The organism is Rhizobium laguerreae (assembly GCF_019778565.1).
Taxonomy (GTDB): domain Bacteria; phylum Pseudomonadota; class Alphaproteobacteria; order Rhizobiales; family Rhizobiaceae; genus Rhizobium; species Rhizobium laguerreae.
In genome coordinates this window covers 115,344-342,363 of record NZ_JAAXQT010000010.1, presented here as the reverse complement: position 1 = coordinate 342,363, position 227,020 = coordinate 115,344, and the positions used below count along the sequence as shown (strand labels likewise).

209 protein-coding genes and 4 pseudogenes (2 of these 213 only partly in view) are annotated in these 227,020 nt (G+C 61.8%); 79 read left to right on the top strand and 134 right to left on the bottom strand.

The window, feature by feature from the left end; genetic code table 11:
• The 5 genes from HFO71_RS28335 to HFO71_RS28315 all read left to right on the top strand — a co-directional run.
• Positions 1–175, top strand: partial view of a RidA family protein gene (locus HFO71_RS28335; RefSeq protein WP_077980065.1) — the 3' end only. It extends 215 nt beyond the left edge of the window; the window shows 175 of its 390 coding nt (coding positions 216–390); the start codon falls outside the window, past its left edge; the stop codon is at positions 173–175.
• Positions 176–196: 21 nt separating this feature from the next.
• Positions 197–1,060, top strand: coding sequence for a MurR/RpiR family transcriptional regulator (locus HFO71_RS28330; protein ID WP_077980064.1), 864 nt, complete (start codon positions 197–199; stop codon positions 1,058–1,060).
• Positions 1,061–1,083: 23 nt separating this feature from the next.
• On the top strand, positions 1,084–1,860 hold the full coding sequence (locus HFO71_RS28325) for an SDR family oxidoreductase (protein WP_077980268.1): 777 nt from the start codon (positions 1,084–1,086) through the stop codon (positions 1,858–1,860).
• Positions 1,861–1,921: 61 nt separating this feature from the next.
• Entirely contained in the window at positions 1,922–3,121 is a 1,200-nt protein-coding gene (locus HFO71_RS28320; protein ID WP_131640598.1) for an MFS transporter, read from the top strand.
• 96 nt (positions 3,122–3,217) lie between these two features.
• On the top strand, positions 3,218–4,420 hold the full coding sequence (locus HFO71_RS28315) for an ROK family transcriptional regulator (RefSeq protein WP_221988723.1): 1,203 nt from the start codon (positions 3,218–3,220) through the stop codon (positions 4,418–4,420).
• A gap of 59 nt (positions 4,421–4,479) precedes the next feature.
• On the opposite strand, the gene HFO71_RS28310 is transcribed toward HFO71_RS28315, so the two are convergent.
• Complete coding sequence (locus tag HFO71_RS28310; RefSeq protein WP_131640600.1) at positions 4,480–5,394, bottom strand: DMT family transporter; 915 nt, start codon at positions 5,392–5,394, stop codon at positions 4,480–4,482.
• A 152-nt stretch (positions 5,395–5,546) separates the two neighbouring features.
• On the opposite strand from HFO71_RS28310, the gene HFO71_RS28305 reads away from it, so the two are divergent.
• A complete protein-coding gene (locus HFO71_RS28305; protein ID WP_478385036.1) occupies positions 5,547–6,410 on the top strand; it encodes a helix-turn-helix domain-containing protein in 864 nt (287 codons plus the stop codon).
• Positions 6,411–6,491: 81 nt separating this feature from the next.
• On the opposite strand, the gene HFO71_RS28300 is transcribed toward HFO71_RS28305, so the two are convergent.
• A complete protein-coding gene (locus tag HFO71_RS28300; RefSeq protein ID WP_221988721.1) occupies positions 6,492–7,307 on the bottom strand; it encodes an oxidoreductase in 816 nt (271 codons plus the stop codon).
• 89 nt (positions 7,308–7,396) lie between these two features.
• Between HFO71_RS28300 and HFO71_RS28295 the strand changes: the two genes are divergently transcribed.
• Positions 7,397–7,861, top strand: coding sequence for a winged helix-turn-helix transcriptional regulator (locus tag HFO71_RS28295; RefSeq protein WP_077980059.1), 465 nt, complete (start codon positions 7,397–7,399; stop codon positions 7,859–7,861).
• An 84-nt stretch (positions 7,862–7,945) separates the two neighbouring features.
• On the opposite strand, the gene HFO71_RS28290 is transcribed toward HFO71_RS28295, so the two are convergent.
• On the bottom strand, positions 7,946–9,967 hold the full coding sequence (locus HFO71_RS28290) for a beta-N-acetylhexosaminidase (protein ID WP_077980058.1): 2,022 nt from the start codon (positions 9,965–9,967) through the stop codon (positions 7,946–7,948).
• Positions 9,968–10,447: 480 nt separating this feature from the next.
• On the opposite strand from HFO71_RS28290, the gene HFO71_RS28285 reads away from it, so the two are divergent.
• Complete coding sequence (locus tag HFO71_RS28285) at positions 10,448–11,989, top strand: DHA2 family efflux MFS transporter permease subunit (protein WP_131640602.1); 1,542 nt, start codon at positions 10,448–10,450, stop codon at positions 11,987–11,989.
• Between the two features lie 69 nt (positions 11,990–12,058).
• Here the strand turns inward: HFO71_RS28285 and HFO71_RS28280 are convergent, their stop codons facing one another.
• From HFO71_RS28280 to HFO71_RS28270, 3 genes are all read right to left on the bottom strand, one after another.
• Complete coding sequence (locus tag HFO71_RS28280; RefSeq protein ID WP_221988719.1) at positions 12,059–13,372, bottom strand: MFS transporter; 1,314 nt, start codon at positions 13,370–13,372, stop codon at positions 12,059–12,061.
• A 300-nt stretch (positions 13,373–13,672) separates the two neighbouring features.
• Complete coding sequence (locus HFO71_RS28275) at positions 13,673–13,933, bottom strand: hypothetical protein (RefSeq protein WP_025397589.1); 261 nt, start codon at positions 13,931–13,933, stop codon at positions 13,673–13,675.
• 606 nt (positions 13,934–14,539) lie between these two features.
• Positions 14,540–15,208, bottom strand: a complete 669-nt coding sequence (locus HFO71_RS28270; RefSeq protein ID WP_131661621.1) for a hypothetical protein — start codon at positions 15,206–15,208, stop codon at positions 14,540–14,542.
• 343 nt (positions 15,209–15,551) lie between these two features.
• Here HFO71_RS28270 and HFO71_RS28265 point away from each other — a divergent pair, with 343 nt between their 5' ends.
• Complete coding sequence (locus tag HFO71_RS28265) at positions 15,552–18,839, top strand: GH36-type glycosyl hydrolase domain-containing protein (protein ID WP_131640606.1); 3,288 nt, start codon at positions 15,552–15,554, stop codon at positions 18,837–18,839.
• Positions 18,840–18,860: 21 nt separating this feature from the next.
• Here HFO71_RS28265 and HFO71_RS28260 read toward each other — a convergent pair whose 3' ends face one another.
• The 7 genes from HFO71_RS28260 to HFO71_RS28230 form a co-directional block, all read right to left on the bottom strand.
• Entirely contained in the window at positions 18,861–19,601 is a 741-nt protein-coding gene (locus tag HFO71_RS28260) for a FadR/GntR family transcriptional regulator (RefSeq protein ID WP_077980053.1), read from the bottom strand.
• A 144-nt stretch (positions 19,602–19,745) separates the two neighbouring features.
• The gene (gene kduD / locus HFO71_RS28255; RefSeq protein WP_269207220.1) at positions 19,746–20,510 is read right to left on the bottom strand and encodes a 2-dehydro-3-deoxy-D-gluconate 5-dehydrogenase KduD; all 765 of its coding nucleotides are present in this window, start codon (positions 20,508–20,510) and stop codon (positions 19,746–19,748) included.
• Positions 20,507–21,343, bottom strand: a complete 837-nt coding sequence (gene kduI, locus HFO71_RS28250; protein ID WP_025397592.1) for a 5-dehydro-4-deoxy-D-glucuronate isomerase — start codon at positions 21,341–21,343, stop codon at positions 20,507–20,509. The genes kduD and kduI overlap by 4 nt, the downstream gene beginning before the upstream one ends.
• Before the next feature lie 626 nt (positions 21,344–21,969).
• A complete protein-coding gene (locus HFO71_RS28245; RefSeq protein ID WP_003594835.1) occupies positions 21,970–22,116 on the bottom strand; it encodes a DUF1127 domain-containing protein in 147 nt (48 codons plus the stop codon).
• Positions 22,117–22,296: 180 nt separating this feature from the next.
• The gene (locus HFO71_RS28240) at positions 22,297–23,277 is read right to left on the bottom strand and encodes a 3'-5' exonuclease (RefSeq protein WP_131640607.1); all 981 of its coding nucleotides are present in this window, start codon (positions 23,275–23,277) and stop codon (positions 22,297–22,299) included.
• 94 nt (positions 23,278–23,371) lie between these two features.
• On the bottom strand, positions 23,372–24,751 hold the full coding sequence (locus tag HFO71_RS28235) for an ATP-binding protein (RefSeq protein WP_077980050.1): 1,380 nt from the start codon (positions 24,749–24,751) through the stop codon (positions 23,372–23,374).
• A complete protein-coding gene (locus HFO71_RS28230; protein WP_077980049.1) occupies positions 24,748–25,422 on the bottom strand; it encodes a response regulator transcription factor in 675 nt (224 codons plus the stop codon). The genes HFO71_RS28235 and HFO71_RS28230 overlap by 4 nt, the downstream gene beginning before the upstream one ends.
• A 415-nt stretch (positions 25,423–25,837) precedes the next feature.
• On the opposite strand from HFO71_RS28230, the gene HFO71_RS28225 reads away from it, so the two are divergent.
• Both HFO71_RS28225 and HFO71_RS28220 read left to right on the top strand, forming a co-directional pair.
• Positions 25,838–27,100, top strand: a complete 1,263-nt coding sequence (locus HFO71_RS28225) for a flavin monoamine oxidase family protein (protein ID WP_221988718.1) — start codon at positions 25,838–25,840, stop codon at positions 27,098–27,100.
• Between the two features lie 239 nt (positions 27,101–27,339).
• Complete coding sequence (locus HFO71_RS28220) at positions 27,340–28,371, top strand: aldo/keto reductase (protein WP_077980047.1); 1,032 nt, start codon at positions 27,340–27,342, stop codon at positions 28,369–28,371.
• A gap of 109 nt (positions 28,372–28,480) precedes the next feature.
• On the opposite strand, the gene HFO71_RS28215 is transcribed toward HFO71_RS28220, so the two are convergent.
• Entirely contained in the window at positions 28,481–30,265 is a 1,785-nt protein-coding gene (locus tag HFO71_RS28215; protein WP_077980046.1) for a trimethylamine N-oxide permease, read from the bottom strand.
• 250 nt (positions 30,266–30,515) lie between these two features.
• Here HFO71_RS28215 and HFO71_RS28210 point away from each other — a divergent pair, with 250 nt between their 5' ends.
• From HFO71_RS28210 to HFO71_RS28195, 4 genes are all read left to right on the top strand, one after another.
• Positions 30,516–32,885, top strand: a complete 2,370-nt coding sequence (locus HFO71_RS28210) for a trimethylamine N-oxide demethylase (RefSeq protein ID WP_221988716.1) — start codon at positions 30,516–30,518, stop codon at positions 32,883–32,885.
• A 302-nt stretch (positions 32,886–33,187) separates the two neighbouring features.
• The gene (locus tag HFO71_RS28205; protein ID WP_003548109.1) at positions 33,188–33,397 is read left to right on the top strand and encodes a cold-shock protein; all 210 of its coding nucleotides are present in this window, start codon (positions 33,188–33,190) and stop codon (positions 33,395–33,397) included.
• Between the two features lie 128 nt (positions 33,398–33,525).
• Positions 33,526–33,750, top strand: coding sequence for a hypothetical protein (locus HFO71_RS28200; RefSeq protein ID WP_077980044.1), 225 nt, complete (start codon positions 33,526–33,528; stop codon positions 33,748–33,750).
• A 245-nt stretch (positions 33,751–33,995) separates the two neighbouring features.
• Positions 33,996–34,376 carry a DUF6481 family protein gene (locus tag HFO71_RS28195; protein ID WP_017957701.1) on the top strand — a complete coding sequence of 127 codons (381 nt, stop codon included), beginning with the start codon at positions 33,996–33,998 and terminating at the stop codon, positions 34,374–34,376.
• Between the two features lie 41 nt (positions 34,377–34,417).
• Here the strand turns inward: HFO71_RS28195 and minE are convergent, their stop codons facing one another.
• From minE to HFO71_RS28115, 16 genes are all read right to left on the bottom strand, one after another.
• Positions 34,418–34,678 (bottom strand): cell division topological specificity factor MinE, encoded by a 261-nt coding sequence (minE, locus tag HFO71_RS28190; protein WP_003548116.1) that lies wholly within the window; start codon positions 34,676–34,678, stop codon positions 34,418–34,420.
• Positions 34,675–35,490 (bottom strand): septum site-determining protein MinD, encoded by an 816-nt coding sequence (minD, locus tag HFO71_RS28185; protein WP_025397600.1) that lies wholly within the window; start codon positions 35,488–35,490, stop codon positions 34,675–34,677. Before minD ends, minE begins: the two co-directional genes overlap by 4 nt.
• An 85-nt stretch (positions 35,491–35,575) precedes the next feature.
• Complete coding sequence (minC, locus tag HFO71_RS28180) at positions 35,576–36,295, bottom strand: septum site-determining protein MinC (RefSeq protein ID WP_221988714.1); 720 nt, start codon at positions 36,293–36,295, stop codon at positions 35,576–35,578.
• Positions 36,296–36,504: 209 nt separating this feature from the next.
• Entirely contained in the window at positions 36,505–37,107 is a 603-nt protein-coding gene (locus HFO71_RS36230; protein ID WP_221988712.1) for a methyl-accepting chemotaxis protein, read from the bottom strand.
• A 112-nt stretch (positions 37,108–37,219) separates the two neighbouring features.
• Positions 37,220–38,557, bottom strand: coding sequence for an NAD(P)-binding domain-containing protein (locus HFO71_RS28170; RefSeq protein ID WP_131661613.1), 1,338 nt, complete (start codon positions 38,555–38,557; stop codon positions 37,220–37,222).
• Between the two features lie 40 nt (positions 38,558–38,597).
• Positions 38,598–39,638: a heme-dependent oxidative N-demethylase family protein gene (locus tag HFO71_RS28165; RefSeq protein WP_077980041.1), complete on the bottom strand. Its 1,041-nt coding sequence runs from the start codon at positions 39,636–39,638 to the stop codon at positions 38,598–38,600.
• A gap of 31 nt (positions 39,639–39,669) precedes the next feature.
• Positions 39,670–40,635 carry a PDR/VanB family oxidoreductase gene (locus HFO71_RS28160; RefSeq protein WP_221988710.1) on the bottom strand — a complete coding sequence of 322 codons (966 nt, stop codon included), beginning with the start codon at positions 40,633–40,635 and terminating at the stop codon, positions 39,670–39,672.
• Complete coding sequence (locus HFO71_RS28155; protein WP_168344352.1) at positions 40,632–41,237, bottom strand: dimethylamine monooxygenase subunit DmmA family protein; 606 nt, start codon at positions 41,235–41,237, stop codon at positions 40,632–40,634. The genes HFO71_RS28160 and HFO71_RS28155 overlap by 4 nt, the downstream gene beginning before the upstream one ends.
• Positions 41,238–41,248: 11 nt before the next feature.
• Positions 41,249–42,382: an aminomethyl transferase family protein gene (locus HFO71_RS28150; RefSeq protein ID WP_168258998.1), complete on the bottom strand. Its 1,134-nt coding sequence runs from the start codon at positions 42,380–42,382 to the stop codon at positions 41,249–41,251.
• A 174-nt stretch (positions 42,383–42,556) separates the two neighbouring features.
• On the bottom strand, positions 42,557–43,441 hold the full coding sequence (purU, locus tag HFO71_RS28145; RefSeq protein WP_221988708.1) for a formyltetrahydrofolate deformylase: 885 nt from the start codon (positions 43,439–43,441) through the stop codon (positions 42,557–42,559).
• 98 nt (positions 43,442–43,539) lie between these two features.
• Positions 43,540–44,847 (bottom strand): type III glutamate--ammonia ligase, encoded by a 1,308-nt coding sequence (glnT, locus tag HFO71_RS28140; RefSeq protein ID WP_077980036.1) that lies wholly within the window; start codon positions 44,845–44,847, stop codon positions 43,540–43,542.
• Between the two features lie 83 nt (positions 44,848–44,930).
• The gene (locus tag HFO71_RS28135; RefSeq protein WP_221975441.1) at positions 44,931–46,259 is read right to left on the bottom strand and encodes an FMN-binding glutamate synthase family protein; all 1,329 of its coding nucleotides are present in this window, start codon (positions 46,257–46,259) and stop codon (positions 44,931–44,933) included.
• 14 nt (positions 46,260–46,273) lie between these two features.
• A complete protein-coding gene (locus HFO71_RS28130; RefSeq protein ID WP_221988706.1) occupies positions 46,274–46,960 on the bottom strand; it encodes a GltB/FmdC/FwdC-like GXGXG domain-containing protein in 687 nt (228 codons plus the stop codon).
• Between the two features lie 39 nt (positions 46,961–46,999).
• A complete protein-coding gene (locus HFO71_RS28125) occupies positions 47,000–47,908 on the bottom strand; it encodes a class II glutamine amidotransferase (RefSeq protein ID WP_077980033.1) in 909 nt (302 codons plus the stop codon).
• An 88-nt stretch (positions 47,909–47,996) separates the two neighbouring features.
• The gene (locus HFO71_RS28120; protein ID WP_131662502.1) at positions 47,997–48,680 is read right to left on the bottom strand and encodes a helix-turn-helix domain-containing protein; all 684 of its coding nucleotides are present in this window, start codon (positions 48,678–48,680) and stop codon (positions 47,997–47,999) included.
• 78 nt (positions 48,681–48,758) lie between these two features.
• A complete protein-coding gene (locus HFO71_RS28115; RefSeq protein WP_131661607.1) occupies positions 48,759–49,718 on the bottom strand; it encodes a GlxA family transcriptional regulator in 960 nt (319 codons plus the stop codon).
• 87 nt (positions 49,719–49,805) lie between these two features.
• On the opposite strand from HFO71_RS28115, the gene HFO71_RS28110 reads away from it, so the two are divergent.
• Genes HFO71_RS28110 through HFO71_RS28095 form a run of 4 tightly spaced genes read left to right on the top strand, consistent with a single transcriptional unit; the run spans position 49,806 to position 54,842 of the window.
• The gene (locus tag HFO71_RS28110; RefSeq protein WP_131661606.1) at positions 49,806–51,056 is read left to right on the top strand and encodes a sarcosine oxidase subunit beta family protein; all 1,251 of its coding nucleotides are present in this window, start codon (positions 49,806–49,808) and stop codon (positions 51,054–51,056) included.
• A 12-nt stretch (positions 51,057–51,068) separates the two neighbouring features.
• Complete coding sequence (locus HFO71_RS28105; protein ID WP_131640619.1) at positions 51,069–51,350, top strand: sarcosine oxidase subunit delta; 282 nt, start codon at positions 51,069–51,071, stop codon at positions 51,348–51,350.
• On the top strand, positions 51,347–54,301 hold the full coding sequence (locus HFO71_RS28100) for a sarcosine oxidase subunit alpha family protein (protein WP_221988705.1): 2,955 nt from the start codon (positions 51,347–51,349) through the stop codon (positions 54,299–54,301). Before HFO71_RS28105 ends, HFO71_RS28100 begins: the two co-directional genes overlap by 4 nt.
• Positions 54,294–54,842 (top strand): sarcosine oxidase subunit gamma family protein, encoded by a 549-nt coding sequence (locus tag HFO71_RS28095; protein ID WP_221988704.1) that lies wholly within the window; start codon positions 54,294–54,296, stop codon positions 54,840–54,842. Before HFO71_RS28100 ends, HFO71_RS28095 begins: the two co-directional genes overlap by 8 nt.
• An 18-nt stretch (positions 54,843–54,860) precedes the next feature.
• On the opposite strand, the gene HFO71_RS28090 is transcribed toward HFO71_RS28095, so the two are convergent.
• Complete coding sequence (locus tag HFO71_RS28090) at positions 54,861–56,174, bottom strand: TadA family conjugal transfer-associated ATPase (RefSeq protein WP_245006995.1); 1,314 nt, start codon at positions 56,172–56,174, stop codon at positions 54,861–54,863.
• Positions 56,175–56,642: 468 nt separating this feature from the next.
• On the opposite strand from HFO71_RS28090, the gene HFO71_RS28085 reads away from it, so the two are divergent.
• From HFO71_RS28085 to HFO71_RS28035, 11 genes are read left to right on the top strand one after another with little or no spacing between them, the layout of a single operon-like run.
• Positions 56,643–56,846, top strand: coding sequence for a hypothetical protein (locus tag HFO71_RS28085; RefSeq protein ID WP_003548168.1), 204 nt, complete (start codon positions 56,643–56,645; stop codon positions 56,844–56,846).
• A 13-nt stretch (positions 56,847–56,859) separates the two neighbouring features.
• Positions 56,860–57,423 (top strand): A24 family peptidase, encoded by a 564-nt coding sequence (locus HFO71_RS28080; protein ID WP_221988703.1) that lies wholly within the window; start codon positions 56,860–56,862, stop codon positions 57,421–57,423.
• Between the two features lie 5 nt (positions 57,424–57,428).
• On the top strand, positions 57,429–58,226 hold the full coding sequence (locus HFO71_RS28075; protein WP_025397620.1) for a TadE/TadG family type IV pilus assembly protein: 798 nt from the start codon (positions 57,429–57,431) through the stop codon (positions 58,224–58,226).
• Positions 58,223–59,863 carry a TadE/TadG family type IV pilus assembly protein gene (locus HFO71_RS28070; protein WP_077980025.1) on the top strand — a complete coding sequence of 547 codons (1,641 nt, stop codon included), beginning with the start codon at positions 58,223–58,225 and terminating at the stop codon, positions 59,861–59,863. The genes HFO71_RS28075 and HFO71_RS28070 overlap by 4 nt, the downstream gene beginning before the upstream one ends.
• Positions 59,835–60,515, top strand: coding sequence for a TadE/TadG family type IV pilus assembly protein (locus HFO71_RS28065; RefSeq protein WP_077980024.1), 681 nt, complete (start codon positions 59,835–59,837; stop codon positions 60,513–60,515). The genes HFO71_RS28070 and HFO71_RS28065 overlap by 29 nt, the downstream gene beginning before the upstream one ends.
• 1 nt (position 60,516) lies before the next feature.
• A complete protein-coding gene (locus HFO71_RS28060; RefSeq protein ID WP_077980023.1) occupies positions 60,517–61,443 on the top strand; it encodes a hypothetical protein in 927 nt (308 codons plus the stop codon).
• Positions 61,440–62,396 carry a Flp pilus assembly protein CpaB gene (gene cpaB, locus HFO71_RS28055; protein WP_077980022.1) on the top strand — a complete coding sequence of 319 codons (957 nt, stop codon included), beginning with the start codon at positions 61,440–61,442 and terminating at the stop codon, positions 62,394–62,396. Before HFO71_RS28060 ends, cpaB begins: the two co-directional genes overlap by 4 nt.
• A 20-nt stretch (positions 62,397–62,416) precedes the next feature.
• The gene (locus tag HFO71_RS28050; RefSeq protein ID WP_003548183.1) at positions 62,417–64,315 is read left to right on the top strand and encodes a TadA family conjugal transfer-associated ATPase; all 1,899 of its coding nucleotides are present in this window, start codon (positions 62,417–62,419) and stop codon (positions 64,313–64,315) included.
• A gap of 10 nt (positions 64,316–64,325) precedes the next feature.
• Positions 64,326–65,189 (top strand): type II secretion system F family protein, encoded by an 864-nt coding sequence (locus tag HFO71_RS28045; RefSeq protein ID WP_077980021.1) that lies wholly within the window; start codon positions 64,326–64,328, stop codon positions 65,187–65,189.
• Positions 65,186–66,091, top strand: coding sequence for a type II secretion system F family protein (locus HFO71_RS28040; RefSeq protein WP_077980020.1), 906 nt, complete (start codon positions 65,186–65,188; stop codon positions 66,089–66,091). The genes HFO71_RS28045 and HFO71_RS28040 overlap by 4 nt, the downstream gene beginning before the upstream one ends.
• 2 nt (positions 66,092–66,093) lie before the next feature.
• Positions 66,094–66,969: an FHA domain-containing protein gene (locus tag HFO71_RS28035; RefSeq protein ID WP_077980019.1), complete on the top strand. Its 876-nt coding sequence runs from the start codon at positions 66,094–66,096 to the stop codon at positions 66,967–66,969.
• A 160-nt stretch (positions 66,970–67,129) separates the two neighbouring features.
• On the opposite strand, the gene HFO71_RS28030 is transcribed toward HFO71_RS28035, so the two are convergent.
• The 10 genes from HFO71_RS28030 to HFO71_RS27985 all read right to left on the bottom strand — a co-directional run bounded on the left by HFO71_RS28030 (position 67,130) and on the right by HFO71_RS27985 (position 80,202).
• The gene (locus tag HFO71_RS28030) at positions 67,130–67,762 is read right to left on the bottom strand and encodes a hypothetical protein (protein WP_077980018.1); all 633 of its coding nucleotides are present in this window, start codon (positions 67,760–67,762) and stop codon (positions 67,130–67,132) included.
• A gap of 327 nt (positions 67,763–68,089) precedes the next feature.
• On the bottom strand, positions 68,090–68,461 hold the full coding sequence (locus HFO71_RS28025) for a VOC family protein (RefSeq protein ID WP_131640626.1): 372 nt from the start codon (positions 68,459–68,461) through the stop codon (positions 68,090–68,092).
• 189 nt (positions 68,462–68,650) lie between these two features.
• Positions 68,651–68,962, bottom strand: a complete 312-nt coding sequence (locus tag HFO71_RS28020) for a DUF982 domain-containing protein (protein ID WP_011655309.1) — start codon at positions 68,960–68,962, stop codon at positions 68,651–68,653.
• A 169-nt stretch (positions 68,963–69,131) separates the two neighbouring features.
• Positions 69,132–71,537, bottom strand: a complete 2,406-nt coding sequence (locus HFO71_RS28015) for a protein kinase domain-containing protein (protein ID WP_221988702.1) — start codon at positions 71,535–71,537, stop codon at positions 69,132–69,134.
• A gap of 42 nt (positions 71,538–71,579) precedes the next feature.
• Positions 71,580–72,764, bottom strand: a complete 1,185-nt coding sequence (locus tag HFO71_RS28010) for a serpin family protein (RefSeq protein WP_221988701.1) — start codon at positions 72,762–72,764, stop codon at positions 71,580–71,582.
• Between the two features lie 13 nt (positions 72,765–72,777).
• Complete coding sequence (locus HFO71_RS28005) at positions 72,778–75,303, bottom strand: trypsin-like serine protease (protein WP_221988700.1); 2,526 nt, start codon at positions 75,301–75,303, stop codon at positions 72,778–72,780.
• Entirely contained in the window at positions 75,300–76,916 is a 1,617-nt protein-coding gene (locus HFO71_RS28000; RefSeq protein ID WP_168258984.1) for a caspase family protein, read from the bottom strand. The genes HFO71_RS28005 and HFO71_RS28000 overlap by 4 nt, the downstream gene beginning before the upstream one ends.
• 23 nt (positions 76,917–76,939) lie before the next feature.
• Positions 76,940–78,895 carry a DUF4384 domain-containing protein gene (locus tag HFO71_RS27995; RefSeq protein WP_168258983.1) on the bottom strand — a complete coding sequence of 652 codons (1,956 nt, stop codon included), beginning with the start codon at positions 78,893–78,895 and terminating at the stop codon, positions 76,940–76,942.
• 210 nt (positions 78,896–79,105) lie between these two features.
• A complete protein-coding gene (locus HFO71_RS27990) occupies positions 79,106–79,483 on the bottom strand; it encodes a hypothetical protein (RefSeq protein WP_168258982.1) in 378 nt (125 codons plus the stop codon).
• Between the two features lie 128 nt (positions 79,484–79,611).
• The gene (locus tag HFO71_RS27985; protein WP_025397640.1) at positions 79,612–80,202 is read right to left on the bottom strand and encodes a hypothetical protein; all 591 of its coding nucleotides are present in this window, start codon (positions 80,200–80,202) and stop codon (positions 79,612–79,614) included.
• A 260-nt stretch (positions 80,203–80,462) separates the two neighbouring features.
• Between HFO71_RS27985 and HFO71_RS27980 the strand changes: the two genes are divergently transcribed.
• Positions 80,463–82,073: an NHL repeat-containing protein gene (locus HFO71_RS27980; RefSeq protein ID WP_221968627.1), complete on the top strand. Its 1,611-nt coding sequence runs from the start codon at positions 80,463–80,465 to the stop codon at positions 82,071–82,073.
• A 10-nt stretch (positions 82,074–82,083) separates the two neighbouring features.
• Here HFO71_RS27980 and HFO71_RS27975 read toward each other — a convergent pair whose 3' ends face one another.
• The 4 genes from HFO71_RS27975 to HFO71_RS27960 form a co-directional block, all read right to left on the bottom strand.
• Positions 82,084–83,247, bottom strand: coding sequence for a methyltransferase family protein (locus HFO71_RS27975; protein ID WP_168258980.1), 1,164 nt, complete (start codon positions 83,245–83,247; stop codon positions 82,084–82,086).
• A gap of 473 nt (positions 83,248–83,720) precedes the next feature.
• The gene (locus HFO71_RS27970) at positions 83,721–86,300 is read right to left on the bottom strand and encodes a caspase family protein (RefSeq protein WP_221988699.1); all 2,580 of its coding nucleotides are present in this window, start codon (positions 86,298–86,300) and stop codon (positions 83,721–83,723) included.
• Positions 86,301–86,523: 223 nt separating this feature from the next.
• Entirely contained in the window at positions 86,524–87,801 is a 1,278-nt protein-coding gene (locus HFO71_RS27965; RefSeq protein ID WP_221988698.1) for an L-fuconate dehydratase, read from the bottom strand.
• A gap of 96 nt (positions 87,802–87,897) precedes the next feature.
• Positions 87,898–88,632 carry an SDR family oxidoreductase gene (locus HFO71_RS27960; protein ID WP_003553379.1) on the bottom strand — a complete coding sequence of 245 codons (735 nt, stop codon included), beginning with the start codon at positions 88,630–88,632 and terminating at the stop codon, positions 87,898–87,900.
• Positions 88,633–89,056: 424 nt separating this feature from the next.
• On the opposite strand from HFO71_RS27960, the gene HFO71_RS27955 reads away from it, so the two are divergent.
• The 3 genes from HFO71_RS27955 (at position 89,057) to HFO71_RS27945 (ending at position 91,357) form a co-directional block, all read left to right on the top strand.
• Entirely contained in the window at positions 89,057–89,842 is a 786-nt protein-coding gene (locus tag HFO71_RS27955; protein ID WP_221988697.1) for an IclR family transcriptional regulator, read from the top strand.
• Positions 89,843–89,913: 71 nt separating this feature from the next.
• Positions 89,914–90,750, top strand: coding sequence for an amidohydrolase family protein (locus tag HFO71_RS27950; RefSeq protein ID WP_131661592.1), 837 nt, complete (start codon positions 89,914–89,916; stop codon positions 90,748–90,750).
• Positions 90,751–90,952: 202 nt separating this feature from the next.
• Positions 90,953–91,357 carry a helix-turn-helix domain-containing protein gene (locus HFO71_RS27945; RefSeq protein ID WP_077980003.1) on the top strand — a complete coding sequence of 135 codons (405 nt, stop codon included), beginning with the start codon at positions 90,953–90,955 and terminating at the stop codon, positions 91,355–91,357.
• Between the two features lie 100 nt (positions 91,358–91,457).
• On the opposite strand, the gene HFO71_RS27940 is transcribed toward HFO71_RS27945, so the two are convergent.
• The 14 genes from HFO71_RS27940 to HFO71_RS27875 form a co-directional block, all read right to left on the bottom strand.
• Positions 91,458–91,724: a hypothetical protein gene (locus tag HFO71_RS27940; protein ID WP_003548229.1), complete on the bottom strand. Its 267-nt coding sequence runs from the start codon at positions 91,722–91,724 to the stop codon at positions 91,458–91,460.
• Positions 91,725–91,790: 66 nt separating this feature from the next.
• A complete protein-coding gene (locus tag HFO71_RS27935; protein ID WP_131661591.1) occupies positions 91,791–92,534 on the bottom strand; it encodes a TfuA-like protein in 744 nt (247 codons plus the stop codon).
• A complete protein-coding gene (locus HFO71_RS27930) occupies positions 92,531–93,793 on the bottom strand; it encodes a YcaO-like family protein (RefSeq protein WP_221988695.1) in 1,263 nt (420 codons plus the stop codon). The genes HFO71_RS27935 and HFO71_RS27930 overlap by 4 nt, the downstream gene beginning before the upstream one ends.
• Positions 93,794–93,806: 13 nt before the next feature.
• Positions 93,807–93,950: a hypothetical protein gene (locus HFO71_RS27925; RefSeq protein WP_168337108.1), complete on the bottom strand. Its 144-nt coding sequence runs from the start codon at positions 93,948–93,950 to the stop codon at positions 93,807–93,809.
• A 105-nt stretch (positions 93,951–94,055) separates the two neighbouring features.
• Positions 94,056–96,047, bottom strand: a complete 1,992-nt coding sequence (locus tag HFO71_RS27920; protein WP_131661589.1) for an AfsR/SARP family transcriptional regulator — start codon at positions 96,045–96,047, stop codon at positions 94,056–94,058.
• Between the two features lie 220 nt (positions 96,048–96,267).
• Positions 96,268–97,128 (bottom strand): NmrA family NAD(P)-binding protein, encoded by an 861-nt coding sequence (locus HFO71_RS27915; RefSeq protein ID WP_077979999.1) that lies wholly within the window; start codon positions 97,126–97,128, stop codon positions 96,268–96,270.
• A 243-nt stretch (positions 97,129–97,371) separates the two neighbouring features.
• Entirely contained in the window at positions 97,372–98,295 is a 924-nt protein-coding gene (nadC, locus tag HFO71_RS27910; protein WP_170268856.1) for a carboxylating nicotinate-nucleotide diphosphorylase, read from the bottom strand.
• Positions 98,273–99,814 carry an L-aspartate oxidase gene (locus HFO71_RS27905; protein WP_221988693.1) on the bottom strand — a complete coding sequence of 514 codons (1,542 nt, stop codon included), beginning with the start codon at positions 99,812–99,814 and terminating at the stop codon, positions 98,273–98,275. Before HFO71_RS27905 ends, nadC begins: the two co-directional genes overlap by 23 nt.
• The gene (gene nadA / locus HFO71_RS27900) at positions 99,811–100,782 is read right to left on the bottom strand and encodes a quinolinate synthase NadA (RefSeq protein ID WP_221988692.1); all 972 of its coding nucleotides are present in this window, start codon (positions 100,780–100,782) and stop codon (positions 99,811–99,813) included. Before nadA ends, HFO71_RS27905 begins: the two co-directional genes overlap by 4 nt.
• Positions 100,783–100,851: 69 nt before the next feature.
• Positions 100,852–101,850 (bottom strand): NUDIX hydrolase, encoded by a 999-nt coding sequence (locus tag HFO71_RS27895; protein WP_170268855.1) that lies wholly within the window; start codon positions 101,848–101,850, stop codon positions 100,852–100,854.
• A 29-nt stretch (positions 101,851–101,879) separates the two neighbouring features.
• Entirely contained in the window at positions 101,880–102,695 is an 816-nt protein-coding gene (locus HFO71_RS27890; RefSeq protein WP_221968620.1) for a 3-methyl-2-oxobutanoate hydroxymethyltransferase, read from the bottom strand.
• A gap of 25 nt (positions 102,696–102,720) precedes the next feature.
• Complete coding sequence (locus tag HFO71_RS27885; protein WP_221988690.1) at positions 102,721–103,947, bottom strand: NAD(P)/FAD-dependent oxidoreductase; 1,227 nt, start codon at positions 103,945–103,947, stop codon at positions 102,721–102,723.
• Positions 103,948–103,957: 10 nt separating this feature from the next.
• Positions 103,958–104,272, bottom strand: coding sequence for a MocE family 2Fe-2S type ferredoxin (locus HFO71_RS27880; protein ID WP_003548266.1), 315 nt, complete (start codon positions 104,270–104,272; stop codon positions 103,958–103,960).
• Between the two features lie 21 nt (positions 104,273–104,293).
• Complete coding sequence (locus tag HFO71_RS27875) at positions 104,294–105,382, bottom strand: fatty acid desaturase family protein (RefSeq protein WP_131640647.1); 1,089 nt, start codon at positions 105,380–105,382, stop codon at positions 104,294–104,296.
• A 131-nt stretch (positions 105,383–105,513) separates the two neighbouring features.
• On the opposite strand from HFO71_RS27875, the gene HFO71_RS27870 reads away from it, so the two are divergent.
• Positions 105,514–106,542: a LacI family DNA-binding transcriptional regulator gene (locus HFO71_RS27870; protein ID WP_131640648.1), complete on the top strand. Its 1,029-nt coding sequence runs from the start codon at positions 105,514–105,516 to the stop codon at positions 106,540–106,542.
• Positions 106,543–106,703: 161 nt separating this feature from the next.
• A complete protein-coding gene (locus HFO71_RS27865) occupies positions 106,704–107,516 on the top strand; it encodes a TIM barrel protein (RefSeq protein WP_132614178.1) in 813 nt (270 codons plus the stop codon).
• A 99-nt stretch (positions 107,517–107,615) separates the two neighbouring features.
• Here the strand turns inward: HFO71_RS27865 and cobM are convergent, their stop codons facing one another.
• Complete coding sequence (gene cobM / locus HFO71_RS27860) at positions 107,616–108,374, bottom strand: precorrin-4 C(11)-methyltransferase (protein WP_131640650.1); 759 nt, start codon at positions 108,372–108,374, stop codon at positions 107,616–107,618.
• 4 nt (positions 108,375–108,378) lie between these two features.
• Positions 108,379–109,611: a precorrin-6y C5,15-methyltransferase (decarboxylating) subunit CbiE gene (gene cbiE, locus HFO71_RS27855; RefSeq protein ID WP_221988688.1), complete on the bottom strand. Its 1,233-nt coding sequence runs from the start codon at positions 109,609–109,611 to the stop codon at positions 108,379–108,381.
• Here cbiE and HFO71_RS27850 point away from each other — a divergent pair.
• Positions 109,610–110,380, top strand: a complete 771-nt coding sequence (locus HFO71_RS27850) for a cobalt-precorrin-6A reductase (protein WP_221986231.1) — start codon at positions 109,610–109,612, stop codon at positions 110,378–110,380. The genes cbiE and HFO71_RS27850 overlap by 2 nt on opposite strands.
• On the opposite strand, the gene HFO71_RS27845 is transcribed toward HFO71_RS27850, so the two are convergent.
• From HFO71_RS27845 to cobF, 5 genes are all read right to left on the bottom strand, one after another.
• Complete coding sequence (locus tag HFO71_RS27845) at positions 110,344–111,108, bottom strand: precorrin-3B C(17)-methyltransferase (protein WP_132614174.1); 765 nt, start codon at positions 111,106–111,108, stop codon at positions 110,344–110,346. The two genes, HFO71_RS27850 and HFO71_RS27845, sit on opposite strands and share 37 nt — an antisense overlap.
• Positions 111,105–111,836 (bottom strand): precorrin-2 C(20)-methyltransferase, encoded by a 732-nt coding sequence (locus HFO71_RS27840; protein WP_168256081.1) that lies wholly within the window; start codon positions 111,834–111,836, stop codon positions 111,105–111,107. Before HFO71_RS27840 ends, HFO71_RS27845 begins: the two co-directional genes overlap by 4 nt.
• Positions 111,833–112,465: a precorrin-8X methylmutase gene (locus HFO71_RS27835; protein WP_077979984.1), complete on the bottom strand. Its 633-nt coding sequence runs from the start codon at positions 112,463–112,465 to the stop codon at positions 111,833–111,835. The genes HFO71_RS27840 and HFO71_RS27835 overlap by 4 nt, the downstream gene beginning before the upstream one ends.
• A gap of 2 nt (positions 112,466–112,467) precedes the next feature.
• Positions 112,468–113,850 (bottom strand): precorrin-3B synthase, encoded by a 1,383-nt coding sequence (gene cobG, locus HFO71_RS27830; protein ID WP_206988550.1) that lies wholly within the window; start codon positions 113,848–113,850, stop codon positions 112,468–112,470.
• A 73-nt stretch (positions 113,851–113,923) separates the two neighbouring features.
• Entirely contained in the window at positions 113,924–114,688 is a 765-nt protein-coding gene (cobF, locus tag HFO71_RS27825; protein WP_170268853.1) for a precorrin-6A synthase (deacetylating), read from the bottom strand.
• A gap of 203 nt (positions 114,689–114,891) precedes the next feature.
• On the opposite strand from cobF, the gene repA reads away from it, so the two are divergent.
• The 4 genes from repA (at position 114,892) to HFO71_RS27805 (ending at position 119,763) form a co-directional block, all read left to right on the top strand.
• Positions 114,892–116,088 carry a plasmid partitioning protein RepA gene (gene repA, locus HFO71_RS27820; RefSeq protein WP_221988686.1) on the top strand — a complete coding sequence of 399 codons (1,197 nt, stop codon included), beginning with the start codon at positions 114,892–114,894 and terminating at the stop codon, positions 116,086–116,088.
• Entirely contained in the window at positions 116,085–117,080 is a 996-nt protein-coding gene (gene repB / locus HFO71_RS27815; protein ID WP_221951202.1) for a plasmid partitioning protein RepB, read from the top strand. The genes repA and repB overlap by 4 nt, the downstream gene beginning before the upstream one ends.
• A gap of 154 nt (positions 117,081–117,234) precedes the next feature.
• A complete protein-coding gene (repC, locus tag HFO71_RS27810) occupies positions 117,235–118,449 on the top strand; it encodes a plasmid replication protein RepC (protein ID WP_221988685.1) in 1,215 nt (404 codons plus the stop codon).
• 180 nt (positions 118,450–118,629) lie between these two features.
• Positions 118,630–119,763, top strand: a complete 1,134-nt coding sequence (locus HFO71_RS27805) for an RHE_PE00001 family protein (protein WP_077979978.1) — start codon at positions 118,630–118,632, stop codon at positions 119,761–119,763.
• A 196-nt stretch (positions 119,764–119,959) separates the two neighbouring features.
• Here HFO71_RS27805 and HFO71_RS27800 read toward each other — a convergent pair whose 3' ends face one another.
• From HFO71_RS27800 to HFO71_RS27790, 3 genes are read right to left on the bottom strand one after another with little or no spacing between them, the layout of a single operon-like run.
• A complete protein-coding gene (locus HFO71_RS27800) occupies positions 119,960–120,670 on the bottom strand; it encodes a Bax inhibitor-1/YccA family protein (protein ID WP_065283950.1) in 711 nt (236 codons plus the stop codon).
• Positions 120,671–120,690: 20 nt separating this feature from the next.
• Positions 120,691–121,458, bottom strand: coding sequence for an anti-sigma factor family protein (locus HFO71_RS27795; protein WP_027665798.1), 768 nt, complete (start codon positions 121,456–121,458; stop codon positions 120,691–120,693).
• The gene (locus HFO71_RS27790; RefSeq protein ID WP_077979977.1) at positions 121,445–121,984 is read right to left on the bottom strand and encodes a sigma-70 family RNA polymerase sigma factor; all 540 of its coding nucleotides are present in this window, start codon (positions 121,982–121,984) and stop codon (positions 121,445–121,447) included. The genes HFO71_RS27795 and HFO71_RS27790 overlap by 14 nt, the downstream gene beginning before the upstream one ends.
• Positions 121,985–122,169: 185 nt before the next feature.
• Between HFO71_RS27790 and HFO71_RS27785 the strand changes: the two genes are divergently transcribed.
• The gene (locus HFO71_RS27785; RefSeq protein ID WP_221988683.1) at positions 122,170–122,478 is read left to right on the top strand and encodes a hypothetical protein; all 309 of its coding nucleotides are present in this window, start codon (positions 122,170–122,172) and stop codon (positions 122,476–122,478) included.
• A 40-nt stretch (positions 122,479–122,518) separates the two neighbouring features.
• On the opposite strand, the gene cueR is transcribed toward HFO71_RS27785, so the two are convergent.
• The 5 genes from cueR to HFO71_RS27760 all read right to left on the bottom strand — a co-directional run bounded on the left by cueR (position 122,519) and on the right by HFO71_RS27760 (position 135,832).
• Positions 122,519–122,908: a Cu(I)-responsive transcriptional regulator gene (cueR, locus tag HFO71_RS27780; protein WP_026158357.1), complete on the bottom strand. Its 390-nt coding sequence runs from the start codon at positions 122,906–122,908 to the stop codon at positions 122,519–122,521.
• A gap of 9 nt (positions 122,909–122,917) precedes the next feature.
• The gene (locus tag HFO71_RS27775) at positions 122,918–125,437 is read right to left on the bottom strand and encodes a heavy metal translocating P-type ATPase (RefSeq protein WP_206988554.1); all 2,520 of its coding nucleotides are present in this window, start codon (positions 125,435–125,437) and stop codon (positions 122,918–122,920) included.
• 107 nt (positions 125,438–125,544) lie between these two features.
• Positions 125,545–128,154, bottom strand: a complete 2,610-nt coding sequence (treY, locus tag HFO71_RS27770; protein ID WP_221988681.1) for a malto-oligosyltrehalose synthase — start codon at positions 128,152–128,154, stop codon at positions 125,545–125,547.
• Between the two features lie 134 nt (positions 128,155–128,288).
• Positions 128,289–130,367 carry a penicillin-binding protein 1C gene (pbpC, locus tag HFO71_RS27765; RefSeq protein ID WP_221988679.1) on the bottom strand — a complete coding sequence of 693 codons (2,079 nt, stop codon included), beginning with the start codon at positions 130,365–130,367 and terminating at the stop codon, positions 128,289–128,291.
• The gene (locus HFO71_RS27760; protein WP_221988677.1) at positions 130,364–135,832 is read right to left on the bottom strand and encodes an alpha-2-macroglobulin family protein; all 5,469 of its coding nucleotides are present in this window, start codon (positions 135,830–135,832) and stop codon (positions 130,364–130,366) included. The genes pbpC and HFO71_RS27760 overlap by 4 nt, the downstream gene beginning before the upstream one ends.
• 199 nt (positions 135,833–136,031) lie before the next feature.
• On the opposite strand from HFO71_RS27760, the gene msrA reads away from it, so the two are divergent.
• Positions 136,032–136,736, top strand: a complete 705-nt coding sequence (gene msrA / locus HFO71_RS27755; protein WP_221977517.1) for a peptide-methionine (S)-S-oxide reductase MsrA — start codon at positions 136,032–136,034, stop codon at positions 136,734–136,736.
• Positions 136,737–136,799: 63 nt separating this feature from the next.
• On the opposite strand, the pseudogene HFO71_RS27750 reads toward msrA, so the two are convergent.
• Positions 136,800–137,108: pseudogene (locus tag HFO71_RS27750) on the bottom strand (L,D-transpeptidase family protein); the annotation flags it as partial.
• A 283-nt stretch (positions 137,109–137,391) separates the two neighbouring features.
• On the opposite strand from HFO71_RS27750, the gene HFO71_RS27745 reads away from it, so the two are divergent.
• The gene (locus HFO71_RS27745; RefSeq protein WP_025397685.1) at positions 137,392–137,832 is read left to right on the top strand and encodes a response regulator; all 441 of its coding nucleotides are present in this window, start codon (positions 137,392–137,394) and stop codon (positions 137,830–137,832) included.
• 27 nt (positions 137,833–137,859) lie between these two features.
• Here HFO71_RS27745 and HFO71_RS27740 read toward each other — a convergent pair whose 3' ends face one another.
• Positions 137,860–138,600 carry a TetR/AcrR family transcriptional regulator gene (locus HFO71_RS27740; protein WP_077979970.1) on the bottom strand — a complete coding sequence of 247 codons (741 nt, stop codon included), beginning with the start codon at positions 138,598–138,600 and terminating at the stop codon, positions 137,860–137,862.
• Between the two features lie 271 nt (positions 138,601–138,871).
• Here HFO71_RS27740 and HFO71_RS27735 point away from each other — a divergent pair, with 271 nt between their 5' ends.
• Complete coding sequence (locus HFO71_RS27735; RefSeq protein WP_168259261.1) at positions 138,872–140,071, top strand: multidrug effflux MFS transporter; 1,200 nt, start codon at positions 138,872–138,874, stop codon at positions 140,069–140,071.
• 135 nt (positions 140,072–140,206) lie between these two features.
• On the top strand, positions 140,207–141,499 hold the full coding sequence (locus HFO71_RS27730; RefSeq protein WP_221988673.1) for an MFS transporter: 1,293 nt from the start codon (positions 140,207–140,209) through the stop codon (positions 141,497–141,499).
• A 33-nt stretch (positions 141,500–141,532) separates the two neighbouring features.
• On the opposite strand, the gene HFO71_RS27725 is transcribed toward HFO71_RS27730, so the two are convergent.
• From HFO71_RS27725 to HFO71_RS27705, 5 genes are all read right to left on the bottom strand, one after another.
• Positions 141,533–142,570 (bottom strand): LacI family DNA-binding transcriptional regulator, encoded by a 1,038-nt coding sequence (locus tag HFO71_RS27725; protein ID WP_221988671.1) that lies wholly within the window; start codon positions 142,568–142,570, stop codon positions 141,533–141,535.
• Between the two features lie 78 nt (positions 142,571–142,648).
• Positions 142,649–143,689 (bottom strand): LacI family DNA-binding transcriptional regulator, encoded by a 1,041-nt coding sequence (locus tag HFO71_RS27720; protein ID WP_221988669.1) that lies wholly within the window; start codon positions 143,687–143,689, stop codon positions 142,649–142,651.
• A gap of 207 nt (positions 143,690–143,896) precedes the next feature.
• A complete protein-coding gene (locus HFO71_RS27715) occupies positions 143,897–144,193 on the bottom strand; it encodes a hypothetical protein (protein ID WP_221988668.1) in 297 nt (98 codons plus the stop codon).
• A gap of 104 nt (positions 144,194–144,297) precedes the next feature.
• On the bottom strand, positions 144,298–146,196 hold the full coding sequence (locus tag HFO71_RS27710; RefSeq protein ID WP_131640674.1) for an ABC transporter ATP-binding protein: 1,899 nt from the start codon (positions 146,194–146,196) through the stop codon (positions 144,298–144,300).
• A 93-nt stretch (positions 146,197–146,289) separates the two neighbouring features.
• Positions 146,290–148,251 (bottom strand): ABC transporter ATP-binding protein, encoded by a 1,962-nt coding sequence (locus HFO71_RS27705; RefSeq protein WP_221988667.1) that lies wholly within the window; start codon positions 148,249–148,251, stop codon positions 146,290–146,292.
• A gap of 121 nt (positions 148,252–148,372) precedes the next feature.
• Between HFO71_RS27705 and HFO71_RS27700 the strand changes: the two are divergent.
• The 3 genes and pseudogenes from HFO71_RS27700 (at position 148,373) to HFO71_RS27690 (ending at position 152,746) form a co-directional block, all read left to right on the top strand.
• A pseudogene (locus HFO71_RS27700) lies at positions 148,373–148,989 on the top strand (flavodoxin family protein).
• 352 nt (positions 148,990–149,341) lie between these two features.
• Positions 149,342–150,748: an FAD/NAD(P)-binding protein gene (locus HFO71_RS27695; RefSeq protein ID WP_221988666.1), complete on the top strand. Its 1,407-nt coding sequence runs from the start codon at positions 149,342–149,344 to the stop codon at positions 150,746–150,748.
• A 69-nt stretch (positions 150,749–150,817) separates the two neighbouring features.
• A complete protein-coding gene (locus HFO71_RS27690) occupies positions 150,818–152,746 on the top strand; it encodes a hybrid sensor histidine kinase/response regulator (protein WP_168286756.1) in 1,929 nt (642 codons plus the stop codon).
• Positions 152,747–152,762: 16 nt separating this feature from the next.
• On the opposite strand, the gene HFO71_RS27685 is transcribed toward HFO71_RS27690, so the two are convergent.
• From HFO71_RS27685 to cyoA, 5 genes are read right to left on the bottom strand one after another with little or no spacing between them, the layout of a single operon-like run.
• Positions 152,763–153,602, bottom strand: a complete 840-nt coding sequence (locus HFO71_RS27685; protein WP_376776760.1) for an SURF1 family protein — start codon at positions 153,600–153,602, stop codon at positions 152,763–152,765.
• Positions 153,599–154,000, bottom strand: coding sequence for a cytochrome o ubiquinol oxidase subunit IV (gene cyoD / locus HFO71_RS27680; protein ID WP_077979958.1), 402 nt, complete (start codon positions 153,998–154,000; stop codon positions 153,599–153,601). Before cyoD ends, HFO71_RS27685 begins: the two co-directional genes overlap by 4 nt.
• Positions 153,997–154,617: a cytochrome o ubiquinol oxidase subunit III gene (gene cyoC, locus HFO71_RS27675; RefSeq protein WP_025397699.1), complete on the bottom strand. Its 621-nt coding sequence runs from the start codon at positions 154,615–154,617 to the stop codon at positions 153,997–153,999. The genes cyoD and cyoC overlap by 4 nt, the downstream gene beginning before the upstream one ends.
• 5 nt (positions 154,618–154,622) lie before the next feature.
• On the bottom strand, positions 154,623–156,626 hold the full coding sequence (gene cyoB / locus HFO71_RS27670; protein ID WP_221988665.1) for a cytochrome o ubiquinol oxidase subunit I: 2,004 nt from the start codon (positions 156,624–156,626) through the stop codon (positions 154,623–154,625).
• 42 nt (positions 156,627–156,668) lie between these two features.
• On the bottom strand, positions 156,669–157,829 hold the full coding sequence (cyoA, locus tag HFO71_RS27665; RefSeq protein ID WP_077979956.1) for a ubiquinol oxidase subunit II: 1,161 nt from the start codon (positions 157,827–157,829) through the stop codon (positions 156,669–156,671).
• A 379-nt stretch (positions 157,830–158,208) separates the two neighbouring features.
• On the opposite strand from cyoA, the gene HFO71_RS27660 reads away from it, so the two are divergent.
• Complete coding sequence (locus HFO71_RS27660; RefSeq protein ID WP_025397702.1) at positions 158,209–159,540, top strand: MFS transporter; 1,332 nt, start codon at positions 158,209–158,211, stop codon at positions 159,538–159,540.
• A 33-nt stretch (positions 159,541–159,573) separates the two neighbouring features.
• On the top strand, positions 159,574–159,780 hold the full coding sequence (locus HFO71_RS27655) for a hypothetical protein (protein WP_245006994.1): 207 nt from the start codon (positions 159,574–159,576) through the stop codon (positions 159,778–159,780).
• 86 nt (positions 159,781–159,866) lie between these two features.
• Here the strand turns inward: HFO71_RS27655 and HFO71_RS27650 are convergent, their stop codons facing one another.
• From HFO71_RS27650 to HFO71_RS27605, 10 genes are all read right to left on the bottom strand, one after another.
• Complete coding sequence (locus tag HFO71_RS27650; RefSeq protein WP_077979955.1) at positions 159,867–160,334, bottom strand: cyclic nucleotide-binding domain-containing protein; 468 nt, start codon at positions 160,332–160,334, stop codon at positions 159,867–159,869.
• A gap of 102 nt (positions 160,335–160,436) precedes the next feature.
• On the bottom strand, positions 160,437–163,151 hold the full coding sequence (locus tag HFO71_RS27645; RefSeq protein WP_132613648.1) for an ABC transporter transmembrane domain-containing protein: 2,715 nt from the start codon (positions 163,149–163,151) through the stop codon (positions 160,437–160,439).
• 182 nt (positions 163,152–163,333) lie between these two features.
• Entirely contained in the window at positions 163,334–164,479 is a 1,146-nt protein-coding gene (locus tag HFO71_RS27640) for a glycosyltransferase family protein (RefSeq protein WP_168259264.1), read from the bottom strand.
• Positions 164,476–165,723, bottom strand: a complete 1,248-nt coding sequence (locus HFO71_RS27635) for a glycosyltransferase (protein WP_131640681.1) — start codon at positions 165,721–165,723, stop codon at positions 164,476–164,478. Before HFO71_RS27635 ends, HFO71_RS27640 begins: the two co-directional genes overlap by 4 nt.
• A 9-nt stretch (positions 165,724–165,732) precedes the next feature.
• Positions 165,733–166,941 carry a glycosyltransferase family protein gene (locus HFO71_RS27630; protein ID WP_077979952.1) on the bottom strand — a complete coding sequence of 403 codons (1,209 nt, stop codon included), beginning with the start codon at positions 166,939–166,941 and terminating at the stop codon, positions 165,733–165,735.
• 96 nt (positions 166,942–167,037) lie between these two features.
• Complete coding sequence (locus tag HFO71_RS27625; RefSeq protein WP_077979951.1) at positions 167,038–168,210, bottom strand: ABC transporter permease; 1,173 nt, start codon at positions 168,208–168,210, stop codon at positions 167,038–167,040.
• A complete protein-coding gene (locus tag HFO71_RS27620) occupies positions 168,210–169,208 on the bottom strand; it encodes an ABC transporter permease (protein WP_025397708.1) in 999 nt (332 codons plus the stop codon). The genes HFO71_RS27625 and HFO71_RS27620 overlap by 1 nt, the downstream gene beginning before the upstream one ends.
• Positions 169,209–169,211: 3 nt before the next feature.
• Complete coding sequence (locus HFO71_RS27615) at positions 169,212–171,119, bottom strand: ABC transporter substrate-binding protein (protein ID WP_168259265.1); 1,908 nt, start codon at positions 171,117–171,119, stop codon at positions 169,212–169,214.
• Positions 171,119–173,008: an ABC transporter ATP-binding protein gene (locus HFO71_RS27610; RefSeq protein ID WP_221988664.1), complete on the bottom strand. Its 1,890-nt coding sequence runs from the start codon at positions 173,006–173,008 to the stop codon at positions 171,119–171,121. The genes HFO71_RS27615 and HFO71_RS27610 overlap by 1 nt, the downstream gene beginning before the upstream one ends.
• A 154-nt stretch (positions 173,009–173,162) precedes the next feature.
• Complete coding sequence (locus HFO71_RS27605; RefSeq protein ID WP_077979948.1) at positions 173,163–174,506, bottom strand: adenylate/guanylate cyclase domain-containing protein; 1,344 nt, start codon at positions 174,504–174,506, stop codon at positions 173,163–173,165.
• Between the two features lie 737 nt (positions 174,507–175,243).
• Here HFO71_RS27605 and HFO71_RS27600 point away from each other — a divergent pair.
• The 3 genes from HFO71_RS27600 to HFO71_RS27590 are packed head-to-tail and all read left to right on the top strand — an operon-like array spanning position 175,244 to position 177,230.
• Positions 175,244–176,581, top strand: a complete 1,338-nt coding sequence (locus tag HFO71_RS27600) for a nucleotide sugar dehydrogenase (protein WP_077979947.1) — start codon at positions 175,244–175,246, stop codon at positions 176,579–176,581.
• 48 nt (positions 176,582–176,629) lie between these two features.
• Positions 176,630–176,956 (top strand): type II toxin-antitoxin system Phd/YefM family antitoxin, encoded by a 327-nt coding sequence (locus tag HFO71_RS27595; RefSeq protein WP_312883797.1) that lies wholly within the window; start codon positions 176,630–176,632, stop codon positions 176,954–176,956.
• Position 176,957: 1 nt separating this feature from the next.
• A complete protein-coding gene (locus HFO71_RS27590) occupies positions 176,958–177,230 on the top strand; it encodes a Txe/YoeB family addiction module toxin (protein WP_077979946.1) in 273 nt (90 codons plus the stop codon).
• A 53-nt stretch (positions 177,231–177,283) separates the two neighbouring features.
• On the opposite strand, the gene HFO71_RS27585 is transcribed toward HFO71_RS27590, so the two are convergent.
• Positions 177,284–178,510, bottom strand: coding sequence for a DUF3095 domain-containing protein (locus tag HFO71_RS27585; protein WP_077979945.1), 1,227 nt, complete (start codon positions 178,508–178,510; stop codon positions 177,284–177,286).
• 173 nt (positions 178,511–178,683) lie between these two features.
• Between HFO71_RS27585 and HFO71_RS27580 the strand changes: the two genes are divergently transcribed.
• Complete coding sequence (locus HFO71_RS27580) at positions 178,684–179,163, top strand: class I SAM-dependent methyltransferase (RefSeq protein ID WP_077979944.1); 480 nt, start codon at positions 178,684–178,686, stop codon at positions 179,161–179,163.
• 67 nt (positions 179,164–179,230) lie between these two features.
• On the opposite strand, the gene HFO71_RS27575 is transcribed toward HFO71_RS27580, so the two are convergent.
• The gene (locus HFO71_RS27575; protein ID WP_077979943.1) at positions 179,231–181,021 is read right to left on the bottom strand and encodes an ABC transporter ATP-binding protein; all 1,791 of its coding nucleotides are present in this window, start codon (positions 181,019–181,021) and stop codon (positions 179,231–179,233) included.
• Between the two features lie 417 nt (positions 181,022–181,438).
• Positions 181,439–181,894 (bottom strand): Rrf2 family transcriptional regulator, encoded by a 456-nt coding sequence (locus HFO71_RS27570; protein ID WP_077979942.1) that lies wholly within the window; start codon positions 181,892–181,894, stop codon positions 181,439–181,441.
• A gap of 131 nt (positions 181,895–182,025) precedes the next feature.
• Here HFO71_RS27570 and HFO71_RS27565 point away from each other — a divergent pair, with 131 nt between their 5' ends.
• Positions 182,026–182,931 carry an NAD(P)/FAD-dependent oxidoreductase gene (locus HFO71_RS27565; RefSeq protein WP_221979790.1) on the top strand — a complete coding sequence of 302 codons (906 nt, stop codon included), beginning with the start codon at positions 182,026–182,028 and terminating at the stop codon, positions 182,929–182,931.
• Between the two features lie 167 nt (positions 182,932–183,098).
• On the opposite strand, the gene HFO71_RS27560 is transcribed toward HFO71_RS27565, so the two are convergent.
• The 4 genes from HFO71_RS27560 to HFO71_RS27545 form a co-directional block, all read right to left on the bottom strand.
• Positions 183,099–183,797, bottom strand: coding sequence for an RES family NAD+ phosphorylase (locus HFO71_RS27560; RefSeq protein ID WP_077979940.1), 699 nt, complete (start codon positions 183,795–183,797; stop codon positions 183,099–183,101).
• Positions 183,791–184,204: an MbcA/ParS/Xre antitoxin family protein gene (locus tag HFO71_RS27555; protein WP_077979939.1), complete on the bottom strand. Its 414-nt coding sequence runs from the start codon at positions 184,202–184,204 to the stop codon at positions 183,791–183,793. The genes HFO71_RS27560 and HFO71_RS27555 overlap by 7 nt, the downstream gene beginning before the upstream one ends.
• 445 nt (positions 184,205–184,649) lie before the next feature.
• Entirely contained in the window at positions 184,650–185,528 is an 879-nt protein-coding gene (locus HFO71_RS27550; RefSeq protein ID WP_077979938.1) for an FkbM family methyltransferase, read from the bottom strand.
• Positions 185,528–187,246 carry an adenylate/guanylate cyclase domain-containing protein gene (locus HFO71_RS27545; RefSeq protein ID WP_132613664.1) on the bottom strand — a complete coding sequence of 573 codons (1,719 nt, stop codon included), beginning with the start codon at positions 187,244–187,246 and terminating at the stop codon, positions 185,528–185,530. Before HFO71_RS27545 ends, HFO71_RS27550 begins: the two co-directional genes overlap by 1 nt.
• 179 nt (positions 187,247–187,425) lie before the next feature.
• On the opposite strand from HFO71_RS27545, the gene HFO71_RS27540 reads away from it, so the two are divergent.
• Both HFO71_RS27540 and HFO71_RS27535 read left to right on the top strand, forming a co-directional pair.
• The gene (locus HFO71_RS27540; RefSeq protein WP_077979936.1) at positions 187,426–188,517 is read left to right on the top strand and encodes a glycosyltransferase family 4 protein; all 1,092 of its coding nucleotides are present in this window, start codon (positions 187,426–187,428) and stop codon (positions 188,515–188,517) included.
• Positions 188,514–189,299, top strand: a complete 786-nt coding sequence (locus HFO71_RS27535; protein WP_077979935.1) for a polysaccharide deacetylase family protein — start codon at positions 188,514–188,516, stop codon at positions 189,297–189,299. Before HFO71_RS27540 ends, HFO71_RS27535 begins: the two co-directional genes overlap by 4 nt.
• Here the strand turns inward: HFO71_RS27535 and HFO71_RS27530 are convergent.
• From HFO71_RS27530 to HFO71_RS27520, 3 genes are all read right to left on the bottom strand, one after another.
• Entirely contained in the window at positions 189,256–190,158 is a 903-nt protein-coding gene (locus tag HFO71_RS27530; RefSeq protein WP_132613668.1) for an alpha/beta fold hydrolase, read from the bottom strand. The genes HFO71_RS27535 and HFO71_RS27530 overlap by 44 nt on opposite strands.
• Entirely contained in the window at positions 190,155–190,529 is a 375-nt protein-coding gene (locus tag HFO71_RS27525) for a GFA family protein (protein WP_077979933.1), read from the bottom strand. The genes HFO71_RS27530 and HFO71_RS27525 overlap by 4 nt, the downstream gene beginning before the upstream one ends.
• A gap of 160 nt (positions 190,530–190,689) precedes the next feature.
• Positions 190,690–191,520 carry an MBL fold metallo-hydrolase gene (locus tag HFO71_RS27520; RefSeq protein ID WP_077979932.1) on the bottom strand — a complete coding sequence of 277 codons (831 nt, stop codon included), beginning with the start codon at positions 191,518–191,520 and terminating at the stop codon, positions 190,690–190,692.
• Between the two features lie 509 nt (positions 191,521–192,029).
• On the opposite strand from HFO71_RS27520, the gene HFO71_RS27515 reads away from it, so the two are divergent.
• Positions 192,030–192,698 (top strand): GntR family transcriptional regulator, encoded by a 669-nt coding sequence (locus HFO71_RS27515; RefSeq protein ID WP_221988663.1) that lies wholly within the window; start codon positions 192,030–192,032, stop codon positions 192,696–192,698.
• 71 nt (positions 192,699–192,769) lie between these two features.
• Complete coding sequence (locus HFO71_RS27510; protein WP_077979929.1) at positions 192,770–193,444, top strand: GntR family transcriptional regulator; 675 nt, start codon at positions 192,770–192,772, stop codon at positions 193,442–193,444.
• A 201-nt stretch (positions 193,445–193,645) separates the two neighbouring features.
• Here HFO71_RS27510 and HFO71_RS27505 read toward each other — a convergent pair whose 3' ends face one another.
• The 10 genes from HFO71_RS27505 to HFO71_RS27460 all read right to left on the bottom strand — a co-directional run bounded on the left by HFO71_RS27505 (position 193,646) and on the right by HFO71_RS27460 (position 203,024).
• Positions 193,646–193,957 (bottom strand): hypothetical protein, encoded by a 312-nt coding sequence (locus HFO71_RS27505; protein ID WP_077979928.1) that lies wholly within the window; start codon positions 193,955–193,957, stop codon positions 193,646–193,648.
• A 33-nt stretch (positions 193,958–193,990) separates the two neighbouring features.
• Positions 193,991–194,149, bottom strand: coding sequence for a cbb3-type cytochrome oxidase assembly protein CcoS (ccoS, locus tag HFO71_RS27500; RefSeq protein WP_028740460.1), 159 nt, complete (start codon positions 194,147–194,149; stop codon positions 193,991–193,993).
• On the bottom strand, positions 194,150–196,414 hold the full coding sequence (locus HFO71_RS27495) for a heavy metal translocating P-type ATPase (RefSeq protein ID WP_077979927.1): 2,265 nt from the start codon (positions 196,412–196,414) through the stop codon (positions 194,150–194,152). It lies immediately after the preceding gene.
• Positions 196,415–196,427: 13 nt separating this feature from the next.
• Complete coding sequence (locus tag HFO71_RS27490; protein WP_077979926.1) at positions 196,428–197,234, bottom strand: DUF2189 domain-containing protein; 807 nt, start codon at positions 197,232–197,234, stop codon at positions 196,428–196,430.
• Positions 197,235–197,252: 18 nt separating this feature from the next.
• On the bottom strand, positions 197,253–197,444 hold the full coding sequence (locus HFO71_RS27485; RefSeq protein WP_221988661.1) for a hypothetical protein: 192 nt from the start codon (positions 197,442–197,444) through the stop codon (positions 197,253–197,255).
• On the bottom strand, positions 197,444–198,322 hold the full coding sequence (gene ccoP, locus HFO71_RS27480) for a cytochrome-c oxidase, cbb3-type subunit III (protein WP_077979925.1): 879 nt from the start codon (positions 198,320–198,322) through the stop codon (positions 197,444–197,446). Before ccoP ends, HFO71_RS27485 begins: the two co-directional genes overlap by 1 nt.
• Positions 198,313–198,483, bottom strand: coding sequence for a cbb3-type cytochrome c oxidase subunit 3 (locus tag HFO71_RS27475; RefSeq protein ID WP_077979924.1), 171 nt, complete (start codon positions 198,481–198,483; stop codon positions 198,313–198,315). The genes ccoP and HFO71_RS27475 overlap by 10 nt, the downstream gene beginning before the upstream one ends.
• Positions 198,484–198,501: 18 nt before the next feature.
• The gene (gene ccoO, locus HFO71_RS27470; RefSeq protein ID WP_077979923.1) at positions 198,502–199,254 is read right to left on the bottom strand and encodes a cytochrome-c oxidase, cbb3-type subunit II; all 753 of its coding nucleotides are present in this window, start codon (positions 199,252–199,254) and stop codon (positions 198,502–198,504) included.
• A gap of 3 nt (positions 199,255–199,257) precedes the next feature.
• Entirely contained in the window at positions 199,258–200,901 is a 1,644-nt protein-coding gene (gene ccoN, locus HFO71_RS27465; RefSeq protein WP_077979922.1) for a cytochrome-c oxidase, cbb3-type subunit I, read from the bottom strand.
• A 227-nt stretch (positions 200,902–201,128) separates the two neighbouring features.
• Positions 201,129–203,024, bottom strand: coding sequence for a bifunctional sugar phosphate isomerase/epimerase/4-hydroxyphenylpyruvate dioxygenase family protein (locus tag HFO71_RS27460; protein WP_132613681.1), 1,896 nt, complete (start codon positions 203,022–203,024; stop codon positions 201,129–201,131).
• A gap of 248 nt (positions 203,025–203,272) precedes the next feature.
• Here HFO71_RS27460 and HFO71_RS27455 point away from each other — a divergent pair, with 248 nt between their 5' ends.
• The 7 genes from HFO71_RS27455 (at position 203,273) to HFO71_RS27425 (ending at position 208,771) form a co-directional block, all read left to right on the top strand.
• Entirely contained in the window at positions 203,273–204,103 is an 831-nt protein-coding gene (locus tag HFO71_RS27455; RefSeq protein WP_003548449.1) for a transporter substrate-binding domain-containing protein, read from the top strand.
• A gap of 110 nt (positions 204,104–204,213) precedes the next feature.
• Positions 204,214–204,657 carry a type II 3-dehydroquinate dehydratase gene (locus tag HFO71_RS27450; protein WP_025397736.1) on the top strand — a complete coding sequence of 148 codons (444 nt, stop codon included), beginning with the start codon at positions 204,214–204,216 and terminating at the stop codon, positions 204,655–204,657.
• Positions 204,658–204,686: 29 nt separating this feature from the next.
• Positions 204,687–205,355: an amino acid ABC transporter permease gene (locus tag HFO71_RS27445; RefSeq protein WP_221988660.1), complete on the top strand. Its 669-nt coding sequence runs from the start codon at positions 204,687–204,689 to the stop codon at positions 205,353–205,355.
• Positions 205,356–205,365: 10 nt separating this feature from the next.
• The gene (locus HFO71_RS27440; protein WP_077979919.1) at positions 205,366–206,007 is read left to right on the top strand and encodes an amino acid ABC transporter permease; all 642 of its coding nucleotides are present in this window, start codon (positions 205,366–205,368) and stop codon (positions 206,005–206,007) included.
• Between the two features lie 53 nt (positions 206,008–206,060).
• Positions 206,061–206,825, top strand: coding sequence for an amino acid ABC transporter ATP-binding protein (locus HFO71_RS27435; protein WP_077979918.1), 765 nt, complete (start codon positions 206,061–206,063; stop codon positions 206,823–206,825).
• Between the two features lie 43 nt (positions 206,826–206,868).
• On the top strand, positions 206,869–207,936 hold the full coding sequence (locus HFO71_RS27430) for a Gfo/Idh/MocA family protein (RefSeq protein WP_077979917.1): 1,068 nt from the start codon (positions 206,869–206,871) through the stop codon (positions 207,934–207,936).
• A gap of 4 nt (positions 207,937–207,940) precedes the next feature.
• A complete protein-coding gene (locus HFO71_RS27425; protein ID WP_077979916.1) occupies positions 207,941–208,771 on the top strand; it encodes a shikimate dehydrogenase family protein in 831 nt (276 codons plus the stop codon).
• A gap of 56 nt (positions 208,772–208,827) precedes the next feature.
• On the opposite strand, the gene HFO71_RS27420 is transcribed toward HFO71_RS27425, so the two are convergent.
• Complete coding sequence (locus HFO71_RS27420; RefSeq protein WP_077979915.1) at positions 208,828–209,595, bottom strand: SDR family oxidoreductase; 768 nt, start codon at positions 209,593–209,595, stop codon at positions 208,828–208,830.
• 135 nt (positions 209,596–209,730) lie between these two features.
• On the opposite strand from HFO71_RS27420, the gene HFO71_RS27415 reads away from it, so the two are divergent.
• A complete protein-coding gene (locus HFO71_RS27415) occupies positions 209,731–210,120 on the top strand; it encodes a helix-turn-helix domain-containing protein (RefSeq protein WP_221988659.1) in 390 nt (129 codons plus the stop codon).
• Here the strand turns inward: HFO71_RS27415 and HFO71_RS27410 are convergent.
• The 5 genes from HFO71_RS27410 to pcaD all read right to left on the bottom strand — a co-directional run bounded on the left by HFO71_RS27410 (position 210,117) and on the right by pcaD (position 213,946).
• Positions 210,117–211,163 carry a 3-carboxy-cis,cis-muconate cycloisomerase gene (locus tag HFO71_RS27410; protein ID WP_077979913.1) on the bottom strand — a complete coding sequence of 349 codons (1,047 nt, stop codon included), beginning with the start codon at positions 211,161–211,163 and terminating at the stop codon, positions 210,117–210,119. The two genes, HFO71_RS27415 and HFO71_RS27410, sit on opposite strands and share 4 nt — an antisense overlap.
• A gap of 198 nt (positions 211,164–211,361) precedes the next feature.
• Positions 211,362–211,973, bottom strand: a complete 612-nt coding sequence (gene pcaG / locus HFO71_RS27405) for a protocatechuate 3,4-dioxygenase subunit alpha (protein ID WP_077979912.1) — start codon at positions 211,971–211,973, stop codon at positions 211,362–211,364.
• Between the two features lie 2 nt (positions 211,974–211,975).
• Positions 211,976–212,725 carry a protocatechuate 3,4-dioxygenase subunit beta gene (gene pcaH / locus HFO71_RS27400; RefSeq protein WP_221988658.1) on the bottom strand — a complete coding sequence of 250 codons (750 nt, stop codon included), beginning with the start codon at positions 212,723–212,725 and terminating at the stop codon, positions 211,976–211,978.
• Positions 212,726–212,735: 10 nt separating this feature from the next.
• The gene (gene pcaC / locus HFO71_RS27395; RefSeq protein ID WP_027665740.1) at positions 212,736–213,140 is read right to left on the bottom strand and encodes a 4-carboxymuconolactone decarboxylase; all 405 of its coding nucleotides are present in this window, start codon (positions 213,138–213,140) and stop codon (positions 212,736–212,738) included.
• Positions 213,137–213,946, bottom strand: coding sequence for a 3-oxoadipate enol-lactonase (gene pcaD, locus HFO71_RS27390; RefSeq protein ID WP_221988657.1), 810 nt, complete (start codon positions 213,944–213,946; stop codon positions 213,137–213,139). Before pcaD ends, pcaC begins: the two co-directional genes overlap by 4 nt.
• 95 nt (positions 213,947–214,041) lie before the next feature.
• Between pcaD and pcaQ the strand changes: the two genes are divergently transcribed.
• From pcaQ to HFO71_RS27375, 3 genes are read left to right on the top strand one after another with little or no spacing between them, the layout of a single operon-like run.
• The gene (pcaQ, locus tag HFO71_RS27385) at positions 214,042–214,962 is read left to right on the top strand and encodes a pca operon transcription factor PcaQ (protein WP_207159487.1); all 921 of its coding nucleotides are present in this window, start codon (positions 214,042–214,044) and stop codon (positions 214,960–214,962) included.
• A gap of 57 nt (positions 214,963–215,019) precedes the next feature.
• The gene (locus HFO71_RS27380; protein WP_168259283.1) at positions 215,020–215,541 is read left to right on the top strand and encodes an MbcA/ParS/Xre antitoxin family protein; all 522 of its coding nucleotides are present in this window, start codon (positions 215,020–215,022) and stop codon (positions 215,539–215,541) included.
• Positions 215,538–216,209, top strand: a complete 672-nt coding sequence (locus HFO71_RS27375) for an RES family NAD+ phosphorylase (protein ID WP_221988656.1) — start codon at positions 215,538–215,540, stop codon at positions 216,207–216,209. The genes HFO71_RS27380 and HFO71_RS27375 overlap by 4 nt, the downstream gene beginning before the upstream one ends.
• Positions 216,210–216,236: 27 nt before the next feature.
• Here HFO71_RS27375 and HFO71_RS27370 read toward each other — a convergent pair whose 3' ends face one another.
• Positions 216,237–216,878, bottom strand: coding sequence for an alpha/beta hydrolase family protein (locus tag HFO71_RS27370; RefSeq protein ID WP_221988655.1), 642 nt, complete (start codon positions 216,876–216,878; stop codon positions 216,237–216,239).
• A 70-nt stretch (positions 216,879–216,948) separates the two neighbouring features.
• Here HFO71_RS27370 and HFO71_RS27365 point away from each other — a divergent pair, with 70 nt between their 5' ends.
• From HFO71_RS27365 to HFO71_RS27345, 5 genes and pseudogenes are all read left to right on the top strand, one after another.
• Complete coding sequence (locus tag HFO71_RS27365; protein WP_003548476.1) at positions 216,949–217,131, top strand: hypothetical protein; 183 nt, start codon at positions 216,949–216,951, stop codon at positions 217,129–217,131.
• A gap of 303 nt (positions 217,132–217,434) precedes the next feature.
• Positions 217,435–217,722, top strand: coding sequence for a hypothetical protein (locus HFO71_RS36500; RefSeq protein WP_420910166.1), 288 nt, complete (start codon positions 217,435–217,437; stop codon positions 217,720–217,722).
• Between the two features lie 376 nt (positions 217,723–218,098).
• Positions 218,099–218,542 (top strand): annotated as a pseudogene (locus HFO71_RS27355) (TSUP family transporter); the annotation flags it as partial.
• 476 nt (positions 218,543–219,018) lie between these two features.
• Entirely contained in the window at positions 219,019–219,303 is a 285-nt protein-coding gene (locus tag HFO71_RS27350; RefSeq protein WP_168337056.1) for a type II toxin-antitoxin system TacA family antitoxin, read from the top strand.
• Positions 219,303–219,791: a GNAT family N-acetyltransferase gene (locus HFO71_RS27345; RefSeq protein WP_168337055.1), complete on the top strand. Its 489-nt coding sequence runs from the start codon at positions 219,303–219,305 to the stop codon at positions 219,789–219,791. Before HFO71_RS27350 ends, HFO71_RS27345 begins: the two co-directional genes overlap by 1 nt.
• A gap of 269 nt (positions 219,792–220,060) precedes the next feature.
• Here HFO71_RS27345 and HFO71_RS27340 read toward each other — a convergent pair whose 3' ends face one another.
• Positions 220,061–220,399: a helix-turn-helix transcriptional regulator gene (locus HFO71_RS27340; protein ID WP_221988749.1), complete on the bottom strand. Its 339-nt coding sequence runs from the start codon at positions 220,397–220,399 to the stop codon at positions 220,061–220,063.
• A 325-nt stretch (positions 220,400–220,724) separates the two neighbouring features.
• Entirely contained in the window at positions 220,725–220,937 is a 213-nt protein-coding gene (locus HFO71_RS27335; protein WP_221988654.1) for a hypothetical protein, read from the bottom strand.
• Between the two features lie 596 nt (positions 220,938–221,533).
• Here HFO71_RS27335 and HFO71_RS27330 point away from each other — a divergent pair.
• Positions 221,534–221,797 carry a DUF982 domain-containing protein gene (locus HFO71_RS27330; RefSeq protein ID WP_064655279.1) on the top strand — a complete coding sequence of 88 codons (264 nt, stop codon included), beginning with the start codon at positions 221,534–221,536 and terminating at the stop codon, positions 221,795–221,797.
• Positions 221,798–222,088: 291 nt separating this feature from the next.
• Here the strand turns inward: HFO71_RS27330 and HFO71_RS27325 are convergent, their stop codons facing one another.
• The 3 genes from HFO71_RS27325 to HFO71_RS27315 form a co-directional block, all read right to left on the bottom strand.
• The gene (locus tag HFO71_RS27325) at positions 222,089–222,316 is read right to left on the bottom strand and encodes a hypothetical protein (RefSeq protein ID WP_132613724.1); all 228 of its coding nucleotides are present in this window, start codon (positions 222,314–222,316) and stop codon (positions 222,089–222,091) included.
• Positions 222,313–222,627 carry a hypothetical protein gene (locus HFO71_RS27320; protein WP_221988748.1) on the bottom strand — a complete coding sequence of 105 codons (315 nt, stop codon included), beginning with the start codon at positions 222,625–222,627 and terminating at the stop codon, positions 222,313–222,315. The genes HFO71_RS27325 and HFO71_RS27320 overlap by 4 nt, the downstream gene beginning before the upstream one ends.
• 80 nt (positions 222,628–222,707) lie before the next feature.
• Positions 222,708–222,908 carry a hypothetical protein gene (locus tag HFO71_RS27315; protein ID WP_003548617.1) on the bottom strand — a complete coding sequence of 67 codons (201 nt, stop codon included), beginning with the start codon at positions 222,906–222,908 and terminating at the stop codon, positions 222,708–222,710.
• A gap of 132 nt (positions 222,909–223,040) precedes the next feature.
• On the opposite strand from HFO71_RS27315, the pseudogene HFO71_RS35975 reads away from it, so the two are divergent.
• A pseudogene (locus HFO71_RS35975) lies at positions 223,041–223,203 on the top strand (non-homologous end-joining DNA ligase); the annotation flags it as partial.
• 51 nt (positions 223,204–223,254) lie between these two features.
• Here HFO71_RS35975 and HFO71_RS27310 read toward each other — a convergent pair.
• From HFO71_RS27310 to HFO71_RS27300, 3 genes are all read right to left on the bottom strand, one after another.
• Positions 223,255–223,545: a CopG family transcriptional regulator gene (locus tag HFO71_RS27310; protein ID WP_221988653.1), complete on the bottom strand. Its 291-nt coding sequence runs from the start codon at positions 223,543–223,545 to the stop codon at positions 223,255–223,257.
• Positions 223,546–223,688: 143 nt separating this feature from the next.
• The gene (locus tag HFO71_RS27305) at positions 223,689–223,961 is read right to left on the bottom strand and encodes a hypothetical protein (RefSeq protein WP_131640727.1); all 273 of its coding nucleotides are present in this window, start codon (positions 223,959–223,961) and stop codon (positions 223,689–223,691) included.
• Positions 223,961–224,386 carry a hypothetical protein gene (locus HFO71_RS27300; RefSeq protein ID WP_221988747.1) on the bottom strand — a complete coding sequence of 142 codons (426 nt, stop codon included), beginning with the start codon at positions 224,384–224,386 and terminating at the stop codon, positions 223,961–223,963. Before HFO71_RS27300 ends, HFO71_RS27305 begins: the two co-directional genes overlap by 1 nt.
• A gap of 447 nt (positions 224,387–224,833) precedes the next feature.
• Here HFO71_RS27300 and HFO71_RS27295 point away from each other — a divergent pair, with 447 nt between their 5' ends.
• Entirely contained in the window at positions 224,834–225,535 is a 702-nt protein-coding gene (locus HFO71_RS27295) for a DUF899 family protein (RefSeq protein ID WP_077980252.1), read from the top strand.
• 21 nt (positions 225,536–225,556) lie between these two features.
• Here HFO71_RS27295 and HFO71_RS27290 read toward each other — a convergent pair whose 3' ends face one another.
• The 3 genes from HFO71_RS27290 to hutU form a co-directional block, all read right to left on the bottom strand.
• Complete coding sequence (locus tag HFO71_RS27290; RefSeq protein ID WP_131640729.1) at positions 225,557–226,186, bottom strand: J domain-containing protein; 630 nt, start codon at positions 226,184–226,186, stop codon at positions 225,557–225,559.
• Positions 226,187–226,361: 175 nt separating this feature from the next.
• Positions 226,362–226,937 (bottom strand): HutD/Ves family protein, encoded by a 576-nt coding sequence (locus HFO71_RS27285; protein WP_132613728.1) that lies wholly within the window; start codon positions 226,935–226,937, stop codon positions 226,362–226,364.
• A 5-nt stretch (positions 226,938–226,942) separates the two neighbouring features.
• Positions 226,943–227,020 carry the 3' end of a urocanate hydratase gene (hutU, locus tag HFO71_RS27280; RefSeq protein WP_221988652.1) on the bottom strand. The gene runs 1,596 nt beyond the window's last position, so 78 of the gene's 1,674 nt are visible here — the last part of the coding sequence; its start codon lies beyond the right edge, outside the window — the gene reads right to left on this strand; its stop codon occupies positions 226,943–226,945.

Genomic DNA, 227,020 nt, shown 5'->3' with positions numbered 1-227,020 from the left:
CGTCGTGCGCGTCGGCGTCTGGCTCGATGATCCACGCGATTTCTGGACCTTCAACAAAATCTATGAGGAGTATTTCGGCGAACATCCGCCGGCACGCGCCTGTGTGCAATCGTCGATGATGGTTGATTGCAAGGTTGAGATCGACTGCGTGGCCTATAAGAAGAAGGACGCATAGCGAGCCATCGGGGGGACGGGTTTGGATATCTTTTCGACGTTGCAGGAAGATAGGGGTCGGCTCTCTCCCTCCGAGAGCCGCATCGCGGAGATCATTGTCAACGACTTCGAATTTGCCGTGAATGCCTCGATCATCGAGCTGGCGGAACGGGCCGAGGTATCGCCGCCGACCGTCACGCGCTTTTGCCGGCGGCTCGGCTGCGAGAGCTTTTCCGACTTCAAGGTGCAGCTTGCCCGCACCGCCCATATCGGCGTTCGTTATCTGAAACCGGAATCGAAAAGCACCGATCCGGCCGATGTCGCCCAGGATATCATCACGAAAGCCCAGAACGCGCTCTTTCTCCTGCACCGGTCACTCGATCTTACCGCGATCGAAGCCGCCGTTTCGCATATCGCCAAGGCCGATATGATCTATGCGTTCGGGTCGGGCGGCAATTCGTCGATGATTGCCGACGAGCTCCAGAACCGGCTCTTCCGTCTCGGGCTTCGTATCACCGCAAGTTCCGACCACAGCATGCAGCTGATGATGGCTGCCGCGGCAAGACCCGGCGACGTGTTGATCGGCTCGTCCTTCTCGGGGCGCAATATGGAGCTGGTGCGCGCCTTCGAGCTTGCCCGCCAGACCAAGGTGAAGACGATCGCGCTCACCCAGACGGCCAGCCCGGTTGCCAAGGCGGCCGAAATCGTCGTGGCGATCGACCTTCCCGAGGGCCACAATATCTATCGCCCGACCTCGACGCGCATAGCCTACATCGCGACGATCGATATCCTGTCGAGCCTGGTCGCCTATGCCGTTCAGCCGAAGGCGACGACCACGCTTCGGCGTATCAAGCAGCAGCTTGTCATTCACCGTGACGGCGACGACCGGCAATTGCTTGGAGATTGAGGGTCATGAACGGGAGCTACGGAATGACGCAGTCGATAGCCATCGTTACCGGCGCTGCAGGCGATATCGGCGCGGCGATCGCGGCACGGCTCGCCGATGACCACGACGTCGTGTTGCTCGCCGACATCGATGCCGCGGCCGCAGCTGCCGTGGCATTGAAGCTCGGGCCGGACAATCGCTTCATCGCCGTCCAAAGCGATGTGACCAGCGAGACGAGCATCGCCGAATTGGCAAGACGCGCTGCCGACGTCGGCGTGGTTCGAACCCTGGTCAACAATGCGGGTGCTGCCCGCGCGACCAGCCTGCATGAGACGACGCCCGAGATCTGGCGGGCGGACAATGCGCTTAATCTCGAAGCGGCATTCTTATGTTTCCGCGCATTCGAGCCCATGCTGAAGGCCTCGAGGGGTTCGGTCGTCAACATCGCCTCGGTCAACGGCATGCATGTCTTCGGACACCCGGCCTATAGCGTCGCTAAGGCAGGCCTTCTGCATTTTACCCGACTGGTCGCCGTGGAATACGGCAAGTTCGGCATCCGGTCCAACGCCGTCGCGCCCGGTACGGTAAAAACGCAGGCCTGGGAAGCACGCGCGGCAGCCAATCCCAACGTTTTCGAGGAAGCGTGCCGCTGGTATCCGCTGCAGCGCGTCGTCGATCCGAAAGATGTCGCCAATGCCGTGGCCTTCCTCGCTGGTCCCCTGGCCGCAGCGATATCAGGCGTCTGCCTGCCTGTCGATTGCGGCCTCACGGCCGGCCAGGCCGAACTCGCGCGGACCTTTTCACAATCGGAACATTACTGAAACCCTGAGGAAGACAAGAGGGGCAGGTTGTGAAGCCGGCTTACGTCTGATCGATGACCGCATGAGCCGACTTTTTCCCGACGTCTTCCGCAATCCGGCGATCCGCGCCTGCATGATCGCCATTTTCACCTTCGGGATGGCGGGGGCGATGACCGCACCCTACCGCTCGATCATCGGCATCCGCGAATTGGGCTTGAGCGACGGCCTCTATTCCTTCCTGAGTTTCGTCTCCGCGGCGGTGAACGTCGTCATCAGCATTCTGCTCGGCAATCTCGCCGACCGGCTGGGTGAGTACCGATCGACGATGATCGGCGCCTGCCTCTTCGGCATCGTCGGCTACGGCATGGTCTACGCCTCTCCAACCGCGGCCGTCTTCGTCATCAGCGGCTTGCTGCCGCTGCCGATCTACGGGGCGCTGAACTCGCTGCTGTTTGCCAATGCGCGTGCGGCGATGCACGGCATGAGCCGAAGCGAGATGGTGACGGCCAACGCCGGCGTGCGCGCGATGATCTCGCTGTCCTGGGTGCTGATCCCCGGCATCACCGGCCTGCTGCTGTCTGGCGCATCGAGCATGCTGCCGGCCTACCTCTTTGCCGCCATCTCGTGTCTGGTCTGCCAGGGCATCATCCTGTTCGCCTTGCCGAAGCGGGCGGCGACGGAGATGGCAGCAGTTCATCATCTCACCTATCTCGGTGCGCTTCGCCAGGTGGTCTCGCCGCGAATATCCGCGCATATTTGCGGGGTGGCGCTGATCACCAGCACGCTGCATCTCAATGACGCCCTGCTGCCATTGATTGTCACCGGTGCCGCGCATGGCAGGCTCAGCGATGTCGGCATTCTCGTCGGCATCGTCGCATTGCTGGAGGTCGTCTTCATCATCATCTGGTCGCGGATCGCCCGGAAAACCGGCCAAATGACGGCGCTTGCCGCCGGCACCATCATCTACGCCGTCTTCCTCAGCCTTCTCGGCCTTGCCTCTGAGCCGTGGCATCTCTATGCGCTCACCGTGCTCGCCGGCATCGGAGCGGCGGCGATCATCAGCTTTCCGATCACCTATCTGCAGGATCTGATTGCCGACCGACCGGGGCTCGGCAGTGCGCTGATCTCCGTCAACATCTTTGCCAGCGCCGGCATCGGCGCGCTGGTTTTTGCCGCCGGCACCTACGTGACCGGCTATTCTGGAACCGCCATCCTCAGCGCCGTCACAGGACTATCGGGGATAGCGCTCCTCGGCTTTCTGCAGAGACACCATGCCCATTGAGCCGATGCCACGGCAAACAGGACGTGACGAAGAATGGAGCTTTCATCGGTGTTCGTCTTGTGACAAGGGTGATGCTGCATTTCCTTTGAAGGCGACATGAAGGCAATCTCCGGCACGAATCTCGAGCAGGCCAAGTCTCACAACCGGCGTGTGGTGATCGAGGCTGTCCGCACCAACGGTCCCTTGTCGCGCGCGGCAATCGCCCGGATGACGGCGCTGACTGCTCAGACTGTTTCGAATATCGTCGAGGAACTGGAGAGATCGCACCTTCTCGTTCCGTCCGAGGCGCAGAAGCTGGCGCGCGGCCAGCCGATCATCCCTTACACCATCAATCCGCGCGGCGCCTATTCGATAGGCCTCGAACTTGGCCGCCAGCGCGCAAGCGGGGTCCTGACGGATCTCTCCGGCGCCGTTTGCGCGCGCATCGAACGCCACGTCGAACATCCCGATCCGCAAAGGGCGATGCCGGCTCTCCAGTCCATCGTCGAGGATCTTCAGCAGGCCTTCACATTCGACCGCCAAAGGCTGCTCGGCGTCGGGATGGCTCTGCCCGGCCGCTATGCCGATGGCGGCACCACATCGCTCAGCCCGCTAAACCTGCCCGGCTGGCAGGGTTTTCCCGTCGGGCATGAATTGGAACAACGGGTAAAGGTGCCGGTGCTGGTCGAAAACGATGCGACGGCAGCAGCGATCGGCGAGCGTCTTCATGGCGTCGCCCGCGGTTTGGGCAGCTTCGTCTATCTGTTTCTCGCAGGCGGCGGCGGCATCGGCGCCGGAATGTTCCTTGACGGCCACCTCTACAAGGGCAGCCGCAACAATGCCGGCGAGATCGGGCATATCATCGTCGAGCCGCATGGCAAGCTCTGCAGCTGCGGCAAGCGCGGCTGTCTGGATCGCTACGTGTCACCGGCCGTCGCCTATGAATTCATGGGCATTGCCAATGCCGAGGAGCTGTCGCCCGACGATCTCGATGCGCTGATCGCCAACGGCGGCGAAGGTCTCGACGCCTGGCTGGATCAGGCGGTCCAGCCGCTGCGGCAGACCGTCGATTTTCTGGAACTTGCCTTCGATCCTCAGACCATCGTGCTCGGCGGCAGCATATCGACCTCGCTGATGCGGCGGCTTGCAGAGCGGCTGGAGCCGCTGCACACCCCGATCGACCCCAACCAGAAGCGGACCAATCCCCGCGTGATGATCGGCATGACCGGCAAGGATATGGCAATCCTGGGCGCAGCCGCCCTGCCGATCTTTTCCGAAACCAATCCGCGCTTCGACGTCCTGCAAAAGCCGCTCAGCTAGTACACCTCCGCCCGGGGAGATTGCCGAGGCCGGCTTTTCATCCGCCTGCTTGCAGCCCCTTATCCGCCTGCCGGCAGCCTCGCATCCGACTGCGGTAGGCGACGGGCTAGAGGTCGCGCAAAGATGACCACATTGCCGAGAAGCGTCAGCGCCAGGCCGATCAGGCCCAGACCGCTCCAGTGGTAGCCCTCAAAGACCGTCGACAGCGACAGGGCGACGATCGGGAACAGGACGGTGGCATAGGCGGCGCGCGAGGAGCCGATGCGGGACACCAGCATGAGGTAGGTGGTGAAGCCGATCACCGATCCGATCGCCGCGAGATAGAGCATGGCGGCAAGATAGGTGATGTCAGGCGGCGCGACGATCGGCGTTCGCGTCACGGCAATCAGGAAGAGGAGGACGATCGCTCCATAGGTCATGCCCCAGGCATTGGCGGTCAGCGGTGAGATTCCGACCGCGCTGTTTCGACGCGATGCCATATTGCCCAGCGAGAAGAACAGCGTGCCAAGCGCAGCGAGCCCGATCCCTTTCAACGTGCCCATATCGAAATCGAAGACAATGTCCTGTCCGAAAAGGAGGAGAAGGCCGGTTGCTCCGAGTGCCGCTGCGAGAAGTGTGCGGCCGGTAATGCGGTCGCCGAAGAAGAGGCGCGCATTGACGGCATTGTAGATCGTTGCGAGCGAGAAGATCACGGAGATTAGGCCGGACGGGATAGAGGCGGCGGCGTTGTAGAAACAGATGAAATTGAGACTGAACAGGCAGAGCGCTTGCGCAAGGATGAAAGGTTGATCGCGCAATGCAGGGAGCTTGAGCCGCCGCATGGCAGCCAGGATGGCGACGAGGATCACTGCTGCGACCGCAAATCTGTAGAAGACCGAGACCAAGACCGGCACGGGACCGACCTGCATCGCAATGGCGATCCAAGTCGTCCCCCATATGAGGACGGTCGCGATGAAGAGAGCGGCATTTGCCATGGAGTGATCCTCGTTTCCCCGACCAATATGCGAGCCGTGAGCAGGTCTCTTGCAGATTCTTGCTATGAAATCGATTTGCCCGGACTTCCGGCTCGCCATGCGGGTCGTCCGCCGGTAATGTTCGCGCGGCATGGTCATGTGGGGAAGAATTGGTGAAATATAGTCACCCCTCGGTTTTCAGGTTTTTGTCCGCATCTCCCACTGCACGGATGTCTCAGTCCATCGATTTGGGTTTCGGGCGATCAGCCGCTATCTGGAGCAATGCACAAGACAGGATGAGCTATCAGCGGCCGAACGGTCATACGTTCAGTCTTTATCTGAGAGGCGGCGCCGGAACGCGTCGTCTGGATGGCAGCCCTGGCGCGCGCGGCCGTCCGGGGGTCCTGTGCATCATGCCACAGGAGCACTCGTCCGAATGGGAAATCACCGACTTCTCCGAATTCGTCCATCTGTATGTTCCCGACGATCAGATGCGCCGGATGTTTGCCGAGACGTTTGACCGCGATGCGCGGCTCATGGCTCTTCCCGAATTAACATTCGCGGATGCACCCGCCTTGGCGCGCACACTTCGGCAGATGACGAAAGCGATGTTGGCGGGCGGTCATCTGCTGGCTGAAGAAGCGATGACGCAGGCGATCAACGATTTCTTCGTTGATCCGCGTTATGGAGGGATGCGCCCCTGCGCGATCAGCGGCGGGCTCGCTCCTCATGTCCGGCGCCGGAGTCTGGAGTATATCGAGGCCCATCTCGGTGAGACAATCCGCTTGCAGGATCTGGCGGCGATCGGGCAGCTCAGCGCCTTTCATTTTCAGCGGATGTTCCGGGCAAGCTATGGTGTGTCCCCGCATGGCTGGGTGGCTCACCGGCGTGTCGAGCGCGCCAAATCGATGTTATCAGCCATGGACCCAATCGCACAGATCGCTTCGGCCTGCGGCTTCAGCAGCCAGAGCCACATGACACGGGCATTTAAGTTGGGCACAGGCGTCACGCCCTCTGCCTACCGGCAACGCCAGTGAAGCCCCTTCGCTCGACACGTGTTTGTTCGCTGTGGACGGGGCGGCAGCCTTGATCTCTTGACCGATAACGCCGGCGCTGGATCAACCGGGAAGTTTGTTGAATTTCCGGAGGCTCTTGTCGGCGAAGGACTCCGGCAGGAAGCGGCGGATGAAACGGATCTGCCCTGCGGCCCTTCCGGCCGTGTACCGCCTCTTGGGCGATGGCGCATTGGCGGCCTTGACGACGGTTGCGGCGACCACTTCGGGCGCATCGCCCTTCGAAACGATTTCGCGCATAAGCTTCTCTGCATCGGTGCGCACTGTATCATAAACGGCTAGCGGCCGGTCCGGCCGTGTGATGTTCTCTTCGAATGAGGTGCGCGTGACGCCCGGTTCGACGAGCACGACGCGGATGCCCTGCGTGCGCACTTCATGGTCGAGGGATTCCGAATAACCTTCGATCGCGTGTTTGGTCGCTGCGTAAAGCGCGTTGAAGGGCGCCGGGATCAGCCCGAGGATCGAGCTCAGGTTGATGATCCGGCCGCTGCGCTGCCGCCGCATCACCGGCAGCACCGCATTGGTCATACGCATCGTGCCGAAGACGTTGACGTCGAAAACGGCTTTGGCCTGTGCCGTCGTCGACTCCTCCGCACCACCGAGCAGCCCGATCCCGGCATTGTTGAGCAGCAGATCGATTCGTCCCGTGCGTTTCAAAACCTCGTCGACGGCGCCCTGCACCGATTGATCGTCGATGACGTCGCAGACCAGCATGATGAGGCCGTCGGCGGTGTCGGCCATCGGCTTTCGGCTGGTGCCGAACACCTGGTAACCGTCGCGCAGCAAGGCCTGCGCCGTTACCAGCCCGATGCCGGAAGAAGCCCCTGTGACCAGGGCAATGCCGCGTTCTCTTTTGCTCATCGACGTCTGCCTTCATTTTGTCGTGGAATGTTCATGGGCATTCTGTTACTATCAATTTGATAGCAAGTCACTACTAAAAAGATATCGACATGAAGAATCTTTCGAACCAGCCTTGTCTGATCGCCCGCAGCCTGGCGCTCGTCGGCGATGCGTGGAGCATGCTGATCATGCGCGACGCCCATGCGGGGCTGACCCGTTTCGATGAATTTCGCAAAAGCCTCGGCATCGTCCCGACAATGCTGACGGGGCGGCTGTCATCGCTGACCGAGGAAGGATTGCTGGAAAAGCGTCGCTATTCCGAGCGTCCGCCGCGCGACGAATATTTGCTGACGGAAGCCGGGCGCGACTTTCTGCCGGTGCTGTTTGCAATCGGCGCCTGGGGCCGCAAACATCGCAGCGGCGGTGCAGTCACCCGCTTCTTCGACGCTGAGACCGGAACGGAGATCGATCCCCTCACAATCGACCGCGCCACAGGCGCGGAGATTGGAACCCGTCCTATTCGTATCGCCGCACCCGAATGCGAGGTGCCCGCGGCACCTGACAACTCCCCTTGAAAGCGGTCGGTATCCTTTGCCATCACCGCCTCCGGCAATGGCAAGGCTGATCCGCAAATCAAAACCCCCGGCCCAATCGGAGCGCTACGACTGTTGCAGCCCGTAGAGCAGCGGCATCAGTCCTGCGAGCGCTCTGAAGCGCTCCCACGACTTGGACGAAGGCTTCGTCCAGCCGGTTTCGGCAAGTGCGGAAAGGCGGGGGAAGACGAGGCGGTCGAAAACGGCGCGATCGGTCATCGGCTCGGACCAGATGCAGGCTTGAATGCCGAGGAGTTTCTGTTTCTGGCTCGCCGTCCAGCCGCCGATGGGATCGAAATTGTAGAGCTTCTCCGCGTCCGAAGTCCCCGCCCAACTGGCGCCGGGCTCATCCCAGTCGGGCCTGAGCGCCATGTCGAGGTAATAGACCTGTCCGGGGCAGACGACCATTTCATAGCCGCGCTCGGCAAGTTCGGCCGAGACCTCGACATTGCGCCAGCTGCAGAGATAGCTCTTCGATTTGTCGATGACATCGCCGTGGGCTGCCTCTTCCCAGCCGCCGGTGATGCAGCCCTTGCTCGCAAGGAAGCGCTGGACGCGGCTGAGGAACTCCGCCTGCAGGATGGCAGCACCCGACCCGTGGATGTCGTCGGCGCCATGGGTATTGGTGACGACGTTCAGCCGCTTGGCATGCGCATCGGCAACGTCGTTGCCCGCCACGCTACGCAGGCGTTCGAGCGCTTCCGGCGAGCCGGACCACGCGCCAAGCGGCACCTCGTCGGCGCCGAGATGGATGGTCTTGAAGGGGAAAAGCTCGATGAGTTCCGAAAGGATCGTCTCGACGATCTCATAGGTCTTCTCGCGGGCCGGATTGATGCAATTGTCCGGGAAGCCCTGAACCGAATAATAGCTGCCGACCTCGGCCGGATCGCGCAGCTCTTGGATCGCCTGCAGCATGGCGTAGCAATGGCCGGGCATATCGATCTCCGGCACAATCTCCACGCCGAGGCTCTTGGCATGCGCGACGATCTCGCGGATGGCAGCCTTGGTGTAATAACCGCCTGTGCGGGCCGGGCTCGAACCGAGCAGCGGCGGAACGGCGAGACCGTGGCCGCGCCAGGCCCCGACTGCGGTCAAATCAGGATAGGCGTCGATCTCGACGCGCCAGGCCTCATCGTCGGACAGGTGCCAATGGAAGCGGTTGAGCTTGTTCCAGGCAAGCACCGCCAGCAGCTTCTTGATCTCGGCGGCGCCGTAGAACTGGCGGGCGACGTCGAGATGCAGGCCGCGCCAACCCATCGACGGCTCATCGACGATCTCGCCTGCGGCCGGAAATTGGAAGACCTCGGGATGCAGCCTTGCGCCGCGCCAGATCTGGCCGAGTGTGACGAGGCCGTAAAGGAAGCCGGTCTGGCTGCTGGCCTCGATCGTGATCGTCTCACCCTCGAAGCTCAGCCGGTAGGCCTCTGGCCCGAGCCCGGCGGCATCCTTCAAGGCAACCGGAACCGCGCCTTCCGCCTCGCTTCGCACGATGCCTTCGACGGCGAAGAGATGCTCGACCAGCGCTGCGAAGTTTCGTGTTGCCGCCTCCCCTTCAGTGCTCTGCGCCTGCAGCGCAAAACCGGCCGGCAGCGGCCGGCGGGAAGTGACTGAAATATGGTTCGGCCAGGGGATGATCGACACCTGAACAGGCGCATTGACGGGCACCGGATAGATCTCGGCGCCACGCTTCAATGGGGCGTTGCTGACCGAAGATCGCGTCGGCTCTATCGTGAGCACGATCGTGCTGCCATCGGAAAGCGCGAGATAGCCGCTCGTCGCGCCGTCCGTCCAGTGACGGAACTGCCAACTTAGCGCGTAGACCGAGATCGTCCACGTCTCGCCGGCGCCGAGAACGAAATTGGCTGGCGGCTGGAATTCGGTGAAATTCGACAGCCGCTGCGAAACCGTGGCGCCTTCGACGCGCCCGGCCGGATCGACGCGGCCCGGGCCGCTGACGCACAGCGAGAAATTCGAAAGCGGCTCATTGCCTAGATTCTTGAGGCGCAGGACGTAGGAAAATTCCTTGCCATCCGCAGGCGGGTTCCAAAGGGTTTCAAGCCGCAGGGCTTTTGGTCGCGGTATGGACATGGTCACTCTTTCCTCTTGAAGATCGGGTCATAAGCATTCCGGCGCACTACCGAAAGCGGAACGATTGCTGCCGCAAAGCCGGCTCCGATGGAAGGCGCGGGGGGCATAGTTGATCAAAGCAACCTCACCCACGCGATCCCGTCGTTCTTGAAGTCAATCAAATTGATTTAAGATTGATAGTCAGTTTCCAGTCAGCACGTCAATTGCCGATTTGAAATTTCTGCGGCGCTCCGGAGCAGCTCTCAGCGACGCGCACCGAACTGCAGGAAGACCTCGTCGGGCGTGGGACGGCTGGTCGCGTTGGTGACGTATTTGTGTTGGCAGATCCCTATCGCTTCCGTCCTCTTCCGAACTATGGTGTCGGCATCGGCGGAATTGCGCTCCACGTCTTTGTTTGCGGCATGCCGTCTCGATCGTAAACAGGATCGGCCTTAGTCTTCGCACCCTGGGCGGAGAACGCAGCGCACGCGGGATCATCGCATGTCGGAACGACTTGAATCTGCCCGCCCTGATGAAACACCCGCCATCGTCTGGCTCGGCTTCATGGCGATGTGCGTCGGCATGTTCATGGCGATCCTCGACGTCCAAGTGGTGGCGACATCGCTGCCGACCATCCAGTCGGCGCTGGATATCGATCCGGATCAGATGAGCTGGATACAGACGGCCTATCTCATCGCCGAAGTGGTCGCGATCCCGCTCACCGGCCTCCTGACGCGACTTCTGACGATGCGATGGCTGTTCGTTACCGCCATTAGCCTGTTCGTCGCGGCCTCTGCCGGCTGTGCGATGAGCGGCAGCTTCGGCGAGCTGGTAGCCTGGCGGGTGCTTCAGGGTTTTTCCGGCGGAACCTTGATCCCCTCGGTGTTTTCAGCCGTGTTCATTCTCTTCCCGAACGAGCGCCAAGCGCTTGCGACGACGATCGCCGGCGTTCTCGCGGTGTTGGCCCCAACCGTTGGGCCGATCGTCGGCGGATGGCTGACGCAAACCTACTCCTGGCACTGGTTGTTCCTGATCAACATCCTCCCAGGCATTGCCTCGGCAATCCTGGCGGAACGGTCCCTGCCAAGGCAGGCGACCGATCCGTCCGAACTCAGGCATCTCGACGGTCCGTCGCTTCTGCTGATGGCAACCGCGCTGGCGAGCTTGGAGCTCAGCCTGAAGGAGGCGCCGACGAGCGGCTGGATGTCGGCCTATGTTCTAAGTCTGCTGGCGGTCTGCCTTGCATCGGGAGCTGTCTTCATCTGGCGAACGCTGCGCGGAAACTGGCCGATCGTCGATCTCGGCAATTTCGGTGATCGAAACTTTCTCGTCGGTTCGGTTCTAAGCTTCGTGCTTGGCATCGGCCTCTTCGGCTCGGTCTATCTCATGCCGGTCTTTCTCGCTTTCATCAGGGGACACGACGCCCTCCAAATCGGCATGACGATGCTGGTCACCGGTGTCGCGCAATTGATCACGGCGCCGATCGCGGTCGCGCTGGAGAAGCGCATGGACGCGCGCTTGCTGTCGGCCGCCGGTTTCGCGCTCTTTGCGATCGGTGTCGGGATGAGCGCTTTTCAGGACCCTCGTTCGGATTATGACGCGATGTTCTGGCCGCAGGTCGTGCGCGGCGTCGCCATCATGTTCTGCCTGCTGCCGCCGACGCGGCTGGCGCTCGGCACACTTCCGCCAGACCGCATTCCCGATGCGAGCGGCCTTTTCAACCTGATGCGCAATCTCGGCGGGGCGATCGGCATCGCTCTCATCGACACCATCATCTACACGCGCTCGGAGCCGCTGGGACAAGTCCTCTGGACCCGCCTTCAAGCCGGCGACGTCGAGGCTGCGACATTCATCGGCGCACCTCTTCAGACCATATCGGGGCATAGTGGCAGCTTCGACGCGGATACCACGGCGCTGCTCGATCCGTTGGTCCAGACCGCGGCAAGCGTCCAGGCGATCAACGAAGCCTGGATGGTGATTGCCGTCCTGACCGGCTGCGCCCTGCTCTCGGTGCCCTTTGCCAGGCGGCCAACGTCAACGTGAAAACCGGGGTTGACGAGACCTATCCCCCGCGATCCTGAGTTGAAAGCCAACGCATCGGCCAAACGGCTTCTAGGCTAGCTTAGCACTGCGCGTCTCGGCATCGATGAAATAGGCTGCAGCACCTGCCAACAGCAGCAACGCAGCGAAAATCCCGATGACCAGGCCGAAATCTTTAGTCACAAAAAGACCGATCAACGATGGCGCAAGCAGCCCTCCAAGCCGAGCCATAGCACCGGCGGCACCCATTCCGGTTGCCCTGGAGGCAGTAGGATAAAGCTCTGGCGTATAGGCGTAGAGTGCACCCCACGTACCAAGCAGCGCGAAACTCATGATGAGCAATGACGACGCTACCAAGAATGCGGATGAGCCGACGACAAACAAAATGGATCCCATCGCGGAAAGGATGCAAAATGCCACAAGCGTTGGACGCCGCCCCCACTTTTCGACGCCGTAGGCAGCGAGCGCATATCCAGGAAGCTGGGCAAGCGCGATCAGCACAAGAAAACCGTAGCCTCGAACGAAGCCAAAGCCGTCCCCCGCAAGTTTCGGAGGCATCCAGGTGAAGACACCATAGTAAGAAATGGACACCAAAAACCAAACCGCGAGGATCAAAAGGGTTCGACGCCGCAGAGCGTGGGAGAATATTCCGGTACCACGCGTCGGTGTCGCAGGCGCGATGTCAACCTCTTGCCCCAGAGCACTGCGGCCATTCACCAGGGCCATCCGGTCGATGATCGCCTTTGCTTCTCCACCCCTCCCCTTGCGCAGAAGATAGAGCGGTGATTCCGGCACGAAAAACCGCAGACCGAAACCCATAATCGCCGGGACCGCTGTAACGGCAAAGATAAACCGCCAGGCTTCGGCCACGTTCCATAGACTGAGCAGCCAGGCTGCAATTGCGACAACCAGGGTTCCGACGGCCCAGAAACCCTCCAGCAGCACCAGCCACCTACCTCGGTTCTTCGCCGGCAGGAATTCGGCCATCATCGCATAGTCCACCGGCAACGTCCCGCCGACCGCTGCTCCGGTCAGGAAGCGCATGAACAGGAGGAAGGTGAAGTCTGGCGCGAATATCGACAGCGTGCCAAAGACGGCATCACAGGAGACAGTCGCGATCAGAACGCCGCGGCGGCCGATCCGGTCGGCAAGCCTGCCAAACCCCATTGCGCCCAGAAACATGCCAAGGAAAAACACCGTGCCCGTCTGAAGCGCCTGCGGCACCGTTAGTTCGAAGCTCGTGGCGATCGAAGCCGCTGTGAAGCCCACCGCGATGACCTGCATGGCGTCAGCTGCCCAGACCAAGCCGAAGATGGCCATCAGCCGTCGCTGATATCGTCCTGCTCCCGCGTGGTTGAGTGCATCGTCCATTGTGATTGTGGTCATTTGTTTTCCATACCCGGCTGCCGTGGTCCGCTCATAGCGCATTCAGCCCAAAAGATCACAGCCGCAAGCCGCGATGGCCGTTTTCCAGTTTTACCTGGGCGTTTCATGACATTCTGCAAGGTGATCCGTTCGTACATCTGATCTGAAGCTAAAGGCCGGAGCCTGCGAGGCCGCTGCTAAGGTTGGGAGGAGCTCCTCGTTGTTTAAGCTCCCGAAGATGAACGGTTAACTTGGCGGGTGGCTTGAATTCATCAGCTGTGCCGCTCCATGGTCCTATCGCGTAATGGCAGCAAATCTAACCTACGATTTCGGCTTAAAGAACCTATCGGCTTCCTTCATCGCATTCTGCGCCGCGCCATACAGCGCGCTTACGGCATCGCGCATTTCGGCAAACGCCTGCATGGTTCGTGGCGAAATGTAATCGCCTCTTGCTTCAGCATTGAGCCGCAAAGCTCTCTCGCAGTCGGCGGCAATTCTATCCAGCTCCGGGGAAACCCGATAGAGCCGTTCCAAGATAGCGTCGATGTCACCCTTGGCGCGTTCAGACATTCGTTCTGCCATCAAACCCTCACCGCTGTGTCTCTTCCCCTGCAGGAGCCGAAGGACTCCTAAAGCAGTGTCCCCTGCTTGGCTTCGTCGGCCACTTTTACGTCCGCGTCGCCACGGCGCGGCTCGCATATCGCTCCGGTCTCAAAAAACTCTATTGATGACCGAATTACGGTTATAGGACCAAAGCCAGCGCCTGGGAATTGGAAGCCGGTCGAACAACCCCGGCGCCGCGCGTGATTTTCGCAGACAAAAAAAGTGGGCCGACGGAAAACCGTGGCCCATTAGTTGTGAAGGTATAAACCTCCAGAGGGGAACAGCTGAAACGACGGAACTGGGAGGTAAGCCGTCGTGTTGCATCAGCTGCAATCACCATGCTCCTTTTTTGACCAGTTGGAAAACATTTTTTGTGCAATGCAGCTATGCAACGGCGGACCATCCAGCCGAAGGAGCCGTGGAGGATGGATCTTGAACGCTGCTACCGCGGCCTGGGTCTTGAACTTTTTAGAAGGCGTCGATCTGGCGCCGGACTAGGCCGCGATGAAACGAGCCATCCTATGGAGAAGAGGCCATGCGTGAGGACGCAATGCCTTTGATCGGGTTCGACGATTTCGCTTGATTTTACTCGGCGTCGTCGTTCGCCTTTGGGAACAATTGCAGCACATTCGACCCACTCGGGTGCGCGAGAGCGCGCGCCTTTGGGTGCCGCGAGTTGTTTTCTCCAGCCTTTTGGATAGCTGAAACGAGACCTTCCCGCTGGCGATAATAATCTGGCTTGGCAGGCAGGGTGAGGTCAAACTCTTCGAGCATACGCTCAATAATGTCCATCGCTTCAGCCGCCAGCCCAGCATAACCTTCTTGGCGTCGCTCGAAGAAGCCATCGTATCCGGGCTTGGAAAGGTCGAGACTATCCAACGCATAAGAAAGGGTCTTCACTCGGTTCGACAACCACAAAATTTCTTCTGAAAGCTCGGTATTGAAAAGTCCCCAGTTTGCGTCGTGCGGAAGTGCAAGGGTTGGATCGCGAACGTGAAACGCGAATTCGCCTTCATCCATGGGATTGAACTCGGGCATGTCGTGAACGGCCGCGTAGCTGGCTCCGACAAAATCATCTAGGGCCAGCACCGTCAGCATCGCTAGGTTTCTAACCTCGGCTTTCGGGCGCCGGTTGATCCCAGACTTCGCAAGTCGAATGACGATGGGAAGCAGGGAGCCAGCGGCTAAACCGCCAGCGCCAATGAATGCTCCCATTACCATGATCCCTTGAGTGGTTTCGAAGAACTGCGTCAATAGTCACCTCGTTGAATGGGAGCCGCGAGTTGCGTCAAGAAGCACGCACAGACGGAATCAGCGCTTTCGGTCCCAGTTTGCCTTGAACTTAAACGATAGGGAACTCCGTTCCCGCCGTGTGGCGCCATTGAGCAACCTCATGGCATGATCATCACCGGCGACCTCAGTTCCTTTGACGCTTGGCAATGACCTCTCGGTGCAACTTCTCGAATTGAACATCAAGTGATATCGGCTGGCCTGTCTTTCAAGGACCTAATCGAGAACCGGCGATAGTAGTAAGATTTCTCTCAACCATTTTGCGTCATCCTCCAGTTCCCTTCTGAAGCCAATCGACGAGATCTCAATGGCCACGGACCTTGACCGCAGTTTTCAAATGCCCCGACGCGATGAGCTTGGCCTCTTCACGATCAGCAACGGTTCCGGCCTGTCGATATCGGCCTTGCCGAACGGCACCCTGTTTGCCATCGAATACGCCGACGACAAGGGATCAGTGCAGATCAACCAGATCCAGGGCTCGCCGCTTACCGGCGGCGTCGGTCGCCTTTATCTGCGCGTGGGCGGGGCCGCGCCCGAGGTGGTGGAGCTTGTCGGGCCTCGCGCTAATGGCAGCTTCGGGCACGATGCGACGAGCCTCTCCTGGAGCGGCAAAACGGGCGATATCGGCTACAATGTCCGCCTCGAGCTTCATCCCGCCGAAACGGCCTGGTTCTGGCGTGTCTCCATCCGGCATCTGAAGGACGGGACGCTGCCGGTCGATCTGGTGCTGATCCAGGACGTCGGTCTCGGTGATCGCGGCTTCCTGATGAATAGCGAAGCCTATGCCTCTCAATATGTCGACCATCATATCGCCGGTCACGAGACCTTCGGCCCTGTCGTGATGAACCGGCAAAATCTCAAGCAGTCGGGCGCCCGCAACCCCTGGCTCGCGCAGGGCTGCCTCGATGGCGCGGCTGCCTATGCCACCGATGCGATCCAGCTGGTGCAGGCGAGCGACCGCCTCGACGACATACTGGTCGGCCCCTTCGGCACCAACCTGCCGAGCAAACGGCGGCAGCAGGAGACGGCATGCCCCGCCATTCAGTCGAAATCGCTCTCGGTGTCGGCAAGTGGCGCGACCGCGACCTTCTTTGCTGTGTTCGCCGCCGATCATCCTGAGGCGTCGAGCGATGCCGACCTTTCACGGCTTGACGAGCTCGCGGCGACAGACAGTGCGGCCGCCGATATCGAGGAGGGAGCACCGGTCCGCAGCCTGCTCCAGGATGCTGCCCTGCTGAAGGCCGAGGCACTGGACAAAAAGGCGATCGGCAAGCTTTATCCGGAGCGGAGCCTGGAAGAGCGCGTCGACGGAAAGCTTCTTTCGTTTTTCGTGTCGGACGGCGTTTTGAACCGCCACGTGGTCTTGCGCGACAAGGAACTCATGGTGGCGCGCCGTCACGGCGCGATCGTCAGAAGCGGTGAAAACATGCTGCTCGACGATGCGACGCTTGCCGCGACCTGCTGGATGCAGGGCATTTTCGCGGCCCAGCTGACGATCGGCAATACGTCTTTTCACAAGCTCTTTTCGGTCTCCCGCGACCCCTACAATCTGACCCGCGCCAGCGGGCTGCGCATCATGGCGGATATTGGCGCCGGCTGGCAGCTTCTGGCAGTGCCGTCGGCTTTCGAAATGGGGCTTAGCGATTGCCGCTGGATCTATCGTTGCGCGGAACGCACGATTATGGTGTCGGCAATCGCCTCCGGCGAGGATGCGGCGATGCAGTGGACGGTTTCCGTCGAGGGCAAGCCGTGCCGCTTTCTGGTGTTCGGCCATGTCGTGCTTGGCGAGCGCGAATATGACGCCGGCGGGCAGATCGAATTCGATCCGTCGGGCAAACGCATCCTTTTCCGGCCGGACCCGGCCTGGCTCTGGGGCGAGCGTTATCCCGATGCCGGCTATTGGCTGGTGAGTTCGACGCCCGACGCGATCGAGGAAATCGGCGGCGACGAACTGCTCTACAGCGATGGGGTAACACGCAACGGCGCCTTCGTGGCGCTCCGATCCCTGATGACGCAGGCGCTCTCTTTCGCCGTCGTCGGCTCGATGACCGATGCGGCGGAAGCCGAGCGACTGGCGCAACGTTATGAGGCCGGCGTCACCGATGAAGCTATGCTTGCACCGGCATCAAAATTCTGGCGGAACACCGTGCGCGGCCTGACGATCGGCAGCACCTCGCCTGACCTTGCCGCGCAGACGACCCTCCTGCCCTGGCTCGCGCATGACGCGATCGTGCATCTGAGCGTACCGCACGGCCTCGAGCAATATACAGGTGCTGCCTGGGGCACACGCGACGCATGCCAGGGGCCGATCGAATTCCTGCTCGCCTACGAGCATGATCGCGAAGCCAAGGAGGTGCTGAAGACCGTCTTCAGCGAACAATACCTGGAAAAAGGCGATTGGTCGCAATGGTTCATGCTGGAGCCCTATGCCAACATCCGGGCGGGCGATAGTCACGGCGACATCGTCGTCTGGCCGCTGAAGGCGCTCTGCGACTATATCGAAGCGACCGGCGATCTCGCCATCCTCGACGAGAAAGTCTCCTGGCGCGATGAAAAGACGATGGCCAGGGCGCCGGAGCCGGACACCATAGCGATCCATGTCGAGAAGCTGCTCGATACCGTTCGAGAGGCTTTCATCCCGGGAACGCATCTGATCCGCTATGGCGAGGGAGACTGGAACGATTCCCTGCAGCCGGCCGATCCGCATCTGCGCGACTGGATGGTCAGCAGTTGGACCGTTGCCCTGCTCTACGAGCAGATCGTCCGTTATTCGGCGATCCTGCGCCGCCTCGGCCATGGCGACAAGGCTAAGGGCTTGAGGAAGATCGCAACGGCGATGCGCCGGGATTTCAACCGCCATCTCGTGCGTGGCGGCGTCGTTGCCGGCTACGGTATCTTCGATCCCAGCCATGACGGCGTCGAATTGCTGCTGCATCCGAGCGATCGGCGCACCGGCCTGCATTACTCACTGATCTCCATGACGCAGGCGATGCTCGGCGGCCTCTTCACGCCGGTTCAAAGACGCGATCATATGAAGCTGATCGAGGAGCATCTGCTCTTCCCCGACGGCGTGCGGCTGATGGAGAAGCCCGCGACCTATGCCGGCGGGCCTGAGACGCTGTTTCGTCGGGCCGAATCCTCCTCCTTCTTCGGCCGCGAGATCGGGCTGATGTATGTGCATGCGCATCTACGCTACTGCGAGACGCTGGCGCTGGAGGCGGAAGTGGACGAACTCTGGAAGGCGATCGCCGTCGTCAATCCGATTTCTGTCACCACGGCGCTGCCGCATGCATCGCTGCGCCAGCGCAACACCTATTTCAGCAGCAGCGATGCGGCTTTCCACGACCGTTATCAGGCAGCGGCCGAATGGGGGCGCGTCAAGGCGGGAGAGATTGCCGTCGACGGCGGATGGCGCATCTATTCAAGCGGCCCGGGGCTCTACACCAGGAGCTTCGTCGAAAATATCCTGGGCTTCAAACGGCGCTTCGGCCGGCGCAAACGTAAACCGCTTCTGCCCGCAATCCATGCCTCCGCCGAACTGCAAACGGATCACGCCGCCTGGCGGCGGCTGATGAAGCCGAAACCCAAGGCGTAACAGTTCAGGACGAGGTGCTATCTATGCAGTAGCGTCGCGCAGTTCTTCGAAGCGCGCGGCGCTCTTCGATAAGTGGCTTCGGATGGCGCGGCGCGCGGCAGGCTCGTCCCGGTCGCGGATCGCCGCGAATATGGCGTGGTGTTCCCTGCGCATTCGCGCCGCATGGCGCTTGCGCTCGGCTGAGGTCATCTTGTCCAAGCGCGCCCATTGCCGCGGCACCATGATGTTGCCGAACGTGTCAAAGAGGCGGCCGTAATAGTAGTTTTGCGTCGCGACCAGAATGGACCGGTGGAAGGCGTAGTCCTCCTGCGCGCCGTACCCGCCTTCTTCGAGCGCCTTGTCTAGGTCATCGAGACGATCCTGCATACGGTCGATGTCCTCCTGTGTGCGCCGCAGCGCCGCAAGACCGGCGGCTTCATATTCGACCCCCATGCGCAGTTCCAGCACACGCAGGACCTCGTCGATCGACTGCAGGTCGTTGGGAATGATGGAGAAGGATCTGGGCGTTGGATCGTTCGAGACAAAAGCCCCAAGGCCTTGACGTGTGGTGATCAGCCCCTTCGCGCGCAGCGCGGCGAGCGCTTCGCGAACGATCGTCCGGCTGACGCCGGTTGCCGTCATGATCGCCTGTTCGGTCGGCAGGCGCTGGCCCGGCTTCAGGTCGCCGGACTCGATTTGCGCCGTCAACATGTCGGCAAGGTTGCTGCGCAGGTTCGGCGCCTGCTGAATGGTATTGAAGACCGCGTTGTCCTTATCTGCCATCCTGTTTCGAAATCCTGGTGTCGAGGCGGCTGCGCCGACCCCGTTTCCTGTTCGTTTCCGCATCCACGCCGATGGGGGTGGGCAGCGGCACTAAAGCGCGTCGCGATCTTTCAGATTAGCTCCCCGCGCTTTAGGTGAGACCGATTACCGAGCCAGCCAACCGCCATCGACGGGCAGCACCGTTCCATGCACGTAGTCGGATGCCGAGGATGCCAGGAATACGGCCGCACCGCCGAGTTCGGACGGCGTTCCCCAGCGCCCGGCCGGGATCCGGGCAAGGATGGCGGCATTGCGGTCGGCATCTTCGCGCAGCGCCGTGGTGTTGTTGGTCACGAAGTAGCCGGGGGCGATGGCGTTGACGTTGACGCCCTTGCCGGCCCATTCGCAGGCAAGCAGCTTGGTCAGTCCGGCGAGGCCGCTTTTCGAGGCGGTATAAGACGGGATCCGGATGCCGCCCTGGAAGGAGAGCAGCGAGGCGATGTTGATGATCTTGCCCCTGCCCTTGTCGACCATATGGCGGCCGGCCGCCTGAGACAGGAAGAAGGCAGTCTTCAGATTGACGTCGATCACCGCGTCCCAGTCTTCCTCGGTGAAGTCGAGTGCATCGGCGCGGCGGATGATGCCGGCATTGTTGACGAGGATGTCGAGGCCGCCGAAGGTCTGGATGGCCTCGGTAACGATCCCCTTGACTGGTTCGATGCTGGCGAGATCGGCCTTGACGACATGGAAGCGGCTTCCCGCTTCCTGCACCAGCGCCTCGGTTTCGTCCATCGAGGAGCGTCCGACGGCGACGATCGACGCGCCGGCCTGCGCCAACGCTGCCGCGATGGCCTGGCCGAGACCCGTATTGGCGCCGGTGACGACGGCAACCCGGCCGGAAAGGTCGAAGGGATTTGCCACGATGCTCACCTCAGATCCGCAATGGCGATATGGTCCATGTCGGTGAAGCTCTTATTGTCGCCGGCCATCGCCCAGATGAAGCTGTAATTCTTGGTGCCGGCGCCCGAATGGATCGACCAGGGCGGCGAGATGACCGCCTGTTCGTTGGCGACAAGCATATGCCGGGTCTGCTGCGGCTCGCCCATGAAATGGAACACACGCTGCTCCGCTTCGAGATCGAAATAGAGATAGGCTTCCATGCGGCGGTCATGCGTATGTGCCGGCATTGTGTTCCAGACGCTGCCCGGCTCGATCATGGTGAAGCCCAGGGTGAGTTGGCAGGACTGGCAGACGTCCGGATGGATGAACTGGTAGATCGACCGCTTGTTGGCCGTCGCGGCTTCGCCCGGCGTCAGGTGACGGGCCTTTTCGCGGGTGAGCAATACGGTCGGGTGCGCCTGATGCGCTGGCGTCGAGACCAGATAGAACTTTGCCGGATTGGCGGCATCCGCGCTCTCGAAGCTGATGTCCCTGGCGCCCTTGCCGACATAGAGGCAATCATATTTGGCAAGATCGTAGTTCGTGCCGTCGACGATGATGCGGCCGGCACCGCCGATGTTGAGCGCGCCGAGTTCGCGCTCGGCAAGGAAGGTTTCCTGTCCGATCGCCGTCGGCGCCGTCAGCGTCAGCCCGGGGCCGAGCGGCGTCGCGCCGCCGATGACCATCCGGTCGTAATGCGAATAGGTGAGCCGGATCTCGCCGCTCGCGAAGACGGTTTCCACCAGAAAGTGACGCCGCAGCGTCTCCGTGTCGAAATTGCGCACGGCCTCTGGATGGGAGGCGTGCCTCACGTCGATCTGCATGTCAATTTTCCTTCCGCTTCATTGTCGCTACGGGGGCGTCGCTATTGCGGAAGCCGGTCTTGTCCGGCCTGTCCCGCTGCGGCGGTATCCATCCGGTTACATAGTTGTACGACAAGTTTGGTGTCAACATGTTTGTCGGTGCGCGTTCGAGGAGACGTAAGGCCCGCAAGAGCGCGAAGCGAATTTGGGATAGACAGGAGAATTTCCGGAGATGATGACGCCATCATCCAAGCAATGGATCGCAAGCCGTCGTTCTTGGCGCGATCCGGCAGTGCTATCGGCCAAAACGAAAAAGCCTGCCGCGGGAGGAGGTGCGGCAGGCTTTCGTAAAAAACCGAACGACAGCTGGGAGGAGGAGTGCTGTCATTCCACAGACGACCCTGGGAGGAGGATGGGGCGCCTGTACATCGAAGGGACGCGGGAGGAGGTGCATCGCTTCGATAGAAATAATCATACTTATTTCTTGCTCAGTTGATAGGCATTTCTTTGCAGGGCAGCTATGCGTTATGCGAAAAGCGGGACGCTCGATTACCCTGGTCCATTCGCTGGAAGCACAAAAGCAAAGCGCCCGCTCGGGAGGAAGCAGGCGCTGGCATGGTCTTGAAGATGCTTGGTCTAAGCTGCCGTTAACGGGCGATGGCTGCGCGGGCGACGTTGCGGATGTCGCCGCGGCCGATGCCGAGGTCGTCTAGTTCGCGAGCGGACATACGACCCAGTTCAGCGACCGTCTGACGGTACTTGCGCCAGTTATTGAAAGAGCGTGCTACGTTCATGATGATCCCCTTTCGTGGGCTTTCGAAGCTTAGCTGCCAGTCCTTGGCGCTTCGTTCGCTTCGATGAGGTGTATATAATACGAGACCGCTGATTATTGCAGCGCCAATGCATCAGTGCACCTATGCGACACTTGCATGGGTCGCCATATCTTGCAGCTCAGGATCCGAACCGCTTCGCGGTCAGAGTTTGAAACGATCGAAGGCCGTCAGCCGTACGATCGGCGGCTCCGCCTCGGCCCATCGGTAAATATCCGAGCGCAGATAGGAGAGTTCGTCGTCGAGATCCTCTTCGCCGACTTCGATCCACCAGGACTTCAGGCGGCCGTCGCTGCCGTCCGACCAGCGATAACCCCTCCCCTTCAGATGATCCTTCATCTCGAACGGGCTGTGTTCGGCAAAGATACGGACGCGCGAACGCTGGCTGGCGCGGTAAAGCTCGGTGAACGGGCTTTCACCGCCGCGCTGCTCTCGATCGAGGATTTCCAGCAGTGCGTGGCAGTCGTCCACGGCGCGATGGCCTTCGTGGAAATACCCGGCCTGGCCGACGAGATAGCCGAGCTTCGTACCCTCGAAGCCGCGGCCGCTCCAGTCGATCTCCGAAACCGAGCATGCCCAGGCCTTGCCGGTGAAAATCTTCGAGAAGGCCTCGCAGAACGGCCGGTCGAAACCGGCATTGTGGGCAATGATCAGATCCGCCGGCTCGATCAGAGTTCTCAGCGATTGGATATCGATGAGCTGTCCTTCGACCATCGCATCGGTGATACCCGTCAGCCGGGTGATCTCGGGCGGGATCGGCCGGGACGGCTGTTGCAGGCCGCCATAGATGCCGACGATATCGCCGATCGCACCGTCATCGTCGAAGGTAAAGGCGACGGCGCCGATTTCGATGATCTCGTCGCTGCGATGGTTGAGACCCGTGGTCTCTGTATCAAGAATGACACCGAGGCGCGAAAACCCCGGCTGTCTGACTGACGCAATCGGCCGGGCGACCAGTTTTCTCAAGATGCGATAGTTGCCGCTCTCTTCGAGCGCCCGCACCATGTCTTCATCGGAATGGACGACCGGCTGCGATGGCCGCCGGTGCGATGGACCGCGTGCCTTGGCCGTCGCGGGCGATGCCTTGGCAAACATGTCGAGTTGCGAATCTCTGTGCACGCTCATCGAATCTATATGTCACGGAGACGCGATTTAATCCATCGCATGACAACGCCGTGCCTCTTTTCGCGAGGCGCAAGGAACGCCGTAGCACCTTGAATTATGCAGTCGCCAGATGTGGTGGAGTATCAACATGTGCCGTTTTGTCCGTCGGGAAGCTCAGCCGGCAGACTGTCCCGGGATTGTGGTTGTCGATCGTCACCTCACCGCCGTGCATGCGCAGGATGTCGCGAACTAGATTGAGGCCGAGGCCGGCACCGCGTCCGTCGTGATGGCGCTTGAAGAACGGCTCGAATATCCGGTCGCGCATATCGGCGGGGATGCCTGGTCCCTCGTCCCTGACCTCGATCCAGTTGCTGCCTGATGTCAGCGAGATGGTGCCTTTTCTGCCGCCATGGTTGATCGCGTTCTGGAGGATGTTCATCAGGGCGCGCTGCAGCGCCAGAGGATCGCCCTCGATCTTTCCGGCACTGTCGACATCGAACTGCACCGTATAGCCGGCGGCAAAGGCCAGCGGCGCCATCTCGATGATGACCTTCCTCGCCAGCTGGCCGAGATCGACCTTGGTGAACTGGATCTTGCCCTGTTTCAGCCGCTGAAGATCGAGCATCTGCTCGGTGAGTACGGCGAGCCTGGCTGCATCTTCCAGGAGGTCGGTCTTGATCGAACTGTGCGGCAGGGCTCCAATTCTCGTATTCAGAATGGCGATCGGCGTGCGCAGCTCATGGGCGGCATCGGTCAGAAACCGTTCCTGCCGCTCGTAACCCTCGTCGAGACGTCCGAGCGCGCGGTTGACGGCGTGCACCAGCGGCGCGATCTCTTCGGGAATGTCGTGTTCCGACAGCCGGCCCCCACGCTGATCGATATCGATGGTATCGGCCTGGAGCGCGGCCTGGTCGATCCCGACCAGCGATCGTCGCACGACGAGCGGCGTCGCGATCAACGCACCCAACGCCATCACCGCGACGATCGGAATAACAATCTTCGCAAGGATCAGCGAAAGCTTGAGCAGGATGAAGGTGGACGAGATGGGGCCGTCGGTGCCCGTCAGAAACTGAACCTGTCCCCACTCCGTCGCGATCCATTTCATCCGGGCAGCCGGACGGTCGTGGTCGCCGAGATTCGCGCCGAACTCGGCCTCGTCGAGATGATCGAGCGCGTTGCCGATCGTGGCATATTCTTCCGGAATCCGGCCCTCGGTCAAAACATGTCCCTGCATGTCACGGACAGTGTACCAGAGATCGGGCGCGTCCTTGCGCAGCTGCCGCAGATCCTCGGTCTCCCTCAGGCTCAACTCTCCGGTGGGCTGGCGGAAGACGGCCTGGCGCAGGATCTCGATCGTGCCCTCCGTCGACCTATATTCGGATATCTTGCCAACCGAAATCAGCACGATCATCACCAGGATGAGCACGACCGATTGCACGGCAAGAAGGCGCCAGAACAGGCGCTTGCGCAGCGAATAGGAGCATCGTTTGCTCATGATGCTTCCCGCAGGAGATAACCCACGCCCCGGATAACGTTGATGACCACGCCTGCTTGCGATGCCGCCAGCTTGCGCCGCAACCGCGATATGTGGGAATCGAGCGCGTTCGACTGTATCTCGTCGTCGAAGCCGAAGACTGCTTCCATCAAGGCCGGTCGCGGCACCATGCGACCGGCACGACGCATGAGGCATTCGAGCACCAGCGCCTCCCGGCGCGGCATTTCCAGACGCAGTCCTGAGACGATGACGTCGCAATAGGTCGGATCGAACGAAAGACGGCCGATCGAGATCAGCGCCGGGCGCAAGGTTTCGGAGCGGCGCATCACGGCACGCAGCCGCGCCAGAAGTTCGTCGAAGACGAATGGCTTAGCAAGGTAATCGTCGGCGCCGGTCTCAAGCCCGGTGATCCTGTCTGGAACCTCTCCCTTGGCGGTGATGACGATGATCGGCAGTGTCAGCCCCTTCTTGCGGATCTTCGGAATAAGCTCGAGGCCATCGCCGTCAGGCAGTTGCCGATCCAGAAGGACGGCGTCGTAGGCGCCGTCGCCGATCACCAGCTCGGCGTCGCACAGGGTCGAAACGTGATCCATCACCATGTCGTGCCTGGTCAGGGCGCCCCGGAGCGCCACGGCCATTTGAGGTTCATCCTCGATCAGTAATATGCGCATCTCACATTCCTATCGGGGGCGTCTATCGGGGATCGTCGGTCCATAGGTGGAAACCATATCACCATCGAGCAAGTCTGCGGTGCCTGACGCGCGTCGAGCAAAAGATCGCCGTCTCGCAGCGGAGTGACGCGCGGCGCTTACTCGGTGGTCGATCGAAACGCCCATTGACCCTCACAGTGGCTGTTTGTTCCGAACTATGAACCGGATCAACATTGCAACAGTCTGTCATGTCACCGTCGCGGTGCCGCTGCTCAGAACTTGCATGAGGACTGTGGGCGCGTCCTCCAATCAAACATCATTGCGCGGGAACGGCAGGTCTGCCGCGCCTTGCGTTTCATGAACACGGAGCATAGCTGTTTGATCCCGGGCTCCCCCTCGGGTAGGCGAATTGGCGGCGAGCGGCCAAGGAGAATGCATGCCAGGTGACAACAGCAAAGGTGCCGACGAGGATGTCGTCATCATCGGCGCCGGTGCCGCCGGCATTGCCGCCGCCCGTCGCCTGCGGGCAATCCGCCCGGATCTTTCCATCCTCCTCCTTGAAGCCGGCGATCGTCTCGGGGGTCGCGCCTGGACGGTCAGCCTGCCTGAAGCAGCCGATATCGGGCTCGATCTCGGCTGCGGCTGGCTGCATGGCGCGCGGACCAATGCCTGGACTGCGATCGCCGGCGAGGTCGGACTGACGGTCGACCGCACGCCGGCACCCTGGAATGATGGCGGACGGCAGCTTCCGCGGGATGGCGCGGAGGCGCGTGCCGCAAGGCAGGCGATCGGCGCCTACTTCGAGCGCCTCGAGAGCCACGCGGGGAATGACGCAGCCATGGCCGATATGCTCGAGCCGGGCAATCCCTGGAACGGCCAGATCCGGGCGGTCGGCACCTATATCACCGGCGCCGAACTGGAGCGGTCGTCGGTCGTCGATTACAACAGATACGATCCCGGCCCTGGCCCTGACTGGCGGGTGCGCGAGGGCTATGGAACACTGGTCTCGCTTTACGGCAAGCCGGTTCGGGCAAGGCTCGGCACCGAGGTAACCCGCATCGACCATCGTCATGCCGGTCGTATCGGCATCAAGACGAACCAGGGCGTGCTCAGTGCCCGTGCGGTGCTGGTGACGGTTTCGACGAATGTGCTTGCCGCCGGCAAGATCGACTTCGACCCACCTTTGCCAGAGAAGATCGAAGCGGCGGCCCGTTTGCCGCTCGGGGTCGCCGACAAGCTCTTCTTGAGGCTCGCGAATCAGGAGGCGCTGCCGGCGGACACGCATATGCTCGGCTCCAACAGTCGCGGCGCGACCGGTACCTATCAGCTTCGGCCGTTCGGCGCGCCCGTCGTCGAGGCCTATTTCGCCGGCGACCTCGCGCATGATCTGGAGGGGCAAGGCAGAGAGGCTGCCTTTTCCTTCGCTGGAGACGAACTGGCGGCATATTTTGGTGCTGACATCCGCAAGGAGCTGTCGGTAGCGGCAATGTCGGCCTGGGCCGCAGCGCCTCATATCGGTGGCTCCTATTCCTACGCCGAGCCCGGCGCCTCCGATCAACGCGGCCGTCTCGCCGCGTCGCATGACGGGCGGATCTTCTTTGCCGGCGAGGCCTGTTCGACGTCGCGTTATTCGACGGCGCACGGCGCCTACGAGACCGGCGTCGCCGCAGCCGATCGAATCGCCGGCTCGTTTTCTTGAAATCCGTGCCTTCGCCGGCTGCCGCAGCAGGCAGGAATATTTTTTTCTCACTTGGTCGCGCGGGCGGGATTGGTTATGCTTCCGCTCGCCCCTGTGCTTCCAGCCCAGGGCGCTATACGTCATCCGGCGGCAAGCGGCCGCCTCAAGCACATTATTGTCATTGTCATTGATTGCAGGAGCCCCGGCTTCTACCCCGACGTTTGCACGTCGGCTGCGGGCATCCGCATGAGGAGGAAGAAATGGATTATCGCAAGCTCGGTCCGAGCGGGACCGTCGTCACCGCCTATTGCCTAGGCACCATGACCTTTGGCGCGGAGGCCGATGAGGCCGCCTCGCACAAGCTGCTCGACGATTATTTCGCCTGGGGCGGCAATTTCATCGATACCGCCGATGTCTACAGCGCCGGCAAATCGGAAGAGATCATCGGACGCTGGCTGAAGGCGCGCCCGACCGAAGCCCGCCAGGCGATCGTCGCCACCAAGGGGCGGTTCCCGATGGGCAACGGCCCCAACGATATCGGCCTGTCGCGCCGGCATCTTAGCCAGGCCCTCGACGATTCGCTCCGCCGTCTCGGCCTCGAGCAGATCGACCTCTACCAGATGCATGCCTGGGACGCGCTGACGCCGATCGAGGAAACGCTGCGTTTCCTCGACGATGCGGTTTCCTCCGGCAAGATCGGCTATTACGGCTTCTCCAATTATGTCGGCTGGCACATCGCCAAGGCCTCGGAGATTGCCAAGGCGCGCGGTTACACCCGCCCGGTGACGCTGCAGCCGCAATATAACCTGCTGGTGCGCGACATTGAGCTCGAGATCGTCGCTGCCTGCCAGGATGCCGGCATGGGCCTGCTGCCGTGGTCGCCGCTCGGCGGCGGCTGGCTGACCGGCAAGTACAAGCGCGACGAGATGCCGACCGGAGCCACCCGCCTCGGCGAAAACCCCAATCGCGGCGGCGAATCCTATGCGCCGCGCAATGCGCTGGAGCGAACCTGGGAGATCATCGCTGTCGTCGAGGAGATCGCCAAGGCGCATGGCGTCAGCATGGCGCAGGTGGCGCTCGCCTGGACGGCGGCGCAGCCGGCAATCACCTCCGTCATCCTCGGCGCCCGCACGCCGGAACAGCTCGCCGACAATCTCGGCGCCATGAAGCTCAAACTCTCCGACGACGAGATGGCGAGATTGAACGAGGTGAGCGCTCCTCAGCCGTTCGACTATCCCTACGGCAAGGGCGGCATCAACCAGCGCCATCGCAAGATTGAGGGCGGCCGCTGAGCCTTCCTTCGGCAACCGGATGATTCGTCTCGCCCGGTCTGCAACCACCAATGAAAAAGCCGCCATGTTTCCATGGCGGCTTGGCGGCCTGTCTGCTTGGGAGGCGATTTTAGGCCGGAAGCTGGAAGACGACGTTGGCGATCAGGACGATCGCCAGGCCGCCTGCGAGTGCGAGATAGGGCAGGATGCCGGCTTTCCTGACGCCGAGATCCTGGCCGACGAGGCCGAGATCCTCCATCGCGCCGGCCGGGAACTTGCCGCCGTCGCGCACATAGTGACGATAGGCGAAGACCGGTAGGATCAGGGCGGCGAAGATGAAACCGACCCAGAGCGCATTGGAATAACCCCAGACCTTGGCACCTGCGCCCAAAAACAGAGCGTTGACGAAGGCCAGCACGGTGTTGAGGCCGATCAGCCAGGTCGGCGCCTTCCAGGGGCGTTCGATATGGCCGGAATCCATCCGGTGGATCCAGCCGGAATTGAGGTTCAGGAAGTTGAAGATGATGTAGCCGACATTCGAGACGGCGAGCACGAAGAAGTAGCCGCCGACATCCGAGGCAATCGCCAGCAGGAAGAGGTTGAAGGCGAAATCGGTCCACATCGCCCGCGTCGGCGCCCCGTGCTCGTTGACGTGGTCGAGATATTTCGGCAGCCAGCCATCCTTCGAGCCCTGGTAAAGCGTACGTGACGAACCGGCCATCGCCGTCATGATGGCGAGGAAAAGCGCCATGATCATCAGTACGACGAGCAGCTGGGTGACGATCCGGCCGGCGCCGATCAGGCCGCCGAGCGCTTCGGCGACACCGGTGCCGTCGACGATGCCGGGGGCCAGCATGCCTGCATGGCCGAGAACGCCCTGGAAGGCGAAGGGCACGAGGAAGAAGAACAGGCAGCAGGCAAGGCCGGAATAGAAGATCGCCTTGAAGGTGTCGGTCTTCGGGTTCTTCAGTTCGCGGGTGTAGCAGACTGCTGTTTCAAAGCCGTAGGTCGACCAGGCGGCGATATAAAGGCCGCCGAGGAAGAGCGTCCAGCCGCCATTGCTCCAGGTTCCGTCGGAAGCGGCATAGGCGGCCGTCGGCGGCACGAGGCCGGTGACGTTGGTGGCAAGGATCTGGCCGCTGACGATCGGGTAGAGGCCGATGATGAGCAGCGGCACCAGCACGATGATGGCCAGCCACTTCTGCACGCTTGCCGTTTCCGAAATGCCACGATGCTGGATGGCGAAGATGATCAGCATCAGCATGCCGCCGATGAAGAAGGTGGCATTGATATTGGCGGTGGCAAGGAAGGGAATACTGAAGCTGAAGAGCGACCAGCTGCGGATCGCCGGCGTGAGCGCCGCGACACCGTCGGTGCCGAGCAATGCCTTGACGGCGTCATCCGGCGTCGTGCCGGCATGGGCTGCGATATATTCGGCGACGCGGGGGCTGTCGGCCGTGACGGAAGCGGCATGCGCTGAGATCCAGTCGAGGACCATTTGCGAATCCGCTGCCGGAATCGGGTAGAATGCGTTGAGGATGTAGCCGGCGGCGATAGCGCAGCCGAGCGACAGCACCGGCGACCAGGCAAACCAGTTGCACCAGACGGAGAGCGGCGCGATGAATTTCGAGTAACGCAGCCAGGCGGTAGCGCCATAGACGGAAGCGCCGCCGGATTTGTTGGCGAACATGCCGGCGATCTCGGCATAGGTGAAGGATTGCAGGAAACCCATCACCATCGAGATGATCCAGACGACGAAGGCGAGCTTGCCCGTCGTGCCTGCGATGCCGCCAATGGAGAAAAGAACGAGCGGCGGCACGCCCGCAGCCACCCAGAATGCGCCCTTCCAGTCGAGCGCGCGTACAAGCTTACCTTCGGTGCCGGATGCAATCCCGGCCTCCACAACGTCTGTCATCGGTGAAATTCCCCATTCTATTTGTTCCGGACGTATCTTTGTACGTCTCCCTGAACGCGTCTCCCTGACAGTCTCAAGCCGGCCCGGATGATTTTGGCGATCCGTGTTCCCGACGGATTCCCGAGTCTCAATTCTTTATGCATAGTGAAGATATTTTCTTTTTAGTCAACATCACTTTACTTTCCCGGGGCATTTTGTAACCTGCATGGGTGGGTTGTCCGTGGACGCCCGATCCTCCCATGAGGGCAGTATGCGAGAACTTCATCCTGCTATGACAGGCCTGCGGCCGGCCGCTCCGAGCCTCGTGCATTATCCCGGCATTCCCACCCTGCCGGAGGGAATGGAGCGCTACAAGGCAAAGGGCGGCGGATCGGTCGTTATGCGCGTCGAACCGGGAGACCGCGTCAGCGTCATCGACAGCGAGGGCGGTCAGCTCTGCGAGATCTCCTTCCTCGACGAGAAAGGGCGCTTCCTGGCAGCCGGTCTCGGAACGGCATTCAGCAATTCAGCCGAGGGCTTGAAGGACATTCTTCAAGCCGAGGATGAGAGTGCTGCCCGCACGCGTGCGGCACTTCAGCGGCGCGGCGCCGATCTGGCGGCGGCCGGCGCGCTCTGCATTTTCGGGGCGGGATCGACGCCGGGCAGCCGGGCGGATTTCACGATTTCCATGAAGGGCCTGCTGATCGTCGCAGCACCTGCCAGCGCCATGTCGCCGGAGGCGCAGGATACGGCGACGCCGATCGAGATCAGGATCAAGCGCAGCCTGCTGATCCGCGATTACGCTTCCGCTTTGCCGGAACCGGCCGCCGATCCGGTCGAGGATATCCGCATCCGGGCGGCGACCGCCGCAGCCTATTTCGTGCGTGCCGGCGAATTCATCCAGATCATCGATGTTTATGGACGCCAATGCACAGATTTCCAGGCGTTTGCCGCCCGCAAGGTCGACAAGGGTCTCGACCTGGCGCTCGATTCCACCGTCACCCGCACGCTGCTCGGCCGCAGCTATCCGATGCCGGGTCTCCCCTCCAAGGCCTTCGACCGAGACTTCGAGCCGCTGGTCGAAATCGTCCAGGATACGGTCGGACGTCACGACGCTTTCGCGACCGCCTGCAATTCGCGCTATTACGACGACATGGGTTATCCCGGCCACGTCAACTGCACGGATAATTTCAACGCGGCGCTGGCGCCTTACGGCATTGCCGGCCGCAAGGGCTGGGAAGCGCTGAACTATTTCTACAACACCAATATCGACCACAACAACCAGCTCTATCTCGACGAGCCCTGGTCGCGTCCGGGCGATTACGTGCTGATGCGGGCGCTGACCGATCTCGTCTGTGTCTCTTCGTCCTGCCCTGACGATATCGACGCTGCGAACGGCTGGGATCCGACGGATATCCACGTCCGCACCTTTTCCGGAAAAGAGAAATTCTCACGAGCGGTAGCCTATCGCATGACCCCAGATGCAGACGCCGAACTGACGCGCGAAACCGCCTTCCATCCCCGCCTCTCCGCCTTGACGCGGGACTACACCGAATATCGCGGCTATTGGCTGCCGAACCGCTTTTCCAGCGAAGGGCCGGTCGAGGAATACTGGGCCTGCCGCGAGCGCGCCGCCGTCATCGACCTCTCGCCCTTGCGGAAATTCGAGGTGACGGGGCCGGATGCCGAAGAGCTGCTGCAATATTGCCTGACGCGCGACGTGCGCAAGCTGTCGACCGGCCAGGTCGTCTATTCCGCCATGTGCTACGAAAACGGCGGCATGATCGATGACGGCACTCTGTTCCGGCTCGGCGACAAGAACTTCCGCTGGATCGGCGGCGATGATTTCAGCGGCATATGGCTGCGCCAGCAGGCCGAGAAAAAGGGCTTCAAGGCCTGGGTCCGCTCCTCGACCGATCAGATGCACAATATCGCCCTGCAGGGGCCGAAGAGCCGCGATATCCTGAAGGAGATCATCTGGACGGCGCCGCGCCAGCCGACGATTAGCGAACTCGAATGGTTCCGCTTCACCGTCGGCCGCATCGGCGGCTTCGAGGGTGCCCCGATCGTCGTCTCGCGCACGGGTTACACCGGCGAACTCGGCTACGAGATCTTCTGTCATCCGAAGGATGCGCTGACGGTGTTCGACGCGGTCTGGGAGGCGGGGCAGCCGCACGGGTTGAAGCCGATGGGGCTGGAGGCGCTCGATATGGTTCGCATCGAGGCGGGCCTGATCTTCGCTCACCATGAATTCACCGATCAGACCGACCCGTTCGAGGCCGGGATCGGCTTCACTGTGCCGCTGAAATCCAAGCAGGACGATTTCATCGGCCGCGAGGCGCTGATCCGACGCAAGGAGCATCCGCGCCATCTGCTCGTCGGGCTGGACATCAAGGCGAACGAAGCGGTCGGCCATGGCGATTGCATCCATATCGGCCGCGCCCAGGTGGGCGTTATCACCAGCGCCACGCGCTCGCCGGTCCTCGGCAAGATGATCGCGCTCGCCCGCATCGACGTGATGCATGCGAGCCCCGGCACCGAGGTCGAAATCGGTAAGCTCGACGGCCATCAGAAGCGCCTTCCGGCGACGATCGTGCCCCTTTCGCATTACGATCCGCAGAAGACGCGGCCGCGCTCGTAATGCCTGCTTTTGAGGTCGGGAGACGGCGATCGGCTTCTTGCGCTGTTGATGAAGCCGCACGTTTTAGCGGCGGCATGCAAGGTGACCAAGATGCAACCTTATATTGAGTGTATGACCGTGAAAAACTAAAAGTTGACAAATTTGGATTGAATGACTATATCTCGGTTGTCGATATTGCTTGTTTGACTTTTGTTATCGCGCGCTGGCAACGTGCCCTGGACGAACTTCCCTCTTCAAAATCGAGATCATCATCCGTCGTGCTTCCGCACGTGCGGTCGTCAATTGCTATGAAAGGGTTCGTTATGACCACTGGCACAGTTAAATGGTTCAATTCCACCAAGGGCTTCGGCTTCATTCAGCCTGATGACGGCGGCGCTGACGCCTTCGTCCACATCTCTGCCGTCGAGCGCGCCGGCATGCGCGAAATCGTCGAAGGCCAGAAGATCGGCTACGAGCTTGAGCGCGATAACAAGTCGGGCAAAATGTCCGCTTGCAATCTCCAAGCTGCTTAAACTGAAATCTGCTTTCCTTTGACCGCGGATGTACCGGCACTGTCGAAAGTATGATACTATCAAGGTCAGGCAAGTTGCCTGGCCTTTTTGCTGCTTTCGCCAAGCGGGCTCACAAATCCAGGATTAATATGACAGAGTCACACAGCAAATCACGCAAGCAGGCGGAGATTGCCTTCGGAAACGCGCAATCGCAATTCCTGGCGCGAAGCCGCGCGGTCGAAGAGATCGATTCGACCGTACGTGCCCGCGAGGAAAAAACCTTGCGATTACGCGAAGCGCGTGAGGCCAAGGAATTGCAGGATCGCTTGACAGGGGTTGCTGCTCCCGGCGCGAAGCGAAAAAAGAAAATCTGACACTACTGCATAATTCCTTAAATCGGATTCGATTTCAGGATAAACCATGCGGCAGTTCAAAGTATTGCAGCGCCCTTCGCGCGTCTGATGGCGCGCGGCGCCCTGGAACAGGATGATTTTAGGCCGGATCGGCCTAGACACTCAATCTGTTCTAATTAAAGAGTAGAGCATGATGTGGTCCGAAAACCGCGCACGCTTTTCGACATCATGCTCTCGGGTCGAAGTCAAACAGTCAGGAAACAGATTTGAAAAACGCCAAAAACAACGAGCTTTCCGATCGCCGCAGCGCCGCTGCCGAAGCCAAGGCGGCTCTCCTCAATGCGTATCGTAGCGCCAAGGATTCAGCCGAACCCACGAGGCTGGCAAAGCAGGCGGAGCGTCAAGCTATTGCCGCGGCCAGGGAAGAACGTCGCGCTCAGCGGGAACGCGTCAAGCTCGAGGAACTGGAGCGGGCTCAGGCCGCCGAAGCCGAACGTCAGGCTGCCGCCGAGGCCGCAGCACGCGCCGATGCCGACGCGCGCGAAGCGGCTGACAAAGACCGGATCGCTCGTGTGATTGCCGATGAAGCCGCCCGAAAGGCCGAACGCGACCTGCGTTACGCCAATCGCAAAGCCAGGAAGTCCTGATCGTCAGCGCCGCCTGTCGTCAGGACAGGCAGCGCTCTCTTTCAAGCGGCCTGCACGGCTGCATTCAGCGGGATTTCGACGTCGATCTCAAGGGTCGAGACGTACTCGTTGCGATCGATCGTCACCTGCACCTTGTCGTGGTCAAGCTGCACATGCTTTGCGATCACCGCCAGGATTTCCTCGCGCAGCAGGGTAACCAGGTCCGACCCCGCCGAGGAACGTTCATGGGCGAGAAGGACCTGCAGCCTTTCGCGGGCGGCCGGTGCGGTTCTCTGCTTGTTGAAAAGACGGAAAATATTCATGCCGCCCTCCGTCCGAAGATCTTGCCGAAAATATTCCTCTTTTCCTCTGGGATCGCGATCGGCACAACTTCGCCGGCGAGCCGGCGAGCGGCGTCGAAATAAGCCATCGCAGCGGCGCTGCGGCTGTCTGCCAGCGTGACCGGCGCTCCGATGTTGGATGCCCGCAGAACATCCATGCTCTCGGGGATGATGCCGAGCAGCGGGATGGACAGGATTTCCAGAACGTCGTCGACCTTGAGCATGTCGCCGCGTTCGGCGCGGTTGGCGTCGTAGCGAGTGAGCAGCAGGTGCTTTTCCATCCGCTCGCCGCGCTCGGCCTTGGCGGTCTTGGCATCCAACAGGCCGATGATGCGATCCGAATCGCGCACCGACGAGACCTCGGGATTGGTGACGACCACGGCAACATCGGCGTGGCGCATGGCGAGCGTTGCGCCGCGCTCGATCCCGGCGGGGCTATCGCAGATGATCCAGTCGAAATAGCGCTTCAGGTCGTTGATCACGCGCTCGACGCCCTCGGCCGTCAGATTGTCCTTGTCGCGTGTCTGCGAGGCCGGCAGCAGGAACAGCGTTTCCAGCCGCTTGTCGCGAATCAGCGCCTGGGTAAGCTTGGCGTCGCCCTGGATGACATTGATCAGGTCGTAGACCACCCTGCGCTCGGCGCCCATGACGAGGTCGAGATTGCGCAGGCCGACGTCGAAATCGACGACGACGACTTTTTCATTGCGTTGCGCCAGCGCCGCTCCCAATGCGGCGGTCGAGGTTGTCTTGCCAACCCCGCCCTTGCCTGACGTGACGACGATCACTTTCCCCATCATTGTCTCTCCTTTGCCGTGGCCCCAGTAATTCAAAGTGTTAAAGCGTCCTTTGCGGCTCTCGAAGAGACGCGCGGCGCTGTCGTCAGATCAGTTTTTCTGCCATGATCGCGTCGTCTTCGAGCCAGAGCTGAACAGCCTCTCCGCGAAGATTGGGGGCCATGTCTTCCGCCATTTTGTAGATGCCGTCGATTGCAACCAGCTCGGCCTCGAGCTTGCGGCAAAAGATCCGCGCCGATGCGTTTCCGATGGACCCCGCCATGGCTCGGCCACGCAAGGCGCCATAGATATGGACGGACCCGCCGGCGATGACCTCGGCACCCGAGGCGACCGATCCGATGACCGTGACGTCGCCTTCCGGAAAGATCACCGATTGCCCCGAGCGCACCGGCTCCCTGATGACGATCGATTGCATGGCCGGGCGGGTCTCCGCCACTGCCTGTTTGCCGGGCGGATCGGCAGGCTCCTTTGCCTGAACCTCGATGTCGGAAACCGAACGACCGCCTTTGAGTGCCGGCGGCATGCCGGATCCGAGGATCGAAGGCCGCGCGCCCTCGATGCCCATGATGCTGACATTGCGCTTGGCAAGTTCGGCAATCAGGTCCTTCAGCTGCGGCCGGTCGATTTGCAGGTCCGTCAGGTCGAGCACGACAGGCCGTCCGAGGAAGAAGCCGGCCGAACGCGCGGCCAGATCGTCCAGCCGGATCAACCAATCATCGATCGGAAGATCCGGAGACAGCATGACCGCGAGGAAAGAACGGCCCTTGATGCGGATGGAGCGAGCGTCTGTTAGCACTTTGGTCATCTATGTGAAGAAATCGTTGACCATGTCTACCGCTGCTATGGTTAACAAAAAGTTAACGCGACATTAATATCACCGACAATCACCTGAGATTCTTTAAGCGCGGAATTACCGCAAGTCATTGGGAAAGCGTCGCAATCTCTGGAAGCACTGAACGGTTAATGACGCGGCTTTGAACTTGAGCCGCAAATCCGCCGCTGCTTGGGTAACGCTCAGCCTTTCGCCGTGCGTTGTGCGTTGGAAATAGCGCGTGCGGCCTCTTCCGAGGAGTTGGCAAGCGTGCGCATCTCGGCGGCCAGCACGGCAAAACCCGATCCGGCCGTGCCGGCGCGGGCGGCCTCGATACCGGCATTGACGGCCAGCAGCTTCAGGTAACGCAGCGATTGCAGGATCTCATTGGTCTTCGAAGCGGTGATGCGCATGTCGGCGGTCTGGTCATCGATTCGCTGATAGAGTGATTCGATGTTAGTGATGCTGCCTTCGAGATAGAGAAGCTCGCCCTTCTCGTCCCAGATGCCGCCGCCCGTCTCGGTGACCCAGATGAGATGCCCCATGGCGTGACGGATGCGGTATTCCATCGTCCAGTCCGCGCGTCTCTCCAGCGCCCGCCCGACGATCTCGTCCATCAGAGGCACGTCTTCCTCGTACATGATCGAGGTGAAGGTCCGCGTGCGGTTGCCGATGATTTCGTCGGCCGGATAACCGAAGATGCGCTCGATGCCGTCGGTCATCTCAAGCATCGTGTAGTTTTCATCGGCATGGCAGCGGTAGAGAAAACCGCTCATGCGCCCGAGAATGCTCGTTTGAAAATCCATGAAGGCGACATCCGAAGAAAAGAGCTGCAGTCGTCTCGCTCAAAGGCGCGGCTCACAACTTGCCGGAGGAGAGTGCCCGCACACCCTCCTCCGGCAATGCAGGCCCGCCTCGTCAGTTGCGCAGATATTCCTCCATGGAATCGTCGAGCGCCTCGACCCAGGGCGTGTGGTGCGTCGGCGATATATTGCCGGTCATCAGCGATCGGTAGGCATGGTCGCGGAAGCCCATGATGTTGTGAGCCTTGTGATGTTCCCACTCCATGAAGGTCTGGTTGGTCCCCTCGATGTCGAAGTTGGGATAATCGGTTTCGGCGAGCAGTTCCTTCACATAGTCGCCCTGATACCAGATCATCTGCTCGGCATCCTCGAGCGTTTCCTCACGGGCGCGCCACATGTCGAAATTGGCTTTCAGCTCCTCTTCGGATGGCAGGGTGATGCGACCCATCATCACGTCGCGCGCCCACCAGGCCTGCACGTCGAACATGTTGAAGGTGTAGAACTGGTCCTGCATGCCGATATAGAAAAGCCGCGGGTTCTTGTCGAAAATCACCCCCTTGTAGAGGCTGTCGGCCCAAAGGCGGTTGGCGGTCTTCAGCCGGAGATCATCGGGCAGGAAGGGGAAATGGTGCTGGTAGCCGGTGCAGAGGATCACGGCATCGACCTCCTTGGTCGAGCCGTCGAGGAAATGCGCCGTGCGGTTTTCGAGCTTCACCAGCAGCGGCCGCTCCTCGAAATTCTCCGGCCATTTGAAGCCCATCGGCTTCGAGCGATAGCTGGTCGTCACCGATTTCGCGCCGTATTTCCAGCATTGCGAGCCGATGTCCTCGGCCGAATAGCTGCGGCCGACTATGAGGATATCTTTGCCCTTGAACTCCAGCGCGTCGCGGAAATCGTGGGCATGCAGCACGCGGCCGTTGAAGGTCTTCACGCCTTCGAAATAGGGCACATTCGGCGTCGAGAAGTGACCCGATGCCACGACGACATAGTCGAACTCCTCGTCATACATCCGGTCTTCGATGCGGTTATGCGCCGTCACCGTGAACTTCTTCGTCTCATCGTCGAAGCGCACCATGCGCACCGGCGTGCTGAAGCGCACCCAGTGGCGGACGTTGGCTTTCTCGACGCGGCCCTTGATGTAATCCCAGAGCACGGCGCGCGGCGGGTAGGAGGCGATCGGCTTGCCGAAATGCTCCTCGAAGGAATAGTCGGCGAATTCGAGGCATTCCTTCGGGCCGTTCGACCAGAGGTAACGATACATGCTGCCATGGACCGGCTCGCCATATTCGTCGAGGCCGGTGCGCCAGGTATAGTTCCAGAGCCCGCCCCAATCCGACTGCTTTTCGAAGCAGACGATCTCCGGGATTTCGGCGCCCTTCTGGGCGGCCGATTGAAAGGCGCGCAACTGCGCCAGCCCGGAAGGCCCGGCACCGATGACGGCTACTCTTGTCATGAAGCATTCCCCTCTTGATTATATCGCATTGTCCTGCGTGTCAGTCCGGATAGATGCCGGGGCTGGTCGGTGCCCCGTCGTCATATTTGGCAAGCCAGTCGATCGTCGTCTCGCGGAAGCGGGTGAGGCCCTTATAGTCGATGAGCTCGGGCGGCAGCGTCTTCAGCACGCGCGGGAAGCGGCGTGCCCATTTCGGCACGGTGACGAGCTCTTCCATGTTCATCAGGTAGCAGCGGATGACGAAGAGGATGGCGTTCGAGCGCGGCAGGCGCCAGAGGCTTTGCAGCTCGACGCGCAGATGCACCTTTTCGCCGACATTGTCCGGCGTCACCGTCGTGCGGTCAGGACCCCATTTGTGATAATTCTCCGGGCTGGTGTCGAGGCGCGGATTGATCGTCATCGTCCAGTTGAAGCGCCGTGTCGGCTTGCCCTGCTGCAGGTTCAGCAGGAATTTCAGCGCCCGGTCGAAGACGCCGATCTGGTGGGCGAGCGGCACCGGCCCGTGCCATTCCATGAAATTCATGCCGATATCAAAATCGAGCGACCAGTCGGCCTGCGTCGTCACCATGCCGGCGTCCATCCAGAGATTGCTGTCGCGCTGGTCGACGATGCAGAAATCGCCCTGGGCCTGGCGGGTGATATATTCGAAGGGCTCATAGGGCAGCGTCGAAGCATCACCGAAGGTGAAGCTGTCGTCGATACCGAGTGGGCGGTTGATCCAGCGCCACTGGTCGCCGTCGCGGATCAGGGTGAAATGGTCGGGGTAACCCGCCGCCTGCTCTTCCATCAAAAGTTCGAGCGTATCCCATTGCGCGCTCATCATGTGCGGCAGGGCCTGATAGCGCAGCGGATCTTCCTTCAGGACCAACGCCCGGTCGTGCATCTCGGCGACATAATGCTCGTCGACGTCGATCAGGCTTTCGTAGACGGTTCCCGCCCGGCCGTGCACATGCGGCTCCATATTGACCGAATACATGTATTCGTCGCGGTCGAACGGAAACGGGAAACGCCGGATGTTTTCGGGGCTATTCCGATAGCTGAAATCGTTCCGGAAGGTTTCCTGCTTGAAGACGATTGCCATGTCCAGTCTCCTTGTTCCGCTTCCGATGCCGCTAGAGATCAAGATGCAGCGTGTTTCCCTCGAAGCGGGAAACGCAGATCATCACCTTGCGGCCAGATGCTTTTTCTTCGTTGGTCAGATAGACGTCATGGTGCAGCAGCTTGCCGTCGCAGGTGACGACCCCGGTCTCGCATTGACCACAGGCGCCGCCGCGACAGAGGAAGGGCGCGTCGACGCCCGCCGCCTCGATCGCCTCCAGCATGCTTTCGTGATGGCCGACCTTCACGGTCTTGCCGGACCGCAGGAGCTCGATCGCGAAGGGCTTGCCGGGTAGAGACGACAGGAACCGTTCCGAATGCAGGTTCTGCTCCGGCCAGCCGGCGTCCAGTCCCGCCTTCAGCACGCCGTCGATCATCCCGGACGGGCCGCAGACATAAAGATGCGTGCCGAGCGGCTGGGTGCCGAGCAGGCGCGTCAGGGGGATGGCGCCGCCTTCGGCGTCGCAATAGATCTTGATGCGATGTCTGCCATAGCGCTCGACGAGTTGCTGCCAATAGGCACCGCGGTCGCGCGTGCGGATGGCATAATGCAGTTCGAAATTGGCGCCCTCGCGGGAAAACTGTTCCATCATCGCAATGAAGGGGGTAATGCCGATGCCGCCGGCGATCAGAAGATGCTTGCGCCCGCGCCAGTCCGGCTGGAACAGGTTGACGGGATAACTGACCTTCAGCTCGTCGCCTTCGCGGACCTTCTCATGCATGAAGGTGGAGCCGCCGCGTGAATCCTCGACGTGCAGCACGCTGATCTCATAGGCTGCGCAATCATGCGGCGGCGACATCAGCGAATAGGCGTTGCGGCGCATATGGCCGCCATCATTCATCAAAACGATGACGTGGGCGCCGCCGGAGAAATAGGGCATCGGCTTGCCGTCAAGGCGCTCGAAACGGAAGCGCTTGACGCGCTCGGCGATCGGCGTGATCCGCGCCACGCGGACAGGAATTTCAGTACCACCGCTCAAAGGAACAACTCCTCTGGATCAGGCGCGCTGCCCGGTTCTTCCGCATCGATATTGACGCCCTGGAAGGCGGCGAGCCGACGCGAATAATGATCGCGCACCAGAAGCGGGAGCCCGCAATGGCTACACGTGAAGGGGCTGGTGGTGACGTCGTCGGTGATGCCCTTGCAATGGACGCATTGCACGCGCCGGGCCAGCGAGCCGCGATGCTCGGTGATGACAGAGGCATGGTCCACGCCGTAATCGAGCGCCACGAGCATTGCCTGGCCGATGAAGCCTTCCGTGCCCGATAGATAAAGCCGCGTGCCCATATGAGCGGTGGCAAGCGAACCCTTCAATCGGAAGAGCAGCGTTGCGATGGTCGGGGCAGTGAAGAACATGTCGGCGCCGAGGCGGCGCAGCGTCTCGTCCAGGCCGGTGCCTTGCGAGCCGCGGGCGACATAGAGGATTTCGCTGCGGGAAAGAGCCGTTTCGTCAAGCGCCGGCTGCTGATCGAGCAGAGCCTTGGCGCCCTCCCCTTCGAGCGCGAAAATGTGCCGCCGGGCGCGCGGCTGGATGGTCAGGCCCGTATAGACTGGTCGGCTCTTGATGCCTGCAACGAGCATTCGCGTGCTCCTTAACCTACGGCAATCCTCTTCTTCTTCTCCGGATCGTCGAAAGGAAGCGTGTGGGCGGTGGCGCCTGCCTTCACGGTCTTGCCGCGGACTTCGAGTTTCGTTCCATGCACTGCCTTGTCAACGTCCAGACGGGCAATCGCCATGGATTTCTTCGTCAGCGACGAATAGCTCGGGCAGGTGATGACGCCGACCTTTTTGCCGTCGGCAAAGACTTCGTCGCCGAGGTCGGCCGGTCCGTCGGCATCGATCAGCATGCCGAAGATCTTGAAGCGTTCCTTGCCCTTGAGGCGCGCATGTTCCTCGGCGCCGCGGAAACCCGTCTTGCCGGGGCTGACGGTAAAGTCGAGGCCGAGTTCCCAGAGGCTGTCGCCGGGCGGCTGGTCGGCGAAGGGATACATCTGCGAATTGTCATAGGGGTAGAACAGCAGGTAGCTTTCGACCCGCAGCATGTCGAGAACGGAGAAGCAGCAGGGGATGATGCCCATCTCCTTGCCTTCCTCGACGATCCGGTCCCAGACCATGACGGCGTCCTGGCCGCGCACGAAGATCTCGTAGCCGCGTTCGCCGGTATAACCGGTGCGCGAGATCATCACCGGCGCGCCGAACAGCGTCGTCTGCATGTGGTGGAAATATTTGAGGTCGCGGATGCCGGGCACATATTTGGCGAGATAGTCGACCGCGATCGGACCCTGCAGCGACAGGTCATGCAGGTCATCGTCGAAGAGCACCGCGCAATTGCGGCCCGCCGCCTGCTTGACGAGTTCCTCGTGGCCGGAGCCGGAGCCATGCACGAGCATCCAGGAATTCGGGCCGGTGCGATAGACGATGCAGTCGTCGGTGAAGTGGCCGCGCTCGTTCAGCATGGTCGCGTAGACCGAGCGGCCGGGGTAGATCTTCGTCAGGTCGCGGGTGGTGATGTGGTCGAGCACGGCGATGGCGTGCGGGCCGACCAGGTGCACCTTCTTCAGGCCCGAGACATCCATGATGCCGGCCTTGGTGCGGACGGCGACATGCTCTTCCGACATGTCCTTGTCGTAGGTCCAGGCGGTGCCCATGCCGCTCCAGTCCTCGAGCTTCGATCCCAGAGCGCGATGCCGATCCGCCAAGACGGAGAAACGCCATGATAAAGCCATTGTCCGTTCCCTTTTGTTTCCTCTACGGAATATTTATTTCCTGACTATATTCGTCTTTCGCGCCGTGGCAAGCCCGCCCGACATGCATTTCCCAAAACTTTCGGCGCCCTCGCTGCATCCCTCACCGAATGAATGAGGGATACGGCTACGCTTTTGCCGTCCCTCAACCCGCCTCTAACCCATGCGTTCCGAGGCGTAGCTGCCGGGGCTTGCCGGGAAGACCACGGTGCGGTTGCCGTTGATGAAGGTGCGGTGATGGATATGGGCGTGGATGGCCCGCGCCAGCACCTGGCTTTCGACATCGCGGCCGATCGAGACATAGTCGTCGGGTGACTGCGCATGGGTGATGCGCGCCGTGTCCTGTTCGATGATCGGGCCTTCGTCGAGATCGGCGGTGACGTAATGCGCCGTTGCTCCGATCAGCTTCACGCCGCGTTGATAGGCTTGTTTGTAAGGATTGGCGCCCTTGAAGCTCGGCAGGAAGGAATGGTGGATATTGATGATCTTCCCGGACATATTCTGGCACATCTCGTCCGACAGGATCTGCATGTAGCGGGCGAGCACGATCAGCTCGGTGCCGGTCTGCTCGGCCACGTCCATGATATGGGCCTCGGCCTGCGCCTTGTTGGCCTTGGTGACCGGAATATGGTGAAAGGGAATGTCGTGGTTGACCACGACCTTCTGGTAGTCGAAATGGTTGGAGACGACGCCGACGATATCGATCGGCAGCGCGCCGATCTTCCAGCGGTAAAGCAGGTCGTTCAGACAATGGCCGAAACGCGACACCATCAGCAGCACCTTCATGCGCTTCTCGCTGTCGTGAAAATTATAATCCATTTCGAAAGGAGCGGCGACGGTCGCGAAACCGGCGTCGATATCGGCGCCCGAAAGCCCCTCTTCCGAAATGAAGCCGACGCGCATGAAGAACTTGCCGGTATCGAGATCGTCGAACTGCGAGCTGTCGATGATGTTGCAGCCCCTGTCGGCCAGATAGCTCGAAATCGCCGCGACGATGCCGCGCGTCGACTTGCAGGATACGGTGAGTACGAAACTCTTCATGCTGTCACTTTCTTCGCCATATCAAGTGCAGGGGCCCGATCACGCCGGAGCTTGTTCGCCCCGGCGCGTTAGCCTGTCATTGGACGCGTCTAGGCCACTCAGATATCGAGCGTGCTGTCGCGTTCCCACTGGGTGAAATGCGAGCAGTAGGCATTCCATTCCTGGTGCTTGAGCTTGAGATAGGCGGCGGAAAACTCGGCCCCGATCGCCTGCTTCAAGCCCTCGTCGGCATCATAAGCGCGCAGCGCGTCAAGCAGGTTGAGCGGCAGGCGCGGCGCGTCCTTCACCAGGTACCCCTCGGCATACATGTCGATATCGTAGTGGCGGCCGGGGTCTGCCTGGCAGCGAACGCCGTCGAGGCCGGCCGCGATGATGATCGCTTGCAGCAGGTAGGGATTAACAGCCCCATCGGGCAGGCGCAGCTCGAAGCGGCCCGGCCCCGGCACGCGCACCATGTGGGTGCGGTTGTTGCCCGTCCAGGTGACGGTGTTCGGCGCCCAGGTGGCGCCCGATGTGGTGCGCGGCGCGTTGATGCGCTTATAGGAATTGACCGTCGGATTGGTGATCGCGGCAAGCGCGGAAGCATGTTTCATGATGCCGCCGAGGAAGGTTTTGCCCTGAGCGGAGAGGCCAAATGGCATTTCCTTGTCCGCGAAGGCGTTGACCTTGCCACCGACGTCCCAGACCGAGATGTGGGCATGGCACCCGTTGCCGGTCAGGCCCTTGAAGGGCTTCGGCATGAACGTAGCGCGAAGGCCGTGCTTTTCGGCGACCGACTTGACCATGAACTTGAAGAAGGAGTGCTTGTCTGCCGTCTGAAGCGCGTCGTCATACTCCCAGTTCATCTCGAACTGGCCGTTCGCGTCCTCGTGGTCGTTCTGATAGGGCTTCCAGCCGAGCTCGAGCATGTAGTCGCAAATCTCGGCGATGACATCATAGCGACGCATCACGGCCTGCTGATCGTAGCAAGGCTTTTCGGCTGTATCGAACTGGTCTGAAATCACCGAGCCGTCCGCGGAGATGAGAAAGAACTCGGGCTCCACGCCGGTTTTCACCCGGAGCCCTTCTTTCGCAGCTTCAGCGACCAGTCTTTTCAGCACCACGCGCGGTGCCTGTTCGACAGGCTGATCGTCCATGACGCAGTCGGCGGCAACCCAAGCGACGTCTTTCTTCCAGGGGAGCTGGATGACGGAGGAAGCATCGGGAAGCGCGAACAAATCGGGATGGGCAGGTGTCAAATCCAGCCAGGTTGCGAAGCCCGCAAAGCCGGCGCCATCTCTTTGCATATCGGCGATGGCTTCTGCGGGAACCAGCTTGGCGCGTTGGCCGCCGAACAGGTCGGTATAGCTGATCATGAAATATTTGATGCCTTTGTCTCTGGCAAAAGCAGCAAGATCCAGTGTCATTCTCGTTCCCCTTTGGATTTCTTCGAGACACTTTGCTTATGGATGCGAGGCGGCCGGGATGTTTGCCCGGCCGGTAGTAGAAATCAGTAGCCTCCCTTGCCGGGATACCAGTTTGTGCCGGCGAGCGGGATCTGGGCCATTGCGGCCGCCTCCATCGTCAGCGCGCAAAGATCTTCCGGTTCCAGGTTGTGCAAGTGGTTCTTGCCGCAGGCGCGCGCGATGGTCTGGGCTTCCAGCGTCATAACCTTCAGATAGTTGGCGAGACGGCGGCCGGCGGCGATCGGATCGAGCCGCTTCATCAGCTCCGGATCCTGCGTGGTGATGCCCGCCGGGTCCTTGCCTTCGTGCCAGTCGTCATAGGCGCCGGCCGTCGTGCCGAGCTTCTGGTATTCTTCTTCCCAGTGCGGATCGTTGTCGCCGATCGCAACCAACGCCGCCGTGCCGATGGCAACGGCATCGGCACCCAGCGCCAATGCTTTGGCCACGTCGGCGCCCGAACGAATGCCGCCCGAGATGATCAGTTGCACCTTGCGATGCATGCCGAGATCCTGCAGCGCCTGGACGGCGGGGCGGATGCAGGCGAGCGTCGGCATGCCGACATTCTCGATGAAGACATCCTGCGTCGCGGCGGTTCCGCCCTGCATGCCATCGAGCACCACCACGTCGGCCCCAGCCTTCACGGCAAGCGCCGTATCGTAATAGGGACGCGCGCCGCCGACCTTCACATAGATCGGCTTTTCCCAGTCGGTGATCTCGCGCAGTTCCAGGATCTTGATTTCGAGGTCGTCCGGGCCGGTCCAATCCGGATGGCGGCAGGCCGAGCGCTGGTCGATGCCCATCGGCAGGTTGCGCATATGGGCGACGCGATCGGAGATCTTCTGGCCGAGCAGCATGCCGCCGCCGCCGGGCTTGGCACCTTGACCGACAACCACTTCGATCGCGTCGGCGCGACGCAGGTCCTTGGGATTCATGCCGTATCGCGACGGCAGATACTGGTAGACCAGCGTCTGTGAATGGCCGCGCTCTTCATCGGTCATCCCGCCGTCGCCTGTCGTGGTGGAGGTTCCGGCTATCGTCGCGCCGCGTCCGAGCGCTTCCTTGGCATTGCCGGAGAGCGCGCCGAAGCTCATGCCGGCAATGGTGATCGGCGTCTTCAGATGAATGGGCTTTTTGGCGAAGCGCGCGCCGAGGACAACCGATGTGTCGCACTTCTCGCGGTAACCTTCGAGCGGATAACGCGAGATCGATGCGCCGAGAAACAGCAGGTCATCGAAATGCGGAACCTTCCGTTTGGTGCCGGCGCCACGGATGTCGTAAATGCCGGTCGCCGCGGCACGGCGGATTTCCGCCAGCGTGTAATCGTCGAAGGTCGCGGACTTGCGCGGCGGGGTATAGGGGTTGTGGTAGCTCATGATGGTCCCTCGCCTTAATACGCGTCGGCGTTGTCGATATTGAAATTGTAAAGCTTGCGGGCCGAGCCGTAACGCTTGAATTCCTCGGGCCTCACTTCGGTCACGCCCGCCTTTTCAAGAAGTTCGGCCAGCTTCGTCAGGTGCTCGGGACGCAGCTCCTTTTCGATGCAATCGGCACCCAGGCTCTTGACCGAACCGCGCACGAAGAGCTTCGCTTCGTAGAGCGAATCCCCAAGCGCATCGCCGGCATCGCCGAGCACCACGAGGTGGCCGGACTGACCCATGAAGGCCGACATGTGGCCGATATTGCCATGAACGACGATGTCGATGCCCTTCATCGAGATGCCGCAGCGTGACGCCGCATTGCCCTTGATGACAAGGAGGCCGCCGCGGCCGGTTGCGCCGGCATACTGGCTGGCATCGCCCTCGATGACGACGGTTCCAGACATCATGTTTTCCGCAACACCCGGACCTGCCGAACCGTGAACGGTGACGGTCCCGCCGTCGTTCATGCCGGCGCAGTAATAGCCGACCGACCCCTTCACATCGACCGTGACGGGCGCATCGATGCCGACGGCAACCGAATGGCTGCCGCGCGGATTGACGACTTCGAAGGAAAGATCGTTCGAACCGTCCTGGATGTTGTGCAGGGCACTATTGAGTTCACGTAACGGCGTAGTGGCAAGATCAATGACAGGCATGTTTCGATAAACCCTTGGAGAATACGCATGAGGCGCCGGTCAAGCGACCTTCTGGTGATCCCAGAAATAGACGGTTGCAGGCTCCGGCTCCCAGACCCGGGCATTCTCGATGCCGGGCAGATTGACGAGCGCCCGGTATTCCGAACCGAAGGCGACATACTGGTCCGTTTCAGCCATGACAGCGGGCTTGCAGGCAATCGCGTCGCGGACGACGCCGAAGCCGGACTTCGTGCCGACGACGAAGGTGAAGAAGCCGTCGAGATCATCCACCGCGCCTTCCAGCGCCTGGCCGAGATTCTTGCCCTTGGCCATCTCTGCCGTCAGATAGGCGGCGGCGACCTCGGTGTCGTTTTCGGTTTCGAAGGTCATGCCTTCGCGCTTCAGCTCGCGGCGCAGATTGTTGTGGTTGGACAGCGAGCCATTATGCACCAGGCATTGGTCGGAGCCGGTGGAGAACGGATGGGCGCCGAGCGTCGTGACGGCCGATTCCGTCGCCATGCGGGTATGGCCGATGCCGTGGGTGCCGGCCATCGAATTGACCGCGAAGCGGGAGACGACATCCTTCGGCAGGCCGGTTTCCTTATAGATCTCGATGGCGTCGCCGCTGCTCATGATGCGAACATTCGGACGCAATTCCGCAACGGCTGCCTTGCCCGCGTCGAGCAGATCCTTCGCAAGCGTGATGACGGCATGCGTGCTCTTCACCTGGATGGCGACCGATGCGCCAACCGCCTGGCCGAGTTCAGCCTCGAGGCCGGCGAAATCCTTCTTCGGATTGGCCGACTGGATGGTGATCTTGGCATTGTTGCCGCTGGCGTCGCCATAGATCGCGATGCCGGCGCTGTCCGGCCCCCGATCCGTCATCGTCACCAGCATCGAGGACAGCAGTGCCCCGAGCTCCGGTTCGAGACTTTTATCCTTGAGGAAGAGACCCACAATTCCGCACATGACCAGACCTCCGTTCGTGTTGGGAAAGGACTAGCAGGTCTGTTTTGGGTTTTCAACTCGGAAGAAAGATTTTTTCTTTTAAGGCAAGTCAGCCTTTCGAGCTCTGCTGTGGATAGCTGATGATCGAGAGGTATTTGCTCGGCAGTTTCACCAGCTGTTCCGGCCCATGCGGCGCATCGGCGTCGAAGAACAGGCTGTCGCCCGGCTGCATCTGGAAAAGCTGGTCGCCGTGGCGGTAAACAACTTCGCCTTCGAGCATATAGAGAAACTCCATCCCCTCGTGCTGGAAGGTCGGGAAGATGTCGGAATCGGTCGTCAGGGTGATGAGGTAAGGCTCGACGATGACGCCGCTGGTATTGTTATCGATATGACCGAGCACATTATATTGATGACCGGCGCGGGTGCCGCGCCGTTCGAGCTCGATGCCCTGGCCCGCCTTGACGAAGACGGCGTTGCGCGGTTCCTCGAAACGTCGGAAGAAGGCGGTCAGCGGCACGCCGAGCGCCCGCGACAGAGATTGCAGCGTCGTCAGCGACGGCGAGATGTTGCCGTTCTCGATCTTCGACAGCATGCCGAGCGAAATGCCCGTCGCCGCCGCCAGATCGGTCACCGTGATGCCGAGTTTCTTTCGGTAGGCGCGCACCTCATGGCCGATTGCCATTTCGAGGTTGTTTTCCTTCGGCTCGCGGACGGCGTGAGGGTCCTGGGAAAAGGGAGCGCGTCCACTATTCGCCTGTTCCGGTTGCTCTGCCGCTGCACGCTTGGATTTCATGGGTTTTCCCCTGCCGCCTTCTCATTTCTGAAGGCAACCCTATCGCCATAGTGAAAATTCCTCAACCGTGAAGAAAACCTATTCCCGCCGTGCCTCACGCGGGGCGATGCCATAGACGGCACGGAACATGCGGGAAAAATGGCCCAGACTGGAAAAGCCGGTGGCCACAGCGATTTCCGAGACGGAAAGCGGGCTCTGCTTCAGCAGCCGATGGGCATGCTGCAGCCTGATCCTGCGGTATTGATCAAGAAAGGTGGTGCCGAGATGGGCAGCAAAGAGCCGGTCGAGATGGCGGGTCGTGACGCCGGCGATGCGCGCCATGGCGGCACGCTCGAGCGGCATCTCGATCGTCTCCTCCATTCGTTCGAGAACGTTAAGCAGGCCGGGATGATGGACGCCGTAACGCTCGGCCAAGGATGCGCGCTGGGGTGCAGCGGGCTCGTTGACCTCTGTATGAAGATACCAGTCGCTGACACGGCGGGCGAAATCCGGCCCCATGCGCTCGGCGATCAGCACATGCATCATGTCGAGCGGCGCGATGCCGCCGCCGCAGGTAATCCTGTTGCCGTCGATCATGAAGCGCGCCTGGCGCGGCGTGAGACCCGGGAAGGCTTCGAGAAGGGCGGCCGCATGCTCCCAGTGGATGGTGAAGTCGCGGCCGCCAAGCAGTCCGGCGGCGGCCATAAGATAGGGGCCGCCCGAGATGCCGCCGATCCTCACACCTTCGCGCGACAGCTGCCTCAAGCAGGAAAGCACGCCGGGATACCGCCAGTCGCGGGGCAAGCCGCCGGCGCAGACGAAGGCCGTTCCGAGCCCCGCGCCCCTGACAGGGAGAGGTTCGGCAGGGACGCTGACACCCGAGGAGGAGAGTGCCGCTGCGCCATCCGGCGAGAAGATCTGCAGCCGATAGATTTCGCGTCCAGCCAGAAGATTTGCCGCCCTCAGCGGTTCGGTCGCCGAGGCATAGGACATCAGGGCGAATCCCGGAATAAGGATAAAGCCAATCGTCTGCACATTTCTGCTATCAAGCGAGGACATGTCTCTTTCTTAGCGATTAATGTCTCTTCTGTGCAAGTCTGCCCTCCCCTTTCTGGCATCATGCACCTGTTCTTTCCGGGGTGACCCATGCGCTATTCCGCTCTTTCGATTTTCCTGAACGGCCTTCGCGGCAACAAAAGCTGGGCGCCGGCTTGGCGCGATCCGGCGCCGAAGCCGCATTACGACGTCATTATCGTCGGCGGCGGCGGCCATGGCCTTGCCACCGCCTATTATCTTGCCAAGGAATTCGGCGTCACCAATGTCGCCGTCCTCGAAAAGGGCTATCTCGGCTCGGGCAATATCGGCAGGAACACGACGATCATCCGTTCGAACTACCTGCTGCCTGGCAACAATCCCTTCTACGAGCTGTCGATGAAGCTCTGGGAAGGGCTGGAGCAGGACTTCAACTTCAACGCCATGGTCTCGCAGCGCGGCGTGCTCAACCTCTTCCATTCCGACGCGCAGCGTGACGCCTATACGCGCCGCGGCAACGCCATGCGGCTGCACGGCGTCGACGCCGAGCTTCTCGACCGGCAGGCGGTGCGCAAGAAATTGCCCTTCCTCGATTTCGACAATGCCCGGTTCCCTATTATGGGTGGCCTGTTCCAGCCGCGCGGCGGCACGGTGCGCCATGATGCGGTCGCCTGGGGTTATGCGCGCGGCGCCGATCAACGCGGCGTCGACATCATCACCCAGTGCGAAGTGACCGGCATCCGCCGCGAAAACGGTCAGATTACCGGCGTCGAGACCAGCAAGGGTTTCATCGGCTGCGGCAAGCTGGCGCTGGCGGCCGCCGGCAATTCCACCGTCGTCGCCGATATGGCCGGCCTTCGCCTGCCGATCGAAAGCCATGTGCTGCAGGCCTTCGTCTCCGAAGGGCTCAAACCGTTCATCGACACCGTCGTCACCTTCGGCGCCGGGCATTTCTACGCGTCCCAGTCGGATAAGGGCGGCCTTGTCTTCGGCGGCGACATCGACGGCTACAATTCCTATGCCCAGCGCGGCAATCTCGCCTCGGTCGAGCATGTCGCCGAAGCCGGGCTTGCGCTGATTCCCTCGCTGTCGCGCGTGCGATATCTGCGCTCCTGGGGTGGCGTCATGGATATGAGCATGGACGGCTCGCCGATCATCGACCGCACCCACATCGACAATCTCTATCTCAACACCGGCTGGTGTTACGGCGGCTTCAAGGCGACACCCGCCTCCGGCTTCTGCTACGCCCATCTGATCGCCAGCAATGCGCCGCATCAGACCGCCCGCGCCTTCCGGCTCGACCGCTTCGCGCGCGGCTACCCGATCGACGAAAAGGGCGTCGGCGCCCAGCCCAATCTGCACTGAGGACATTTGACGATGGCAAGCCTGATTTCCTGTCCTCATTGCGGCGTCCGACCGAAGGAGGAGTTCTCGATCCGCGGCGATGCCGGCCTTGCTCGGCCGGCGCCGGATGCCGGTGCGGAGGCCTGGTACGATTATGTCTATCTGCGCGACAATCCGCGGGGCCGGCACAGCGAATACTGGCACCATTCCTCCGGATGCCGCCGCTGGCTGATCGTCGAACGGGATACCGTCACCCATGCGGTCCACGGCGTCAGGGATGCCGCCCTCTCCAAGCTCGGCGGAGAACCGGCATGACGAGCTTCCGTCTTTCTTCCGGCGGCCGCATCGACCGCACTGCTTCGCTCGGTTTCACCTTCGACGGCAAGCCTCTTGAGGGCCATCCGGGCGACACACTCGCCTCGGCGCTGCTTGCCAACGGCGTCCAACTCGTCGGCCGCAGTTTCAAATATCATCGCCCGCGCGGCATTCTGACGGCGGGGGCTGCCGAACCGAACGCGCTGGTGACGACAGGCAGCGGCGGGCGCACCGAACCGAATACGCGCGCGACGATGATCGAGCTTTACCATGGGCTGACGGCAAAGAGTCAGAACCGCTGGCCCTCGCTCGGCTTCGATGTCGGCGCGGTCAACGGACTGCTGTCGCCCTTCCTCAGCGCCGGTTTCTACTACAAGACCTTCATGTGGCCGGCGGCCCTCTGGGAAAAGCTCTACGAGCCGGTGATCCGTAAGGCGGCCGGCCTCGGCAGAGCCTCCTACGAAGCCGATCCCGACACTTACGAGAAATGCTGGGCGCATTGCGATCTGCTGGTGATCGGCGCCGGCCCTGCCGGTCTTGCCGCAGCGCTCACTGCCGGCCGCGCCGGTGCGCGCGTCATCCTCGCCGACGAGGGATCCGAACTCGGCGGCAGCCTGCTTTCCGACAGCGGCACCATCGACGGCGAGGATGACGCGCTTCTGGGTGAGCTGCTTGCCGAACTGGCGAGCCTGGAGAATGTGCGCCGCCTGCCGCGCATGACGGTGTTCGGCTGGTACGATGACAATGTCTTCGGCGCGGTCGAACGGGTGCAGAAGCACGTGGCGATACCCGACCCGGAACGCCCCGTCGAACGGTTGTGGCGCATCGTCGCCCGCCAGGCGATCCTTGCAACCGGCGCCGAGGAGCGTCCGCTCGTCTTCGGCGGCAACGATATTCCCGGTGTGATGATGGCAGGCGCGATGCGCAGCTATCTCAATCGACAGGCGGTCGCACCCGGCAGAAGCACTGTCATCTTCACCACCAACGACGCCGGATATCGCACCGCCGCCGATCTCGAGGCCGCCGGCCTCGCGGTCGCGGCGATCGTCGACAGCCGCGGGGATGGAGGTGGGAGTTGGCAGGGCCGCGCCGAAGTGCTGGAGGGTGCCAGGGTCATCGATGCGTTTGGCGGCAAGAGCCTGCGCGGCGTCAACGTCAAGACCGCAGACGGCACCCGCCGTATCGAAGCGGATGCGCTTGCCATGTCAGGCGGCTGGAGCCCCATCATTCATCTTGCCTGTCATCGCGGCGCGAAGCCGCAATGGTCGCATGAGGCCTCGGCGTTTCTTGCGCCCGTCCAGCAGGAAGGTCTGACCGTTGCCGGCTCGGCTGCCGGCATGGCGCAAACCGCGACCTGCCTCGGCGATGGCGCCGCAAAGGCAGTTGCCGCGTTGAAGGCGATCGGTTTCGCAACGGCGGAGCCGGCCTTTGGCGAGGCGTCCGAGACGGCTGCACAGGCAAAGTCGCTCTGGTCGGTGAAGGGTTCGAAGGGCAAGGCCTTCGTCGATTACCAGAACGACGTGCATCTCAAAGATCTAGGCCTCGCTGTCCGCGAAGGCTACGGCCATGTCGAACTCGCCAAGCGTTACACGACATCAGGCATGGCGACCGACCAGGGCAAGCTTTCCAACATCAACGCCATCGGCATCCTTGCCGAGGCGCGCGGCGTCTCGCCCGCCGAGGTGGGAACGACAACGTTCCGGCCCTTCTATACGCCGGTTTCCTTCGGCGCTTTGACCGGGACGTCGCGCGGCAAACATTTCCAGCCGGCGCGCAAATCGCCGCTGCATGGCTGGGCCGAGAAGAACGGCGCGGTCTTCGTCGAAACCGGCCTCTGGTACCGTTCCGCCTGGTTTCCGCGCGCCGGCGAGGCGACGTGGCGCCAAAGCGTCGACCGCGAGGTGCTGAACATCCGGAAGAATGCCGGCCTCTGCGATGTCTCGACCCTCGGCAAGATCGAAATCTTTGGCAAGGATGCCGCGACCTTCTTCGATCGCATCTATTGCAACGGCTTCGCCAAGCTCGCCGTCGGCAAGGCGCGTTACGGCATCATGCTGCGTGAGGACAGCTTCATCTATGATGACGGCACCACCAGCCGGTTCAGTGACGAGCATTTCTTCATGACGACGACGACGGCGCTTGCCGCCGGCGTGCTGACCCATCTCGAATTCTGCGCCCAGACGATCTGGCCGGAACTCGACGTCTGCTTTGCCTCCTCGACCGATCAATGGGCGCAGATGGCCGTCGCCGGGCCGAAGTCGCGTACCATTCTCCAGGAGATCGTCGACGAGGATTTGTCGGATGCGGCCTTCCCCTTCATGAGCGCCCGCAAGGTCTCCCTGTTCGGCGGCCAACTTGAAGGCCGGCTCTTCCGGATCTCCTTCTCCGGCGAACTTGCCTACGAGCTGGCAGTACCCGCCGGCTACGGGGAAGGCGTTGCTGATGCGGTCATGGCCGCGGGCGAGAAACATGGCATCTGCGCCTACGGCGCCGAAGCGCTCGGCGTCATGCGCATCGAAAAGGGCCATGTCACCCATGCCGAGATCAACGGCACGGTAACACCTGGTGACCTCGGCTTCGGCCGCATGGTTTCATCAACCAAGCCGGATTTCATCGGCAAGGCAATGCTTGCCCGCGAAGGGCTGCAGGATCCCGAGCGGCCCCGCCTCGTCGGCGTCAAGCCGCTTAATCCGGCAACCGGCTTCCGCACCGGCTCGCGTATTCTTGCCGAGGGTGCTGCGGCGACGCTCGAGAACGACCAGGGCTACGTCACCTCAAGCGCGTTTTCGCCGGGGCTCGGCCATACGATCGGCCTGGCGCTCGTCAGGCGTGGGCCGGAGCGCATCGGTGAAAAGGTGACGGTCTGGAACGGCCTGCGCAACGAAATCACCGATGCGGTGCTCTGCCATCCCGTCTTCATCGATCCCGAAAACGAGAAGCTCCATGCGTGATCTTCCGCAGCACAAACCGGTTCTTGCCGGCATGGCATATAACGGCATCTCAGGGGCGGGCGTCCGGCTGGAAGCCTTGCCGGAGGGCCATCTCCTGCATGTGCTCGGCGCGATCGAGCCCACCGCGCTCGCCACGGAATTGGTGAAAGCAGGCTTTGCGCAAAGTTCGATCCGCCAGGCGGGTTTCCGCCAATGGTTCGTCGCCGGCGACGAACCGCTCGTGCCCGCCAGCCTCGATGCTCTCGCGGCAGCGCTTGCGGGCAAGGCCTTCGTCATGGACCAGAGCCACGGGCGCGTGCGGATCGGCGTTTCCGGCCGTTCTTCGCGGGCACTTCTCTCAAGGGGGACCGCCGTCGATCTCGATCCTTCGGCCTTTCCGGAAGGCCATTCGGCCATGACGATCGTCGGTCATCTCTCCGTGCAGATCGTCCGCACCGGCGATGACAGCTTCGAACTCACGGTCCTGCGCAGTTTTGCCGAAAGCCTCTGGGACGATCTCACCCATATGGCGGCGAGCGCCGAAAAGGATGGCGTCCGATAGAGGCGGGTTTCGATCGTTTTAAGCTGTATGCAGCGCGGCGGCACCGACCCATTCGGGGCGCTCGGCGCTTTGCAGCTCTTCCACCGCATCGGCGGCGAAGCTCGGCACGACACCGGTCCACAGCAGCGCGCCATCGGGATTGGAATGTCCGTCGCCCTCGAGCTTGTAGATGCTTTCGACGATATACTGGCCGTCATTGTTCAGGCCCTTGATCTCGGAGATCTCGATCACCCGGCGCCTTCCGGTGCGCTTGAAGCGGGCGATCTGCACGACGACGTCGACCGCCGAGGCGATCTGGGCGCGCAGCGGCCGAAGCGGCATGTCGATATCAGACATCAGCGCCAGCGTTTCCAGCCGGTGCAGGGAGTCATAGGGCGTGTTCGCATGTACCGTCGAAAGGCTGCCGCTGTGGCCTGATGTCATCGCCTGGATCATATCGAGCGCCTCGCCGCCGCGGCACTCGCCGACGATGACCCGGTCCGGCCGCATGCGCAGCGACGAGCGGAAGAGGTCGCGGATGCTGGCGCCGCCGCGGCCGAAACGGTCGGGCTTGGTCACTTCGAGATAGACGACGTGTTCCTTGCGGATCTGCAGTTCCGACGTGTCCTCGATGACGATGATGCGCTCGTGGTCGGCAAAGGCTTCCGACAGCGCGTTCAGCATCGTCGTCTTGCCGGTGCCGGTGCCGCCGGAGATGATCACGTTTTTCTGCAGCCCGACGGCCGCCTGCAGCAGCGTCAGCGACTGGTCGGTCAGGCTGCCCTGGGTGACGAGATCGCGGATGCTGCGATGTTCTTTCAGAAAGCGGCGAATGGAGATGCAAAGCCCGGTGCGGGAGGCGGGCGGCTGGATCATCTGCACGCGCGAACCATCCGGCAAACGCGCCTCGACGCTCGGCTCCTCCGGCGTCAGCCGCTTGCCTGAGAACTGCGCGATGCTGCGCGCGGCCGATTCCAGGTCTTCGCGGCTGGCGAAGCGCGTATCGGCGCGTTCGAGCTTGCCTCGCCTTTCGACGAAGATGTCGGATGTGCCGTTGATCAGGATTTCGGACACGCTCGGATCATCGAGGAGAAAACGGATCGGCCCGAGCAGCTTGTCCAGCGCCCGGGTCAGGACCTGGAAGGTTGCCTGTTCGGCAGCGTCGTCGGAAACGGCTTTCATCAGAGCGGCATCCCGACCAGGACCGTGCTCATGCCGAACAGTGTCGCCATCATCTGAACCGCGGTGGGAAAGAACATCATCAATGGAATGAGGACCAATGCAAGTATTAAGATGCTGCTCATCGTTTCCATCGTTTTCTCTCCGGATCGACTGGCGGGCGGTACCCACCATTTTGGGAAAGCTTAATCCAGATCATCAAACAACACCATGGTCGGGCGTCGCGCAGGCAGTGATTCTGATCGCAGTACGCCGTTTCTTCTATCGCTTTGAAAGAATTGACCAATTATGGAGCAGTAGACGAAGCCGCGAAGAACCATCAAAAACTTCCTCTTCGCATGTAAAACTGCAGCCTGTTCAAAAGCTTAGTTAAGAGAATCCGTCGTCAACTGCGATTTTTCCGGCGATGCCTCCAAGACAATTGGAACCCTTCGTTTCGTTTGCTTGACGGAGGGCTGGCCTTGGGCGCACTCTTGGGTCTTAATGGTGTTGCTCAACAAACGTTGGCCGCCGGGGAAGATAAGCTGAAGCAGAAAAAATCATTGGATCGAGCAACATGCTCGTTCGGATCGATGGCGTATGCTTGGTTCATCTTCACCACGGCTTCGAACCGAAACAAACCTGAGAATGAGGAGTAATCACATGTTTGGTAAACTCAAGACTCTCGCAATTGCACTTCACAAGGACGAACGCGGCGACATGGCCCAGATCGTCCTGGCGGTCGCCCTGATCGTCATTCCGCTGATGCTGATCCTGCTCGCCTTCGGCAAACAGATCGGCGAATGGTTCAACGAAAAGAACACGGCGCTCTCGGATGCCGAGAGAATTCCTGAGCCGGGTCAATAAGCGGATCGGGATCATGGATACGACCTATGATCTGACCCTGATGCCTGCGGCGGCGGCTCTTGCCGTCGCCTGCACCATGACCGCGGCGGTGCTCGACCATCGCCACGGTCATATCCCGAACGCCGTCACCTACCCCTGCCTGCTTGGCGGGTTCATGTTGGCGGCAATCAGCGGCGGTCTCGCAGGAATAGGGCTTGCCTTCGCAGGCCTCCTTGCAGCCGGCCTGATCTTCATCATCGCCTTCGCAGCCGGAAGCTGCGGCGGCGGCGACGTCAAGCTGATGGCGGCGCTCGGCGCCATTCTCGGCCTCTGGCCCGCCATCGACGTCACACTTGCCTCGCTGATGGCCGGTGGCGTGATCGCCGTTTTCTCCATGGCGCGGCGCGTTCAGTGGAGCGTGCTGGCCCGAACGGTCGGGCTGTTTGCGCTTCTCCTGCCTGCCGGTTTCCGCGATGCCGCTTCGGTGCTGAAGCCGCGCGAAACCCAACACACGGTCCGCTTCGGCGTTGCCGCTGCTCTCGGACTTCTCTGGTGCCTTTTCATGCCCGATTTCACCCCTTTTTCACTCGTGAGGTAACGGCAATGCGCGCTGAACTCGAACGCCCCATCTTCGACGGTGCCTTCTGGAGTTCGATCCTGCACTCGCGGACCTTCTGGGTCCCTCAGGATCACGGCGCGCTCCTCGGTACCTTCGCGATCGCCATGATGCTGCTTGCCTCGCTGCTGCTGCTGCCGCGGCTTTCCGCCCGCCGGCGCCGGATATCGGAGCTGCACGGCGACATCTCCGGCAGCACGACGATGATGGATTTCGTTCTCGTGACACCCGTCTTCGTCTTCTTCATGTTCGTGGTCTTCCAGTTCACCATCCTGGCCAAGAACCACCTCTTCACCCACTATGCCGCCTATGCGGCGGCGCGCAGCGCCCGTGTCTATTTCTGTCCGGCCCTGCCGATCACCATCCGGAGCTTGATCGACGCCAGGACGTGCGACGACGATGCTGCCGCCGGCAAGGCCGATCTTGCCGCCCGCCTGGCGCTGATCCCGGCCGCACCCTACGACCAGCTGAAATGCGTCGGTGCCTGCCAGCCGCCGGAAGATGCGCTGAAAAGCCTTGCCGATGCCTCGGGCCTGTCGAAGAACTGGCGCGCGATGCGCAACCAGGCCCGTTATATGTTCGACCCGCAGAACGTCACCGTGACCGTCGACCGCGCGCCGATGGCGATCTATGCCGCCATCAACCGCTCGCCGCATGTGCCGGTCACCGCCAAGGTGGAAGCGCGCTTCCTGCTGCTCGAATATGCCGGCTGGGTCTTTGCCCGCGGCCAGAGGAAGGACGGCCGCTACTACACGATCTCTACGGCGGAGGTGAACCTGCTATGACACTGACCCTCATCAAGCGCCTGCACCGCGACGAACGCGGCTTCCTGTCACCGATCATTCTCTACATGACGATCGCGCTCGCCCTGATGATCGTCTGGATCCTGAATACGGGACAGATGATCTACGACAAGCAGCGCACGCAAGACACAGCCGACGCTGCTGCTCTCGTCCACGCCGACTGGGAAGCCCGCTATCTCAACATTATGGCGATGAACAACGTCGCCTCCTCGCAGGCAACCGTCGTCATGGCGACGTCAGTCGCCTTCCAGCTGACGACGGCGGAGCTTGCCCTGCGCTCTACCGCCATTCTGGCAAAACTCGCCCAATATTCTTTTACTGAAGGCTTCGGGCCGGCATCCCTTTTGCCGCCGATGCCTCCGATGCCCTATTGCCCGGGCTGGCAAAAGGTCCCGATCGTCGGTGGCATCATCTACGGTGCTTGCCTGGCATTCCAGGGGGTCCGCGCGATAGGAGCCACCAAGGCGCTTGCATATACGGTAAAAGCACAGCTCGATTATGATCCATGGGGCCTTATCGAAAAGTCCAGCGACATTATCGACGCCATGAACGACCTCAACGACTACCTCGTCGAGAGCTTTCCTCAGCGCGTGGGCAACGAAGCCCTGCATCTGGTGCGCCTGAACAAGTCGGATCATGTCGTCTTCCACCCGCCGTGCGAATCCTGCAACGACGCCGGAGAGGGCGCCGGCGGCAACCTGCCGGTCGATCGCGACGGCATCAATCCCGCTGCGGCCTATGCTGAAATGTGCCTGGCGATGAGCAAGGGCACGCAAGGGCAGGATCCGCTCCTCATGCGCGGCGAGTTTGCCAAACGTGGCTTCCCCAATGGCAAGGGCCCGTTGACCGCGGGCGGCGTCGACGGCAGCCATATCCGCGACTGGGTCAATCACGAGAGCGGCATCGACGATGCTTTAGTGGACTTCTACATCTTTTATGAAGCCTTCGGCCCGGCCTATCTGAGCAAGGTCCCGTTCAAGGCAATCATCGAGCAATTTGGCGATCTCAGCTGGTGGCAGGAATTGCTGCTCGATGGCAGCTTCTATATCGCCGAGGAACTCTTCGGCATCGAGTTCGGCATCGTGAACCCCTTCCAGCTGCCGATCGACGTACCGCCGCGCTATTCCGACAAGCAGACAAAAGACGAGAACGATTTCACCCGCAAGTTCGACATGATCTGGAATCAGGTCTGCGGCCCAGCCGGTGGCGCGATTTCCGTGGCGGGTGCTCCCCTGCCTGTCATCTCCTTCCCGAAGCCTTACTGGCTGAAAGGACGCATACCGTTTAACTTCACGCCCTTCGGCGGCGAGCAGCTCGACGACTACCAGACGCTAGCCATCGTTTCCCGCGCCCCGCGCGCCAGGCTGCAGATCCGCATCTTCAAGGACAAGACACCGTCCGCCTACGCCTTGGCGCAGAGCTGGGTCCACAACTACACGGCCTTCGACCTCTACACCCAGGACTGGCTGGCATCGCTTGCCCCCGCGACACTCGCCGACGATATCGGCCAAGTTTCCAACACCATCAAGCAGAGCCCGGCGGCCGATAGCTTTACCGGCCTGACCCGCGTCTTCGATCAGGGAGGAACCAATGCCTGGGCTGCCATCAACACACACTGAGCCTATGGATGGTCCTCCGGGCCGCGGGCTGCTGATGCGGCTGCACCGCGACAGGCGCGGTCTCGCCTCGATCGAATTCGTGCTCGCCGCGCCTGTTATCTTGCTGATCGTGATTTTCGTCATTCATGCGAACAAGATTTCCACCAAGAAGGTCGGAACAATGGTTGCAATGCGCAACGCCGCCTTCGCCGAGGCGAACGGCCTGTCCTGCACGTCGGATTTCTCGAACGTCTTCCCGATACCGGCCTTGCCGGCACTGCCCGGACGCGACGCCATGAGCTGCTCACGCACACCATCGCATGAAGGCGGCGGCGACCCGCAGCGCACCTTTGTCTGGGACGACGTACAGAAGACCTGGAAGAGCGACGGCCGCGATTTCGGCGACATGGTCGGCGACCTCGCCAATGAGAAGCCGCAGCTCGTCACCGCGACGGCCGACCGGGTCTACAAGTTCAGGGATTCCGACGATCTCGATACGATCAGGAGCCTTCGCTGGAAGGACGCGTTCACGGTGGATGACTCGACACTGTTTGCCTCCCACAACAACGATACCACGCGCCGAGGCTACGATCCGACCCTGCGCCGGGAAATCCGTGGCGTGGCCGACGATTCCGGCGATCTGTTCGACGGCGTCTTTCCGGGAGCGAAATAAGATGAGACAGGGCTCGCGCATCTCCTTTCGTCTCGCCGGCTATCACACCGGTTTGGTGCTTGTCATCGGGCTTGCCGCCGCCATGGCGACACCTGTTCGCGCCGAGATCTATAAGGATTTGAGGGTGACGCTGAATTCGATGCTGGCCGGCATCCTCGGCGCGCCGGAGCGGGCGCCGCGCGATCTCGTCATCAACGGCCAACCGCTTGAATTCACGCCCTATCAGAGCGATCGCAGCATTTCCGATATCACCGACGAGTGGCTGCGGGTACTGGCCGTCAATACAAGGCCCGCCCTGCCGAAAAGCAACGACAAGGAAGAACTGACCGCCGTCATTGCCGCCAACATGCTGATCGTCCCGAAGACGAGCCGCATCCGCGACGATCTCGCCGTGGTGGTGCGATTCTTCGACGGCGACGGCGAGGCTGCCCTCGATTATCTCAGACGGCAGGACCCTTCAAATTCTTCGGCGAGAGCGCCCATCCCGGGCGTCACGATCATGATCCGCAGGCCGGCCGATGCGCCGATGACCGAGGTGCTGATGAGCCGCTTCGACGATGTTGCCTCGACGCTGCCGGCCTTTGCAGCACCTGCCGATGTCACCAAGCTGCCGCAGTCGCTGCGTCCGCCGGCCGGTGTCGAGGTGCTGAGCGATATCGGCGATCGCGACAAGGGCCACACGTCACGCACGGTCGTGTCGAAAGGTACGCTGTCGGCCGTGCGCTGGTCCGATCAGCGCGCCGATCTGCTTGCCCGCGACGGCTTCACCATCGAGACGCCGCCAGCGCAGCGCGGCGGGGTCACCGCGCTTTATGGCCGGCGCGGCAGCGTCGAGGCCAATGTTCTTTACACTCGCAGCAAAACCGACGGCCGAACCGTCGAGGTCATTCAAATCAGGCAACCCTTCGTAGGGGGAATAACACCATGAATTGGAAGCTCATCGCGGCTGTCATCGTCGGGCTAATCACCGGCGTTCTGCTCTACTTCTGGACCGAGAGCGTCAAGAACGAGCAGACGGCCTATGCCTTCATGCGGCTCCAGCCCGACAGGAAGGTCACGCGAGGACAGGCGATCACGCCCGACATGCTTGCCGAGCCGGTGATGCTGCCGGAAAGCTTCGGGGCGCTCGCCAAACTCGCGGTGCCTGCCGCCAGCGCCTATCAGGAATGGCTGAAGGACAGGACGGCTGCCGCCGATATTCCGGCCGGCTCCGTGCTGCTCTTCCAGTATTTCGACGATACCGACGGCGGACGCCTTACGACGATGATCGCGCCGGGTAAGCGGGCGCTGACCCTTCCCGTCAACGCAGCCGCGGCCGTCGGCCATTTCGTCGAGCCAGGCAGCTATGTCGATATCATCGGCACGGTCGACGAACCGGTCGAGCCCGTGGCGCCGGCCGCAGCGGCCCAACCGGGGGCCCCTGGCCAGCCCGCTGCCGTGCCAGGCCAGCCTGCCGTCCCTGGTCAGGCGCCGGCCACAGCAGGACAGCCGCAGGCTCCAGCCCAGCCGCAGTCGCCCGTCGAGCAGATGCTGAAGAACTACCTCACCCAATATCCCGGCGCAGACGAGAACGACGTCAACGCCTACCGCAAACAGGCGCAGGATTATAAACTCGGCATAAGCTCGCGCACCCGCGTCGTCACCCGCACCTTCCTGCAGAATGTCAAGGTTCTGGCCGTCGGCGCGGCGACGACGGCGGAGGGTGCGGTCACCAAGGCCAACAGCACCTACAACAATGTGACCGTCGAAGTGACGCCGTCGGAAGCTGAAATGCTGATTTTTGCCATGGGCCAGTCGAACGGCAGCCTGAACCTCGTGCTGCGCAATCCGGCCGACAATACCGTCGAGGACCTGCCGAGCATCAACTGGACGCGCATGTGACCGCCGCGGGGGAATGAGCCATGCTGTTGAAGATTTCCTATGAGGACGGCAGTGGCCGGGAGGTGATCCCGCTCTCGGCGAACGAGACCTATTTCGTCGGCGAAAGCAGTACGCTGACGCTGCCTGCCGGCGCGGGCGTCGTGCGCCTGCGCGGCAGCCACGTCTCCTCGCCGCAATTCGTGCTGCGGAAGTCGGGCCAGGGCTGGTCGGTGCAGCATCACGGCCGCAACCCGACGCGCGTCGACGATCAGCCGCTTCGGGCCGGCACGCCGGTTGCGGTCTCGGCCGGCATGTCGATCTGGGTGCCGAACGTCACGATCGAGCTCGTCGAGCCGGCAGCGGCCGCCGAAGCGGTCACGCAGTTTCCCGATCAGGAACGTGTGCTCGCCCTGCAGATGGAAATCCACGAGCGCCTGCTGAAGGACACGCAATATGACCGGCTGGTGAAATCTGCCGATTTCGGCCGCGAGGACACGCGAAACCGAATCCGCGAGCGCCTCGACATGTTCATCAAGGAGGCGCTCGACGCTGCACCGCAGGATCTCGTCATCCTCGTCATCAAGAACGCCGTCTATCGCTGGCTGGCCAAACGCATTGCCCGCACGGGGCGGCGCGACGCTTCGTCGAATGCCGCAAGCCTGTCGCGCGAGGAGCAGGACAATCGCCGCTTGTTCGACGTCGGCAAGGCGCTGATATCAGCCTTGCAGCTCAAGCTGAACTTCGAATCCACCCGCTCCGACTTCGCCCAGCTCGATACGCGGTTCAGCGCCGCCTTCCAGTCGCGGCAGGCTCTTTTCAACGCCGGCGATCGCTATGAGATCGCCCATATGCACCTGCGCTCCAGCATCGAGGAGCTGATGTATCGCTGGGGGACGATCTCCGAGCTGATGGATCTAGACGTCATCTCGGAAATCATGGTCACGCGCTACGACGAGATCTATGTCGAAAAATTCGGTCTGCTGGAGCGTTATCCCTTCGCCTTCGCCAACGAGCGGCAGCTGATGAAGGTGATCGAGCGCATCGCCGTCGATTCCAACCGCTCGATCAACGAGAGCGAGGCGATGGCCGACTTCCGCATGCCGGATGGTTCGCGTGTCAACGCCGTCATTCCGCCGCTGGCAGTCAAGGGCGCCTGCCTGACCATCCGCAAGTTCGGCGGCAAGTCGCGGCTCGACATCAGCAAGCTAGTGACCGCCGGTGCGCTGAGCGAGCCGATGCGCGCCTTCCTCGAGGCGGCCGTCCGCTCGCGCAAGAACATCGTTGTCTCAGGCGGGACGGGCTCCGGAAAGACGACGCTCCTGAACAGCCTGTCGCAATTCATCCCGGTTGGTGAGCGCGTCGTTGCCGTCGAGGACACGTCGGAACTGCAGCTCGACGGCATTCATGTCGTCTACCTGCAATCGCGGCCGAAGACGGCGGAGTCCGAGACCAGCGTCACCATCCGCGACCTTGTGCGCAACGCGCTGCGCATGCGTCCCGACCGCATCATCGTCGGCGAGTGCCGCGGCGCCGAAGCGATCGACATGCTGCAGGCGATGAACACCGGCCATGCCGGCTCGATGACGACGGCGCATGCCAACACGCCGCAGGACATGATGACCCGCCTTGAGGTGATGGTGCTGCAGGGGCAGAGCTCGCTGCCTGTCATGGCGATCCGCCAGCAGATCGTTGCCGCCGTCGAGCTCGTCGTGCAGTTGAACCGCTTGGCGAACGGGCGGCGCGCCGTCACCGAAATATCGGAGGTGATCGGCATCGATCCGGATACCGGCCTCATCATCGTCGAGCCGATCTTCAATCTCGTCGGCCGCGCCGGCGGCCAGGCCGTGCATGCTTTTACCGGCTACCTGCCGAGCTTCGTCGCCGAGCTCGTCGAGTTCAACGACGACGGCGAAATCGAAAAACTGGACATGTTCGTCTGAGGGCAAAGCGATGAATATCAGCATTCTGCAGATTTTTACGGTCGCCCTCGGCGCAATAACGGCGGGGCTGCTCGTCTGGGGCGCACCGGTGCGCTGGCCGGCGCCGCTGCTGCGCGCCACCGAGCGTGACATCGCGCTCGCCAGCGAGGCGGCGCAGGTCTTCGGGCGCGATGCCGTTCCGCCCTATACGATGATCCTCGCCTACGGCATCACGGCGATCGTCGTCTTCATCGTGATTTCGCTGATCTTCGGGCCGATCTTCGGCTTCGTCATCGCAATCCCGGTCGCCATCTTCTTGCCCAAGGGCGTGATCCGTTATTATCTGCAGCGCCGCTGGCTGCAGATCGAATCGCAGCTGCCCTATGCCGTCGACCAGATCGTCTCGGCGGTGCGCACCGGTAAGCCGCTCGCCATCGCCGTCAATGCGGTGGCCGATACCGGCCAGATGCCCGCCTCGCGCGAATTCGAGCGCATTGCCCGCGAACAGAAGCTCGGCATCGGCCTGGTCGAGGCGCTCGACCGCCACGGCCGCAACGTGCCGAGCCTGCATTTCAAGATGGTTGACGCAGCCCTCGGTCTCTTTGCCCGCCAGGGCGGCGACATCTCCGAGCCGCTGACGGAAATGTCGAAATCCTTCAAGGAAATCTGGAAGCTCGATCAGAAGATCACCACCTCGTCGTCGCAGGCGCGCATGAACTTCCGCGTCGTCAATGGCGGCGCGCTGTTCATGATGCTGATGATCTTCTTCGGCCAGCCGGAACTGATCGACAAGGTGTTCGGCAACGCCATCGGCATCGTCATCGCGATCGTCGGCGCCATTCTCTATGCGACCGGTTTCTTCTGGATGCGCTCGATGATGAAGGTGTCGGTATGATGTCTCAGATACCCCTCGCCGCGATCACCATCGTCTTTGCCGGCATCACGGCTGCGCTGTTCGTCTGGTGGATCGGCGATATGCTCGGCAGCATTCAGGTGGTGCGCCGGACCGCGGGCGGCGATGGTCCGCCGCCGAATATCGTCGACAGCATCGGCATGCGCACGCCGGTCGAATTCGTGCTGACGCATTTCGAGCCGCTGCTGGCCGACTACGGCGCGCAGCTCGAGCAGAAGCTGATCTATGGCGGCCGGCCTTTCGGCGGCGTCACGGGGCGGGAATATATCGCGCTGCTCGTTGTTTTGAGCCTTTTCGGTTTCGTCCTGCTCGGCCTGCTGTTCGGCATCGCCAGCGGCAGCGTCATCGGCGGGCTCGTGGCCGGGCTGATCCTCGGCCTGATCCCCGCGATCTATTTCTGGGTTGTCGCCGACGACAAGGCGCAGGACCGCAAGGAACGAATCTCGCGGGAATTTCCCTACTTTCTCGATCTCGTCGTCATGACGCAGCAGGCGCAGGCGACGCTGCCGGAAAGCCTGAGGCTTTATGCCGAAGCCGCACCCGGCACAGTCATGAGCGAGGAGATCGAACAGACGCTGAAGGACGTGGCGCTCGGAACCGGCATGATCGAGGCGCTGCAGCGCCTGGAGCGGCGCATGACCGCCGAGGAAGTCATCCGCGTCATCCGCGCCGTGATCCAGGGCGAAGTCGAGGGCAGCAACCGCGTCGAACTGTTGCGCGAACATGCGCGCGACCTGCGCTTCCGCCGCTGGGAAAAGGCCGACAGGGCCAGTGAAAAGCTGAAAGCCAAGATCGTCATGCCGGCGATGATGATTGTCGTATCGATCCTGCTTCTGGTGCTGGCGCCTGCAATTGTCGAGATGATGTCGAGTGGGATGTTCTGATCATGGTCTTTTCCTTCTTTCGCGGAAACAAGCCTAGCCTTCTGCAGACCGGTCCCGGCGGCCAGAGCCGCAGCCATGTGCTCGACCGGCCCGAAATGTCGATCGGCCGGGCTTCTAACGCCGATATCGTCGTCGACGATCCGTTCCTGGCGCCGATCCATGCGCGCATCGAGCGGCAGAGCGATGGCGGCTTCATCATTCGCCGCATGGGGCTGAACCCGATCATGCTGCGCGGCGAAGCGCTGTTGCAGACGGCCTCGCTGAAAGCCGGCGACAGCTTCCGTCTCGGCAAGGACGTTGAATTCCAATTCGTCGTCAAAGCTGCTGCCAAGGAGGCGCCGAAGAAGGAGGCATCCAAGGCAGGTGACGACAAGCCGAAGAAGTCGCTGCTTAAGCAGCCGGCCTTCCTCGCCGGCATGGGTGTCGCCTATCTCGCCATCGTCGGCATCATCGGCTACGTGATCCTCTCCGACAGCGGCAGCGCGGAGGGTGGCCCGACGGCAGAACGCATCAATGCGGAAGCCGCCCGCATTCCGACATGCATCAAGAACGCCCGGCGCATGCGTCAGGTTTCGGAGGCCAGCTTCAACGGCGCCGTCGGCGGCCGTGTCGGCAGGGATGGCGACGCAACCTATGCCGCCCTTTCGCTGGCAGCCGAGCCGTCAGACGACGCCGCGCTGGCCAAGGCAGCCGAACCGATCGTCGAGGCCTACAAACGCACGGCGCTCGCAGCCCTTGCCTCGGAAAACCGCGGCAACAATACGCTGGCGCAGACCCTCTACCAGCAGACCTACGATCTCGTTCCCGACGTCAACTGCTCGGCCGCGCGCTTCGCGCTGCAGCGGCGGGCCGCGGTGAAGCCGCCGGCGCGGCGCTGATTGCCGGTCTTGGAGCGCTGCTCGCTGGCATACTGATGTGCTTGTTCATCATCGTGGCCGCGCGAGCCGGTGGCGATGTCAAGGAGTTGCCGGGACACTGGCGATGACCTTTATCTCAAAGTCGGAGCCGACCGTGTGTTTAGACTGTCGAAGAAGGAGATCACGGGCTTTCGAGGCAGCGTCTGGTGAACTCGGCGATTGCTCGACCATCAGCAGTACCGCGCATTTCCGTCCCGGTTTCCGCGATGTCTATTCTTACGACAGCGGGGGGTGCGGGCAAAAATGCCTGGGATAGCAGGCTAGCCTCTTCAACCGATAACGGTGGCGTCAACACGACGTCGTTTTCGCCATCGCGACGCCACGTCGCCTGCCGGAAGAGCATGTGGGGCGCGTGTTTGATGGCCTGTACCGTTCGTATGTTTTCAGCGAGAATGATGAGGTGTGTTCGCTCCTCGGGACGAGTTCCATTGCGTGCGAATTCCTCCTCGATAGGCAGGCGCGTATTCAACGCGAGCCTGATTTGCCGTCCTTCTGAACACGTAATCCAGAGCCCGCTGGCCGGTCGTTCGGCTGTTGCTATCGTTAGGCTGTCGGTCGCGATGATGCCGGGAAGCGGCGGCAATGTCTGGCCCCGGTCAGACTCGGCGAATGCGGTCGTTACAAACGCGGAAACGCCCATGGAAAGAGGCCAATTGGTCGTAAGAAGTGCCAGGATGACGACAAAGGCTTTGCTTTGGATGCCGTCCAGGAATGCGCGGCAGGCCGCGAGCCGTAACGGGGGCTTCAATCGCATCCAATAATCTCTCTCTGCACGTCACGGAGATCAAGCCGTGACCCTGTATCCTGTCTTCGATCAACCGTGGTGCTGGCCTGAAGGTGCTCAGGGCCATCACCTGCTTTAGGTCCGTTGCGGACATTGAACCTGGCCATTAGCACCTTGGGGCTGATCATTGGCGGCTGGTTGGGCTATCAACTCGCTGGGATACTAGGCGTGCTCATGTTCGTGCCTGTCGGCGCTATTGTCGGACTTTGCGCAGGTCTTAGGGGCTGGCGGATAATCTATTGGATGGCGTTCGTTCCGTAGCAAAATGTCCAATGACGTGGACCAGTCCATTATTGCTCATGGCAAACTGGTCACTCTGACATAATAGCCGTCAGGATCGACAAGACGAAAGTCACGCAACCCCCAAGGCTGTACAGCAAGATCGGAGACCGGCCAGCCGCTCTTTTTCGCTGTGCGATAGGCACCCTCGACGTCAGCGACCTTCAAGACGATCTCGACGCCGAGGCCAGCACTCTGGCCGGTATCGATCCTTAGCGGATGATCGGTCGAAAGGACGCTGCGCGAATTGATCGCGATCATTGCGTCACCGTTTTTCAACATCGTGTATTCGGTGCTCGACGAGCCCCGGCTCGCAAAGCCGAGAACCCTCCGATAGAAATCAATCGATGTCTCAGGCGCTTCGGCAAATAGCTCCAGACTCAGTTGCAACTGGTGCCTCCTTTTTGCTCAGAATGAATGCTTGCCAGAAGGGGCAGACGAGCCTGACGCTGGCGGGCTTCATTTGGAGAGGTGCTTCGTGATCAAATCGCCGGAGAAATAGAAAAAGTTTGCGACGCCACGATGTTTGCAACTGGAGCAAACGTGACGGCGAAAGGCGGTTAGCCCTCGAAATCCGGACTATCTTTGCGCGCTTGATGGCAGGTCCGGCCGTCGCTCTCCAACTCCCTGCCTGACGAGCGACAGAGCAGCGATGCCCGCCTCATCGGCCGCGCGCAGAAGCGCTTCCCGGAATTGTTCCGGAGCAATCTTCCCGCTCAATGCGTCGACGCAGGCTTTCACGGCAGCCACGTATTCCTCGCCGTCATCGCACGGCCAGTCGTTGATCAGGAGACGGGCCGCGTCGCCCAACGTCCATACGATCTTGCGAGATGCCGGACCTCGCAAGGCAAACCCAACCGGCGTGAATGCTGATGATGTATTCCAGCACATTGTCCTCGACCCCTCAAGGCACGGATACCGCAGTCCCCACGTTCAATATACGCGCGTATTTTGTAATTTGGAATTGAAATTTGTCGAATGATGCGGCTTGAGCGCGAGCTGCCGAATGAAGCAGAAACGGCGCGCAAACTGCCCTATTCGGCCCCATTTTTCGCCGCGCTCACCGCAATTCTGCAGTAACCCGGAAGATACCGCCGGCCGACGCGTCGGAGCAGACCACGAAGGTCGAGCCCTCCTGCGCCATGAAGGCGACATTGCCGCCGGCTTCGCAGGGGGTGGCGCTCCATTGCAGGATGATATCGCCGTTGTCGGGCAGTTTTTCCGGCGGGATCTTCGCCGCGCTCGCCATCCATTCCGTCGCCGACGGCAGGTGAACGGGCGCGTTCAGCTGCTTCGACAGCCAGGCCGTATAGTTCTGCGCCTCTGCAAGCGGCACGTCGTCGGCCGGCTGCTGCGGATTGTCGGCATAGGCCTGGGCTGCGGCTGGATCGGAATTGGCGGTGTAATATTCCGCCATCTGCGCCCGGGTGACGGCCTTCGACTGCATGCAGAAGGATTTGTCGACCTTCACGGCGCCATTGGCGACGCCAAGCATGCCGCCGAGCTCCTTCATCGACGAGGTCATCAGCCGGACATTCTCCAGCGAATAGTTTCCCGCTGGGACGGTCTCGAAGGCAACCGTCTGCGAAACCGGGCAGAAGCCGCGTGCCGATAGCGCCTCGAGATCGGCAAGGATCGGCTGGTACGCTGCGATCGCGAGCTTATAGGCCTCCGCGGTGTAGCGGCCGTCGGCCTCGCCGATCTTCGGGGCGAGTGCCGCAAGCGTCGGATCGGCAGCACCGGCGCGGGTGGCGATCGAGGCGTGGAGATCGGTGACTTTCTGCTTCAGCGCCGTCGCCTCGTCCTTCGCCGCCATGACGTCGGCGATGACGGCGTCGAACAGTTTGGCGGCGTCGCCATAACCTGACGTCGCGGCCGGCATCTGCCATTGTTCGGCCTTGGCCTTGGCCTCGGTCATCAGCCCGCTCGCCTTGGCAACGTCGGGGCTATCGCCGGCGCCGATGCGATTGACGGTTTCGCGCTTTGCCGCCGCGTCCTTTTCGGCCGCCGCCAGCGCGGTGAGCGCCTTGGCGAGATCGTCAAACGTCGTTTTCGACGCGTCATAGGCGCCGACCGCAGCATGCATCTGCTTTGCGGTGGCGGCATCGGCAGCAGACTTCATCTTGACGTCGGCCTCGGCAAAATCCGGCGCCTTGTCGCCGCCTGCGGCCGAAGCGGCAGCCCTCGCTTTCTCGGCATTCTCCTTCGAGATGCCGATCAGCGCATTGCCGAGATTGATGGCCGCCGTCTGGAATCCCGGAAGTGCCTTTTCGTAATCTTCGTCCTTGAGCAGGGCATCGGCCGATGTCAGGGCCGATGCGCCGGTGTCATAGGATAGCTTTGCCTGGTCATTAGCCGGGCGCTCCGGCGCCTTGGCGGCAATCGCCTTCTGTTTGCGGCTTTCGGCCTCCTTCTTCCAGGTGCCGACGTCGGCGACGAGCTTCGGATCCGGGGCCAGCAGCTTGGGGATGGTGACGACGCCGACGCCGATGCAGATCAGCAGCAATGCTGCGATCATGGAGATTTTGACAGGCGTCCACTTTTTCGGTTTCGGGGCGTCCGGCTGCTGCTGCATGCTGCCGCGCGGATCCCACGACATCGGCTGGATGCCTGTCGTCACGCGCGCAAATTCGCCGAGCGCATCGGCGCCCGTGCGCGGTCGCGCGGAGGGGTCGCGGCTCAGCATCCTTTCCACCAGGCTTGCAAGACCTTCGGGAAAGCCCGGAATCAGCACGTCGAGGCGGGGAAAGATATTGGAAGGATCGAGATGGATGTTCTTCCAGCTCTGCTCGCGCTGGTGCTCGTCTTCCCAGACCATGACGCTGTCGAAGACGCTGGCGTAGGTCTGCCGCGGCAGGAACAGCTTGTAGGCGATCATGCCCATGGCGTAGATGTCGAGCGCGGCGGAGGCGGAAAAAGTACCGCTGGCATAGATCTCCGGCGCGCCGAATTCCGGCACATAGGGCGGGATGATGTGCTCGCCGATCTTCGAGATCAGGTGCAGGTTACCGATCCGCACCGACAGGCCGGAATAATCCTCGGAGACATAGATGCACTGGTCCGTCAGGGCATTGTGGGCATAACCGGCGCCGTGCAGCGTCGCCAGCCCCTCGAGGATGTGGCGGCCGATCTCGACGGCGCGCTCGTAGGCCACCATCTCCGTTTCGTCGAGATATTGGTGCAGCGTTTTCGACGGCCGCTTCTCGACAATATAGAAATTGTCGTCTTCCGGCGACGGCGGAATGAGGTCCTCGATTTCGACGAAGCGGCGCGCCGTCAGCGATTTGGCCTCGTTGATGGAGGTCCAGACCCGCTCGAAACGAGCCTTGTCCAGTTTCAGCGCCGTATCGGGCGCGACGATGAAGACCGCATGGTCCATCCGCTTGTCTTGGGCCGGATAGACGATGAACTCGTTCTCATAGACCGGCTCGCCGATCGTGTAGCGGGCGATCAGATCACTTCTCATGCACTTGTCCCCCTGCATTCATTACATTCATGAAACCGAATACTATTCGCCTGCCAGTAATGGATCACCGATCAGGCCCGCGGCCAGCAGCAGGCCGGTTCTTGTATCGCGAAGCGCGAAGGCAAAACGGGCATCGGCCACGACACGAATAAGCTTCGGATCGATACTGCGTTCCGTGATAACAGCCGTGGCTGCTGCCGCCTGCGTGCCGTTTTCGTCAACCTTGATCATCGTCTTCTGAAGGACGCGCGCCAGGCTGATGTTTTCCTTGGTGAAACCCGGGAAACCCGCATCCTTGGCCTTCTCGGGCGCCACTCCCATCGCATTGAGTATCGGCATCAAATCACGCCCGTCGTTCAGGGAAAAGCGGGGCAGGAAGATTTCGCCCTTGGCGGCTTCGAATTTTTCCCCTTGCAGCCAGGAAGCGAGCGCCTTCAGGTCCGCGCCGCCCACCCCCTTGCCGGAGCGCGCCGCCACGACGACCATGCTGTAGCTCCCGCCGGCATAGGCAAGGTCGACGGCGGTGAATTTCTCGTCGAAGCGGAATTTTTGGCCATCGCCGGCAAGATGCATCATCGGTACCGAAATCGTCGACCCGTCCGGCCGCTGAAAGGGGCTTGCCGGGCTTTCCCTATCGAAGGACGTCTTCCAGCGCGCCTTGAAGGAGAGTGCGCCGAGGCTGACGAAGCCGCCGCCCGGCGGTGAGTCCAGGATCACAGGAATGGCGCCCCGCGTCGCTTGTTTGACCCAGCCGTTGATGTGCTCGACCGATTTCGGTCCGTCGAGATCCTCGATCGAAGGCTTGATCCGGTGGCCGGCTAGCATGGAGAGCGCATCGGGAACGAGCACCAGCTTGTCGTCGAAGACGATCGCGACCGCTGTCGTCAAAGGCGCATCCGCCGCTGCCGGCTTCTCGGGGGTCATTGCGTCAAGCGCCGTCTCCGGTCCCTTCAGCTCGCCGCCGAAGCCGAGGCCTTTGGCGATTGAGGCCTTGCCTTGGTCGGAGGCGCCGAGGGCGGCAAGGCCGAGTGCTGCGGCAAGGCTTGCCGGCGACACCATGATATTGGCAGCACCCTCCTTTGCCAGCGTCCGCTCGATCAGTTCGGCGGCAAGCCCGGCTTGTGCTGCAAGCATCGCCTTGCTGTCGCCGGCGTTGCCGGCATGAGCGGCCGGAGCAAGCGCCATCAGGAAAGCGGCAAGACCCGCCAGCAGATTGGATTTCGGCATGGTTCGCTCCTGTTCAGCGGATGCGATAGAATTTGGAATCGAACGACCATTTGCCTTGGGCGCCGGTCTCGTCGTCGCCGACGATTCTGAGGCTTCGGGCGAGATCGTAGACATAGTTGAAGGCGGCGCGCTGGCCGACGAGCGGCGTCGGCACATCGGGCAGGTCGAGCACTTCGATCGGCTTGTCGCTGAGGATGGCAACGACCATGCCGACGCCGGCCGGGCCCTCCACCACATATTCGAAACCGGTATAGGGATTGCGCGCATCGGGCACGACGACCGGCCGGGCCGGATCGAGCCGGTTGTCGCCGCTTTTGGCTGATGGTTTCAGGCCCATCGAGCGCTTGTTCGGGTAAAGCTGCGTCAGCTTGCCGGAGGCGTCGATATCGACCAGGATCAGATAACCGGACTTTTTGGTGGAGACACGCATCGCCACCTTGTCGCCGATGCTGACCGCGGTGCCGGGCAGCACGTCGACGGCGACGCCGGCCTCATTGTCGCTCTTCAGCGTGTTCTCGACGGCGGCGAGCGGCGTCTTCGCCTCCTCGCCGGTGATGACATCCCGGCCGAGCGCATCCGGCTGGCCATAAAATTGCGGGACCGGGGTGAAGCGGCAATCCTCGGCATGCGTCCGGCAATATTCGTCCGATTTGCGGCGGACATAATCGAGAAGCGCGGCATTGCTGACATTCGGCTTGTCGGCCGCGCGCGCCACGCCATCCTGGATGCCTTCGATGAAGTGGCGGGTGAAGACGCCGAGCGCCGGCTTGGCCCCGCGGTCGACGAGCGCCCATTGCCCCGCGTTGACGGCCGACCAGACCATGGCGTTTTCACCGCCGAAGGAGAATTTCGCTTCCTTGCCTGACTTGTTCGGCGGTTCGAGCGCTGCCAGCGCCGGGCCGAGGCAACGCACGGTGCCGGAAGGTGCTGCCACCGCGCTGCGGCTGCCGGGTCCAACGTGGCAGGCATCGATCAGCAGCGTGACGCGGCGGTCCTTGAGGCTGTTCAGCCGTGCGGCGATCTCGGTTTCGCGGATCTGGTTGGTGACGGTCATCTTGCCTCCCTCGCGCACCAGCTTGGCATCGGCTGCAACCAGCGTCGGGCTGGTCGTAGCCTCCGCACCCATTTCCTCCGAGCCCTGGCCGCTGAAATAGAGGAAGACGCGGCTTCCGGGTGTCGACTGGCGCACCAGCCAGTCGTCGATTTCGGCAAGGATCGCCTCGCGGGTCGCCTTGCGGTTGGTCAGTGTGTGGATCTGTTCCGGGCGGTAGGCAAGCGTCTTGACGAGGAAGACTTGCATCGCCTTCACATCGGTGGCGGAGCCGGTCAGCTTCGCCTCGCGCATCTCGTAATCGTCGATGCCGATCAACAGCGCGCGGTCGCCGGGCGAGCTTTCGATCACCGGTGTCTGGACGACCGGTGGCTGAACGGCGGGTTCGTCAGCGACGGGCTTGTCAGCCGGCGGAGTATTGCCGGTGGGCGCGCCAGGTGTTTCGGGCGTGGCGGCTGGCGCGGTATCGCCGGCGGGCGGGGTGGTGATGACGAGATTGGCCTCTTCCTGTCCGGACTTCCTCTGCTTCGTCCCGCCACCGGTCGTGGTGGACGCGATGTGATCGCCGGCAGCAGGCCCTTCAACATTCGGCACGTCGCCATCGGTCTTTGCGGCGATCCAGTCGCGGAAGGCGGCCACACGGGTATAGACACCGTAATGTTCGGCCTCGGCGCAGCCAGCACCCCAGCTGACGATGCCGAGCTGGATCCAGCGCTTGTCGGGACGCTGGGCGACCAGCGGCCCGCCGCTGTCGCCCTGGCAGGCATCCTTGCCGCCCTTGGCGTAGCCAGCGCAGACATTGCGCTCGTCGATCGGGTTCATGCGCATCGAGCTGTCGCGGTAGGCGGCGCGGCAGTCCTCACGCGGGACGATCGGCAGTTCCACTTCCTGCAGCTCGGTCGGCAGGTATTTGTCGTCCCAGCCGTGATCGGCCTTGGTGTAACCCCAGCCGGTGACGACGGCCGGGTGGCCGGCGGCCTCTACCTCATCATCCGAGGCCGAGGCAAGGATCGCCGGCTTCGATTTAGCGGGCTCGCTCAACTTGATGAGGGCAATGTCGTTGGCGAAGACCTTGCGGTCGAAATCCTCGTGGATGATCACCTCTTCCACGGCAAGCCCCGGCTTGTCGGGCCCGTCGACCGCGATCACCTTGTCGATCTTCGACTTGCCCTCGACGATCAGCAGGTCGCGGGCGAAGAGATCCTGCTTGCCGGAGCGGCCGCTGGTGACGCAATGGGCGGCCGTCAATATCCAGCGCGGCGAGATCAGCGAGCCGCCGCAATGGCCGCCGAAGCGGCCGCGCTGTTCGGGGTCGGGCGCCAGGATCTTCACCTGCCAGGGCCATTCGCCCTTCTTGGCCGTCTGGCCGCCGATGACACGCCCGCCATCTTCACCGGCGAAATCGGTATCCTGCTGCGCAAGAGCCGGTGAGCCGAGCAGCAGCATGACGGCCATAACGTTGAGGATCCTGCTGATCGACGTGCTCATAGCTTGGCTCCGGCGGAGGTATAGAGAACCGTGAATCCGAGGCGCGCGCCCTCGGGCAGGAATTCGCTGAGGCGTTTGGCGATATTGCCGGCGGTGCGGCGTCTGTCGTTCTGCTTCAGGAATTCAATAAGTTCGGGCATCGGGGTGTCAGAGGCGACGGCGACGAGCAGGTCCGTGCCGAAAGGTGCGACGACGGAAAGGTCGAGATCGAAGGTCTGAGACATCTCGGCATCGACCTCCTTCTCGCCCGGATAGAGGAACTGGACGGTCCCATCGCCGGTGACGTCGAAGAGCACGAGCTTGCGGGCTGATAAATCCGAAACCGTGACGCCGACGCGCTCACCTTCGCGATGGACGGTGTCGGAAGGCGTCACCCGCACGGTCTGCGGGTTAGTCTCGGAGAGCCGCTTCAGCGCATCGAGCGCAGCCATCCGGTCGACGACGAATGGCATATCGCCGGCGCCGACGCCGGAGGCGACGACATCGCCGCCGGCGATTGCCTCGCGCTTTTCGGGATCGAAGACGAGTTCGGCATCAGCATCCTTCGTCAGCTTGAACGGCGTGACGGCTGGTTCAATCCCCTGCAGCACCGGCTCGGAGCCGAGGGCGGCAACGCTGATCGGCGCGGGCTCGGCGGGCAGCGGAGCGTTTGATTTCTCCGCCGCCGCCTGGGCCCCCGCCCCTTCGTAATGATAGACGACCGCGCGATCGAGATCGGTTCCGGGCGGGCTTTCGGTAAAGATGTTCTGCCGCTGGTTGGTGAACTGGTAGACCGCCTGGCGCACATATTCGAACAGTTCACGGCGGCTGACGGCGCCGTCGCTGTTCCTGTCCGCTGCCCCCTCGAAAGCGCGGGCGGTGGCATAGCTCAGCGCACCGCGTTTTTGCGGAATGCCAGGAATTGATATCTCGGGCGACTTGGTGTTCTCGTCGACGGCGGCGAGAAAAGTCAGCCGCTTGAAGTCGAAGCCGGTGGACAGCGCATCCGCCGTCGTCGAAATCGGCGCGAGATCGTCCTCCTCGATCGTATAGGAAGGCGCCTGACGCCAGGTGATCTCGGCGCCGCGCGGATCGATGTCGCGGGTCATGCCGCCGGCATGGCAGGTATCGGCGATGAAGATGACATCGGCGCCCTTGGCCTCGAGCTTGCGGATCAGTGTCTTGAATTCGTCGCCGAAGATGCGCTCGCGCGATCCCGGCAGCCGGGTATCGAAGCCAGCAAGAATATAGACCTCGTCGCGGCCGCTCGGTTTGGAACCCTTGACGCGTTCAGGCTCGCTCGACCCATGACCGGCGATGCCGAGCACGATCAGGTCGCCAGGCCCTGCCCGTTCCATCACGGCCTCGATCGCATGGAAAATGCCCTCGCGGTCGGCAGCGCCGTTCTTCAGGAGCGTCATGTCCTCCACGCCGACCGAGCGCAGCGAAAGCGAAAGGTCGTCGGCGTCGGCGACGGCGCCGTGCAGCGGCGGAACATTGCGGTAGAGGTCGATGCCGATCAGCACGGCCCTGACCGCACCACGCTCCGGCGCCTCGATCACCTTTGCCAAGCTGTCGGTGGCCGCCATGGTGAGGAGGGCAAGTGCTGCGGCCATGGAAACGAATGCGGTCATGGCCAGTTCCCCCCTCGCCCGGCCTATTCGCGGCGCCATTCGACGCGGCGGTTCAGCGCATCGACATCGTCTTCGGTGAGGTTTGCGGTTGCCGTCACGTCCACCGGCTCGGATGCTCCGCGGCCTTCGGCGTCGATTGTCGCGTCGAGGCCGTTGCTCTTCAGGAAGTCGGCGACGGCCTGGGCGCGGCGTTCGGAAAGCTTCTGATTATAGTCGTCACCGCCGCGCCGGTCGGTATGGCCGACGAGGATGATGCGGCCGGGCTTCTGCTCCTTCAGCGCCTCCAGCAGTTCCTGGGCGGCTTCGGTGCCGATCGAGGTGAAGCTCGCCTTGTTGAAATCGAAGGTGATCGGAACCGGAATGGAGACCGGCACGATGCCGCGCACATTCTCGGAATAGATGCCGCCGAGCACGCCGCTGCGGTGGTCCTTCTCGGCCGGCACGAAGCTGCCTTGCGGATTGTCGCTCGTCGGGTTGGCGGCAAGAATGCGGGCCTGGGCGGCGCGCTGGATGAGATCGGAGATCGTTTCGGCGGGCGGCGCTTTCGGCGTGCGGGTCTCGTTCTTGATGATCTCGATCGCCTGCTGGTAATCGGCAGCGGCATCGGCGAAGCGGCGTGCGGAGAAATAGATCTCGCCGAGCGTGGCGGAGGCCTGCCAGAGCACCTGCGGGCTGTCGGCGGCGACAAGCAGCGGCTCGTAATCGGCAACTGGCTGGTTGGCGGCCATCATCTCCTGAGCTGCGGAAAGCCTGAGGGCCGCGACGCGGCGCTGGGCATTGACCTGGAACTGGCCGCAATCGGCGCTGACGGCGATCGCATCGGCTTCAGCTGCGGCAGCGCTGATATCCTTGGCGGCAACAGCGGTGTTCAGCTTGTCGAGAAGGGCGGTGCAAACAGGCGTATCGGCATTTGCTACCTCAATCTCTTCCCCGGCCTCGGCAGGTTCGGCCGAACGGCCGAGGTTTAGCTGCGGCATCTTGATGCTGAAACCGCCAGGGAGCTTGAATTGCGGCATCTTGATCTGCGGCATCGGCAGTTTCGGCATCTTCGTCTGCGAAGACTGGCTCGGCTGCTTGTACTGCGTGGGCTGCTTATACTGGGTCGGCCGGGTGGATGAAGTGGTGTCGGCCGGACCGATCAACTCCAGTTCGTCGGCGGCAAGCTCCTGGCCGGGCGCCAGGTTGGTGACGATCTTGTATTTCTTCGGCGGCTGTTGTGTTGCCTGCTCGACAGGCTTCGGCGCAACCTTTTTCGGGGCAGCCGGCTTCGGTTTTTCCACCACGGTTTCCGGCTTCTTGGCGACTTCCTGTTTCGTTACCGGCTTCGGCTTCGGAGCGGCCGCGGGTTTCTGCGCAACGGGCGGCTTTGCAGCTTGCTCTACGGGCGCGGGTTTTGCTGCGGGAGCGGCTGCGACGGGCGGGATGGCAGCCGGACTATCGACCGTCGTCAGCATCAGCGTCTTGCTGCTGATCTTGGTGCCGAGGCTGCGGGCTTCTTCAAGGCTGCGGGAAACGGCATCCATGCCGCCGTCGATCGAGCGGAACATGCCGCCGCCACTGCCGCCGAGATCAGCGAAGATGTTGAGCGGCTTGGAGGAATAGAAGACTTTGATCTGTTCCTGGCCGACCGGGCCGGAAACCTGCAGCTTGGCGCCGCTTGCTGGATCCGGCACCTGCACGCGCTTGCCGGCGCCGACAAGGGCGTCGGTCTGGTACTTGTTCGGGAAGAGCTTCACGACCGCGCCGTTCGGCGAGACATTCAGCACCGTGACATAGGCATTCTCGGTCGACTGGATGAAGAGGCCGACAACTTCGCCGATGGCGTATTTGGCTTCAGCGCGATCGAAGGTGATGCTGACAGGCCCGGTCTGTGCCGGCGCTTCGGTCAATGTGCGTTCGTTCTGCGCCTCGACGGCGGGAACCACCGAAAAGAACGAAAGAAAGGTGGCTGCAGCCAGGATGGCTTTGCGGTTCGGCATTGAAAAACCTCCTCTTCGAACATCTCACACTGTGTTGAAGATGAGAATAGCACTGACTGGCGAAATTGGGATGGTGTCGCCTGTCTTGCTTGAGGGAGGGTTACAAATTATTTGGAGCCTGGAAGAATCCGCCAAGGCAAAGACGTGAGCAAGACTCACGCTCTGGAATATCCGGTGCCCGTTATAGTCGGTTCAACTGCGAGGAGACGGTTAGTTCTTGGGTTTCTGCCCGGCTGATTTCAAAATCGAGATCAGGTCGCTCATTCCCTCGGGCGAGGAATTGTAAAGCCAGAGAATATCCGGATTGTCGACCGTGAATTCCTTGCCGGGCCCTGAGCCCATGTCGCGGCCAGGCGAGGTCGCATCGGGAAGCCTGTCCTCGCCGGGTGCCAGCCCCTTGGCGCGTTCGTGTTCGGCGATGATCGCGGTCGCCGCGGCAAAGGCCTTCTCGTCATGCTGGCGCAGCGCCGCCAGCGAGGGGTTTCGCGCCGCCAGCGCGTCCTCAGTCGGGCCGGAATGCGCGAGCCCAGGTATCTGCAGCGCCAGCAGAAGGCCGATCGACAAGGTTGTGAGCCGGGATTTCGTCATCGTCGTCAAATCCGTCTTATTGGCGCCATTGCGCGACAAGCGTTGCGACAATAAGGAGAGGCCGGAAGGAAGGCAACGGCGCTCAGTGCCAATCGATTGGGAGGGTTGAAATCGACTGGCAACTAATGTCAGAGGATCTTCAATTGCTGCAGGCCGAGGCGCAGATCGCGCAGCATTTCGCCGAAGATCTCCTCGATCATCCCAGTCGACCAGACGACCATGGTGCCGTATGGCGAGCGCTTGCGCTGCATGAAGCCGGCCGTCTCGAAATCGATCAGCGTCTTGCGGCAGGTCTCGCTCGACATCACAGCGACAAGGAAACGGGCGAGATTGGACTGGTCGATCGCGCCGGCTTTTTCGGCCCAGTTCTGGATCAGCCGCGGCTTGGTGTCGGCGGTGAACATCGAGGCAAGCGCCCGATCCTGCGAAAGCCCCAGCCGCTGCAGCTTGGCCGGATCGCGGGTGAGCGAAACCACGTAATCATTGTGCAGATCGGCGAAGCGTTCGATATCTTCGGCGGTGCTGATGCCGAAGACCTTCATCGAATAGAGGAACTCGGCCATCAGATAGGTCGGTTCCGAGCGCAGCTGCGCCAGATGCTTGTCGTCCTTGCTGGCCGAGGCGGCGCAGACGCGGTCGGAGAAGTTGATCCTTGCCGCGCGAACCTGCTCCAGCAAGCTTATATCGAGCGCCAGTTCGTCACCGTTCCATTCCAGCATAAGCATTTCCTGCCGATAAATCTTCGAGACGATGATCTTGTACTATCGCCGGCGCAGATCTCCAAATCGCTTGGAAAGCAACGGCTTGCTGAGAAGTCATATCTAGCCTACCATTTTTGAAAGACGTGATGGTAACAGAGCATCATGCCGAAAAGTGTGATCGGTTTTCGGATGACATAATGCTCTAACCTTAATTGGGAACAGGATTCAGATTTTTGGCCGGTCCGGCGTAAAATCATCCTGTTCTGGGGGTCGAGGCAATGCGTAGTTTTGGGTCGCATATTTTGTTTGCCGCGGCACTTGCGGTCGCCTTCCCGGTTTTCGCCAAAGATACGACGATCATCGAGCTTCGCGGCGGCGACGGCGCGCGTTCGGTCGGCATCATCTCTTCCAACGAAGAAGCAGAGGCATCCGGGCCGGCGGCGATCACCGTCGGCGACGACGGCACCATCTACATCCTCGACCAGAACAACGGACGCGTGCTCGCGGTCGACGCCGAACGTTCGCAGGCCGAGCCCGAGATCCTGCCGCTGCCGGAGAATGCCGCGCCGGAGGATCTCGCCGTCGTCCACAACGAACTCTACCTCTGGTCGGATGGCGTCGTGCCGCTCGAGCGCTCCACCGATGCCGACGGCCGCTCGCAGGTGCTGCGCGCTGTCGACGGCGGCGGTGATGCCGACGACTACACCCGCTCGGTGTTCGCCTCGATGGGCTCGGTATCGCCGGGGCCGCTGAACAGCATCATTGACGAGATCGGCCGCAGCACCAATAGGCCCGACGCCCGCCCGCCGGTCATTCAATATGTGCCGAGCCGCGGGCTCGGCGATATCGTTGCCGAGGTCCGCGCTGCCGCAAACGACAAGGCGGAAATCCTGCTGCGGCGCGCGAGCTCGGAGGAGAATTTCCTTTCGCTGCAGCTCGCCTCGGAAGGGCGGATCGGCACAGTCGAACTTCTCGACATCGACACGACAGGCAGACCCTATGCGCTGGTCGAGCTCGTGCCCGCCGACCGGCCCGAGCGCACCGGCATGCTGGTGGTGCGTTTTACGCCGAACGGGGCGATGGATCGGGTCTACGACCTGCCGATCGAACCGGGCACGGTATTTTCGAGGCGCTTCGTGGCGATCGGACCGCGCGGCGACGTGCTCTATTTGAGATCGCTGGAAAGCCGGGCGCAGGTGCTGCGGCTCGACGGCCGCGAGCCCGGCCGCAAGCTGGCCGTCGCTCGGCCCGCCAAACAGCCGGCTGCCGGCAAGCCGGGCAAGACGCCGAAGGTGGCGATCGTGCCGAAATCGCGCAACGACGTCATCGAGCGGGCAATCGGCTTCGAGACGCTGAATTGGCTGGTGACGCCAACCGCCTACGGCAAGGATCCGGGACCTGGCTGCGTCAACATGAACCGGCTCCGCCGCCCGATCTACCTGATCGGCAAGCGCGGCCAGACGGTCAAGGGTGTTCCCTACTGCTGGGGCTGCAAGACGCCGCTGGAAAATTTCATCGGCGCCGTGGAAAAGGGCCAGACCGCCGGCAATGTCTGCACCAAGAGCGCGCCGCAATCCAACATTCTCGGCGTCGACTGCTCCGGTTTCGTCAGCGACGCCTGGGGCTTGAAGATGCACGTTTCGACGCGCGCCATCCCCGGGATCACCAAGCGCCTCTCCGACCCCTGGTCGATGCGGCCGGGCGACGCGCTGAACAAGCCGGGCTCGCATGTGCTGTTGTTCATGCGCTTCACGGCCGACAAGAAGGTGGAGGTGATGGAGGCCTCGCCGAATGCTTGCAAGGGTCGCGTCTGCCGCAATACCTATTCGCTCGGCAGCCTGTTGATGCGCGGCTACCAGCCGGTGCGCTTCAAGGGTCTCGACGGCTGAACGGTGGGAGTCACGCCGCCGGTCTTGATGTCAGCCGCCGCTTCGCCATCGCCAGAAGGCCGTGCGCCGCGACGCGCTCGGCATAGTCCCGATAGGCAGGATCCCGGCTCAGCATTCGTTCCTCCGCTCGCGCGCGCAGCAGATAGATAAGACTGACGATTGCCAGCATGCCGGCCCGGGCAAGCCCTTCGGCAAGGCCGCTGGCGAGGAAGCCTGGGATCGCAACCAGCCACCAGGCGATGTTCTTCGAGACATAGGCCGGATGCTTCATGAAGCGATATGGTCCTGATGTGATGATGCCGCGATGCGTGAGATTTGAAAATCGCGGCCCGAAAGCGACGGTCGCCCAGACGTAAATCAAGAGGCAGAACAGCGTCGCGACGCTCCAGAGGATGAAGACCGCCGACCCTTCCTGGATTAAGTGCTCCCAGCCCGGCCCCTCACGATATGGCACGAAGGCATGCGAGATCGCGGGGAAGAACGGCTCGTAACAGATAAGACAGACGAGCCAGCCGAGCACGGTCGTCTCCGTCGCCCTGACATGCCATCCAAAAAGCTTGAAGGTGGCTACATAGCCGCCGGCGGCGAGTAGGGTGTCGAGAAGAAAGGTAAGTCGCAACAGGCCTTCGAACCAGGCGGCCGAGAGCGGTGGAAAAGCCCAGGCCGGCCGCTCGGCAAGATCGGAAAGTGCCGCCATGCCGCCCGAGAACATCAGGACGAGAAAGAAGCATTTGATCGCGAGCAGGCGCAATGCGAACAGCACGTCCTCCTCGCGAAAATCCTGCATCAACACCGCGCGCCCGACCTGATTGAGATAATCGTCGGGCTCCTCCGCGACCAGATCGGTGATCGCGACGTAGAAAATGGTGACGCCGGCAAGTGCGATGGAAAGAGGAATGGTGGTGTGCCCAGCCTCGATGATCCATCGGACTGCCGACGATTGCGTGAAAAACGGAAAGACCGAGCAGGCGATGACGACCACGCCAAGCAGCGCGGCAAGGCCCACAAGCTTCGTTCCGATGCGACGCCAGAAAATGGCGGGAGCTTCGTCTTTCCTCTCTCGCGATACCCATGCCTGTTGAACCGTTGGCGCACCGTCAATGACGATCCAGGTGGCAACTAGGCAAATCAAAGCCAGGGCCATGCCGATGCCCGGCCCAAGCTGAAGATACATTGAAAGCGTAATGCCCGCCGCAGCTCCGACAACAGTTGCTGTCTCTGTTGCGAATAACCTGATCGCAGACAACGTACTAGCTGCGTGAAAGCAGAGATTTATAAGGCAATTTGCTACCAACCTTGTCCACTAGAAGAATCACCACCGCTAGAGCCCCCGCCAGAACCCCCGCTGGAGCCAGAGCCGCCGCCCATGCCGCCGCCACCCGAGCCGGAGTTCCCACCAGAACTGTTCTCCGACCGGGCGAAAGCCGGTTGATTGTTCTGTGCGGCCACTCTTCTAACAGTGGGCGTGGTTCTCCTGGTCGGCGTCGCGCTCCTGGCGGCCGGCTCTTCGCTGGCAAACAGTGTCCTGGCGCCTGGGTCGAAGATGCAACTCTGCAGGATTACGCCGGAGCCTATGATGAATGTCGAGCACAATAGGACACGGATGATGAGTTTTCTGTTCATGTATGACGCCCCCAGACCGCCGTTTCAGAAGAGATCGTACCTCGGATTTCGCTTGACCCAGGTCGCTTTGGCGAGCTTGACGATCCTGTCATCGAGCGACTTGGTCTTCGGAATTGCCTTTTTTTCCTGAGCGGTCAGCTCGGCGGCAAAGGCGGCTTCCGCTTTTTTCTTCGCAGCGCCAGGCATCCTTTTGAGTTCCGCCAGCGCCTGGTTCTTCGGATCGCCGCTGCCCGGCATGTTGATGGCGGTCGCCAGCGCGAAGTAACGGGACGCGATTGCAAGGCTATCAGCGTCCGAACCTTCTTCCTTCGCGAGCATCGCGCGGTCGAGCGCACCCCAATAGTCGCCGCGTTCCGCGCCCATCTCCAGCCACTTCACCGCTTCCGCCTTGTCCGCGGCAACGCCGACGCCGTCCCGATACATGCGCCCGAGGTTTGTCGGGGCATAGGGCTGACCGCCCTCTGCCGCCCGCGTGAAAAGGTCGAGCGCTTTCGGGAGATCCTCCGGAGCGCCTTTTCCGAAACGGTAGACGAGCGCAAGATTGTTCAGCGAATAGATGTCGTTGCGCTGGACGCCGGCCTCGTAGAATCGGATAGCCCGCTCCGGATCGGCCGGAACGTTGACGCCGTTCAGGAAGATATAGCCGAGCTCATTCATCGCATAGGTATGGCCGAGATCGGCGGCCTGCAGCATCAGACGCAACCCCAGCTGCTGATCGGCCTTGGTGCCGCGGCCGTAGTAGAGGGCCTTGCCGTAGCTATGCAGGGCAAAGGGATCGCCCTTGGCCGCGCCACCCTTGGCGATCTGGCTTGCCTTGGCTGCGTCGCGCGGGACGGAGGCGCCGAACTCGTAAAAGCTCGACAGTTCATAGATTGCCCGGACATGCCCGGCATCCATCGCCTTGTTGATCGTCGCAAAAGCCGTCTTGGTATCGCGGTTGGCAAGCTGGGCACGGCCGAGCTGATAGACAAAGCGCGCCACCTCGGGATAGGCCTTTATCGCCTCCGTGCAGGCCGGCAGTGCTTCATCGGCGTCGATCTCGTTCGGCAGCTTGCCTGCTGTCACGCCCTGCAGGTCGAGGGGTGCTGCGGCTGATGTGTCGCAGGCGTCGAGCACCGGCTTGAAAGTGATGGTCGCCGGCGGCAAGTCGTCGTTGGCGGCCTGCAGCGTCAGGGCGAAAGGCTGGTTTTCGGTGCCGATCTGAGGCTCATAGGAAAGTGCGGGAATATCGGCTGCTTCGAGCACGTGACCGAGCCCGATCACCCGGTCTCCGGCGCGTAGCGTGCCCTTGTCAGGCAGGGCCGCAACCTTGAAGGTCATTTCCGCAGCCGACGCCGGCACGACCGGGAGGCTGGCTACAACAGGGCCGACGCCGATCGTCGTGTCCACGTCGCGCGGCAGGGTCTTCAGATAGGCGTCGGCATCGGCGAGCCGCACCTGCTTTTCCTGTTCGAGCTGGGCGAGCTTGGCGCCGGCATCGGCCGAGACGGTGATCGCGACGACGCCTTGCGTCGCCTGGCCGTAAGGGTCGCTGACGGTATAGCCGATCAGGCCGACGGTTCCGGCGGCAACACCTGATGAATCATAGGTCAGCGCCGTCAGTGCCGCGGCTGGCATTTTCGCGCCCTGCTCGACCGGCTTGCCGTCGAAGCTGAGCTTGCCGGTCTTCGGAAGCTGGTTGAGGGTGACGAGCAGCGCCGAGCCGGTCTCGTCATGCGGCGGGGCGATCGGCAATTTGGTCGTGGCCGCACCCTCCGGCACGCTCACCTGCTGCATCGGTTCGACGCTCGGCGGCGGCGGCGCCGGAATGAAATAGAAGCTGTCCATCAGCGAGGAGTTTTCCCAGGGAACCTGCTTGCCACCGGTCATGGCGATCACGTCGCGGCGCACATCGGTCAGGACCTGGCGGATTTCCTTGTTGGGTTCGCTCGCCCGCTTGATGAAGGATTCGGAATAGGGGCTGAGCGCGCCGGTGCCATCGAGCGCCACCTGGCCGGGTTCTGTGGAAAAGGCGATCAGGCTGCCGAGATCGCTGTCGATGCGTGCAAGCCCGCGGGTGGCACCGACCGGTTCCAGTTTTTCCGCCATCCAGAATTTCTGGGCATTGAAGGGATTGTTGCGGCAGGCGTCGAGGAAGATCAGCTGCACCCGCGAATTCTGCTTGAGATGGTTCAGGATGAGGTCGAGCGGCATGGTCTGCGTCTCGACGTCATAGGGCGTCTCCAGCGTTGCATCGACCGGCACGATGAAATTCTGGCCGCCCACCTGGATGCCGTGGCCTGAATAGTAGATGAGGCCGGCCTCGGCATTGCTGGTCGAACGCAGGAAGCGGCGCACCGTATCCTCGAGCCCGATGCGGTCGACATTAACGCCGATCGTCACGTCGAAACCGGCCGCGCGCAACGTGGTCGCGACCTCTTCGACATCATTGGCAGGATTGGGAAGCGAGGGCAGCGTCTTGTAGACCGAGTTGCCGATGACGAGGGCGACGCGGCGTCCGCTCTCCTCGGTGACGGCTGCATGTACCGTGCCGATCGATAGCAGCATTGCTGCGATGATCAGCAGATAAGCGCACAGTCTCTTGACGTAGTGAAACTTGGGCATGGCTCGATCGCAAACATTCTATTGTCTAAGTTCAATAAAATTTGCTGGCCTGCTGGTGCTGGGCCCCCTCCGCATTCACATTTCAAAACTATTCCTCGGCGCTCTAAAAAGCAAGCTTCGCCGCCTCCAAGTGAATTGGAGCAGTCCCGCCGGATTGGAAGCCCATCGGCGGCAGGAAAGACTGTCGAGATCAGGAATTCAACATGCGGCCGGCGAAGTTTCCTTAACCTCGAAACGTATAGTTGCTGATCGAGGCCGGTTTCATCTCGATGGAGAAGCCCGGCAGGGTGGGCGGCATGTAGGCGGCGTTCTCGATCAGGCAGGGGTCGAGGAAGTGTTCGTGCAGGTGATCGACATATTCGATGACGCGGCCTTCTTTGGTCCCCGACACCGCGATGTAGTCGATCATGGACAGATGCTGCACATATTCGCAAAGGCCGACGCCGCCGGCATGCGGCCAGACCGGCAGGTCGAACTGGGCGGCGATCAAGAGCACGGAGAGAACTTCGTTCAGCCCGCCCATGCGGCAGGAATCGATCTGCACGATATCGATCGCGCCCTCGGCGATGAACTGCTTGAACATGATGCGGTTCTGGCACATCTCGCCGGTCGCGACCTTCACCGGGCCGATCGCCTGGCGGATCTTGCGGTGGCCGGCGACGTCGTCGGGGCTTGTGGGTTCCTCGATGAAGAAGGGTTTGGCGAAGGAGAGCGCCTTGACCCAGTCGATCGCCTGGCCGACATCCCACACCTGGTTGGCATCAATCATCAAGTAGCGGTCGGGACCGATCACCTCGCGGGCAATCCTGAGGCGGCGGATATCGTCTTCCAGGTCGCGGCCGACCTTCATCTTGATATGGTTGAAGCCGGCATCGATCGCCTCCTGGCAGAGGCGGCGCAACTTTTCGTCCTCGTAACCCAGCCAGCCGGCCGAAGTCGTGTAGCAGGCATAGCCCTCTTTTTCGAGGATGGCGATGCGTTCCGCCTTGCCCGCCTCGGCGCGCTTCAGGATCTCGACCGCTTCGTCACGGGTGAGAACGTCGGTGAGATAGCGGTAATCGACGATGTCGGCGATCTCTTCCGGCGACATCTCGGCGACGAGCCGCCAGACGGGCTTACCGGCCTGCTTGGCAAGCAGATCCCAGACGGCATTGACGACCGCGCCGGTCGCCAGATGAATGGCGCCCTTTTCCGGGCCGATCCAGCGCAACTGGCTATCGCTGGTCAGATGCCGCCAGAATTTGCCGGGATGAGCGAGAACCTCGGCAAGCTCGGCGCCGACGACGAGGTGGCGCATCGCTTCGATCGCCATGCAGCAAATATCGTTGCCGCGGCCGATGGTGAAGGTCAGGCCGTGGCCGGCAAGATCAGGCGCATCCGTATCGAGAATGACATAGGCCGCCGAATAGTCCGGATCGGGATTCATCGCATCGGATCCATCCAGGCTTTGCGAGGTGGGAAAGCGAAGATCGAAGACACGAAGGTCGGTGATGCGGGTCATGGTGTTTTTCTCCCGATTATATGGACCGATTATAGAGAGCCGATTGCAGTGGCCGGGCCGGCCGGCAAGACTGCCGCGCCGGCCGCATCGCTGAAATCAGATCGTCCAGCCGCCGTCGATGGCGATCGCCTGGCCCGACGTGTAGGTCGCGCCGGCGAGATAGACGGCGAGATCGGCGATCTCTTCCGGCGAGCCCAGCCGGCCCATCGGCTGGCGGGCGATGAAGGCGGCGCGCGCCGCGTCGTAGTCGCCCTGCGCCCGCATGCGGTCCTGCAGCGACGGGCTTTCCACCGTGCCGGGGCAGATCGCGTTGCAGCGGATGCCTTGACCGACATAATCGGCGGCAACGGCTTTGGTGAGCCCGATCACCGCCGCCTTGGTGACGCCGTAGGCGAAGCGGTTCGGCACGCCTTTGATGCTGGAGGCGACGGAGGCCATGTTGATGATCGCCCCGTCCTTGCGCTCGATCATGCCGGGCAGCACGGCGCGGATGGTGCGGATCATCGCCTTGACGTTGAGGTCGAAGGCGAATTCGAGATCGGAATCCTTCATCTCGAGGATCGAGCCGGCATGGACGAAACCGGCGCAGTTGAACAGCACGTCGACGGCTCCGATCTCGGCGACCAGAGCCTTGACCGCATCCTCTTCGAGCACGTTCAGTTTATGGGTGGAGACGCCGGTTTCCGCGGCAAGCGTCGCCAGCGCCTCGGTGTTGATGTCGGTCGCGTGGACCTTGGCGCCGATTGCGGCAAAGGCTGCCGCCGTCGCCCGGCCGATGCCCTGACCGGCGGCGGTAATGAGAACGGTCTTGCCGGAAAGTCTGTTTGTCATGTCACGGGCCTTTTCTGGAATTGTCTACGCTGGACGATGGAGTGTGGTTCATGTCTTGGCGAAGCTCGGTCGTGGTGGAACGCCTCGTCCATCATCGTCCGCCATTCACCCTCTTTGCGCGTTTCGACCGGGTACTGGCAAGATGCGCGCTGCTCTCTATTAAATGGAGGAGTTGCCACTGTTGCAAAGGCAGACCAGCGCCGGATCCTGTCGGTCGCTGCACGCGAACGCTGACTTCGTCGGCTGCAGGGCCGATGACCATCCCCATGCGTTGCATGGTCTTCCTCCCTATTCCCGGCTGCTCTTCAGCAATGATTTGTCTGTTTATAGACAAACAGACGATTGGCCAGGGGTCAAGTGCGAAGTTTTCCTTTTCCGGCTTCCGTTCTGCGTATATGCAGAATGATATTCACAGGAGGAAGCAATGGAGACCGACGAGTCCGACTGCTATCGCGCTCCTGCTCTCGACAAAGGCCTCGATATCCTGGAGCTGCTCGCCGGCGTTGACAGTGGTCTCACGCAGGCCGAAATCGCCAAGCGGCTCGACCGCAGCCCCAACGAATTCTACCGCATGCTCGATCGCTTGGTACGCCGCGGTTACGTCACCCGGCTGGATGGCGACCGCTACTCGCTGACGCTGAAGCTCTTCGGCCTCGCGCAGTTGCACGCGCCGGTGCGCCGGCTTGCCTCTTACGCCACGCCGCTGATGCGCGATCTTGCCCAGCGCACGCGCCAGGCCAATCATCTTGCCGTCTTCGATCGGGGTGCTGCCGTCGTCATCGCCCAGCAGGAGGCGCCGGACTATTGGGGATTTTCGATCCGCATCGGCGCCCATATCAGCCTCTTCGACACCGGATCGGGGCATGTGCTGCTGGCCTTCCGCAGCAAGGAGGAGCGGGAGATGATGATCTCCGAACATGTGCGCAGCCGCGCGGATGTCGAACTCGGGCCTGAATTCTACGATCGTCTCGACCAGATCCGCGAGCGCGGCTATGAGATGATGGCGAGTGCCCAGACTTCAGGCGTCTACAATCTCTCCGCTCCCGTTCTCGGGCCGGACCGCCGCTGCATCGCCGCCCTCACCTGCCCCTTCATCGCGCTGGTCAACGCGCCGTCGGCTCCCGACATCACCCAAGCGATCACGCTGGTGCAGAAGGCGGCGGCCCAGCTTTCGCTGCTGGCGGGCGCCGATGTTGCCACCCCCACCTGACGGCTGGAATTTCTATTTGAACAATCCATTCACCAGAGATAGTTTCACGAAATCATTCTGGGAGGAAGAGCGTGTTCATCGACACCCATCTGCATATCATCGATCGGTCGGCGCTGCCCTATCCCTGGCTCTCGGGCGTGCCTGATCTCGATCATGATTTCCTCTACGAGGCCTATGCGAGGGAGGCCCGTCGCTGCGGCATCACCACGGTGCTGCATATGGAGGTCGACGTCGATCCTGCCGCGATACAGGCAGAGACTGATCACGTCGCCAGCCTCGCCGAAAAGGAAGGCAGTCTGATTGCCGGCGCCATCGTCTCCTGCCGGCCGGAAGAGGAAGGCTTCGCCGCCTATCTCGAGCGGCAAAAGGCCGATCCCTTCGTCAAGGGGTTCCGCCGCGTGCTGCATGTCGTGCCCGATGATGTCTCCGAAGGCGCCCTGTTCCGCGAAAACATCAGGCGCATTAGCGGTAGCAGCCTGACCTTCGACCTTTGCACCTTGCCGCATCAGGCGAGCCGTGTGACCGCCCTCGCCGATCTTGCGCCCGACGTGCAGTTCGTGCTCGACCATTGTGGCGTGCCGGATATCCGCTCGGATGCCTTTGGGCCGTGGAAGACCGGCATATCAGAGATTGCCCGGCGGCCGAACGTCGTCTGCAAGGTCTCCGGCGTCGTCGCCTATGCCGATGCGAAGACCTGGACGGCGCAAACGCTGCAGCCCTATATCGAACATGTGACCGCAAGTTTCGGCTGGGACCGCGTCGTCTGGGGTAGCGACTGGCCGGTCTGTACGCTCGGCGGCGGCCTCTCCACCTGGGTTGCGGCGACCCACTCCATGCTTTCCGGCGTAAGCGAGACAGAGCGCTCGAAGCTGCTTTTCGCCAATGCACAGCGCCTCTGGTCGCTCTGATGTCACAAAATAAAGCGACCGGTCTCTTGGATGTGCCGTTTCGGCATGTTTTTTGTACCATTTCGGGACAAAAAGGGCCCGATTTTCGAGTTTAACTCTATCTACATGCAAGCAATTGCTAGCCTTATTTATCTCGGCTAAAAGTTGTTGACACGGATATGGCGAATAACCCCTTGTCCGCTGCCTTCAGAAGGGAAATGAGATGAAAGAAGAACCGCATTCCGTCGATGTTCACGTCGGAAAGACGATCCGCATCCAGCGTCTGTTGAGGAAAGTTTCTCAAACGGAACTGGGCGATCGTGTGGGCGTAACGTTCCAGCAGATCCAGAAATACGAAAAGGGCTCCAACCGCGTTTCCGCCAGCATGCTGGTCGAAATCGCCGGCGCGCTGAAGGTCGATGTCAGGACGTTTTTCGACGACCTGTCGACCCCAGATAATGCCAACGACAACCCCGCTCCCAGCGAGGAATTCGTTATTTCGCGCGAAGGCGTCCTTCTCAATGCGGCGTTCTTTTCGATCAAGAACGAGGCGCTTCGTAAGAAGATCCTGAAGCTCGTCCAGGCGATTGCCAATACCGAACAGTTGGATAGTGAAGCGGCCGAATAGACCGGTTGTCTTTCAAGTGATCCCAACGGACCGCGTGAGGGTCAACCAGGATCGATCGGATCAATGGCGATCGATCGGGATCAATAGCAATCGATCGAGATCAATGGCGATCGATCAGGATTAGATTCTCGCTGGCATCCTTCATTGCGATCTTGGCTTTGCTGCCAACCAGCTTTTCGAGATTGACGTCAAGCTCCCTGTCGGGATCTATGCCGTCCCAATCGATGACGACCTGCAGCAGCGCCATGTTCGTCAGGTGCATCAGATTGCGCAGCTGAAGCTTTTCAGCCTCCTCCTTGGCTGCCGACAGCAGCCGGAAGATCCTTGCGTATTCGCTGCCGGTACCTTCGTGGTGTTGTTCAAACATCGTTCCCGCCCTCTTTGGTCGTGGAACCCTACGATTCCATCATGACTGCATCTTCCGCCGCGACCGTTATTCAAGCGTTACAGGAACCGCATTGCGCGTGACTTCGGCGTGCAGCAGTTCCCAGTGCGAGGTCGCGGCAAAGCGCCAGTCACGGTTGACCGGGCGGAATTTGTCCCGGCGTAGCCATTCCAGCACCAGTAACGCGTCACCGCGCTTGCGCTCGACACGGTTCCCCCGGATGGCGGCGAGGATGTGGTCGCGGCGCGGCTTGCGGAAATGGCACTCGTCGGCCACCTTCGCATAGGTGCGCTCGGAGAAATGCAGGAAACGGCCGGCAAGCAGCAGCTTCTTGCGCTCGCCGGACGAGATTTCGCCGTTGGCGTAAAGCGCATCGATGGTCGGCTCGAAATCGACCCAGGGTACGGAAAGCGGCAGCCAGCCGAGCTCCTGCGGCGCATGCACCAGCGCGACGGCCTCGTCGTCGAGCAGCCGTCCGGACTCGTAATCTTCGAAGATCGAGCCGAGCCCGACCATGCCGAAGGGCGCGCATTCGGCCGCTCGCAACGCGCCCATGCTGGCGCCGCCGGCAACGGCGACATCGTGTTCGAGTGCGTACAGGATTTCCTTGTGCCAGACCGAAGGCAGGTCGCCGAAATAGCCGTCGACCAGGCCGATCGCGGTGGCGCCGTCCTCAACGGCTTTCAGGATGTCGCCGCAGGCGGCCGGCGGCCGGAAATCGATGCGGGGGGACATGGCTCTTGCCGCGGCAAGATCGCTGCCAAGGCTCGGGCCGACGAACAGCACCTTCATGATTCGGCTCCTCTCATGGTGTTGACCGCGCGCAGGCCGAGCTGGATGTATTGGCCTGAAATATCGACCTCCAGTCCCGGCACGATCACCCTGACGACGGAGACCGGCAGGGCTCGATGCGGAAAAGGAACGACGACGATCTGCTCGATGCCGGTTGCTGCCAGCCTGTCGGCAATATGGCCGATGGTGTCCTGGATCGTCGCCGGACGGCGATCGCGGGCCTGGAACGAGCGCATCCGGCCGTCGCCCTCGCAGAGCTCGACCACCTGCTGCATCGCCGCACTCCTGTCGAGCCGCTGATAGATGCGCGGCGAGAAATCGTCGCGGCTGCCGGCAATCGCGGTCAGCCGGCTCTGCGCCGCTTCGGTGATGGCGCGCAGCGCGGCGCGCACGGGATCGGGGTGGCAGCCGCAGCCACCGCAGACATGCGACCAGCGCGCGTCGACACGGTCGGAAAGATTGCCTGGCATGATGACGGCCAGAAAAGCGGGGACGCCGATATCCGTCGTCATGTCGAGTAGCAGCAATTTCATGCCGGCGCGGGTGATCCGGTCGGTCATGACGTCGATGACCGCATCGCCGAAGGAGGCGGGGTCGATGCGGCTCTCCTTCAGGCGCTCAGGCGATTTCAGCTGGGTCAAGGCCCAGGCGTCGCGCTCCACCAGCTCGCAAAGCCCATGCAGGACCGCTTCGGACGGCGTGTTGCCGGAGGCAAGCCCATCGCTCGACTGCTCGAAGCCCGGCGGCCTCTCGCCGCGATGGTCGAGACCGATGAGCCACCAGGGCACGAAGACGCTGCTGCCGGAAAGAATGTCGAGCCCGGAGCACCACGGAATAGGACTGCTGCCGATTTCGTCGGGCGCGCAGCGTGCGACATTGTCGAGATCGATCATCGCGGCACGCTCCGCCCGCATGCTCTCGACCGTCGCCAGCGTCAGGTCGGCGGGGGCAATTTCGGCGATCCGCGTCTCGACCGCCTCCATCGCCGCCGAGGCCATGGCTGCATCGTTGTCGATACCCTTGCCCTGAAAGACCGACAGCGTGTGACTGTTCGGCCTCGTTGCGAAGGCGACGGGGATGTTCAGAACGTCGAGTGCGGTCAGCAGACCGACGCGCGTAATGCCGAATTCGCGCAGATGCGGCCTGATGGCCGCCAAGGTTTGAGCCGGCGTGACGGCGCGGTCATGGTAGTCGCTGACGCCGGCCGATGATCGTTTAAGGTCACCGGCAAGCGTTTCAAGGTCGGTGAAAGCGGACATGCCGATCTGTTCCTTAGCGGAACTTCAGTGCATGTGTGAGGTTCTCGAGACCGTTCGCAGCGATGTTGAGCTCGTCCTGCTTCATCGCGGCCTTGGCTGCAGCCGAGAAACGCGGCTGGGAAAGAATTGCGGCATTGGTTTCAACATTGGTTTTCATTTTCCATCTCCGATAGGGAAGGCAGCGGGAGGCCGCCGTTAACCATCGGAGAGGAACATTGCCTGCGTCACTTAAGCGTTACAGGCTTATTTAAAAGGCGACGGATCAGGGAAGTCCGGCCAGATGCAGGCCGTGAATCAGCGATTCCGTATAGCGAGAATCGCGATCAGGAACGAAATGGCGGATATCCTCGCTGCGGAAATCCGGGAAATTTTCCAAAACGACCTTGGCGTATGTGTGAGCCTTCTTCACGTTGCCTGCCATGGCATGAGCGGCAGCGAGCAAGCGGGCCGTTGCCTGCTTGGATCTCACTGGCTCAAGCGCCTCGATCGTCTTTTCGTATTCTTCGCGGTCGAAGTGAATGCCGCCGAGATTCCAGTAGTAATAGTCTGGCGGCAGGGGATTGAGCCTGAAGGCAGCCTTGTTCAGCTCCAGCGCTCTGTCGAAGTCGCCATAGTGGCATAGCGCGTCGGCATAGTCGGCCAGGATGTCGGCATCATTGGGATTGAGATCCTGGGCTTGCTGAAAATATTCCAAGCTTTCGTCGAAGCGGCGCCGATAAAGCGCCACGAAGCCGAGTTCGCGGTAGGCCCGGCCGCTGTTCGGGTCGGACTGCTGCGCCTGCCGGGCAGCACCGTTCGCCTCGTCGAGCAGTTCCTTGTCCCGCATGCCGCGGATCAGCCATTCCATGCCGAGCGCGCGCGACATGCCGGCATGGGCGGCGGAGAAATGTTCATAACGATTGAGCGAGGATTTGAACCATTTGCGCGCTTGGCGCAGATGCTGCAGGTCGGTCTGGGCGATCAGCCGCTTGCCTTCCAAGTAGAGACGGTAGGCGGACGGCGGCGCCTCGCCGATCGGCATCGCCAGTTCGTGGCGCTCGATCGTGTCGGCAAGCGAGGAGACGATCCGCCGCGTCAGATGCGCGAAGGATTCGCTGATCTTCTGCATCACCAGCGGCAGTTCGATGGCCCAGATCACCTCCGAAGTCGTCGTCCGCGTCAGCCGGCAGGTCGCATAGACATCCTCGTCGCGGCCCTGGATTGTGACGTAGACCGCGTAGTCGAAGCTGAGGTCGAGCGGACCGGGCACGGCACGCGACGGATCGATCGAACGGCTGAGGATTTCCAGGCTCGTATGCGCCGCGATCACCTTGAAGCCACGCTGCTGGCTGAGGCCGATGGTGACGTCTTCGAGAAGGGCCCTGCCGACGCGCTCCATCAGCGGATCGGTGAAGATGCTTTCCGGCGGCAGGATGATGATACGCGGCTGACCAAGCGGACCGACGGAAAGGTTAGGCGCCGACTGAGGATGTCCCGACGTCGCCTGTGCTGCCGGCACCAGGTTCAGTTCGCGGGCAAGAGCGGTGGTGCTTTCTTCCGGCTCGGTGTCGAAGTCGTCTTTCAGCTGGCTCTTACACTTCAGATAGGCCTGACGCGCCGCTGCCGGATCGTTCATCCTGACATAGGTGCGCATCAAGGCGCGATAGGCCGTCTCACTGGCAGAGTCGAGTTCCAGCAGGCGCCTGGCAAGCGTGACCTGATCTTCATCCGATCTGTCTTCCGATGTCTCGACCAGCCGGGCGAGATGGGCGGAGCGCAACTCGTCGACCCGTTGGCGCTCAAAGGTCAGCCAGTCCTCGGCGCCCTGCGTCGGCGATTTAACGCCTTCGAGCAATTCGCCGTTCAGCAGGTCGCCGTCTTCGGGTGCGAGCGGCCCTTTCTGTTTCAGGATATGAACGTCGACCTCCCAGCCATCCGCAAGGCCGATATGGGTTCGGGTCGCGTCCAGCAGCGGTGGAAGGCCGGCGGGAATGCTCTGTTCGATGCGCGCCAGCAGCTGGCGCAGGCTGCCGGCCCGCTTTTCCGGCAGCTCCGATTGCCAGAGCTGCCGCCGGACGGTTTCGCGGTCGAGTTCGAAATTGGGTTCGGCGGCGAGCATGGCGAGGAGAAAATAAGACTTCTCCGGCAAGGGGAGTTCCTTCCCCGCCGCCAGCAATCGCGGTCTTCCGAGCAGGCATAGCCTGTTCGTCAGCATCTGCCGGATGTCCGTTGCATCTCGGTTCTCACCCCTGAAAGCCAAGGCGCGCAAGCGCACCGGCCAATCAAAAACATGTTAGAGCCATAAGAGCCCGACGCATAGCGGTTTTGCTTTAAAAAGAAGAATTTTCATCGAATAATTGCATTTTCGCGTGCCGCTTAGGCAGGAAATGCTTGGCCAACACTTTGACAGGTGCCGGTTGCGTTCTGTGGGGCAGGTTATTTACGGCGTGAAATAAGCCTGAGAGCCCGTCGAGAATGGGGTCGAGTGGGACGCGTCAGGATGGGTTGCGAACAAGCTTACCTATGTAGGTCTGGAGCGAGATCAATCCTCGAATTGGATCCTCGGGATATTCGGGACCATCGACGGTGAGAGCCGTCATCCTTGCATATGAGTGAGCCGCCGCGTCGGAGAAGCCCAAACTGCGGAATACGTCTTCCCAGTTTTCGCGCGGGATCACGTCGACGCGAACGGCCCGGCCGAGGGCGGCGGCGAAGGCTGCGGCGACATCGTTGGGGGAGTACCGTTTCGGCCCCTCGACGTGGTGTATGCCGATCGGTTCGATCGGCTCCTGCAGAAGCCGCGCCGCCACCTTTCCTAGATCCTCCGGCGCGACCATTGGGAGCGAGAGGTCTGCAGGGAGCATGGTCGCTAGCACCCCGTCCTTCGTGACGGCTCCCATCATCGTATCCCAGTTACTATAGTAGTAGGCTGCGCGGATGACACTGGCAGGAATCGGCTGGTTCCTTAGGCCCACTTCCAGTTCGTAAAGGACGTTGAGATCGCCGCATTTCTCGCCCGGTTGCGCTCCCATGGTTGATTCCGCCACCACCTTCTCCAGTCCAGATCCTTCGATCGCCTCGAGCAGGCAGCGCACAGTCTCGCGTTCCTCCCGATCCGTATCGCTCGATATGTCAGCGTTCGGGTTTAGTAAGAAGGCCCGCTTCCCATAACCGAACACCTCACGCAGCGACGTCACGTCGTGGACGTCGACGACGGCGACCTCCGCGCCGCGCTGTCGCCATGCACCGGCTTTGTCAGAATTTCGAGTGACGACCGTGACGGCTTCGCCTTCGTCTAGCAGCGTCTGCGCCACGGCGGAGCCGACGCGGCCCGTCCCGCCAACAACGATGTACATTGGCCATGTCTCCAGCAGTGATGTGGCGCATAACCCCTCGCCGTTTCAAAGGTTCCTTTCGTTGCAGACGCAGTTCACCGACGCGGAGCGCTTCTTCGCTGGATCAGCCCGACCGCGTGCTTAGGAAAGACCCGGAAGTGACCATCAACTCCGCCAAAGCCTTCCTTTGCGCCGCATTCATCATGGACCCTCGTCAGACGCATTTGCCCGCGCTTCATGAATTGTCGGGCGGACTCTGAGGGATTACAGAACGTGTGCAATCCGTTTCGGGCTAATCTCCGTTGCGGCCGCGGCCTCGACGAAATCAAGCCCGATATCCAGCACCGGCGCGCTGTGCGTCAGCCAGCCGACGGAGATGAGGTCGACACCGGAAGCGGCGATTGCGGCGGCCGTTGTCGGCGTGACGCGGCCGGACGCTTCGGTGATGGCCCGGCTGGCGACGATGGCGACGGCTTCGCGCAGCTGATCGGGCGTCATGTTGTCGAGCAGCACGGCGTCGACGCCGGTCTCCATCGCTTCGCGCAGCTGATCGAGGGTATCCACTTCGACCTCGATCTTCACCATATGGCCGACGCCGGCCCGCGCCCGGCGGATCGCTTCAGCGACGCCGCCGGCGATGGCGACATGATTATCCTTGATCAGGACCGCGTCATAAAGCGCGAAACGGTGGTTCATGCCGCCGCCGGCCTGCACGGCATATTTCTCTAGCGCCCTCAGCCCCGGCGTCGTTTTGCGCGTGCAGGCAACTGATGCCTTGGTGCTGCGAATGGCGGCGGCGATCCCTGCCGTCACAGTTGCAATACCTGAGAGATGGCCGAGGAAATTCAGCGCGGTGCGCTCGGCGCTCAGCAGGCCGCGCGACGGGCCTTCGATGGTGGCGATCACGTCGCCAGGCTTGACCGCGTCGCCGTCCTGGAGATGACGGCGCATGACGATCTCCGGATCGACGAGGGTGAAGGCGAGTTCGGCGGCATCGAGACCGGCGATCACGCCCGGCTGACGGGCCGCCATCACCACCGTCGAACGGTGATCGCGAGGGATGACGGAGGCCGAGGTGATATCACCGGCAAGACCCAGATCTTCGAGAAGGGCCGCCCGCACCAGCGGCTCGACGATCAGGCGCGGAAGGGGAACGAGGCTCATCTCAGGCACTCCTTGCAAGGGCATAGGGCGGTGTCGCGCGGGCGATCTCCAGAGCATCCGAAAGGCACATCTGGCGCCGGTTGGCGTTGGCGAGCTTCAGAGGAAAGTCGGTGCGGGCATGGGCACCGCGCGATTCCATCCGCAGGCTGGCAAAGACGGCGATCAGCAGCGCGACGATAGCCGGATCGGCGGCAGGGCCGTTGCCTTCGGCAAGCGGCAGCAGTGCGGCGATCGCGCCATGAATGGCGCCGGCATTGCGCAGCACGCCGAGATGGCGCGAGACGATCGGCCGCACGAATGACGCATCGGCCGGCGCCGGCAGCCTCTCGGGGAAGATGGTGCCGGTGGCACTTGCGGGAGCGCCTGATATGTCGCGCGCTGCCCGCATACCCATCACCGCCGCTTCCAGCAGTGAATTGCTGGCGAGCCGATTTGCGCCGTGCAGGCCGGTCGAGGCCGCCTCTCCCGCGACCCAGAGACCGGGAACCGAGCTGCGGCCATTTGCATCCGTGGCGACGCCGCCCATGTGATAGTGAACGGCCGGGCGCACAGGAATGAGGTCTTTCGCCGGATCTATGCCGACCTCGCCGCAAAGGGTCGAGATGACAGGAAAGCGAACGGCAAAGCGGTTGCCGAGAGCAGCGCGGGCATCGAGGAAGACCCTGCCGCCGCTGGCGATTTCGGCGCTGATGGCACGCGCCACCACGTCGCGCGGTGCAAGTTCGGCGCCTGATATGCGGGCCATAAACCGTTCGCCTCGTTCGTTGACGAGCAAAGCCCCCTCCCCGCGCACCGCTTCGCTGATAAGCGCCAGCGGCCTACGGCGTGAATCGAGTGCCGTCGGATGGAACTGGACGAATTCCATATCGGTGAGCGCGGCACCGGCCCTTGCTGCGAGAGCGATCCCCTGGCCGAAATTGCCTATCGGATTGGTGGTCGCGTCGTAAAGCCCGCCGATGCCGCCGGTGGCAAGCACCACCTTCGATGTCGGCAGAATGGCGGCGCCATTCGCGGTCGCGCAGAGCAGGCCGGCGACCTGCTCGCCGTCCATCAGAATCCGCCGGACGTCGAAGCCTTCGAGCACTGATATAGCTGGCGTTTTCATCACCGCCTCGATTAGCGCGGCGATGATCGCAGCACCCAAGCCATCACCTTCGGCGTGGACGATGCGGCGGCGATTATGGGCCGCCTCGAGCCCGAGTGAGAGGTCTCCTGCGGCATTCCTGTCGAAGCGTACGCCGGCTTGCTCCAGCGCCACGATCGCCGCTGGCGCCTCGGCAATGATGCCGGCGGCGACCGCGGGATCGCAGAGCCCGTCGCCGGCGGCAAGCGTATCGGCAAGATGTAGCGTCGCGCTATCGTCGGCACCGACGCTGGCGGCAATGCCTCCCTGCGCCCAGGCGCTCGACGTCTCCGCGCCAAGGGCCGCGCGGGTGACGATGACGGAAGGTTCTGGCGCCAGTGTCAGCGCGGTCATCAACCCCGCAAGCCCGCTGCCGACGATCACCGTGCGTCCTGATAGCTGCTCGAGAATCTCGGTCATATCGCCAGCATCCTCTCGACGGCGCGGCGCGCGGCCACCGCGATCGCCGGATCGACGGTGACCTCGTGGCGGTTTTCCTCGAGTGCCGTGCGGATATTGGCCAGCGTGATGCGCTTCATATGCGGGCAGAGATTGCAGGGGCGAATGAACTCGACATCGGGATGGTGCACGGCGACATTGTCGCTCATAGAGCATTCGGTGAGCAGCACGACGCGCGCCGGTTTCTGCCTGCCGACATAATCCGACATGACAGCGGTGGAGCCGGCGAAATCGGCTTCGGCCACCACCTCGGGCGGGCATTCTGGATGGGCGAGTACGGTGACGCCCGGATGGTTTTCGCGCAGCTGGCGCACGTCCTCGGCGGTGAAGAGTTCATGCACCTCGCAATGGCCGTGCCAGGCGATGATCTCGACATCAGTCTCGCGGGCGACATTGCGCGCCAGATATTCGTCCGGGATCATCAGCACCTTCGGCACGCCGAGCGATTCAACCACCTGCTTGGCATTGCCCGAGGTGCAGCAGATGTCGGAGGCAGCCTTTACCGCGGCCGAGGTGTTGACATAGGTGACGATGGGCACGCCGGGATGAACCTGGCGCAGCAGCGCGATATCATCGGGCGTGATCGAATCCGCCAGCGAACAGCCGGCGCCGAGATCGGGGATCAGCACGGTTTTCTCGGGGTTCAGCAGCTTGGCGGTCTCGGCCATGAAATGCACGCCGGCAAGCACGATGACATCGGCATCGACCTCGATTGCTTTGCGGGCCAGCGCCAGGCTGTCGCCGACGATATCGGCCACGCCGTGGAAGATCTCCGGTGTCTGATAGTTGTGCGCGAGAATGACGGCGTTGCGGCGGCGCTTGAGCTCGAGGATCGCGTCGACGTCATTTTCGAACGTCATCCATTCGGCTTTGGGAATGACGCGGCTGACGCGCTCGTAGAGCGAGGATGCGGAAACAGGATGGTTCATGACCGGCTCCTAATTATGCTCTCTTTGAGCATATCATAGGCAAAGAGATATTCTCACGATGAGCATATGTCAATTGCGGGCGAGCGGTAATTTCGTTCCTGCAAGCGCCCGTTCTTCGAGCACGGTGTGGCGAAAGCGGAAAAGCTTGGCCGGCCGGCCGCCGGTTTCGCTTTCGGTTCCGCCGGTTTCCTCGACGAGATCCTGCTGTTCGATGAGGCGGCGGAAGTTCTGCTTGTGCAGCGTCAACCCGGCCAAGGCTTCGATGGTGCGCTGGAGCCTCAACAGGGTAAAACACTCCGGCATCAGCTCGAAGACGACGGGGCGGTATTTGATCTTCGCGCGCAGCCGGGCAATCCCGGTTGCCAGAATACGGCGATGATCGGCAAACATTGCCCGACCGAGATTGGCCTCCGCCCCGCATCCGGCTTCCGAGACGAGCCCCGCCTCGTAAAGCAGTTCGTAGCGCTGCAGGGCCAGATCCTCGTTCCAGCCGCCGCCGTCGAGGCCGAAGGTGAAATCCGCCCGGCGGTGGCGATGGTCGCGCCTTGCCGGATCGGCATCGGCCCAGCTCCTCAGGCGCGCCATGATCTCGTCAAGCACGACGGGTCGGCCCTGCCGATGGTCTTCCCAGGGGAAATATTCGTACCAGCCGTGCCATCCCGGCCGGCCGGCGCCGGACTGCTCGTTGACGAGGCCGAGATAGCTGATCGAGATCGTCCGCCCACCTGGAATGTCGTTGTTCCGGTCGCGGTCGGCGAAGGTATAGAGCTGTTCGAGATAGCCGACGGGATGTTCCGTCTGCTCCTGCACCCATTCGCGCAGGCCCGATTGCAGGGTTCGATGCCCCATTTCGAACGGCCCCGACGGCAACGCATTGCCGGAACGGATTGTCATCACGCGCGGCTCGTCCCCCGTCACCGCGACGAGCACCGCAATCAATTCCGCATGCGCAAAGCCGATCGTCACAGGGGACCGAATACTCCGTTCCGAATGAATCGAACGGATAATTCCTGACACAGGCCGGCACGGAAGCCAATGGAGAGGAAGCGCCTTTGCGGCGCTTCCCACATCATCGAAGCAATAGCGCGCCGTTGCTCTCAGCTATTGCCCGTCCCGCTTTTCAGCCGCTGCAGGAAGATCTCCAGTTCGGCGTCGCCGATACCGACGAGATGGCGCTTCTCCGGATAGGTGCCGGTCCGGACATCCTCGGCAAATTCCATGAAGGCGGCGATGCGCTCTCGCTGCAGCCGATCGTGTTCGGCGGCAAAGTCGCGATAGATCTTGGCGTGCCGCGGATAGTGGCCGCGATTGGCGCCGAGCACGTCGTCGGCGAAGAGATATTGGGCGTCGCAGCCACTGCCTGCCCCCATGGAGATCATCAGCATCGAGGTGTTGCTGCTGATCGCGGCAGCGACCTCCCCTGGGACGACTTCGATTTCGGCGGCGAAGGCGCCGGCCTCTTCCAACGCCTTGGTCTGCCGCCAGATTTCGGCCGCACTCGCCGCCGTCTTGCCGACGGCGCGGAAGCCGCCGGTCCAGGTCGCCTTCGAAGGGATCAGTCCGAGATGGCCGCAGACCGGGATGCCCTCGTCCCGCATGCGCCGGATCGTCTGCAGACTTGCGGCGCAATAGACCGCGTCGCCGCCCGCCTTCAGTGCCGCGAAGGCAGCACGCAGATAATCCTCGGCCGAGACATGGTCGCCATATTCGAGCCCCGGAATGGCAAAGGGAGTGGGCGCGGCTTCGCGAAAGACCGGGCCGAGCAGCGAGGGCGGCACGGAGACGATGTCGATTCCGGCCTTTTCGGCGGCTTCCGCCTCCTCCAGCGAGGTGACGCGCAGCATGGTGAGCTGGCGCTTGCCTTTTTCCGAAAGCAGATCGGCGACGGTTGCGCGTCTGTGTTTTTTCATCATCAATTCCTTTGAAAATATCGGCAGCTCAGGCGGCCAGCAGGGATTTCAGCTTGATGTCGCTGGCCGCGAGTGCTGCCGGGTTCGGATGGGCGCGCGCTGCGATCAGCATTTCGGCGAGCCTGATGTCGCGTGCTACCGCATTGCCCGGCCCGATGCCGCTTGCAGCGATCAATCGTCCGCCGGCGTCGAGATGGAAGAGAATGAAGGCGCCTGCGCCGAGTTCGCGGCGCTGATGCGTGATAACCCCTTCGGCAAGGCCTGATATCTGCAGCGTCATGTCGTATTGATCGGACCAGAACCACGGCACCGCCGAAACGGCCTCGTTGAGGCCGAGCATGTTGGCCGCGGCCAATGTGCCCTGCTCCTGGGCATTGCGCCAGGATTCGAGCCGCACCCGCCGGCCGCCATAGATTGGCAATGGGAAGGAGCAGCAATCGCCGGCGGCAAAGACATCAGCTGCGGAGGTCTGGAGATAGGTGTCGACGGCAATGCCGTTGTCGATTGCCAGCCCTGCCCTTTCGGCCATCTCGACATTCGGCCGCGCACCGATGCCGACGAGGACGAGATCGGCTTCGATCGCCTCGCCGGTCGACAATCGGATCAGGGCTTTTCCGCTTTCCTCAGTCACCGCCTCGATGGAGACGCCGCAGCGGATATCGACGCCTTCAGCGCGATGGCGCTCGGTGAGCATAAGGGCGATCTCTTCCGGCACGCCACGCTTCAGCACGCGCTCCAGCCCCTCGATGACGGTGACCTCGGCGCCAAGCAGCCGTGCGGTTGCCGCAAGTTCCAGTCCGATGAACCCGCCGCCGATAATGGCGATATGCTGTCCAGGCTTCATTGCTTCGCGCAGCGCCGCCGCATCGTGATGCGTCCGCAGCGCGCGAATATGCGGGCTGCCCTGCGGCGCGCCGGGGAACGACCGCGCGGCGGCACCCGTCGCGAGCAGAAGCTTGTCGTAGGAAAGCACGGTACCATCCAAAAGCGCGACGGTCCTGGATGCGGTGTCGAGATCCATTGCCTCGAGGCCGGTCAGCAGCCGGATGCCGTTTTCGATATATTTTTCCGCCGCGGCGATGAATTTCGGATCGCTTGCATCGGTGGAGGCGGCCTTCGAAAGCGGCGGCCGCTCATAGGGCAGAAGCGGCTCGGCGCCAACAAGCGTTATCTCGCCGCCAAAACCCTTTTCACGCAAGGCAAAGGCGGCGCGCGCACCGCATTCGCCGGCTCCCAGGATTACGAAATGAACCACGCCACCCCCCTCAGAGTGAGATGAAGACGGCACCGTCTTCGATCTTGACCGGATAGGTCTTGAGATTGACGCAGACCGGCGCGCCCTTGGCTTCGCCCGTCTTGTAGTTGAAGCGGCCGTTATGCTTCGGACATTCGATGATCTCATCCATGACAAGCCCGTCGGCGAGATGGATATGTTCATGCGTGCAGAGCCCGTCGGTGGCGAAGAATTCGTCGTCCGGGCTGCGATAGACCGCGAATGTGCGCCCGTCGTGATCGAAGCGGATGACATCCTCTTCGTCGATCTCGTCCTTGTCGCAGACCTGGATCCAGTTTCCGCTCATCTTGTCGTCCCTCGATTGTCTTTATTGCGCGGCCGGGGCCAGCTCGTTGTGGAATTCCTCGCGATAGGGCCGCGCGGTGGCCGGCAGGTCGCGCTTCAGGAAATAATCCTCGTTGCGCAGCTGGCGCAGGAAGGCCGGGATCATCTCGCGATAGCCGGACCAGATCGACGGGTTCGGCGCGGGCAGGTCGTGCTTGATCATTGCGTGCAGCCTGGGCAGCGCGTGATATGGCACCATTGGAAACATGTGATGTTCGACGTGGTAGTTCATGTTCCAGTAGATGAACCGGCTGATGGGATTCATATAGACCGTGCGGCTGTTCAGCCGGTGGTCGGTCACATTATCGGCAAGGCCGCCATGCTGCAGCAGTCCGGTCAGCACATGGTGCCAGGCGCCGTAGAGGCGCGGCAGGCCGATCAGCATCAGCGGCAGGATCGAACCCATGGAGATCGCGGTTGCGAGCGTGGCCAGATAGATCGCCAACCAGATGCGGGCGATGCGGATCGCCTTTGGCTGCTCCATCTCCGGGATGAAAGTCTTTTCCGTCGCGCTGACGCCGCCGAAAGCATTGCGCAGCATGTCGACGACGGCGTACCAGACGTCGAGGATGCCGAAGAAATTAAGCACCAGCCGCAACAGATCAGGCGGCCGCATCACGGCGATCTCGGGATCGCGGCCGACGATCACCGTATCGGTGTGGTGGCGCGCATGGCTCCAGCGCCAGGTCACCGGATTGCGCATGATCATGAAGCAGGCGATCTGGTAGACGACGTCATTCATCCAGCGCGTCTTGAAGGCGGTGCCATGGCCGCATTCGTGCCAACGGCTGTCGGAGGCCGAGCCGTAGAGCACGCCATAGGCGAGGAAGAAGGGCAGCGCGATCAAGGAGCCCCAGAAATAGATGCCGAGCCCGGCAAGGACCACCATGCTGCCGAGCCAGATGATCGTGTCACGGATCGCCGGCGCATCGGAGCGCTGCATCAGCGCCTTCATCTCCTTGCGCGCAACGTCGGTGTGATACCATTCGGCTGCCGCCAGCCCAGTTTCGACGGCGGTGCGGCCGCTTTCGCCAAGAAGGTCGTAGTCACGTTTCTTCGTCTGGGTCGCCATGATCCGCCTCCCGTTGCCCTTGACTGGGAGAATAGGTTGACTTTGGAAAGCGCTCAATGCAGGCTTGATATAATCTATCAAAAGCCATCATGATTGGCTTGCATTCATGATCGAATCCATCAGGAACGCCAATGCGCCGCCCCACCATCTCCGATCTCGCCCGCGCCTCCGGCGTCAGCGTCGCCACCGTCGACCGCGTTCTCAACGCCCGCCACCGCGTGCGCGAGGAAACGGCGCGACGGGTCTATGATGCAGCACAGTCGATCGGCTATCACGCTGTCGGCCTGATCAAACAGCGCGTCTTCGAGGATCTGCCGCAATACAGGCTTGCCTTCCTGCTGCAGAAGCCGATGCAACCCTTCTATCAGAGCTTCGTGCGTGAGATCGAAACCGCAGCACGCGCGGTCACGAGCGCGCGCATCCAGACGCAGATCGACTTTCCCTCGGCCTCGACACCGGCAGCGATCGTCGAGAAGCTGAAGGCGCTCGGTGCCCGCAACCAGGCCGTTGCGCTCGTTGCCCCCGATTACCCTGCGGTCACGACCGCCATCGAAGAACTGAAGGACAAAGGGATACCGGTCTTCTCGCTGCTTTCCGATTTCGCCTCGGGCGTGCGCAATGCCTATGTCGGCGTCAACAACCGCAAGGTCGGGCGCACCGCCGCCTGGACGATCGCGCGCACCGCACGCGGGCCTGGCAAGATCGCCTGTTTCGTCGGCAGCCACCGGTTCCACGGACATGAGCTGCGGGAAATCGGCTTCCGCTCCTATTTTCGCGAGAATGCGCCTGAGTTCGATGTCGTCGACACGCTGATCAATCTGGACACGCCCGAGATCACCCATGAGGCGACGTTGACGCTGCTGCAGAAGCATCCCGATCTCGTCGGCCTCTATGTCTGCGGCGGCGGCATGGAAGGGGCGATTTCGGCGTTCCGCGAAGAAGGCGTCGGCGGCAAAATCGTCCTGGTGGTCAACGAGCTGACGCCCGACAGCAAAGCAGGTCTTGCCGACGACATCGTCGCCATGGCGATCGGCACCCCCCTGCCCGCCCTCTGCAAGGAATTGATGATCCTGATGACGGGCGCCATCGAAAACGGCGAAACGGCTGTTCCCGGGCAGCTCTTCCTGCCTTTCGATATCCATATTTCGGAGAACATCTAAGCAATGATGGAATTCCATCATTCCGTTCGAAATTCTCTCAGCAATGAAAGCGGGCGCCGGCGATGACGGATGGATTGCGACGTGAATTCCGATAGAGATTTGCGGACCCATTCACGAGGACTGCTCCGCCCTGATGCGGAGATCAGGAGGAGATACCGATCATGACTTCGATCCGTTTTGCGCTCAACCATATGACCGCGCCGTCACTTGCCATCGACGATTTTTTCGCGCTGGCCAGATCGCTCGGCATCGATGCCGTCGAGATCCGTAACGACCTTTCCGGCAATGCCATCCTCGACGGCACCAAACCCGAGTTGATCAGGCAAGCGGCTTCCCGCCATGGCCTGACGATCATCTCGATCAATGCCCTGCAGCGCTTCAATGAGTGGAACGCGACCCGGGCCGCCGAAGCGCAGGAACTGATCGATTATGCCGGTGCGTCCGGCGCCAAGGCGCTCGTCCTCGTTCCGAAGAACGACGGCACGGGCTGCGCCGATGGCGAACGGCAGGCCAATCTCCGCCAGTCTCTGGCCGCGCTGAAGCCGATGCTCGAGGAAGCCGGTATTCTCGGTCTCGTCGAGCCGCTCGGTTTCGAGATCTGCTCGCTGCGCTCGAAGACCGAGGCGGCCGACGCAATCAGCGAGCTCGGCGCGGAATCGACCTTCAGGCTCGTCCACGATACCTTCCACCATCATCTTGCTGGCGAAGCCCCGACCTTTCCGCAACTGACCGGCCTCGTGCACATTTCCGGCGTCAGCGATCCTTCCGTTTCCGTTGCCGATATGCGCGATTCCCATCGCGTGCTCGTGGACGGCGACGACCGGATCGATAATGCCAGGCAGATCAGGGCGCTGCTGCTGGAGGGTTATAAGGGTGCATTCTCCTTTGAACCCTTTGCAGCGGAAGTTCATGCAGTCAAGGACCCGGCCGGTGCGCTTCGTGCCAGCATGGATTACCTCAGCGCGCGGGTTTGAGACCTGAGCGAAACGTCGCCTGATGCCGCCATTGGTGTCGGTGCTGGGCGGGGGACGATTGTCACGATTGGCCGCGCTGGCGCGGCCAATCGCCTGAGGTTACTCCCTGCCTCTGAACCGGCGCTGATAGGCCGGATCATAGAGCGAGCTTTCGCGGAAATCTTCCACTGCCAACGAGGGGCCGACGAATATGATCGCTGTGCGTTCGATCGGTTCGGCCGCAACCTTTGCTTCGATATCGGCAAGCGTGCCGCGCAGAATGCGCTCGTCCGGCCAGGAGGCCTTGACGACGATGGCGACCGGGCAGTCGTCGCCGTAAAGCGGTGTCAACTCTTCGACCACTTGCTTCAGCGCGTGGATTGCCAGATGGATCGCCAGCGTGGCGCCCGTCGCGCCGAACTTCGCCAGGGTCTCGTCGTTCGGCATCGGTGACGCGCGGCCGGATACGCGGGTGAGCACCAGGCTTTGGGCCACGGCCGGGATCGTCAGCTCTCGGCCGAGCGCCGAGGCCGCAGCGGCAAAGGCTGGAACACCAGGCGTCATCGTATAGTCTATGCCATGCTTTTGAAGCCGGCGCACCTGCTCGGCGACCGCACTCCAGACCGAGAGATCGCCGGAATGCAGCCGGGCGACATCCTGGCCGGCGGCCGCGGCGCGAAGATATTCTGCCTCGATTTCGTCGAGCGACATCGGCGCCGTATCGACGATACGCGCACCCGGCGGACAATATTGCAGCAGTTCGGGCGAGACGATCGAGCCGGCATAAAGGCAGATAGGGCATTGGGTGATCAGATCGCGGCCACGCACCGTGATCAGATCCGCAGCACCTGGCCCCGCGCCGATGAAATGCACCGTCATCTCGTCATCCTTTCGTCCAGCGCCACTGCGTTACCGGCATTGCCGGGCGCCAGCCGGTCATGCCGCCGACGGGTTGGGCGCGCGATATTTCGATCCGCGTGAGAAGGCCGCCGCGATTGCCATGTTCGGCGAGCAGCACCGCTTCCATTTCCAGCGTCACGGCATTGGCGACGAGCCGCCCTCCCCGCTTCAGCGCGGCAATCGCAGCATCGATAACACCAGGCTCGCTACCGCCGCCGCCGAGGAAGATCACATCCGGCTCCGGCAGGCCATTCAGCGCATCGGGCGCCATACTTTCAATGACGGCGAGATGCGGCACGCCGAAGGCGGACGCGTTGCGGGCGATACGTGCGGCCCGTTCCGGCGACTGTTCGACGGCGATTGCCTTCAGGCTGGGATCGACCAGCATCCATTCGATGCCGATCGAGCCCGAGCCCGCGCCGATATCCCAGAGCAGTTCGCCGTGACGCGGCGCGAGCGCCGAAAGCGTCATCGCCCGGATTTCGCGTTTGGTGATCTGTCCGTCGTGCTCGAACAGCTCGTCTTCGAGCCCCGCGGCAAAAGGTAGGATGCGAGCCCCCTCCCCTGCCGCGATATCGAGTGCGCAGACGTTCAGCGGATCGATGTCCAGCAGGTTGAAATCCGTCGCGGGGGCACTTCTCTGCCGTTCCCGAACGCCGCCAAGCGCCTCAAGCACGGTAAGCCTTGACTGACCGAATCCGCCAGCAGTCAGCAGGGCAGCCAGATCGCCGGGCCCCTTCTCGTCCGAGGTCAGCGCGATGATGCGCCGTCCGGCGTGCAGATGCGGCCGGATCAGATCGATCGGCCGTCCATGCAGCGAAATCGTCGCGACGTCCTGCAGCGGCCAGCCAAGGCGGGAGGCGGCAAGGCTGAAGGCCGAGGGTGCGGGGATGGTGTGCATCTCGTCCGCCGCCACGTAGCGGGAGAGCGTTGCGCCGACGCCATAGAGGAAGGGATCGCCAGAGGCAAGCACGACAACAGGCGTGCCGCGCCTTTCGAGGATAGCCTCGACCGAGTGCTCGAACGGGCTCTGCCAGGAAAACCTTTCGCCTGTGATCAGCGACGCGGCAAGCGCGTGGTGCCGCGCGCCGCCGAAGACGGCGGGTGCGGTCGCAATCAGCCTCTTTGCCTCCTCGCCCAGCCCTTCTGGACCATCTTCGCCGATGCCGATAATAGTCAGCCAGCGCTGGCCGGAAGCAGGAGAGACATCAGACATGGTAAGACCCCGCATCTTGATCCTCGGCGGCACCAGCGAGGCGCGGCTGCTGGCCGAGGCGCTGGCGGCGCGGGATGAATGCGATGTTCTGCTGTCGCTTGCCGGCCGCACCGAAAAACCGGCCACGCAGCCTGTTCCGGTTCGCATCGGCGGTTTCGGCGGTGCTGCCGCACTTGCCGATTTCCTGAAGGCCGGCGGATTTGACCTGTTGATCGACGCCACGCATCCCTTTGCCGAGCGCATTTCGGCCAATGCCCCTTTCGCGGCCGAGACCGCCGGCATTGCCACGATCGCTTTGCGCCGTCCCGAATGGCAACGACTTCCGGGCGATCGCTGGCGGGAGGTGCAGAGTATTGCGGAGGCCATCGAAGCGCTCGGCCCCTCCCCCCGCCATGTCTTTCTGGCGACGGGCCGGCAAGGTGCGCATCATGCGGAAGCTGCGCCGCAACATCACTACCTCGTTCGCAGCGTCGATCCCGTCGAACCACCGCTTGTGCTTGATAATGTCGACTATGTCCTCGATCGGGGTCCGTTCACGCTGGACGGTGAATGCGATCTGCTGAGGCAGCACGACATCGACGCCATCGTCGCCAAGAACAGTGGCGGTGCCGCCACCTATGCAAAGATCGAGGCAGCCCGCCTGCTCGGTATCGAGGTGATGATGGTAACGCGCGCGCCGGCCTCCACGGTCAAGGCTGTCGACACTGTCGAGGCGGCGCTGGCGGCGATCGATCACCTGTTTCCCCCCGCCATGAAGCGCGGCGTATAGACGAGGTCCGGTCTGCCTGGCCGCGTGACGATGCGTGTCTCGGCCGAGCCGATGATGATGCAGGTCGCCATATCGGCGATCGACGCATCCGCCTGCGCCAGCTGCTGCACTGCGATGCGTTCGTCCGGCCGCCCGGCCGCCCGCCCGAAAATAACCGGTGTTGCTGCAGGCAGATGGTCGCGCAACAGCTTGAAGGCTTCGCCGAGCTGCCAGGGCCGCGCCCGGCTGATCGGATTATAAAGCGCGATGACAAAACCTGCCTTTGCGGCCAATGCAAGACGGTTTTCTATTATATTCCAAGGCTTTAGATTGTCAGACAGCGATATGGCGCAGAAATCATGGCCAAGCGGAGCGCCTGCTCTTGCCGCCACTGCCAGCATCGCCGTGATGCCGGGCATGATGATGAGATCGACCGCGCGCCAGGCGGCCGGCCCGTTCTCGATTGCTTCGCAGACCGCGGCCGCCATGGCGAAGACGCCGGGGTCGCCGCCGGAGACGACGCAGACCTTGGCGCCATCCGCCGCCATGGCGAGCGCTGCCCCTGCCCTGTCGAGCTCCTCGCGATTGTCCGAGGCATGCCGCAGTTGATCGTGGCGGAGCTCCAGCCTGTCGAGATATGGTCCGTAGCCGAAGAAATCCGTCGCCGCATCGACGGCGGCCAGCGCCTCCGGCGTCATCTGCTCGGGGTTGCCGGGACCGGTGCCGATCACGTAAAGCCTGCCGCTCATCGGCTGCCCTCCCAGCCCGGCACCAGCACGAGCGAAAAATACGGCGCATCGCCGTCGGTCCTGTCGGCAAGCATTTCCATCGCCGCATTCGCCATGGTGCCGCGTTCGACATAGACGGCTTCCGCAAGCCGGCCGGCGGCCGCCAGCGCCCGGCGGATCTTCGGCAGGTTACGGCCCACCTTCATGATGACGGCGGCTTGCGTATCGGCAAGTCGCCGCGTCAGCTCGGTCTCGGCCATCGTACCGGGCAGTACGGTAAGCACGTCGTCGCCCTGGACGATCGGCATGCCCGCCAGCGACCAGCAGCCCGACATGGCGCTGATGCCCGGGATCACTTCCGTCGGGTAGCGTTGGGAAAGCCTGACATGCAGGTGCATATAGGAGCCGTAGAAGAGCGGATCACCTTCGCTGAGAACGGCGACGCTCAGCCCGGCATCGAGATGCCCGGCAACAGCTTTGGCAGACAGATCGTAGAATTGGGTGATGAGCCTCTGATAGCGTTCGTCGTTCTTGTCGATTTCGGTCGTCACCGGATAATAGAGCGGCAGCAGCGTCACCCCGGTTTTCAGCAGCGGCTCGACGATCGCCTTGCCGTTGCCGCCCCTGCCCTGCTTGGCGAAATAGGCGATCACATCAGCGCCTTCGATGGCGCGCACGGCTTTGAGGGTAAGGAGCTCCGGATCGCCCGGACCCGTGCCGACGCCGATGAGACGGCCGCTTGTCGTCATAGGCCCGGCCTCGCCAATGCATTGATGGCGGCTGCCGTCATGGCGCTGCCGCCGAGCCGGCCGCGGACGATGGCAAATGGTACGCCGTAGGAATTTCCCGCCAATGCATCCTTCGATTCCGCCGCGCCGACGAAGCCCACGGGCATGCCGAGGATCGCCGCGGGTTTCGGGGCGCCGTCGCGCAGGAGTTCGAGCAGATGGAAGAGCGCTGTCGGTGCATTGCCGATCGCGACAACGCTTCCACCGAGCCGATCGAGCCAGAGATGCATGGCGGCGGCCGAGCGCGTATTGCCGGTCTCGCGTGCAAGCTCGGGTGTCGCGGGATCGCGTAGCGTGCAGATCACCTCATTCTGCGTCGGTAGCCGCGCCCGGGTCACGCCCTGGGATACCATCTCCGCATCGCAGAAGATCGGTGCGCCACCCTTCAGCGCGCCGCGCGCTGCGCTGACGAAATCGGCGGAAAAGACAAAATGCTCCGCCGCCTCGACCAGCCCGCAGGCGTGGATCATGCGCACGGCGATTTCGGCTTGATCGTCGGTGAAGCGCGAAAGATCGGCCTCGGCACGGATAATCGCAAAGGAACGCTCGTAGATCGCATCGCCGCTGCGGATATAATCGTAGTCTGGCATTCCTATTCCTGTCGCAGCGCCTTCGAAACGCCGGTTGCGCCAAGCCGTGTAAGGCAGGCGGCGGTCGATTCGCCAGCGTCTTTGTTGTCTTCGATGGTCCGGGCGAGCCTCTCTATAGCGAAATCGATCCGACCGCCAGAGATCCGTTCATCCGGCAGATCCGCAGCAAGCCCATTGAGGATGAGGCCATAACCCTCCGCCGAGCCCGTCAGGGTCAGCGCCGGCCGCGCATGAGCGCAGCCCTTAGGACAGCCGGACAGATGCAGTGTCAGCGAACCGTCGAAAAGGGCAGGTGCTACGGCAATGAGGCGGCGCGCCAGAGTTCGGGTCTCGTAGAAAGCGGAGCCGCAGGCGCCGGCGCCGGCACAGGCGGCAATATGCTCGGTATTCTCGCCGGGCTGGGTGCTGAAGCCAAGTCCGGCGGCGGCCACCTGCATAGCCGGCACTGTATCGGCGGAGAGCCCGATGACGAAAAAACCGCGACCGGGCGCAAGCCGGATGGCTGTAGCGCCACGGGCCTTTGCCAGATCGAGCAAAGCGACCAGATCGGACGCCCTGATCTGCCCGAATTCCGGCCTGACGCCGAGTATGGTTTTGCCGTCCTCAAGCCTGTGCGAGCCGGCAAGCGGCATCCCTCCCGCGCGTGAAGCAATGGATCGAACGTCATCCATCGCGGGAAAACGCGCCCGCAGAAGCGCCGGATCGATATCCCTTGCCCGTCTGCCCTGCCCGAGGGTCACCAACAAGCTCAGGATTTCGCCGACGGCCGACATCGCCGTCTCCGCAGGACCGATCGCGACCGGCGTTGCGGTTTCACCGTCGCCATTGATCGCGACAAGCCAATCTTCGGGGGATTGCGCGACGATACGGATATCGGCCGACAGTGCCGACAAGCCGAATGATCCGCCACCGTCGACGACGAGCGAGAGTTTTGGCGCGAGCCGCGGCGACGCAAGCTGATCGTGGAGCATGCTGCGCAAGGCCATTTCCATCGCGGCCGGATCGCTTATCTCTTCCGGGTCGATGCCGTACAGCGGCGATGTCTCGATCACCGGCCCGTCCGGCACGGTGATTCCGGCGGCATCGATATCGGCAGCGAGCTGTCCGACGGTCTCGGCCCGAAGGCCTCGGATCTGCAGATTGCCGCGGGCGGTGATTTCGAGAATGCCGTTTCCATGGGCCGCGGCGGAGCGGGCGAGGCTTGCGAACTGCGACGGCGTCAACGCGCCGCCGGCAGGCCGCAGCCGTACCAGCAAACCGTCGCCGGTCGGCATGGGTGCGGCAAGGGCGGGGCAGGCGCCGCGCCTACGCATCTCCGCCGCCGGGCGATCGTGCAGATCCGCCTCCCCTGTCCTGTCGCTCGCCTTTGCGGCCTTAATGCTCATTCTCGATCCTCTGGCCACTTCTTACATGATCGCAGCCGGGCCGGCAAAGCATGCTGGAAAGGCTTCGGACTGGCTATTCGTCGAAATCCCGTCCCTTGCGCAGGAGATAGATGTCCATGATCCAGCCGTGCCGCTGCCTGGCCTCGGCCCTGAGTCTCAGAATGTCGGTGGCGATGTCGCCAAGTCGTCCTGATTTAACGATCTCGTCCTTGGTGCCGAGATAGGCGCCCCAGAAGATCTCGGCGTCGGGATCGTCGATCTTCGCAAAAGCCTGTTCGCCGTCAAGCATGACGATGGTGCTGTCGGTCAAAAGCCCGTCCTGCGCCAGCCTGCGCCCTGTGGTGATTTCGATCGGTTTGCCGACGAGGTTGACCGGGATTCTGTGGCTGGCCGCCAGCGCCTGGATGCTGGTGATGCCGGGAATGACGCTGTAGTCGAAATCCACGCTGCTTTCCCGGCGCACGCGTTCGATGATGCGGATCGTGCTGTCGTAGAGACTGGGATCGCCCCAGACCAGAAAGGCGCCGCTGCCATCATCCGGGAGACCGGAGATCAGTTCTCCATAGATGCGGGCGATCTCACCGTGCCAGGCGTCGACGCTCTGCACATAGGTCTTGTCTGCGGTCTGCCTTTGCGGCACCGCGAATTCTGAAATCCTGCCAGTCGGCCGCGTGATATAGCGTTCGCAGATATCCCGCCGGATTTCGGCGAGCTCTTCCTTGCCTACGCCCTTGAGCGGCAGGAAGACCACGTCGGCTGCGTTCATCGCGTTGATCGCCTGTATGGTCAGGTGCTCCGGGTTGCCCGTGCCGATGCCGATGATATGGATATGCTTCAAGCGGATACTCCCCGTTGAGTCCTGGCGGTCTTGCCGAAAAAGCCCGCTCGTCGCAAGGGCCGAATAGGGAGTTGGCCGCGGCCAACCGGGCCTGTGGGTGGCATCTAAGCCCTGTTGTTGCTGCAAATCCCGAATCGTGTCACTTTCGATACGCTTTTTGACGCTAAGTTGACAGAAAAGCGCATCGAAAAGGATTGGGTGTTTTGGACAACATTAGCGTATCGACGACAGATGTACGGATCGAGCGGCATGCGAACCAGCTTTCGCGGCAACTGAAGCTCCTCCGCGACAAGCTGTTTCCGCCGCTCTCGCAAAAGACGCTACGAACATTCTCCTCCGGGGAGGCGGCCCAGATGATCGGCGTCTCGGACGGCTATCTTCGCCAGCTTTCGCTGGATGGCAAGGGACCGCAGCCGGATCTTGCCCAGAATGGCCGGCGTTCCTACACGCTCGGCCAGATCAACGAATTGCGCCAATATATGGCCAAGCTCAAGCCGAAGGACGCGCTTTCCTATCAGCCGTGGCGTCGCCCTGGCGAGAAGCTGCAGACGGTTGCCGTCACCAATTTCAAGGGCGGTTCGGCCAAGACCACGACGACGCTCTATCTGGCGCAGTATCTGGCACTGGCGGGTTACCGAGTGCTTGCCATCGATCTCGATCCGCAGGCTTCGCTCTCCTCCATGCTCGGCGTTCAGCCCGAATTCGATCTTTCCGAGGGCGATACGCTCTACGGCGCAATTCGCTATGATGAGGGCCGCAAGCCGCTGAAGGAGATCGTCCGCAAGACCTATTTCGACGGGCTGGATCTGGTGCCGGGCAATCTCGAACTGATGGAGTTCGAGCATGAGACGCCACGGGCACTGAACGACCGGCAGCGACCCGGCGAGCTGTTCTTCCGTCGCGTTGGCATCGCCATTGCCGCGGTCGAGGCCGATTATGACATCGTGGTGATCGACTGCCCGCCGCAGCTCGGTTACCTGACGCTTGGCGCTGTCTGCGCAGCAACATCGCTGCTCATCACCATTCATCCGCAGATGGTCGACGTCGCGTCCATGTCGCAGTTCCTGCTGATGACGTCGGATCTGCTTTCCGTCGTACGCAAGGCCGGCGGCGACCTGCAGCATGATTTCATCAAATATGTCGTCACGCGTCACGAACCCTTCGATGCGCCGCAGTCGCAGATCGTCGCGCTGTTGCGCGGCCTCTTCAGTGACGACGTATTGACGGCGACCATTCTCAAATCGACGGCGATTGCCGATGTCGGCCTGACCAAGCAGACGCTCTACGAGATCGAGAAGGGGCAGGTGCGCCGCTCGACCTATGACCGGGCGCTGGAATCGGTCAATGCCGCCAACGGGGAGGTTCTCGCCGGTATTCACAAAGCCTGGGGTCGAGCATGAGCAGACGCGATCGCCTGAAAGGTCTTTTCGACGATACGGCGCAGGAGTTGGCCGCGGCCAACTACGAAGAACCATCCTCGCGCGGATCCGCCGGGCCGGTTCGCACGATGGCGCTGACCCTTGGCCGCATGGAGGAAGAGAGCAGGGCGATGCAGGAGGCCTTGCTCTCCGGTGAACGCATCGTCGAGCTTGATCCCGATCTGATTGATTCCTCCTTCGTCCGTGACCGCCTTGTCGACCAGCCCCTCGATATCGAAGACGAGCTGGTGCAGTCGATTGCCGAGAACGGCCAGGAAGTGCCGATCCTCGTTCGCCGCCATCCGAATGATGCTGACCGCTACCAGATCGCATACGGGCATCGCCGCCTGCAGGCGGTCAAGCTGCTCGGCCTCAAGGTGCAGGCGATCGTCCGTAAGCTCGACGATACCGATGTCGTCATCGCGCAGGGCATCGAGAATTCGGCGCGTCGCAACCTTTCCTATATCGAACGCGCGGTTTTTGCCCTCAATCTCGAGCTCAAGGGCTTTGAGCGCCCGGTCATCATGAAGGCGCTGTCAACCGACAAGACCGAGCTCTCGAAGCTGATATCCGTCGCAAAAGCCATTCCCGCCGAGATCGTCAGGGCGGTTGGAGCCGCACCCGGCATCGGGCGACGGCGGTGGATGGCGCTTGCCCAGGACTGGAATGGGATGACGGCCGCCCGGCTCGCGAAGCTCATTGCCTCGGGAAGTTTCATGGCGGAAGAGAGCGACCGCCGATTTGAGCTTTTGGTCGCCGAGCTCGCCAAGAAAGAGGCAAAGCCGGAAACCACGGAATTTGACTGGAAGCCGAAGAGCGGCGGCAAGATTGCCGGCCGAATCAAGAGCGCCGGCAATTCCTTCACGATCGCGTTGAAGACCGGCGACGCGCCGGATTTCGGCGCTTACATTTCACGCCGTCTCGATGAGCTTTACGAAGCCTATCGGGCCGGCAAGTTGCAAGCAGGAGAGTAGGCCGCAAAAGAAAAAAGCCTCCGAACGTTGCCGTCGCGGAAGCCTTTCTCATATCTGGACAATCTGAGAATCGCACTTCCTCGAATCACTGTCAAGCGTCTTCGGCATCCTTTTGGGTGGTAGCTTTCTTTTGCCTTGAGAAAAGGTGAGGGACATGGAGCCTCAATATGTATCGACGCCCTTTGGGCGGCGATCGATGACGCTTGGCATGCTGGCACGCCAGGAAAGCGCCAGCAAGGTCGATCCGGACGCATCGGTCGACAAGTGGAAGATATTTCGCGCGCTCTGCGAAGCAAAGGACGTGGTCGGCGTATCCGACCGTGCCCTGGCTGTTCTCAACGCGCTGTTGACCTTCTATCCGAAGAACGAGATTGCCGAGGCCAACGGTTTCGTCGTCTTTCCCTCGAATGAGCAGCTATCGTTGCGCACGCATGGCATGGCCGGCACGACGTTGCGGCGGAACCTGGCGATGCTGGTGGAAGCCGGCCTGATCATCCGCCGGGATAGCCCGAACGGGAAACGTTTTGCCCGCCGCAACGGCGAGGGCGGACTTGGAGAGGCCTTTGGCTTCAGTCTGGCGCCGCTCCTAGTGCGCGCTCGCGAGATCGAGGCGCAGGCGGCTCAAGTGATGGCCGCCAAGCTCGAATGGAAGCGCCTGAGGGAGCGCCTGACACTTTGCCGGCGTGATATCACCAAGCTCATCGAGATCGCGCTGGAAGAGGAAGTTGCCGGCGAATGGATCGAGATGCAGAAGCATTTCAATCTGCTTTCCGCAAGCCTGCCGCGCCGCCCGTCGGCCGCCGAGATGGAAAGCTTGCTGGCGGATCTCGAAGCCTTCCGGGAATTGCTCGTCAAGACGCTGGAATCGAAGTCGAAAACAGAAAAAACAGACGCCAATGATAACCAAAACGGTCGGCACATACAGAGTTCAAACCCACACCCTATATCTGAACTTGAACCAGGCTTCGAACCGAAGCAGGGCGCAAAGCCGGAGGAAGAACCGCGGCATTGGCGGGAGCCGCCGAAATCCTTCCCCCTTGCCATGGTGCTGCAGGCCTGCCCCGAGATCATCGCTTACGGACCGGGCGGCGGCATTGGCAGCTGGCGCGATCTGATGGCCGCGGCCGTCATCGTCCGTTCCACTCTTGGCGTCAGCCCCAGCGCCTATCAACTAGCCTGCGATGTCATGGGGCCGGAAAACGCCGCCACGGTAATCGCCTGCATCCTGGAAAGGGGCGGACATATCAACTCGGCCGGCGGCTACCTGCGTGACCTGACGCGGCGGGCGGAGCGCGGCGAATTCTCGCTCGGACCGATGCTGATGGCGCTGATGCGGGCAAATGGTCCGACGGCGAGGAAAACCGGATGAATGGCTATGAAAAAGCTTCGCGCCAGCTGCGACGGCTAGAAGCATATGCGGCCGGTCGATTAGACAGGTTAACGGCTTCCATTTCCCCAGTTTTGTTGAAATACGCTGTTAACCATGTCATACATGGCGGAAGGAAACACGCGTTTTGCTTCCATTTGTGAAAAACCGTAAAGCTTAACAATGCGCTACGATATCGAAGGCACGATGCTTCAAACCCTGCTTCCAGCCCTTGCCGCGGCGGAGGATGCGGTGGCGCGGCTGGACGAGCGGGTGTTGCGATCGCCGGTCGGCGAGGGATTTGCCGAGCGCAGCCATTTCTTCGATGCCGCCGGCGCGCTCTGGGTGGCCGGCGAACTCGTGCATGTCGAGGATCTCGTTTTGCATGATGCGCATATGGATAGCCGCGCTCCCACCCACGAACTGACGATCGCCCATTCCGTGCTCCGGGCACGTCGGCGTATCTGGACCGGCGAACCTTCCTGGGCACTCGGCGTCTCGGGCCTTGCGACGCTGACTGCGACGGGCGGGGAAGGGGAGGGGAAGGCGCAGGAAGCAAAGAGCCCCGCAGTTCCGGCCGAGACCGACGAAGAGGGCGAGGATGAGGCCGGGCCGCTCGCTGCGGAAATGGCGGAGATCGATGCGCTTCTTGCCCGCTCGCAGAAGCTGCTCGATATCCATACCGGGAAAACGCCGGCAAGCGAGGCGGCGGCCGTTACTCCGGCAAGACGCAACGAAGACCCTCTCGGTTTACTCGGTGACGAAGAGTGGGACGAGGAACAGCGGCTTGCGGAGTGGCGAAGCGTCCAGCCATTGGCCGACACCTTGCCGCCGGTTCTCGGCGCCATCATCCTCTTCGAAGCCTGGGAAAGGATCGAGCCGTTGCGGCGTCAGCACTGGCTCGGCGGTCTTCTGGTCGCAAGCCATCTGCGCGCCCGCGGCAAGGTCGCCTCGCATCTCTTTTCTTTTTACGGCGGGCTGAAGCTGGTGCGCCATGAGCGTCGTCGGGCACGCGATCGCGTCACGCGGCTGCAAGCCTTTCTAGAGGCGATGCATCTGGGTGCTGTGGCCGGCCTCAAGGAAATCGACCGTTTGACCTTGGCGCGCACGCAGATGGAGCTGCGCTTTCGCGGCCGCCGTTCGAACAGCAGTCTGCCGGAACTTGCCGATTTCATCCTGTCGCGGCCGATGGTCTCGGCGGCGATGATTGCCCGTCATCTGCGCATCACGCCGCGCGGTGCGCTAAACCTCGTCAACGACATCGGCATTCGTGAAATCACCGGCCGCGGCCGCTATCGCGCCTGGGGCATCATCTAATCCATGTCGCCAAAAAGTGGGCAGCGGTTTTTGGAAGCGCGTCGCATGATTCCGATTTGACACGAGGGGCTTTGAAAACGAAAACGGCCGGGCGTTGGCCCGGCCGTTTCCTTTGGGTGAGCACCCAGTCCGCCATCCTGTCACAGACTGCAGACCAGGCGCTCTTGCGCTTCCTTTGCCCCCAGAAGCGCAGTCCCTATTCCCGCTCGCCCGTGAAGTTGAGCAGAAGCTGGAAGATGTTGACGAAGTTCAGGTAGAGCGAGAGCGCACCGAAGACGGCGAGCTTCTGGTTCGATTCCTGATCGTAGTTTTCCGAATACTGTTCCTTGATGTTCTGCGTGTCATAGGCGGTGAGGCCGACGAAGACGACAATGCCGATCACCGAGATCGCAAATTGCAGGGCGCTCGAACCCAGGAAGATGTTGACGACAGCGGCGATGATGACGCCGAAGAGGCCCATCATCAGGAACGAGCCCATGCGCGAGAGGTCACGCTTCGTCGCATAGCCGTAGAGGCTGGTGGCGCCGAACATCGTCGCGGTGATGAAGAAGGTCCGCGCGATGCTCGCCCCGGTGAAGACCAGGAAGACGGAAGCGAGCGACAGGCCCATCACGGCGCAGAAGGCCCAGAAGGTGATCTGGGCGGTGCCGGCCGACATCGTCTGGATCTTGAACGAGAAGAAGAAGACGAAAGCGAGCGGGGCAAGCATCACCACCCACTTCAGCGGCGAGCCGAAGATCGGGACGTAAAGTGCCGGCGTCGAGCCGACGACAAAGGCCACCAGGCCCGTGATGACGAGGCCGAGAGCCATATAGTTGTAGACGCGCAGCATGTGCTGGCGCAGGCCCTCGTCGAAGAGGGCTTGGGAGCCGGCGACGGCGCCGTAGCGGGAATTGATCGGGTTCATGCTGATCTCCTCGGTTTGAATTAATAGAGCGAGCGGGCGAGCCGTTCGGCCGCCTGGTCGAGATTGAGACCGCTATCGTCGGCTATCAGCGCATAAGCGACCTCGCCGATCTGCCAATAGGCGGCTTCTGCTTTTTCCAGCGTGAGATGACTGACCGGCTTGACCTCGAAGGCGCCCGGACGGACGGCGAAAAGCGACAGTTGCTTTCCATCCGGTTGTTCGATCGCCATCTCGACGCTGGGGCCGAATTCGGACGGGAAGATCTGCACGTCGGCGACCTTCCAATCCCTGGGCAGTTCGGGCATCACGATCGCCGTGGCGGCGCGAATATCGTCGGGGCTATAGGTGGCCGGCGTCTGCGGAGGCATCGATTGGCGCAGCGCCGCGGTCTGGTAGGCGCGGACGGCATCCTCGACATAGGCGGGTGCCGGAACCGATGCCACCACCTCGGTCGCCGAGAAGGCGCCGAAGGAATTGTGCGCCACCCAGCCGGCGGCGATCAGAATGCCGACGGCGGCGACGCGCTGCAAGGAATGGAAGATGCGGCCATAGGAAAGGCCACGTTCCAGCCGGCGGGCGGCATCGCGAGTCTCGGGCCGGCCGAAGGCACTTTCGCCGGCAAGCGCCAGACGCAGTTCGCCCTTCATGCTGAGGTCGGCCATGACCTTGGCGGCAATCGCCGGATTCTCGGAAAGATAGGATTCCACCTGGATGCGACGGGCGACATCGAGCTCGCCATCCACATAGGCGTCGAGATCGGCATCGATGATCGGATCAACTGCCTTCATTGCCGTTCCCTCCGATTATTCGCAGATGTGAAACCCGCGGCGTCTTCTCCTCGAATTCGCGCAGTTGAGCGCGGGCGCGAGAGATGCGCGACATCAGCGTACCCACGGGAATGCCAAGCGCCTCGGCGGCCTCCTGGTAGGAAAGGTCTTCGATCGCGACGAGCTGCAGCGCCTCGCGCTGTTCCTCCGGCAGATCGAAGAAGGCGTCGCGCACCTGCTGAAGGCGCACGGTATGCTCCTGGCCGGCCGGCAGCGACTGCTCGGCTTCGACAGCCGCCTCGTCGTGGCGGCGCGTCAACGACCGGTTCTGACGAAGACGATCGATATGGGCATTGTGCAGGATGGAGAGCAGCCAGGTGCGCAGGTTGCCGCCGCTGCGGAAGCTTTTCCGCTTCTCGAAGGCGCGCACCAGCGCGTCATGCACCAGGTCCTCCGCCTCGTCCGAATTGCGCACCAGCGACCGAGCGTAGCGCCGCAGCGCTGCGAGCTGTCCGATGACATCGAAGGGGCGATCTTTGCGTTCCATGATTGAGTATACGAAAATCCGGCTGATATTATTCCCAGCGGGCGTAAAAAAATCATGCCGGGCCAAAACCGTCGCCGGATCATCTCAAATATCTCTCTCCAGCGGACGGGCGCCTTAAATCCGCGATTGTTTATGACAATTACATGACAGATCATGGCGCCGCTGACTGGAGGGGAACAGAAAGAATGAAGGAAAAGAAGCGGGTCTACGAAGCTCTCGTGGACGGCGCCATGGAAGGGCTGACCGATCAGGCGCTCTACAATTTCGTCAAGGCGCGTTGTCCGAAGGCCACCAGCAAGAGGATCGTTCGGGCCTCGCTTCTCGCCTTGTTGGATCCTCATCTCAGAGACCGCAATATTCTCGACGTGATCTACGCGCTCGCTATCAAGCATCGGCTGGATGACGGCGTACTGGACGACGGCGAAGGCGAGGCGGCCGACGAGCGGGCTCAATCCTCGCAGGCGGCCAACCAGAACATTCCCCAGCTTTCCTGATGCAGATCATCCGAAACGCGATGCCTGCTCTCCCGGAATTTCAGCTGCCGTCCGAAAGCTCTTCGAGGATCGGACAGTCCGGCCGGTCGTTGCCGTGGCAGGCATGCACGAGATGCTCGAGCGTGCGGCGCAGTTCCGTCAGTTCGCGGATCTTGCGGTCGATCTCGGCAAGCTTGGTCTCAGCAATATCCTTGACGTCGGCGCTCGCCCGGTCCTTGTCCTCGTAGAGCGCCAGCAATTGACGGCATTCCTCGACGGAAAAGCCGAGGCCGCGCGAGCGCTGCAGGAATCGCAGCTTGTGGATGTCGGTCGCGGCATAGTCGCGATAGCCGTTTCCGCCCCTTTCGGGGCGGATGAGGCCGATATCCTCGTAGTAGCGGATGGTCTTGGAAGGCAGGCCGGATCGTTCCGATGCTTCGCCGATATTCATCGTCATCTCCTATAGTTTTGCAAAGCGCAGTCTCAGCGCATTGGCAATGACCGAAACAGACGACAAACTCATCGCCGCGGCGGCGATCATCGGCGAAAGCAGCAGCCCGAAGATCGGATAGAGCATGCCGGCCGCGACCGGTACGCCGAGCGCGTTGTAGCCGAAGGCGAAGCCGAGGTTCTGGCGGATGTTTCGCATCGTCGCCTCCGCCAGCCGCCGCGCCCTGACGATGCCATTCAGATCGCCCTTTACCAATGTGATGCCGGCGCTTTCCATCGCGACGTCGGCGCCGGTACCCATGGCGATGCCGACATCGGCGGCGGCAAGCGCCGGCGCGTCGTTGACGCCGTCACCGGCCATGGCGATGATGGCGCCCTTGGTACGCAACTCGTCGATCAGCGCCTTCTTGCCTTCTGGAAGCACGTCTGCGCGCACCTCGTCGATGCCGAGGCTTTTTGCCACCGCACGCGCCGTCCGCTCGTTGTCGCCTGTCGCCATGATGATCTTCAACCCGCTGTCGTGCAGCGCCTTGATGGCGGCTGCTGTCGTCGGCTTGATTCGGTCGGCGACGGCGACAAGACCGGCAAGCGCACCGTCGAACACCACGAACATCACCGTCTTGCCGTCGCCGCGCAGGGCTTCGGTCTTCTCGGCGAGTGCTGCCGGATCAATGCCGAGGTCGGCGAGCATCGCCGCATTGCCGAGCGCCGCCAACGTGCCGCCGGCACGGCCCTGAACACCCTTGCCGGTCTTTGCCTCGAAGCCGCTGACCTCGACGAAGGTGACGCCACGCTCCTCGGCACCGGAAACGATCGCTTCGGCCAGTGGATGTTCCGAGCCGCGCTCCAGGCTTGCCGCCAGCGACAGCAGCCTGTTTTCGCTAACCCCGCCGAAGGCGACGATATCGGTAAGCTTCGGCTTGCCTTCAGTCAGCGTGCCGGTCTTGTCGACGATCAGCGTGTCGACCTTGGAAAAACGCTCCAGCGCTTCGGCGTCCTTGATCAGCACGCCTTCCTGCGCGCCGCGCCCGGTCGCGATCATGATCGACATCGGCGTTGCAAGGCCGAGTGCACAGGGGCAGGCGATGATGAGAACGGCAACGGCGGCAAGCAGCCCATTGGCCATGCTTGGCTCCGGCCCGATCGCCGCCCAGACGATGAAGGCAAGGATGGCGGCGGCGACCACCGCCGGCACGAAGACCGCCGAGACCCGGTCGACCGCACCCTGGATCGGCGCTCGCGAACGTTGTGCCTTGGCGACCATGTCGACAATACGCGACAGCACCGTGTCTGCGCCGACCTTCTCGGCGGCCATGACGAGGCTGCCGTTCCTGTTGATCGTGCCGCCGGTCAGGCTATCGCCCTTTGATTTCTCTACGGGCAGCGGTTCGCCCGACATCATCGATTCATCGACGGTGGACTGGCCTTCGAGGACGGAGCCATCCACCGGCACCCGCTCGCCGGGGCGCACGCGGAGGCGATCACCAGGCTGGATATCGTCCACCGGTACGTCGTTTTCGCCGCCCTCGGCATCGATGCGCCGTGCCGTCTTCGGCGCAAGATCGAGCAAAGCGCGGATTGCCGAGCCGGTGCGTTCACGCGCTTTCAATTCCAGCACCTGACCGACAAAGACCAGCGCGACGATAACGGCTGCCGCCTCGAAATAGACCGGTACGGCATCGCCATGGCCTCGGAAGCTCATCGGGAAGATGCCGGGCGCGAGCGTGGCGACGACGCTGTAGACATAGGCGGTGCCGACGCCGAGCCCGATCAGTGTCCACATATTCGGGCTGCGGTTGACGAGGGACGCCTTTGCGCGGCGGAAGAAGGGCAGGGCCGCCCAGAGCACCACCGGCGTTGCCAGTAAGAGTTCGATGATGGTCGCCTGCGGCTCGCCGATCGTTTCCCGGAGCGGCAGGCCGAGCATCGGCCCCATGCCGAGCGCCAACAAAGGTATGGCAAGAATGGCGCTCACCCAAAGCCGCCTGATGAAATCGACGAGTTCCGGGTTTGGGCCTTCGTCCTCAGGCGGAATGCCCATCGGCTCCAGCGCCATGCCGCATTTCGGGCAATCGCCCGGCCGATCGCTGACGACTTCAGGATGCATCGGGCAGGTATAAAGCGTACCCTTTGGCCCCGGCTGTGCCGCTGGGCGGTTGCCGTTGCGATAGGCTTCTGGGTTGGCTTCGAACTTCGCATGGCAGGCGGCCGAGCAGAAATAGAATTTCTCGCCGTCGGCTTTAAGATAGTGTTTCGCCGTCGAGCGATCGACGGTCATGCCGCAGACGGGGTCCTTCGCGCTCAGGTAATCCTGCGGCGCAGCCGCAAACTTCGTCCGGCAGCCTTCGGAGCAGAAATGATAGGTGCCGCCGTCATAATCGAGCGAGGGCTTGTCGACCCGGGGGTCGACCGTCATACCGCAGACAGGATCGCGGATCACCGTCTCGGCATGCTTCTCCTGATCATGACCGGAGCAGCAATGATTATCCCCATTGGCGTGGCCGTGATGGTGGTCGTGTTTAGCATCCATGACTATCTCCTATGCCCCGGAGGGCCGTTGGATAGGCTTATCCACCTTCCAGTGACTGGAAGGTCAAGCGCTATTTTCATGGATTTGATTTTTGCGACGGCTGATCGTCAGATCGGCGTGATCAGCCCGACCGGCTGGCTCCCGAGCAGGGGGGCGATTGAAATGCTGCCCCCGGGTTCGATCGTCTTTCCGGTCACCAGATCGGCCTTCAGACCGTGAAGCGGGGAGGGGACGGCAACCGCCGTATCCTCCCAGAATTCCGGGCCGGCAAAAAGCACGCCCGGATCGAGCCAGCCGAACATCAGCCGCGGCGCGGCGATGATCGCGAAATCACTCTGATGCACCCGGGCAAAAGCAAGCACATGGTCGCGCCGGTTGCCTGTCACCTTCAGCGGCAGATAGTCGCCTCCAGCAAAGAGGTCCACGTGCCGCTGGCGCAGCTGCAGGCCGATCCCGACAAGGCGCTGCTTTAACGCCGCCGCCTGCAGCTTGGCGATCGGCCCGGATTCGGCCAGCCAGGCCGTCAGCCGCTCATGATCGACCGGTCGGCGGTTGTCGGGATCGACGAGGCTGAAGTCAAAGCCCTCCGCACCCTGATAGATATCGGGAATGCCCGGCGCCGTCAGCTTGAGCAGCGTCTGCGACAGGCTGTTGAGGTACCCCGCCGCGATGAAGGGCTGCAGCACCCTTTCGAAATCCTCGAGGAAGACATCGTTGTCAGGCGAGACCAGTGCCGCGGCATAGGTGGTGACCGCTTCCTCGTAAGCGGCATCCTGTTCTGTCCAGCCGCTGCGCAGTTTCGCCTCGCGCACGGCCTTGACGGCATAATCGGTGAAGCGTGCGCGGAGTTCTTCCGTCTGTCCCCGGTCGAAACCCTCCGGCCAGATGCCGGCCAGGGCCTGATAGAGCATCCATTCGACATTCGGCTCCGGCGCTGCGCCCTCCGGCAGATCCTTCAGCCACGGCCGGTTCATCTCGCGCCAACGCTCGACCGCCTGTGCAAAAACATCCGCCCCTTCGCTCAGGGCATAAAGCCTTGCGCGCGCATCCTCGCCGCGTTTGGTGTCGTGGGTGGCGCTTGCCGAAAGCCCATGCGGCTGCAGCCGCGCCCGTTCGGCCATGCGGCGGTGGAATTCCTCCGGGCCGCCAGGCGCCTTGCCCGGTTCGCCGCCGACTTCGTTTGCAGCAAGCAGCCTGTTATAGCGGTAAAACAACGTATCTTCCGTCGCCTTCGCCATCACCGGCCCGCTCAATTGCTGGAAGCGGATACGGAAGTCATGGGCCGCGTCACCTTCGACCTTGCCTTCGAGAAGCTTCAGCACATGGTCGCATGCACGCCGATCGTCGAGCTGCGCCATGGCTTGCGAGGCGGTCGCCGCAAGCACCGCTGAATCCTGCCACGAAAGCGGTCCGCCGTCGCCATAGGTGCGGTAGACGGGAAAGGCGATCAGCAGTTCGCTGAGCGCGGTGGCGATCTCGCCTCTCTTCACCTCGGGAAAGATGCCTGCTGCGATCGACACCAGCCTGTCGGTCTCGCCGGCGAAATTGCGTTCGACCATCAGTCGCTTGGCAATTCGCCGACCCTCCTCGAGATTGGCCGTCTCACCGGCGACGCCGCGGTAGGCATCGTCCAATATGCGCAGTCCGGCGCCATCGATGAACAATTCGCTCAGCGCGGCGATGAATTCATAGCCCGTGGTGCCGGCGACCGGCCAGCTCTCCGGCAGGACCTCGCCGGTTCCCAGGATCTTTTCCACGACAATATAGGTGTCCGGTCCGGCAGCCTCCCGCAGCCTGTCGAGATAGGCCGTGGGTTCGGCGAGCCCGTCGACATGATCGATGCGCAGGCCCTGCACCTTGCCATGGCGCACCAGTTCGATCACCAGCCGGTGCATGTCCTCGAACACGGGGGGATCTTCGACGCGGATGCCGACCAGTCCGGTCACCTCGAAAAAGCGGCGATAGCTCAGATGTCGTGCCGCCTCCTTCCAGTGGGTCAGCCGCCAATGCTGTGCCTCATGCAGGCTTCTCACGAAATCGCGATCGGAGGAGACCTCTTCGAGTTTTTGCCGGAGCACGGCCCGATCGCCGCCTTCGAAGAGAATGTCACGCATCGCGCGGTTGAAGTCCTCGCCGGAGGTGGCTGCCGCAGCTTCCGCCATTCTGGTGGCAACCGGATCGTCGAGCCGGCTCGCAATAATTCCGTAACTCCCGGGGTGCAGCGGCAACAGGGTCTCGAAGTAACCGAACGCAAAGTTACCGTGCATTTCGTCGATCGTGATGCGCAGTTCGCCGTCAGCCAGTGCTCCCTCGAAATCCCGACCGAGCTGCGGCAGGGTCAGCGGCTCGCTCCAGTCGATGTCGAAGTGGTTGAAATAGGCGCTTTGCCGTCCGAATGTCAGCACGTCGCGCCACCAGCCGTTTTCCGGCGAGGCTGCCATGTGGTTCGGGACGATGTCGAGTATCAGTCCCATGCCTGCGGAGGCGAGGCTTTCCGTCAGCCGGTCGAATCCTGCCCGGCCGCCGAGCGCTGGGTCGATATCGTTGGCATTTGTCACGTCATAGCCGTGAGTCGAGCCGCTGACGGCGGTGAAGATCGGCGAAGCGTAGAGGTGGCTGATGCCCAGTGTCTTGAGGTAGGGGATGAGGTCGCACACGCGATCGAAGGTCATGCCGTTGCGGAATTGTATCCGGTAGGTCGCGGTCGGAAGTGTCATGAGGCCGTCTGACGTTGGAGGGAGATTGTCCCCAACGGTTGCAGCGCTGCTTTTGTTCCCTTATCGGACCCCGCGTCTTTTGGACGCGCAAAGGACGCTGCCACACTTCTAATCCTCGCATCTTGCTTGATGCGCTAGTCGATGAAAACGCCGACGCTTGCGGCGCGTCCGGCCGAGTCGATGACGGTCAGTTTGGAGTAGCCGCCGCCATCGGGCAGCCATTGCTGGATGCGCCGGCGGGAGAGATCGGGCAGCGGCTTGCCGTTGGCAAGCCAGCGGAACGGGGCGCGGCCGCCCTGAAGCTTCAGCATCAGCGGCGACAAATTGCCTTGCCCAGCGCCGAGATCGACATGCGCGCCCTCGGGCGGATAGATGATCTGCGGCGCGGCCTCGCGGCCGGAGGCGAGCAGGCCGCTAGCATTGAGGGCGAAACGCCGCTGACTGATCGGCAGCTCGGACTGGGCGATGCGCACGGCTCCCGCGGGCGGGCGGGGCAGTGGCGTCGTCGCGATGCCGGATTTGGCGAAACCTTCGAACAGGATGGGTGCTGCGGTACCATAGCCGGTCAATCCCGGCACGGCGCTGTTGTCGGGCCGTCCGACCCAGACGCCGAGCACATAACGCCCGTCATAGCCGACCGACCAGGCGTCGCGATAGCCGTAGCTCGTGCCGGTTTTATAGGCGATACCTCGCTGCGGCGCGCCGGCAGGCGGAATGACGCCGGACAAAATATCGGCGACGTTCCAGACCGCGACTGGTTCGAGCAGCGGTTCACCGTCGAGCTTGGCGGGTTCGCCGGTGACGCCATCGCCGAGCCTAACGGGCTGACCGCGATTGGCGAGCGCCGTATAGAGCTGCACCAGATCCTTCAGGGTTATGCCGACGCCGCCAAGACCGATCGCAAGCCCCGGCGTCTCGTTCGGCGGCAGCACTGGATGGACCTGGGCGCGGCGGAAGCGCACCATCAGCCGCGAAGGGCCGACGGCATCGAGCAGCTTGACGGCCGGCACGTTCAGCGAAAGCTGCAGCGCCTCGCGCACGGTGACGTCGCCCTGGTAGCTCATGTCGAAATTGCGCGGCCGATAGCCGAAGAAATCGGCGGGCCGGTCTTCGATCATCGTCTCCTGGGACACCAGCCCCTGCTCGAAAGCGAGCCCGTAGATGAAGGGCTTCAGGGTCGAGCCCGGCGAGCGGTTGACGCGCGTCATGTCGATCCAGCCGGAGCGGCTGGCATCGAAATAATCGGCCGAGCCGACCTCGCCGACGATCGCGCCGGTTTGCGCATCCGCCATCACCATGGCAAGGGAAAGCTTCGGCCCGAGCTTCATAGCTGCTGCCCTCGCAACCGCCTCCAGCCCCTGCTGCACCTGTTTCTTCAGCGTCGTCTGATGCTTGAGAACCGTCGGCTCGTTGCGAAGTGCGGCTTCGGCCACATGGGCGGCAAGTGCAGGCAATTGCATGCGCCGCGGTGGGACCGCGACACCTTGAGCCCGCTCTGCTTCGCCGTCGCCAATGGCTTCGGCGACCGCGACGCGGTCGAGCACACGCTTGCGTGCGGCCTCGGCTGCCTTGAGATTGCGGTCCGGCCGGCGCCGTTCAGGCAATTGCGGCAGGGCGACGAGCAGCGCCGCCTCGGCGACCGTCAGGCGCCGAGGTTCCTTGCCGAAATAGGCAAGGCTTGCGGCGCGCACGCCTTCCAGATTGCCGCCATAGGGCGCGTGCGTCAGATAAAGGTCGAGGATCTCTTGCTTCGACAGTCGCCGCTCGATCTGCACGGCGCGCATCAATTGCAGGAGCTTTGCCGAAAGCGAGCGTCCTTCGCGCGGCTCGATCAGTCGCGCCACCTGCATCGAAAGCGTCGAGGCGCCGGAAACGATGCGGCCATTGCTGACCAATTGCACGGCAGCGCGCCCGAGCGCCCAGGGGTCGACACCGCCGTGGTCATAGAAACGCTGGTCCTCATAGGCGATCAGCATGCGCAGGAATTGCGAATCGACCTCGGGGACCGTCGTTTTCAGCCGCCAGCGGCCTTCCGGCGTCGCGAAGGCACGCAGCAATTGCCCGTCGGCATCCAGCACTTCGGCGGACACGGCATTCGCCCTGTCCAGAGGCGGCGGAAAGGCTTTGTCGGCGGCATCGAGCGCAAAAAGAGCCGCGCCGGCAAGAATGATGCCGGCAGCCGACCCGATTGCAAACTTGTGCCGCCGCCTCATGGTTGCGCCGTCACGACCTCCATTTTGCCTGTTGCTGTGCGGGCCGAAAGCTCCGGCCGGTACATATCCTCGACGCTTGCGGCCGGATGGTCGTAGGTGCCGGGGGTGACTGCGCGCACGACATAGGCGACGTTGAATTCGCGGTTGTCGCCGGCTGCACGGTTGAAGGCAGCGACGAAGCGGTCGTAACGGAATTCGGTATGGGCAGCGGAGATCTCGCCGATCCAGTCGAAATTCGTCATCTGGGCGCTGTCGACGAGGTTGGGATTATCGATCTCGAAGCCGGCGGGCAGAAGGTCGGTAATGACGATGCGCGACGGCCAGTCATTGCTTTCGCGTACATGGATGACGACGACGTAGCGTTCGTTCTGCTTCGCCTCGCTGACATTCGCCTCTTCGCCGTCGAGCGTGTAGTAGGTCCGCTCGATGATGAAGCCGTCGCCGCCGGCCGGCAGAGGCACGGTCGGGGCGGCAACGGTGGTGACCACAGCTGAAACCGTGTCGTTCGTCTGGTTGGTCAGCGTCAGCGGATGGTCAGCCAGGGCATCGCCGGTCATGCGTGCCATATAGGCACCGGTGTGTGCGGCGCCGTTGACATCGACCTTGAGGCCATCGTCACCGCCCTGGATGGCGCGCGCGGCAAGCAGCATCCAGGTTTGCTCCTGCGTGCTCTTGTATTTGCTGCGCTGCCATTCCTTGCCGACCGCCTTGGCAAGTTCCGGGATGACGGGCGGCACCGGCCGGCTTTCGGCGGCAAGCGCCAGGATCGCCGCGCCGTCGCGCAGGATCGTGCCGTAGTCGGTGCGCGACAGGTTCACGCGCGACACCATCGACTGCTCCGACATCTGCAGCGCGTCGAGGAAAATGGTCTTCGAACGCGGCGCGTCGCCGTAGAGCGCCAATGCGGCGGCGATATGCGCCTTGGCGAGCGGCGTCGGGAAGTCGTTGATCATCGTATCGGCATAGTAGCGCAGATCGCTGATTGCGGCCTTCTTGTTGCGGGCAAGGACATAGATTGCATAGGCGATCTGGTCGCCCTGGCCCTTGATGTCGGTGGTGTAGGACAGCGTGTTCTGCAGGTTTTCTAGCGCCTGCGAGAAAGCCCTTTCCGGCACGTCATATTTCATTTCGCGAGCCCGCGTCAGGAAATCGGTGACGTAGGAATCGAGCCAGACATCGCCCGAATCCGGTCCCCAGAGGCCGAAGCTGCCGGCCGAGGCCTGATAGGAGAGCACGCGGTAGATCGCATCCTGCACGCGTTTTTTCACATCCTCGTCGTTTTCGATACCCGCCTGCTTCGCCACTTCGGCAAGATAGAGCAGCGGCAGCGCCCGGCTGGTGGTCTGTTCGGCGCAGCCGAGGGGATAGCGGTCGAGCGTCATCAGCAGGGCAGGGATATCGAAGGCGGCCGAACGGGTGACGTTGACGCTGATCGAGGCGCCGGGCAGCACGCTGTCGGCAAGCAGGTTCTTGTCTACGGTGAGCTTTGCCCCCGGCTTCAGCGCCAGCACCCGCCGCTCGGTGATCGGCAAGGAGGCCGGGCGCACTGGCAGGTCGACAGTCTGGTCGAGCGAAAGGCCGGAGGCGTCGGAGAGGTTGATCGAGACGCTGCCGGCGCCCGGCTGTTTGCCGATGAGCGAAAGCGTCAGCTCGGATTTCGCGCCGGCCTCGAGGCGGATTGTCTGTGAGGCGGATGCCTGCTCTATGCCGACCGCGTCATTGCCGGTCAACTGCAGCTTGTAATCGCCGGCCGGTGCATCGGTGTTGGCGATGTCGAGGCGCAGATTGGCCTTGTCGCCGGGGGAGAGGAACTTCGGCAGGCTTGCGGTCACCACGACAGGATCGCGGATGATGACATCCTTGACGCCGTGGCCGACGCCTGATTTCGACCAGGCGACCGCCATGATGCGCGCCGTGCCGTTGAACTGCGGGATGTCAAAGGAGACGTTGGCCCTGCCTTCGGCGTCGAGCTTCACCGGCCCGGAGAAGAATGCGACGAGCTTCTGCGTCGGCGGGCTTGCCTGCAGCGCGATGGCACCGCCATCACCGCCGGTCCGAAGCTTGCCGGTCGCACCCAGCGAGCCATCGATCAGGCGGCCATAGAGGTCGCGGATTTCCAGGCCGAGCTGGCGCTGGCCGAAATACCAGTCCTCCGGGTTCGGCGGTTCGTAGCGCGTCAGGTTGAGAATGCCGACATCGACGGCGGCAACCGTTACATAGGCGTCCTCGTTGGCGCCGGCGCCTGCCACCTGCAGGCCAATATTCAGTGGCCCGCGCGGCAACATCTTTTCGGGCGTGTCGAGCGCTACCTGCAGCGCGCGCTGTTCGGGGTCGACTTTCAGCCATTTGATGCCGATCGAGCGCATCGGCATGTGGCTGTCCTGGGCGTTGCCGGGACGGAAGAGCGTGGCGGTCACATAGGCGCCCGCGCCCCAGTCAGCCGTGACGGGGATATCGACCTCGCCGCCGGTCTCGCCGATCGTGGCGTTCTGCACGGCGACCAGCTTTTCGGTTCCTGATGTCACCATCAGCTCGCCGCCATGGCGTGAGGTGATTTTCAGCTTGGCGGTTTCGCCGATCTTGTAACTGTCCTTGTCGAGGGCGATTTCCAGCCCGTCGGGCGTTTCGGTCGAGGTCGAGCTCACGAACCAGCCTGCGTCGAATTCGACGCTGGAGGTCGGACCGTCCGCATCGGGGCTTTCCACTTCGAGGCGGTAGCGGCCCCAGCCCACCGGCACGGAGATCTTGCCGCCGTCCATCGTCGCATCGACGCTGCCGTTGGAGACCTGCTCGGCGGTATAGACCGGCTCGTATTTCCATGCCGTTCCCTCGCGATACCATTGGTACTCACGGTTGAGGCTGTAGAATTTCCAGCGCAGGCCCTTCGCCTCCTGCTTCTGCCCGTCGGCATTGACGCCGATCACTGCGAAATTGGCGATCGAGTTCTCCGGCAGGTCGTCGGAAAATTCCGGCTTGATGCCGATCGACGCGCGCTCGTTCTTCACCGGAATGGTCAAGGAGCGCTCGATGGCGCGGCCGCCCGCCTCCTGCATGCGCATGTAGACCGTGGCGTTGAGCAGTTGCGTCGTTGCCGGCAGTTCACTGATGGTGAGATCGGTCGAGGCTTTGCCATTCTCGTCGAGTTCCGGCAGGCCGTCGATCGGCTGACGCGAATCCTCGCTCGCCTCTTCGTCGGCAAGCCCGAAGAAGAAGCCTTTATAGGCCGCACTCTCGCGCGTCGGCTTGACGACGACGTCGCCTTCGAGCGTCAGGCCGGCGGCCGGGGCGCCGTAGAGATATCTGCCCGATACCGTGATCGTCGCCGGTGTGTCCGGACCGACTTCCTTGGCCTCGGTCTTGATCTCCATCTCGGTGCGATCGGGCACGAAATCGTCGACGAGGAAACTCTTGGTGGCAATCGCGCTGGCCTTGGGATCGGTATAGATGTTCATCGTCCAGGTGCCGCGCATGGCGTTTTCCTGGGTCGGGAAATCGACGGTATAGCCGCCGAGATTGCTGGTCTGGCTGACGATCCGCCGGTCCTCGACACCGTCGGGACGGCTGAAGATAAAGGTGAGCGGCAGGTTCTCGATGGCGTTGCCATCGGTGTCGCGGGCGAGCGCCTGCGCATGCACCGTCTCGCCGGCGCGGTAGATGCCGCGTTCGGTAAACGTCAGCACGTCGATCATGCCGGGTGCCGCCCGACCCGTCACGCCGCGGTCGGAAAGGTCGAAGCCGGCCCGCGTCATGTCGAGGAAGACGTAGTCCGAGGTCCCGTTCCTGGCGGCAATGACGGCGGGCGTCAGCGCCGCCGTGCCGCGGATCAGGCCGGCGGTGAAGGTGGCGCGGCCGTTTTCGTCGGTTGTCGCGGTGCCGAGCACCTCATTGTTCTTGGCAAGCAGCTGCAGCTCGACGCCTGATATCGGCTTGGCAGAGGCGAGCGAGCGGGTAAAGACGTTGAGCCCGTCCGTGCCGGCATAGGTGGTGACGCCGATATCGGAGACCAGGAACCATTGCGTCGCTTGTGAATCCCATTCCTGCGCGGGGCCGTTCGCCGCCGTTGCAGTCATCACGTAGATGCCGGGCTTGCGCTCGGGCAGCGCCTCGTCGATCGGAAAACTGGTGACGATGTCCTTGTTGAGCTCGTTGGTGATGTCGATCGAGCCCTGCCAGACGAGTTCGCCGCTCTGATCCTGGATGTTCTGGGCGCTGTAGCCGTCGAGCTGAGACAGGAATTGCGAATTGGTCAGCAGCGGTGCGATGGCGCGATCGCCGATGCGGTAGAGTTTGAGGTTGGCCGAGGTCATGTTGACCGAAACGATCGGGATGCCGCGGCGCGCCGTCGAGGGCAGTACGAAGCTGTCGCCGGTGAAACGCACCATCTGGCTGCGGTCCTTGACGTAGACGTCGATGCTGACAGGTGCTTCCAGCACCTCGTCGACGGCCGACGGCAAGCCGGTACGGAAGCCGATCTTGTAGGTCTGGCCATGCGTCAGCCCCTCGAGGCAGATCTGCTTGTCCTTGGTTTCCAGCGCCTTCGGCGCTTCGCCGTTCAGCGTCACGAAGGGCGTGTAGTCGGTGGTCTTGACCAGCGCTTCGGAGAAGGTGACGCAGGCACGCGGCGTGGCGCTGTCGGCATCGACCGTGTGTTCGGTGACGCGGAAGCCCTGCGTCGATTTCAGCTGCAGGTAGGCCGCCTGCACATCCTTGGCACCGACAAGCGCCAGGCTCGCCTTGTAGGCGTCGAGCGCCGGGCGGTAGTTGGCGTTTCGCTCCAGCGCAGTGGCGAGCACGGCGAGCGCCTCGGCACGCTTGGCGGTGGTGCGTGTCAGCTCGTAACCGTTCAGCGCGTCGACCACGGCCTGTCCGGTCGTGCTGCTCTCGGCGCTGCCGAGCGAGGCTGCGGCGCGGGCGGTTTCGAGCCAGAGATCGGCGTCGTCGGGCGTGATCGACAGCGCACCATGGAAGGACTTCAGCGCGTCGGCCAGGTTGTTGGCGGTGAGGTCGAGGCGGGCATTGGCCGTCAGGCTATCGGCGCCCTGGCCCTGCTGGTCGTCGGCGAGGGTGAGATTGTCCTTGAAGTCGTGGGCCTGCTGGATGAGATCGTTGCTCAGGAAGGTCAGGCGCGGCGCAGCACCTATATCCTGCTCCTGCTGGCCGGCCGTTTCGACGATCTTGCCGGCGATGGCGCCGGGGAAGGCGTTCATCGTCTTGAAATCGGATTTGAGGAAGCACCATTTCACCTTGGGATTGTAGGTGAAGGCCTTGCAGCTCTTGTCGCCGATGCAGGATGTCTTGCACTGATCGAGCGAGACGTTCTGTTCGGTGCGAAGATCGAAGCCGAAGAAATCGGCGTCCTTGATCGTCTGGATGTCGCGCCTCGTATCCGCAGCGGCTGCGGGAAAACTGACGGCGATCATGGAAAATGCGATTGTCGCGAAAGCAAAGAACGAGCGCACGGACATAGGTTCCCCCCGGAATGCTGGCTCTGACCGGCGGGCACTGTCCTCACTCCTCGCGAGATTGTCAACTCAAAGTCGAGCGCTGTTTCATCTTCACACAGGCGCTTTCGTCCGGCTGTCACATCGACGTGAGTGACCGCCTTGTGATTTGCGATTTTTGCAAGGATGAGCAAGGATTTGGGCGATCACAGGAGGTAACGCGATGTCCACGCCGTTCCACCGCAGGAGCCTTGCCGCGCTCTTTGCCGCCGTTGTTTTCTCGCTCGGTGCGAGTGGCGCAGGCGCGGCCGAGGAGGCCGTCGTCATCCCGCCACCAGCCGTCGACGAGACGGCCGGCCCGGGCACTGAGACTGCCATTTTCGCCGGCGGCTGTTTCTGGGGCGTCCAGGGCGTCTTCCAGCACGTGAAGGGTGTCGAGAGCGCCGTCTCCGGTTATGCAGGCGGCGACGCCAAAATGGCGCAGTACGAAGCCGTCAGCACCGGCTCGACGGGCCATGCCGAAGCCGTCCAGGTGAAGTTCGATCCGAAACAGGTCACCTACGGCAAGTTGCTGCAGATCTTCTTCTCTGTGGCCCACAACCCGACGCAGCTGAATTTTCAAGGTCCCGACCGGGGAACGCAGTACCGGTCGGCGCTGTTCGTTGCCGATGCCAAGCAGCGCAAGCTCGCCGAGAGCTATATCAGCCAGCTCGACAAGGCGCAGGTCTTCCCGCAGTCGATCGTCACTAAAGTGTCTGAAGCCACGGGCTTCTATCCGGCCGAAGCCTATCACCAGGATTTCCTGACGCTCAATCCGACCTATCCCTATATCGTCTACAACGACCTGCCGAAAATCGAGAACCTGAAGTCGCTGTTTCCCGCCGACTACCGCGACAAACCTGTGCTGGTGATGAAGGTCAAGGGCTGATCGATCGCTGTCGGTCCCGGGATCATCGGCTTTGAACGCAGGGATTCAATGCGGTCGTCGCAACAGATGCGCCATGGACTTCGAATTTCGCCAGTCTATTTCATAACGCCCTTCCGGTGTTTTCTCGTCGCCTTCCCGCTGCTTGGGACCCTCATCGGCAGCTCGCCCAAGAGAAATCCGGTATGTCGAGATGGGGGTATCCCCTTTGAGAAGGACTATGCGACGTTCGGCTTTATAAACGCGAATGAGGTCGGCCTGTTGCTCCAAAGGTACATCCGGAGGCGGCGAGCCTGAGCCGACCCTGGCCATTAATTTCGTATAAGCGAACAAGCTGATGATGACGGCGGCCAAAACGATAAATGGTTTTCCCAATATGATTTCTCGTCCTCAGGTAACGGAAGGGTTATACCGTCTTATCGCGCCCTCAGCCGTGAGATCTATCCTCGATATTGAGCACGATCCGGCGCCGTCTTTTTCTCCGCTCTCCATTTTATTAAGAATTTGTCAACGTTAACAATATCTTAAATGCAGCAAATCGCGTTCCACTGCGGAACATATCCTCGAGTTGCCCGTTACCGCCATGAGTTTCGCCTGTGGACAGGCTGGCGGAGCGGATCCCTCTAGAGAAGTACAGGCGTAACCAAGGGGACGTATCATGGCCACCAATGTCGTGCGGCGCTGGCAACGAGATGATCTCATGAAACAGAGAGTATTGATCGTCGAAGATGAATTCCTGATCGCCCTGGATCTCGAGGCGACGGTGGAAGGCATGGGCATGCAGGTCGCGGGCCTTGCGAATGATCGCGAACAGGCGTTGCGGCTGGCGCCGCTTGCCGATATCGCTTTCGTCGACGTCAATCTTGCCGACGGCCCGACAGGGCCCGAGATCGGCCGACAGCTGGCGCAAGAGCATGGCATTGCCGTCGTCTTCATGACAGGCAATCCCGAAGTGGTGGCTGACGGCGTCAAGGGCGCGGTCGGCGTGGTCCAGAAGCCGGTCATGCCTTCGGTTGTCGAACAGCTGGTTAAATATCTTGCCGCGCGCCGTGTCGGCATGTTTGCGGTCGTACCATCACAAATGACGGTCTTCGCCTGATCGGACGGGCCTGACGTAAAGGCCTCATCAGCCGGATATGGCTGCGAGCTGCGGCGGATGGTCGGCCTCTTCCGCTTCCGGCCTGCCATAGGCCTTGAGAAAGGTATGGACGGCGTTGCGCGCCGACTTTTCCAGCTCTTCATCGGTGGGTGTGCCTCCGAGAAGGATCATCATCTGCAGATCGGCATTGCCGAGTGCCACGAACTGCCTGGCGGCGACGTCGAAGTCGTCGATGGTGAGCGCGCCCTTATGGGCAAGCCGTCCGAAAAGTGCGGACAATGCGGTGGTCAGCTTGCCCGGCCCCTGCTGGCGCCAGCTTTCGAAGAGGTGTGGGTATCGCTCGCCTTCGGTCTGCACCAGCTTGCGCAGGAATTTTCCGTCGTGGTTGCAGATGCAATTCTTGTTGAGGCGCACGGCAAACGCCGTCAGCTCGTCCTCCAGATTGTCGGCACGATCGGGGAAGGTCGACAGCACGGAGAAGAGCATGGCGTTGGCGCGGTTCATGACGTCTTCGATGACAGCGACGAACAGCGTTTCCTTCTCGCGATAGTGATTGTAGATCGTCTGGCGGGATACGCAGGCCACGGCGGCGATCTCGTCGATGCTGGCGCCGGCAAAGCCCTGGCGGCAGAATACGTCGGCCGCGGCATCGAGGATCGACATGCGCTTTGCGCATTGTCCGCGCTGCGTATGCCCGGTTATCCGGGCTCCCGATGACATGCGATCTTTCATGAGGTCGAAGATAAGACGTCTTGACGTTTTAGACAATGGCGTCTAGTTTTACAGCTGTGTCCAAATTTGTTGACACTCCTGGTTCCGCCGCTGAGATATGAGCTCCCAACTTCGTCTTCGCGCGAACGATCATCATTGAACCCGCGCATCGGCGCGAAAATCGGAACCGATTTTCGGAAAGCACCGATGCGTCGAATTAAACTGTTGGAGCGTCCTTTGTGCGTCCGAGAGGACGCAACGGCTCCAAGAGCATGCCGCGGAGCGACGATCCGGTATTTCCGCCGCGCTTTTATGAAAGATCACCATTATGACGGCTCCCTTCTTTCGCATTGCCCTCATTCTCGGCCTTCTGTCGGCCATCGGGCCCTTTGCCATCGACATGTATCTGCCTGCGCTGCCGTCCATTGGTCAGGATCTGCATGCCGATAACAACGTCACCCAGCTCACCCTTCTCGCCTTCTTCATCTCATTTGCGCTCGCCCAGTTGGTCTATGGTCCGCTGTCGGATATGTGGGGCCGCAAGCTGCCGCTCTATCTGGGCATCGGCCTTTTTTCCGTCGCCTCGATCGGCTGCGCCCTGGCGACCGATATCGAAACGCTGATTGCCTTCCGTTTCGTTCAGGGTATCGGCGGTGCCGCCGGCATGGTCATTCCGCGCGCCATCGTCCGCGACATGCATACCGGCGTGCAGGCCGCCCGCCTGATGTCGCTCTTGATGCTGGTCTTTTCGATCTCGCCGATCCTGGCGCCGCTGACGGGCAGCGCCGTCATCGAATTCTACGGCTGGCGCGGTGTCTTCTGGGCCGTGACCATCGCCGCCTTCATCGGCCTCGTCCTGCTCGCCACCCAGCTTGACGAAACCCGTTCGGCGACCGAACGCAGCGGCAGCGGTCTGAAGAGCGCCATGGCGGCCTATCGCCTGCTGCTTGCCGACCGCAACTTCCTGACGCTGACGTTCATCGGCGGCCTCGGCATTTCCAGCTTCCTCGTCTATCTCGCCAACTCGCCCTTCGTGCTGATCCAGCATTACGGGCTGACGCCGACGCAATACAGTTTCGCCTTCTCGATCAATGCCGTGTCCTTCTTCGCGGTATCGCAGGCGACGGGTTGGCTTGGCGCGCGTTTCGGCCTCGTGCGCGTCATGCGGATTGCGGTCAGCGCTTTTGCCCTTGCCATGGTCGTCATGGCGGTGGTGATGGCCGCCGGCTTCGACCAGCTGCCTGTCCTGGCGACTTTCCTGTTCATCGGCTACGGCTTCCTCGGCCTCGTCATCCCGACGAGCGCGGTGCTCGCGCTCGAGGATCACGGCGAGATTGCCGGCACCGCCTCGTCGCTGATGGGCACGCTGCATTTCGTGATCGCCGCCGTCGCCATGGTCATATCGAGCGTCTTCTTCGACGGCACGGCCGTTCCGATGGCCGCTGGCATCGCACTTTGCGCCTTCTTGGCCTTCGTGCTGACCCAGGCAACGATCGGCCGCCGCGCCGCCGTCGCCGCCGCTGAATGATTAAAGACCGTACCCGGCTTCGGGTACGGTCACATCATCAGGGTTGCGGCTGCGAGAAAATGCCGCGCCCGATTGAATATCGGCTGGCCGCGCTATCTACCCGATCCCCAAGCATGGTCATACCGGAGAATACTTATGGTCGACGAGAAGCGGCTGATCTCGAAAATCACCTGGAAGCTGATGCCGTTTCTCGGCATTCTTTATCTCATCGCCTATATCGATCGGCAGAACGTCAGTTTCGCCAAGCTGCAGATGGTCGATGCCCTTGGAATGAGCGAATATGCCTATGGTCTCGGCGCATCGCTCTTCTTCATCGGCTATTTTCTCTTCGAGGTGCCGAGCAATCTCTTCCTCGACAGGCTCGGCGCCCGTGTCTGGTTCGCGCGCATCCTGGTCTCCTGGGGTATCGTCACCATCGCGCTCGCCTTCACGCAGAACGCGACGATGTTCTATATCCTGCGCTTTCTGCTCGGTGTCTGCGAAGCCGGCTTCTTTCCCGGCGTCCTCTATCTGCTGACGCTATGGTTTCCGTCGACCTATCGCGGCAGGATGGTCGGGCTGTTCATGATCTTCAGCGCCATCGCTAATGCCGTCGGTGCGCCACTCGGCGGCGTGCTGCTCGATCTCGACGGTCTCTACGGCTTTGCCGGCTGGGAGTGGGTCTTCCTGGCGACGGGCGTTCCGGCTGTGATCGCCGGCATCGTCACCTTCTTCTATCTCCCCGGCCGGCCTGAAAATGCAAGCTTCCTGAGCGGCGAGGAGAAGCAGTGGCTGGAACGGAGGCTCACTTCCGAAAATGCCGGCATGGGCGAGCATGCCGGAAACGGCTTCAAGGCGCTCATCGACCCACGCGTCCTGCTGATGGCGCTTTGCTATATCGCCTTTCCGCTTTCGGCCTATGGCCTCAGCTATTGGCTGCCGACCATCGTAAAGGCCTTCGGCGTCAGCAACACCGTGAACGGTTTCCTCAACATCATTCCCTGGGTGTTGGTCGCGATCGCGCTCTATGCCGTTCCCGTCATGGCCGACAAGGCGCAATCGAAGACGCCCTATATCGTCATTCCCGCTTTCATCGGCGCCGCCTGCCTGCTGCTCTCGGCGCTGATCCCGAACCACACCTTGCAGTTCGCCTTCCTCTGCGTCGCCGCTGCCGGGATCTTCGCGCCCCAACCGGTGTTCTGGAGCCTGCCCTCCCGTTTCCTCAAGGGCGCGGGGGCTGCGGCGGGCCTTGCCGCCATCAATTCAGTCGGAAATCTCGGTGGTTTCGTCGCCCAGAACGTCGTGCCTTGGATCAAGGAAGCGAGCGGCAGCACGATCGCGCCGATGTTCTTCTTGGCCGCCTGCTTGGCGGCCGGAGCAATGTTGGTCTTCGTCGTCACGCGTCAGCTGTCGCACAGGGAGCATTCGGCGGCTCCGAGCCGGGTCTGATGCAGACCCCTGAAACTATCTACGCGGCGGGCTTCAGGCCGTCAGCGTGAAGGCGTCGCTTTCGCCGGGAACGAGTTCCAGCGGCCAGATCCTGTTGCGGGCGCCCTGCGGATAATGATCGGCATAGGCCGGCATGGTGGCAAGCAGGGTTTCTCCGAGCTGCGCGCCGAGATCGCGCAGCGACATGCGGAAGGAGGTCAGCGTCGGCTGCAGGAAATGCGTGCGCGGCTCCTCGCGAAAACCGACAACGGCGAGGTCGCGGCCCGGCACGATGCCGGCCTCGGCAAGCCGGCGGTAAAGCCCGATCGCCATCAGTTCGTGGATCAGAATGATTGCGGTCGGCCGCTCTTCGATCATCAGCAATTCGTGGCCGGCCTGATAACCGCCCTGTTCGCTCGACTTGACCCGGATGACGAGGGCCGGGTCGAAGGCAATACCGTGCCGTTGCAGCGCCTGGCGGTAGGCGTCGAGGAAGATGTAGCCGAGATTGATGTCGGAGGAGGGGGCGGCCACCGCGATCCGTCGGTGGCCTTTGGCAACCAGTCGGTCGACGCCACGCGCCGCCACGCCTTCGAAATCAAGATCTATCCAGGTGTAGCTGCCGCCCGACGCGCTGCGGCCGAGCGCCACGAAGGGGATGCGGGCTTTTTCCAGAAGCTCGATGCGCCTATCGGTGCGTCGTGTCGCCGAGATGATCAGCGCGTCGACAAGCCGGCGCGCCACCATGCGCTTCAGATATTCATGCGGGTCCTCGTCATCGGGGCAGGGCAGCATGACGAGATCGAGCTTGTGGCGGGAAAAGACGCTCTGCAGCCCGTCGGTGACGCCAAGAAAGAAGTCGTCGCTGTTTTCGACCGTCTCGCGGCTCACTTCGAGCATCAGCCCGATGACGTTGGTCATGCCCTGGCGAAGGCTGCGGCCCGATTGATTGGCGACGTAACCGAGCTCTTCGGCGGCGGCGAGCACTCGCCGGCGCGTTTCGTCGTTGACGTCGGGCTTGCCGTTCAAAGCACGGGACACCGTTCCGATCGAAATGTCGAGATGTTCGGCGAGCTGGCGGATTCCCTTCATCTGCGTCGATCTTCCTCCCAGTTCGCGCGTCAACTCTTCTTGCCACAGGATGGAGCCTGCGAAAAGCGGTGGGGAGGGTCAGGGTCTGAAGCTCTGGCGGATGACAAGCTCCGGAATGACGCGTTCGTAGCCCGGAGGCAAGCGCGGGTTTTCAAGCCGCCGCTCCATCAGCTCGACGGCGCGCTGCGCCATGGTCAACGGATCCTGGCGGAAGGTGGTCAGCCGATAGCTCAGCCAGGAGGATTCCGGCACGTCGTCGAAGCCGATAACGGCGACATCCTCCGGGATGCGCAGCCGCGCTTCCAGGCGCACGACATCCATCAGTCCGAAGGCGATCTGGTCGTTGGCGCAGAAAACGGCGTCCGGCTTTATTGTCTGCGAAAAGAGCGCGCGTGCGGCAGTGACGCCGCCGTCATAGTCGGAATCGCCGCCGCGTCCGACTATGACGGATGTGCCGAGCGATTCGGCTGTCGACAGGAAGGCGCTTTCGCGCTCAATGATGGAAGGCGTTCCGGTGTTGGAGCCGATGACCGCCAGCCGCCGTCTGCCGCTTTCGTAAAAGGCCGTCGCCGCCTTGCGGGAGGCCTCGGAGTTGCCGGCGCGCACATGGTCGGCATCGGGTTCCGAACGGCCGATCACCACGAGCGGCTGGCCATTTCGCTGCGCGAGTTCGAAGAAACTCGCCGGCGGCGAGCCGGACAGGATGATGATCGCCTCGGCACGGTGCCCAATCAGCATCTTCTGGGCGGCGAGCAGCTCGTCTTCCGTCTGGCCGGTGTTGATGAGGATAGGGATGCTGCCGCGTTTGATCAGGCATTTGGCAAGCGCTGCGGCCAGATGCGCGCGAAAACCTACTTCCGGCCGAGTCGCGACGATGCCGACCAGGCGGCTCTGATTGGCAAGCACGCCGCGCGCCAGGTCGTTGACATGGTAGCCCAGTTCTTGAGCCACCCGCAGCACCTTTTCGCGCGTTGCAGGCGCCACGCTGGTGCCCGGCGTGAAGGTACGCGATACGGCTGAGCGCGAAACGCCCGCCAATTGCGCCACCTGCTCGGCGCTGACGAAGCGCATGCGTTCTTTCTTTGGCGTCTTGTCGCCGTTCACTGGACCATCATTCATCGGCTTTCAGCTATTGGTCATCTCTAACAGCCGCATGACAGGCGGCCGAGGCAGCCGGAAATTTCTGCTGTGGGAGTGACCGCAGGCTACTGCATTGGCCGAGCAAAGAAAAACCGAGGCTTGCGAATGCAGCCTCGGTGATGGCGAAATCAGCGGCGACGACGAATGATCAGATCGACGCCGCCATAAGAAGGCCAGGTCTGCCCGCTACTCGCAGACCCGCACGGTTTCGATATGATAGCCGCCGTCATAGCGGTTACGGACATCGCGGTCCTCATACCAGCATCTCGGCGCGGGTTCGACGTAACGCGGCCCATCGACGTAGCGAGGGCCGCTATTGGCGATCGCGCCACCGATCAGACCGCCGACGACGCCGGCGGCAACGCCGCCAGCGATAGCCCGGCCAGTATCGTCGTGGTGATGGCGGTCACGCGCGGCAGCGGGCTGAATGGCTAATCCAACAAGGGCCGTTGCGATCACCAGGCTGCTAATAGCTCTCTTCATAACTTTCTCCTCAGTGGCACGGGTCCCCGATAGGAAATAAATGCGGCAGCAAGGCGTTTGTTCGTTCAAACTTTGCGACAGGTATTAATGCATGTCGCTTGAGATCACGTCGCCGACTCCGCTGCCGTCGTCTCTTCCAGCACATCTTCGGGAATGTCGTCGAAGGAGGAGTAGTTCAGATTGTAGAGCTTGGAATAGAGCTTGCCGTTCTTCATCAGCTGGCGGTGGTCGCCGCTTTCGATGATTTCGCCGTTCTGCAGCACGATGATGCGGTCCGCCTCACGGATCGTCGCGAGGCGATGGGCGATGACAAGGCCGGTGCGGTTTTCGAGTAGCTTCACCAGCGCCTTCTGGATCAGCATCTCGGTATAGCTGTCAATATTGGCCGTCGCCTCGTCGAGCACGAGGATCTTCGCATCCGCCACCAATGCGCGGGCAAAGCTCAAAAGCTGCCTCTGGCCAAGCGAAAGGTTGCCGCCGCGCTCGCCGAGAACGCTGTCGTAACCATCGGGCAGGCGCATCACGAAGTCATGCGCGCCGACGGCCTTTGCCGCCTCGATCACCTGTTCGCGCGTCGCCTCCAGCTTGTGGTAGCGGATGTTTTCGAAGACGGTGCCGGTAAAGAGGAAGGGTTCCTGCAGCACCATGGCGATCTGCGCTCCGAGCGAATCCTGCGTCAGGTCGCGCACATCGTCGCCGCCGACCAACACCTGGCCCTGCTGCACGTCGTAGAAGCGATGGATCAGCGACATGCAGCTCGATTTGCCGGATCCCGTCGGCCCGACCAGCGCCACCGTCTCGCCGGGATTGACCTTGAAGCTGACGTGCTTCAGCACCGGATGTTTCGGATTGTAGCCGAAGACGACATCCTTGAATTCCACCGATCCGTCCATGTCGCGCGACAAGGCCTTGGCACCAGGCGCGTCCTTGATTTCGACAGGCACGTCGAGCACTTCGGTCAGCCGCTGGCCCGACGCCATGGCCCGCTGCATCACCGAATATTGCAGCGTCAGCGAACGGATCGGGTCGAAGAAGCGCTGGATGTAGAACAGGAAGGCGACGAGCACGCCGACATCGAGCGCCTGATTAAGAACGCGGGCGCCGCCGACGACGATGACGAGCGCCATCGCCACGCCGGTCAGGCTGTCGACGATCGGCACCATCACCTGCGCATAGCGCGCCGCCGTCAGATGCGTCTGTAAGTTGGCATGCGCCTTGTCGTCGTAAAGCGTGAAGTTGACGCCCTGCCTGTCCATGCTCTGGACGGCACGCACGCCGTGGATCGCTTCGGCGAGGGCGCCGGCCGCAATCGAATTGGTCTCGTGCGCGGCCATGAAGGATTTGCGCGCCAGCGGCAGCCAGAACAGCCGGACGATGAACAGCACCGGCAGCACCGAGAGCGTCAGCAGCCCCAATTTGAAATCGAGATAGAGCATGACGAAGACGATGCCGAAGAGCAGCACGATGTCGCCGACCGACAGCACCGAGGTTTCGAGGAATTCCTGCATCGAGTTGACGTCGCCCTGCAGGCGCGACATCAGCCGTCCCACTTCGGTCTTGTCCATGAAGGAGAGCGAGACGCGCTGGAGATGCGAAAACATCGCCTTGCGGATATCAAAGAGCACGTCTTCCGCGACGCCGCCGACCAGCATCTCCTGCGCATAGCTTGCCGCATAGTTGATCGATATGGCGATGGTGAATGCGACGATCGACCAGATCAGGGCCGAATGGTTGCCGCCCGGCGACATGCCGTGGTCGATGGCATAGCGAATGATCAGCGGGATGGTGAGCTGCATCATCGTGAAGGTCAGAACGGCGACGACCGACCACAGAACCTGGCGGCGATAAGGGTGAACGAAAACCCAGATGCGCTTGACAATATTGCCGTCAAAAGCCTTGCCGAACATCTCCTCCTCGACGCGATGCGAGCCGACCACCGCCCGCGGCGGGCGGCGTCCATCCTCGCGAACGTCGGGACGCTCGGTTTCCAGTTCCTCGGCCATGCCATTCCTCCCGCGGCCATCACGTAAGGTGGCCTGCATACTTATTGCTTGTTCGCCCTTCTCCCCGGTGAGCAGAAGAAGGGGATTCCGTTGCTAGGCGCTCAAGACCTCGTCGCCCGGCCGCACCTGCAGGTCGTATAGCGCCTTGTAGCGCCCGCCGAGCGAAAGCAGCGCCTCATGCGTTCCGCGCTCGACGATCCGACCGTCTTCGACGAACAGGATCTGGTCGGCATGCATCAGCGAACTCAGGCGGTGTGCGACAATGATGGTCACGCGGTCGGCGGCGTAGCGACGCATGGCGCCGCGGATGCGCTGCTCGGTGGCGGCGTCGATTGCCGCCGTCGAATCGTCGAACACCATCACCGCCGGTTTCAGCATCAGCGCGCGGGCGATCGAGAGACGCTGCCGCTGGCCACCGGACAGCGACACGCCGCGTTCGCCGACGACGGTGCCGTAACCGGTGGGCAGGCCGAGCACGTAATTGTGCAGCTGGGCGCTTTCGCTGGCGCGTTCGATCCGGCTTTCCTTTGCCCAGGGGTCGCCATAGGCGATATTGTTCTCGATCGTCGTCGTGAACAGGAAGGAATCCTGCTGCACGACGGCAACCGCCCGGCGCAGCGATTGCAGCGTCGCCTTGCGAATATCCTGGCCGTCGATGGTGATCTTGCCGCCGCTGACGTCGTAAAAGCGCGGAATGAGGTGGGCGATCGTCGACTTGCCGCTGCCGGGAGGCCCGACGATGCCGATCGTCTGGCCGCGCCTGGCTTCGAAGGAGACATCCTCGAGTACGGTGCGCTTTTCCGAACCCGGATAGGCGAAGCGGACATTTTCAAAGCGCAGCACCCCGTCCGTCACCGCCAATTCCTTGGCATCCGGCGCATCCTTGATCGCGATGTCGAGGTCGAGCAGGGCAAAGAGGCGCGAGCCGCAGGTCGAGGCCCGGGCAAAGGCGTTGACCATCAGGCCGAGCTGGCGCACCGGCATCTGTAGGATGGTCATGAAGGTCAGGAACGAGGCCAGCGTGCCGACGGTAATCTCGCCCGCCATCACCTTGCTGCCGCCGACCCAGAGCACCAGGCCCATCGCCGCGAAGAAGGAGAAAGTCATGGCGCTGGTGTTGGTAACGCGGATGCCGACGCGCTGATGCGCGAGCGCGAGTGCGCTCTTCGATGCCGCCTCGAATTTCGAAATCTCGTGTTCGTGGGCGGCAAAGGCGCGCACGACGCGGATGCCGCCGAGATTTTCCTCCATGATGCGGGTCAGCACCGAAAGCCGCTCCTGCAGGTCGAGCCAGGTGGCGCGCAGCCTGAGCTGCGTCACCGAGGAGCGCCAGCCGACGAAGGGCACGAAGGAGAGTGCCAGGAGACCGAGCACGATATCCGTAGACAGCAGCATATAGGCGCCGATGCCGATCAAGATCGACAGCAGGATCATCCGGACGAGCGCGGTGGAAAAATACATGCGCACGCCTTCGAGATCGAGCAGGCCGACGGTAATCAGGTCACCGGAATGCACGGTGTCATGAAAGCTGAAGGAGAGCCGCTGGATCTTTTCGTAGCAGGCCAGCCGCAATTCATAGCCGATGTGATGGCCGACGGCTTCACTGTAATAGTTCTGCACCATGGTAAAGAGGCCGCGCAGCACGCTGGCGCCGAGCAGCAGCAGCGCCGTGGTCAAAAGCGCGTCCTGTGCCGCCTGGCCGGCCGCCCCGCCGCTCATCGCCATCTGCGTGTGGTCGACGGCCTGGCCGAGAAGGCGCGGGATCATCAGCTGGAAGGTGGAGGCCACAAGCGTGGCGCCGATCGCAAAGCCGGATTGCCAGGGGTGGCGGAAGGCCATCATGGTGATGCGCACCAAGGTGAAGAGGCCTCGGCCCCAGCCTGCCGCAGTTGCAAGCGCCATCGAAGCCGAAGGCTTCGTCGCGCGTATTAACGCATCGCTGCTCACGGTATTTTTTCCAATAGATGTGTGGTCGGACGCTGGCCCGAAAAGACGGCAAATCCATGAAGGGATTGATAGCACCTTCACTTTTGCCGATTCCAATTGGGGGTTCAAGTAAAGAATTCACCAGTTGGTTATTTTTACGTGAGGTCACCTCGTGTCCGGTTGGGAACAATCTGGGCGCGAACAGGTTGCAGCAGGCGAATACCACCGCCGACCGGTTCCGGAGAGACCCATGCCGCTGAAAGCCCTTGCCCTCAACGCCACTCTGAAAACCAGTGACGCCGAGGACGCGTCATCGACTGACCGGATGATCGGACTGATCGCCGAGGCCATGTCCGCACACGGCGTCGTGACCGAGGTGCTCCGGCTGGCCGATTTCAACGTCAAGCCCGGCGTCACCTCCGACGAAGGCGCCGGCGATGACTGGCCCGATATTCGCGCCAAGGTGCTGGACGCCGATATCCTTCTGATGGCGACGCCGATCTGGCTCGGTCAGCCATCCAGCGTCTGCAAGCGAGCGCTGGAGCGCATGGACGCCTTCCTCGAGGAGACGGACGAAGAGGGCCGCATGGTTCCTATGGCAGGGTTGCGGCCATTGCCGTCGTCGGCAATGAGGACGGCGCCCATCATGTGTCGGCCGAGCTCTTCCAGGCACTGAACGACGTCGGCTTCACCATTCCGGCCAATGCGGTCGCCTACTGGGTCGGCGAGGCAATGGGTTCCACCAATTTCGTCGATCTCGACAAGGTGCCGAAGGTCGTGACGAAAGCCGTCGACATGCTCGCGCGCAACACGGTGCATCTGGCCGGCCTGCTGAAGGCACAACAATATCCGGGCGAGGGCAATTGAGGGCGCTGCCGACCTGACATTTTAGAGATCAATTCGCAGTTCGGGATGCAAAACCCGGCCACACTTCCACCGAACACTTCTAAATTGTATTATATTTCAATAACTTGAAAAGATGTGGCAACAAACCCCTTGCCACCTGCGCCATTTACCGCTTTCATACACTACCAGTTTGATAGACTATGGACGAGCGTAATTGCACTCCTAGTTCTCTTGCGGGGCCGCTGGTCTGGACCCGGATGCCGCGGCAAGTGTAGTGAATGGCCGCATGAACCTCATCAACGCGTGAACCGCTTTTTTATGCGTTGAAACCTCGATCGACACACGGTGCGGATGAAGCCGCAAAGGAGTTGCGATGACGGTTCAGGGACTTTTTTCCGCGAGAGCCAGTGCGGCAGCGCAGATATCAGCTGTGCCGCGTATTGCGATCGTCGGGCGCGGCTTATCCGGCATGATGACGGCCATCGCGCTGATGAAGACGGTGCGCGCGCCTTTCCACCTGCAGCTGTTTGATCCAAATTCGTCGGTCAGCGGCGGGCAGGCGCTGGCCTCGGCTCGCTCCTCGACGATCCTCAACACCCGTGTGCGCGATCTCTCGGTCTCGGTCGGCGACAACGACGATTTCAACGACTGGCTCTGCAGCAACGCCGCCTTCCGCGCCGCCGTGCCGGCCGCCATTCCCGGATTTCGGCAGATCTTCGTGCCGAAGGAGATCTTCAGCGATTATGTCTACCAGCGCTTTTCGGAAGCACTCGCCGCGCGCAGGGACATCACGGTCCAGGTCTGCAACGATCCGGTCGTGGCGATCCGCAGGAGCCACGGCAACCGCTTCCTGCTCGAAAGCGCCAATCCCGCCAATCCGCTGTTCGATACCGTGATCCTCGCCACCGGCTACGGCCTGACTGCGCCGGATGCCGGCGGCGAGGACGCTTCGCCGATCAGGGCCCAGCGGCTCGTCGCGCGGCCGCATGCGGTGCTGCTCGGCAGCGGCATCCGCGTCGTCGACCAGCTGCTACAGCTGCGCGATTCCGGCTATGCCGGCCAGGTGACGATCATTTCAAGGCGCGGCTTCCTGCCCCAGAGTCATACGCCGAATTCCGCCGATCCGGTGTTTCCGGCCGAAACGCTGCCGCAGAGCCTGCCGGAGATCGTGCGCTTTATCCGTGAAGCCTGCCGCGAGGCGGAGGAAGCGGGGCGAAGCTGGCAATCGGTAATGAACGGCCTCAGAAAACATGCCCGCTCGCTTTGGCGCTCGCTGCCGGCCCGCGACAAACATCAGTTCAACCGCCACCTCAGGGCGATCTACGACAGTCACCGCAACCGTTTGCCGGAGGCCATGCACCTACGCCTGAAACGCGAGCTTGCCGAAGGCCGCACGGTGCTGCGTCGCGGCCGGGCCGGCCGCCGGGGCCTGAGTGGCCTGTTCTTCACGCCGGCCGGTTCCACAGTTGAGGAGGTCATCCATGCCGAGCGCATCATCGATTGCCGCTGCCAGGCGCCGGATCTTTCAGCGCCATTGATGCAGAGCCTGCTTTCCGCCGGCCTCGCCATGCCGGACGAGCTCTCGCTCGGCCTGGCGGTCAATGCGCGCGGCGAGCCCTTCCTCGACGACGGTTCGACGGTCGCCGGGCTCTTTGCCGTCGGCCCGCTCGGCCTCGGCAGCCTGCCCGATATCGATCTCGTGCCGGAGATCGTCTCACAGGCCTATGCCGCTGCCGAGCGGATCAGTGAGCGGTTCTATCCGCAGGTCAAGGCCGTCTGAATTTTGGGGCCTCTCCGGAACCATCTGGCTGTCGCTGCGTTATAAAGCGCTGGTGACTCAGAGGGGCCGATGGAAGTGCTGGATCGACATGTTACGTCTCTTGACGAAGGGGGACGCTTTCGCCTTCTGGTCGATGCCATCACCGACTACGCTATCTATATGCTGAGCCCCGAAGGCATCGTTACCAGCTGGAATACCGGCGCACAGCGCTTCAAAGGTTACAAGCCTTCCGAAATTCTCGGTGAGCATTTTTCCCGTTTCTATCTGGAAGAGGACCGCGCTGAGGGGGTACCGGAGCGCGCGCTTGCCACGGCAGCGGAGGAAGGCCGCTTCGAGGGGGAAGGCTGGCGCCGGCGCAAGGATGGCAGCCGCTTCTGGGCGCATGTCGTCATCGATCCGATCCGCCGTCCGTCCGGCGAGCTCATCGGTTATGCCAAGATCACCCGCGACCTGACCGAACGCAGGGCGGCCGAAAAGGCGATCCGCCAGAGCGAGGAACAGTTCCGCCGGCTGGTCCAGGGCGTCTCGGACTATGCGATCTACATGCTCGATCCCGACGGCAATGTCAGCAGCTGGAATTTCGGCGCAGAGCGTATCAAGGGCTATCGGCCGCAGGAAATCATCGGCCGGCATTTCTCGACCTTCTATACCCCCGAGGACCGCGAAGCCGGCGTGCCGCAGACTGCGCTCGACATCGCGCGCGCCGAGGGCCGGTTCGAGAGGGAAGGCTGGCGGGTCCGCAAGGACGGCAGCCGTTTTTGGGCCAGCGTCGTCATCGACGTCATCCGCGATGAGGAAGGCGATGTGCTCGGTTTCGCGAAGATCACCCGCGATATTACCGAGAAGATGGAGACACAGCGGGCACTGGAGCAGGCGCGCGAAGAGCTCTTCCAGTCGCAGAAGATGGAGGCAATCGGTCAATTGACCGGCGGTATCGCCCATGATTTCAACAATCTGCTGATGGCTGTGCTCGGCAGTCTCGAAATTCTGAAGAAACGCATGCCGCAGGATCTCTCGCTGACATCGCTGGTCGACAATGCCATGCAGGGCGCCCAGCGTGGCGCCGCCTTGACGCAGCGCATGCTGGCCTTTTCCCGCCGGCAGGAACTGCATATGGAGCCGATCGACGTCTCCGGCCTTGTCCGCGGCATGATGGATATGCTGAGCCGTTCGCTCGGCCCGCTCACCGTGATCGAGACCTCTTTCCCCATCAGGCTGCCGACGATCCTGACCGATCCGAACCAGCTCGAGATGGCGATCCTGAACCTCGTCGTCAACGCCCGCGACGCCATGCCGTCCGGCGGCCGGATCATGCTTCGCGCATCCGAAGAGTCGCTGCCATCAGGCAAGGGTCCGCTGTCGCCCGGGCGCTATGTCCGCATCGCGGTGATCGACGAAGGCGAGGGCATGGATGCCAAGACGCTGGAGCAGGCAGTCACGCCGTTCTTCACGACCAAGGGTGTCGGCAAGGGCACCGGTCTCGGCCTTTCCATGGTGCAGGGCCTTGCGTCCCAGTCCGGCGGCCGCCTGATGATGAAGAGCAGCCTCGGCGAAGGCACGACGGCCGAATTGTGGTTCCCGGTCGCGATGATGGAACAGGTAACCGGCGCGACCCCCGACCGGCCGCAGCAGGAGGACAATGCGGCGCGCCGGCTGCGCATCGTCGCCGTCGACGACGATGGTCTGGTCCTGATGAATACCACACTGATGCTGGAGGATCTCGGCCATACCGTGTTCGAGGCGATGGCGGGTCCAGAGGCGCTCGACATCCTGCGCAACCAGCAGGTCGACCTGGTAATCTGCGACCATGCCATGCCGCGCATGACGGGCGCGCAGCTCGCGGAAGCGATCCGCAGCGAATGGCCTGAGATGCCGATCATCCTCGCAACCGGTTACGCCGAGATCCCCGAAGGCGCCGGCATCGCCAATCTGCCCCGTCTCGGCAAGCCGTTCTCGCAGGCGCAACTCGCCGAGGCGATCAGCCGGGTCGCTTCATAAGGGCATCACTGCTGCATTATGCAGCGGCCCTCTCGCCGCGGAGAACGAACACCAGCAATGCCAGCACCATCGCCGCCAGCCCGTACCAGGTGATTGCGTAGAGGAGATGGTTGTTGGGGAAAGCGATGACGGTCAGGCCGCCGACAGGCAGGCCTCCGGGATTGGCGGTGGCATCGGCATCAATGAAATAGGGCGCGGCCGCACTGACGCCGCGCTTTTGCGTGATTGCTACGACATCGCGCGAATACCAGCGGTCGGCCGCGACGTCATTGGATTGCAGCAGTGATCCCTTCGGCTCCGTCATCCGCATCAGCCCGGTGATCGCGACCGGCCCGGATAGTTGCTCCTCGCGGCGCGAGGCCGGATCGCGCCTGTCGGTCGGCACGAAGCCGCGATTGACGAGGATCGATGTGCCGTCGGCAAGCGTCAGCGGCACCATCACCCAATAGCCCGGACCGAGTGCGGTCGAGGCATAGACCAGCGTTTCCTTGTCGTTTGCCAGCATCCCCACTGCGGTTACCCGCCGATATTCGTCATCGATGGCATTGACCTTGTTCCACTCGGCGCGTGTCGGGGCCGGCACGGGTGGCGCATGCACACGCTGATCGACGCGGGCGATGAGGTCGCGTTTCCAGGCCAGGCGCTCGACCTGCCAGGTGCCGAGTGCGGAAAGTGCTGCGGCAAGCAGCACCAGGCAGAGGGCGAAGATCGCGCGTTTTACCTGATAGCGCCGTCTCTCCGATGTTCCCGAGGGAGCCTCACTCATGCCCTGCCCATTCCTGAATTGCTCGGGGTTGAACGCTGGTGGTCTGAACCGCTGCGGGCGGCGCTGGCGCCGCCCCTTCGTGACCGTCACGGCATGTTCTTCATCATCTCGGGGCTCATCGGCATCATGTTGGTGTTGAGATGATGCATGACCCAGAGGGAACCGGAGAGCGCGATGGCGACAATGATGAGGGTGAAGATCAGCGCCATGATCGTCCAGCCGCCCTCGCTCCTGGTATTCATGTGCAGGAAGAACACCATATGGACGACGATCTGGATCGCCCCGAGGCCCATCACCAGCACCGCCGTCAACGCCGGGCTGTCGAATACGCCGGCCATGACAAGCCAGAAGGGAATGGCGGTCAGGACGACGGAAAGCACGAAGCCCGTCATGTAGCTGCGGAACGTGCCATGGCCGGCCTGATGGCCGTGGCTGTGGCCGTGATGAGCCTCGTGGGCATCCTCATGGGCAGGTGCTTGCGAACTCATCCGAGAACTCCCAGCAGATAGACGAAGGAAAAGACGCCGATCCAGACGACGTCGAGGAAGTGCCAGAACATCGAAAGGCACATAAGGCGGCGGCGGTTGGCCTCGATCAGCCCGTGCATCGACACCTGCACCATCAGCGTGATCAGCCAGATGATGCCGAAGGTGACGTGCAGTCCGTGGGTGCCGACGAGCGTAAAGAAGGAGGAGAGGAAGGCGCTGCGCGTCGGCCCGGCGCCTTCGTGGATCAGGTGGATGAACTCGTAGAGTTCGAGCCCGATGAAGGCTGCACCGAACAAGCCGGTCACACCAAGCCAGAACAGCGTTTCCGCCTTTGCGTTCCGCTCCATCTGCAGCATCGCGAAGCCGTAGGTGATCGAGGAGAACAGCAGCATCGAGGTGTTGAGGGCAACGATCGGCAGATCGAACAGATCGGCGGGCGAGGGGCCGGCGGCATAATTGCGGCCGAGCACGCCGTGCGTCGCAAACAGCACCGCGAAGATCAGGCAGTCGCTCATCAGGTAGAGCCAGAAGCCGAGGTTGGTGCTGTTTTCCGGATGATGATCTTCCGTCAGGTAGAATTCAGGCTTTTCGGCCGTGTCGATAGTCTGATCGCTCATGGTCATTACACCTGCTCGGCAAGCAACGCCGTGCGCTTGCCTTCCGTTTCGGTCACCTCTTCGGCGGGGATGTGAAAGTCGCGTCTGTAGTTGAAGGTATGACCGATCGCGACGACGAGCATGGCGACGAAGGAGACGGCCACCAGCCACCACATATACCAGATCAGGCCGAAGGCGAGGGCGACGCTGATGGCCGACAGGATTGCGCCGGTGCCGGTGTTCTTCGGCATGTGGATCGGCCGGAAGCCTTCCAGCGGACGCGCATAACCACGGTTCTTCATGTCGTACCAGCTGTCATGGTCGTGGACGACGGGCGTGAAGGCGAAGTTGTAATCCGGCGGCGGCGAAGAGGTCGACCATTCCAGCGTGCGGCCATCCCAGGGATCGCCACTATCGTCGCGCAATTCCTCGCGTTTCATGAAGCTGACGACGATCTGGATGAGGAAGGCGGCGATACCGAGCGCGATCAGGCCGACGCCGAAAGCGGCGATGATGAACCAGATCTGCAGCGACGGATCCTCGAACTGGCTCACGCGGCGGGTGACGCCCATCAGGCCGAGCACGTAGAGCGGCATGAAGGCAAACCAGAAGCCGATCTGCCAGAACCAGAAGCTCATCTTGCCCCAGAAGGGATCGAGCTTGAAGCCGAAGGCCTTCGGGAACCAGTAGTTCACGCCGGCGAACATGCCGAAGAGAACGCCGCCGATGATGACGTTGTGGAAGTGGGCGATGAGAAACAGCGAATTGTGCAGCACGAAGTCGGCCGGCGGCACGGCAAGCATGACGCCGGTCATGCCGCCGATGACGAAGGTCACCATGAAGCCGACCGTCCACAGCATCGGCACCTCAAAACGGATGCGGCCGCGATACATGGTGAAGAGCCAGTTGAAAATCTTTGCCCCGGTGGGGATCGAGATGATCATCGTGGTGATGCCGAAGAAGGAATTGACGGAAGCGCCCGAGCCCATCGTGAAGAAGTGGTGCAGCCAGACAATGTAGGAGAGAATCATGATCACGCAGGTCGCGTAGACCATGGAGGCGTAGCCGAAGAGGCGTTTGCCGGAGAAGGTGGCGACGACTTCCGAGAAGATGCCGAAGGCCGGCAGCACGAGAATGTAGACTTCAGGATGACCCCAGATCCAGATGAGATTGATGTACATCATCGGGTTGCCGCCGAGGTCATTGGTAAAGAAGTTCGTCCCGGCATAGCGGTCGAGCGACAGAAGCGCCAGCGTTGCCGTCAGGATCGGGAAGGAGGCGACGATCAGCACGTTGGTGCAGAGCGCCGTCCAGGTGAAGACCGGCATCTTCATGAAGGTCATGCCCGGCGCACGCATCTTGACGATGGTGGCGATCAGGTTGATGCCCGAAAGCGTCGTTCCGACACCGGCCACCTGCAGGCCCCAGATATAATAATCGACGCCGACGCCCGGACTGTAGGCTGGGCCCGACAGCGGCGGGTAGGCGAGCCAGCCGGTCTGGGCGAATTCGCCAATGAACAGCGACAGCATGATGATGATCGCGCCGGCGGTGGTCATCCAGAAAGAGAAGTTGTTGAGGAAGGGGAAGGAGACGTCGCGCGCGCCGATCTGCAGCGGCACCACGAAGTTCATCAGACCGGTGACGAAGGGCATCGCCACGAAGAAGATCATGATGACGCCGTGGGCGGTGAAGACCTGGTCGTAATGGTGCGGCGGCAGATAGCCCTCCGAGCCGTTGAAGGCGATCGCCTGCTGGACGCGCATCATGATCGCGTCGGAAAAGCCGCGCAGCAGCATGATGACGGCGAGGATCACATACATGATGCCGATCTTCTTGTGATCGACGCTGCAGATCCAGTCGCGCCAGAGCGGACCCCAGAACTTGAAATAGGTGATGATGCCGAGCACAGCGAGACCGCCGATGACGACGCCGATGAAGGTCACGACCAGGATCGGCTCGTGATAGGGGATGGCATCGAGGGTCAACCGGCCGAAGACGAACTTCAGGAGGTCAGGATTGGAAAACATGGAACAACCCGTTCATTATGTCTTGCGACGCAAAGCGCCAGGTTAATTGTTGTTGTTGAGCTGCGCCGGCGCCGGAGTGGCGCCGTTGTCCGTGCCGGGCATGGAATGACCCTCATGCTGCATGTCCATGCCGGGCATGTCGTGCTGCATGCCGTCGGTCCGCTCGGCAGGCTCGCTGCGTGCCGGAGCCCCGGTCGCCGGCACGGTGGCGGCGGGCGCCACGATGCCTTCGTCGGCATGACGGTTGTCGTATTGCAGCTTCTCGCGGTTCTCCGCACTTTCCTTGCCGCCGCCGCCCATCATGTCGATGTGCATCATCTCGTTCATGCACATCTTGCCCGGAGTGGCGCACATGTTGAGGATGGCGTTGTAAAGGTCGGCGTCGGCGCCGGCATAATAACGCACCGGTTCCTTCTCGCTCGGCTTCTCGAGTTTCAGATAAGCGTCGCGGTTGAGCATCGTGCCCTGCTGCTTGACCTGCGCCACCCAGGCGTCAAAGCCCGCTTGATCGAGGCCGTGGAACTTGAAGCGCATGTGCGAGAAGCCGCTTCCGCTATAATTGGCGGAGAAGCCCTCATATTCGCCTTGCCGGTTGATGACGGCGTGCAGCTTCGTCTCCATGCCGGGCATCGCATAGATCTGGCCTGCCAGGGCAGGGATATAGAAGGAGTTCATCACCGAGGAGGCGGTGATCTTGAAATTGATCGGAACGTCGACCGGAGCAGCCAGTTCGTTGACGGTGGCGATGCCGAGTTCGGGATAGAAGAACAGCCACTTCCAGTCGAGCGCCACGACCTCGACGATCAGCGGCTTGGTATCGGCCGGAATGGCACGCTCCGCATCAAGGCGGTCGAGCGGGCGGTAGGGATCGAGCTTATGCGTGGAAATCCAGGTCACGGCGCCGAGCGCAATGATGATCGCAAGCGGCGCTGACCAGATCACGATTTCGAGGCGGGTCGAATGGTGCCATTCCGGCGCGTAAGTTGCAGCCGTATTGGAGCGGCGGTAGCGCCAGGCGAAGAACAGCGTCAGGAAGATCACCGGTATGATGATCAAAAGCATCAGTACCGTCGAGATGACGATGAGATCGCGCTGTTGCGCGGCGATGTCGCCGGAGGGCGCCATGACCACCATGTTGCATCCTGCCAGGAAAAGCAGCGGCAAGACGGATAGAAGGCGGGAAAACTTCATGAGTTTTAGCACGTCTCTAAGCTCTTGTTGTTTCGTTCGTTCCGCGACTAACGCACTGAACCTGATAGCGACATGAGGTGTTTGGTCGCAGTGCAGCAATGATGCCGCAATGCGGCACAAATCATGGTGCACTACAGCTTTGGAATCCTGATGAAATCAAGAAGGATTCCTTGCCCAGCGCATGTTTCAGATCAATATATCCGCAAGAGCCGGCCAAGCCAGCGTTCCCGGGAAAAATCGCGCTCCGGATCACACTCTTTTTTCCGTCCACGCCTCATTTTGAGCCGTGATGATGAACTATTTACGTCTTACGGACTTGATAAGCCTGCAGGTTTGATCAAGATCAGGTTGAGGCGCCCTGCCGAAAGCGCCTCAACGAGGGAGGCGTTTCATGGCTGAAACAACGCATTACGGACCGTCATCGTCGTCGCTGGAACGCGACGCGCGGCGCATTCACGACGACAAGCCGGTTTCGCCGGGCAGCATCGCCATCGGCGTGGTGATAGGCCGCATGTCGGAATTCTTCGATTTCTTCGTCTACGGCCTCGCCTCGGTCCTGGTCTTTCCACAGCTGATTTTCCCTTTCGCTCCGGACAGGCTGACGGGCACGCTCTATTCCTTCGCTATCTTCTCGCTTGCCTTCCTGGCTCGCCCCGTCGGCTCCGTCGTCTTCATGACGATCGATCGGCTGTACGGCCGTGGCACCAAGCTGACGATCGCGCTCTTCCTGCTTGGCGGCTCCACGGCCTCGATCGCCTTCCTGCCGGGTTACAACGAGATCGGCGTCTGGTCGATCGCGTTGCTGGCGCTCTTCCGCCTCGGCCAGGGCTTCGCGCTCGGCGGCGCCTGGGACGGCCTTGCCTCGCTGCTCGCGCTCAACGCGCCGGCCAAACACCGCGGCTGGTATGCGATGATCCCGCAGCTCGGTGCGCCGATCGGTTTTGCGCTGGCCAGCACCTTGTTCGGTTATTTCGTCGCCAATCTTTCCAGTGAGGATTTCCTCTCCTGGGGCTGGCGTTATCCCTTCTTCGTCGCCTTCGCGATCAACGTCGTAGCGCTGTTTGCGCGTTTGCGGCTCGTCATGACCAAGGAATTCGGCACGCTGCTGGAGCAGCATGAGCTGGAAGCAGCTCCCATTCTCGACGTGCTGCGCGTTCACGGCCGCGACATTCTGATCGGCGCTTTCGTGCCGCTCGCAAGCTTCGCCATGTTCCACCTCGTCACCATTTTCCCGCTCGGCTGGATGAGCCTTTATGGCAACCAGCCGATCGGCACCTTCATGGTGGTGCAGGTGGTCGGCGCCATGGTCGGCATCATCACCATCATTGCATCAGGACTGATTGCCGACCGCATCGGCCGGCGCGCCCAGCTTGCCATATGCGCCGTCATCATCGCCGTCTTCAGCTTCGTTGGGCCGAGCCTGATCGCATCCGGCAACAGCGGCCATGACGCTTTCGTCATCATCGGCTTCGGCGTGCTCGGCCTTTCCTTCGGCCAGGCGACGGGCTCGATCTCGTCCCGCTTCGGCCGCGGCTACCGCTATACCGGTGCCGCCTTCACATCGGATCTGGCCTGGTTGATCGGTGCGGGTTTTGCGCCGCTGGTGGCGCTCAGCCTCTCCAGCCGCTTCGGCCTGACTTTCGTCGGTTACTACCTGCTGTCCGGCGCCATCTGCACGCTTGCAGCACTTGCCTTCAGCAGGGCGCTGGAGCAGCGGGAATAGACGCAGTCGAACAAATGGCCTGCATGGGAAGCCATGCAGGCATTTGCCCGGCGTGCGAAAGCAACATCAGATCGCAAGAAAGCAATTCAGTTTATCGCCGAACAGAATGTCGGTGTCGCGACAAGTCAGCTTGATGAGGTGGAGAGTCAGCCGATTTTCTTGTCCATCAGCCGGAGATCGACCGGCCTGGACGCATCGCTGGAACGGAACCGGTCATCTCACGCACATCTTTTATGGTGAGCTGTCATGTTCGCCAAAAGATCAACAGCTGGAATTTTGCGCTTCGTACAGGCGCACGGAAATGGCCGGCGAAATCCTGAAAAACCTTACTGCGCCATCTGAGGCTGCTTCGCCGCCCGGGCCGCGGTTAGTTCCGCGGTGGTGTGGTTCAGGCGGTCGGCCAGCACCCGCATGATTTCCACGGCCATTTCGGGGAAATCGCTGAGCAGCTTCAGGAAATGCTCCTTGCTGATGCGCAGCACCTCTAGCGACGAGGTGGCGCGGACCGTTGCCGTGCGCGAGACATCGCAGAGGATGGCGATTTCGCCGACGATGGAATTGGGTTCGACGTCAGCGACCTTGATCTCGCCGGCCGGTGATGCGACGACGACGTCGGCGGTGCCCGAGAGGACGACATAGGCGGCATCACCGACATCGCCCTGATGGAAAAGGTCCTGTCCGGCCTTGTAGGTCATGCGATCGGAGGTAAAGGCCAAAAGCTTGAGCTTTGCTGGCGCGATCCTTGAAAAGATCGGCACCCTTCGGAGCATTTCGACTTCGTCTCTCAACAGCATGAGCGTTTCAATCCCCTGATGCCGGGTCCCGCAGGACCAGGCATCTTCAAACTTCGAGGTGTCCCCATCGGGAACACCCACCATCGCCGCCCCTATAGAATATTACGATAACAGTTCCTTGAACATCCCGTTTTTCGCGGAAAGTTCCGGATAGTTTCCGGCCTCCGCCAATCCGCCGCGGTCAAAGAGCAGGATCCGGTCGAACATCTCGGCCTGCCGGGCGTTGGAGAGCACCCAGATGATCGCCGGCCGATGGCCTTCTTCGTGCAGGCCCTCGATGATGTTGCGGGTGATCTGATCTTGAACGCGCTGGTCAAGCGCCGACAGCGGCCGGTTGAAGATGAAATAGTCCGAGCGCTTCAACAGCGCGCGGGCCAGGTTTAGCTTCTGCCGCTGCACCATGGTCAGTCGTTTGCCGCCGGAGCCGACGTCGAATTCGAGGCCGATCGACAGCACGTCGTCATAAAGGTCGAGCGCATCGAAGAGTTCGCCCATGATGCCGCGGATGCGGTCGGAAGCGTCGGCCTGCTGATAGGCGATACGGCCGAAAAGCACATTGTCCATCAGGCTTGCCGACGGGGTGAAACGCTCGGCGTCGTAACGCTCGATCAGCTCGGCGAGATCGGCCGGAATATGCTCGTGGAACTGCTTGCGGGCGCTGACGATTTTGTCCATGAGCTCGTTCGGCAGCAAGCCGAAGCGATGGCGCGGCTCGATATAGGCAAAACTCAGCCGAATGATGGCCGAACGCTCTTCCGGCGTGGCGTCCTCGAAGCGGCGGCTTTGCAGCTTCTGCAGCAACGCCTGATAGGTCGGGATGTCGTCCGCCGTCATGAAGGTCAGCTGCTGGAAGAATGGATGGTCGGGCGGCAGGTCGTGGAAGAGTTCCACCGCGTTTTCGGCGATCTCGAGGCCCATGGCGTAGAGATCGGTGCTGAGGCCGGTCTCACGGAAGAGCTGCTGGAAATAGGGATGCGCGGCCAGCCTCCGGTTGGTCATCAACGGCCGCTTCATCGTGCCGAAGAGCAGGTTCTCGCCGACCGTCGCCTGGGCGTTATAGGCATCGAAGTCGAAAGGCACGACGATCGTGTCGAGCCCCTCGTCGCGCAGCCGGTCCCTGAGCGAGGCGCGTAGCGCCACGACGTGGTCGCCGAGCGCCACATGCACGTCGGTGTTGACTGTCGAGCGCAGCGCCAGATCGAGGATGTCCTGCGAGATCAGGACGGCGTCGAGCACCGGGCGGATCGCTGTGAGCAGGTCCTCAGGCCCGCTGGCGCCGGCAGCCTTGTAGTCCACCCAGTCGCTGTTGAGGTCGAGCGTCGGATTGCCGGCCTTTTCCGCCTCGGCGGAATGCCATTTATACTCCAGTGCTTCCCGCTCGTCGTAAATCGGATCGGTCATCGGCGCATGTTTCAGGCCGTAGAGCAGATTGCTGGCGAGCGTCCCGTGGAAGAAGAAAGTGTCCGCCGAGGCATAGGAGATCCGCCGGCCGGTAATCGATTCCGGCAGCTCCAGGAGATCGCGTCCGTCGATGGTGATACGGCCGGAGTCCGGCCAGACCATGCGTCCGAGCGCTTCGGCGAAGGCTTCAGCGCCGCTGCCGTTCGGACCGACGATCGCCACCGTCTCGTTCGGCTTGATCTCAACGGAGACGTGATCGACGATGCGAGCGCCGCTGTCGTCGGAGAGCGTCAGATTGGTGATGACGAACGCGCCAGTCAACGGGCCGACCGGGGCGGTTGCGAGTTCCTGAATGCGGCTGTCGATCAGCGGCTCGACGTTGAACTGCTCGTAGACCTGCTGGTATTTCACCTGCACGTCCTGGCGCATCTGGTCCCAGTCGATCAGTTCCTTCAGCGGGCCGGGCAGGTCCTTGTAGGCTGATATGACGGCGACAAGCTGGCCGATGTCGAGCCGGCCCTGGAGCGCAAGATAGCCGCCGATCGCGTAGAACAGGAACGGCGTGACCTGGGCGAGGAAGTTGTTGATGAACTTCACCAGGAACTTCCACTGGTAAAGGTCGTAGCGGATCGAGAAAATCCGTCCGAGCCGCGAGGCGATGTCGGCGCGTTCGAGATTCGACGTGTCGTTGCCGTGGATCGTGCCGATGCCCTCGACGATTTCGCCGACGCGGCCGGAGAGTTCGCGCGCCGTCAGCTGCCGCTGGCGGCCGAGTTCCAAGAGGCGCTTGCGCATGCGGGGGATGACGATGGCCTGCACGCCGACGATGCCGGCGGCGATCATGCCAAGCCAGAAATTCTGGACGATGATGAAGACGAGCGCCGTTATCGCCTGGCCGCCGAGAAGAGCAGGGGAAACGAAGGCGTCGCCGGTGAAGCCGCCCATCGGCTCCACCTCGTCCTTGATCATGGTGGCGATCTCGGCCGATTTCACCCGCTTGAAGTGAATGGGCGGAAAGCGCAGCACCCGGTCGATCAGCTCGAAGCGGATGCGGCGCAGCATGCGCTCGCCGAGACGGCCCTTATAGGTGTTGATGTAGAATTTGAAGAGGCCGTTCAGCACCACCAGCGCCAGAAACACCAGGCTGAGGGCCATCAGCATCTGGAAGCGGTTGAGCTGCAGGCCTTCAAAGAATTCGACATGGCCGATCAGCGGGATGTCGTAGGCAATGTGCATGAAAGTCTGCCGCGCGCCGGGACCTTCGAAGCCGTCGCCCTGAATCGGTCCGTTGACGATCTGCTTCGGCAGGTCGAAGGACAGGAAATAGGGCACCATCGATGCGGCGACGACGGCCAGGATCCAAAGCTGCTGCAGCCGCGTGTTCTTCCAGATGTAGCGGGCGAGGCTTTTTTCCATGGCTAACCGTCAGCTTGCTGGGAAATTCCGGAGGCGCGATCCGGGCGCCGTGCGGGGGAGGATTCTCAAGAACAGGACCATGCAGCCGGACCGCCGATATCGCAATGAAAACAAGGCGAAGCGACCGGCTGCAAAAATGCCGATTCTCGCCGGAACATTGCTTATATCACAGGAATTTTGGATTAGGCGAGGGATTCGGCAATCATGGAGCGAATGATGAGGGCGGTTTTCTCCGCCCCGTCGAGGTCGAGCAAGACCGGCCCGCGTGGCTGTGCGGCAAGCGCCTTTTCGACCGCCTCTTTCACATGGCCCGACGTCAGTCCGTTCTCCGGCAGGATATCGGCGAGGCCGAGCGCCTGCAGTCGTTCGGCGCGCACCGTCTGCTCGGTCTCGCCGCCGGCGACGAAGGGGATGAGGATCGCCCGGCATTCGGTGCGCAAGAGATCGCCGACCGTGTTGTAGCCGGCCTGCGAGATCGAAACCTTCGCACCGCGCAGCAGCGAGGGAAAATCCTTGCGGAAGCGCGCCAGCGTCACATTCGGGCCCGCGTCCTCGGACAGCGCGGCGAAATCGGCCTCGGGCAGGTTCGGGCCGGCGACCAGCAGCCAGCGAAGATTGTCCGGCAGCAGCGCTGCCGCCTCTTTTGCCGCGCCGATCAGCGCGGCGCCGACCGCACCGCCGCCCGCCGATGCGATGATGTCGAATGTCTCGGCGGGTTCCGGCGCCGGCGGGGCTGCGACGAGGCCGGTATAACGCAGCCTGTCGGCGATCTCTGATGTCAGCGGGAAAGTGTCTTCGAGCCTGACAAAGCCGGGATCGCCGTGGACGAGCACGGCATCGAAATGGTCCTTCACCAGCGCGACGGTCTCCGCGTCGCGGCCGGCCTTGCGGTTTTCCTGCAGGATGTCGCGAACCGAGCTTATGAGTTTCGGCCGCAGTTCGGCTTTTTCGATCGCCTCAAGCAGCGGCAGCAGTTCGAAGCGCATCTGTCGCCGGCCAAAGGGGAAGGCCTCGATGATGACGACATCGGGCTTTGCGGCATGAAAAGCGTCGAGCAGCAGCTGGCGGCGTATATTGAGGAATTCCTCGCCTGCCGGTCGGCCCTCGGCATCGGCGAGGCCGGAGAAGCCGGCATTGCTGGCGACGACCGCCGGGAGGGCTACGGTCTTCACGCCTTCGCCCGGAAAGCCCGGCACCGGCAGGCCGCCGGTCACGACAGTCACGTCAAAACCGTCCTTGATCAATGCATTGGCGATGCGGCTGGCGCGGGCTATGTGGCCGATGCCGAGCAGATGCTGGACGTAGAAGAAAATACGCGGTGCCGTCATGACGCCTTCTGCCATTCTGCCTCGAACAGGCCGGTGAGCTGTCTGATGCTGGAGTGATAGTCGAAATATTCGCGCACCTGGATTTCGGCGGCATCGCCGAGGCGCTTTCGCAGTGCCGGGTCGCGGATCGCCGCCTCCAGCGCGTTGGCCAGCAGCGCCGGGTCCTCCGGCGGCACGACGAGGCCGTTTTCACCGTTCTTCAGGAGCTCCGGCACGCCGGATACGTCGGTCGAGAGGCAGACGAGCCGCTGGCTGGAGGCTTCGACCAGGACGTTCGGCAGGCCGTCGCGGTCGCCATTGGCGGCGATGCGGCAGGCAAGTGCGAAGAGGTCGGCGCGGCGGTAATGATCGAGCACGTCTTCCTGCGCCATGGCGCCCTTCCAGACGATGCGGCCGGAGATGCCGAGTTCGGTCGCCAGGACTTTCAGTTTCGCAAGCTCCTCGCCGCCGCCGATATGGTCCATGCGCCAGTGAAGCTCGGCGGGCAGCAGTGCCAGCGCCCGCAGCAACACGTCGTAACCCTTCTTCTCGACGGCGCGGCCGACGCTGAGGATCAAGGCCGGATCGCCGGGCTCGCTGCCGGTGCGGTCTGAACGCTCGCCGGCGAAATGGCCGAAACGGGCGAGATCGAGGCCGTGGTAACTCAGGTGCACGGCCTCCTTGCGGGATGTCAGCGTCCGCATATGGTCGTAGCCCGTCCTGGTGCAGGTGACGGTCCAGCGGGCGCTGCCGAGTTTCTCGTTCAGCTCCCAGTCGGGCGACGTCCATATGTCCTTGGCATGCGCCGAACAGGTCCAGGGCGTGCCCGTGAGGATGCTCGCATATTCCGTCACCGAGGCCGGCGTGTGGATGAAATGGGCATGCAGCCATTCGCCCTCGTCCGGCCATTCGCGCCCCAGCACCAGCGCCTGACCGAGACGGCGGAAGCGGTTGCGGGAGATGTCGCGTTTGAGGTCGGCGAGGAAGCGCTTCATCAGCGCCTTGAAGCCGGGTCTGGAGAGGCCGGCGATCAAGCCCTTCAGCACCCGGATCGGCTCCTCGTGCAGATACTCCGGCAGATAGACGACGCGCGCCCGGATCTCGTCATGCACGGGATGGCGCTTCTTGTCGGTCGGCCGGCGCATCGAAATCAGCGTCAGGTCGAAGCCGGCCTTTTCGAGGCCGAGCAGCTCCTGGGCGATGAAGGTCTCCGAAAGGCGAGGATAACCTTTCAGCACGACGAGGATCTTGCGGCGTGGCGGCAAGGCTTTGCCCTATTCCGCGCCGACGAGGGAAAGGTGGCTGCCGCGGCCGTCGATCCACCGGCCGACGGTCTGCGAGATATGATCCAGTCCTTCGAGACGCATGTTGCCGCCGCTCTTCGAAGGCGGCTGGCGGGAGGGCAGGCGCTTCAGCGCCTCGGCCATGATCGTGGGGTCGACCGATTGGTCCGGCAGCAGCATGTCGACGAGGCCGAGCTCGCTTGCCCGCTTGGCGCGCAGCAGCTGCTCCTCGCGCGGCTTGACGCGCGGCACGATGAGCGCCGGCTTATCGAAGGAGAGGATTTCGCAATAGGTGTTGTAGCCGCCCATGGCGACGACGCCGGTGGCGCCGTCGATCAACTCTTCCATGTGGTTGTCGAACTCGATCACCTCGATATAGGGGATGGCTTCGCCCTTCTGCACCAGCTTAGCGCGCTCGGCGGCCGGCATATAAGGCCCGAGCACGACGAGCGCTTTCTGCGTCAGCGTCGCATCGGCCTCGTAGGCGTTCATGACGTCGTGGACGAGATCGGAGCCGTCGCCGCCGCCGCCCGTGGTGACGAGCAGGTAATTATCCTTGCGGGCGTTGATCGAGCTCTTGCCCCTGGAGACGCTGCGCTGCAGGAAGCCGACGAAATCCATCTTCCGGCGCAGGCTTTGCGGCACGTCGAGGCCGATCAGCGGATCATAGAATTCCGGCGGACCGTAGACCCAGACGCTGTCGTAATATTGATCGATCTTCTGCATGATGCTGTTCTTCTTCCACTCGGCCTCGAGCAGATGCGGCGCGTCCATGATCTCGCGCAGCCCCAGCACCAGCACCGTGCCGCGGGCCTTGAGATAGGCGAGCGTATCTTCGACTTCGCCCTTCAATCCCATCGGCTCCTTGTCGACGATGAAGATGTCCGGCTGGAAGGTCTCGGCGGTGTGACGGATGCTCGATTCACGCATCTTCAGCGTCTCGTGCAGGTCGATATGGCTGGCAAGCGACGTATATTCGCCGTTGCGCAGCTTGATGACGCTCGGGATCTTCACAAAATCGACGCGGGCGCGGTAATCGAAGGCGCCGGCGATCGTCGCTCCCGAAATGATGAGAATGTTGAGGCCGCGATAATCCTCGACCAGCGCATGGGCGATGGCGCGGCAGCGGCGCAGATGGCCGAGACCGAAAGTATCGTGACTGTACATGAGGATGCGCGCATCTTCGAGACGTCTGGACATGGGCATCCCTTCTGGGGTCAGCAACATACTTTGTGCCCCCACCGTCCGGAGGCCAAGAGGCGGGGGCGGTGCCGTGATGGGCCGCCGCGTTTCCTGCTATTTGTAGGGATCTGCCGCATCACGCAAGCCGTCTCCCAGAAAGTTGAACGCCAAAATGACAAGAACAACAGGAATGATCGGGTAGAGCAGCCAGGGATAAAAGGCGATGACGCTGACGCTTTTTGCCTCCGTCAGCAGAATGCCCCAGCTGGTGATCGGCGGCCGAAGGCCGAGGCCCAGGAAGGAGAGCGCGGTCTCGCCGAGGATCATGCTGGGGATCGAAATCGTCGCCGAAGCAATGAGATGCGACATGAAGCCAGGCACCAGATGGCGGCCGATGATGCGCGGCGTGCTGGCGCCCATCAGCTGCGCAGCCTGCACGTAATCCTCCTCGCGCAGCGCCAGCAGCTTGGAGCGCACGGCGCGCGCAAGCCCGGTCCAGTCGATGATGCCGAGAATGACCGTTATGCCGAAATAGATGACGATCGGGCTCCACGTCACCGGCATGATGGCGGCCAGCGCCATCCACAGCGGCAGGCTCGGCAGCGATTGCAACACTTCGATCAGGCGCTGGACGACGAGATCGAAAAAGCCGCCCCAATAACCGGCAAGGCCGCCGATGACGATGCCGAGCACGAAGCTGATCGAAATGCCGATCAGGCCGATCGTCAACGATATCCGCGCGCCATAAAGGATGCGCGAAAGCACGTCGCGGCCGAGCCGGTCGGTACCGAGCAGGAACATCTGGCCGCCGATCGCCGGGCAGACGAGATGATAGTCCGACGTGACAAGGCCCCAGAATTTGTAGGCATCGCCGCGGCAGAAGAAACGGATCGGCTGCACGTCGTTCGGCCTTTCGGTATAGACGCGGTGCAGCGTGTCGAGATCGAGCGCCATACTGCGGCCGTAGACGAAGGGACCGACGAAACTGCCCTTGTCGAAGAAGTGGACGCGCTGCGGCGGCGCGTGGATGAAGTCGACATTGCGCGTGTGCAGGCCATAAGGCGCCAGAAACTCGACGATCACGATCATCAGGTAGACCGCGGCGAGAAAGAAACCGGAGATCAAGGCGAGCCTGTGCTGCTTGAACTTCCACCACATCAGCTGCTTCTGCGAGGCGAGATGGATGCGCGATTGCGCCGCCGTCAGGTTTTCGGTCGCCTGGGGATCAAAGGGAGCGGTCGAGACGTAGTGCGGCAGCGGCGCGCCGGGTGCGGGAAGGGGCGACATTATTTGGTGCTCCTGCCTTGCAGACGGATGCGGGGATCGAGGAAGCCGAGGGCGATATCGGAGATCAGCACGCCGATGACGTTGAGGAAGGCGAGAAACATCAGGAAGGAGCCGGCGAGATACATGTCCTGGCTCTGCAGCGCCTTGATCAGCATCGGCCCGGTCGTTTCCAGCGACAGCACGATCGCCACGATTTCGGCGCCCGAAATGATCGATGGCAGGATCGAGCCGATATCGGCGACGAAGAAATTGAGCGCCATGCGCAGCGGATATTTGACCAGCGCCTTCAGCGGCGGCAGGCCTTTGGCGCGTGCAGTGACGACATACTGCTTCTGCATCTCGTCGAGCAGGTTGGCACGCAGCCGCCGGATCATACCGGCCGTGCCGGCGGTGCCGACGATGATCACGGGGATCCACAGGTGAGAGAGGATCGACCGCGCCTTTTCCCAGCTCATCGGCTCGTTGAGATATTGCTGATCCATCAGATGGCCGATCGACAGACCGAACCAGACATTGGCGAAATACATCAGGATCAGCGCCAGCATGAAGTTTGGAATGGCGATGCCGAGCAGGCCGAGGAAGGTCAGCCCGTAATCACTCCAGCTGTACTGGTGCGTCGCCGAATAGATGCCGATCGGAAAGGCGATCAGCCAGGTGAGCAGGATCGTCGTGAAGGAGACGAGGATCGTCAGCCACAGCCGTTCGCCGACCACGTCCGAAACCGGGAGCTGGTATTCGAAGGAATAGCCGAAATCGCCGTGCAGCATGCCGCCGACCCAATAGAAATAGCGCACGATCTCCGGCTTGTCGAAGCCGTATTGCTGGCGCATCTCCTCGATTTCCTGGAGATTGGCGGTCTCGCCGGAGGCCCGCAGCTCGGCGATCTGGCTCTCGAAGAAGTCGCCCGGCGGCAGCTCGATGATGGTGAAGACCAGCGCCGAAATGACGAAGAGCGTCGGCACCATGGCGGCGATGCGCCAGAGAATGTATCTGAGCACGCCTCAGGCCTCCTTGTACCAGAATGCATCCGGCATGTAGACGCCGAGATAGGAGGTGGGGTCGAAGCCGTAGAGCGCTTTGTCCGGCAGGTTCTGCAGCTTGGCGGCGCGAAGGATCGGCTGCGGCGTGCTGTTGATGAGGCCGATCGAGAAGACCTGCTGCGTATAGATCGACAGCATCCTGTGCCAGATCACCTGGCGCTCCTCGAACTTCGCCGTCGAGCCCCATTGTTTGAGCAGCTCGACCAGTTCGGCGGCTTCCGGCAGGTCGGGTGCGACGCCCTCCTGGCCGGCGGAGAGGTAGTGCATGCCCCAGAGCGGCCATTGCAGCTGATCGTCGAGCGTCGGCGCCAGCCCGGAGGGCGACATATCGGCCGTCGGCACCCCATTGTCGAGCCCGTACCAGATCGACATCATGATCGAACCGCTCATGGCGCGGTTGCGGAAGACGTCGCGCTGCGAGGTGCGGGTAAAAAGCGCCAGGCCGATATTGGCCCAGTGGTCATGCACCAGCTCCAGCACGTCGGTATCGAGATTGCTTTCGCCGGCGGTCTCGACGGTAATCTCGGCGCGCCGGCCGTCCGGCAGCAGCCGGATGCCGTCGTCGTCGCGTCTGGTCAGGCCGAGCTCGTCGAGCAGGCGGTTGGCCTCGTCGGGATCGAACTTGACGAAGGCATCGGCATATTCGGGTTTGAAGAGCGGGCTGTCGGGTAGCACGGTGTCGGCGCTCGGCGTTCCCAGACCGTAAAAGGCGACCATGTTGATCTCGTGCCGGTTTATCGCGAGCGACAGCGCCCGGCGCAGGCGCACGTCGCGGAACAGGCCGCGCCACACCTCGTCGGCACAGTTGAGGTTCGGCAAGAGCGTGATGCGTGAGCCGCGCGCCAGCTTCCAGAGGTTCACCTTCACCGGGAAACGCTTCTCGGCTTCCTTCAGGAAAGTGTAGTCGTTGAAATCGATGCCGGTCGCCTGCAGGTCGGCTTCGCCGGCCCCGGCCTTGGCGGCGATGATCGACGACGAGGAGACGTTGAGGACGAAACGGTCGAGATAGGGAAGCTGCCTGCCGGTCTCGTCGACGCGGTGGAAGAACGGGTTGCGCTCGAAGACGAATTGCTCGGCCGGCAGTGGCGTCGTGTTGCGCCAGGGATCGAGGGTCGGCAGGTTCGGATTCTCAGGACGGTAGGAGCGCGCCATCTTGATGTGCAGGTCCTGCCACTTCTTGACGCGGCTGGCCTTCATCATCTGTTCCATCTTCGCTTCGTCGGACTGAAACTTCTTGTGGAACTGCTTCAGGTAATGCGCCGGCCCGACGATCACGAGCGGCAAGGGCCCTGCCAGGGTCGGCAGGAACATCGGGTTGGGCTTTTCCCAGGTGTAGCGTACCGTCAGCGGATCGAGCATCTCGAAGCGCGGCAGGCTGCCATGCGGACGAAGCTCCAGCGCCCCGCCGCCGGGCGTCAGCTTCTCGTTCAGGATGACGTCTTCCCACCAGTAGCGGAAATCGTCGGCCGTGAACGGCTGGCCGTCTGACCATTTATGGCCTTCGCGTAGGGTGAAAGTGAAGACCCTCTCGTCCTCGGCGTGGAAATCGGCCAGAATATCTGGCTGGAACTGCAGGTGCTTGTCATAGCCGACCAGGCGGGCATAGCCGTAAATCGTCATGAACCGGATGTCGCGCTGGCCGCCGATGATGGTGCGCACCGTGCCGCCATAGGTGCCGGGCTGCAGCCCCATCTCCTTCAGGTTGACGATGCGCGGGCGAGCTGGAATGCGCTCGGCCATCGGCGGCAGGCTACCCGATGCCAGCCGCTCCTTGAGGAATTCCGGCTCGCCGGCCTGTTCGGCCCGAAGCACCGCGGGCGCGATCGCCGCGCCAACGAGGCCGCCGAGAAAAATGCGACGCGTTACCATCAGCGCAACTCCCTGATATCGGCGCCCTTGCGGGCGCGCACCAGATGGCCATCGCCGAGGTCCGCATAGGCAAGCTCGGCCGCGTCGTCATGCTCGGCGGTGAAGGTCACGCCCCAGTTCTGCTTGTCGGCGGTGCCGTTTTCCCTGAGCGCCTTGAAATCGAGTGGCCGGTCGAGATCGGGGAAGGGGACGGCGGCGAGCAGCGATTTCGTATAGGGGTGTACCGGATCGCGCAGAATGATCTCGCGCGGCGCGATTTCGACGATGCGGCCCTTGCACATCACCGCGATGCGGTCGGCCATATAATCGACGACGGCGAGATTGTGCGAAATGAACAGATAGGTAAGCCCCAGCTCCTTCTGCAGGTCCTTCAACAGGTTGAGGATCTGCGCCTGCACGGAGACGTCAAGCGCCGAGACCGGCTCGTCGAGGATGACGAGCTTCGGGCCGAGCGCGAGTGCGCGCGCGATGCCGATGCGCTGGCGCTGACCGCCTGAAAAACTGTGCGGGTAACGGCTGAGATAACGCTTGTCGAGGCCAATGGCCGCCATCAGCCCTTCGACCTTGCGCTTGCGCTCGTCGCTGTCGCCGCGGTCATGGATCTCGAGCGGTTCACTCAGAATGTTGCGCACCGTCATGCGCGGCGAGAGCGAGGAGACAGGGTCCTGGAACACCATCTGGATCTTGGTCCGCATGTCCTGCAGTTCGGCGCCTTTGACGGAGAGGACGTCGACGACCTCCTTGCCGTCGTTGAACACCACTGCGCCGCTGTCCGGCGTGATGGCGCGCATCAGGATCTTACTGAGTGTCGTCTTGCCGCAGCCGGACTCGCCCACCAGGCCGAGACATTCGCCGCGGCGGATATCGAAGCTGACATCGTCGACCGCGCGCAAGACGGCGGCTTCCTGCTTGCCGAGGAAACCGCGCTTGCGCGTCTTGTAAGTCTTCGAGAGATTGGTGACGGAAAGCAGCACGCCCGGCGCCTCTGCCTGGAGCGGCTTCTTCTTGCCGACCAGGGCTTCGAGATTGACCGGTACGTCACGCAGCGCCTTCAGCCGCTCGCCGGGCTTCATGTCGAAATGCGGAACGGCGGCCATCAGGCCCTTGAGATAGGGATGCTGCGGATCGCGGAAGATCGCCTCGACCGGTCCTGCTTCCATGATCTCGCCGTGATAGATGACGACCACCTCGTCGGCCATGTTGGCGACGATGCCGAGATCGTGGGTAATCAGCAGCATCGCCATGCCGAGCTTGGCCTGCAACTCGCGGAGCAGTTCCAGGATCTGCGCCTGTATCGTCACGTCGAGCGCCGTCGTCGGCTCATCGGCGATCAGCAGCGCCGGTTTGCAGATCAGCGCCATGGCGATCATCGCGCGCTGCCGCATGCCGCCGGACAATTCGAACGGATACATGTCGTAGGTGCGGTGCGGATTGGCGAAGCCGACCAGGCCAAGCATCTCCTCGGTTTTTTCACGGGCTTCCTGCTTGTCGGTTTTGGTATGGATCAGCAGCACCTCGCTGATCTGATTGCCGATCGTATGCAGCGGCGAGAGCGAGGTCATCGGCTCCTGGAAGATCGTCGCCATGCGCCGGCCGCGCAGGTCGCGCATTTCCTCACTGTCGCGCGGAAAGGACAGAATATCGGTCGTGCTGCCGTCGAGCGGGTCGGTGAAGAGGATGCTGCCCGTCGCCTTGGCCGGATTGGGCAGGATGCCCATGACCGACTGACTGATCACCGATTTTCCCGAGCCGGATTCACCAACGAGGGCGGTGACCTTGCCAGGAAGGATGCGAAGATTGGCTTGTTTTACGACGCGTAGCCGGTCACCGAAAACCGAGAAGGAGACGTCGAGATTTTCAATACGCAACAGATCCGCTGCAGACGCCATACCAATGAAATTCCCCAGTCTTCTATGTCCCCGTTAAGGCACACTACCGTACCGCAAACGGGGTGTCTAGCTGATGACAATCATAGAAAAACCCCCACGTCCCGCCGAAGTTCCCCGGGCGAGACGCGCAGATTATGAGAGGGGTTGCAGGCGCTTACTGGATGAACTTCTCCATGCTGGTGCGCTCGACATGTTTCTTTGCATCGCGATGCAGGAGAATGACCTGCTCGGCTTCTGAGAGTCCGTTCTGCACGGCCTCGCGGAAGCTCTCGTCGACGTTGATCGCGGGCGCCGGCGCGCGCGGCTGCAGCACGGTCACCTTCTGGCGGATGCCGCGCAGCTTCTCTTCGCCGAGCGTCGTCCATTCGCCGCCGCAATAGCCGGCGAAGGCCTGGCTGGCGACGACCTCGCGGCCGTATTTCTTGGTCAGGATCTGCAGGCGTTGCACCTCGTTGACCGCCGAGCCGAAGGCGGAGAAGGTCAGGCGGTCCTTGAGGCCGACATTGCCGAACATGACGTTGCCGACATGCAGGCCGATGCCGTAGCCGATCCTGGTCAAGCCTTTCTGCTCGCGGTCCCTGTTGAGTTCGGCAACCCGCGCCTGCGCCTGATGGACGGCCGAAAGCGCCGCCTCGCAGGCGATTTTCGATGGGTCCTTGTGGCGTCCGCAGGGATAGACGGCGAGAAAGCCGTCGCCGAGGAAACTCAGGATCTCGCCGCCATTGCGGTTGAACGGGGCGGCGATCGCGTCGAAGAACTGGTTCAGCGTGTCGATATAGGCCTGCCGGCCTTCCTTTTCGGCATACATGGTGGATTCGCGCATGTCGCCCATGACGAGGGCCGCGCGGATCGTCTCACCGTCGCCGCGGCGGATCTGGCCGTTCAGCACCCGCTTGCCGGCGTCGCCGCCGAGATAGGTGGTCAGCATGTTGTTGGCGAGCTTGCCGAGCACCGCCATCTTGGCGGCGACCGCCAGATGGTTCTGCATCCTCAGCAGCGCATCGATCATGTCGTCGGAAAAGCCGGTGTTATTGTCCGTCGACCAGGAACCCATCATGCCCTGCACCGAGCCGTCGCCGAAGGGCTGCACGAAGGCGAGGTAGTCGGTGATGCTGTCCTTACGCAGGTCCTCGAAAATCGGAAATTCGTTCGGCCCATCATGCATCAGTCGGCGCCGGATGTGCTGCAGATTGTTGTCGAGCAGGTAATAATATGGGCTCTGCAGGAAGCGGTCCGGCTTTTGCCCGGCAGGCATGCGGAAGCCCTCGATGGTGACGCCGCTGGCGCGCCGCCAGGTGAAGCTCAGCGCGTCGTAGAGTGGATGCAGCATCGAGAAAGAAAGATGCACGCGCGCAAGCGGCAGGCCCGCGGAAGTGAGCCTTTCGCAGAAACCGCGGACGATGTTTTCAAGCTCGTCTCCGGCCAGCGAGGAGTTCGTCAGCCATTCAGCGACCCGGTCCAACAGGATGGAGGACACGCTGGATTCGATCGTGCTCATTCTCGGTATGATCCTCATAAGGCACGCCATCCCCAAGAGCCAAAAGTCCCCCCGGCCGGCACATTTTCATGCGCAGGTCACAAGGAAATCAGGATGTACGAGCGGTATTATTGTGTCAACGGATCTGCCGAAAGCCCGGCAGCAGCGCCCCTCAGCTCCCCATACCGGGGGATCGGACGGGTAGTCCTTTCGCGGTGGTTATTATCGGAAGTCAAAATAGGGATGCTGCAAATGCGAAACAATGGGATCCGCGTTTTTTTGTGCGCTCAAGTTGCAGCAAACGGCGCGGTCTGAGTCATTTCCGCCACACCCGGCTAAAGGTGTTGTCCTGCTGGAGATCGGCGAGGACGCATATTCGCTGCGCCGACGGCGAGCTTGGCACGAACGGGGCCCACTCTCCGTCATCCCAGGCCTGAGCCGGTTATTCATGTTTGCTCCCGATAGAGGCCAGCGTAGATCCTGCGATCAAGCCCGAGGATGATGGAGCGTGTGGTGGCTTCTGGAGCAAGGCCGCGAGGGATACGAGCGCAGCTGCGCTTTTATGCAAGCTTCGTCAGCCGGTCATCTGCCCCACGGCCTCGATCCAGGCGGAGGTGGCAGCAGCCGAGTGCGGGGGCAGCGACCGGCAACCAGGACTGCAGCACCGCCAGCGATAAGAGGAAGATCCGCGCCTGGGTTTAATTTGCCCGGCTCATGCATTAGATCAGCCTTCTCTTCCCTGTTTGAAAGATCCCGCCTTGACCATCTCCCCCTTCGAGACGCTTTTGCTGAAGATCGAGACCCGCGCGGCCCGTGCCGGCATCATCGGCCTCGGCTATGTCGGCCTGCCGTTGGCGATGGCCGTGGCGCGCAGCGGCTTTGCGGTCACGGGCTTCGACATCGACCCGTCCAAGATGGTGGCGCTCGGTGCCCGCCGCTCCTATATCGACGCGGTGAGCGATGAGGCGCTTGTTGCCGAGATCGAAGCGGGCCGCTTCAAGGCAACCACCGATTTCGCCGGCCTTGCCGATTGCGACGTCATCATCATCTGCGTGCCGACGCCGCTCACCAAGCATCGCGATCCCGACCTTTCCTTCGTCGAGGCGACGTCGCGCTCGATTGCGGCGCATTTGCGCCCCGGTCAGCTCGTCGTGCTGGAATCCACCACCTATCCCGGCACGACCGATGACGTGGTGAAAGTCATTCTCGAAGGCACCGGGTTGAAATCCGGCTCCGACTTCTTCGTCGGTTTCTCGCCGGAGCGCGAGGATCCCGGAAACCAGCATTATCATACCGCCACCATCCCGAAGGTCGTTGCCGGCGACGGGCCGGAGGCGCTGGCGCTGATGAAGGCCTTCTATGGTGCGGCGGTATCGACCGTCGTTCCGGTCTCCTCGAACGCGACGGCCGAGGCGGTGAAGCTCACGGAAAACATCTTCCGCTCGGTCAACATTGCCCTCGTCAACGAGCTGAAGACCGTCTATGCGGCGATGGGCATCGACGTCTGGGAAGTGATCGACGCGGCCAAGACCAAGCCCTTCGGCTACATGCCCTTCTATCCCGGTCCCGGCCTTGGCGGCCATTGCATCCCGATCGATCCTTTCTACCTCACCTGGAAATCGCGCGAATACGAGCTGCCGACCCGCTTCATCGAACTCGCCGGCGAGATCAATTCGGCAATGCCGCGTTATGTCGTCGGCAAGCTCGCCGAGGCCCTCGACATCCGTGCCGGCAAGGCATTGAGCCGCAGCAGGGTGCTGGTGCTCGGGCTCGCCTACAAGAAGAACGTCGCCGATATAAGAGAGAGCCCGTCGCTGCGGCTGATCGAGATCATCGAGGAGCGTGGCGGACACGCAGATTACCATGATCCCTTCGTCGCCGAGATTCCGCCGACGCGCGAATACCAGGCGCTGAAAGGCCGCAAGTCGGTGGCGCTGACGCCGGATACCATTACCGGCTACGATGCTGTGCTGGTCGCGACGGATCACGACAGAATGGATTATGCGGCACTCGCAAAAAGTGCCACGCTGATCGTCGACACGCGCAACGTCTTCAACCGGCTCGGCCTTTCGGCCGATCACATCATCAAGGCGTGACTGAAAACGTCACTGCATGACTCTGTGTTCGGCAGCGACCCCACAGAGATGGCGGGTGAAGTGATGGCTGGACTTTCCAGCGATCTGTATATCCGTACGCTTGATGGTTACGAAAGGACGTCGATGGCCCACGTTCGCTTGACGGAGTTCCGCCAAAACATTGCAACCTATTTTGATCAAGTCCTCTCTTCTCGGGCTCCCCTGCTAGTGACCCGTCAAGGCTCGGAAGCGATGGTCTTGGTTGCCGAAGGCGAGTACGAGAGTATGCAAGAGACGCTACACCTGCTTTCGACGCCCGCTAATTCTGCCCGGCTACGCGAAAGTCTCGGACAGCTTCGAGAGGGGCAGGTGGTAGAGAGCGATCCCACTCTCTGACATGAAATTGCAATGGACCCCTAATTCCTGGGAAGAGTACGAATACTGGCAGAAAAACGACCAGAAGATGGTCGAGAGAATCGACGAACTCCTGAAGGATACAAAAAGGTCACCCTTTAAAAGTCTGGGCAAGCCAGAGCCACTGAAGGGAGATCTATCCGGATTTTGGTCAAGGCGCATCCTCGGAGAGCATCGACTCGTCTACTGCGTGACTGGCAAGGGTTCCAACCAACAGCTGGAAATCATCCAGTGCCGATTTCATTACGAAAAATAGGTTCTTGCGCAGTGCAGTTGATCGCGACGTCGAAAGCTTGCGCGATCATGGTGTTAAATCATGCTCGGCGCTGTAGAAAGCGACTTGCCGGTCATCCGGCTCGCGGCCACCGCATAACCGCCGGCCGCACCGTCGATGAAATGCATGTGGTCGCGCGAAATCGGCGTCGGCACGAAGCAGGTCATCAGCGCCGAGGCCTGCCGATGCAGGCCGTAGCGGACAATGCCCTTGGCGCGTGCCGCTTCCAGTAGTGTCTCGATCCGCTTCAGGTGTTCGGCGTCGACATCGATCGTCATCTTCAGCCCGTCGTCGAACTTGCGAAAATCGGAATTGCCGGCGACGTCGCGCTTGTAGCGGCGGGCGTCGAAGCGGCCGAGCGGAACGCCGAGCTTGTAGCACACGACGGTGATGGCAAGCTGCAGGAAGATGGTGAGCTTCTGCCGCAATCGCCGTCCAGCCGGCGCGGTGGCCTTGGCTTCGCGGTTGATGCCGTGCAGCGAAAAGGCAAGGTTCGGACCATCGGCCGGTACCGGGTGGCTATCCCGGTTCTGCTCGGTGGTGATGGCGACGATGCCGTTGACGAGGTCGCGGAATTCCTGTCCCGGCCGGCCTTCGCCGGGAACCGCGATGATCGAGACGATCTCGCCGTTGCGCGCTTCGATCGGGCTCCAGCGGCAGGAGAGACCGTTGAGATCGGGGCGCGTTCCCGGGGCCGCGCGGGCAACGCCGTACCGGCCGAGCTTCATTTGTCTTTCGGCCCAGCTGGTGCCGCCGCCCCAGAACATCGCATAGGTGACATAAGGGCTCGCGGAGTAACGCGCGACGCGCACGTCGAGGCCTTCGGCGCGGGTGTCGGCGACCGGCACGATTGCGATGCGCAGCGTCAGGCTCAAATCCTCCTCGACCCAGACCTGCACGGCGGCAAGGGCGTCGCGCGCTGCCTTTTCCAGCGAACCCGGAAGCGCAATCAGCGCGCCGTCGCCGCCGAAAACGAAGGGATAATCGCCCTTGCCGACGGAATTCAAGACCGCCGATATGACGCTGGCGCCCGCCATGTTGACATCCTTGTAACGGCCGGCAGCGATCGCCTGCGTCGAGCCGACGATGTCGGCCAGCGCCAGCACCCATCCGTCCGGAAGCGGCCGGTAGTTGGCGGCGTCGGTCACGCCTTCAAATTCGCTGAAGAGCGGCACTTCGCCAAAGAAGGTTTCGTCGGTCACGGTTTTCATATCATCCAGCTTAGCACAGACCCATGTCGCCACTGCAACGCCAATTCCCATTTACGGCAATCGACTTGGCAAGGTTTCATGTGTTAGAGCATTTCCTGCTTTTTCGGACGCACGGAAACGCTCTAACTTTTTGTTTTTACGCAATTCCGGACGCAAAACCGCTCTCGCGCTTTTGCTGGAATTCCTCCAGGACCGCCGACGATTTCATGACGGATATAGAATAGATGAGCCGCCTCGACAGCTTCATTCGCCGGTTGACGGCTCAACGCGACATTTTGAACGCGATCATCGATCTGGTGGGGGAAACGCCGGGCCCGGTACTGGAGTTCGGTCTCGGCAACGGGCGCACCTACGATCACCTGCGCGAGAACTTTCCCGGCCGTCGCATCGTCGCTTTCGACTGGGAAGTCCGTTCCTATTCGGCCTCGACCCCAGCGGCGGAAGACATGGTGACCGGCGATATCCGCGAGTCCGGCCAGGCCTTCGTCAGCATCGGCGCTGCCCTTGCCCATGCCGATATCGGCACCGGTCATGACGAGATCGACGCGGTGACGCTGACCTGGCTGCCGCAGCTGATGGCCGGCGTGCTCGCCCATGACGGCATCGCCGTCAGCGGGCTGCCGCTGGAGCATCCCGAACTGATGGCGCTGCCGCTGCCGGAGGGCATCAAGGAAGGCCGCTATTTCCTGTATCGCAGGACGTAGCATCAGCAATTGCAAGTGCTATAGCGCCGCGCGTCTGAAAAGACGTGCGGCGCTGTCGTGTGTCGGTTCACGCCACCAGACCCTTGGTCAGTTCCAGCGCCTGCCGTTCGAACAGCCGGCGATAGATACCGTTATTGAGCCTGATCAGCGCCTGATGGTCGCCTTCTTCGACAATCTTTCCCTTGTCGAAGACCAGCAGCCGGTCCAGCGCTCGCACCGTCGACAGCCGGTGGGCGATGACCAGCGTCGTGCGGCCGTTCATCAGGCGTTCCATGGCCTGCTGGATCTGCACTTCGCTCTCGCTATCGAGGCTCGACGTCGCTTCGTCCAGGATCAGCACCGGGGCATCGGCCAGGAAGGCACGGGCAATGGCGACACGTTGCCGCTCGCCGCCCGACAGCTTGACGCCGCGTTCCCCCACCATCGTCTCATAGCCCTTGGGAAGGTCCATGATGAAGTCGTGCGCACTGGCCTGTTTCGCCGCCTGCTCGATCTCGCGCCGCGAGGCGTTCGGCCTGGAATAGGCGATGTTTTCCGCCAGCGTGCGGTGGAACAGGATGGGCTCCTGCTGCACGATCGCGATCTGGCCGCGCAGGCTTGATTGCTTGGCCGCCGCAATATCCTGGCCGTCGATGCGGATTTCGCCCGCGTTCACGTCATAGAGCCGCTGGATGAGCTTGACGAAGGTCGTCTTGCCCGAGCCCGAATGCCCGACCAGACCCACGCGCTCGCCCGGCTTGATGGTGACCGAAAAATCCTCATAAAGCGGGGTGGGATGCGCACCATACTGGAAGGTGACGCGATCGAAGACGATCTCGCCCTCGCCAATCTTGATCGGCTTGGCGTTCGGCTTGTCTTCGATACCAAGCGGCATCTTGTCGAGCAGCACCAGTTCTTCCATGTCGTTGACGGAACGTTGCAGATTGCGGATGTCCTGGCCGACATTGCGCAGGTAACCTTGCAGAACGAAGAACATGGCCAGCACGAAGGTAATGTCGCCAGGCGTCGCCAGCCCCTGCTGCCACATGATCAAGCCCGTTCCCAGAATACCTGCCTGCATGGAAACCATCATGAAGCCCTGGATCGTGCCGCTCAACGTGCCGCGCTTCCACGTCCGTCGCGTCCGGCTGTCCCATTTGGTCAGCACGTGGCGCAAGCGTCCCTCTTCGCGGTTTTCAGCGCCGAACGCCTTGACCACCGAATTGCAGCTGATGGCATCTGCCAGCGCACCACCAAGCTTGGTGTCCCAGGCATTGGCAAGCCTTGCCGCCGGCGACACGAAGCCCATGGAAAGCGCCACGGTCACGCCGATATAAATCAGCGACCCCGCAGCCACGATCAGCCCCATGATCGGCCAATAGCTGCCGAGCACGATGCTGGCGCCGACCAGCATGACGATGGACGGCAGCAGGGCGACCAGCAGCAAGTCGTTGAGCTGGTCGAGCGCCCACATGCCGCGGGTGATCTTGCGCACCGTCGAGCCGGCAAAGCTGTTGGCGTGCCAGTCGGTCGAGAAACGCTGCACCTTGTGGAAACCGTTATTGACCACATCCGCCATGGTGCGCAGCGTCAGCCGGATGATGCCGTTGAAGATGAACCAGCGCAGCACCACGCTGGTGAGGCCGAGTGTCACGACGATGACGAAGGCGCGCAAAGCACCATCAGCCGCATTGCTGCCGGCAATGGCATCGACGATCCGGCCGGAAAACACCGGCACCATGACTTCGGCCAGAGTGCTGACGACCACCAGCACAATAATAATGGCCACCAAAAGAGGCCGATGGGTCCAATGATGGAAAACAAAGCCGAGCACATGGCGATAGGCATCGGCGCGGAAGTCGAGCTTCTTGCGAGTCATTTTAATCGCTCGGCGCCGTGTCGGCGACCGGTCCTCAAAAATAGAGAGTTGGATGGCACAGCCCAAACGGGAGACGAAATAATCCCGTCGGATCAATCGGGCTGTGAATTAAGGGAAAACCGAATTTCGGGCGCGCGAGGCGGGCCGCGAATGGAAATGACCTAGTGTCGGGACATTCCGTGCGGGAAGGTTTCGATGATTGCTGGTGTCATGCAACGCCTCCCTATGTTCGAACTAAAGCGGTGAGCGTTTTGTACCGAAGCAATTCGCCATTGCCAAGCGGATATTTGCAACCTTACGGAAGGTGATGCGGAAACGACACAGCTTGTGCGGTTGCGAAGAGAGGGTTCGGCCGGCCCGTCCGCCGAAAACGGCATCAAGAAAGGCCGTTATTTCCTCTACCGCGGGTCACCCCGCTCATGAGGCGCAGGAATAGGATGTGGCGGGGCGGGCGGTCAGTTTTTCTTCGAAGTCGGCGGCGATCTTGTCGAGCGTCACGCTGTCCAACCGCTGCAGCAGCAGGGCCTGGGCCTCCTTCATCGCGTCGCCGAGAGCGACATTCACCGCCTGTTCCACCAGGCATTGCGGCTGGTCGTCGGCCGGGCCAATGGCGAAGAGATGCGGTTCGCCGATGGCGCGGTAGACATCGAGCAGGGTGATCTCAGACAAGGGACGCACCAGAGTCCAGCCGCCGCCATGGCCTTTTTCGGAGCGGACGTAACCCTGTTCGCGAAGGCCGGCCATGGTGCGGCGCACGACGACGGGATTGGTGTTCAGCATTTTCGCGATCATATCGGAGGTCGCCGAATGCTGGTGCTTATCCATGTGGATCAGCACGTGCAGCATGCGTGAAAGGCGGCTGTCATTGCGCATCGTTCTCTTCCTGTCGATTGGGCGGGTCATTATCGCAAGCGGCTTGTAACAAGACAAGTAACATGATGCTTGACGCCGGCGTGTCATGTAACTTATGTTGAGTCATGAGTTCGATATCAAGGGAGAGTTCCATGTCGTTTGAAGCCATCGTCATCGGCGGAAATTTCGCCGGCTTGTCGGCAGCGATGCAGCTGGTCCGGGCACGGCTGCGCGTGCTGCTCGTCGATGCCGGCGCGCCGCGCAACCGGTTTTCTGAAGCCTCGCATGGGTTCTTGGGGCAGGACGGCCAAACGCCGGCCGCGATCATGCAGGAGGGAAAGCGGCAGCTTTCGCTTTATCCGACCATCGCCATCCGCGAGGGAAAAGTCGTCCGAGCGCACAGCGATGGTGACGCGTTCATCGTCGGCACCGAAGACGGCGGCGAAGAACGAGCTGCGCGCATCGTGCTTGCAACCGGCGTCAGCGACACGCTGCCCGAAATCCCCGGCCTCAAGGAGCGATGGGGCCGCTCGGCGCTGCACTGCCCCTATTGCCACGGTTTTGAGGTCGGTGGCGGCAAGCTCGGCGTTCTCGCAAACCATCCGCATTCGGCCCATTCTGCCATGATGATCCCGGATTGGGGCGCAACGACCTTTTTCACCCAGGCGCTGTTCGAGCCCGATGAAGAGCAATTGGTGAAGCTGACGGCCCGTGGCGTCCGGATCGAACGCAGCCCTATCGTGGAATTGTTGGGCGACAATCCGAAGCTTGAGGCGGTTCGCCTCGCCGATGGCCGCATCGTGCCGCTCGATGCCGTCTTCGTCGCGCCGAAAACGACGATGGCGAGCCCGGTTGCCGAACAGCTCGGCTGCGCCTTCGACGACGGCCCGTTCGGGCCAATCATTCGGGTCGCCGACAACAAGGAAACCACCGTCAAGGGTGTCTTTGCCGCCGGCGATGCGGCTAGCGCCATGCACAATGCCACGCTCGCCTCCGCCTCAGGCGTGCTCGCCGGCGTGCACTGCCATCAGTCGCTGGTCATGTCGTCGGCCGCATAAGGCGGAAACAGCACGTCAAGCGGGTGAAAGTTCCCCCAGCAGGTCAGGTCCCATCGCTTAGCCGAACTGAAAATCTCAACGCTTTTGCTTTCATGCGGCGCGGAACCGCCTGATTACCGCTCGAACACACAAATCCGGCAATATGGAGCAATTGCCACAGCTACCGGTTAAGTTACCGCCAGTACCGCCCCGGTGTCGTACTGACGCACGAAATCCACCCGCATGCCGTTCCAGTGATAGCAGTAATGCCGCCCTTGCACAGGAATGGCGATGGCGTCCGGCCAGAAAATGCCGATACAACGTTGCCCGGGCATTCGAACGCTGTTCCACAAGAGACCATCGCTTCCCGCTGCACGAAGTTCGCGTCCCTCGATCTGGGAAGCGGTGTAATCGTCCGGATGCAGGGCGCCAGGCACCGCGTTCACGTCGTCTAGTCCTCGGTCCACGCTGCCCACCAGGACACGAAAGTCCGATGTCCACCCGGGACGTTGGGGCGTTGAGCTCATGAACTTCTGATGATGATGTATTGTTTCGGCGACAGCGACTTCTTCACTTTCGCCTGCATAGTAGATACCATAGCTTCCGTCCGTGAAGCGTCCCGGCCGCCCCGTTGAGCAATGGACGAAGGGGGCCATTACATAACTAGCGCCGGTGCCCGAAACGCGACGGTTCGCGGGCACCTTTCCAAGATCGCCCACCTCAAATCGAATGCGCGGATTGGTTTTCGCCTCGACGGCCACAAGGGCCTCCCAGTCGCGGGGGTCGGCGATGTCCTCGAACAAATCGATTGGCGGATGGATCGATCTAATGATGCGGTAGGTTTTAGGCCACTGTACATGGGCGCGGACAGCAAGGCCACTTACCATGCGCTCCGTTCCGCATCGAGCCATTCACGCATCACGGCAAGATCAGACAGCTCGCCCTGAAGCATCACGTCCAGTGCCGACTTGCCGCCAAAGGCCGTATTGGGTGCTTTGATCCACTCATATCCCCTTGATGGATCCTTAAACAGATGTCGCACTCCCTTGTGGATACCCATCAGGTGAGCCATCCGCATTTTCAGGTCCCGATCGACACGTCCCACCTTGCCTTCTTTCCACCGTGCCCATGTGCGGGCTGACAAACCTCCGAGCAAGGTGCAAGCCTGGGCCTCCGTGAGCTTCCAGGCATTGAAGAGGTTTACCGTCGTGCGGGCGAGCGCCCCTGCTTCCAAATCGGTGATTTCAGCCGATGTTCTGTTAAAGGGAGTCGAAGCAACAGGTTGAAGCCGCATGGCATCCTCTCTTTCTGGCAGAAAGATAGCATATTGTTGCCAATTGGCAAATCCAATTCTCGCATCACATGGACAGCAAAGAGACTGGCCGAACGCTCAAGCCTTCGCTTCATCTCATGGCGTCAACAGGCTGGTTGTGAATGCGGCGCATGATGAGGTGGGTGTTACAAGGCGCTCGGATGGATCACTATTGACGCCGGGGCGTGACCATCCGCTGCTGATCAAAATATGGTCGTTAGGATGCTTTCGTATCCAGTCGCTGGCCGGGCACCCTTTGAGCAAGTTTTCCGCGTGGAACGCCTGGCGATACCAATATTGCGTGCATTTCGCGATCAAAAATCTAGGGCGGGTCGCGCGAAAGTGTTACTTGGACTTCGCGATTATGAAATGCGCAAAATCGATGACCTAAAGCGCGGCAAGCGAGCCTGAAAGATTGCGACCCACTTCAAGGTAGGAACAGCACGTTGTACTGATCGACATCGCCCGGCAGGTCGCGAACCTTCATCTCCACCTCGCGGTCTTCGAAGAGGACGAGGCAGTCCTCGTAGAAACCCGACAGCATGCCGACGAAGGCCTTCGTTCCCTCACGCCCGTAGAAGAGCGGCGTGAATTCCATGTAGAGCGGCACGCGGCGGGCAAGCAGCGGCTGCATCGACCGGCAGGCGACCGGCTCGTAGCCCTCGATGTCCATCCAGACGAGGCCGATTACGGCCGGGTCGATCGAAAGACCGGCAAGGATCTCGGAAACCGGTTTCACCGGCACGCTGATCTTCTTGTCTGTCGGGCTTTGGCGGATGGCGCTGCTCTTGCCGTGGTTGTTGAGGTTGAGAAAAAAGTCGATCTCGCCTTCGTACTCGCCGGCGGCGCAGTTGACGAGCCGGACCTTCTCCTCCAGCCGGTTCTGGCGGATGTTAAGTTGAAGCAGCGGGAAATTGCGTGGATCGGGCTCGATGCTGATCATATGGGCATAAGTGTCGCTGAGCGCGAAATAGACGGTCTGGGTGCCGATATTGCCGCCGATCTCGAGCAGCGTTGCGTTCTTTCGCAAAAGGCCGCGCTCGCGCAGGATGACGATCAGCCGGTCGACGGCCTCGCGCTCGAAATGGCCCTTCCGGAACACCTTGCGGCCGATATAGTCGGCGGGAGAGAAGGTCATGAGATGGTCGCCGGCATCGACCGTCATCGAGACGACGCGCGGGCCGATATTCTCGATCAGCAGGCGGCGGCCGAAGCGGGTGTCGAAGAAGCGCGAAGCGGCCGCATTGCGCGCCTTGCGCAGCCGGCGGCTCCAGTATTTGGCGGTCAGCCAGGGCTTGCCGGGCATCAGGTTTTTCCTTCGAGCGGTTCTGCCGCTTTCTCTCTCGGAATCACGTAAACTTTCAAGGGCAGCGCCCGGCCGCGCACACTGATTTCACGGCTTTCGATGCCGGAAAGATCAGCACCCGAAAGGCTCGCCACCGGTTCGGAGATGACGATCGCCGCCTCGAACTCCTTGGCGGCGGTCTCGAGCCGGCTCGCAACATTCACGGTATCGCCGATCGCCGTCATGCTGCGCACCCGGCCGTATCCCATCGTGCCGACGACGGCCGGGCCGGTGTGAATGCCAATCGCGATGCGCAGCGGCAGCGCCAGTTCGTCGGCCAGCTCGGCGGCCAGTTTCTCGATCTCGGCGACGATCGATGCCGCCGCGTTAAGCGCCTGGCGGCAAGCTTCCTCCGGTGCGGTGTTGAGGCCGAAGAGCGCCATGGCGCCGTCGCCGATGAACTTGTCGAGCCGCCCGCCCGACTGCTCCACCGCCTTGCCGATGATGGCGAAATAGCGGTTCAGCAGGAAGACCACGTCGAAGGGCAGGCGGGTTTCCGTGAGCGTGGTGAAATGGCGGATATCGACGAAGAGCACGGCGATCTCGCGCTCGCGCCCGGGGCTCGTCTCCTGGCTGTTGGCGGGAAGGGCCGCTTCGATCGCCGGTACGAGAAGCGGCGCGACGGCAACATCGCGGTTCGGACGAAGCTGACAGGCGAGCCGGACATCCGGGCCGGCATTGATGCGCTTCAGCGTCGTCTGTTCCATCTTGTCGGGGCCAGGCAGGCTTTCGTAATCGCCAAGGATCTGCACGCGGCAGGTGGAGCACTGGCCCTTGCCGCCGCAGACGGCATAATGCGGCAGCCCGCCGAGCCGGCTCGCTTCCAGCACCGAGAAGCCGCGCGGCACACGGATGACCTCGCCGCCCGGATAATTCACGGTGACCTGGTCGAGCCGCTCCTTCAGCTTGCGCCGGGCGCGGGCGGCGACGACGATGAGCAGCGAGGCCGAGAAGGCGCCGTAGAGCCCGGCGCGGATCATGGCGATCTGACGGTGAACTTCCGGGTTCGAGGCGTAACGGGTGTTGACGCCCTCCTTGTAAGTGCTGACCGTCATTGACTGCTGGTAGGAAGGGTCGGCGAGCGTCCGGCCCATTTCGACGAAGCCCAGCAGCGCGAGCACCGGCACGAGGATGGCGAGCGCCAGCATGAGCGGTGCGAAGTCCGGATACCAGGAGCGGTAGCGCAGCCAGAAATGGATGCCGATGCAGCCGTGGATCCAGACGGCGACGAGGGCGAGCGCCTGCCGCGCGCCATTCGCCGGAGATTTGATCCACAGCGAACCGACGACCGTCTCGTAGTCGTCAATGTAGCCGTAGAACTCGTGGGCGATGCGCGTGCCGATGACATGATCGAAGAGAAGCAGCGGGATCATCAGGCCGAGCACGATCTGGGCCATTTCCCCCTTCGGCATCACCAGGCTGCGGCGCATGTATATGGCGCGCAGCACCAGCGCGATATGGATGAGCACCGACGAATAGAAGACGGCGGTCCCCAGGGGATTACGCCAGATCGCCAGGAAAAGATGGGCGGCCTTGTCGGCGGCGGCGACGGAAATCAGGCCAATCGCATGGTTCGACAAATGCAGCAGGACGAAGACAAAAATGACGAGGCCGGAACCGAGCCTCGCCCTTCTGATCGTACGCTCCGAAAAAATCCCTGTGGCCGAGACCGTCGTCATTCATTCCCGTTCTTGTCGATGTAACCGCACGCCCATAGAGATTGGCAAAGAGGCGGAATTGCTTCGATCGCGATCACATTCCATATGTTTATGCGCAAGTTTTCGGCAAAGGGACAATAGCGGAATTTTCCCGACCGGCGCGAAAGTTGTAAACAGTGTGTCTTACCTGAGGTGTGCCAATGCGGGTGGCTTTCTACGCGCCGATGAAATCGCCGAACCATCCGGTGCCCTCAGGCGACCGGCTGATGGCGCGGCTGTTGATCCGGGCGCTGGAGCTTGGCGGGCATGAGGTCGACATCGCCTCCGAATTCCGCACCTATGCGACGACACCGGAGGCGGCAGCGGCGCTCGAACCCGCCACCGGCGCCGAACTGCAGCGGCTGCGGCTGGCATGGCAATCCGCGCCGCGGCCGGAACTCTGGTTCTGCTACCACCCCTATTACAAATCGCCCGATCCGTTCGGGCCTGTTATCTCCGCCGAATTCGCCATTCCCTATGTCACCGCCGAAGCCTCCTATGCGGCAAAACGCGACCGGACCGGCTGGGCCACTGCCCAGAAGCTGGTGGGTGAGGCGATCATGCAGGCGGCGGTCAATATCAGCTTCACCGAACGCGATCAGGCTGGGCTTGCCGCCGCCTTTCCGCAAGCGCGGCTTGCCGGGCTGAAACCCTTCATCGACACGGCGTTGTTCGAAAAGGCGTCGCCGGTACCCGGTCCGCGCCGGCTGATGACGGTCGCGATGATGCGGGCCGGCGACAAGATGGACAGTTATGCGATGCTCGCAAAGGCGGTGCGACTGATCGAAGACCGGCCCTGGACGCTTGCCGTCATCGGCGATGGGCCGATGCGCCAGGAGGTGCAGGCGCTGTTTGCTGGTCTTCCCGGTCGCATCGAATGGCTGGGTGAGCGCAATGCCGTCGAGATCGCCGCATTGCTCGGACGCGGCGACCTCTATGTCTGGCCCGGCTGCGGCGAGGCCTATGGTCTTGCCTATCTGGAGGCCCAGGCCGCCGGCCTGCCCGTCGTCGCGCAGGAAACGGCGGGCGTGCCCGCGGTGGTCGAGGCTGGCGTAACCGGCCTGCTGACGCCGGATGGCGATGTCGCCGCCTATGCCGAGGCCGTGGCTGCCCTGCTTGACGACAGGCAGAGGCGCGACGCCATGGCGCAGGCGGCGCGGCGCTTGGTGCTTGGGCAACGCTCGCTTGCGATGGCGGCGCAGGACTTGAACGGAATTTTGCGGGACAATGCAGCAACAGGAGTGACGCGATGAGCGACGGGATAGCCTGGGACCCCCTGCACCGCGAGCTTGACCGCTGGCAGGCCGCCGGCCGCGTGGCGCGGTTCTGGCTGCGGGATGACGACGCCGTCGAGCCGACGCCTGATCTGGAGACGCTGCTGGCGCTGACTGGCGAATCCGGGGTGCCGCTGGCGCTTGCCGTCATTCCCGGCCTGACCGGCGAGGCCCTGGCCCTGCGGCTGGCGGAGGAGGCGGGCGTCGCGGTCTCGGTGCATGGTTGGTCTCATACGAATTACGCGGGGCCGGAGCGGAAGAAGCAGGAACTCGGCGGCGACCGGCCGGCGGGGGCTGTGCTCGGCGAATTGGGCGAAGGGTTCCGGTTGCTGGAGCGGCTGCATCCGGCTCGCTTCCTGCCAGTGCTGGTGCCGCCGTGGAACCGGATCGATGCGACCCTGATCCCGGCGCTGCCCGGCCTCGGATTTGCTGCCCTTTCAGTCTATGGGCGGGCAAAGCAGGATGGGCCGATGCCGCTGCTCAACACCCATGTCGACATCATCGACTGGCACGGCACGCGCGGCGGACGGAGCGAGGCGGAATTGGTGGCCGAACTGGTGGCGGAGCTTGACGACCGGTTTGCCGGCAGCGACGAGCCGATCGGCGTGCTCACGCACCACCTGGTGCATGACGCGGCCGCATGGGATTTTCTGTCAGCCTTGTTTGCGATGACGGCCCCGCATCCCGCCGTCTGCTGGTCGCCGGCGTCGGCACTTCTCAAGGCTCAGGCGCGTGAACCCGTTCAAGGAACTCGCGCATGAGTGCCACGACGTCGTCGAGATGCGTCTCGAGCAGCCAGTGGCCGCCGCCGAGCAGATGGAGTTCGGCATCCGGCAGATCGCGCAGATAGGCCCGCGCCGATTTTTCCGGCATGTAGTGGTCGTTCGGACCCCAGACGATCAAGGTGGGCGGCCGGTATTCGCTGAGGTATTTGCGGTGTTCGGGAAACCAGGCCCGGTTCTCCTTCAGTCCGGCGATCAGGTCCGTGGCGATTTCCTTGCGCCGAGGCGTGATCAGCGACCAATGCAGCTTCCAGAGATCGGGCGGAATCGTATCGGTGAGCGGAGGCGGCAGATCGTTGAGGAACTCCTCCTTGAAAGTCTCCTCGCTGATTGCCTCCGCCAGCGCCTTCCTCATCTCCGATCTCGGAAGCGTCCACGTCGCTTCGATATCCGCATATTTCGGTCCAAGGGCATCCTCATAGGGGATATCGCCGTTCTGGATGATCAGCCCCGCGATGCGCTGTGGGGCGCTGATCGCCAACCGGGCACCGATCGGCGAGCCGAAATCGTGGAGGTAGAGGACGAACCGGTCGAGATTCATCGCAGCGACAAAGGCCTCCAGCCAGGCAGCGTATCCATCGAAGCTGTAGTCGAAATCGTCAGGCGTGCCGCTGTAGCCCGCACCCGGGAAATCCGGCGCAATCAGGCGCCAGCGGTCGGCAAGGCGCGGCATGAGATTGCGAAATTCATAGGATGAGCAGGGATATCCATGCGGCAGCAACAACACCGGCGCATCTTCCCGGCCGGCCTCGCGGTAAAATGTTTCGACGCCGGCAACAGTCATCCAGCGATGTCGGACAAGAGTGGCCACGGCAACCTCCTCGGAACCGTTCTTCATTTTCGGTCTTCGTCATACTGCTCGGCGCCTTCGACCGGCCGCAGCCACGGCTCGCGGCGTTTGATCCAGAGTTCGTAGCTCGGCACAAGCGGCGTCGGCGCCTCGGAGAGGATGCCAAGCTTGATTTCGGCCTCATGATCATCGGCGGAAAACAGGCGCGAACCGCAACTTGTGCAGAAATTCCGACCTTGAAACGCGGCGGTTTGCCCTGAATGTTCGAATTGGGCGGCCGGCCAGATGCCATAGAAGGTAAAGGCCGAACCGCTTTCGCGCCGACAGTCCGTGCAATGACAGATCCCAACGCGTAAGGGTTCGCCTCGGACGGAAATGCGCACCTGCCCACAGAGACACTTTCCGGAAAGCACGGTCATGACTGAGCCTGTTTTCGTTGATTTTGCGCTGCCGGGAAAACGGTCTGGCCCCGCATCTGTTCCCTCGAGACGTCGCAAGCCTGCTCAGTCCGATCGATAGGCTCTCTGCCGAAGAGCTTCGGACTGCACAAGACGAAGGCGGGCGGCCTTCAGCGGCTTGCTAGATCACCACGACCTGATTGTCGCGCGCGGCAAAAGATTCGGGGAAGGCGACCTGGGCCTGCGCTTCCATCTGCGCCAGCTGCTCGTCCGTCCGGGAAGGGGCGTGGTGAAAGAGCGCGAAGCGCTTGGCGCCTGCCATCTTCGCAAGCTCGGTGCCATGCTGCCAGGTCGAATGGCCGAAGCCCTTGAAACGCTGCATCTCGTCTTCATTGTAGGTGCAATCGTAGACGACGAGATCAGCGTCCTGCATCATCTCGAGCGCGACCGGATCGTAGGAGCCGGGTGTGTGTTCTATATCGTAGATAAGAGCGATCGAACGGCCCTGCCATTCAATGCGGTAACCAATCGCCCCACCTGGATGGTTCAGCATGAAGGTCTTGATCTCGATGCCCGGGCGCGGGTTCAGCACCTGACCGGCATGAAAATCGCTGAAATTCATCGTCGCCTGACAGATATCTGTCTTGACCGGAAACCAGGGCGGGCTGATGAACTGCTCGACCATTTCCCGGGTGCTCATCTTGCCATCGAGATGGCCGGACCAGATGTTGACGTTGATCGACGGATAATAGATTGCCTTGAAGAAAGGCAGGCCGATGATGTGATCGTAATGGCAGTGGCTGAAAAACAGGTCGACGTCGCTGACGCTGTCGGCGAGCATCGACAGCCCGGCCTCGCGCAGGCCGGAGCCTGCGTCGAAGATCATCCGATGTTCTCCGCAGCGAATCTCGATGCAGGAGGTGTTACCGCCGTAGCGATCGAACTCGGGACCTGACACGGGAATACTGCCGCGGACGCCCCAAAATTTTACCTGAAACAGTTCTGTCGTCATCGTTCTTCAAACCGGCCTTCCCGCATCGCCATCGTAGTCATAGTTCGTCTCTATGCGAAGCAGCAGAATTCCACGGGTTTGTCTGTTCCCCTTTGTATTCTCCCAACCGCTAGCGGAAGAAGAAGTAGATTTTCCTAAGCAATCGGCTTTCGGCTCGGAAAGCAAGCCAGTATGGTTGGTTTTCGGTAAACGCGCTGCTGAGGGTGGGGACATTTTCCCGTAAGTCATGCCTATAAGATGGTTGCGCGCGATTGAAAAAACAATTGTCGCCAAGTTTAGCCGAAAGTCGAATTCAAAGAGCAGCACGAAAACTGGCGCCAAAGGGTCAGTCGCTCGCAAGCATGGGGCACGTTTATTGTGTTCAGGCCCTGCCGACCCGACCCTCCGCGTTCTCTGGGAAAACCCGCATCATCTGAGGAAAATGGAGTTCCCATCCTGCGAATGTTTCCTTGATTGAGAATGCCAGAAAGCGATATATCAGACGATACAGGAAATATAAGAGAATCGCCATGTTGCAGCCGGCTATCAACGAGACCATTGCCGAGAGCAGCTACAGGCGCATTCGGGCCGACATCATTTTTGGCCGGCTGGCTCCCGCACAAAAATTGAAGCTGGAAAGCCTGAAGGAGGCCTACGAGACCAGCATCAGCACACTTCGGGAAGTGCTGAACCGGCTGTCTTCCGAGGGACTTGTCCTCGCGGAGGGGCAGAAAGGTTTCGAAGTGTCCCCCGTGTCGGTTTCAGACCTCAAGGAGACGGCGGCGCTGAGGCTTCTGCTGGAAACACATGCGCTGGAGCAGTCCTTCGTGCATGGAGATGTGGAGTGGGAGGCACCGCTGGTCTCGGCGCATTACAAATTGGCGCGGATGGAACAGGTGATGGCCTCCGGCGACACCAGCCGGGCCGAGGACTGGAAGCGCTACGACTGGGAGTTCCATCAAGCACTGATATCCGCCTGCGGGTCGAAATTGCTGATGGAGACGCATTCGGTGATCTTCGACAGATATCTCAGATATCAGATGGTTGCCTTGTCCTATCGAGGCGATGTCGCGGCCAATGAACATCAGCAGCTTTTGGATGCGGCATTGCGACGTGACGCAGAGACGGCCAAGCGGGTGCTTGTCCTGCATATTCAAGGCGGGGTCGAACATGCGCTGGCGAGAGGGACGCTGAAATAGAAATGATCCCGACGTTTTTCTCGAGCTTTAGGTCCACCACATAAATTGCATTTCGGCGAACCAGGAAAGCCATGCTCAAGCAAGTCCACGATCCGGCTGAAACAGTAAGCGATGTCGTCTTCCGGCAGATCCGCGAGGATATCATATCGGGGACATTGCCGCCGGGGGCCAAGATCAAGCTGGAGCAGGCAAAGGAGCGTTACTCCATCGGCATTTCATCGCTGCGCGAAATCCTGAGCCGCCTGACCACGGAAAACCTCGTCGTCGCCGAGGGGCAGCGTGGTTTCGAAGTCAGCCCCGCTTCGCGCCGCGAACTCCTCGAACTCGCCGACCTCCGGATCGTTCTGGAAACACATGCGATCGGCCTTGCCTTCGCTGCCGGAAATCTCGAATGGGAAGGGCGCATCGTCGCCGCCCATCACAGGCTGGCTGCCGCTGAACGCAAGCTTCTCGCGGGCGACGTCTCGCGGACCGTTGACTGGGTCCGATACGACTGGGAGTTCCATCAGGCGATCGTCTCGGCCTGCAATTCAGCGACGCTGATGGCGACATTGTCGTCCGTCTTCGACCGCTTTCTCCGCTACCATATGCTGGCCGAAAGTTTTCGCGGCAAGCCCGTCGTCGATGACCACAGGCTTTTGTTTGAGCTTTCCATCCGGCGCGACGTCGCTGGTGCGACCGACGTCGTCAGACGGCACGTTCAAAGCGGCGTCGAACATGTGCTGAAGAGCGGCCGCATTCTCTGATTCTCTAGGGTTAGGACCTATAATCTGGGATCAACTGCCAAGAGCTATCGTTTTCGGACTAGGCCTCGAACGGCAACCTCCGCCATATGAGATTTAGATCAAGGTCTCAAAACCGTGGCACCCGCACCACGCATTTGCCTCGGTCAAAGAAACCCTTCTTCAATTCCGACTCACTCGTACCGCACAAACGGGTTGACCTCTTTAGCTCTTGTGATCCCAGCGCGCGGGTATCGTCACTCCCCTGATTACCCCGAAAATAGCTCCAAACATTCCGCCAACGACGATCCCTGCAGAGCCGCCCGCCAACGCCGCAATGAGGCAGTAGGCGATCCAGGAGCCAACACTGGATGCATCGGCCAGGAACAACGTGCAAACGACGCCGAGTGCTCCGCCAAGGATGCCCAAGACAATGGCAACCCCCGTCACAGCCTCTGATGGGTCAATGTTACGGATGCGTGACGCTTGGGCGGCATGATGTTCAACCGGCGGAGACTGACTATCCGTGTCTTCCATTCGACCCTCCTTCAAAGCATTTACGATCGATCTTCAGCCGCCTAGAGGCTTGTCGTCCTTTTCGGACAATATCCTTTCTGCCGCGCCATCCAGATCTTCGTACTGACCGTTGCGCAGGGACCAAAGGAAGGCGCCAAGCCCGGCGATGCCCATGAACAGAGCTATGGGTATCAGAAACGACAATGCGCTCATTTATCCCACTCCCGACCAGTTTATCCGCCGCATTTCCCGCTCTGGTGGCGTGCCGCCGATCTCAAGCCTCATCGCATTCGCGACGACCAGTATGGACGATGTCGACATCGCTATCGCGGCGATGAGCGGGCTGGCATAGCCCAACAGCGCGAGAGGAATGCTGCACGCATTGTAGACAATAGCCAAAGCGAAATTTTGGCGGATCAGCACGGCCGCACGACCCGCCGTCGTCAGCGCGACCTTTATTCCGTCCATGTCTCCGTTGAGCAGGATGAAATCGGCGGCGCTGCGACCGATGTCGCTTCCTGACGCCGGAGCCATGGAAACATGCGCGGTCTTCAGCGCGACCGCGTCGTTTATTCCGTCACCAATCATCATCACCTTGCAACCGACACTGCGCAACGCCTCGATCGCCTCGGCCTTGTCCTTGGGGAGGACTGCTGCTTTTACCGAGTCGATGCCGACTTCCCGTGCCACTGCAAGAGCCGCTTCGGGGACATCGCCCGTCAGCATTTCGACGGCGATGCCGCGGCTCTTCAAGAACTGCACCGCCATCGCCGACCCGGCACGAACCTTCTCTCCAAAAACGAAAGAGGCGAGGATTTCTCCCTGTCGCGTCAGGACGACAGTAGAAGCTGCGGCAGTCAGGTCATCTGCATTGTCGCTCGCCGCCCATGCCGCTCGCCCAAGTCGATAAACTTCCCCTCGGAAAGACGCCTCGAGACCGTTGCCGGGTATTTCCCTGACGTCATCAAGCGCGAGGGCCTCCCACTCACGCCGTGAGGCGTAATTCGCGATCGCTCTCGACATCGGATGGCTCGAAAACCGCGACAGCGACGCAGCCAGTGAAAATTCCAGTGGTCCGGTCCAGTTCCCGGTCAACAGCGTCGGCTCGTATTGCGTCAGCGTACCGGTCTTGTCGAAAACGACGGTGTCGATTTCCGCCAGCCGTTCCAATGCCGATCCGTCCCGTGCCACGATACCCCAGATGAACAATCTGCGTGCTGCAACGACCTGAACCATCGGAACCGCCAACCCCAGCGCACATGGGCAGGCAATGATCAAGACCGAAATCGAAATCGTCAGGGAGAGGTGGATGTCCTGTGTCACCGCAAACCACGAAAGGAATGTCAGCACCGACAGTCCGTGGATAACGGGGGCATAGAGACGCGCGGCCCTGTCGGCGAGTATCCGGTATTCAGACCGGCCGTCCTCGACGGCTTCCAACATCCTATGCAGCTCGGCGACGGTCGAATCTCCCGGTGCGGCGGTGGCTTCGACGGTCAGGGGATGGCCGACGTTCAAATCTCCCGCGCGAACCTGTCCGCCCGGTCCAACCGTCTCCCAACGGCTCTCACCCGTCAGCAATGAACGGTCAAGTTCCGACTGGCCGGAGAGAATCGTCCCGTCGGCTGGAATTCTATCGCCGGCTGCAATCAGAGTGCGGGTTCCGGGCGCGATTTCGTTCAGCGGAACATACTCGATCCGTCCGTCCGCGCGTATCACATTCGAGCCTTTCGGCATCATCTCGGCCAGCGCCGTCGCCGCCGAGTGTGCCTTCCTTCGCATCAGATGATCCAGCGTGCGTCCGACGAGCAAAACGAAGAGTAGCGAGGTACTGGCCTCGAAGTAGGCTTGCCGTCCTTCGGCGAACGTGTCGTATACGCTGAGACCGAACGAGAGCAGCACGCCGATGCTGACCGGCACATCCATGTTGGCCCGACCGTGCACGAGCGCCCGCCACGCCGACCGGTAGAATGTCGCCCCGGAGTAGATCACGGCCGGTAGTGCGAGCGCGGCCGACATCAGGTGGAGCGTCTGACGTGTTGCCGGGTCCGCACCCGCCCAGACCGATACCGACAGCACCATGATGTTCATTGAGCAAAAGCCGGCGACTGCCAGCGCGCGCAGCAGGCCTGACACCTCACCGTCCGGTTGATCGCGGCCTTCCGCCGGCAAGACGGCCGTGTAACCGATCGTTCCGATCAGAGCGGCAAAATCGGGTGGCGAACCATTTTCCGCTTGCCAATGGATGGTTACACGCTTTGCCGTGAGATTGGCGCGCGCCATGTGAACTTCGGGGTGCTTGCCAAGAGTCGATTCCAGAAGTGCCATGCATGAACCGCATCGCATGTCCGGAACGGACAACGTGATCTGCCTAAGACCATTGCCCAAATCCCTGCTTGCCAACGCGATCTCGTCCACACCCGGCCTTCTTGATCCGGGCTCGTGGAGCGACAACGCAATGGACGCACAGCAGGTCATTGTCCGTTCCTCGCTACCTCATTGCCTTATAGGCATGCCATGTGGCGTGGCCGAGCAAAGGAAAAACGACGATCAGTCCGACAAGTCCCGTCAGCAGGCTGGCGAGAAAGAGGGCGAGGACGATCGCACCCCAGACCATTGAGGGTCCCATGTTGTTCCAGACCATGACAACGCTAACGCCCATCGCCGTGAAGGCGTCTATGCGCTCATCCAGAAGCATCGGGATTGAGAACACCCCGATTGCAAAAGCGAATCCAGCGAACAATGCGCCCACACACAAGCCGACGATCAGCATGCCCCAGCCCGAGGGGGTGGTGACCAATAGCCTTGCTACGCCATCAAGGCCGGGGAACGGATTAACGCCGAAAAAGAGCGCGTAGATAATAACCGCCGCCCTCATCCAGAGCAGCATCACCATGCACAGCAGCATCCCCGTGAAAAACACCTGCCCTCCAGCTCTCGGCCGGACGAATAACATCTCACGAAACGTGGTGCGTTCCCCGTTCGCCAAACTCCTGCTCTTGACATAGAGCCCTGCGGCAAAGAGCGGGGCGACGATCAATATGCCCGCCAATGCGGGAAAGAGAAGATAGTCGCTATCGAGCCGAAACAGCATCACGGTGGCCATCAGCGCGAGTAAGAACACCACGAACCCATAGGCCAGACTTGGCCAGGGTTGCCGGATCAAGTCCTGCCAGCCTTGGCCAAGCCAACCGAGAGGAGCGCCGAGGGGCAGATGCCGCTGCCACTCGGGATTCATCGTCTCCTGTATCCCCGATACCTCGCTCCGATATCGGCCGGAAGTGTCGTCCTGCGGCATCTGATCCTCCTCGTGCGTTCAGCAAGCAGAAGCGGCGGCCCTGAATTGGTTGGGCTGCTGCCCTTTTTCCTTGATATGCTCGATGCAGGCGGGCTGGGTGGCGATCGCCATGTAAACAAAATGGGCGTTAGCGCCGACAACGATCGCCCCGGTCAGCCCGATCAGCAGCCACTTGAAAGCGCGTGGTATAGGTCTCTTCGCTTCGGGCATCACTGTTGACCCCCACCCAGCTTGTTCACATAAAGCGCGAGTATCTTTATCTCAGCGGGACTGAGGCGTTCGTCCCAGGTGGGCATATGTCCCTGCCGTCCGCCATGGATCGACTGGACGATCCGTTCGATGCCCCCGCCGTAAATCCAGCGGCCATCGGTCAGGTTCGGCGCACCCACATCCTGTTTGCCTTTGGCGTCTTCGCCGTGGCATGCCACGCAGCTAGCCATGAACACCTCGCGGCCCGCAGCTATCTGGCTGGCGTCTGCGGCCTCGGTGGACGTATTGCTCAACGAATAGACATAGGCGGCGACGTCGCTCACCTGTTTTCGGTTGAGCATTTCGTCTGTTCCGAACGCAGGCATCTGGGACACGCGGCTTTGCGAGTGCGTCGTATTGACCCCCACCGTCATGGTCTGGACGATCTTTTCTGGTCCTCCACCCCAAAGCCAGTCGTCATCGGTAAGATCGGGGAAATCTCGTCCGCCCTTGCCGTCCCTTCCATGACAGGCGGCGCAGTTGTCTCCGAACAACTGGTGGCCGCTGGAGGCCACCTTCGCCATCAGCTTTTCGTCGGCACGGATCTCATCGAAGGAACTGGTCTCGATCTTCTCGATCCAGGGCGCGCGCGAAGCATCGGCTTCTATGATCTTTCGCTCTACCGCCTGCTTTTGACCCGTCCCGATCAGGCCCCTCGTATACGTGCTTCCAAGCGGCCAGGTCGGATACAGTATCCACCAGAGAGCGGCGAACAGGTGCGTGATGATGAGGAAGAGCAGAACCCCGCGCGGTACAGGAGTATCGAGCTCCTTGATGCCGTTCCACATGTGTCCCGTCGTCTTCCGGCCTGTTACGGGATCGACTTCCTCTATCGCCATGGGGTGTCGTCCTTATCGAATATGTCCGTTTCCGCCCGATCGAAACGCGCCTTGTTGGAAGGCCAGAAGGTGTAGATGATCACCCCGATCGAAAACAGGATGAGATAGAACAAGCCCCAAACCTTGGACAGTTCCAACATGGTTTCGTGGCTAACATCCATCTCAAATCCCCTGAGGAATCAATTGTTGGGGTTCGGCATCTGCTCCGGTGCCGCAGTGTTCTGGTAGGCAGCTTTCGTGAGGCGGCCAAGCACCTGCAGATAGGCGACCATGGCGTCCATTTCCGTCACTCTGGTTTTTACACCGTCAAACGCAGAGACCTGCGTGTCTTGCCCATAACGTTCCGTGACGCCTGAGGATTGCTCGCTGTCTGGATTGGCTTGGCCGAAGGCATCGGCAGGCGCGTTTGCGACCATGTCGTCCGTATAGGGCACGCCCACGGTTCTCAGCGCCGCCACTTGGTCGCGCAGATCGGCAAGATCGAGTGGGGTTGTCGCCAACCATTGATAGGACGGCATGTTGGATTCCGGGACGACCTCGCGAGGGTTGATCAAATGGGCCACGTGCCAGAGATCGGAATACTTTCCGCCGATGCGCGCCAGATCGGGACCCGTGCGCTTTGAACCCCACAACATGGGATGGTCATACTTGGATTCGACCGCAAGAGAATAAGGACCGTATCGCTCGACCTCGTCCCGCAGCGTTCTGATCATCTGGCTGTGGCAGGCGTAACACCCTTCTCGGACATAGATGTTCCGGCCCGCCGCCTCGAGAGGTGTATACACTCTCATGTCCGGGGCGTCCTCGACCGTCTCGTGGATCGTGAACAACGGGGCGATCTCGACGAGCCCGCCGACGCTACCCGCTACAACGATAGCCAGCATAAACCCGACGGCCGTCCGTTCCAGTCTTCCATGCAGAGGTTCGCTCATCTCTCACTCCGCCGGCGCATTTTCGAGAAGGCCCGAAGTCAGGGGCGCGTCGTGAACTGCTCTCACGGCGGGAGCCGTTCGGACGGTCATCCAGATATTGAAGCTCGCCACGATCGCCCCAAGGAGGAAAAGCAGCCCTCCGAAAGCGCGTGCGATGTAGTAGGGATACATCGCCAGCAGACTGTCGACGAATGAATAGACTAAGGTGTTGTCGGCTGAATATGTGCGCCACATCAAGCCCTGGATGATGCCGGAATTCCACATGGCGAAGACGTAGATGAGCGTGCCTGCAAGCGCCAACCAGAAGTGGACTTCGACCAGGGCTGCAGAATACATCCTTTCGCGCTTCCAGATCGATGGAACGAGTGTGTAGAACGCCCCGAACGTTATCATGGCGACCCAGCCCAGCGCACCGGCATGAACGTGTCCAACCGTCCAATCGGTATAATGAGACAGTGAGTTGACGGGTCTGATTGCCATGAAAGACCCTTCGAATGTTGACAGACCGTAGAAGAACGCCGCCATCATGATGAAGCGAAGAGTGGCGTCGTCACGAACGCGATGCCAAGCCCCGTTCAACGTGAGCAACGCGTTCCCGGCCGACGCCCACGACGGAACGAGCAGCATGACCGAGAACGTCATTCCAAGGTTTTGCACCCAGATAGGCAGCGCGGTGTAATGGAGATGGTGGGACCCCGCCCACATGTAGAAGAAGGTGATCCCCCAGAAGCTGAGAATGGACAATCGATAGGAAAAAATCGGCCGCTCAGCGCGGATCGGCAGATAATAGTAGAGCATCCCAAGGAAGCCCGACGTCAGAAAAAACGCCACGGCGTTGTGCCCATACCACCACTGGACCATCGCATCCTGTACACCGGGCCAGACCGTGTAGCTTTTGGCGTGTCCGAACGATACCGGCACTGCCAGGTTGTTGACGATATGGAGGATCGCCACAACGATGATGAAGGCGAGATAATACCAGTTGGCCACGTAGATGTGCGGTTCCTTGCGCCGCGCCAAGGTGCGTACGAAGAGCGCGAAATAGGCGATCCAAACGATCACGAGCCAGAGGTCGGCATACCATTCCGCTTCAGCGTATTCCTTGGACTGGGTAACGCCCATGAAATACCCGCTGACCGCGATCAGACAGAAAAGGTTGAAGCCGAAGATCACGAACCACGGCGAGAGTTGATCGGCCAGCCTTGCGCGCGATGTTCGCTGAACGACATGAAATGATGTTGCGATCAAGGCGTTTCCACCGAAGCCGAAGATCACCCCTGTCGTATGAGCGGGCCGTATACGGCCGAAGCTCGACCACGCCGTATCGAAATTCAGGCTCGGCCAGGCAAGCTGTGCGGCTGCCCAGACGCCGATAAACATGCCAAAGACCGCCCACGCCAGTGTGAGGGCCACGCCGACCTTGATTGGATCGTCATAGTAGCTGGAAAAGCGCGAAGCATCCGGTTCTTCGCTGAAAGCCGAAGTCAGGATGTAGCAGAACAACGTGCCGCAATATACGAGGACGATAGCGCCGTGTATGCCGATGGGATCAAAGCGGCCAGCGGCCGCCATCATGACACCGACAATCATCAAAGCGATAAGTATGGCTGCCGCGGACCCCCGCTCTCCGCTCGTGAGCTGTCCCATCGTTCCATCCCCCGGCTGTGCCGATGATGGTGCTCCACAAAGCGTTGAAAGGCAAATCCGTTCTACGCGCGAAGATAGACTAGATCGTCCAGCGAGGCTCTGGATCACGTTTTATGCGAAATAACTTAGTCTGGCCCCAACTCGTTGATCAAGCCAGAAGATGACGGCTGCTACGATGCAGATTGCCGAGAAAGAGGTGTGAGCACTTCGGCCGTAAAACCAGGACCTCAAAAGGCGTCTTTCGGGATTCCCTCCGGTCGCATCTGTTTCTTCAGAGAGGCGATCCGGAAAATTGCGTTCGGCGCGCCGTAGCCGCGGTAACCCTGACGCTCGACGATCTCGAAAAAGAAACCCTCTCCATAGGTTCCGCTATAGAGCTGAAAATATTCACCATGCTCGTCCCGGTCATAGAGGATGTTTTCCGCTTTCAGCCGCTCGGTCAGAGCCGGATCGAGGCCGAAGCGTGCTTCGACGTCGTCGTAGTAGTTCGGCGAAATGTGCAGCGATCTGAAACCGCAAGCACGAAGGTTTTTGGCGGTTGCAAAGATGTCCTCGGTCAAAAATGCCAGATGCTGTATGCCGGCCCCGAATTTCTCGGCGATGAAATGTCCCGCCAGGGTGCGGCGATTCTCGGCGCCGTTCATGGTAATGCGCAGCGTCCCGGTGTCGTTCTCGACGACTTGACTGCGCACCACCCCGGCCGGGTCGATGATATCGACCATCGGGGTCTTCCGCGTTTCGAAAATGGACGTGTAGAACAGAAGCCATGTGAGCATCTCATCGTAGCCGACCGTCTGGGCGACGTGATCGATGCGCAAAAGGCCTGCAGACGGCGCGGCGCTGTCATCGGTGACCGGCTGAAAGTCGATTTCGGAGAAGCGACCCAATGCACTCTTGTCGTCGATGAGATAGACGATCCCGCCGCCCACGCCCCGAATGGCGGGCAGCTCGAGCTCACCGTCCGCGACAGGCTGGGTGAATGGCTCGGCATCCAAGGCGAGCGCGCGCTCATAGGCCTTTGCCGCATCGTCGACGATCAGGGCCATGGCATAGGCAAAAGTACCGTGAACGGCGTAGGCGGCGTTCGCGAATCCTGCCTGATCGACATTGACGAGGATCCGGATCTCGCCCTGTTCGAAGAGGGAGACCTTTTTCGTGCGGTGGGTTGCCGTCCTTTTGAATCCGAGGGTGCGCAGCAATGCAACCAGCTCGACTTCATCCTGTTCGTCCGTGGCGAACTCGACGAAGCCGACGCCCTTGACGGAAGGCCTTTCCGGCATCGCCGCTCCGGTCATGCTTCCGATGCCGAGATGGCGTCGTACCTGGTCGCCGAGATAGAGCAGCGAGCGGTGGCCGTCGGCAGCGATCGCACGCGACAAACCGCCTCGGAACTGGTCGTTGAAGATCTCCAGGGAGAAATAGCCGTCATAACCTGTCGCCGCGACGGCTTCGGTGAACGCCGTGACGGGAAGGTCGCCTTCACCCGGCATATTTCGGAAGTGGCGGCTCCAGTAGAGCAGGTCCATGTCGATATCAGGGGCATCGGCAAGCTGGACGATGAAGATTTTCTCTTTGGGAATCGAGCGGATGGAATTGACGTCGATTTTGCGCGACAAGGTGTGGAAGCTGTCGAGGATAAGACCGACATTCGGATGATCGGCGCGACGGACGATCTCCCAGGCGTCGCGGTGGTCGCTGATATGGCGGCCCCAGGCAAGCGCCTCGTAGCCTACCCTCAGTCCACGCTTGGCGGCACGCTCGCCAAGTTCATGAAAGTCCGCCGCCGCCCGGTCGATGCCGCCGATGGCGGCCGGCGAGACGTTGGAGCAGACGAGCACCAGATCCGTTCCAAGCTGCTGCATGACGTCGAACTTCCGTTCCGCGCGGTCAAACGTGCGGCTTCGCAGCGGCTCCGGCATGCCTTCGAAATCGCGAAATGGCTGAAACAAGGTGATCTCCAGGCCATGGTCGCGGACGAGTTTTCCGACATCCGTCGGGCTTCCGTCGAAGGCAAGGAAATCATTTTCGAAGATCTCGACGCCGTCGAAGCCCGCTTCGGCGATGGCCTCGAGCTTCTCGGGAAGTTCGCCGCTGATCGTTACAGTCGCAATCGAGGTCCTCATGTCAAAGCCCTTCCGATATCCGTGCGAGATTAAACGAACGCCGAGCACCACGATGCGTCCCGGAAAATCGCTCGCTACTATTATGGCAAATGTCGTGAGGAATTCAAATAGCGTGTCTTATTATAAATTCTCATATGATTTTGAAAAACTCTGTTGATTTGAGCGCTCCTCTCTGGCAATCATTCCTCTCACAGTCAAAAGGTGAGGTGGCTGTCCGGTCGAGTGACCGCCAAAGGAGGAGGAATCACATGTTCAAATCTATGCTGACGCGCCGAAACGCGATGCTCGGAGCCGCGGCCCTGGTGGCTGCCGTCACCCTGGCGCAACCGGCCGCCGCCATCACGCCCGATGAAATCAAGGCCCGCGGCAAGATCATCGTCGGAATTCAGGGTGACAACCCGCCTTGGGGCTTTGTGACCAGCAGCGGCAAACAGGACGGCCTCGACGCCGACATCGCAACGCTGTTTGCCAAGGAACTGGGTGTTTCGGTCGAGTTCGTGCCGCTTGAAGTCAACAATCGCATTCCCGCACTGACGGCCGGCCGTGTCGACGTTCTGTTCGCAACGATGGCGATGCTGCCGGATCGTGCAAAGGCCGTGCAGTTCAGCAAGCCCTATGTTGCCAATGCCATTGTTCTGATTGGTCCAAAATCGGCTGAAATCAAGACGAATGCCGACATGGCCAAATTCACGGTCGGCGTCGCCAAGGGGGCTGCCCAGGACACGCAGGTCACAAAGAACGCACCGGCGGGCACGACCATCCGGCGCTATGATGGAGATGCCCCGAGCGTCCAGGCGCTGGTGTCCGGCCAGGTCGAGACGCTGGGCGGCAACATCTTCTACATGGACCGGGTGGAGAAGGCCCGTCCGGGCGAATTCGAAAACAAGCTTGAGTTCCAGAAGCTCTACAACGGCGCTTGCACGCGTCTCGGCGAAAAGGAAATCAATGCGGCGCTCAACACCTTCATCGACAAGATCAAGGCCAACGGCGAACTCAAGGCAGTCTACGACAAGTGGATGAAGGTTCCGGTCCCGGAATTCCCGGAAACGCTGGAAGGCATTCCGTTCGCGGCGAACTGAAAGCTCATAAATCGAGCATTTAGTCGAGGAGGTGGGCATCCCTGGTGATGCCCGCCAACGCTACCATCATGTTTCGAGACCGGCTTCGGCCCGCATCCAGGAGCGCGATCATGAACAAACCAATTTTTGTGCTCAACGGGCCGAACCTCAATCTTCTCGGTCAGCGCGAGCCGGCGATCTATGGCACCACGACGCTGGCCGACGTCAGGAAACGGTGCGTGACCAAGGCAAAAGCCCTGGGATTCGACGTCGAATTTCGCCAGACCAATTTCGAGGGCGAACTGGTCGAGAGCGTGCACCAGGCCCGGACTGACGCCTGTGGCATCATCATCAACCCTGCCGGCTACACGTTCACATCAATCGCTCTTCTCGATGCGCTGAAAATGTTCGACCCGCCGAAGATCGAGCTGCATATTTCCAATGTTCATGCGCGCGAGAGCATCTACCACAATTCGCTGATCTCACGCGTTGCCACGGCTATCATGATCGGTTTTGGAGCCGACGGCTACGAACTCGCCGTCCAGGCGATGGCTGGAATGGTCAAGCGGGACTGAACTCGGGAAGTCGGATCAGAAGGATCGCCATGAATTATAAGTTGGATTTCACCCCGGTCATAGATGGCCTGCCGAGCCTTCTGCTCGGCTGCCTCGGGACATTCTTGCTTGCCATTTGTGGGATGCTGCTGGCGATCATCATCGGAATTGGCGGCGTTGCGCTCCGCGACTCCGCCCTGAAGCCGGCGCGATGGCTGGTCATCGCCTTCGTCGAGTTGATCCGCAACACGCCGTTTCTGGTCCAGATCTTCTTCATCTACTTCGCGCTTCCGCTCGCGGGCATCAGGCTGGATCCGACACCGACGGCGATTATCTCGCTCGGCATCAACGGCGGCGCCTACGCGATTGAAATCATTCGCGGCGGCGTCCAGTCGATCCCGAAGGGGCAGATGGAGGCCGGTCTGGCGCTTGGTCTGCACAAGGCTCAGGTTTTCCGGCTGATCATCCTCAAGCCGGCATTGCGGGCGATCTATCCGTCTTTGACCAGCCAGTTCGTCCTGTTGACGCTCACCACCAGCATCGCATCGGCAATTTCGGCCTATGAGCTGACCTCCGTTTCCCAGCGCATCGAGTCGGAGAGCTTTCGCAGCTTCGAGGTCTACTTCACGGTCACCGTTTTCTATTTCGTGATCTCCTGGCTGATGATGCGCATCTTCGCGCTGTTTTCGGCGCGCTACTTCAAATATCCGGTCAAGTAGGAGGAATTCCATGGGTCACGAAGAATTCGTCTTCCTCCTGATCGGCCTGAAATGGACCGTGCTCCTGTCTGCCGTCGGCTTTGTCTGCGGTGGCATTGCAGGGCTCGGCGTCGCCCTTGCCCGTGCCTCGGGCCTGCCGCTGCTGGAACGCGTCACGGCCGGCTACATCGCCGTCTTCCAGGGAACGCCTCTGCTGATGCAGCTTTTCGTCGTTTATTACGGCCTTGCTTTGGTCGGGCTGATGCTCGACGCCTGGGTGGCCGTTGCCATCGGACTGACACTGCACGCCAGCGCCTATCTCGGCGAGATCTGGCGCGGATCGATCGAAGCGGTTCCGCGCGGCCAGACGGAAGCGGCAAAGGCTCTCAGCCTCCGTTACGTCTCACGCATGAAGGATGTCATCCTGCCGCAGGCGCTGCGCATCTCGCTGCCCGCCACGATCGGTTTCCTGGTGCAGTTGATCAAAGGCACCTCGCTTGCATCGATCGTCGGCTTCACCGAGCTGACGCGAGCCGGCAACATCATCTCCAACCAGATCTTCCAACCGCTGACGGTCTTCGGCATCGTCGGCATTCTCTATTTCGTGATGTGCTGCCCACTGACGATTCTTGGCGCCCGCCTCGAACGAAAGTTTGCCGCCTCCGCGCGCTGATCCGCATCCCTCGTCCTCGACGCTGTCCAGCCCGCCAATATGGAGTTCTACCGATGACCAGTCCCAGTCCCGCTCAAGGCGGGCAAACCATGATCACCATGGAGCGGGTGGAGAAGTGGTATGGTGCTTTTCAAGCCCTGCACGACATCAACATATCGGTTCGCAGCGGCGAGAGGATCGTCTTGTGCGGGCCTTCCGGCAGCGGCAAGTCGACGCTCATTCGCTGCATCAACCATCTCGAGACCTACGAGAAAGGTGAAATCCGCGTCGGCGGAATTCTTCTCGGCAATCAGGCCAAGACCATCGATGCGATCCGTCGCGAAGTCGGCATGGTCTTCCAGCAGTTCAATCTGTTTCCGCATCTGACCGTACTGCAGAACTGCATGCTGGCGCCGATGAAGGCAGTCGGCGTCGGCAAGGCGGAGGCCGAGGAAAGGGCACGCGGGCTGCTCGAGCGGGTCAAGATCCTCGAGCAGGCCGACAAATATCCGGTGCAGCTTTCGGGCGGCCAGCAGCAGCGTGTCGCCATCGCCCGCGCGCTTTGCATGCGGCCGAAAGTCATGCTGTTCGATGAGCCGACGTCGGCGCTTGATCCGGAGATGGTCAAGGAGGTGCTGGATACGATGATCGCGCTGGCCGATGAGGGCATGACGATGATCTGCGTCACGCACGAGATGGGCTTTGCCCGCCAGGTCGCCGATCGGGTGATCTTCATGGCCAGCGGCGCGATCGTCGAGGAAGCCCGGCCGGCCGAGTTCTTCACAAACCCACAGCATGAGCGAACGAGGAAATTCCTCGGAGAAATCCTGCGGAAGTAAGGGTCTCAAGGTCGATGCGTCTGGCAAATTATGGGAGCCTGCAATGAAGTCGCTAGAGATTGCAGTCATGGGAGCCGGCCTCATCGGCAGGCGCCACGTCGAGCGCATCATGTCCGAGCCGGGAACGGTTCTCTCGGCGGTCATCGATCCTTCCGCCGCCGGTCGCGACTTCGCCGAGACTGTCGGCGCCCGATGGTACCGAAGCTTCTTAGACATCCGCGTCCAGGACAGGCCTGACGGCGTGATCGTCGCAACGCCGAACCAGCTTCACGTCGAGAACGGAATGGAGATCGTCGCTGCCGGCATCCCCGCTCTGATCGAGAAACCGATCGCCGACGATGTCGATGCTGCTGCAGCACTGGTTGCCGCCGGCGAGAAGGCAGGCATCCCACTGCTGGTCGGCCATCACAGGCGCCACAATCCGATGATCCAGGCGGTCAAGCAGATCGTCGACGGCGGAAGGCTTGGCCAGATCGTCACGGTGCACGGCACCTTCTGGGTCGCCAAGCCCGACGACTATTTCGACATCCCCTGGCGGCGCGAAGCGGGCGCCGGCCCGGTCTTCGTCAACCTGATCCACGATGTCGATCTCTTCCGATATCTCTTCGGTGAGGTCGAAGCCGTCCATGCGATGGAATCGCACGCCGTGCGGAACCATGCCGTCGAGGATACGGCCGTCGTCACGCTGCGTTTTGCAAGCGGGGTGCTTGCCACCCTCAACGGCAGCGATGCCGTGGCCGCGCCCTGGAGCTGGGAGGCGACCACCGGGGAGAACCCTGCTTTTCCCCGTTACGATCAATTCTGCTACCAGATCGGCGGCACCAAGGGTTCGCTCGGAATTCCCGATCCGACGCTTTGGACAAGTTCCTCGAGGCCGGATTGGCTCGAGGCGCTTGCTCAGGAGCGCGTGCCTTACCAAACAGCCGATCCCCTTTGCGTTCAGCTCAGACATTTTTGCGACGTCATTCGTGGCGATGCCACGTCTTTGGTGAGTGGCCGGGAGGGCCTCGCCACGCTCAGGGTCGTCGAGGCGATCAAAAGATCGGCGCGCTGGGGACAGATGATCCACCTCGCGGACGCCAGCGCCTCTTCCGATCCCCAGAAAGCCTGACCACATGATCACCGGGACGACCAAACTCATCGCGCACCTCGGCTATCCGACGGAGTCGTTCAAGGCGCCGCTGATCTACAATCCGTACTTCGAGAAGAACGGAATTGATGCCGTCGTCGTGCCGATGGGCTGCAGGCCGGAGGACTATCCGGCGTTTTTGAAACTTCTGTTCCGGCTATCCAATATCCACGGCGCTCTGATCACGATGCCGCACAAGATTTCGACGATGGCGCTGCTCGACGAAACGTCGACCAACGCGAAAGTCGCCGGCTCGTGCAATGCGGTCCGTCTCGGTTCGGACGGCAGGCTGATCGGTGACATGTTCGATGGCGAGGGCTTCGTTCGCGGCGTGTTGCGCAAGGGTAAAAAGGTTGAAGGAGCCCATGCGCTCATCGCCGGTGCCGGCGGGGTCGGCTCGGCGATCGCGGCGTCCTTGGCGCAGGCAGGCGTGGAGCATCTCGCCATCTTCGACGCCAACCAGACGACCGCCACCGCGCTGCTGGACAGGCTGAGGAAGTATTATCCACAGCTTGACGTGACGGTCGGCTCCGCTGATCCTGAAGGTTTCGACATCGTCGTCAACGCGACACCTCTCGGCATGCGACGGGGTGACCCGTTGCCGATCGATATCGACCGCATCTCGCCATCGACCTTCGTCGGCGAAGTCGTGCTGACGAGGGAGATAACCCCTTTTCTCGAGGCCGTGCGGGCGCGCGGCTGTGCATTTCAGGTTGGGACGGACATGTTGTTCGAACAGATCCCCGCCTATCTCGAATTCTTCGAATTCCCGACGACGACGGCCGACAATCTGCGTGCCATCGCCAAACTCGGATGATGCAAATTCAGAGCATGATGCCGAAAGTGTGAGCGGTTTTCGGACGACATCCGGTTCTAGAGCGAGGCGGTGATGCCGCCATCGACCGTCAGCATATGGCCGTTGACGAAGGAAGAAGCATCCGAGGCGAGGAAGACGGCGGCGCCGACGAGCTCCTTGACCTCGCCCCAGCGGCCGGCCGGCGTGCGGGTTTCCAGCCAGGCGGAAAACTTCGGATCGTCGACAAGCGCCTGGTTGAGCGGCGTGCGGAAGTAGCCGGGCGCGATCGCATTGACCTGCAGGCCATATTTCGCCCAGTCGGTCGCCATGCCGCGCGTCAGGTTCTTCACCGCGCCCTTTGTCGCGGTATAGGGCGCGATGCCGGGACGGGCGAGTTCGGCCTGGACGGAGGCAATGTTGATGATCTTGCCGCGGCCGCGAGCAATCATCGCCTGGGCGACCGGCTGGCTGACATAGAACAGGCTGGAGACATTGGTCTTGAAGATCTCGTCCCATTTGTCGACCGGAAAGTTCTCCAGTGGTGTGCGGAACTGCATGCCGGCATTGTTGACGAGAATGTCGATCGGGCCGATCTCCGCCTCGATATAGGCGATGGCGGTGCGGCTCGCCTCCGCATCGGTGACGTCGAAGGCGGCACTGACGGCGTGGCGATGGCTGCGACGGATATCTTCGGCTGCCGCCTCCGCCTTCTGCGCGTTGCGGCCGTTGATGATGATCGAAGCGCCATGCTCGGCAAGCCCGACCGCCATTGCGCGGCCGATGCCCTGACTGGAGCCGGTAACGAGGGCGCGGCGGCCGGAGAGATCAAAGAGGGGGAAGGTCAAGAGGCTGCTCTCATCTTAGGAGGTCAACTTGAAAAACATAGCACCGGGTGCTACTTCCAGGCATGGTGGAACGCTTTCAAAAACCGGCTGGTTACCAAGGCGGGTCGCAAAGCGCGAATATCGGATTCCGAATTATTGAAAGCTATCAGGCAGGTCGCGGAAGGCAAGGCCGATGATCTAGGCGGCGTCTGGAGATCGAACATGGCAAAAAGCATTCAGTACAAGAGCGATGCGTTCGAGGCGATTCACACGCCCGCGAAGGCTATGCATGAAATAGGAACCATCGACAAGGAAACGATGCGCTCCTTCGATGATAGCTGCCTGGTTTCGCCGCGCGCGCTTGGTCCCGAGGCCATCAAGGCACTGCGGGAAAGCAATCACGTCAGCCAGCCGGTTTTCGCCCGATATCTCAATACCAGCCTATCCACCGTGCAGAAGTGGGAAAGTGGCGCCAAGCGGCCGAGCGGGATAGCGCTGAAGCTGCTCTCGATCGTGCGAAAGCACGGGCTTCAGGTTCTGAACTAGGCCTTTCCAAGTCTCCTGATATTTCTTATCAGCTCCCCGGCGAGCCGCAGGCTGGCGGCGGTCGCCATCGTCATTTGCGGCAGCAGCAGCCATTCGAGCGTCCAGGCTGCACCCGAGCGTTCCTGTTCGTGCACGAGGGACTGGTGGACGCCAGATAGAAGAGTGGCGTTGAAGCGCGCGAGCGAGATGAGGACCTCGGCGGAAACGGGGTTTTGCTTGTGCGCCATCGCCGACGAGGTGCCGCCGCCCGATATTTCTATTTCATCGCCGGCCTGGGCAAGCAGCGCGATATCCTGCCCCATCTTGCCGAGACTGCCCGATATCGATGCGAACAGGCCGGCGATGTCGGCGATCGGCAGACGCCCGCTTTGCCATTGCGGTGCATCGGTGAGGCCGAGTTCCTGGGCGAGCGAGGCCCGGATGGCTGCTGCCTGCGACCCGAGCTTGTCCAGCGTGCCGGCCGCACCCCCGAACTGGACGGGAAAACTCTGCTCGGTCAGGCGGTCGCGATAGGTCGTCAACGGTGCATGCCACGCGCGGAGGCGATCGGAGACGGTGATCGGGATCGCCGCCTGCATGCGGGTGTGACCCATCAGCTTGTTCCGGCCGAACTGGCCGTCGAGCGCATCGAGCCCCGCGGCGATGGTGGAAAGCCGGCCGGCAAACAAGAAGACGACGGCCTTCAGGCGGATCATCAGGCTGGTATCGATGACATCCTGGCTGGTCGCGCCGAAATGCAGGCTTTTTGCCGCTTCCTCGCCGGCATCAGCGCGCAGCTGCTTGATGAGGTCGGGAACGACGACACCGTCCCTTGCTGTTGCCGACCGAAGACTGGAGACATCGGGTGAGAAGGCAGCGCAAGTTTCAGCGATGCGCCTTGCGGCTTCGGCAGGAATGAGGCCATGAGCGGCTTCGGCCCTGGCGAGCGCGGCCTCAAAGGAGAGCATCGCCCGTATATCCGCCTCTGCGGAGAAATAGGGCGCGATTTCGTCGTCGCCGAGCAGGCCGGAAAGGAAGGGGTGATCGAAGGGCAATGCGGTCATGATCGTCTCGGTTCGTGGTGGTGGCCCCCTCATCCGGCTGCCGCCACTTTCCAGCGGGGAGAAGGGACCCGAGGCGGCGTCCGCGCTTTATGGGCAGGTGATCTCGTGGCACGTCCCCTCCCGCCGTGGGAGAGGGTAGGGTGAGCGGGAGGCTACTTGCACGGAGCTCTGCGAACAAGCGACTTGCGCGGCCCGCCCTCAGATATCGAGAAACACCGTCTCCTTCGGACCCTGTAGATGGATGTCGAAATGACAGGTCGCGCCGTCGCGGGTGGCGATCATCGTTGCGACGCGCTCGCGATGTTCGATGCGGCAAAGCAGCGGGTCGGCGGCGTTGGCCTCCGTCTCTTCCGGAAAATACATGCGCGTGTGCAGGCCGATATTGATGCCGCGGGCGACGATCCAGAAGGTGATGTGCGGGGCTTGTCTGCGGCCGTCCTTGAAGGGGACGTGGCCGGGCTTTACCGTCTCGAAGCTGTAGACGCCGTCCTCGGCGCGGGTCGGGCAGCGGCCCCAGCCGGTGAAATTGGGATCGGCGGCGCCGCGCATTTCCGACGGGCTGTTGTAGAGCCCGGCGCTGTCGGCCTGCCAGATCTCGATGACCGCATCGCGCACCAATGCGCCGGCGCCATCGAAGATCCGGCCGGTGACGGTGATGCGTTCGCCGAGCGTCTTGTCGTTGACCATCGCGATGCCGAGATCGGTGTCGTAGACACCCAAGATATCGCAGAAATTCGGCGTCAGGCCGATATGCACATAGGGGCCTGCCGTCTGCGACGGGGTTTCCTTGAGGTAGCCGAGCTGCTGCATGGTCAGTTGCCCTCCGGTCTGTTTTCGAACATCGTCGAGCGGCGGCCGCGCAGCACGATATCGAATTTATAGGCGCGTGAATCCATCGGGATGGTGTTGCCCCAGTCGAGCGGCGCGATCAGCTGCTCGATCGCCGCCTTGTCGGGGATGGTGCCGACAATCGGACATTTCCAGATCATCGGATCGCCTTCGAAATACATCTGGGTGATCAGGCGCTGGGCAAAGCCATGGCCGAAGATCGAGAAATGGATATGGGCGGGACGCCAATCGTTGATGCCGTTCGGCCAGGGATAGGCGCCGGGGCGGACGGTGCGGAAATGATAACGGCCATCCTCGTCGGTGATGGCGCGGCCGCAGCCGCCGAAATTCGGATCGATCGCCGCCAGATAGGTTTCCTTCTTGTGGCGATAGCGGCCGCCGGCATTGGCCTGCCAGAACTCGACCAAGGTGCCGGCGACCGGCCTGGCGCGCTCGTCGAGCACGCGGCCGTGGACGATAATGCGCTCGCCAATCGCACTTTCGCCTGGCTGCGCGTAGTTCAGGATCAGGTCGTTATCGAGTTCGCCGATCATCGAATGGCCGAAGACCGGGCCGGTGGTCTCGGAAATCGTGCCATCGAGCGACAACAGGGCGCGCTGCGGCGCGCGCAGCACGGAGGTCTTGTAGCCAGGCGTCAGCGCCGGCGCATGCCAGGCGCGGTCGCGGGCGAAGAAGCCGCCGGTCTCGGGCTTGCGGTTCGGTCGTTCGGACATGTTCCTCCCCTCAGGCCGCCTTTTCGGCGTCCATCTGTTCAAAGGCCTGCTTTGCGATCTTGATCGCGTGATTGGCCGCGGGAACGCCGGCATAGATCGCCACATGCAGCAGCGCCTCGCAGATATCCTCGCGGGTCGCCCCCGTATTGGCTGTGGCGCGCACATGCATGGCAACCTCGTCGTCCTGGCCAAGCGCGGCAAGCAGAGCGATCGTGACGATCGAACGCTCGCGCTTCGTCAGCGCCGGGCGCGACCAGACATGGCCCCAGGCGGCTTCGGTGATCAACTCCTGGAAGGGGCGGTCGAACTCCGTCGCGGCAGTGGCGGCGCGGTCGACATGGGCGTCACCGAGCACGGCGCGGCGGGTCGCCATGCCCTGGCGATAGCGCTCGGAAGGGGACGCGGTTTCATTCATGGGCTGAGTTCTCCAGGCGGAATGGATGTGAGGAAGGCGCGGATGATCGCCGTCAGCGCCTCCGGCTGTTCGACGCAGGGAATGTGCGCGCAATCAGGGATGATCTCGTAACGGGCGCCTGAGATCAGCCTTGCGGTCGACAGCACGAGATCGGGCGGCGTCGAGCCATCCTGATCGCCGACGATGCAGATCGTCGGGACAGCGATCGTCTTTGCAACCTCGGTAAAATCGGCATCGCGGATTGCGGCGCAGGCGGCGACATAACCCTCGACGGGCTGGCGCGTCAGCATGTTGCAATAGCCGGCATAGGCAGTGCTCTCGGGCCGGCGGAAGGCGGGCGTGAACCAGCGCTCCATGATGGCGTCGACGATGCTGGCGATGCCATTTTGCTCGACGGCGGCGATGCGGGCGTTCCAGCTCTCCGCCGTGCCGATCTTGTGGGCGGTGTCGCAAAGGATGAGCGCACGGACCAGATCCGGCCGGCGGTGATAAAGCGACTGGGCGATGAGGCCGCCGACGGAGAGGCCGCAGATGACGGCATCCTTGACCGACAGCAGATCGAGCAGGCCGGCGAGATCCGTCGCATGGTCCTCGATCGATGACGGAAGCTGGCCGACATCGGAAAGGCCGTGGCCGCGCTTGTCGTAAAGCACGATGGCGAATTCACCGGCAAGCTGCACCACGACGTCGCGCCAGATGCGAAAATCGGTGCCCAGCGAGTTGATAAAGACGATCACCGGCCTGTCGGCAGGGGCACCAATGATCTGATAATGGATCGTCACGTCGTTTATGCGGGCGAATTGCACGTCACTCTCCTCCTGAATGGTGAAATTGACTGGTTGATCCGGTTAAGTAAAATGATATTTATGGGCGTTTCGATAACCCTGGAGTTATGCGAGCGATGATCGACAGCCGCGTCAAGTTCCGCCATCTGCAAACCTTTGTCGAGGTGGCGCGGCAGAAGAGCGTCATGAAGGCCGCCGAATTGCTGCATGTCAGCCAGCCGGCGGTCACCAAGACGATCCGCGAACTGGAACAGGTGCTGGGTGTCGATGTCTTCGAGCGCGACGGCCGCGGCATCAAGATCACCCGCTACGGCGAGGTCTTCCTGCGCCACGCAGGTGCTGCGCTGACGGCGCTGCGCCAGGGTCTCGATTCCGTCTCGCAGGAGCAGTTTTCCGATGCGCCGCCGATCCGGATCGGCGCGCTGCCGACGGTGTCATCGCGCATCATGCCGCGGGCGATGGAACTCTTCCTCAAGGAAAAGACCTGGAGCCGGGTGAAGATCGTCACCGGCGAGAACGCGGTGCTGCTGGAGCAGCTTCACGTCGGCGACCTCGACCTCGTCGTCGGACGCCTGGCCGGCGCCGAGAAGATGGCGGGCTTTTCCTTCGAACATCTTTATTCCGAGCAGGTGGTGTTTGCCGTGCGCGCCGGCCATCCGCTGCTCGAGGGGCGGCAATCGCCGTTTGCCGGCTTCGGCAACTACACGGTGCTGATGCCGACGCGGGGTTCGATCATCCGGCCAGTGGTTGAAAATTTCCTGATCGCCAACGGCGTCTCCAGCCTTCCGAACCAGATCGAGACGGTGTCGGATTCCTTCGGCCGCGCTTTCCTCAGGGCAAGCGATGCGATCTGGATCATTTCCAACGGCGTCGTGGCCGGCGATGTCGCCGACGGGCGGCTGGCGCTTCTGCCCGTCGATACCGGCGAGACCAAGGGGCCGGTCGGCTTGACGATGCGCGCCGATGCGGTGCCGTCTCTGCCGCAATCGATCCTGATGCAGACGATCCGCGAGGCGGCAGGCGAGGCGCTCCTTTAAATTTGCTTGATGTATGCCCAGATTTGGACTATGTCTAATTCAAGACAGGAGGCTTTCATGCAGCATGCGCGACGGGAGCAAAGGGAAAGCCAGGGGCCGCAGCGGCTGGACATGGAGCGGTTTGCTCCGGCCAACCGCAAGAGGCTGAGCGCCCCGGCCCTGCGAACCTTTCTGGCGATCGCCGATCTCTGGGGGCTAAGCGAGGAGCAGCGTCTGCTCATGCTCGGCTATCCCTCCCGGTCGACCTACCACAATTGGGCCAAACAGGCGCGCGAGCACGGCGCTTTCACGCTCGATGTCGATACGCTGACCCGCATCTCGGCCGTTCTCGGCATCCATCAGGCGCTCGGCGTGCTGTTTTCCGATGAACGCGCCGGCGTCGCCTGGCTGCGCACGCCGCATCAGGCGCCGGTTTTCGGCGGCCATCCGCCGCTCGATATCGTGACCAACGGGACCCAGGACGGGTTGATGACCGTACGCCGGTTTCTCGACGGCGCCCGCGGCGGCCTCTACATGCAGCCGAATATGCTCGACGAAGCCTTCACACCTTACGAAGATGCGGACATCGTCTTCCGGTGAGCGATCGTTTTGCCGAGGCGCCGCGTCCGTCGTACCGGCTGATCCCGTCGCAATTTCCACCGATCGGGCTTTTCGAGACGGTGACACGGGCGGCCGATCTCCAAGCCGTGATGGAGCTCGTCGGCTGGACCAACGACCGCCTCGTCGCCGACCGCATCCAACGGCTTCCCGAGGACCAATGGGTTTATGGCGTTGCCAACGCCAGCATCGTCATGGCGGCATTCCTGCATGTCGCGCCGGGAGGAATGCGCTTCAACGGCCCCGATCTCGGCGCCTGGTACGCAGCTGATGATCTCAAGACGGCCGCCGCCGAGGTTGGCCATCATCTCAGGCGCGAGGCCGTCGCGCGTGGGGTCGCGACGATGGCGCGCACCTATCGAAGCTATTCGGCCACCCTCTTTGGCGATTATCTCGATATTCGCGGAGAGCAGGCGCTACGGCCCGATGTCTATGGCGGCACCAGCTATGCGGCGTCGCAGGTGCTTGGGGAAGAGGTGCGCTCGAGCGGCGGGGCCGGTATCCTCTATGACAGTGTCCGGCAGAGGGGCGGCGTGGCGATCGTCGCCCACCGGCCGCGCAACATTCGGGGCGTGGTGCAGGTCGACCACTTCGAAATCACCGTTTCCGCCACCGACCGACGCATCGATGTCAGGAAGCTCGCGGCCTGACGGCGGCGCAGGGGAATATGTTGACGCTCAAACCGGCAGTCGTTCGGCCCATGCTTTTGCCGCCTTCGCCATCGTGGCAAGGTGGTCGGCACTCGAGAACCCGGAGATCGTCTTGCGCGGCTTGAGATCGTGGTCGCCATCCTCGACCCAGAGGATCTCGATCTTGTCGGACAGATCGTAGCCCGGCACTTCTTCGCGCGTGCCGAATTCGTCGCGCGTTCCCTGGCAGATCAGCGCCGGCGTCGTCAGCCCCGCGAGATGGCTGGTGCGCAGCTTCTCTGGCTGGCCGGGCGGATGGAAGGGATAGCCGAGGCAGAGCAGGCCGGCTATCTTCCCCCGACTATGGAGATCGTCGGCGACCATGCTGGCGACCCGGCCGCCCATCGACTTGCCGCCGATGATCAGGGGGTTGCTGGCGCCGAGCTCTTCAATGGCCGCCTCGTATTCGGGATTGAGCGTTTCGGCGCGGGGCGGCGGTTTACGACCGTCGGAGGTGCGGCGGGCGGCCATATAGGCGAATTCGAAGCGGGCCACACGGAAGCCAACGTCGGCGAGTGCATTTGCCGCTGCTGTCATCGATGCCGAATCCATCGGCGCGCCGGCGCCATGCGCAAGCAGGATCGTGAAGCGCGCATCCTGAGGCCCCTGCAACAAAAACATGTCAAGCATCGGTAGTCCTCCATCCCATCGCCGGAACCATGTCGCCGGCCGTGACTTCTTCCTTGAAAGGAGACCGACAATGTCGACGAATGATCAAAACGTAAAGCCCGAGCAGCGGCGACCCAAGGATGTTGGGGCCGTTCCCGAGAAGCCGGAGCCCGCCGACGCGGAATCGATGGCGCCGCCGGTGGTGCAGCCGGCTGGGGTCAGGGACAAAAGCGAACGACCAGTGGTCAATCCGATCACCGGGGTCGCCTCCTGATCGACTACGGTCCATTGTCGTGGAAAACCGCAGAACCGCCTCTTGAAACGCCGGCGGGAAGGGTCCATATACCGGTCCTGCCTGAAAAATGGATGCGCGTGGTATCGACGTCGTCGAGCTGCTCGTGTCCGACAGGATAAGGGCGCTCCCCGCAAGGGTCGAGCGCCCTTTTTGCTTTGCAGCCCTTGCGCCAATTCTGGCGCTTCCGGCCGAAAGTGGGAGCGCTTCACAAACGAGGCCGCAGATTCAAATCCTGCCCCCCTGCGATCCTAACAAAGCCCCCTCGTGGGGCTTTTTGCGTTTTTGTCCTTCAATCCCAGCGGCGCGGTCAATCAGTTCTTCCAGGATTGCCTTCTCGTTGAGAAACTCGGGCTTCCTCTTGCCGGATGCAAACGTCAGGATCGCGGCAAGATCGCCGCGCAGTACGATCAGCAGTATCGCAAGCTTGCTTTCGTCAATGGCGAAACAGATCGGCGCACCGTCAGTGCCGATCGCGTGCAGGAGAAGGTGTCTCCCTATGTCGTGCAGGCGGGTACGCGGAGGGGCGAGGCCAGCGGCACGATCACCTCATCCGGACATTTTCAGGTCTGATGGCCACGAGGGTCAACGCTCCGTCGTTGGCTCTAAGCCACCGAGTAATTTGTTCTCTGAGTGCCACGCGGCCTGGCCAGGTGAGGGCGGTGCAAAGCGATGACGTACATCTCTTCTTCAAGGATACGCTCTGATCCGGAGCCGTGATGCTATCGCCCCTACTCCTCCAACAAGGCGACCGACGTCATAATATCCGATTTCACAAGCTACTCGGGCAGGATCTTCCGGGTACTGTCTCAGGTGCTTCACGGCTTATGTCCGGGGCAATTCGTGCAAGGCGTTTGGCATGTTTTGAAAGCCAGAGTGCCGGTTGAAGGACGCGCTCGAAAAGCCCGCGCTTCGAGAGGCGTCGAGCTGGGGCGTAGCGTCGACGGATCTCCTGCCATGGCTTTTGCTGGTCGCGACATTGATGCTGGCGGCAGGTCCGAGGGTCAGCGCGGTATTCCGGACGCAGGCACGTCCGAGTGTTCTGACCTTCGCAACGGTTCAATTCTTTCTCGGTCTTTATGGCGGCTATTTTGGCGGCGCGGTGGGTCTTATGATGCTTGCGGCATGGAGCGCGCTCGGGGGCGGGGCCATTAAGAGCCTGAATCCGACAAGAATGGTGATGGTTACTGCTGCAAACGCGGTCGCCGTCATCGTCTTCGTACTTGCCGGGGCAATCGTCTGGCAGGCGTGCATTGCCATGACGATTGGAGCCGTTATCGGCGGGTGGATCGGAGCGCATATCGGACGAAGGCTGCCATCATCGGTTGTTCGGGTGCTAACCCTCACTGTCGCCTTGTTGACGACAGCAGTATTCTTTTCGCGAACTTACCTCTGCGCGGAGGTCCCGTACCCTCTCTGGCGCTCAGTCAACAACTTGCAGTTGATGGAGCCGAACTCCTCCAAACTGCTCAAGGGGCTCGACGAATTGGATCGCGGGAAGGTGTCGATCAACCGGATGTGATTGAGAACGCACGAACGATCATCATTGCCGCCGAATATTGGCGGCACGCGGATGGGCTGGTGTCCAGTGTTCGCCTTTCCAAATGCGCGGATTTGCTGGGCAAGAGGCGCGATCCCGGGCTGCTGGATCACTCAACTAGCGCCCGCAATGCGGCGCGTCCTCGAAGGCGTAGGGATTGGGGAACTGGTGTCGCCAGTTTCTTGTCTAACGGTGAAATCCGGGCTTTCGATCGAAAGCGATTAGCGCCCATGTCCAGAGGAACCGTTGGGATATCACCCCGCAATATCGCAAGAAATAGATACACATTGTGTATGCGTTTATGGTATATGGCCTTGAAGGAAAAGGCCATGACCAGCAAAAACGCCACTGATACCCATACCCGCGCCGTTAACTTGAGGGTTCGTGAGGACGTTCGCGTCCTGATCGACCGCGCCGCCAAGGCCCACGGGAAAACCCGTTCGGATTTCATGATCGACGCTTCGCGCCGTGCCGCAGAAGACGCGCTTCTCGATCAGACATTGGTGCAGGTCGATCCTGACAGCTACAAACACTATCTCGCCGTCCTCGACCAACCGCCAAATAGCGAAGGCTTCGAACGGCTGATGAACACTCGCAAACCCTGGCAGCCGTAATGCTGTCTGCACCGACGCTTCTCGGCGAAGCGCACGATCTCCAGCTATTCGACAGCGGGCACGACAGCCTTGATGAATGGCTACGCCGCAGGGCGCGGGCCAATCAGGTCAGCGGCGCATCGCGAACCTATGTGGTCTGCGAGGGCGAGCGCGTTGTCGGTTATTACTGCCTCTCATCGGGAGCGCTGGCGGTCGCCGACGCGCCGGGAGCGATCCGGCGCAACATGCCCGACCCGGTTCCCATGGCAGTCCTTGGCCGTCTGGCCATCGATCGCAACTGGCAGCGAAAAGGAATCGGAGCCGCGCTGTTGCAAGACGCCGTGCTGCGTACCGGACAGGCAGCCCATATCATGGGTATTCGCGGCCTTCTGGTTCACGCGATCTCCGATGAAGCCAAGGCCTTCTATGAGCATTTTGGATTTACATCGTCGCCCGCGAATCCTATGGCCTTGGTGTTATCATTGAAAGCTCAAGTAAGCCTGAAGTGATCGGTGAAAATCGCCTTCGGCCGCTCCTCTGACAACCCAACGGCGGTTGGCAAATTGACGGAGAGCTTTGAAAAATTGGCTAACATCGGAATCCACGTCCTAATTGCGATTTCGAATATATGGAGCTTGCCGGCAGTAGAAGAAGAGAGGCGGTTACAAGTCGAACCGCCCAAGGACGATTAGGAGCAAGATACGCTCGAGGCGAGGGGCGTCGACTGGCTCTTGCTTTCCGGTGTCCACACCAAGACGAAAGTTCGTTGTTCTCAGCCTTAGAAGTCATCATTCACCTGGGTAGAGGAGGGGCGAACAGACTTCGGAAGAAGAGCAAGTATCGCGTTGTTTGCCGATATCGCTGTTGCCAGCGTTGCATCATCGGAGTTGAACAGGCGTACGCCCACAATGGCGGCCACCTCGAAGAAGGCTCCGATGGCGCAGGCAGGGTCGCCTTTTTCGATGCGCTGCAACAGGCCGCGCGAAATACCGGCGCGGTCTGCCAGTTCCTGCGTGGTGAGTTTGCGCTCGATCCGAGCGCGCCTGATCAACTGGCTAAAAACTAGAAGGGCGTCCCGGCTGTAACGTGAGTAAGCGCGTGATATGGGCTTGGGCATGATCACCTTTGATCCATCAATAGCCATTAAAGTCCTTTAAGACCTATTTATAGACCATTATTTCCGAAGGTTATCCCGGTTATTGCGCGCCGTCACCGTTGCTGCCAGCCACTCATCGGTCCGAGGCAGCTGTCGAGCGTTGATTGTCACCGTTAGGCTCCCGTCCCGGGGGTATGAAGCCGTTGTTCTCATCCCGGTTCGGAGGATGGATAGCGAGCCGGACTAGGATGGCAACCGATCCGAATTGAACGAAGCGTCTGTCGAGCGATATCGACCTGCCCAAGGACGAGGAGCTCACTCCCATCAGAAAGAACGTCGCATGATCTCAATCAGCAGTATGCACCTGAACGCCGCGGCAGAGCAGTCCCCAGGTCTGGCTACGTTGGGCCTCCTGGGCGTGAGCTTGCGCCATCGGATCGTCGCCGTCGTCTGGTTCGGGACCGTCCGGCGGCGGAGTCTCCCCGGGATCTCGCTCGGGTTCAGGATTGCCGATCGGCGGCGCTGGCGGCGGAACGATAGGCTCGTTGGGTACGGACATGATTTCCTCCTCGCTAACCGGCAAAACTCGCGTGTCCTTCCGTTTATTCAAGAGGTGGTGCCGTGAAGAAATGCGTTTCGCGAGCAGAGAACTGATCGCCGCCGACGGTCTCGGGCCCTGACCGACTCTTTGATCAGGAAAGCAAGGGTACAAAACGTCAAAAACGCCTGCACCCTTGCGGAGAGACGGACAAGACGATCCGATGATCCTGCAAGCAGCATGGTATCGGCCGTTCCATGCTGATGCTGGTGAAACATGGCGACGTAGCAGCGCTGGAGCTGGTCCACTAGGCGATCGCGGTTGCTCTCGATGAAGCGGTATTTCTATGATGTCGGCGTTCCGGAATGACTCGGGGCGTTTGACTTCCTCGCGAACATGTCGGCGGCCTTGGTGGCTTCAGCATGGCGGGTAATAGGCTGGCGAGCGTTTCCTGCCAACAGGTGCCCAAGCTGACGCTGGCGATGCTGAGGCGACCGCGGCGCCTTTATCTCCTTTTAGTTATGCGGCCTGCGAAACGGACTTCGGCATGCTAGCGGAGGTCACGGAACGGTTCTTGCACGGTTACCAATATGTTTACCGTGGGGAGACATAATGTCATGAAATGGCACAGATCCGGAGAGTTTACTCCTCTGATGCTCGTTGTGAGTGGGCCGGAAAAGTACAAACTTGTCGCAACTCTTTGGGAGGCTGCCAATATGCTGACGGCTTGCTGGCCCATCGACGATGGAGAAGAGTATCTCACAGCGATCAGGGCGTGCCGGGATGCACTTCATGGGGACGTCTCGGCCGAGGACGCGCGAGAAGCGCTGATCCGTGCCGCCGACGAAGCTGGCATTCCGGTCATCACCGTCGTTCACTGAGCGTCGCTGCCGACTATGAAATGCTTTCACGGGCGCCTTCACCAAACGGCCCTCTCGTTTCTCCGCATTCGCAGGTCCATGCCGCTGAACATCACTTTCAGGCCGCGCTCGGCCAGCGGTTCTTTCAGCCTCTCTTTGGTGACAGGTGCCGGCTTCCGTTCCTATGCACTGGCGTGCGCCTCCGGCGTGTCGATGCCGGGAACACCCTCCCGAGAAACCGCATATTCCGCCCGTCGCAGTTTACCGTGTCGCCGTCGCCGACCGTCAAAGATGCGCAGATGAGCCGCCCAGCTATCGTTGAACGATATCTCCACGCTCGGCCGCCTCCAGCTTCCGCCTAAGTGCCTGTTCCTGCTCGTATGACTTGTGTGGGAAATGCTCGAAGCACCACCAGCGGATCGCCACAGCCGGAGAAGGACTGTTGCCCCAGCCGCCCCATTCCTCGCATTCCACTTCTTCGCAATAGTGGACATACATTTGCGGCGCTTCCATCAGCGGCCGCCTGTCGGTGTCGCTCATCTTTCCTCCTGGAGTTGCCAGCCCGCTTTCGGGACCGGCCACCCCTTCCTGGCCGCGCGGAAATCAGCCTCAGCTTCGGCTTTCTTCTTGGCTTCCGTGACGCCTATTGCCCAAACGGTGATGCGCATCCGTCCGGCTTTGAATACGAACCGCCGTTCAAGGGTGTTTTTGCCTGCCGAGTATCCGCCGCGAAAACATGCGCGGGCGACCGACAGGCTGATGCTCTCGCGGAAAGACTGCGGTTGCGACGACCACCAGTCCTTCAGAGCAGTTTCGAACGACACGGACTTCGGTTGGGAACCGTCAAGCATAGGCTTCAGACCTGGTCTCTCGTTCAACGTCGCTGACCGGTGATCCGAGCCGCTTTCTCTCATGATTCATCCTGGGCATATCAGTCTCGATGGTAGCTCGGTCGCCAGCCGCGGGCCATGCCTCGGCTCATGGCGCCTTCGGTCAATGCCAACTGCCGGCGAAGGTGACGGATATCTTCCAGCAGGGTGTCTATAGCCGCGTGCGTATCGCCTCTGTGGTAGGCAATCACCTTTGCACGCTCGTCGTCTTCCACGGCTTCGCCGATCGGCTGCTCTCGCATATCCGTGCTCCGTATTTCGATTTTCAGAATGGCGGCTGCCGCGCCGATGTTCCTATTATGTTCGCGGTGCGGGCGGAGTCAATATCAATCTGGGTCAATTGCTCTTTTAGGCGCTGCTGATGTCATCGCGCGATGACAAAGCCGCTTTTCAAGCCTTCCAAGCCGTTGCTCGGTGAGCCGGCGCGCCGATCCGCAGCCGGCCGCGCCGTCGCCGAGATCCTGCGCTGTCCAATCTCCCTTGGACCCTATGCCCGCGCGCATCGAGCCGTGCCTTGCGCTGCTGAAGGCCAGGCCCAATACAACTTCTCCCTAACGACCGAAGCCGAGTAGCGTTTGCACCAACAGATCAAGCTGTGCCATCAACATCGCCGTCTTCGTCCAGTTCATGCACCGGCAGATACGTATTCTTCTCCATCCACTCCCGGACGATGAACCTGATCGTGTCGTTGCGCGTCATGCCGAACTCGCCGGCCAGGTCGCGCAAGGCCTCCTCGACATCATCCTCCATCGACACGGCGCCGGCATTGCGCAGCCGCAGCGCCGCGCGGCGAAGCAGGATCTGCAGATCGGCGCGTGAGATATCCGCGATCCGGTCGGCGGTGTCTTCGAGGAGGGTTGCTGTGTCGGGGGATGTCATGGGTTCACCTGCGCTCGGTCATGGGGGATGGCGCAGCGAAATTGATGCCCCGAATGGACAGTCCATCCGAGCTGCCGGCGGTCCATAGGCGCAGCCGCCGAGGAGAAAAGCCGGAAAAAGCAAGTGAAGCGGGTCATCAGGTGCTACTCGTCAATCTCGTTGCCATCATCGTCGTACTCCGCCCCGCGATCAGAGTCCTCGACATAAGTCCGGCATCCCTCTTCAAAAGACGACGAATTGCCCGAACAATCGTCCTCGCTTTGAATGCTGTTCTCCTCCGCCCATTCATAGCCGGCCCTGTGACCCTCGCAGTTATCGACGCATGAATTCCCGCCGAAGCTCTGCGCGAAGACCGGGGCTGCCAGCGTTGCCATCAGCAGAGCGCTCGCAAACAACGTCGCCATCACTCTGCGCACTACCAACCTCCCGGACGAGACATTGCGCTTCTGCCACCGCACCTGTTTCCCGCGGCATCGTACTGCCAATCGTACTGGCAGTTGCCTGGATAGCGTCTCGTTGGAGTATATGCACCGCCGCCGCAGTTGCCATTGGCGCATACCGCCGCCGCCGTCCCGACCAATGCAAGCCCCACGAGAACCGCCGCGGCCTGCCGTTGCTGGGCAACCATCTGCTCGCATTCCAACATGATCATGCCGCGTCGGTTCACTTCCGCCACGAGTTGGAATTGAAACGCCGGATCCTGCGTTTCCAGAGCCGTCTTGCAAAGCGCGGCTTTGCTGACGGCCGATGGCTTGTTGTTGAATTCAACCGGCGTCGTTGTGCAGCTCGCCAAGGCGAACGACATCGCCACGACGCCGAAACGTCGAGCTAACAGATACATTTTCACGGATAACCCCTCAGTTGCCCGCTGCCAGCATCGCAGAATTCGGCACGACGTCAAATTGCATATTAATCTATCGTTAACGCAGCTTTAGGATGTACGATGAAAGCCGCTATTGGCGTACTGCCCATCCTGTCTTACTGTTCACGCGAGCGCGGCGCCACCCGACGAAGCAAATCTGGAGATCCACTCGCGATATCGACGATCAGGTCGGCGTCGTCCGTCGGAAGGGCGCGATGCTGATGATGAGCCGGTTCGATAATCCGCATCGCGTGATCTTGATCTGCTTGGCTTTGGCGATCCGGGCGCCGAGCCGGCCCAGGCGCGTGGCGAACTTTTTCCGTCGGCTCTGTCGATTTTCGCCTTAGCCGATCGTCCTTGTCATGATGTGCTGGCACCACGGTCGTGGCTTCAGCACGTTCTCAGGCAACAGAAGGAGCTATTGTCATGGATAATCAGCATCTGGTCCCCGCCGCCGTGCTCGCGGCCAAGAACGGCGTCCGGTTTCCCAATGAGAGTGAGGAATATCGCATTGCCCGCGATGCGCTGCTCGCCGAAGAGATCGAATTGCGCCGGCATATCGAGCGCGTGGCAAGACAGCGCCGGGCGCTGCCGCCGGGCGGCGAAGTGACGAAAGACTACCGCTTCGAAGGCAGCGACGGGCCGATATCCTTCAGCGAACTCTTCGCCGACAAGGAGACGCTGATCGTCTACAGCTACATGTTCGGTCCGGAACGCGAGCGCCCATGCCCGATGTGCACCTCGCTGCTGTCGGCCTGGGACGGCGAGGTGCCCGACATCCAGCAGCGCGCAGCTTTGGCCGTCGTCGCGCTTTCGCCGATCGGCAGGCTGATCGCCTTCAAGAAGGAACGCGGCTGGCACCACTTGCCGCTCTATTCCGACACGACAGGCGATTACAGCCGCGACTATCACGCGATCGGCAGGGGCGGAGGCGATGACGCTGCCTTCAACGTCTTCACGCGCCGCGATGGCACCATCCGCCATTTCTGGAGCCAGGAGATGGGCGAGGTGACCGCCGATCCGGGCGAGGATCCGCGCGGCGCTCCCGACCTGATGCCGCTCTGGACCATCATCGATTCGACGCCAGAAGGCCGGGCACCGGACTGGTATCCAAAGCTGTCCTATTAAGGTCGGTCGCGGGGGCCGCCGTCAGCCGGTGGAGCGGTTTCGGGAGGGCTCGGCCCACTCGATGTTGGTGACCGCGGCATCCGGCAACGGTGGCGGATCGATGTCGTAGACATAGCCGGAGATCATGTCGGCGGCGCGTTCCGTCGCCTTGATCTTCGCCTCGGTTTCCGCGACCGCCTTGGAGATCGCTTCGATGCGGGCGCGGAACATGTGGGCGAGCACATCGCGGCCGGATTGTTTTTCGAGCCGTTCCAGATGCAGGCCGATGCGCGAGGCGTGGCGCTCCAGCTCGCTCTTGCTGAAACGCGCCTTGCGCAGTTCTTCGGAAAGGCTGTCCTGCATGACGGCGACGGGATCGAAGCTTCCGGGTGCACGCTCGTCGAGCACCGCGTCGGTGACGAGTTTCTCGATCATCACGAGCGCCTGCAATTCGGCCGCATCGGCGAATTCGACGTCGTAGCCGGTATCGTCGTAGACCTTGCGCCGGACCGGATCGAGAAGCAGCCCATAGGCTTTCTGCAGATTGGCGAAGGCTTCCGAATCACCACCCGAATCGGGGTGGGCAACCTTCGCCAGGCGCCGATAGGCGGCCTTCAGCTGCGCCTCGTTCGCATCGCGTTCAACGCCTAGAATATCGTATGGATCCGTCACGCCTGCTCCCTTGCTCCCCGGCACGTTGCGGGCAGTCTAGGTCTTCTTCTGCATCAGAAGGGCGAAGTTTAGACCGAAACGAGGAATGACGTCCATGGCCCGAGATGGCGATGGTTTATGCACATTCTTCGCCAAATCATCGATTGCTTAACGTTTTCAAGTTGTTGTTCGACAATCAGCCTGCGGTGATCGACCCGAGATAACATCTGGCTTCGCCATCGATTTCCAGCACGGTTGCTGTCGCGCCCTCGATCAGCAGCGCATCGCCGGCCGCAAGCGCGCCGGTCTCGCCGTCCAGCCGGAATGAGAGTGCGCCGTGATGGCAGAGCAACAGGCATGTCGAGGGCGAAAGCCGCACAGTCTTGCTGCCATCGACGTTGATCCGGATCAGCGTGTGGGCGAGCCCGTCACGGCGCGTCATCACGTTGAGATCGGTGATCGCTCCGTCCAAGAGCCTGGCTTCGACGGGGATATCCGCCGGGAAGGCCAGCGGATCGCTTGCCGTTGTCAGCAGCACCGGCGAACTGCCTGCCACATCAAGCACCATGCCGTTGCCATCAAGGATCGCCAGCGTGCGGTCGATGCCGGGAAAGATCGAGAATGGGCCGTCCTCCGCCACGGTCGCCATGCTGATGCGCCAGTCGAAGTCGTTGATCGAAGCGCCGGGTGGAGAGACGGCGACCTCCACCGTCTCTCCCTTGCCGTTTTTCCAGGGCATGCGTTTGTGATCGCCGGCGCGCAGGATCCTCACCGGGCTCAGTTCCCGAGAATGCCGGGCAGGCGCAGGCCCTTTTCCTTGGCGCAGTCGATGGCGATTTCGTAACCGGCATCGGC

Bases quoted from the DNA above. Each gene is read 5' to 3' on its own strand.
- HFO71_RS27380 (WP_168259283.1), top strand. From the start codon at position 215,020: ATGCAGCATGCGCGACGGGAGCAAAGGGAAAGCCAGGGGCCGCAGCGG.
- HFO71_RS28080 (WP_221988703.1), top strand. From the start codon at position 56,860: ATGGATACGACCTATGATCTGACCCTGATGCCTGCGGCGGCGGCTCTT.
- HFO71_RS27630 (WP_077979952.1), bottom strand. From the start codon at position 166,941: ATGTCCAGACGTCTCGAAGATGCGCGCATCCTCATGTACAGTCACGAT.
- purU (WP_221988708.1), bottom strand. From the start codon at position 43,441: ATGAAGAGTTTCGTACTCACCGTATCCTGCAAGTCGACGCGCGGCATC.
- kduI (WP_025397592.1), bottom strand. From the start codon at position 21,343: ATGCAGATCGACGTGAGGCACGCCTCCCATCCAGAGGCCGTGCGCAAT.
- HFO71_RS27715 (WP_221988668.1), bottom strand. From the start codon at position 144,193: ATGAAGAGAGCTATTAGCAGCCTGGTGATCGCAACGGCCCTTGTTGGA.
- HFO71_RS28200 (WP_077980044.1), top strand. From the start codon at position 33,526: ATGACAGAGTCACACAGCAAATCACGCAAGCAGGCGGAGATTGCCTTC.
- HFO71_RS27560 (WP_077979940.1), bottom strand. From the start codon at position 183,797: ATGGTAAGTGGCCTTGCTGTCCGCGCCCATGTACAGTGGCCTAAAACC.
- treY (WP_221988681.1), bottom strand. From the start codon at position 128,154: ATGACACTTCCGACCGCGACCTACCGGATACAATTCCGCAACGGCATG.
- HFO71_RS27350 (WP_168337056.1), top strand. From the start codon at position 219,019: ATGACCAGCAAAAACGCCACTGATACCCATACCCGCGCCGTTAACTTG.
- HFO71_RS27425 (WP_077979916.1), top strand. From the start codon at position 207,941: ATGATCACCGGGACGACCAAACTCATCGCGCACCTCGGCTATCCGACG.
- ccoS (WP_028740460.1), bottom strand. From the start codon at position 194,149: ATGAGCGCATTGTCGTTTCTGATACCCATAGCTCTGTTCATGGGCATC.
- HFO71_RS28210 (WP_221988716.1), top strand. From the start codon at position 30,516: ATGCGAGAACTTCATCCTGCTATGACAGGCCTGCGGCCGGCCGCTCCG.
- HFO71_RS27970 (WP_221988699.1), bottom strand. From the start codon at position 86,300: ATGCCCAAGTTTCACTACGTCAAGAGACTGTGCGCTTATCTGCTGATC.
- HFO71_RS27870 (WP_131640648.1), top strand. From the start codon at position 105,514: ATGCGCCGCCCCACCATCTCCGATCTCGCCCGCGCCTCCGGCGTCAGC.
- msrA (WP_221977517.1), top strand. From the start codon at position 136,032: ATGTCCACGCCGTTCCACCGCAGGAGCCTTGCCGCGCTCTTTGCCGCC.
- HFO71_RS27730 (WP_221988673.1), top strand. From the start codon at position 140,207: ATGGTCGACGAGAAGCGGCTGATCTCGAAAATCACCTGGAAGCTGATG.
- HFO71_RS27575 (WP_077979943.1), bottom strand. From the start codon at position 181,021: ATGACTCGCAAGAAGCTCGACTTCCGCGCCGATGCCTATCGCCATGTG.
- HFO71_RS27535 (WP_077979935.1), top strand. From the start codon at position 188,514: ATGAGCGACGGGATAGCCTGGGACCCCCTGCACCGCGAGCTTGACCGC.
- HFO71_RS27315 (WP_003548617.1), bottom strand. From the start codon at position 222,908: ATGCGAGAGCAGCCGATCGGCGAAGCCGTGGAAGACGACGAGCGTGCA.
- HFO71_RS28215 (WP_077980046.1), bottom strand. From the start codon at position 30,265: ATGACAGACGTTGTGGAGGCCGGGATTGCATCCGGCACCGAAGGTAAG.
- HFO71_RS27835 (WP_077979984.1), bottom strand. From the start codon at position 112,465: ATGCCAGACTACGATTATATCCGCAGCGGCGATGCGATCTACGAGCGT.
- HFO71_RS27865 (WP_132614178.1), top strand. From the start codon at position 106,704: ATGACTTCGATCCGTTTTGCGCTCAACCATATGACCGCGCCGTCACTT.
- HFO71_RS28050 (WP_003548183.1), top strand. From the start codon at position 62,417: ATGCTGTTGAAGATTTCCTATGAGGACGGCAGTGGCCGGGAGGTGATC.
- HFO71_RS28205 (WP_003548109.1), top strand. From the start codon at position 33,188: ATGACCACTGGCACAGTTAAATGGTTCAATTCCACCAAGGGCTTCGGC.
- HFO71_RS28085 (WP_003548168.1), top strand. From the start codon at position 56,643: ATGTTTGGTAAACTCAAGACTCTCGCAATTGCACTTCACAAGGACGAA.
- HFO71_RS28225 (WP_221988718.1), top strand. From the start codon at position 25,838: ATGCCAGGTGACAACAGCAAAGGTGCCGACGAGGATGTCGTCATCATC.
- nadC (WP_170268856.1), bottom strand. From the start codon at position 98,295: ATGCCCTTGCAAGGAGTGCCTGAGATGAGCCTCGTTCCCCTTCCGCGC.
- HFO71_RS27975 (WP_168258980.1), bottom strand. From the start codon at position 83,247: ATGTATCTTCAGCTTGGGCCGGGCATCGGCATGGCCCTGGCTTTGATT.
- HFO71_RS28010 (WP_221988701.1), bottom strand. From the start codon at position 72,764: ATGCCGAAATCCAATCTGCTGGCGGGTCTTGCCGCTTTCCTGATGGCG.
- HFO71_RS28280 (WP_221988719.1), bottom strand. From the start codon at position 13,372: ATGACCACAATCACAATGGACGATGCACTCAACCACGCGGGAGCAGGA.
- HFO71_RS27565 (WP_221979790.1), top strand. From the start codon at position 182,026: ATGTCGTTTGAAGCCATCGTCATCGGCGGAAATTTCGCCGGCTTGTCG.
- HFO71_RS27850 (WP_221986231.1), top strand. From the start codon at position 109,610: ATGGTAAGACCCCGCATCTTGATCCTCGGCGGCACCAGCGAGGCGCGG.
- HFO71_RS27335 (WP_221988654.1), bottom strand. From the start codon at position 220,937: ATGTCCGTACCCAACGAGCCTATCGTTCCGCCGCCAGCGCCGCCGATC.
- HFO71_RS27995 (WP_168258983.1), bottom strand. From the start codon at position 78,895: ATGCCGAACCGCAAAGCCATCCTGGCTGCAGCCACCTTTCTTTCGTTC.
- HFO71_RS27520 (WP_077979932.1), bottom strand. From the start codon at position 191,520: ATGACGACAGAACTGTTTCAGGTAAAATTTTGGGGCGTCCGCGGCAGT.
- HFO71_RS27525 (WP_077979933.1), bottom strand. From the start codon at position 190,529: ATGACCGTGCTTTCCGGAAAGTGTCTCTGTGGGCAGGTGCGCATTTCC.
- HFO71_RS27300 (WP_221988747.1), bottom strand. From the start codon at position 224,386: ATGTATCTGTTAGCTCGACGTTTCGGCGTCGTGGCGATGTCGTTCGCC.
- cueR (WP_026158357.1), bottom strand. From the start codon at position 122,908: ATGAATATCGGCGAAGCATCGGAACGATCCGGCCTGCCTTCCAAGACC.
- HFO71_RS28165 (WP_077980041.1), bottom strand. From the start codon at position 39,638: ATGGCAATCGTCTTCAAGCAGGAAACCTTCCGGAACGATTTCAGCTAT.
- HFO71_RS28030 (WP_077980018.1), bottom strand. From the start codon at position 67,762: ATGCGATTGAAGCCCCCGTTACGGCTCGCGGCCTGCCGCGCATTCCTG.
- pcaC (WP_027665740.1), bottom strand. From the start codon at position 213,140: ATGAATGAAACCGCGTCCCCTTCCGAGCGCTATCGCCAGGGCATGGCG.
- HFO71_RS28290 (WP_077980058.1), bottom strand. From the start codon at position 9,967: ATGTCCATACCGCGACCAAAAGCCCTGCGGCTTGAAACCCTTTGGAAC.
- HFO71_RS28105 (WP_131640619.1), top strand. From the start codon at position 51,069: ATGGCAAGCCTGATTTCCTGTCCTCATTGCGGCGTCCGACCGAAGGAG.
- HFO71_RS27585 (WP_077979945.1), bottom strand. From the start codon at position 178,510: ATGGGAATTGGCGTTGCAGTGGCGACATGGGTCTGTGCTAAGCTGGAT.
- HFO71_RS28235 (WP_077980050.1), bottom strand. From the start codon at position 24,751: ATGAGCAAACGATGCTCCTATTCGCTGCGCAAGCGCCTGTTCTGGCGC.
- HFO71_RS28220 (WP_077980047.1), top strand. From the start codon at position 27,340: ATGGATTATCGCAAGCTCGGTCCGAGCGGGACCGTCGTCACCGCCTAT.
- HFO71_RS27310 (WP_221988653.1), bottom strand. From the start codon at position 223,545: ATGACATCCCCCGACACAGCAACCCTCCTCGAAGACACCGCCGACCGG.
- HFO71_RS27645 (WP_132613648.1), bottom strand. From the start codon at position 163,151: ATGGAAAAAAGCCTCGCCCGCTACATCTGGAAGAACACGCGGCTGCAG.
- HFO71_RS27495 (WP_077979927.1), bottom strand. From the start codon at position 196,414: ATGACCTGCTGTGCGTCCATTGCGTTGTCGCTCCACGAGCCCGGATCA.
- HFO71_RS27605 (WP_077979948.1), bottom strand. From the start codon at position 174,506: ATGAGCACGATCGAATCCAGCGTGTCCTCCATCCTGTTGGACCGGGTC.
- HFO71_RS27925 (WP_168337108.1), bottom strand. From the start codon at position 93,950: ATGAAAACCAATGTTGAAACCAATGCCGCAATTCTTTCCCAGCCGCGT.
- HFO71_RS27370 (WP_221988655.1), bottom strand. From the start codon at position 216,878: ATGCTTGACATGTTTTTGTTGCAGGGGCCTCAGGATGCGCGCTTCACG.
- HFO71_RS28155 (WP_168344352.1), bottom strand. From the start codon at position 41,237: ATGCTCGTTGCAGGCATCAAGAGCCGACCAGTCTATACGGGCCTGACC.
- HFO71_RS28275 (WP_025397589.1), bottom strand. From the start codon at position 13,933: ATGGCAGAACGAATGTCTGAACGCGCCAAGGGTGACATCGACGCTATC.
- HFO71_RS27840 (WP_168256081.1), bottom strand. From the start codon at position 111,836: ATGACGACAAGCGGCCGTCTCATCGGCGTCGGCACGGGTCCGGGCGAT.
- HFO71_RS27960 (WP_003553379.1), bottom strand. From the start codon at position 88,632: ATGACAAACAGACTTTCCGGCAAGACCGTTCTCATTACCGCCGCCGGT.
- HFO71_RS27450 (WP_025397736.1), top strand. From the start codon at position 204,214: ATGAACAAACCAATTTTTGTGCTCAACGGGCCGAACCTCAATCTTCTC.
- HFO71_RS27790 (WP_077979977.1), bottom strand. From the start codon at position 121,984: ATGGAACGCAAAGATCGCCCCTTCGATGTCATCGGACAGCTCGCAGCG.
- HFO71_RS27410 (WP_077979913.1), bottom strand. From the start codon at position 211,163: ATGACCGCATTGCCCTTCGATCACCCCTTCCTTTCCGGCCTGCTCGGC.
- HFO71_RS27915 (WP_077979999.1), bottom strand. From the start codon at position 97,128: ATGTACATCGTTGTTGGCGGGACGGGCCGCGTCGGCTCCGCCGTGGCG.
- nadA (WP_221988692.1), bottom strand. From the start codon at position 100,782: ATGAACCATCCTGTTTCCGCATCCTCGCTCTACGAGCGCGTCAGCCGC.
- HFO71_RS28135 (WP_221975441.1), bottom strand. From the start codon at position 46,259: ATGAGCTACCACAACCCCTATACCCCGCCGCGCAAGTCCGCGACCTTC.
- HFO71_RS27490 (WP_077979926.1), bottom strand. From the start codon at position 197,234: ATGCCGCAGGACGACACTTCCGGCCGATATCGGAGCGAGGTATCGGGG.
- HFO71_RS28045 (WP_077980021.1), top strand. From the start codon at position 64,326: ATGAATATCAGCATTCTGCAGATTTTTACGGTCGCCCTCGGCGCAATA.
- HFO71_RS27440 (WP_077979919.1), top strand. From the start codon at position 205,366: ATGGGTCACGAAGAATTCGTCTTCCTCCTGATCGGCCTGAAATGGACC.
- HFO71_RS27945 (WP_077980003.1), top strand. From the start codon at position 90,953: ATGAAAGAAGAACCGCATTCCGTCGATGTTCACGTCGGAAAGACGATC.
- HFO71_RS28040 (WP_077980020.1), top strand. From the start codon at position 65,186: ATGATGTCTCAGATACCCCTCGCCGCGATCACCATCGTCTTTGCCGGC.
- HFO71_RS28265 (WP_131640606.1), top strand. From the start codon at position 15,552: ATGGCCACGGACCTTGACCGCAGTTTTCAAATGCCCCGACGCGATGAG.
- HFO71_RS27660 (WP_025397702.1), top strand. From the start codon at position 158,209: ATGGCTGAAACAACGCATTACGGACCGTCATCGTCGTCGCTGGAACGC.
- HFO71_RS28240 (WP_131640607.1), bottom strand. From the start codon at position 23,277: ATGAGCGTGCACAGAGATTCGCAACTCGACATGTTTGCCAAGGCATCG.
- HFO71_RS28070 (WP_077980025.1), top strand. From the start codon at position 58,223: ATGACACTGACCCTCATCAAGCGCCTGCACCGCGACGAACGCGGCTTC.
- HFO71_RS28095 (WP_221988704.1), top strand. From the start codon at position 54,294: ATGCGTGATCTTCCGCAGCACAAACCGGTTCTTGCCGGCATGGCATAT.
- HFO71_RS27555 (WP_077979939.1), bottom strand. From the start codon at position 184,204: ATGCGGCTTCAACCTGTTGCTTCGACTCCCTTTAACAGAACATCGGCT.
- HFO71_RS27745 (WP_025397685.1), top strand. From the start codon at position 137,392: ATGGCCACCAATGTCGTGCGGCGCTGGCAACGAGATGATCTCATGAAA.
- HFO71_RS28065 (WP_077980024.1), top strand. From the start codon at position 59,835: ATGCCTGGGCTGCCATCAACACACACTGAGCCTATGGATGGTCCTCCG.
- HFO71_RS28230 (WP_077980049.1), bottom strand. From the start codon at position 25,422: ATGCGCATATTACTGATCGAGGATGAACCTCAAATGGCCGTGGCGCTC.
- HFO71_RS27540 (WP_077979936.1), top strand. From the start codon at position 187,426: ATGCGGGTGGCTTTCTACGCGCCGATGAAATCGCCGAACCATCCGGTG.
- cbiE (WP_221988688.1), bottom strand. From the start codon at position 109,611: ATGTCTGATGTCTCTCCTGCTTCCGGCCAGCGCTGGCTGACTATTATC.
- HFO71_RS27690 (WP_168286756.1), top strand. From the start codon at position 150,818: ATGGAAGTGCTGGATCGACATGTTACGTCTCTTGACGAAGGGGGACGC.
- ccoP (WP_077979925.1), bottom strand. From the start codon at position 198,322: ATGGCGATAGAGGAAGTCGATCCCGTAACAGGCCGGAAGACGACGGGA.
- HFO71_RS27710 (WP_131640674.1), bottom strand. From the start codon at position 146,196: ATGGCCGAGGAACTGGAAACCGAGCGTCCCGACGTTCGCGAGGATGGA.
- HFO71_RS28130 (WP_221988706.1), bottom strand. From the start codon at position 46,960: ATGCCTGTCATTGATCTTGCCACTACGCCGTTACGTGAACTCAATAGT.
- repB (WP_221951202.1), top strand. From the start codon at position 116,085: ATGAGCAGACGCGATCGCCTGAAAGGTCTTTTCGACGATACGGCGCAG.
- HFO71_RS28295 (WP_077980059.1), top strand. From the start codon at position 7,397: ATGAAGAATCTTTCGAACCAGCCTTGTCTGATCGCCCGCAGCCTGGCG.
- HFO71_RS28110 (WP_131661606.1), top strand. From the start codon at position 49,806: ATGCGCTATTCCGCTCTTTCGATTTTCCTGAACGGCCTTCGCGGCAAC.
- HFO71_RS28320 (WP_131640598.1), top strand. From the start codon at position 1,922: ATGAGCCGACTTTTTCCCGACGTCTTCCGCAATCCGGCGATCCGCGCC.
- HFO71_RS28170 (WP_131661613.1), bottom strand. From the start codon at position 38,557: ATGACAAGAGTAGCCGTCATCGGTGCCGGGCCTTCCGGGCTGGCGCAG.
- glnT (WP_077980036.1), bottom strand. From the start codon at position 44,847: ATGACACTGGATCTTGCTGCTTTTGCCAGAGACAAAGGCATCAAATAT.
- repC (WP_221988685.1), top strand. From the start codon at position 117,235: ATGGAGCCTCAATATGTATCGACGCCCTTTGGGCGGCGATCGATGACG.
- HFO71_RS27570 (WP_077979942.1), bottom strand. From the start codon at position 181,894: ATGCGCAATGACAGCCGCCTTTCACGCATGCTGCACGTGCTGATCCAC.
- HFO71_RS27775 (WP_206988554.1), bottom strand. From the start codon at position 125,437: ATGGATGCTAAACACGACCACCATCACGGCCACGCCAATGGGGATAAT.
- pcaH (WP_221988658.1), bottom strand. From the start codon at position 212,725: ATGTCCGAACGACCGAACCGCAAGCCCGAGACCGGCGGCTTCTTCGCC.
- HFO71_RS27695 (WP_221988666.1), top strand. From the start codon at position 149,342: ATGACGGTTCAGGGACTTTTTTCCGCGAGAGCCAGTGCGGCAGCGCAG.
- cyoC (WP_025397699.1), bottom strand. From the start codon at position 154,617: ATGAGCGATCAGACTATCGACACGGCCGAAAAGCCTGAATTCTACCTG.
- HFO71_RS27530 (WP_132613668.1), bottom strand. From the start codon at position 190,158: ATGAAGAACGGTTCCGAGGAGGTTGCCGTGGCCACTCTTGTCCGACAT.
- minD (WP_025397600.1), bottom strand. From the start codon at position 35,490: ATGGGGAAAGTGATCGTCGTCACGTCAGGCAAGGGCGGGGTTGGCAAG.
- HFO71_RS28015 (WP_221988702.1), bottom strand. From the start codon at position 71,537: ATGAGAAGTGATCTGATCGCCCGCTACACGATCGGCGAGCCGGTCTAT.
- HFO71_RS27880 (WP_003548266.1), bottom strand. From the start codon at position 104,272: ATGAGCGGAAACTGGATCCAGGTCTGCGACAAGGACGAGATCGACGAA.
- HFO71_RS28315 (WP_221988723.1), top strand. From the start codon at position 3,218: ATGAAGGCAATCTCCGGCACGAATCTCGAGCAGGCCAAGTCTCACAAC.
- HFO71_RS27515 (WP_221988663.1), top strand. From the start codon at position 192,030: ATGTTGCAGCCGGCTATCAACGAGACCATTGCCGAGAGCAGCTACAGG.
- HFO71_RS27725 (WP_221988671.1), bottom strand. From the start codon at position 142,570: ATGAAGGGAATCCGCCAGCTCGCCGAACATCTCGACATTTCGATCGGA.
- HFO71_RS27965 (WP_221988698.1), bottom strand. From the start codon at position 87,801: ATGACCCGCATCACCGACCTTCGTGTCTTCGATCTTCGCTTTCCCACC.
- HFO71_RS27510 (WP_077979929.1), top strand. From the start codon at position 192,770: ATGCTCAAGCAAGTCCACGATCCGGCTGAAACAGTAAGCGATGTCGTC.
- HFO71_RS27875 (WP_131640647.1), bottom strand. From the start codon at position 105,382: ATGGCGACCCAGACGAAGAAACGTGACTACGACCTTCTTGGCGAAAGC.
- minC (WP_221988714.1), bottom strand. From the start codon at position 36,295: ATGACCAAAGTGCTAACAGACGCTCGCTCCATCCGCATCAAGGGCCGT.
- HFO71_RS27905 (WP_221988693.1), bottom strand. From the start codon at position 99,814: ATGACCGAGATTCTCGAGCAGCTATCAGGACGCACGGTGATCGTCGGC.
- HFO71_RS27445 (WP_221988660.1), top strand. From the start codon at position 204,687: ATGAATTATAAGTTGGATTTCACCCCGGTCATAGATGGCCTGCCGAGC.
- HFO71_RS28300 (WP_221988721.1), bottom strand. From the start codon at position 7,307: ATGAGCAAAAGAGAACGCGGCATTGCCCTGGTCACAGGGGCTTCTTCC.
- HFO71_RS27990 (WP_168258982.1), bottom strand. From the start codon at position 79,483: ATGACGAAATCCCGGCTCACAACCTTGTCGATCGGCCTTCTGCTGGCG.
- HFO71_RS28310 (WP_131640600.1), bottom strand. From the start codon at position 5,394: ATGGCAAATGCCGCTCTCTTCATCGCGACCGTCCTCATATGGGGGACG.
- HFO71_RS27505 (WP_077979928.1), bottom strand. From the start codon at position 193,957: ATGGAAGACACGGATAGTCAGTCTCCGCCGGTTGAACATCATGCCGCC.
- HFO71_RS28150 (WP_168258998.1), bottom strand. From the start codon at position 42,382: ATGGCTTTATCATGGCGTTTCTCCGTCTTGGCGGATCGGCATCGCGCT.
- HFO71_RS28020 (WP_011655309.1), bottom strand. From the start codon at position 68,962: ATGTGCTGGAATACATCATCAGCATTCACGCCGGTTGGGTTTGCCTTG.
- HFO71_RS27785 (WP_221988683.1), top strand. From the start codon at position 122,170: ATGAAGGAAAAGAAGCGGGTCTACGAAGCTCTCGTGGACGGCGCCATG.
- pcaQ (WP_207159487.1), top strand. From the start codon at position 214,042: ATGATCGACAGCCGCGTCAAGTTCCGCCATCTGCAAACCTTTGTCGAG.
- HFO71_RS27805 (WP_077979978.1), top strand. From the start codon at position 118,630: ATGCGCTACGATATCGAAGGCACGATGCTTCAAACCCTGCTTCCAGCC.
- cyoB (WP_221988665.1), bottom strand. From the start codon at position 156,626: ATGTTTTCCAATCCTGACCTCCTGAAGTTCGTCTTCGGCCGGTTGACC.
- HFO71_RS28115 (WP_131661607.1), bottom strand. From the start codon at position 49,718: ATGTCCTCGCTTGATAGCAGAAATGTGCAGACGATTGGCTTTATCCTT.
- HFO71_RS27655 (WP_245006994.1), top strand. From the start codon at position 159,574: ATGCAGGCATTTGCCCGGCGTGCGAAAGCAACATCAGATCGCAAGAAA.
- HFO71_RS27295 (WP_077980252.1), top strand. From the start codon at position 224,834: ATGGATAATCAGCATCTGGTCCCCGCCGCCGTGCTCGCGGCCAAGAAC.
- HFO71_RS27615 (WP_168259265.1), bottom strand. From the start codon at position 171,119: ATGGTAACGCGTCGCATTTTTCTCGGCGGCCTCGTTGGCGCGGCGATC.
- HFO71_RS27595 (WP_312883797.1), top strand. From the start codon at position 176,630: ATGGCGGGTGAAGTGATGGCTGGACTTTCCAGCGATCTGTATATCCGT.
- HFO71_RS27330 (WP_064655279.1), top strand. From the start codon at position 221,534: ATGAAATGGCACAGATCCGGAGAGTTTACTCCTCTGATGCTCGTTGTG.
- HFO71_RS27365 (WP_003548476.1), top strand. From the start codon at position 216,949: ATGTCGACGAATGATCAAAACGTAAAGCCCGAGCAGCGGCGACCCAAG.
- HFO71_RS27930 (WP_221988695.1), bottom strand. From the start codon at position 93,793: ATGTCCGCTTTCACCGACCTTGAAACGCTTGCCGGTGACCTTAAACGA.
- HFO71_RS27955 (WP_221988697.1), top strand. From the start codon at position 89,057: ATGGAGACCGACGAGTCCGACTGCTATCGCGCTCCTGCTCTCGACAAA.
- pbpC (WP_221988679.1), bottom strand. From the start codon at position 130,367: ATGAGGCGGCGGCACAAGTTTGCAATCGGGTCGGCTGCCGGCATCATT.
- HFO71_RS28100 (WP_221988705.1), top strand. From the start codon at position 51,347: ATGACGAGCTTCCGTCTTTCTTCCGGCGGCCGCATCGACCGCACTGCT.
- HFO71_RS28000 (WP_168258984.1), bottom strand. From the start codon at position 76,916: ATGACCGCATTCGTTTCCATGGCCGCAGCACTTGCCCTCCTCACCATG.
- HFO71_RS28260 (WP_077980053.1), bottom strand. From the start codon at position 19,601: ATGGCAGATAAGGACAACGCGGTCTTCAATACCATTCAGCAGGCGCCG.
- HFO71_RS28285 (WP_131640602.1), top strand. From the start codon at position 10,448: ATGTCGGAACGACTTGAATCTGCCCGCCCTGATGAAACACCCGCCATC.
- ccoN (WP_077979922.1), bottom strand. From the start codon at position 200,901: ATGGGACAGCTCACGAGCGGAGAGCGGGGGTCCGCGGCAGCCATACTT.
- HFO71_RS27640 (WP_168259264.1), bottom strand. From the start codon at position 164,479: ATGACGGCACCGCGTATTTTCTTCTACGTCCAGCATCTGCTCGGCATC.
- HFO71_RS27760 (WP_221988677.1), bottom strand. From the start codon at position 135,832: ATGTCCGTGCGCTCGTTCTTTGCTTTCGCGACAATCGCATTTTCCATG.
- HFO71_RS27800 (WP_065283950.1), bottom strand. From the start codon at position 120,670: ATGAACCCGATCAATTCCCGCTACGGCGCCGTCGCCGGCTCCCAAGCC.
- cobM (WP_131640650.1), bottom strand. From the start codon at position 108,374: ATGACGGTGCATTTCATCGGCGCGGGGCCAGGTGCTGCGGATCTGATC.
- HFO71_RS27720 (WP_221988669.1), bottom strand. From the start codon at position 143,689: ATGAATGATGGTCCAGTGAACGGCGACAAGACGCCAAAGAAAGAACGC.
- HFO71_RS27935 (WP_131661591.1), bottom strand. From the start codon at position 92,534: ATGAAGGTGCTGTTCGTCGGCCCGAGCCTTGGCAGCGATCTTGCCGCG.
- HFO71_RS27455 (WP_003548449.1), top strand. From the start codon at position 203,273: ATGTTCAAATCTATGCTGACGCGCCGAAACGCGATGCTCGGAGCCGCG.
- HFO71_RS27435 (WP_077979918.1), top strand. From the start codon at position 206,061: ATGACCAGTCCCAGTCCCGCTCAAGGCGGGCAAACCATGATCACCATG.
- HFO71_RS27735 (WP_168259261.1), top strand. From the start codon at position 138,872: ATGACGGCTCCCTTCTTTCGCATTGCCCTCATTCTCGGCCTTCTGTCG.
- HFO71_RS27795 (WP_027665798.1), bottom strand. From the start codon at position 121,458: ATGAAGGCAGTTGATCCGATCATCGATGCCGATCTCGACGCCTATGTG.
- HFO71_RS28125 (WP_077980033.1), bottom strand. From the start codon at position 47,908: ATGTGCGGAATTGTGGGTCTCTTCCTCAAGGATAAAAGTCTCGAACCG.
- HFO71_RS27580 (WP_077979944.1), top strand. From the start codon at position 178,684: ATGAGCCGCCTCGACAGCTTCATTCGCCGGTTGACGGCTCAACGCGAC.
- HFO71_RS27545 (WP_132613664.1), bottom strand. From the start codon at position 187,246: ATGACGACGGTCTCGGCCACAGGGATTTTTTCGGAGCGTACGATCAGA.
- minE (WP_003548116.1), bottom strand. From the start codon at position 34,678: ATGAATATTTTCCGTCTTTTCAACAAGCAGAGAACCGCACCGGCCGCC.
- HFO71_RS27940 (WP_003548229.1), bottom strand. From the start codon at position 91,724: ATGTTTGAACAACACCACGAAGGTACCGGCAGCGAATACGCAAGGATC.
- cpaB (WP_077980022.1), top strand. From the start codon at position 61,440: ATGAATTGGAAGCTCATCGCGGCTGTCATCGTCGGGCTAATCACCGGC.
- pcaG (WP_077979912.1), bottom strand. From the start codon at position 211,973: ATGCAGCAGCTCGGCTACCTCAAGGAAACCCCGTCGCAGACGGCAGGC.
- HFO71_RS27475 (WP_077979924.1), bottom strand. From the start codon at position 198,483: ATGGATGTTAGCCACGAAACCATGTTGGAACTGTCCAAGGTTTGGGGC.
- HFO71_RS27485 (WP_221988661.1), bottom strand. From the start codon at position 197,444: ATGCCCGAAGCGAAGAGACCTATACCACGCGCTTTCAAGTGGCTGCTG.
- HFO71_RS28120 (WP_131662502.1), bottom strand. From the start codon at position 48,680: ATGAAATCCAAGCGTGCAGCGGCAGAGCAACCGGAACAGGCGAATAGT.
- HFO71_RS27430 (WP_077979917.1), top strand. From the start codon at position 206,869: ATGAAGTCGCTAGAGATTGCAGTCATGGGAGCCGGCCTCATCGGCAGG.
- HFO71_RS27625 (WP_077979951.1), bottom strand. From the start codon at position 168,210: ATGTCGCCCCTTCCCGCACCCGGCGCGCCGCTGCCGCACTACGTCTCG.
- HFO71_RS28035 (WP_077980019.1), top strand. From the start codon at position 66,094: ATGGTCTTTTCCTTCTTTCGCGGAAACAAGCCTAGCCTTCTGCAGACC.
- HFO71_RS28090 (WP_245006995.1), bottom strand. From the start codon at position 56,174: ATGGTGGGTACCGCCCGCCAGTCGATCCGGAGAGAAAACGATGGAAAC.
- HFO71_RS27550 (WP_077979938.1), bottom strand. From the start codon at position 185,528: ATGCCCGGCAAGCCCTGGCTGACCGCCAAATACTGGAGCCGCCGGCTG.
- HFO71_RS27985 (WP_025397640.1), bottom strand. From the start codon at position 80,202: ATGCTGGAATGGAACGGTGACGAACTGGCGCTCGATATAAGCTTGCTG.
- HFO71_RS28060 (WP_077980023.1), top strand. From the start codon at position 60,517: ATGAGACAGGGCTCGCGCATCTCCTTTCGTCTCGCCGGCTATCACACC.
- HFO71_RS28325 (WP_077980268.1), top strand. From the start codon at position 1,084: ATGACGCAGTCGATAGCCATCGTTACCGGCGCTGCAGGCGATATCGGC.
- HFO71_RS28075 (WP_025397620.1), top strand. From the start codon at position 57,429: ATGCGCGCTGAACTCGAACGCCCCATCTTCGACGGTGCCTTCTGGAGT.
- HFO71_RS27325 (WP_132613724.1), bottom strand. From the start codon at position 222,316: ATGAGCGACACCGACAGGCGGCCGCTGATGGAAGCGCCGCAAATGTAT.
- HFO71_RS27890 (WP_221968620.1), bottom strand. From the start codon at position 102,695: ATGATGAAAAAACACAGACGCGCAACCGTCGCCGATCTGCTTTCGGAA.
- HFO71_RS27610 (WP_221988664.1), bottom strand. From the start codon at position 173,008: ATGGCGTCTGCAGCGGATCTGTTGCGTATTGAAAATCTCGACGTCTCC.
- HFO71_RS27650 (WP_077979955.1), bottom strand. From the start codon at position 160,334: ATGCTGTTGAGAGACGAAGTCGAAATGCTCCGAAGGGTGCCGATCTTT.
- HFO71_RS27845 (WP_132614174.1), bottom strand. From the start codon at position 111,108: ATGAGCGGCAGGCTTTACGTGATCGGCACCGGTCCCGGCAACCCCGAG.
- HFO71_RS27980 (WP_221968627.1), top strand. From the start codon at position 80,463: ATGCGTAGTTTTGGGTCGCATATTTTGTTTGCCGCGGCACTTGCGGTC.
- cyoD (WP_077979958.1), bottom strand. From the start codon at position 154,000: ATGAGTTCGCAAGCACCTGCCCATGAGGATGCCCACGAGGCTCATCAC.
- HFO71_RS36230 (WP_221988712.1), bottom strand. From the start codon at position 37,107: ATGGATTTTCAAACGAGCATTCTCGGGCGCATGAGCGGTTTTCTCTAC.
- HFO71_RS28245 (WP_003594835.1), bottom strand. From the start codon at position 22,116: ATGAACGTAGCACGCTCTTTCAATAACTGGCGCAAGTACCGTCAGACG.
- ccoO (WP_077979923.1), bottom strand. From the start codon at position 199,254: ATGAGCGAACCTCTGCATGGAAGACTGGAACGGACGGCCGTCGGGTTT.
- HFO71_RS27460 (WP_132613681.1), bottom strand. From the start codon at position 203,024: ATGAGGACCTCGATTGCGACTGTAACGATCAGCGGCGAACTTCCCGAG.
- cobG (WP_206988550.1), bottom strand. From the start codon at position 113,850: ATGAGCATTAAGGCCGCAAAGGCGAGCGACAGGACAGGGGAGGCGGAT.
- HFO71_RS27340 (WP_221988749.1), bottom strand. From the start codon at position 220,399: ATGCCCAAGCCCATATCACGCGCTTACTCACGTTACAGCCGGGACGCC.
- HFO71_RS27345 (WP_168337055.1), top strand. From the start codon at position 219,303: ATGCTGTCTGCACCGACGCTTCTCGGCGAAGCGCACGATCTCCAGCTA.
- HFO71_RS27320 (WP_221988748.1), bottom strand. From the start codon at position 222,627: ATGCTTGACGGTTCCCAACCGAAGTCCGTGTCGTTCGAAACTGCTCTG.
- HFO71_RS28005 (WP_221988700.1), bottom strand. From the start codon at position 75,303: ATGAGCACGTCGATCAGCAGGATCCTCAACGTTATGGCCGTCATGCTG.
- HFO71_RS27590 (WP_077979946.1), top strand. From the start codon at position 176,958: ATGAAATTGCAATGGACCCCTAATTCCTGGGAAGAGTACGAATACTGG.